210 protein-coding genes and 1 tRNA gene (1 of these 211 cut by a window edge) are annotated in these 230,686 nt (G+C 33.0%); 128 read left to right on the forward strand and 83 right to left on the reverse strand.

Features of this window, described 5'->3' with window-relative positions; genetic code table 11:
- Nucleotides 1–72: 72 nt before the first annotated feature.
- From ACQ654_RS00005 to ACQ654_RS00065, 13 genes are all read right to left on the reverse strand, one after another.
- Nucleotides 73–1,254 carry a cytochrome-c peroxidase gene (locus tag ACQ654_RS00005; protein ID WP_430408249.1) on the reverse strand — a complete coding sequence of 394 codons (1,182 nt, stop codon included), beginning with the start codon at nucleotides 1,252–1,254 and terminating at the stop codon, nucleotides 73–75.
- A 184-nt stretch (nucleotides 1,255–1,438) separates the two neighbouring features.
- Nucleotides 1,439–2,332, reverse strand: coding sequence for a head GIN domain-containing protein (locus ACQ654_RS00010; protein ID WP_430408250.1), 894 nt, complete (start codon nucleotides 2,330–2,332; stop codon nucleotides 1,439–1,441).
- Nucleotides 2,333–2,365: 33 nt separating this feature from the next.
- The gene (locus tag ACQ654_RS00015; RefSeq protein ID WP_430408251.1) at nucleotides 2,366–2,854 is read right to left on the reverse strand and encodes a hypothetical protein; all 489 of its coding nucleotides are present in this window, start codon (nucleotides 2,852–2,854) and stop codon (nucleotides 2,366–2,368) included.
- A 167-nt stretch (nucleotides 2,855–3,021) separates the two neighbouring features.
- Entirely contained in the window at nucleotides 3,022–4,077 is a 1,056-nt protein-coding gene (locus tag ACQ654_RS00020) for a polysaccharide lyase family 7 protein (RefSeq protein ID WP_430408252.1), read from the reverse strand.
- A gap of 88 nt (nucleotides 4,078–4,165) precedes the next feature.
- Entirely contained in the window at nucleotides 4,166–5,335 is a 1,170-nt protein-coding gene (locus ACQ654_RS00025) for a helix-turn-helix domain-containing protein (protein WP_430408253.1), read from the reverse strand.
- A gap of 154 nt (nucleotides 5,336–5,489) precedes the next feature.
- Entirely contained in the window at nucleotides 5,490–5,948 is a 459-nt protein-coding gene (locus ACQ654_RS00030; RefSeq protein WP_430408254.1) for a hypothetical protein, read from the reverse strand.
- Between the two features lie 21 nt (nucleotides 5,949–5,969).
- The gene (locus ACQ654_RS00035) at nucleotides 5,970–6,767 is read right to left on the reverse strand and encodes a DUF1853 family protein (protein WP_430408255.1); all 798 of its coding nucleotides are present in this window, start codon (nucleotides 6,765–6,767) and stop codon (nucleotides 5,970–5,972) included.
- Between the two features lie 302 nt (nucleotides 6,768–7,069).
- Nucleotides 7,070–9,481, reverse strand: a complete 2,412-nt coding sequence (locus ACQ654_RS00040) for an alpha-ketoacid dehydrogenase subunit alpha/beta (protein ID WP_430408256.1) — start codon at nucleotides 9,479–9,481, stop codon at nucleotides 7,070–7,072.
- A gap of 216 nt (nucleotides 9,482–9,697) precedes the next feature.
- The gene (locus ACQ654_RS00045) at nucleotides 9,698–10,219 is read right to left on the reverse strand and encodes a hypothetical protein (RefSeq protein WP_430408257.1); all 522 of its coding nucleotides are present in this window, start codon (nucleotides 10,217–10,219) and stop codon (nucleotides 9,698–9,700) included.
- 186 nt (nucleotides 10,220–10,405) lie between these two features.
- Nucleotides 10,406–13,228, reverse strand: a complete 2,823-nt coding sequence (locus ACQ654_RS00050) for a metalloprotease (RefSeq protein WP_430408258.1) — start codon at nucleotides 13,226–13,228, stop codon at nucleotides 10,406–10,408.
- Nucleotides 13,229–14,494: a T9SS type A sorting domain-containing protein gene (locus tag ACQ654_RS00055; protein ID WP_430408259.1), complete on the reverse strand. Its 1,266-nt coding sequence runs from the start codon at nucleotides 14,492–14,494 to the stop codon at nucleotides 13,229–13,231. It abuts the gene before it with no gap.
- A gap of 39 nt (nucleotides 14,495–14,533) precedes the next feature.
- Nucleotides 14,534–15,223: a TIGR00730 family Rossman fold protein gene (locus ACQ654_RS00060; RefSeq protein WP_430408260.1), complete on the reverse strand. Its 690-nt coding sequence runs from the start codon at nucleotides 15,221–15,223 to the stop codon at nucleotides 14,534–14,536.
- Between the two features lie 172 nt (nucleotides 15,224–15,395).
- Nucleotides 15,396–16,514, reverse strand: a complete 1,119-nt coding sequence (locus ACQ654_RS00065) for a LytR/AlgR family response regulator transcription factor (RefSeq protein ID WP_430408261.1) — start codon at nucleotides 16,512–16,514, stop codon at nucleotides 15,396–15,398.
- A 273-nt stretch (nucleotides 16,515–16,787) separates the two neighbouring features.
- Between ACQ654_RS00065 and ACQ654_RS00070 the strand changes: the two genes are divergently transcribed.
- Genes ACQ654_RS00070 through ACQ654_RS00080 form a run of 3 tightly spaced genes read left to right on the forward strand, consistent with a single transcriptional unit; the run spans nucleotide 16,788 to nucleotide 18,628 of the window.
- Entirely contained in the window at nucleotides 16,788–17,204 is a 417-nt protein-coding gene (locus ACQ654_RS00070; RefSeq protein WP_430408262.1) for an OB-fold protein, read from the forward strand.
- Nucleotides 17,205–17,214: 10 nt separating this feature from the next.
- On the forward strand, nucleotides 17,215–17,760 hold the full coding sequence (locus ACQ654_RS00075; protein WP_430408263.1) for a YceI family protein: 546 nt from the start codon (nucleotides 17,215–17,217) through the stop codon (nucleotides 17,758–17,760).
- Entirely contained in the window at nucleotides 17,750–18,628 is an 879-nt protein-coding gene (locus tag ACQ654_RS00080; protein WP_430408264.1) for a DUF5777 family beta-barrel protein, read from the forward strand. Before ACQ654_RS00075 ends, ACQ654_RS00080 begins: the two co-directional genes overlap by 11 nt.
- Before the next feature lie 152 nt (nucleotides 18,629–18,780).
- Here ACQ654_RS00080 and ACQ654_RS00085 read toward each other — a convergent pair whose 3' ends face one another.
- The 18 genes from ACQ654_RS00085 to ACQ654_RS00170 all read right to left on the reverse strand — a co-directional run bounded on the left by ACQ654_RS00085 (nucleotide 18,781) and on the right by ACQ654_RS00170 (nucleotide 39,817).
- Nucleotides 18,781–19,278, reverse strand: a complete 498-nt coding sequence (locus ACQ654_RS00085) for a DinB family protein (protein ID WP_430408265.1) — start codon at nucleotides 19,276–19,278, stop codon at nucleotides 18,781–18,783.
- Nucleotides 19,279–19,413: 135 nt separating this feature from the next.
- On the reverse strand, nucleotides 19,414–20,526 hold the full coding sequence (locus tag ACQ654_RS00090; protein WP_430408266.1) for an intradiol ring-cleavage dioxygenase: 1,113 nt from the start codon (nucleotides 20,524–20,526) through the stop codon (nucleotides 19,414–19,416).
- A gap of 153 nt (nucleotides 20,527–20,679) precedes the next feature.
- Nucleotides 20,680–21,519, reverse strand: a complete 840-nt coding sequence (locus ACQ654_RS00095) for a LytR/AlgR family response regulator transcription factor (RefSeq protein ID WP_430408267.1) — start codon at nucleotides 21,517–21,519, stop codon at nucleotides 20,680–20,682.
- A gap of 609 nt (nucleotides 21,520–22,128) precedes the next feature.
- Entirely contained in the window at nucleotides 22,129–23,382 is a 1,254-nt protein-coding gene (locus tag ACQ654_RS00100; protein WP_430408268.1) for a hypothetical protein, read from the reverse strand.
- Complete coding sequence (locus tag ACQ654_RS00105) at nucleotides 23,379–24,008, reverse strand: DUF6624 domain-containing protein (RefSeq protein WP_430408269.1); 630 nt, start codon at nucleotides 24,006–24,008, stop codon at nucleotides 23,379–23,381. The genes ACQ654_RS00100 and ACQ654_RS00105 overlap by 4 nt, the downstream gene beginning before the upstream one ends.
- 203 nt (nucleotides 24,009–24,211) lie before the next feature.
- Nucleotides 24,212–24,676 carry a hypothetical protein gene (locus ACQ654_RS00110; RefSeq protein WP_430408270.1) on the reverse strand — a complete coding sequence of 155 codons (465 nt, stop codon included), beginning with the start codon at nucleotides 24,674–24,676 and terminating at the stop codon, nucleotides 24,212–24,214.
- A 598-nt stretch (nucleotides 24,677–25,274) separates the two neighbouring features.
- Nucleotides 25,275–25,763, reverse strand: coding sequence for a DUF6843 domain-containing protein (locus tag ACQ654_RS00115; protein ID WP_430408271.1), 489 nt, complete (start codon nucleotides 25,761–25,763; stop codon nucleotides 25,275–25,277).
- 211 nt (nucleotides 25,764–25,974) lie between these two features.
- The gene (locus tag ACQ654_RS00120; protein ID WP_430408272.1) at nucleotides 25,975–26,490 is read right to left on the reverse strand and encodes a hypothetical protein; all 516 of its coding nucleotides are present in this window, start codon (nucleotides 26,488–26,490) and stop codon (nucleotides 25,975–25,977) included.
- Nucleotides 26,491–26,503: 13 nt separating this feature from the next.
- The gene (locus ACQ654_RS00125; protein WP_430408273.1) at nucleotides 26,504–27,334 is read right to left on the reverse strand and encodes a CPBP family intramembrane glutamic endopeptidase; all 831 of its coding nucleotides are present in this window, start codon (nucleotides 27,332–27,334) and stop codon (nucleotides 26,504–26,506) included.
- 539 nt (nucleotides 27,335–27,873) lie between these two features.
- The gene (locus tag ACQ654_RS00130) at nucleotides 27,874–28,929 is read right to left on the reverse strand and encodes a serine hydrolase domain-containing protein (RefSeq protein ID WP_430408274.1); all 1,056 of its coding nucleotides are present in this window, start codon (nucleotides 28,927–28,929) and stop codon (nucleotides 27,874–27,876) included.
- A 200-nt stretch (nucleotides 28,930–29,129) separates the two neighbouring features.
- Nucleotides 29,130–29,678: a DinB family protein gene (locus ACQ654_RS00135; RefSeq protein ID WP_430408275.1), complete on the reverse strand. Its 549-nt coding sequence runs from the start codon at nucleotides 29,676–29,678 to the stop codon at nucleotides 29,130–29,132.
- Nucleotides 29,679–29,779: 101 nt separating this feature from the next.
- Nucleotides 29,780–30,619 carry a LytTR family DNA-binding domain-containing protein gene (locus tag ACQ654_RS00140; protein ID WP_430408276.1) on the reverse strand — a complete coding sequence of 280 codons (840 nt, stop codon included), beginning with the start codon at nucleotides 30,617–30,619 and terminating at the stop codon, nucleotides 29,780–29,782.
- 724 nt (nucleotides 30,620–31,343) lie between these two features.
- The gene (locus ACQ654_RS00145; protein ID WP_430408277.1) at nucleotides 31,344–31,553 is read right to left on the reverse strand and encodes a hypothetical protein; all 210 of its coding nucleotides are present in this window, start codon (nucleotides 31,551–31,553) and stop codon (nucleotides 31,344–31,346) included.
- A gap of 455 nt (nucleotides 31,554–32,008) precedes the next feature.
- Nucleotides 32,009–34,843, reverse strand: coding sequence for an excinuclease ABC subunit UvrA (gene uvrA / locus ACQ654_RS00150; protein WP_430408278.1), 2,835 nt, complete (start codon nucleotides 34,841–34,843; stop codon nucleotides 32,009–32,011).
- A 64-nt stretch (nucleotides 34,844–34,907) separates the two neighbouring features.
- Nucleotides 34,908–35,282: a hypothetical protein gene (locus ACQ654_RS00155; protein WP_430408279.1), complete on the reverse strand. Its 375-nt coding sequence runs from the start codon at nucleotides 35,280–35,282 to the stop codon at nucleotides 34,908–34,910.
- 70 nt (nucleotides 35,283–35,352) lie between these two features.
- Nucleotides 35,353–38,106 carry a reprolysin-like metallopeptidase gene (locus ACQ654_RS00160; protein WP_430408280.1) on the reverse strand — a complete coding sequence of 918 codons (2,754 nt, stop codon included), beginning with the start codon at nucleotides 38,104–38,106 and terminating at the stop codon, nucleotides 35,353–35,355.
- A gap of 122 nt (nucleotides 38,107–38,228) precedes the next feature.
- Nucleotides 38,229–38,939 (reverse strand): hypothetical protein, encoded by a 711-nt coding sequence (locus ACQ654_RS00165; RefSeq protein WP_430408281.1) that lies wholly within the window; start codon nucleotides 38,937–38,939, stop codon nucleotides 38,229–38,231.
- A 35-nt stretch (nucleotides 38,940–38,974) separates the two neighbouring features.
- Entirely contained in the window at nucleotides 38,975–39,817 is an 843-nt protein-coding gene (locus ACQ654_RS00170; RefSeq protein WP_430408282.1) for a DUF4846 domain-containing protein, read from the reverse strand.
- 137 nt (nucleotides 39,818–39,954) lie between these two features.
- Here ACQ654_RS00170 and ACQ654_RS00175 point away from each other — a divergent pair, with 137 nt between their 5' ends.
- On the forward strand, nucleotides 39,955–40,479 hold the full coding sequence (locus ACQ654_RS00175) for a hypothetical protein (protein ID WP_430408283.1): 525 nt from the start codon (nucleotides 39,955–39,957) through the stop codon (nucleotides 40,477–40,479).
- Nucleotides 40,480–40,585: 106 nt separating this feature from the next.
- Here the strand turns inward: ACQ654_RS00175 and ACQ654_RS00180 are convergent, their stop codons facing one another.
- Complete coding sequence (locus ACQ654_RS00180; protein ID WP_430408284.1) at nucleotides 40,586–41,098, reverse strand: fasciclin domain-containing protein; 513 nt, start codon at nucleotides 41,096–41,098, stop codon at nucleotides 40,586–40,588.
- A 131-nt stretch (nucleotides 41,099–41,229) separates the two neighbouring features.
- On the opposite strand from ACQ654_RS00180, the gene ACQ654_RS00185 reads away from it, so the two are divergent.
- The 3 genes from ACQ654_RS00185 to ACQ654_RS00195 all read left to right on the forward strand — a co-directional run bounded on the left by ACQ654_RS00185 (nucleotide 41,230) and on the right by ACQ654_RS00195 (nucleotide 45,784).
- Nucleotides 41,230–41,790 carry an RNA polymerase sigma factor gene (locus ACQ654_RS00185; protein WP_430408285.1) on the forward strand — a complete coding sequence of 187 codons (561 nt, stop codon included), beginning with the start codon at nucleotides 41,230–41,232 and terminating at the stop codon, nucleotides 41,788–41,790.
- Nucleotides 41,787–42,599: an anti-sigma factor gene (locus ACQ654_RS00190; RefSeq protein ID WP_430408286.1), complete on the forward strand. Its 813-nt coding sequence runs from the start codon at nucleotides 41,787–41,789 to the stop codon at nucleotides 42,597–42,599. The genes ACQ654_RS00185 and ACQ654_RS00190 overlap by 4 nt, the downstream gene beginning before the upstream one ends.
- 122 nt (nucleotides 42,600–42,721) lie before the next feature.
- Nucleotides 42,722–45,784 (forward strand): DUF7619 domain-containing protein, encoded by a 3,063-nt coding sequence (locus tag ACQ654_RS00195; protein ID WP_430408287.1) that lies wholly within the window; start codon nucleotides 42,722–42,724, stop codon nucleotides 45,782–45,784.
- Between the two features lie 535 nt (nucleotides 45,785–46,319).
- Here the strand turns inward: ACQ654_RS00195 and ACQ654_RS00200 are convergent.
- The 3 genes from ACQ654_RS00200 to ACQ654_RS00210 all read right to left on the reverse strand — a co-directional run bounded on the left by ACQ654_RS00200 (nucleotide 46,320) and on the right by ACQ654_RS00210 (nucleotide 49,433).
- A complete protein-coding gene (locus ACQ654_RS00200; protein WP_430408288.1) occupies nucleotides 46,320–46,988 on the reverse strand; it encodes a DNA alkylation repair protein in 669 nt (222 codons plus the stop codon).
- A gap of 143 nt (nucleotides 46,989–47,131) precedes the next feature.
- Nucleotides 47,132–48,835 carry a gamma-glutamyltransferase gene (gene ggt, locus ACQ654_RS00205; protein ID WP_430408289.1) on the reverse strand — a complete coding sequence of 568 codons (1,704 nt, stop codon included), beginning with the start codon at nucleotides 48,833–48,835 and terminating at the stop codon, nucleotides 47,132–47,134.
- A gap of 13 nt (nucleotides 48,836–48,848) precedes the next feature.
- Nucleotides 48,849–49,433, reverse strand: a complete 585-nt coding sequence (locus tag ACQ654_RS00210) for an ACP phosphodiesterase (protein ID WP_430408290.1) — start codon at nucleotides 49,431–49,433, stop codon at nucleotides 48,849–48,851.
- Nucleotides 49,434–49,594: 161 nt separating this feature from the next.
- Between ACQ654_RS00210 and glmM the strand changes: the two genes are divergently transcribed.
- Nucleotides 49,595–50,983 carry a phosphoglucosamine mutase gene (gene glmM / locus ACQ654_RS00215; RefSeq protein ID WP_430408291.1) on the forward strand — a complete coding sequence of 463 codons (1,389 nt, stop codon included), beginning with the start codon at nucleotides 49,595–49,597 and terminating at the stop codon, nucleotides 50,981–50,983.
- Nucleotides 50,984–51,124: 141 nt separating this feature from the next.
- On the opposite strand, the gene ACQ654_RS00220 is transcribed toward glmM, so the two are convergent.
- The 3 genes from ACQ654_RS00220 to ACQ654_RS00230 are packed head-to-tail and all read right to left on the reverse strand — an operon-like array spanning nucleotide 51,125 to nucleotide 53,575.
- Complete coding sequence (locus ACQ654_RS00220) at nucleotides 51,125–52,396, reverse strand: hypothetical protein (RefSeq protein WP_430408292.1); 1,272 nt, start codon at nucleotides 52,394–52,396, stop codon at nucleotides 51,125–51,127.
- A complete protein-coding gene (locus ACQ654_RS00225; protein ID WP_430408293.1) occupies nucleotides 52,393–53,412 on the reverse strand; it encodes an App1 family protein in 1,020 nt (339 codons plus the stop codon). The genes ACQ654_RS00220 and ACQ654_RS00225 overlap by 4 nt, the downstream gene beginning before the upstream one ends.
- Nucleotides 53,413–53,416: 4 nt before the next feature.
- A complete protein-coding gene (locus ACQ654_RS00230; protein WP_430408294.1) occupies nucleotides 53,417–53,575 on the reverse strand; it encodes a YqaE/Pmp3 family membrane protein in 159 nt (52 codons plus the stop codon).
- A 185-nt stretch (nucleotides 53,576–53,760) separates the two neighbouring features.
- Here ACQ654_RS00230 and ACQ654_RS00235 point away from each other — a divergent pair, with 185 nt between their 5' ends.
- The gene (locus tag ACQ654_RS00235; RefSeq protein ID WP_430408295.1) at nucleotides 53,761–54,231 is read left to right on the forward strand and encodes a hypothetical protein; all 471 of its coding nucleotides are present in this window, start codon (nucleotides 53,761–53,763) and stop codon (nucleotides 54,229–54,231) included.
- 6 nt (nucleotides 54,232–54,237) lie between these two features.
- On the opposite strand, the gene ACQ654_RS00240 is transcribed toward ACQ654_RS00235, so the two are convergent.
- The gene (locus ACQ654_RS00240; RefSeq protein ID WP_430408296.1) at nucleotides 54,238–55,134 is read right to left on the reverse strand and encodes a lysophospholipid acyltransferase family protein; all 897 of its coding nucleotides are present in this window, start codon (nucleotides 55,132–55,134) and stop codon (nucleotides 54,238–54,240) included.
- 60 nt (nucleotides 55,135–55,194) lie between these two features.
- On the opposite strand from ACQ654_RS00240, the gene ACQ654_RS00245 reads away from it, so the two are divergent.
- Both ACQ654_RS00245 and ACQ654_RS00250 read left to right on the forward strand, forming a co-directional pair.
- Nucleotides 55,195–55,842, forward strand: coding sequence for a rhomboid family intramembrane serine protease (locus ACQ654_RS00245; RefSeq protein WP_430412987.1), 648 nt, complete (start codon nucleotides 55,195–55,197; stop codon nucleotides 55,840–55,842).
- A gap of 12 nt (nucleotides 55,843–55,854) precedes the next feature.
- A complete protein-coding gene (locus tag ACQ654_RS00250; protein WP_430408297.1) occupies nucleotides 55,855–57,003 on the forward strand; it encodes a hypothetical protein in 1,149 nt (382 codons plus the stop codon).
- A gap of 73 nt (nucleotides 57,004–57,076) precedes the next feature.
- Here the strand turns inward: ACQ654_RS00250 and ACQ654_RS00255 are convergent, their stop codons facing one another.
- The 6 genes from ACQ654_RS00255 to ACQ654_RS00280 form a co-directional block, all read right to left on the reverse strand.
- Entirely contained in the window at nucleotides 57,077–57,319 is a 243-nt protein-coding gene (locus tag ACQ654_RS00255) for a hypothetical protein (RefSeq protein ID WP_430408298.1), read from the reverse strand.
- 101 nt (nucleotides 57,320–57,420) lie between these two features.
- A complete protein-coding gene (locus tag ACQ654_RS00260) occupies nucleotides 57,421–57,594 on the reverse strand; it encodes a hypothetical protein (RefSeq protein ID WP_430408299.1) in 174 nt (57 codons plus the stop codon).
- A 179-nt stretch (nucleotides 57,595–57,773) separates the two neighbouring features.
- Nucleotides 57,774–58,013 (reverse strand): hypothetical protein, encoded by a 240-nt coding sequence (locus ACQ654_RS00265; RefSeq protein WP_430408300.1) that lies wholly within the window; start codon nucleotides 58,011–58,013, stop codon nucleotides 57,774–57,776.
- Nucleotides 58,014–58,195: 182 nt separating this feature from the next.
- Nucleotides 58,196–58,277: transfer RNA gene (locus ACQ654_RS00270), tRNA-Tyr, on the reverse strand.
- Nucleotides 58,278–58,513: 236 nt separating this feature from the next.
- The gene (locus tag ACQ654_RS00275) at nucleotides 58,514–59,662 is read right to left on the reverse strand and encodes a redoxin domain-containing protein (protein ID WP_430408301.1); all 1,149 of its coding nucleotides are present in this window, start codon (nucleotides 59,660–59,662) and stop codon (nucleotides 58,514–58,516) included.
- Nucleotides 59,663–59,742: 80 nt separating this feature from the next.
- A complete protein-coding gene (locus ACQ654_RS00280) occupies nucleotides 59,743–60,216 on the reverse strand; it encodes a hypothetical protein (RefSeq protein WP_430408302.1) in 474 nt (157 codons plus the stop codon).
- Between the two features lie 103 nt (nucleotides 60,217–60,319).
- Between ACQ654_RS00280 and ACQ654_RS00285 the strand changes: the two genes are divergently transcribed.
- A complete protein-coding gene (locus ACQ654_RS00285; protein WP_430408303.1) occupies nucleotides 60,320–63,238 on the forward strand; it encodes an FAD-binding and (Fe-S)-binding domain-containing protein in 2,919 nt (972 codons plus the stop codon).
- Between the two features lie 289 nt (nucleotides 63,239–63,527).
- Here ACQ654_RS00285 and ACQ654_RS00290 read toward each other — a convergent pair whose 3' ends face one another.
- Nucleotides 63,528–64,364, reverse strand: coding sequence for a UDP-2,3-diacylglucosamine diphosphatase (locus ACQ654_RS00290; RefSeq protein WP_430408304.1), 837 nt, complete (start codon nucleotides 64,362–64,364; stop codon nucleotides 63,528–63,530).
- Between the two features lie 184 nt (nucleotides 64,365–64,548).
- Between ACQ654_RS00290 and aroC the strand changes: the two genes are divergently transcribed.
- The 11 genes from aroC to ACQ654_RS00345 all read left to right on the forward strand — a co-directional run bounded on the left by aroC (nucleotide 64,549) and on the right by ACQ654_RS00345 (nucleotide 74,692).
- On the forward strand, nucleotides 64,549–65,613 hold the full coding sequence (aroC, locus tag ACQ654_RS00295) for a chorismate synthase (RefSeq protein ID WP_430408305.1): 1,065 nt from the start codon (nucleotides 64,549–64,551) through the stop codon (nucleotides 65,611–65,613).
- On the forward strand, nucleotides 65,610–66,119 hold the full coding sequence (locus ACQ654_RS00300; protein WP_430408306.1) for a hypothetical protein: 510 nt from the start codon (nucleotides 65,610–65,612) through the stop codon (nucleotides 66,117–66,119). Before aroC ends, ACQ654_RS00300 begins: the two co-directional genes overlap by 4 nt.
- Before the next feature lie 37 nt (nucleotides 66,120–66,156).
- Entirely contained in the window at nucleotides 66,157–67,464 is a 1,308-nt protein-coding gene (locus tag ACQ654_RS00305) for a dicarboxylate/amino acid:cation symporter (RefSeq protein ID WP_430408307.1), read from the forward strand.
- 61 nt (nucleotides 67,465–67,525) lie between these two features.
- Complete coding sequence (gshB, locus tag ACQ654_RS00310; RefSeq protein ID WP_430408308.1) at nucleotides 67,526–68,557, forward strand: glutathione synthase; 1,032 nt, start codon at nucleotides 67,526–67,528, stop codon at nucleotides 68,555–68,557.
- Nucleotides 68,554–69,387, forward strand: coding sequence for a sulfurtransferase (locus ACQ654_RS00315; protein ID WP_430408309.1), 834 nt, complete (start codon nucleotides 68,554–68,556; stop codon nucleotides 69,385–69,387). Before gshB ends, ACQ654_RS00315 begins: the two co-directional genes overlap by 4 nt.
- A 6-nt stretch (nucleotides 69,388–69,393) precedes the next feature.
- Entirely contained in the window at nucleotides 69,394–69,804 is a 411-nt protein-coding gene (locus tag ACQ654_RS00320; RefSeq protein WP_430408310.1) for a hypothetical protein, read from the forward strand.
- A gap of 18 nt (nucleotides 69,805–69,822) precedes the next feature.
- Nucleotides 69,823–70,323, forward strand: a complete 501-nt coding sequence (locus tag ACQ654_RS00325) for a hypothetical protein (RefSeq protein WP_430408311.1) — start codon at nucleotides 69,823–69,825, stop codon at nucleotides 70,321–70,323.
- 32 nt (nucleotides 70,324–70,355) lie between these two features.
- Complete coding sequence (locus ACQ654_RS00330) at nucleotides 70,356–71,183, forward strand: N-formylglutamate amidohydrolase (RefSeq protein WP_430408312.1); 828 nt, start codon at nucleotides 70,356–70,358, stop codon at nucleotides 71,181–71,183.
- Between the two features lie 15 nt (nucleotides 71,184–71,198).
- Entirely contained in the window at nucleotides 71,199–72,356 is a 1,158-nt protein-coding gene (locus tag ACQ654_RS00335; protein ID WP_430408313.1) for a flavohemoglobin expression-modulating QEGLA motif protein, read from the forward strand.
- A 290-nt stretch (nucleotides 72,357–72,646) separates the two neighbouring features.
- A complete protein-coding gene (locus tag ACQ654_RS00340; RefSeq protein ID WP_430408314.1) occupies nucleotides 72,647–74,323 on the forward strand; it encodes a helix-turn-helix domain-containing protein in 1,677 nt (558 codons plus the stop codon).
- An 84-nt stretch (nucleotides 74,324–74,407) separates the two neighbouring features.
- Entirely contained in the window at nucleotides 74,408–74,692 is a 285-nt protein-coding gene (locus tag ACQ654_RS00345) for a hypothetical protein (RefSeq protein WP_430408315.1), read from the forward strand.
- A gap of 119 nt (nucleotides 74,693–74,811) precedes the next feature.
- Here the strand turns inward: ACQ654_RS00345 and ACQ654_RS00350 are convergent, their stop codons facing one another.
- Nucleotides 74,812–77,733, reverse strand: coding sequence for a T9SS type B sorting domain-containing protein (locus ACQ654_RS00350; protein ID WP_430408316.1), 2,922 nt, complete (start codon nucleotides 77,731–77,733; stop codon nucleotides 74,812–74,814).
- A gap of 185 nt (nucleotides 77,734–77,918) precedes the next feature.
- Between ACQ654_RS00350 and ACQ654_RS00355 the strand changes: the two genes are divergently transcribed.
- Together ACQ654_RS00355 and ACQ654_RS00360 are read left to right on the forward strand one after the other, a co-directional pair.
- Complete coding sequence (locus tag ACQ654_RS00355; RefSeq protein WP_430408317.1) at nucleotides 77,919–78,779, forward strand: alpha/beta hydrolase; 861 nt, start codon at nucleotides 77,919–77,921, stop codon at nucleotides 78,777–78,779.
- Nucleotides 78,780–79,580: an alpha/beta hydrolase gene (locus tag ACQ654_RS00360; RefSeq protein ID WP_430408318.1), complete on the forward strand. Its 801-nt coding sequence runs from the start codon at nucleotides 78,780–78,782 to the stop codon at nucleotides 79,578–79,580.
- Between the two features lie 76 nt (nucleotides 79,581–79,656).
- Here ACQ654_RS00360 and ACQ654_RS00365 read toward each other — a convergent pair whose 3' ends face one another.
- The 3 genes from ACQ654_RS00365 to ACQ654_RS00375 form a co-directional block, all read right to left on the reverse strand.
- The gene (locus tag ACQ654_RS00365) at nucleotides 79,657–80,445 is read right to left on the reverse strand and encodes a TerC family protein (RefSeq protein ID WP_430408319.1); all 789 of its coding nucleotides are present in this window, start codon (nucleotides 80,443–80,445) and stop codon (nucleotides 79,657–79,659) included.
- Between the two features lie 2 nt (nucleotides 80,446–80,447).
- On the reverse strand, nucleotides 80,448–80,825 hold the full coding sequence (locus tag ACQ654_RS00370; protein ID WP_430408320.1) for a hypothetical protein: 378 nt from the start codon (nucleotides 80,823–80,825) through the stop codon (nucleotides 80,448–80,450).
- A 70-nt stretch (nucleotides 80,826–80,895) separates the two neighbouring features.
- Nucleotides 80,896–81,306, reverse strand: coding sequence for a helix-turn-helix domain-containing protein (locus ACQ654_RS00375; RefSeq protein ID WP_430408321.1), 411 nt, complete (start codon nucleotides 81,304–81,306; stop codon nucleotides 80,896–80,898).
- 295 nt (nucleotides 81,307–81,601) lie between these two features.
- Between ACQ654_RS00375 and ACQ654_RS00380 the strand changes: the two genes are divergently transcribed.
- The 3 genes from ACQ654_RS00380 (at nucleotide 81,602) to ACQ654_RS00390 (ending at nucleotide 86,037) form a co-directional block, all read left to right on the forward strand.
- The gene (locus ACQ654_RS00380; RefSeq protein ID WP_430408322.1) at nucleotides 81,602–82,741 is read left to right on the forward strand and encodes a M14 family metallopeptidase; all 1,140 of its coding nucleotides are present in this window, start codon (nucleotides 81,602–81,604) and stop codon (nucleotides 82,739–82,741) included.
- 87 nt (nucleotides 82,742–82,828) lie between these two features.
- Nucleotides 82,829–83,308 carry an Lrp/AsnC family transcriptional regulator gene (locus ACQ654_RS00385; RefSeq protein WP_007093644.1) on the forward strand — a complete coding sequence of 160 codons (480 nt, stop codon included), beginning with the start codon at nucleotides 82,829–82,831 and terminating at the stop codon, nucleotides 83,306–83,308.
- 140 nt (nucleotides 83,309–83,448) lie between these two features.
- Complete coding sequence (locus tag ACQ654_RS00390; protein ID WP_430408323.1) at nucleotides 83,449–86,037, forward strand: phosphoenolpyruvate carboxylase; 2,589 nt, start codon at nucleotides 83,449–83,451, stop codon at nucleotides 86,035–86,037.
- A 156-nt stretch (nucleotides 86,038–86,193) separates the two neighbouring features.
- On the opposite strand, the gene ACQ654_RS00395 is transcribed toward ACQ654_RS00390, so the two are convergent.
- From ACQ654_RS00395 to ACQ654_RS00405, 3 genes are all read right to left on the reverse strand, one after another.
- Nucleotides 86,194–86,316 carry a hypothetical protein gene (locus tag ACQ654_RS00395; protein ID WP_430408324.1) on the reverse strand — a complete coding sequence of 41 codons (123 nt, stop codon included), beginning with the start codon at nucleotides 86,314–86,316 and terminating at the stop codon, nucleotides 86,194–86,196.
- Between the two features lie 61 nt (nucleotides 86,317–86,377).
- Nucleotides 86,378–86,500 carry a hypothetical protein gene (locus ACQ654_RS00400; protein ID WP_430408325.1) on the reverse strand — a complete coding sequence of 41 codons (123 nt, stop codon included), beginning with the start codon at nucleotides 86,498–86,500 and terminating at the stop codon, nucleotides 86,378–86,380.
- Between the two features lie 369 nt (nucleotides 86,501–86,869).
- On the reverse strand, nucleotides 86,870–87,733 hold the full coding sequence (locus tag ACQ654_RS00405) for an AraC family transcriptional regulator (RefSeq protein WP_430408326.1): 864 nt from the start codon (nucleotides 87,731–87,733) through the stop codon (nucleotides 86,870–86,872).
- A gap of 94 nt (nucleotides 87,734–87,827) precedes the next feature.
- On the opposite strand from ACQ654_RS00405, the gene ACQ654_RS00410 reads away from it, so the two are divergent.
- Together ACQ654_RS00410 and ACQ654_RS00415 are read left to right on the forward strand one after the other, a co-directional pair.
- Nucleotides 87,828–88,181, forward strand: coding sequence for a DUF983 domain-containing protein (locus tag ACQ654_RS00410; RefSeq protein ID WP_430408327.1), 354 nt, complete (start codon nucleotides 87,828–87,830; stop codon nucleotides 88,179–88,181).
- 134 nt (nucleotides 88,182–88,315) lie between these two features.
- Nucleotides 88,316–88,828 (forward strand): DinB family protein, encoded by a 513-nt coding sequence (locus ACQ654_RS00415; protein ID WP_430408328.1) that lies wholly within the window; start codon nucleotides 88,316–88,318, stop codon nucleotides 88,826–88,828.
- Nucleotides 88,829–88,831: 3 nt separating this feature from the next.
- On the opposite strand, the gene ACQ654_RS00420 is transcribed toward ACQ654_RS00415, so the two are convergent.
- Nucleotides 88,832–89,107, reverse strand: a complete 276-nt coding sequence (locus ACQ654_RS00420; protein WP_430408329.1) for a hypothetical protein — start codon at nucleotides 89,105–89,107, stop codon at nucleotides 88,832–88,834.
- A gap of 134 nt (nucleotides 89,108–89,241) precedes the next feature.
- Nucleotides 89,242–90,309 (reverse strand): 3-dehydroquinate synthase, encoded by a 1,068-nt coding sequence (gene aroB / locus ACQ654_RS00425; protein WP_430408330.1) that lies wholly within the window; start codon nucleotides 90,307–90,309, stop codon nucleotides 89,242–89,244.
- A 97-nt stretch (nucleotides 90,310–90,406) separates the two neighbouring features.
- On the opposite strand from aroB, the gene ACQ654_RS00430 reads away from it, so the two are divergent.
- Together ACQ654_RS00430 and ACQ654_RS00435 are read left to right on the forward strand one after the other, a co-directional pair.
- Complete coding sequence (locus ACQ654_RS00430; protein ID WP_430408331.1) at nucleotides 90,407–91,573, forward strand: proline dehydrogenase family protein; 1,167 nt, start codon at nucleotides 90,407–90,409, stop codon at nucleotides 91,571–91,573.
- A gap of 54 nt (nucleotides 91,574–91,627) precedes the next feature.
- Nucleotides 91,628–94,471, forward strand: coding sequence for a M16 family metallopeptidase (locus ACQ654_RS00435; RefSeq protein ID WP_430408332.1), 2,844 nt, complete (start codon nucleotides 91,628–91,630; stop codon nucleotides 94,469–94,471).
- A gap of 8 nt (nucleotides 94,472–94,479) precedes the next feature.
- Here ACQ654_RS00435 and ACQ654_RS00440 read toward each other — a convergent pair whose 3' ends face one another.
- From ACQ654_RS00440 to ACQ654_RS00470, 7 genes are all read right to left on the reverse strand, one after another.
- Nucleotides 94,480–94,863: a hypothetical protein gene (locus ACQ654_RS00440; RefSeq protein ID WP_430408333.1), complete on the reverse strand. Its 384-nt coding sequence runs from the start codon at nucleotides 94,861–94,863 to the stop codon at nucleotides 94,480–94,482.
- Nucleotides 94,864–94,866: 3 nt separating this feature from the next.
- The gene (locus tag ACQ654_RS00445) at nucleotides 94,867–96,066 is read right to left on the reverse strand and encodes an alanine dehydrogenase (RefSeq protein ID WP_430408334.1); all 1,200 of its coding nucleotides are present in this window, start codon (nucleotides 96,064–96,066) and stop codon (nucleotides 94,867–94,869) included.
- A gap of 57 nt (nucleotides 96,067–96,123) precedes the next feature.
- Nucleotides 96,124–96,645: a hypothetical protein gene (locus ACQ654_RS00450; RefSeq protein WP_430408335.1), complete on the reverse strand. Its 522-nt coding sequence runs from the start codon at nucleotides 96,643–96,645 to the stop codon at nucleotides 96,124–96,126.
- 264 nt (nucleotides 96,646–96,909) lie between these two features.
- A complete protein-coding gene (locus ACQ654_RS00455; protein WP_430408336.1) occupies nucleotides 96,910–97,467 on the reverse strand; it encodes a hypothetical protein in 558 nt (185 codons plus the stop codon).
- Between the two features lie 254 nt (nucleotides 97,468–97,721).
- Entirely contained in the window at nucleotides 97,722–98,279 is a 558-nt protein-coding gene (locus ACQ654_RS00460; protein WP_430408337.1) for a hypothetical protein, read from the reverse strand.
- Between the two features lie 292 nt (nucleotides 98,280–98,571).
- The gene (gene tsaE / locus ACQ654_RS00465) at nucleotides 98,572–98,985 is read right to left on the reverse strand and encodes a tRNA (adenosine(37)-N6)-threonylcarbamoyltransferase complex ATPase subunit type 1 TsaE (RefSeq protein WP_430412988.1); all 414 of its coding nucleotides are present in this window, start codon (nucleotides 98,983–98,985) and stop codon (nucleotides 98,572–98,574) included.
- An 83-nt stretch (nucleotides 98,986–99,068) separates the two neighbouring features.
- Complete coding sequence (locus ACQ654_RS00470) at nucleotides 99,069–100,616, reverse strand: response regulator (RefSeq protein WP_430408338.1); 1,548 nt, start codon at nucleotides 100,614–100,616, stop codon at nucleotides 99,069–99,071.
- 91 nt (nucleotides 100,617–100,707) lie between these two features.
- Between ACQ654_RS00470 and ACQ654_RS00475 the strand changes: the two genes are divergently transcribed.
- The 12 genes from ACQ654_RS00475 to ACQ654_RS00530 all read left to right on the forward strand — a co-directional run bounded on the left by ACQ654_RS00475 (nucleotide 100,708) and on the right by ACQ654_RS00530 (nucleotide 115,536).
- On the forward strand, nucleotides 100,708–101,937 hold the full coding sequence (locus ACQ654_RS00475; RefSeq protein ID WP_430408339.1) for an HD domain-containing protein: 1,230 nt from the start codon (nucleotides 100,708–100,710) through the stop codon (nucleotides 101,935–101,937).
- A 24-nt stretch (nucleotides 101,938–101,961) separates the two neighbouring features.
- Nucleotides 101,962–102,990, forward strand: coding sequence for a UDP-3-O-(3-hydroxymyristoyl)glucosamine N-acyltransferase (gene lpxD, locus ACQ654_RS00480; protein WP_430408340.1), 1,029 nt, complete (start codon nucleotides 101,962–101,964; stop codon nucleotides 102,988–102,990).
- Nucleotides 102,983–104,404 carry a bifunctional UDP-3-O-[3-hydroxymyristoyl] N-acetylglucosamine deacetylase/3-hydroxyacyl-ACP dehydratase gene (locus ACQ654_RS00485; protein ID WP_430408341.1) on the forward strand — a complete coding sequence of 474 codons (1,422 nt, stop codon included), beginning with the start codon at nucleotides 102,983–102,985 and terminating at the stop codon, nucleotides 104,402–104,404. The genes lpxD and ACQ654_RS00485 overlap by 8 nt, the downstream gene beginning before the upstream one ends.
- A gap of 55 nt (nucleotides 104,405–104,459) precedes the next feature.
- Entirely contained in the window at nucleotides 104,460–105,245 is a 786-nt protein-coding gene (gene lpxA, locus ACQ654_RS00490; protein WP_430408342.1) for an acyl-ACP--UDP-N-acetylglucosamine O-acyltransferase, read from the forward strand.
- 18 nt (nucleotides 105,246–105,263) lie between these two features.
- Nucleotides 105,264–105,830, forward strand: a complete 567-nt coding sequence (efp, locus tag ACQ654_RS00495; protein ID WP_430408343.1) for an elongation factor P — start codon at nucleotides 105,264–105,266, stop codon at nucleotides 105,828–105,830.
- A gap of 80 nt (nucleotides 105,831–105,910) precedes the next feature.
- Entirely contained in the window at nucleotides 105,911–106,855 is a 945-nt protein-coding gene (locus ACQ654_RS00500; protein ID WP_430408344.1) for a UDP-3-O-(3-hydroxymyristoyl)glucosamine N-acyltransferase, read from the forward strand.
- 97 nt (nucleotides 106,856–106,952) lie between these two features.
- Complete coding sequence (gene sucD / locus ACQ654_RS00505) at nucleotides 106,953–107,825, forward strand: succinate--CoA ligase subunit alpha (protein WP_430408345.1); 873 nt, start codon at nucleotides 106,953–106,955, stop codon at nucleotides 107,823–107,825.
- A 326-nt stretch (nucleotides 107,826–108,151) separates the two neighbouring features.
- The gene (locus ACQ654_RS00510; protein WP_430408346.1) at nucleotides 108,152–111,127 is read left to right on the forward strand and encodes a M16 family metallopeptidase; all 2,976 of its coding nucleotides are present in this window, start codon (nucleotides 108,152–108,154) and stop codon (nucleotides 111,125–111,127) included.
- A gap of 224 nt (nucleotides 111,128–111,351) precedes the next feature.
- On the forward strand, nucleotides 111,352–112,098 hold the full coding sequence (fabG, locus tag ACQ654_RS00515; RefSeq protein ID WP_430408347.1) for a 3-oxoacyl-[acyl-carrier-protein] reductase: 747 nt from the start codon (nucleotides 111,352–111,354) through the stop codon (nucleotides 112,096–112,098).
- 21 nt (nucleotides 112,099–112,119) lie between these two features.
- Complete coding sequence (locus ACQ654_RS00520; RefSeq protein WP_430408348.1) at nucleotides 112,120–112,662, forward strand: hypothetical protein; 543 nt, start codon at nucleotides 112,120–112,122, stop codon at nucleotides 112,660–112,662.
- 3 nt (nucleotides 112,663–112,665) lie between these two features.
- Entirely contained in the window at nucleotides 112,666–114,702 is a 2,037-nt protein-coding gene (locus ACQ654_RS00525) for a VWA domain-containing protein (RefSeq protein ID WP_430408349.1), read from the forward strand.
- 18 nt (nucleotides 114,703–114,720) lie between these two features.
- A complete protein-coding gene (locus ACQ654_RS00530; RefSeq protein ID WP_430408350.1) occupies nucleotides 114,721–115,536 on the forward strand; it encodes a prohibitin family protein in 816 nt (271 codons plus the stop codon).
- Nucleotides 115,537–115,664: 128 nt separating this feature from the next.
- On the opposite strand, the gene ACQ654_RS00535 is transcribed toward ACQ654_RS00530, so the two are convergent.
- The gene (locus ACQ654_RS00535; RefSeq protein WP_430408351.1) at nucleotides 115,665–116,228 is read right to left on the reverse strand and encodes a hypothetical protein; all 564 of its coding nucleotides are present in this window, start codon (nucleotides 116,226–116,228) and stop codon (nucleotides 115,665–115,667) included.
- A gap of 43 nt (nucleotides 116,229–116,271) precedes the next feature.
- Nucleotides 116,272–117,117: an OmpA family protein gene (locus ACQ654_RS00540; RefSeq protein WP_430408352.1), complete on the reverse strand. Its 846-nt coding sequence runs from the start codon at nucleotides 117,115–117,117 to the stop codon at nucleotides 116,272–116,274.
- A gap of 338 nt (nucleotides 117,118–117,455) precedes the next feature.
- Between ACQ654_RS00540 and hisG the strand changes: the two genes are divergently transcribed.
- The 8 genes from hisG to hisIE all read left to right on the forward strand — a co-directional run bounded on the left by hisG (nucleotide 117,456) and on the right by hisIE (nucleotide 125,155).
- A complete protein-coding gene (gene hisG, locus ACQ654_RS00545) occupies nucleotides 117,456–118,313 on the forward strand; it encodes an ATP phosphoribosyltransferase (RefSeq protein ID WP_430408353.1) in 858 nt (285 codons plus the stop codon).
- Nucleotides 118,313–119,605 (forward strand): histidinol dehydrogenase, encoded by a 1,293-nt coding sequence (gene hisD, locus ACQ654_RS00550; protein ID WP_430408354.1) that lies wholly within the window; start codon nucleotides 118,313–118,315, stop codon nucleotides 119,603–119,605. Before hisG ends, hisD begins: the two co-directional genes overlap by 1 nt.
- Before the next feature lie 18 nt (nucleotides 119,606–119,623).
- Nucleotides 119,624–120,670 carry a histidinol-phosphate transaminase gene (gene hisC, locus ACQ654_RS00555; protein WP_430408355.1) on the forward strand — a complete coding sequence of 349 codons (1,047 nt, stop codon included), beginning with the start codon at nucleotides 119,624–119,626 and terminating at the stop codon, nucleotides 120,668–120,670.
- 77 nt (nucleotides 120,671–120,747) lie between these two features.
- Nucleotides 120,748–121,881, forward strand: a complete 1,134-nt coding sequence (gene hisB / locus ACQ654_RS00560) for a bifunctional histidinol-phosphatase/imidazoleglycerol-phosphate dehydratase HisB (RefSeq protein ID WP_430408356.1) — start codon at nucleotides 120,748–120,750, stop codon at nucleotides 121,879–121,881.
- Between the two features lie 116 nt (nucleotides 121,882–121,997).
- Nucleotides 121,998–122,579: an imidazole glycerol phosphate synthase subunit HisH gene (hisH, locus tag ACQ654_RS00565; protein WP_430408357.1), complete on the forward strand. Its 582-nt coding sequence runs from the start codon at nucleotides 121,998–122,000 to the stop codon at nucleotides 122,577–122,579.
- 284 nt (nucleotides 122,580–122,863) lie between these two features.
- On the forward strand, nucleotides 122,864–123,583 hold the full coding sequence (gene hisA / locus ACQ654_RS00570) for a 1-(5-phosphoribosyl)-5-[(5-phosphoribosylamino)methylideneamino]imidazole-4-carboxamide isomerase (protein WP_430408358.1): 720 nt from the start codon (nucleotides 122,864–122,866) through the stop codon (nucleotides 123,581–123,583).
- 69 nt (nucleotides 123,584–123,652) lie between these two features.
- Nucleotides 123,653–124,408, forward strand: coding sequence for an imidazole glycerol phosphate synthase subunit HisF (gene hisF / locus ACQ654_RS00575; protein ID WP_430408359.1), 756 nt, complete (start codon nucleotides 123,653–123,655; stop codon nucleotides 124,406–124,408).
- Nucleotides 124,409–124,555: 147 nt separating this feature from the next.
- Entirely contained in the window at nucleotides 124,556–125,155 is a 600-nt protein-coding gene (gene hisIE / locus ACQ654_RS00580) for a bifunctional phosphoribosyl-AMP cyclohydrolase/phosphoribosyl-ATP diphosphatase HisIE (RefSeq protein ID WP_430408360.1), read from the forward strand.
- Between the two features lie 12 nt (nucleotides 125,156–125,167).
- Here the strand turns inward: hisIE and ACQ654_RS00585 are convergent, their stop codons facing one another.
- On the reverse strand, nucleotides 125,168–125,596 hold the full coding sequence (locus ACQ654_RS00585; protein ID WP_430408361.1) for a hypothetical protein: 429 nt from the start codon (nucleotides 125,594–125,596) through the stop codon (nucleotides 125,168–125,170).
- 121 nt (nucleotides 125,597–125,717) lie between these two features.
- On the opposite strand from ACQ654_RS00585, the gene ACQ654_RS00590 reads away from it, so the two are divergent.
- Together ACQ654_RS00590 and ACQ654_RS00595 are read left to right on the forward strand one after the other, a co-directional pair.
- Entirely contained in the window at nucleotides 125,718–126,101 is a 384-nt protein-coding gene (locus ACQ654_RS00590; protein WP_430408362.1) for a hypothetical protein, read from the forward strand.
- A 141-nt stretch (nucleotides 126,102–126,242) separates the two neighbouring features.
- Nucleotides 126,243–127,031, forward strand: a complete 789-nt coding sequence (locus ACQ654_RS00595) for a tRNA pseudouridine(38-40) synthase TruA (RefSeq protein WP_430408363.1) — start codon at nucleotides 126,243–126,245, stop codon at nucleotides 127,029–127,031.
- A 54-nt stretch (nucleotides 127,032–127,085) separates the two neighbouring features.
- On the opposite strand, the gene ACQ654_RS00600 is transcribed toward ACQ654_RS00595, so the two are convergent.
- Nucleotides 127,086–128,387: a DEAD/DEAH box helicase gene (locus tag ACQ654_RS00600; protein ID WP_430408364.1), complete on the reverse strand. Its 1,302-nt coding sequence runs from the start codon at nucleotides 128,385–128,387 to the stop codon at nucleotides 127,086–127,088.
- Nucleotides 128,388–128,694: 307 nt separating this feature from the next.
- Here ACQ654_RS00600 and ACQ654_RS00605 point away from each other — a divergent pair, with 307 nt between their 5' ends.
- From ACQ654_RS00605 to ACQ654_RS00625, 5 genes are all read left to right on the forward strand, one after another.
- Complete coding sequence (locus tag ACQ654_RS00605) at nucleotides 128,695–131,388, forward strand: FAD-binding protein (RefSeq protein WP_430408365.1); 2,694 nt, start codon at nucleotides 128,695–128,697, stop codon at nucleotides 131,386–131,388.
- 14 nt (nucleotides 131,389–131,402) lie between these two features.
- Nucleotides 131,403–133,355, forward strand: a complete 1,953-nt coding sequence (locus tag ACQ654_RS00610; RefSeq protein WP_430408366.1) for a LodA/GoxA family CTQ-dependent oxidase — start codon at nucleotides 131,403–131,405, stop codon at nucleotides 133,353–133,355.
- Complete coding sequence (locus tag ACQ654_RS00615; RefSeq protein WP_430408367.1) at nucleotides 133,282–134,451, forward strand: NAD(P)/FAD-dependent oxidoreductase; 1,170 nt, start codon at nucleotides 133,282–133,284, stop codon at nucleotides 134,449–134,451. The genes ACQ654_RS00610 and ACQ654_RS00615 overlap by 74 nt, the downstream gene beginning before the upstream one ends.
- A 97-nt stretch (nucleotides 134,452–134,548) precedes the next feature.
- Nucleotides 134,549–134,725, forward strand: coding sequence for a hypothetical protein (locus ACQ654_RS00620; protein WP_430408368.1), 177 nt, complete (start codon nucleotides 134,549–134,551; stop codon nucleotides 134,723–134,725).
- Between the two features lie 125 nt (nucleotides 134,726–134,850).
- Nucleotides 134,851–135,090: a hypothetical protein gene (locus ACQ654_RS00625; protein WP_430408369.1), complete on the forward strand. Its 240-nt coding sequence runs from the start codon at nucleotides 134,851–134,853 to the stop codon at nucleotides 135,088–135,090.
- Nucleotides 135,091–135,099: 9 nt separating this feature from the next.
- On the opposite strand, the gene ACQ654_RS00630 is transcribed toward ACQ654_RS00625, so the two are convergent.
- Complete coding sequence (locus ACQ654_RS00630) at nucleotides 135,100–136,494, reverse strand: hypothetical protein (protein WP_430408370.1); 1,395 nt, start codon at nucleotides 136,492–136,494, stop codon at nucleotides 135,100–135,102.
- A gap of 25 nt (nucleotides 136,495–136,519) precedes the next feature.
- Between ACQ654_RS00630 and ACQ654_RS00635 the strand changes: the two genes are divergently transcribed.
- From ACQ654_RS00635 to ACQ654_RS00645, 3 genes are all read left to right on the forward strand, one after another.
- Nucleotides 136,520–136,822, forward strand: coding sequence for a hypothetical protein (locus tag ACQ654_RS00635; RefSeq protein WP_430408371.1), 303 nt, complete (start codon nucleotides 136,520–136,522; stop codon nucleotides 136,820–136,822).
- A 12-nt stretch (nucleotides 136,823–136,834) separates the two neighbouring features.
- A complete protein-coding gene (locus tag ACQ654_RS00640; RefSeq protein ID WP_430408372.1) occupies nucleotides 136,835–139,333 on the forward strand; it encodes an Hsp70 family protein in 2,499 nt (832 codons plus the stop codon).
- A 62-nt stretch (nucleotides 139,334–139,395) separates the two neighbouring features.
- A complete protein-coding gene (locus tag ACQ654_RS00645) occupies nucleotides 139,396–140,076 on the forward strand; it encodes a DUF2461 domain-containing protein (protein WP_430408373.1) in 681 nt (226 codons plus the stop codon).
- Here the strand turns inward: ACQ654_RS00645 and ACQ654_RS00650 are convergent.
- Nucleotides 140,073–140,309 (reverse strand): hypothetical protein, encoded by a 237-nt coding sequence (locus ACQ654_RS00650; RefSeq protein ID WP_430408374.1) that lies wholly within the window; start codon nucleotides 140,307–140,309, stop codon nucleotides 140,073–140,075. The two genes, ACQ654_RS00645 and ACQ654_RS00650, sit on opposite strands and share 4 nt — an antisense overlap.
- A 98-nt stretch (nucleotides 140,310–140,407) precedes the next feature.
- On the reverse strand, nucleotides 140,408–140,827 hold the full coding sequence (locus ACQ654_RS00655) for a glyoxalase (protein ID WP_430408375.1): 420 nt from the start codon (nucleotides 140,825–140,827) through the stop codon (nucleotides 140,408–140,410).
- Nucleotides 140,828–140,981: 154 nt separating this feature from the next.
- Here ACQ654_RS00655 and ACQ654_RS00660 point away from each other — a divergent pair, with 154 nt between their 5' ends.
- The 6 genes from ACQ654_RS00660 (at nucleotide 140,982) to ACQ654_RS00685 (ending at nucleotide 145,618) form a co-directional block, all read left to right on the forward strand.
- Nucleotides 140,982–141,881 (forward strand): DUF72 domain-containing protein, encoded by a 900-nt coding sequence (locus ACQ654_RS00660; RefSeq protein WP_430408376.1) that lies wholly within the window; start codon nucleotides 140,982–140,984, stop codon nucleotides 141,879–141,881.
- Nucleotides 141,882–141,969: 88 nt separating this feature from the next.
- Nucleotides 141,970–142,362 (forward strand): acyl-CoA thioesterase, encoded by a 393-nt coding sequence (locus ACQ654_RS00665; RefSeq protein ID WP_430408377.1) that lies wholly within the window; start codon nucleotides 141,970–141,972, stop codon nucleotides 142,360–142,362.
- A gap of 788 nt (nucleotides 142,363–143,150) precedes the next feature.
- A complete protein-coding gene (locus ACQ654_RS00670) occupies nucleotides 143,151–143,885 on the forward strand; it encodes a hypothetical protein (protein WP_430408378.1) in 735 nt (244 codons plus the stop codon).
- A gap of 139 nt (nucleotides 143,886–144,024) precedes the next feature.
- On the forward strand, nucleotides 144,025–144,747 hold the full coding sequence (locus ACQ654_RS00675) for a hypothetical protein (protein WP_430408379.1): 723 nt from the start codon (nucleotides 144,025–144,027) through the stop codon (nucleotides 144,745–144,747).
- 221 nt (nucleotides 144,748–144,968) lie between these two features.
- The gene (locus ACQ654_RS00680) at nucleotides 144,969–145,418 is read left to right on the forward strand and encodes a hypothetical protein (protein WP_430408380.1); all 450 of its coding nucleotides are present in this window, start codon (nucleotides 144,969–144,971) and stop codon (nucleotides 145,416–145,418) included.
- Nucleotides 145,418–145,618, forward strand: a complete 201-nt coding sequence (locus ACQ654_RS00685; protein ID WP_430408381.1) for a helix-turn-helix transcriptional regulator — start codon at nucleotides 145,418–145,420, stop codon at nucleotides 145,616–145,618. The genes ACQ654_RS00680 and ACQ654_RS00685 overlap by 1 nt, the downstream gene beginning before the upstream one ends.
- On the opposite strand, the gene ACQ654_RS00690 is transcribed toward ACQ654_RS00685, so the two are convergent.
- The gene (locus ACQ654_RS00690; protein WP_430408382.1) at nucleotides 145,615–146,694 is read right to left on the reverse strand and encodes an adenylate/guanylate cyclase domain-containing protein; all 1,080 of its coding nucleotides are present in this window, start codon (nucleotides 146,692–146,694) and stop codon (nucleotides 145,615–145,617) included. The genes ACQ654_RS00685 and ACQ654_RS00690 overlap by 4 nt on opposite strands.
- A gap of 77 nt (nucleotides 146,695–146,771) precedes the next feature.
- On the opposite strand from ACQ654_RS00690, the gene ACQ654_RS00695 reads away from it, so the two are divergent.
- Nucleotides 146,772–147,680, forward strand: coding sequence for a hypothetical protein (locus ACQ654_RS00695; protein ID WP_430408383.1), 909 nt, complete (start codon nucleotides 146,772–146,774; stop codon nucleotides 147,678–147,680).
- A gap of 67 nt (nucleotides 147,681–147,747) precedes the next feature.
- On the opposite strand, the gene ACQ654_RS00700 is transcribed toward ACQ654_RS00695, so the two are convergent.
- Nucleotides 147,748–147,909 carry a hypothetical protein gene (locus tag ACQ654_RS00700; protein ID WP_430408384.1) on the reverse strand — a complete coding sequence of 54 codons (162 nt, stop codon included), beginning with the start codon at nucleotides 147,907–147,909 and terminating at the stop codon, nucleotides 147,748–147,750.
- Between the two features lie 194 nt (nucleotides 147,910–148,103).
- Between ACQ654_RS00700 and ACQ654_RS00705 the strand changes: the two genes are divergently transcribed.
- The 9 genes from ACQ654_RS00705 (at nucleotide 148,104) to ACQ654_RS00745 (ending at nucleotide 155,431) form a co-directional block, all read left to right on the forward strand.
- On the forward strand, nucleotides 148,104–149,417 hold the full coding sequence (locus ACQ654_RS00705) for a DEAD/DEAH box helicase (protein WP_430408385.1): 1,314 nt from the start codon (nucleotides 148,104–148,106) through the stop codon (nucleotides 149,415–149,417).
- 172 nt (nucleotides 149,418–149,589) lie between these two features.
- A complete protein-coding gene (locus ACQ654_RS00710) occupies nucleotides 149,590–150,459 on the forward strand; it encodes a sugar phosphate isomerase/epimerase family protein (RefSeq protein WP_430408386.1) in 870 nt (289 codons plus the stop codon).
- Nucleotides 150,460–150,480: 21 nt separating this feature from the next.
- Entirely contained in the window at nucleotides 150,481–150,813 is a 333-nt protein-coding gene (locus tag ACQ654_RS00715; protein WP_430408387.1) for a hypothetical protein, read from the forward strand.
- 139 nt (nucleotides 150,814–150,952) lie between these two features.
- Nucleotides 150,953–151,270 (forward strand): DUF6660 family protein, encoded by a 318-nt coding sequence (locus tag ACQ654_RS00720; RefSeq protein ID WP_430408388.1) that lies wholly within the window; start codon nucleotides 150,953–150,955, stop codon nucleotides 151,268–151,270.
- Between the two features lie 94 nt (nucleotides 151,271–151,364).
- Nucleotides 151,365–153,563: a TonB-dependent receptor gene (locus ACQ654_RS00725; RefSeq protein ID WP_430408389.1), complete on the forward strand. Its 2,199-nt coding sequence runs from the start codon at nucleotides 151,365–151,367 to the stop codon at nucleotides 153,561–153,563.
- A gap of 182 nt (nucleotides 153,564–153,745) precedes the next feature.
- The gene (locus tag ACQ654_RS00730; RefSeq protein WP_430408390.1) at nucleotides 153,746–153,985 is read left to right on the forward strand and encodes a hypothetical protein; all 240 of its coding nucleotides are present in this window, start codon (nucleotides 153,746–153,748) and stop codon (nucleotides 153,983–153,985) included.
- 207 nt (nucleotides 153,986–154,192) lie between these two features.
- The gene (locus ACQ654_RS00735) at nucleotides 154,193–154,579 is read left to right on the forward strand and encodes a hypothetical protein (protein ID WP_430408391.1); all 387 of its coding nucleotides are present in this window, start codon (nucleotides 154,193–154,195) and stop codon (nucleotides 154,577–154,579) included.
- Nucleotides 154,580–154,727: 148 nt separating this feature from the next.
- Entirely contained in the window at nucleotides 154,728–155,108 is a 381-nt protein-coding gene (locus ACQ654_RS00740) for a LytR/AlgR family response regulator transcription factor (RefSeq protein WP_430408392.1), read from the forward strand.
- A gap of 134 nt (nucleotides 155,109–155,242) precedes the next feature.
- Nucleotides 155,243–155,431: a hypothetical protein gene (locus tag ACQ654_RS00745; RefSeq protein WP_430408393.1), complete on the forward strand. Its 189-nt coding sequence runs from the start codon at nucleotides 155,243–155,245 to the stop codon at nucleotides 155,429–155,431.
- A 78-nt stretch (nucleotides 155,432–155,509) separates the two neighbouring features.
- On the opposite strand, the gene ACQ654_RS00750 is transcribed toward ACQ654_RS00745, so the two are convergent.
- Complete coding sequence (locus ACQ654_RS00750; RefSeq protein WP_430408394.1) at nucleotides 155,510–156,364, reverse strand: DUF5694 domain-containing protein; 855 nt, start codon at nucleotides 156,362–156,364, stop codon at nucleotides 155,510–155,512.
- Between the two features lie 163 nt (nucleotides 156,365–156,527).
- Nucleotides 156,528–158,927, reverse strand: coding sequence for a TonB-dependent receptor domain-containing protein (locus ACQ654_RS00755; protein WP_430408395.1), 2,400 nt, complete (start codon nucleotides 158,925–158,927; stop codon nucleotides 156,528–156,530).
- Nucleotides 158,928–159,162: 235 nt separating this feature from the next.
- Here ACQ654_RS00755 and ACQ654_RS00760 point away from each other — a divergent pair, with 235 nt between their 5' ends.
- The 12 genes from ACQ654_RS00760 (at nucleotide 159,163) to ACQ654_RS00815 (ending at nucleotide 182,928) form a co-directional block, all read left to right on the forward strand.
- A complete protein-coding gene (locus ACQ654_RS00760; RefSeq protein WP_430408396.1) occupies nucleotides 159,163–160,200 on the forward strand; it encodes a sensor histidine kinase in 1,038 nt (345 codons plus the stop codon).
- Entirely contained in the window at nucleotides 160,197–160,904 is a 708-nt protein-coding gene (locus tag ACQ654_RS00765) for a LytR/AlgR family response regulator transcription factor (protein WP_430408397.1), read from the forward strand. The genes ACQ654_RS00760 and ACQ654_RS00765 overlap by 4 nt, the downstream gene beginning before the upstream one ends.
- An 836-nt stretch (nucleotides 160,905–161,740) precedes the next feature.
- Complete coding sequence (locus ACQ654_RS00770; RefSeq protein ID WP_430408398.1) at nucleotides 161,741–162,112, forward strand: BlaI/MecI/CopY family transcriptional regulator; 372 nt, start codon at nucleotides 161,741–161,743, stop codon at nucleotides 162,110–162,112.
- Nucleotides 162,109–164,814, forward strand: coding sequence for an ankyrin repeat domain-containing protein (locus ACQ654_RS00775; protein ID WP_430408399.1), 2,706 nt, complete (start codon nucleotides 162,109–162,111; stop codon nucleotides 164,812–164,814). Before ACQ654_RS00770 ends, ACQ654_RS00775 begins: the two co-directional genes overlap by 4 nt.
- Before the next feature lie 275 nt (nucleotides 164,815–165,089).
- Nucleotides 165,090–167,192 carry a flavin monoamine oxidase family protein gene (locus ACQ654_RS00780; protein WP_430408400.1) on the forward strand — a complete coding sequence of 701 codons (2,103 nt, stop codon included), beginning with the start codon at nucleotides 165,090–165,092 and terminating at the stop codon, nucleotides 167,190–167,192.
- 432 nt (nucleotides 167,193–167,624) lie between these two features.
- The gene (locus ACQ654_RS00785) at nucleotides 167,625–167,891 is read left to right on the forward strand and encodes a hypothetical protein (protein WP_430408401.1); all 267 of its coding nucleotides are present in this window, start codon (nucleotides 167,625–167,627) and stop codon (nucleotides 167,889–167,891) included.
- 5 nt (nucleotides 167,892–167,896) lie between these two features.
- A complete protein-coding gene (locus ACQ654_RS00790) occupies nucleotides 167,897–169,561 on the forward strand; it encodes a hypothetical protein (RefSeq protein ID WP_430408402.1) in 1,665 nt (554 codons plus the stop codon).
- Between the two features lie 276 nt (nucleotides 169,562–169,837).
- Nucleotides 169,838–173,032 carry a leucine-rich repeat protein gene (locus ACQ654_RS00795; protein ID WP_430408403.1) on the forward strand — a complete coding sequence of 1,065 codons (3,195 nt, stop codon included), beginning with the start codon at nucleotides 169,838–169,840 and terminating at the stop codon, nucleotides 173,030–173,032.
- Between the two features lie 11 nt (nucleotides 173,033–173,043).
- Nucleotides 173,044–173,859, forward strand: coding sequence for a T9SS type A sorting domain-containing protein (locus tag ACQ654_RS00800; RefSeq protein WP_430408404.1), 816 nt, complete (start codon nucleotides 173,044–173,046; stop codon nucleotides 173,857–173,859).
- Nucleotides 173,860–174,286: 427 nt separating this feature from the next.
- Nucleotides 174,287–175,939, forward strand: a complete 1,653-nt coding sequence (locus ACQ654_RS00805) for an alpha/beta fold hydrolase (protein WP_430408405.1) — start codon at nucleotides 174,287–174,289, stop codon at nucleotides 175,937–175,939.
- 294 nt (nucleotides 175,940–176,233) lie between these two features.
- Complete coding sequence (locus tag ACQ654_RS00810; RefSeq protein WP_430408406.1) at nucleotides 176,234–177,910, forward strand: patatin-like phospholipase family protein; 1,677 nt, start codon at nucleotides 176,234–176,236, stop codon at nucleotides 177,908–177,910.
- A 422-nt stretch (nucleotides 177,911–178,332) separates the two neighbouring features.
- On the forward strand, nucleotides 178,333–182,928 hold the full coding sequence (locus ACQ654_RS00815) for an immunoglobulin-like domain-containing protein (RefSeq protein ID WP_430408407.1): 4,596 nt from the start codon (nucleotides 178,333–178,335) through the stop codon (nucleotides 182,926–182,928).
- Between the two features lie 58 nt (nucleotides 182,929–182,986).
- On the opposite strand, the gene ACQ654_RS00820 is transcribed toward ACQ654_RS00815, so the two are convergent.
- Nucleotides 182,987–183,550, reverse strand: coding sequence for an ExbD/TolR family protein (locus tag ACQ654_RS00820; protein WP_430408408.1), 564 nt, complete (start codon nucleotides 183,548–183,550; stop codon nucleotides 182,987–182,989).
- Nucleotides 183,551–184,169: 619 nt separating this feature from the next.
- Between ACQ654_RS00820 and ACQ654_RS00825 the strand changes: the two genes are divergently transcribed.
- The 3 genes from ACQ654_RS00825 to ACQ654_RS00835 all read left to right on the forward strand — a co-directional run bounded on the left by ACQ654_RS00825 (nucleotide 184,170) and on the right by ACQ654_RS00835 (nucleotide 186,712).
- Nucleotides 184,170–186,104 (forward strand): CASTOR/POLLUX-related putative ion channel, encoded by a 1,935-nt coding sequence (locus tag ACQ654_RS00825; protein ID WP_430408409.1) that lies wholly within the window; start codon nucleotides 184,170–184,172, stop codon nucleotides 186,102–186,104.
- Between the two features lie 117 nt (nucleotides 186,105–186,221).
- The gene (locus ACQ654_RS00830) at nucleotides 186,222–186,407 is read left to right on the forward strand and encodes a hypothetical protein (RefSeq protein ID WP_430408410.1); all 186 of its coding nucleotides are present in this window, start codon (nucleotides 186,222–186,224) and stop codon (nucleotides 186,405–186,407) included.
- A 161-nt stretch (nucleotides 186,408–186,568) separates the two neighbouring features.
- Nucleotides 186,569–186,712, forward strand: a complete 144-nt coding sequence (locus ACQ654_RS00835) for a hypothetical protein (protein WP_430408411.1) — start codon at nucleotides 186,569–186,571, stop codon at nucleotides 186,710–186,712.
- Between the two features lie 114 nt (nucleotides 186,713–186,826).
- Here ACQ654_RS00835 and ACQ654_RS00840 read toward each other — a convergent pair whose 3' ends face one another.
- Both ACQ654_RS00840 and ACQ654_RS00845 read right to left on the reverse strand, forming a co-directional pair.
- Entirely contained in the window at nucleotides 186,827–187,963 is a 1,137-nt protein-coding gene (locus tag ACQ654_RS00840; protein WP_430408412.1) for a sodium:calcium antiporter, read from the reverse strand.
- 64 nt (nucleotides 187,964–188,027) lie between these two features.
- Nucleotides 188,028–189,278, reverse strand: a complete 1,251-nt coding sequence (locus ACQ654_RS00845; protein ID WP_430408413.1) for a S41 family peptidase — start codon at nucleotides 189,276–189,278, stop codon at nucleotides 188,028–188,030.
- 285 nt (nucleotides 189,279–189,563) lie between these two features.
- On the opposite strand from ACQ654_RS00845, the gene ACQ654_RS00850 reads away from it, so the two are divergent.
- The 5 genes from ACQ654_RS00850 (at nucleotide 189,564) to ACQ654_RS00870 (ending at nucleotide 193,347) form a co-directional block, all read left to right on the forward strand.
- Nucleotides 189,564–190,025 carry a hypothetical protein gene (locus ACQ654_RS00850; protein ID WP_430408414.1) on the forward strand — a complete coding sequence of 154 codons (462 nt, stop codon included), beginning with the start codon at nucleotides 189,564–189,566 and terminating at the stop codon, nucleotides 190,023–190,025.
- 32 nt (nucleotides 190,026–190,057) lie between these two features.
- A complete protein-coding gene (locus ACQ654_RS00855; RefSeq protein WP_430408415.1) occupies nucleotides 190,058–190,435 on the forward strand; it encodes a hypothetical protein in 378 nt (125 codons plus the stop codon).
- Nucleotides 190,436–190,592: 157 nt separating this feature from the next.
- Entirely contained in the window at nucleotides 190,593–191,060 is a 468-nt protein-coding gene (locus ACQ654_RS00860) for a nuclear transport factor 2 family protein (RefSeq protein WP_430408416.1), read from the forward strand.
- A 279-nt stretch (nucleotides 191,061–191,339) separates the two neighbouring features.
- Complete coding sequence (locus tag ACQ654_RS00865; RefSeq protein ID WP_430408417.1) at nucleotides 191,340–193,106, forward strand: APC family permease; 1,767 nt, start codon at nucleotides 191,340–191,342, stop codon at nucleotides 193,104–193,106.
- 103 nt (nucleotides 193,107–193,209) lie between these two features.
- Nucleotides 193,210–193,347: a hypothetical protein gene (locus ACQ654_RS00870; RefSeq protein ID WP_430408418.1), complete on the forward strand. Its 138-nt coding sequence runs from the start codon at nucleotides 193,210–193,212 to the stop codon at nucleotides 193,345–193,347.
- A gap of 93 nt (nucleotides 193,348–193,440) precedes the next feature.
- Here ACQ654_RS00870 and ACQ654_RS00875 read toward each other — a convergent pair whose 3' ends face one another.
- The gene (locus ACQ654_RS00875) at nucleotides 193,441–193,674 is read right to left on the reverse strand and encodes a hypothetical protein (RefSeq protein ID WP_430408419.1); all 234 of its coding nucleotides are present in this window, start codon (nucleotides 193,672–193,674) and stop codon (nucleotides 193,441–193,443) included.
- A 370-nt stretch (nucleotides 193,675–194,044) separates the two neighbouring features.
- Between ACQ654_RS00875 and ACQ654_RS00880 the strand changes: the two genes are divergently transcribed.
- The 21 genes from ACQ654_RS00880 (at nucleotide 194,045) to ACQ654_RS00980 (ending at nucleotide 212,483) form a co-directional block, all read left to right on the forward strand.
- A complete protein-coding gene (locus ACQ654_RS00880; protein ID WP_179020613.1) occupies nucleotides 194,045–195,094 on the forward strand; it encodes a TIR domain-containing protein in 1,050 nt (349 codons plus the stop codon).
- Nucleotides 195,095–195,349: 255 nt separating this feature from the next.
- A complete protein-coding gene (locus ACQ654_RS00885; RefSeq protein WP_430408420.1) occupies nucleotides 195,350–195,667 on the forward strand; it encodes a hypothetical protein in 318 nt (105 codons plus the stop codon).
- 3 nt (nucleotides 195,668–195,670) lie between these two features.
- Nucleotides 195,671–196,048 carry a hypothetical protein gene (locus ACQ654_RS00890; RefSeq protein ID WP_430408421.1) on the forward strand — a complete coding sequence of 126 codons (378 nt, stop codon included), beginning with the start codon at nucleotides 195,671–195,673 and terminating at the stop codon, nucleotides 196,046–196,048.
- A 298-nt stretch (nucleotides 196,049–196,346) separates the two neighbouring features.
- Complete coding sequence (locus ACQ654_RS00895) at nucleotides 196,347–196,580, forward strand: hypothetical protein (protein WP_430408422.1); 234 nt, start codon at nucleotides 196,347–196,349, stop codon at nucleotides 196,578–196,580.
- 146 nt (nucleotides 196,581–196,726) lie between these two features.
- Entirely contained in the window at nucleotides 196,727–197,245 is a 519-nt protein-coding gene (locus ACQ654_RS00900; protein ID WP_430408423.1) for a RidA family protein, read from the forward strand.
- A gap of 191 nt (nucleotides 197,246–197,436) precedes the next feature.
- Complete coding sequence (locus ACQ654_RS00905; protein WP_430408424.1) at nucleotides 197,437–197,877, forward strand: hypothetical protein; 441 nt, start codon at nucleotides 197,437–197,439, stop codon at nucleotides 197,875–197,877.
- 164 nt (nucleotides 197,878–198,041) lie between these two features.
- Nucleotides 198,042–198,407: a hypothetical protein gene (locus ACQ654_RS00910; protein ID WP_430408425.1), complete on the forward strand. Its 366-nt coding sequence runs from the start codon at nucleotides 198,042–198,044 to the stop codon at nucleotides 198,405–198,407.
- Between the two features lie 12 nt (nucleotides 198,408–198,419).
- Nucleotides 198,420–198,692, forward strand: a complete 273-nt coding sequence (locus tag ACQ654_RS00915; protein ID WP_430408426.1) for a hypothetical protein — start codon at nucleotides 198,420–198,422, stop codon at nucleotides 198,690–198,692.
- A gap of 305 nt (nucleotides 198,693–198,997) precedes the next feature.
- Nucleotides 198,998–199,951, forward strand: coding sequence for a hypothetical protein (locus ACQ654_RS00920; protein ID WP_430408427.1), 954 nt, complete (start codon nucleotides 198,998–199,000; stop codon nucleotides 199,949–199,951).
- Between the two features lie 280 nt (nucleotides 199,952–200,231).
- Nucleotides 200,232–201,716, forward strand: coding sequence for an amidohydrolase family protein (locus tag ACQ654_RS00925; protein ID WP_430408428.1), 1,485 nt, complete (start codon nucleotides 200,232–200,234; stop codon nucleotides 201,714–201,716).
- 163 nt (nucleotides 201,717–201,879) lie between these two features.
- Nucleotides 201,880–202,644, forward strand: a complete 765-nt coding sequence (locus ACQ654_RS00930) for an alpha/beta fold hydrolase (RefSeq protein ID WP_430408429.1) — start codon at nucleotides 201,880–201,882, stop codon at nucleotides 202,642–202,644.
- A gap of 113 nt (nucleotides 202,645–202,757) precedes the next feature.
- A complete protein-coding gene (locus tag ACQ654_RS00935; RefSeq protein ID WP_430408430.1) occupies nucleotides 202,758–203,213 on the forward strand; it encodes an OsmC family protein in 456 nt (151 codons plus the stop codon).
- Nucleotides 203,214–203,421: 208 nt separating this feature from the next.
- The gene (locus ACQ654_RS00940) at nucleotides 203,422–204,024 is read left to right on the forward strand and encodes a hypothetical protein (RefSeq protein WP_430408431.1); all 603 of its coding nucleotides are present in this window, start codon (nucleotides 203,422–203,424) and stop codon (nucleotides 204,022–204,024) included.
- A 455-nt stretch (nucleotides 204,025–204,479) separates the two neighbouring features.
- Entirely contained in the window at nucleotides 204,480–205,064 is a 585-nt protein-coding gene (locus tag ACQ654_RS00945; protein ID WP_430408432.1) for a Crp/Fnr family transcriptional regulator, read from the forward strand.
- A gap of 300 nt (nucleotides 205,065–205,364) precedes the next feature.
- Nucleotides 205,365–205,751, forward strand: coding sequence for a VOC family protein (locus tag ACQ654_RS00950; RefSeq protein WP_430408433.1), 387 nt, complete (start codon nucleotides 205,365–205,367; stop codon nucleotides 205,749–205,751).
- A gap of 412 nt (nucleotides 205,752–206,163) precedes the next feature.
- Nucleotides 206,164–206,625: a VOC family protein gene (locus ACQ654_RS00955; protein ID WP_430408434.1), complete on the forward strand. Its 462-nt coding sequence runs from the start codon at nucleotides 206,164–206,166 to the stop codon at nucleotides 206,623–206,625.
- Nucleotides 206,626–206,674: 49 nt separating this feature from the next.
- Complete coding sequence (locus ACQ654_RS00960; protein WP_430408435.1) at nucleotides 206,675–208,237, forward strand: protein adenylyltransferase SelO; 1,563 nt, start codon at nucleotides 206,675–206,677, stop codon at nucleotides 208,235–208,237.
- 63 nt (nucleotides 208,238–208,300) lie between these two features.
- Entirely contained in the window at nucleotides 208,301–209,518 is a 1,218-nt protein-coding gene (locus tag ACQ654_RS00965) for a bifunctional alpha/beta hydrolase/OsmC family protein (RefSeq protein WP_430408436.1), read from the forward strand.
- A 146-nt stretch (nucleotides 209,519–209,664) separates the two neighbouring features.
- Nucleotides 209,665–210,114 carry a KTSC domain-containing protein gene (locus ACQ654_RS00970; protein ID WP_430408437.1) on the forward strand — a complete coding sequence of 150 codons (450 nt, stop codon included), beginning with the start codon at nucleotides 209,665–209,667 and terminating at the stop codon, nucleotides 210,112–210,114.
- A gap of 83 nt (nucleotides 210,115–210,197) precedes the next feature.
- Nucleotides 210,198–210,389 carry a cold-shock protein gene (locus ACQ654_RS00975; protein ID WP_430408438.1) on the forward strand — a complete coding sequence of 64 codons (192 nt, stop codon included), beginning with the start codon at nucleotides 210,198–210,200 and terminating at the stop codon, nucleotides 210,387–210,389.
- 534 nt (nucleotides 210,390–210,923) lie between these two features.
- Nucleotides 210,924–212,483, forward strand: coding sequence for a glycoside hydrolase family 30 protein (locus ACQ654_RS00980; protein WP_430408439.1), 1,560 nt, complete (start codon nucleotides 210,924–210,926; stop codon nucleotides 212,481–212,483).
- Nucleotides 212,484–212,640: 157 nt separating this feature from the next.
- Here ACQ654_RS00980 and ACQ654_RS00985 read toward each other — a convergent pair whose 3' ends face one another.
- On the reverse strand, nucleotides 212,641–214,821 hold the full coding sequence (locus ACQ654_RS00985) for a T9SS type A sorting domain-containing protein (protein WP_430408440.1): 2,181 nt from the start codon (nucleotides 214,819–214,821) through the stop codon (nucleotides 212,641–212,643).
- 59 nt (nucleotides 214,822–214,880) lie between these two features.
- Entirely contained in the window at nucleotides 214,881–216,080 is a 1,200-nt protein-coding gene (locus ACQ654_RS00990) for a multidrug effflux MFS transporter (protein ID WP_430408441.1), read from the reverse strand.
- Nucleotides 216,081–216,205: 125 nt separating this feature from the next.
- Here ACQ654_RS00990 and ACQ654_RS00995 point away from each other — a divergent pair, with 125 nt between their 5' ends.
- The 4 genes from ACQ654_RS00995 to ACQ654_RS01010 all read left to right on the forward strand — a co-directional run bounded on the left by ACQ654_RS00995 (nucleotide 216,206) and on the right by ACQ654_RS01010 (nucleotide 219,792).
- Nucleotides 216,206–216,919 (forward strand): hypothetical protein, encoded by a 714-nt coding sequence (locus tag ACQ654_RS00995; protein ID WP_430408442.1) that lies wholly within the window; start codon nucleotides 216,206–216,208, stop codon nucleotides 216,917–216,919.
- 41 nt (nucleotides 216,920–216,960) lie between these two features.
- Nucleotides 216,961–217,410: a YybH family protein gene (locus ACQ654_RS01000; protein ID WP_430408443.1), complete on the forward strand. Its 450-nt coding sequence runs from the start codon at nucleotides 216,961–216,963 to the stop codon at nucleotides 217,408–217,410.
- Nucleotides 217,411–217,471: 61 nt separating this feature from the next.
- Nucleotides 217,472–219,211, forward strand: a complete 1,740-nt coding sequence (locus tag ACQ654_RS01005) for a CocE/NonD family hydrolase (protein ID WP_430408444.1) — start codon at nucleotides 217,472–217,474, stop codon at nucleotides 219,209–219,211.
- Nucleotides 219,212–219,222: 11 nt separating this feature from the next.
- Nucleotides 219,223–219,792: a hypothetical protein gene (locus tag ACQ654_RS01010; RefSeq protein ID WP_430408445.1), complete on the forward strand. Its 570-nt coding sequence runs from the start codon at nucleotides 219,223–219,225 to the stop codon at nucleotides 219,790–219,792.
- 4 nt (nucleotides 219,793–219,796) lie between these two features.
- Here ACQ654_RS01010 and ACQ654_RS01015 read toward each other — a convergent pair whose 3' ends face one another.
- The 4 genes from ACQ654_RS01015 to ACQ654_RS01030 form a co-directional block, all read right to left on the reverse strand.
- Nucleotides 219,797–220,465, reverse strand: a complete 669-nt coding sequence (locus ACQ654_RS01015) for a response regulator (protein WP_430408446.1) — start codon at nucleotides 220,463–220,465, stop codon at nucleotides 219,797–219,799.
- On the reverse strand, nucleotides 220,466–221,251 hold the full coding sequence (locus ACQ654_RS01020) for a sensor histidine kinase (protein ID WP_430408447.1): 786 nt from the start codon (nucleotides 221,249–221,251) through the stop codon (nucleotides 220,466–220,468).
- Nucleotides 221,244–221,813: a hypothetical protein gene (locus ACQ654_RS01025; RefSeq protein ID WP_430408448.1), complete on the reverse strand. Its 570-nt coding sequence runs from the start codon at nucleotides 221,811–221,813 to the stop codon at nucleotides 221,244–221,246. Before ACQ654_RS01025 ends, ACQ654_RS01020 begins: the two co-directional genes overlap by 8 nt.
- A 92-nt stretch (nucleotides 221,814–221,905) precedes the next feature.
- Nucleotides 221,906–222,400 (reverse strand): hypothetical protein, encoded by a 495-nt coding sequence (locus tag ACQ654_RS01030; protein ID WP_430408449.1) that lies wholly within the window; start codon nucleotides 222,398–222,400, stop codon nucleotides 221,906–221,908.
- A 367-nt stretch (nucleotides 222,401–222,767) separates the two neighbouring features.
- Here ACQ654_RS01030 and ACQ654_RS01035 point away from each other — a divergent pair, with 367 nt between their 5' ends.
- The 5 genes from ACQ654_RS01035 to ACQ654_RS01055 form a co-directional block, all read left to right on the forward strand.
- On the forward strand, nucleotides 222,768–224,108 hold the full coding sequence (locus ACQ654_RS01035; protein WP_430408450.1) for a hypothetical protein: 1,341 nt from the start codon (nucleotides 222,768–222,770) through the stop codon (nucleotides 224,106–224,108).
- A gap of 71 nt (nucleotides 224,109–224,179) precedes the next feature.
- Nucleotides 224,180–225,109: a hypothetical protein gene (locus ACQ654_RS01040; protein ID WP_430408451.1), complete on the forward strand. Its 930-nt coding sequence runs from the start codon at nucleotides 224,180–224,182 to the stop codon at nucleotides 225,107–225,109.
- A gap of 270 nt (nucleotides 225,110–225,379) precedes the next feature.
- Nucleotides 225,380–229,213, forward strand: coding sequence for an NACHT domain-containing protein (locus ACQ654_RS01045; protein WP_430408452.1), 3,834 nt, complete (start codon nucleotides 225,380–225,382; stop codon nucleotides 229,211–229,213).
- Between the two features lie 11 nt (nucleotides 229,214–229,224).
- Nucleotides 229,225–230,322, forward strand: coding sequence for an alkene reductase (locus ACQ654_RS01050; RefSeq protein ID WP_430408453.1), 1,098 nt, complete (start codon nucleotides 229,225–229,227; stop codon nucleotides 230,320–230,322).
- A gap of 189 nt (nucleotides 230,323–230,511) precedes the next feature.
- Nucleotides 230,512–230,686 carry the 5' portion of a cold-shock protein gene (locus ACQ654_RS01055; RefSeq protein WP_430408454.1) on the forward strand. The gene runs 17 nt beyond the window's last position, so the window shows 175 of its 192 coding nt (coding positions 1–175); it begins with the start codon at nucleotides 230,512–230,514; its stop codon lies beyond the right edge, outside the window.

The following is a 230,686-nucleotide window of genomic DNA, read 5'->3' on the forward strand; positions in this document are numbered from 1 at the left end:
TTCAAAAATTTTTAACGGGAGATACTTGCTATACTTCGGAAAAAGGTGTTTTTATGGAAAATTTAATTTTTATTATTGAATAAATGGATCAGAGAATTTTGGATCATTTATTACTGTATTGTCTGTAAGCGTTTCTAAAAATGCTACCAACGCTTGTTTTTCAGCTTCGGAAAGATTCATGCGAATTGGTTGTCCGTTTTGCATTAATCTATTGTCTAGTATAGCGCCAGGCTGAATTCCCGAATTGTAAAATTCGACAACTTGTGCCAAACTCGAAAATCGTCCATCGTGCATAAATTGTGCTGAAGTTGCTACATTTTTTAAAGATGGTGATTTAAATATGGTTGTTTCGTTCGCATCCAAGCCAATACCGCGCACATTATCATTTAGGGCAAATGTTGGTAATTGATGACAACTTGAACAGTTGATTCCACCTTGATTTGTTGTGAAAATTCGTTTTCCTAAATTTTCTGCAGCTGTAAATTGTGGAAAGTTCTGATTTGCGCCATTTCCAGGTGCATTCTGATTAAAATTTTGTTCAAACGCTTCATCAAATCTACTATCTGTAGAAACCATTGCACGAATGTATTGTGCCAACGCACGCTGAATTCTGTCTACGCTAATTGTGGTATCACCAAAAGTAGTTTCAAACAATGCAGGATAATATTCGATGGCGTTCATTTTTGTAATCAATGCGTCCAATCCGCCATTGTTCGCATCAAAGCCCATTTCTACACTATTTACAATTGGTTCTGTAGTTTGTGCTTCCAAAGTTGGCGCACGTTTGTTCCAAAAAAACGATTCTCCTTCGTAAAAACGCGCATTCAACAATCGCATCGAATGTGCTCCTGTAACGCTTACACCATCAAAACCTGTACTAAATCGATCATTATCAGTAAAAGCAATTGCTTGTTGATGACAGCTTGCACATGAAACTGCATCATTGATACTTAGTTGTTTATCAAAGAATAAAATTCGACCTAAAGTGGCACCACTATTTGTAGTTACGTTATTGTTGGGCTCATTTGTATCTCCAACGCTGTTTATATAATGAATTGGATACTCTGGAATACTATAGTTATCTAGCGCTTCAAAATTGATAGAAAAATAATTAGACATATCAATTCCGCCAACAACAGGATCTATTGTAACTACGGGAATATCTGTGCTTTCTTCTGGGATTTCTGTATACACATCTTCATCTGATGTACAAGAAAATAATAAGATCGAAAATAGAAATACGTACTTTTTCATAAAGAGATGGTTTAAAATTCATAAGTAGTATTTCTTCAATAGGCAAGTGGATTGTGGTTTTAGTATAGGATGCTATTTTGACAAAAAACTTGCGCTATAGTTTAATTTTTTTTCAAAAAAAGTAAATTTCTCTTAGGAAAACCTTCGAAGAAATTTACTTTTATTATTTTAGAATAGGCGTTTTTTAAAACAATTCTACAGTTGTATTTGCATCTTCTTTTGAAATTGTCACCAATAATTTTCGAAGTCCTAAACTATTGACTTTGTATATTTTAGTGCCAACTGTCCAGTTTTCTTTTCGAAGTGCATTTGGCATCATTGGAAAGCCATAACTAAACTTTGTACCATCTTTTTTTGGTCCAATTACAAAAAAGTTATTTCTATTAAAATTATTATTCTTTATTTTGAATTTAATCCATTCCGCGTTTGGATTTTTCACCATATCTTTTTCCGCTAAACTCAAAATTTCACCCTCATTTTTAGTTTTTTGCTTGATTTCCTTTGGAGAATTTACATAGATTAATTTGCCGCTATTGCTCACTTCTGCATGCAATGTATTTGTAACATTTACTTTTGCAGTTCCCCAACTCCAAATATTTACAAAAGCATTTTCAGCTATTAAATTTGAAGCATCAATCTTAGCCAATTCGATACCCAAACGCAATTCTTTTGTTTTTCCTTCCAAAATAATGGTTCCAATTGGAGCTGTTAATTGCAGATACTCATTGTCAACATTAACAATTTTTGTAACATCGTGCGTTCCCGTTTCTACATGTCTAATATTTGGCGCACCAATGGTAATAATAGTTTTTTGCGAAGGTTGAATCCATTCTTTTTGATCTAAATACAATGTGTTTCCAACAACTTCTTTGTCAATTAAATCCATCATATTTTCGTCCGTAGTAATGGTCATGCCTTCTTTTGCAGATTGATCAATTGTGACTTTTGCATAAAAATTAATCTTTATTTTCTGAATGTTTTCTAATGGAAATGTCTTTGTAACAATCTTTTTATTTCCTTTTGTTTGCGCAGTTGCCGTATATCCGATCAGGAATAGCAAGATAAATAGTTGTTTCATAATTCTATATTTTTAAATAAATTAATTCTTGATTTATATTTTTGTGTAGGTATATTGATTGCGAATAAATCTGCCTGGCGTATCTTTAAATTCCACTTCCTTTTTCATGGTAAGTTTTTGATTGTTAAATAAATACGTTGTATAGATTGTTGCGTCTTTGTTGGCGTCTTTTCCTTCGTACATTGTTTCAATTTCGATGCTTCCGCCTTCAAATCTGGCTACATTCGTAATTTGTTGATTGTCTAAAAACGTTCCGTCTTTTTTAATTTTTAGTACACTTTTGTTGTTGGCACTTTCTTCAGTTGTGTAGTTTGTTTGAAAAATAATTTTGTTCTTTTTTACTTCAAGATGCAACACCGTTGGTAGCGTAACTTTTTTATTGTCAGAATAATTAACATACATAAGTTCACCTTTCCAATTAGTATTGTCTAGGTTTTTAAAATCTGAAATTGTTACTTTTTGTTGTGCTTGCGCGAATGTTGAAATCGCAATTAAAAAGAAGAGTGTGATAATTGTTTTCATGATGAATTAAATTTGTATCGTTTTTGTTAGATACAAATTTGCGACATGAAACGCCAATACACGACTTAAAACGTGTGTAGAAGGCTTATGATACGATTTGAGACGTCTTATGTTGAATAGCTACGCTCTTAGATTGTTAGATTAATGGCTAGTAAAGTTTGCCTTTATTATTTCGGTGGAGTGCTTGCACCAACGGTTCCACTTTTGAACCAAACTTCTGCATAACTTCCGTTTTCATATTGTTTAGCTAAATCTCCATTGTAAGTTTCAGAACCTGTGCTCCAAACTATATTTTTAGCAGGATCTTTCCCATTGGTTTGATTGTATGCACCTTGTTTGAAAAATTGTAATTCTCCAGCATATGCGTTTGGTTGTTCTGTTCCGTCTCTACCAATTGAAGCGTATAATGTTAGTATTTGTTCAGGAATAGCAGCATAATTTTGGTACTCAGATACGAGTAAGTTTTTTGTAAATGTTTTGGTTTCATGACCTTCACTCGTAAATGTGAGATACATAATTCCTTTATAGACATTGACTTCATAGCTAAATTCTTCTCCAAGTTCAATTCCGTCAATAGGTTCTTCCGGATAGGTGTTTTCACTTTTGCCAACAACAGCCATATCATAGCCCCAAACTGCAGCAGAATAATCCCATCTTTCAGAATTATCACCTTGTGTATTTATTTCATAATTCCAAAAAACAGATCCTTTTGTATGTCCAGGAAACTTTTTATAGAATATTTTTAACGGTTCATTTTCGTGTCCTTCGTCGCTATGAATTTGTCCAACAACAACCGAATACGATGCCGCAACGCGTGCATCTCCCGAAGTTGATACGTGCATTACTTTTAATGTTCCAGTCAGTTTTCCACCAGTTTCTGGCGTCCAATGCTCAATTTGCCCTAATTCTGTGCGTGTATTGCTTGAAGTTCGTGAAGTAATTCCAGAATTTGGTGTTTTGTAAACTACCCAATCTGTATTGCCATCATTTGCAACATAAAAGAAATCTTTATGTTCAAAATTCTTTAAATCTTCAGAATGTATCCCATTCCCTAAAAGAATTTTCCAGTTGTCCAACGATGGAATCACATCACTTGGATATACTGTTTTGTTTGTAACTTGACTAGTTGAACTAGGAGCAGTAGTAAAATAGTTATACAGAAATATACTTGCGATTACTATTCCTAAGATAACGAACGATAATTGAAATGACCTTTTTTTCATTAGTGCTAAAATTAGATCAATCTTAATAGATATCAAAATTCTATGAAAATTTTCAACGAAAAAATACTGTTTTACGATTTGAGACGTTCTATTTTGCCAACGATTGTAAATATTGCGTAGGAGAGAAGTTGGTTAATTTTTTGAAGACTCGGTTAAACGTTGCCTTGCTGTTAAAGCCACATTCATAGGCAATTCCGAGTAAGGAAAGTTGTTTGTGTTTGCCTTCTTTCAACATACTTTTGAAGGTATTTATACGATATGAGTTGACAAAATCATTAAAATTCATCTGGAAACCACTATTAATGATTTCAGAAAGTTGCGCGCGCGTTACATTTGCTTGTTTTGCCAATTCGGATAAATTTAAATCTGGATTTAAGAATGGTTTTTCGCGTTCCATTAAAGTGGCAATGGCTTCAATAGCAGTTTTTGAAATTTCTTTTTTCGATTCTTTACTAGTTTCTGGAATAGAAATTTCTTTTGGCGAAAAACTAAAATCTAGTTTGTTAAGTTTGGTTGTATCTGTAAAATATCCTTTCAAGCCAATATAAATGGTACAAATTGCCAACGCTAAATTTAGCCACCAACGTTCTTTATAGCTTAAATCAATAAATAGATTGCCTACCACAGTTTGAACTGAACTGTACAAAAATAATGCAGAAAATATTATGAGAAAGTTCCGAATCCAATTTAGTTCTAACTTAAAAACATTAGAGAAATATTGCTTTATTTTTTGACGATAATTTACGAATAGTTGAATTGTAAATGCTAAGTATAGCAACATCACAGAAAAATCAACAACTACTAAAATGCGTTGTACAATATCTTCATCCACTATAATTTTTAAAACTCCGTTTTGTGTTTCATGGAATCCTGGTTGTACCGAATCATAAGTGTAAATTGCTAACCTATAAATAACTAGCGTGATGGGAATAGCAAAATGCCACCAATGTTGTGTTTGAAATTTAAAGTTAGATTTCGTAATCGATTTGACATATAAGTAAATCAAAGGAGCAATTGAAGTCGCCGCAGGAATGAGAAAATAGTTAATCTTTGTATTTCGAAACGTATCATACCAACCCATAAAACCAACGGTATAACAAGTTTGTTGGTAGCAAGTAATTAGTAAGAGAATTGCAAGAATTGCGTCAGATGTATTTTTCTTTTCAACATATCTTTTAAACAATAAACCAACCAAAATTAATCCTTGTATCACAAGAATTAGTAGTGGTGTACTGTATATATTGAAATTTGGAAACATTTGATTGGTAACTTTTGATTGTGTTCAAATCTACTAAACTTTTTCAGTTTTTAGCGAGCAAAAACGACTCATGATACGATTTGAGACCTTGTTTTTGTAAAACGTGATTGACCAATATACTCTTTTATCTTTTTTATAAGAATATGAAAATCATTTAGTGGTTAAACAATCTTTCAGTTTTTGCAGATGTTTCTTTTTCGGGATAATAATAAGTATCATACGCAAATTCTTCGATACCAAGTTGTTTATTTTCTCCCAGTATAATGATGTTTTTATCTCCATTTTTATAGCTCCAAGTTCCTTGTTTAATAACCTCAATGTTAGTATTGATGAAATACGTGTTATCATTTTCAATATTTAATAGGCAAGGTTCACAATTAGGGTATGCTTTTAAAACATACTGACCTGGATGTTTGTATGCTCTTCCTTTATATTCGATATAATCTGTACGAATTCGAGAGATTAATGGGATAGAAAATAATATGAGGAAAAGAAATCCTAGTTTGTAAAATTTCTTTCCTTTTGCTAGTATCACAAATGCACATATTGTTGGTGGTATTAGCAATAGAAAGTAAATTATTATAGGCATTAATAATGAAAATATATGTCCCATCTTTTCTGTTTAAATTAAAAATTACCACCAAACTACAAAAAATGATGCATATGAATCTTTATATTTTCGCCAACATAAAGGCGCGTGATTTTGTTGTAATTGATTATAAATTTCTTTTTGAATTTCTTCAAAACCTGTCCAAATTTCGTTTGAAGCAGGATCAATTCCCCATTCTTTTTTGGTTGGTAAATAGTATGTTTTTTCAGAATGATTTAGATTGATAAAAGTATCAAAATTTAGATAATATCCTTGAACAGCTTTTTGAAATGAAGAATCTATTTTTCCTTTGTATGCATACGGGATATACAAAGAAGCCAATAAACACAGCTGTTGCGAAACGTTATCAACTTTTACGTCTGTTAGTTTGGCGTTAGTTGCGTTATGGAAAAGTAGTGGAAATTGTTTCTTCTTTAGTTTATCTAATTTCTCTTTTAAAGAATCACGTCGGTTTGGACCAATCCAATTGTAAAATGGATTTTCTGAAATTGAAGGATCAAATAAGTAAAATTTATACGCTAATTCTAAATGAATTATTTTGTTTGAATGTATTTCTTCGAGAATAAAATCGAGTTCACCAATCGTATTTTTTTCTTCAAGTATTTGAATATTTTCATGAAGTAGCTTGTAGTTTGTTGATGCTTTTATCAATTCTGCTACTACTTTTTCCACCATATGACCCAATCTAAGTTTGGTAGGTAATTCGAAATCAAGATGCGTTGTTAACTCTAATTCAGATACATCAAACGTTTGTAACTCAGTAATTTTAGTAGTTAACGTATTTGCTTTGAGTATGGAAGCAATTCGGTGTTTGGAGTTCATTTTTTGGGTTTGTGGATGATCTTATTATTCTTACGATGTATCTTAAATATTTCATAAGAATGAATTATAAAACTAAAAATAATTAACCAAATATGGGGCTTTTCACAGGTTTTATTTATTCATTACAGAAGAATTTTAATCAGGCTTCAAAGTAAATTTTATATCGAACTTTATGTTTACACACGAAAAAATGCCAACCTCAAAGAAGTTAGCATTTGTATGTTTTTAGAATATGAGCATTTAGACTAAGCGAAGTGCATATACGTGATTAGATGCTGAATCGAGTTCAGCATGACGTGTAACTAGTACATCTTCGGGAAATCTGTCGGATTTACTTCATGCATGATACTGTATATTTTTTCAAACACATCTTCAACAGAAGGTTTGGAGAAGTAATCTCCATCAGTTCCGTACGCAGGTCTGTGTGCTTTTGCAGTGAGTGTTTGCGGTTTGCTATCTAAATGTGTGTATGCATTTTGATCGTCTATAATATTTTGTAGGATGAATGCAGACGCGCCGCCTGGAACATCTTCGTCAATAACTAACAAACGATTCGTTTTTGCGACACTTTTTACAATATCATGATTGATGTCAAACGGTAATAACGACTGACAATCAATGATTTCAATGTCAATTCCGACAGCTTGTAATTCTTTTGCCGCTTGTTCTATAATTCGTAAGGTTGAACCATAGGAAACAATTGTCATATCTGTTCCTTCTTTGATCGTTTCTACAACACCTAAAGGCGTTTTAAATTCACCTAAATTCGTTGGCAATTGTTCTTTTAAACGGTAACCATTTAAACATTCAATCACCAAAGCAGGTTCATCACTTTCCAACAATGTGTTGTAAAATCCTGCGGCTTTGGTCATGTTTCTAGGAACTAAGACGTGAATTCCTCTAATTGAATTTATAATTGCGCCCATTGGCGAACCAGAATGCCAAATTCCTTCCAAACGATGTCCACGTGTTCTAATGATTACTGGTGCTTTTTGTGTTCCTTTGGTTCTGTATTGTAAGGTTGCTAAATCATCACTCATGATTTGCAATGCGTACAATAAATAGTCTAAGTATTGAATTTCAGCAATTGGACGTAAGCCGCGCATTGCCATTCCAATTCCTTGTCCAAGTATTGTTGCTTCCCGAATTCCTGTATCCGAAACACGCAATTCGCCGTATTTCTCTTGCATTCCTTCCAATCCTTGATTTACGTCACCAATTTCTCCAGCATCTTCACCAAAAATTAAAACTTCAGGATATTTAGAAAAGATTGCATCAAAGTTATTTCTTAATATTAAACGCGCATCAACTTCTTCTACAGTGTCACTGTATGTTGGTGCGTTTGCTTCAATATTGTATACATTTTTATCAGATTCACTGTATAAGTGTGAACTATATTTTGGTTGAATTTTCTCAAAGTACGCCTTAATCCAATTGCTTAACGCTTGTTTTTCGTTTGAAGTTTCACCAATAACCAAACGCAATGCTTTACGAGCAAAACCTGCAATTTCTTTACGAATTGGCTCAGCAATTACGGCTAATTCTTCTTTTAGTTTGTTGATGAATACTTTGTTCGGACTTGATTTCGCTAACGTTTCTAACAAGCTAATAACTTCTTGTTGTTCTTGTTTCATTGGTGCAACAAATGCTTTCCAAGCCGCTTTTTTACCATCACGAACTTGCTTCTTGATATCTCTTTCCAACGCAGTTAAGTTTTCGTCAGATTCAATACCATTCTCAATCATCCATTTACGCATTTGCGTATTGCAATCAAATTCTACTTCCCATGCCAAACGATCTTTGCTTTTATAACGTTCGTGTGAGCCAGACGTTGAATGTCCTTGTGGTTGTGTTACTTGTTGTACATGAATTAACACAGGAACGTGTGCTGAACGCGCAACGTCAGAAGCTTTTTGATACGTTGCAATTAATGAAGGATAATCCCAACCATTAACCGTAAAAATTTCATATCCTTTTTCAGTTTCGGTACGTTGAAAACCTTTTAAAATTTCAGAAATGTTTTCTTTGGTAGTTTGATGTTTTGCATGAACAGAAATTCCGTATTCATCATCCCAAACACTCATTACCATAGGAACTTGTAATACACCAGCCGCATTGATGGTTTCAAAAAATAAACCTTCACTTGTACTTGCGTTTCCAATAGTTCCCCAAGCAATTTCATTTCCGTTATCAGAGAATTTTTCGGCATCAATTCCTGAAACGTGTCTGTATATTTTAGAAGCTTGTGCCAATCCTAATAAACGCGGCATTTGACCAGCAGTAGGAGAGATGTCAGCACTCGAATTTTTTTGTTGTGTTAAGTTTTTCCATTCACCATTTTTGTCCAAGCTATGTGTTGCAAAGTGTCCGCCCATTTGTCTTCCGGCAGACATTGGCTCCACATCAATATCTGTATGTGCATACAAACCAGCAAAAAATTGTTGAATGTTCAATTCGCCAATTGCCATCATGAACGTTTGATCTCTGTAGTAACCAGATCTAAAATCGCCATTTTGAAATGCTTTTGCTAATGCTAGTTGTGGAACTTCTTTTCCGTCACCGAAAATACCAAACTTGGCTTTTCCTGTCAATACTTCTCTACGACCTAAAAGACTGCATTCTCTACTAATTACTGCGGTAGTATAATCGCGAATGATTTCTTCTTTGAATTGATCGAATGAAATATCTTGTGTGTTTTCAACTTTTGCTTGCATATGTTATCGTGAATTGAAGTCTTGCAAAAATAACAAAAAACGAGCATTTTTGCAATAGCAAATAGTATTAAAAAAATGCTAAAAATGTAGTAAATATGGGTTTTGATTGCGATTTATTCAATTTTTATGAGAAAATCACTTTTCCATTGATAATTGTTTAATTTTTTAAACAAAAAATCGAATAATCTTTAGTGACTGATACTGAAAGGGTTAAAACTATAATTTATAACTTAGTCCAAAGTTCACACTAATTCCAGCAACACTTCCCAATGCGCCTTGACCATTACTACTTCCGATACTGTAATGAGGATTTGCCTGTATGAAGTAATATATGTTACCTTTAAATAAAGATTTTACACCTAAGGAAAAACCAGCGCTATAAACATCATCAGCATAAATATCTAAATCATTTTTTTCATTTATTGAAACATACTTAAATGATGGTCCTAAGAAAAAGCCTCTATTTTCTTTAGAAAAATAAAAATGTACTGCTGGTTTGAATTCTATTGCTGAACCTTTTTCTTGAAAACCAAAATTGAAATCAGTATTGATTGTGAAATGCTTCCCTAAATTCCCTTCTATACCAACTCCTGGTCCAATGAAAGCACCTGTTAGGCCTCCATATACTTGTGCTCCTCCTAAAATTCTTATTTCTTGCGAATGAATGGTGTTTGTGAAAATTAAAAAGCAGGTAGCAAATAGTAAGCTAGTTAATGTTTTAATTCCTAATTTTTTCATGAGTATGTAGTTAAAGATTAATATATTCCCCATGCTCAATAACTATACCAAAAAGTGTTGGATTATTATTGTGGAACTCATAACGAATATGAAGAATTTCCAGTTTACTCGTTGTGTATTTTGAATCGAAAAGATAAGCAATTGTATGTATAGTCCTACATATTTTGATTTCCCATATACCTAATATTAAAACCACTTTCGTGTGAATAATTTCGTCAAGGTTTTTGGACTTAAGGTTACGATGAATCGGATACGTTGATCAAAACCTGGCTGTGCAATTTCCCAACCGTTGTTTGAATATACAGGAATGTAAAGTTCGAAGTAGTCAGGAACTAAATTTAAACGAATTCCCGAATCGTATACAAATCGTGTGTTTACATCTGTGTTTTTCAACATTCCCATGTCGCCATAGGCTTCAATCCATTTCCAAATACTGTAACTTGCATTTACCGTTCCAATCCAATTGTTGGAGAAAGGATCGTCTAGTTTTGACTTGAATCCACCTTCTGCAACGACTAATTGCTGACTGAATAATCCAGTATCTTCCGAACGTCCGTAGTAATTGTAATCAAATAAGTAATCCGTTGGTCTGTCTAACGCATAGCTAAAGAAATCTGAATTGGTATCATTAAATAAGAATTTACCAAAGAAGAAACGAACGTTTAATTGTCTGTTATCTTGGAAAAGTTTTCTATAATTTAGATTGAACGAAACTTTTGAGAATCGTTTTGCCAATTGAAAATCTGTAAACCACGTAAAGTGACGAATAGGATCAGGATTTGAGTACACATAACGTGCATTGAATACACTGTAATTTGGTTCATTTTCTATAATTCTATCAGTTCTTGTCGGCTGATCACGTTGTACAATGATGTATCTGAAATCTAAAAATTCTTTTTGATTTGATCTAAAATCAGGATTTCTGAAACCAAATGTTATCTTCGGAACAAGTCGCGTATACGCTAAATCTTCTTCGTAATGGTAGTAATTTCCAGACATGGAAAAACGCGCAAAATACAAATCACTTTCACTGTCTATATCATGACGATACGATATACTTCCAGAACCTACAATTTGTTTTGAACGCATTCCGTAAGAAGGTTTTATATCATATAACAAACGTTTTGTTAAGAATGTTTTGTTGTAAAAACGCATTCCTGGCGTAAATCCGTCATATAAGTTAAACTGTGCAATTGGTACAAAAAATATCTGATTGTAATGTGGATTTTCAGCATCTTTAAAGAAGGTGAATTTTAACTTTTTGTTATTCGCGAAGAAACCATTTAACGATTTCCAGTTGTCACGTTGATTGAATTCGGGAATGATTTTGTCGTAGTTTAATACCAAACGATCAACACCGTCGCGCGGAATGGTTACCGTTTTCTTTTCGCCAATATCAGTTACCCAATACTTAGAAACTACCGAATCATTTTTGATTCCGAATAGTGAAATAGGGAAGTTGCCTTTGTATTTGTTTTTGATGGTAACTTGAAGTGAATCGTCTGTTTTTTCTACTTTTTTGATTTTGTAATCAATTCGTTTTCTTGAATCTACATAGTTTTCAAAATACCAATCAATACTTTTTGGTGCTTTCGATTCTAGCAAGTTTTGAAAATCTGCACGTGTTGCGTTTTGCAATCTGTTTTTGGTGTAAAATTCTTTTACAAATTCATCAATTACAGTATCGTCAAAATAGCTTTTTAGGTATTTTAAACCAACACCAGCTTTGTATTTGTTGGCAATGTTGTTGTTGAATTTTATTAACGAATCTTTTGAAGTACTTAATGGTTGATCAATGTTTTTACGCGCCATTAACATGAATAGAAACGGATATTGATCGTTGAATTCGAGTTTTGCAAATTCATACGAACGAACTCCCCAAACTTTTGATAATCCGCCAGTTAGCTTCATGTTTGGATAGTACGTTTCTGCATACACCATTAACATGTAGGTTTCTATTGCATCAGAAATCCACTTTTCTGTACGCGTATCCATCCACATAGATTCTTCTAAGTTTTTGGTAAGAATGGCTTTTAAGACTTTTACTTCATACTGAAAATCATCTGTAAACGGACGAATAAATGATGGCAATTGTCCCAATCCATATACAGGATTTTTTTTGTTGTCAATTTTAGAAATCAACATTTCTTTTCGAGGAAAATCGCCTAATTTTTCATAAATGAATTGTACAACTTTATCAACGGCAATTGCTTGTTTTTTTTCATCCAAACCATCCGCATCCAAGTTTGTAGTAATGTTTACTTTATCTGTTTGAAACGTTTTAAATTCAGAGTTTTGACGTAGTAATATGGTAATTTCTTTTACGTTTGAAGCGTTGAGTTTTGTAATTCCTTTTTCGCTTTCTTCCTGCAAATCAGCACTTGAAACTACGGTATATTTTTTTGGATAGATTAACGTAATTGTATGTTCCGCTTGTTCCGTATATAAATCGTCTAAGTTTTTGTTACTGTAGAGTTTCCAGCCATTTCTGTATGCTGCTGGCGTTATGTACCAAAATCGCAAATTGAAATCGCCATCACTTTTGTAACCGTAGCGTGTAAACTCGTCACTAGGTAATTTTACTGTATAATTTAGATTGAACGTAATACTTTCATTTGGTTGTAAAGGTACATCGAGCTTTACTTTAATGATATCTACTTGCTCTTTTAGACGTTCCCAAGTTGCGGCATTTCCATTGTGTGTAAAGCTTTCAATTTTTGTGTTTCCGCGTTTTTTCTTGCGTGCTAAGTGAAAATTACGATGGTATTCTTCTGCAAATCGTTTTGCCAAAGGTGTATTTTTCCCAGAGAAACCATGATTCCAATCGTTGAAATAGATTTCATTGAGTGTTGTGTTGCTGTTATTTGTATATGTGATTTCTTGGGAAATTACAATACTATTTTCTTCCGCAAGCAAGGTTGCTGTTACTAAATTTTTGTGTTGTCCAAAAGCAAAAACGCTAAAGAACAATAGTAGGAAGGGAACGAAATGTAGGCGTGTAGTGTTCAATTATTGTTTTATGAATTTTTTTGTTTTTGTATAATTTTCAATTGTCAGATAGTAAATTCCTTTTGGAAACGTTCCAACATTAACCGTCGTAATATCGTTATTTTTCACAACTCCTGACTGCAATTCTTGACCAAGAACGTTATATATCACATATTCATTGTCTTTTTTGGAAGAATTTAACAGAAATGCTAACTGATTTGTGATTACATTTCCTCGTATGAAGTTAAACGTAACTTCTTCATTAAATGTAGGTGTGCTTAGTAATTGTTCGTTTGTTTCTAATTCCATCACAACAGGTAAATGATCGCTCATGTCATGCAACGCATTGCGCAAGGATTGTGAGTAATTAATTCCCGAACCCATAATTTCTGCACAATCGGATGAATTTATTGCGCTGTTGTAACAATCTGGGTTTTGGTTGTTTCCAAACGATTTATAAGAGTTCGCAACATAGTATAGATCAGGATTTGTCAACATATTTTCTGAGGTGAGAATGAAATCAAAACGATCATCAAATCCACCTGCCGCGCCACCTAAACCACCTTGCGTACGTGTTGATTGTGTAAAAACATCTACAAACGTACTGTTGTTGTGCCAGTCGCCTAAACGATTGATCGGATCTATTAACGGAATGTCATTTCCTGAGTTTGATAGTTGACCAAAAGCAAAGTCATTACTTGTGTATAAGTTTAAATCTCCAGCAAATAGAACGTAACTATTCGCGTCAAGCGTAGAAAAGTAAGATGTTAATTGTTCTACCATTAAAAAGCGTTTTGCTTCATCTTCGGGTGAGTTTCCTGCTTTTAAATGTCCAACAAATACTTCCAACCGAATTGGATTTGTAACTTGGTTTACCGTATTTAATTTTAAGGTATATCTGTTAAAATCACGAATCGTAGTTTGTACAATGTCTTGTGCTTCTAGTATAAATTTAGAACTATCGTAATAGATCAGATTTTGCAGCGTATCGAAATCTCCAGAGTTGTCATCGGAAGTGTTTGTAAAAAACGTTGCTTGTGCATAGTTTGGATTGATTGTTTGCAATCGGGTTAAAATTTGCCCAGCACCAAACGAATCGTTGAGTTCACAAACCATGAATAAATCTGGTTGATAGTCAGCAATTATGATCTCTAAATCGTCAATACGATCTGGAGATATGTCAGGAAAATTCAAGAGATTGTAAAACATCGTCTTGATATTTTCCTGAGCTGTCAGTTGTTGTAATCCTAAGCCTAGCAAGCAAAGGATAAATAGTATTTTTTTCATTTTCTTTTTCGGGTGCAATTATTCTACAAAACTTCTTGTTTAGAAGTTAGGACTTAGATTTGTTTTATTATAGAAAGCATCTAAGATGTCCAGAACTTCGTCTTCATTATCAACAATATGGATTAAATCTAAATCGTGTGCGCTGATATTACCAAACTTGTCTAGTAAGGTTGCTTTTACCCAATCCATTAAACCCGTCCAGAATTCTGTTCCAACTAGAATGATAGGGAATTTGTCAATTTTTTTCGTTTGAATTAGCGTAATTGCTTCAAATAATTCGTCTAGCGTTCCAAATCCACCAGGCATTACTACAAATCCTTGCGAATATTTTACAAACATTACTTTACGAACGAAAAAGTAATCGAAGTTGATGCTTTTATCAGGATCAATGTACGGATTGTCATGTTGTTCAAATGGTAATACAATGTTTAAACCTACAGATGTTCCGCCACCTAAATGTGCTCCTTTGTTACCAGCTTCCATAATTCCTGGTCCACCGCCAGTAATAACACCATACCCGTGATCTACTATTTTGTGAGCAATGTCTTGTGCAAGTTTATAGTATTTGTCTTCTGGTTTTGTACGTGCAGATCCAAATATTGAGACACAAGGACCAATTTGACTCATTTTCTCGAATCCGTTTACGAATTCGCCCATGATTTTAAAAAGTGCCCAAGAATCGTTTGTTTTTATTTCATTCCAACCTTTAGTGTTGTTCTCTTTTCTCATATTCTATTAATTTTTAATCAAAACGTGCTAAGATACTGTTTTATGTAGAATTTTGGTAAAACTTTTTAAGGTTATTCATATAAAAAACATTCTGTACGTAAAGATGAAAACCAAGACTTCAAGAATTGTACTTTTTAATAACAAATTATGTTGAAGTTTTATAGGCTAGCATTTACATATCTAACCATTTTTTGAAGACAGCTACTTTGTTTTTTCCGATGATGATATCAATTTCTGAGATCGGTTGCATTTCTATTTTGAGCGCGCTATTGCCATATTTAATTATTTTGTCAATTGCATAAATTGCCACAATGGTTTGTCGGTTGGCTCTAAAAAATAATTTTGGATCGAGTGAAGCGTATAGTTGATCTAAGCTGTCGTTTGCCGTAAAACGTTTTCCATCTTTCCGAACGACATACGAAATGGAGTTTTCTACATATATATATGAAATATCTTCAATGGCAATTGGCATTAATTCATTTCTAATATATGTAAGTAGACGTTGTTTTGGTATTTCTTTCGTGTCGGTTTCTTTGTCTTTTTCTTCAACTTTTTCCTGTGTGTTGTTTTGTAAATCGGCAATACTTTGTTGATAGTTTTCTAAAGAAGTATTTAATTTTGATAAGTTTAACACGCCATCTTCCAGTTTGGCAGTTTTGCTATCAATGATTCGTTCGTAATAGAGTGATAAAGTTCTTGTGATGAGCAATACAAGTACTAAGATGATTAATCCGAGAATGAGGAAAACCGTTTTTAGTTGTTCATTGTAGGCATCTATTTGAAGTTGGACGTTTTTGATGTTTACATGCGCAACTATGATTAAGTCAGAATTTGCAATGGAGCGCATGGCAATAACTTCCGAAGTTTCTTTACTATTTGTATCTCTATTGATGAGATGTTGGTATAATTCTTCACCAGTAACGACACTTTTCATGTTGGATATGGTATTGCTTTTTTGCTCATTTTTTAGTCCAATTTTTGTAACATCTGGATCGCTTATTATTTTTCCAGACCAATCAAAAACGGATAAATAGATACTTTCATTATCACTTCCAGAAATGGCTTTTTGTATACTGTTGATAATCGTTTGCTTGTCAATATCATTCGCTAAAATATCACCAGTTACACTACTCATTTGATGTATTTCTTGTGTTGCCAAATTGATATTGTTTTGGAGCAACATTGTACTTTTGTATTTTACCATTAACGGCAATACTAAAAAGCTGATGATTACGATGTATAGTAAAACAAATCCTATTGTAGTGTAAAGATATATTCTAGAATTTCTCATGTATAAAACAATTCTTTTTTTAAAACACTAAAATAACATATCGGTAGGTTATACCCATAAATCTCAGCATTTAATATTCCGTTTTAAGGTTTTATTTTCAGTTTCGGATACTTTCTACACAGGAAGCACATTGGAAAAGTGTATTTTTATACTATATATTAGTATTACTACCGTTTGTTCAAGTAGTGAAATAATTTTGTATCAAAGTTTCAGAAGCTAGCGATTTGGCAATGCAAAATTTAATCTTTTAATACATGTACTTTTAGGATTCTTATGAAAATAAAAAGACAACACAAATTTATCGTTGTATGCTGTCTGCTTTTTGTATTTCTTGTGATCATATTCAAGATACTAAATAGCGGAATTGATGATACTTCAAAAATTGAAACTGCAGAAACTTTTACTACAAGTGAACTTTTATTTAAATTGCAAAATAAACAGCAAAAGCTAGAAGGTTTTATTGAAAAAGCAATTGAAATTGAAGGTGAAATTAAAGAAATTACCTTTCAGGATGGGAAATATAGTTTAATTTTAAAGGGCGATTCTGAGAAAACTTTTATATTGTGCGAAATGCAACTCAATCAAAAAGATGCGGTTGTACAACTTGAAGCTGGACAAAACATAAAGTTGAAAGGAATTTTAAAAGGTTTTTTAATGGACATTATTTTGTTACATTGTGTAATTATATAAGAAGAATTTTATGAATAAATTTTTACTAGCATTCATTTTCATTATTTCCTCTAGTATTACATCTGAAACTAATGAATTTATAGAACGGCAAGGTCAAGTTACTTTTTTCTCATACACTTCCGTAGAAAACATTCAGGCTACTAACAATCAGGTGTTGAGTCTTTTCAATCCTGAAACTCAAGAAATTGCTGTGAGTATTTTAATGCGTGCTTTTGTGTTTAAAAAATCATTAATGCGCGAACATTTTAACGAAAGTTATATTGAATCTGATTTGTATCCAAAAGCAACTTTTTCAGGTAAAATTATTGGGTTTGATGCTACAAGTGAAGATGAACAAACAAAAATTATTAAAGGCGATTTTACGCTGAAAAATATCACCAAACCTGTCGAAATAAAGGCAAAAATAACTAAGAATGCTGACGGATATATCATTTCTGGTACTTTAGACGTGTTGATTAATGATTATAGTATTAATGTACCGCCATTGTTATCTCCAAATATTTCAAAAAAAATAGAAGTTTCGTTTAATTTTAAGTATGCGCCCTATGAAAAGTAAACACACAATATTGATACTTTTCTTAAGTATATCTTCATTTGTCACAGCCCAAAATCTGTTAGATAAGCTAGAAGATGAACAACCAACTATTGATAATTATACGATGGCTACGTTTAAAGGTACACGTTTGTCCATTGGACATTCTGTGGAAACACGTAAAAAAAACACACTCGAAATTTCATTAATGACACGCTATTGGGACATTCCAAACTCTAATGGAAAATCTTTTATAGCAGATAAAATGAATGCGCGTTTGGGATTGGACTATGGCATTTCTGATCGATTAACGATTGGATTTGGGATAGGCGTAGGAAGTCCTAGCGGAATTGCAGATACTTATTTGAAATACAGATTGTTGCGACAAACTACAGATGGAAAGAATCCGTTTAGTATTTCATTATTACAAACAGCTTCGTACAGAACACGTGTGTTTAACAATGTAGAAATGCGCGGAAGTTTTGGAGACAAGTTAGCGTTTACATCACAAGTATTAATTGCAAGAAAGTTTTCACGAAAATTTTCATTTCAAGTTTCACCAACTTTTATTCACAGAGCTTCTTCACGATCGCCTTTGGACGATCATAATCATTTTGCGGTAGGTTTTGGAACGCGTTATAAACTAACCAATCATGTATCGTTAGTTTCTGAGTACTATTATGTTGCAAATGAATTAGAATCACGAGAAACCTTTGGTGCTTTTGTTTTGGGCGCAAATTGGGAAGTGAGTAAGTTGTTGTTACAGTTTAAAATGACCAACAATCCATTTTTTGTAGAAGATACCTTTATTACACAAACGGCTAAAAACTTCAACTTTAATGATGGTAATTTCTTTTTTGGTTTTCATGCTACGTATTATATTCAGTTGTAGAAAAGTTTTTTCGGTTGAGCAACAAATTTGTATTAACTTCAGGTATTGTTAGGCATTTTTCTTTTCAGGTAGATTTGATGTAAAATCCATGTTATATTTTTCTCGTAGCTTATAATTCAGAACGCCATCTTTTTGTAGTGAATGTAATCTCTTTAATTTTTTGAATGTATTTTGTTCCGTTGAATAAAATAGAATAACATATCTGTTGATGGTGCTTTTGTAAATTTTAATTGATGCCCGATAGTAACTAGTTGTCCTCGATGAAAAGTACTATGATTCATGCAATGTTGGATTAACTCAAATTGATGAAAGTTTCCATCTAAATTTTTCGTTTTCACTGATCTAAACGCGTTTAATGATTTTTGAGCTTTTACATAGTTTACAAAAGCTTCTGATTGTTCAATTAGCTCATTGAAAATTTCCTCAATAGAATTTCCCAATGATGATTTTAACGGTTGTTCATTCAAAATACAATAATAAAGTAGTTGACCGTCCAAAATGTGATGTACCGTAGTTATTATACTAGGAAAACTTGATGTACATTGTTTCGTCAACAATTTTTTGTCATTAGTCTTAAGCCAATTTAGTAGCCGTTTGTTAGCCCATAAATTATAAGTAACCAATTCTTCTAAGTTATTTTTTTCTTCCATCAATGTTGAGCTGTATGAGGCGTTGCTTATTTATAAATATCTAATTTAGTAAATGCAAACCAAATAGAAAAGCTTTGAGGTTTTGGAAGTAGGCGAGAAGCAACAATTTTGTGTACAAGTGTTGGTTGTAGTTTTTTAATGATGTCTTGGTTCGGGAAGATTGAAATATTCGCCTTTTGTTTTGTCCAACGTTTGCGAAATGAGTTTGTAATTTTTCGTTGTTGGTGTCAAGTTCACAAATTTATTAATGATAGCTCTGTGTCTATAAATTATAAATGTATTTTCTACTTCAGGGTTTATTTTGTTAAGATTTACTTCACTTTCCTCATCCGAAAATGACGGAACAAAAGTTAAAGCAGTATTTTTTAAATTCAGTTCATTTCCTAAAGTTTCTAACTCCTTTTGTCTTTTATTCTTGCTGTAATTTTTATCGTTTCCATAGACAAAATATACTTTTAGATATGTATTGCGATTTATACTTTCAGCTTCCAAGAATGTTAGCCATTTTTTTATAGTATCCCAATTTGGATGGTTACCAACATAGTACACTATTCCATGAAATCTTCCATATTTGCATACAGGACACGTTTTAGTTCCTTTATCGGGTCCAAATGCGTGAAATGGTGTAAAAGAAGGCTGATCTTCGCCAATTTCAAGTCCTGAATTTAATTCAATTTCACTTGTTTCGGGATAGTTCGGAATATTGAGTCCTAAAATAATATTATGTTCAGCTACTTGCATATTTTTATCAATCAATACTCTTAAAACTCCACTGCCGCCTCGATTTTCAAGTGCTTTTCTTTTAGTACCTGTCAACAATTTATCGTCATCAAAAACAAATCCGTCAATATAATATTCATCCGTAAGGTTCGGTTCTTTTATTGAAGTATGAATGTGTGCTGGTATATTACGGTTTGGATAAGGAGCTGGACGAATTGTATAAATTGAATAGCTACCATTTTCATCCGATTTTACCCAACCTCTAATATGTCCGTGCTTTTTGGCTTTTTCGTCCATTCCTTTTTTTGGAGAATAGTATCCGTTGTTGTCGGTTTGCCAATAATAAATGATCACATTGGGCGCAGGAATTTTACCGCCACGTTTATAAACGGTTCCGGTTACTAGAAGTTTCTGACCTTTTTCTGCCCATCCTGCACTTGTATCGATTGCTTTAATATTGTTGGGCATTCCAACATACATTAGTTCACAGCCGTCACAACCGCCTCCAACAATGCCGTTCGATTTCATTTTTGTTTGAGCGTTGCAAGAAGAAAAAACACATAACATTAGCACTAAAATCGTATTCAAAAAATTCATTTTAAAATTCATATGATTACCTTTTTCATCAAATATAATGTAGGCAATTGGGCAGTTTATTTTAAAATGTCTGACACGATGAGTTTATATGCTAACTTGATGTGTATGTTTAAATTTACTTTTGAAATTGGTTGCATACGTTCTGCTCAACCTTAATTCCGTACCATTATTTAAAAGAATATCATAATCGCCATTAAGACGAGATTTGAATGAAACGACTTTGTCCAGATTCACAATTGTAGATTTATGGATGCGAACAAACTTATTGTGATTCAATTGGGCAGAAATTGATTTTAAGGTTGTTTTATGAAGATGTTTTTTGTTTTCAAGTTGAATTGCGATATACGGTGTATCTGCTGTGATCTGATAAATGTTTTGTATTTCTACAACCGTATTATTTTTACCATTATTAATAAGTATCGTTTGGATATACGATTTTTCATTTGAAGAAATAGGATGCATTACTTTGTTAGAAAGGTATCTATATCCAACAATAAAAGCAGCATAAATAAGCACTAGTTTATACAAATCGTTAGCTAACGTATAGCTCAGTATCTTGTAAAGATCGTATCTGCCATGATAGAATAGAACAGAGAAGAACAAGAAAACAAAGGGAAGAATTAATAAGTGAATAAGTATCGATGCAACTATGAAAAAGGTCGTTTTACCAAATGAATTTAAGTTTTGATTTTTGAGAATTTTGCTTAATACTGCCAATAGAGGAATGAAAAGAATCCAAATGGTTTTAAATAAAATAGATTCACTAAAGTGGAATGAATATCCACTTCTATACGATTCTAAAAAATCCTGAAATATGGAAAGACCTATGATGAAAAGAAATACAACTGACAACATTCCAACACTTTTTTTAATATTTATGAAATTGAATGGAATGTGTTTTTTTTGAAAGGCTGATGGTAACATAGTTCTATTTTTTTCAGGTTTAGACGTAATGTGTTTGTATAGTTTCAGCAACTAAATTCGTAATAAATTATAGATGGCTTAAGTTAGTAAAAGAAAATGAATCAGGCGAAAATCCGTAGAATTTCTTGACTATGTTTAGACTTCGCAATTAATTATACACGTTGTGCCTGTTGCACAAGTCTAAGATATTGAATAATAGCGTATCTTAATGTATGCAAGGCAAGAAAGTATACCAAGAGCAGTTATTCAATAATTTTCGTTTAAGTGATCGCGTTCCCAAAGAGAACTTTTATCGTCGTTTATTAGCAGAATTAGACTTCACTTATTTGTATGAACTTACCAAAAGATATTATGGATATTGCTAGAGTCAATAGCAAACAAGGACGTTATATGAAGAAGAAACGGCAAAAAGTGATGCAAGCTCACTTACTTTACTAATTTCAAATATAAAGTCACAATTTGGTAACTATAGCTGGATTGTAAGCGGTGTTCATTTTAGAATTCAATAGTAAAACTCAAAAGAAAGACATTCTTAAAAGTGCTAAGAATGTCTCGTTTTTTGTGAAATTATTGGGTTGTGCAACGGTTACTAGTGTTGCCATTAGTTATTTATTCCCTATACATTTTTACGTCTTTATATTGCCAGATTAAATTCATTATTTCCCAATTATCATCTAGTTTTATTAATTGCAGATATTCAACCCAATTATCTGAGACTAATTTAACAGTTGCAATTCTATTATAGATGTCTAGGATTTTGATGTGGTTTTTCGGATTAAAAGGAAACTTAGTTCCTTTGTTATTCCAATTTTTTGCAAACTCAATCATTTGTGTTTTAGTGGTTGCTTTTCCAAATTGTTTCATTTCGTTTCTATCATATCCTATCGTTATTTTATTTAGACTATCATTTAGTACTATATCCATAAGTTCAGGATTTAATTGCTGCAATGCTTCAATATAGCCTAAAGACTGCTTTTTTATTTCCAATGAATCTTTTTTAGAAGCGATTGGACTTAATTTAATTGAAGCGTTTGAATATATATTTCGAGTATCAATAATTTTATTTTTGGTATCGTAAAGATTAAGTCTAATATTATTCCCTTGCTTGTCATATATCTTTTCACCAATAGCGTAATTCCATTGATTCATAATAAGTTCATCATTTTTATTATGGTATGTGTATTTAATATGATTTCCATTGCTATCATAAGTGTCTTGATAAGATGCAGTACCATAATAATTTTCAATAATTTCTAATTGTTCATTTAAATTGTAATGCCCTTTTGACGCACCGTTTACATCAATAATGATTCCTGTAATACCAAATTCAAAATAGGGTGAAAGATTGGCTAATTCATTTTTTAAATCATAGCGTTTCTCTACAATATATTTTTCTGTCTGCTCCCATTTATATTCGGTTATTTTCCAATTAGATTCCATGGGCTTATCATCCAAATCAAAAAAGTTCAGTTGCTTTTTTACATTATTACTATCAACTAGATAGATTTCTTTATAAACACCTCTGTCATTCGTAATTCTTTTGTTATTAGGATTAAAGAAGGTTCTAATTTCTTTACCATCTTCATATACAAACAAAACTTTGTAAACACCCAAAGAAGCTAGAGGATGAATTTTTTCTGTGTAATAGTGATTATTTATAATTTCAGATATTCTATTTGATTTATCATATTTAAAAATATAGTGAGAAGTTTTATTGGCGGTATTGCTATCTATAGGATGAATTCCTGCAATCTCTATAAATGGTGAAACATGATTGTATCTTAACTGTCTATAATATTTAGTACTTTGTGCAATGGATGAAAGGCTTATTCCTAGAAATAGTATTAGTATTAATTTTTTCATTTTTCTTGAGTTACGTTCCATTCAACTTTTCTTGACTTTGCATATTCCTTTATGGAATTTAAACCTATTTCTTTTCTTCTTTTGTCTACAAGTTCGGGTTGTTTTATTTCAAAAAATGTAGGTTCTTCATTATCATAATTGATTTGTGTACCGTATAATTGAGCTTTATTAGAGTTAATTAACATTCTATCAATAAGTCTAGCATAATGAATTGGTTGTGATTCCTGTTTTAAAGCTGAAGTTTTTAATAGTGGTGCATATTTTTCTTTAGAGGCGACACTACCATGTTGCAATACTGACCACAAAGTTGTATTAGCTAATCTGCCAATTTGAGAAATTCCCAACCAGCCATATTTATCTATAATACCTGTCACTTCATTTTCAAGAATCTTGTCTTGAGACTCTACAACCTTCCAAAAATATTCATAGGCTTCTGAATCTTTTCCAAGTTTTTCCTCTGCCTCAATGTAAATACGTCTGAAAGTTTGGTCTTTCATAAATATCGTTTCTAGCTCAGTTTTTAATGAATCTAGTTGTTGTTTTGTTGGTGTTTTATATTGTGTACTTGTTTGAGAAAACAAAGAGGTTGTTATTAAAAAACACAATATTAAGCTTAAATGTTTCATATTTAAAATGATTAAGTTTAATCAAATGTAACTAAAAAATTAGTTATAACTAAACATTTAGTTTGATTATTTTTTTTCAATCTTAAATATATCCACAAGTAGGTTCTAATTATTGCCAACGGTTTTGTGTATGGTTAGTTGCGAGAATTTTCGTAAGTAGGCTAGAACTAGCAATAAATTATATACGGTGTTGTAGTGCGTTTTTATTCTTTTCTACAATCAAAAATAAACTCATTACTTGGGCTTATTTTATAGTTAATCAAATCGCCTTTTTTAAATGTTTTATAATATTCGTTAGGTTCAAATACTTTAATTCCGTTTGATAAAATAATTTTTCTATTGAATATGTTTATTGATTTTATTGTCGATTTTCCCTCAATTTTTTTTCCACTTTTTAAGTCAGAAGCAAGCTTATTAATTCCTTTTTTAGAAGTTAAAAATCCAATTGTCAAAGGAATTAGCATAACAAGAATAACTCCTAATATTCCAAATAAAAACTTCACATTTTTATTCCCATAATTAATGTACGCTGGAATTCCACCAATTATTGTTCCGACAACAATTATTATCAAATAAAATTTAAATTGTTTAGTTCTGTGAGTCTTGTGTTTTTGAAGTTCATTTTCAAGATTTATTTTCTCTTTATTCGTTAAAAAGACTTCTTTCATTATTCAAGGTCTCTGTTTTCGTAAATGCACTACAACGGTCTGTGTATGGTTTGTTGCGTGTTTAAATGTACAGTTTTTTCAGTTAAACAATAACTTTATAAAAAACTACTTACCTTTGGTTTAGCAAGAAATAGCAATTAACTATACACTTTGTGCCTGTTGCACAAGTCTAAGATATTGATAAATTTCTTATCTTGAATAATGCAAGGCAAGAAAATATATCAAGAACAATTATTCAATAGTTTTCGTTTAAGTGATCGAGTTCCAAAGGAAAACTTTTATCGTCGTTTATTAGCAGAATTAGACTTCACTTATTTGTATGAACTTACCAAAAGATATTATGGATATTGTCAGAGTCAATAGCAAACAAGGACGTTATATGAAAAAGAAACGGCAAAAAGTGGTGCAAGCTCACTTACTTTACTAATTTCAAATATAAAGTCACGATTTGGTAACTATAGCTGGATTGTAAGCGGTGTTCATTTTAGAATTCAATAGTAAAACTCAAAAGAAAGACATCCTTAAATAGGCTAAGAATGCCTCGTTTTTTGTGAAATTATTGGGTTGTGCAACGGTTACTGGTGTTATAGCACGTTTTTTACTCATTCAATAGCTCATCTTTGTTAAATGAGAACATATTAATTTCGTGCATTTTTTTCTCAATATTATTATATTTTCCGACATAAAAACTGATGATTGGACAAGTTTGATATGTTCCAGTACTATCCGTTCTGCTACCAATTCCAGAGTGCTGTTCTGCAAAAACATATATCGAATCTTTATCAAATTCAATATTTTCTTCGTGTATATTTATGAATCGTATTTTTTCTCGTTTACTTTCATTCAAGTAATAATAATTATTAAACTGCCATCCAAATTCCGGTTTAAACTTGGTCGTCAATAATCCATTTGTATCAACTTCGTAAACTCTTTTTCCATTTTCTAATTTTTCTTCTTCTCCTTTTCCGTCACATAGACTAATTTTAACAGGACCAACGTATCCTTTTGGAATCAGAGTTATTGTATCAGTCGCAGTGTTTGAACAACTAAATAATAATATTGAAGTAAGAATAATGATGTATTTCATGGTTTTCTTAAATGTTATAAAACGTTGATTATAATAAGTTTATAGCAATTGGTAAGCGATATATTTCGAGTTTTTACTAAGCCAAATTTTATATTTGGTGACTTTGTAAATATGCACAGACCTTTTGAAAAGCCAAAACTGCCCTATGTTTTTTATACCTTTAGCTGTCGTTTTTTATCAATCGTATTCCAAGAAGTTAATTATTAATACTTTAATTTAAAGTAAATATTGGTTCAGATGAAAACGGACATTTTTCTATTTCTTCATTGTTCATAGTCCAAGTAACAGAAGTTATTTTCCAACTATTGTTTATTAAGATAAGTGACCAGTATTCGATTCCCCAATTCTGTATTTTTGAGTCAACTGATAAAGTATAATCAAAAGATATAGTTGCAAAATCTCCTCGCTTGCTAATTTGAACATTATAAAACTTTTCTTCTGTATTCTTTTTTAAATTTTTATAAAAATTTCTGTAATCAGTTGAGTGAAAAGTGAAGTCAGGCATTTTATTCAATGCCATTTCTTTTGTCTTATTAGTGAAAATTGCAGACCAAGTTATGGAATCGTGTAAAAACAGATTGCTGAATTTTTCAATTGAATCGTGCTCAATTATTGATGTCCTAAAATCTTCAATCACTTGTTTAAGTTTCATATCAGAACTTTGGTTTTGGGCACTGAGAGAGATAGTTGCAAATAGTATACTAAAAAAGAATAGTTTTAATTTCATATCTATGATTATTTTAATGGTTTATTTTATTTAGTATTTCATTTTTATTCATTTTATTCAGAATTATGTAGCCGATAATCAATAATGGCAAAAAAAACAAAATAGGTGTTGCAGAGGATAAAATTTGTTCGGTCAACGTTAGTTCCGCAGTGGGTTCTGAGTAACCATTTTTGTTGTCGGTTAGGTTTGGAAGTGAACCAAAGAGGAAGAAAAAATTTATCAGACCGTGAGTAATTGCTATTGGTATTAGCTTGTTGGTTTTGAGCAGTATTACTCCAAAAAAGAACCCAATACATACTGCATAAATAGATTGTCCAATTACTTGTGGAATATTATCATTAACGGTTAAGTTTAATAAATGCGAAGCACCAAAAAATACTGCAGGAAACATTACTCCTATCAATATGCCATCTTTACGTTCAATAAATTTTTTAATAAAAACTGATTGTAAGTAACCTCTAAACACGAATTCTTCAGCAAAACCTACAAACAAGCAGGCGATTAATAATAATGACAGATTGTAGCTATTTATAGACGATAAATCTTTGTTTATAAACGTTGAGATACCAAGTATGAACAAGTAAATAGGTATAAGATTTAAATATTTAAAAGCCCATTTATACTTTGTGCTAATGCCAGATAAAGCTTGCTCTTCCAGTTTTTTTACTAACAAAAGACCGGACAAGAAAATTAAAAACATTTTAGTCGACAGTACAATATATTCAATCTGAAAACTGGTAAAATATTGTTCTGTAATTACTTTATCCAACGGAAGAAGCATTATAATACTAATTAAAACAAGCATTGCTATTCCAGAAACGAAAGGATTTTTATTTTTAAACATTGTCATACGGTCGGTCTTAATGGGTATATCTTTACTTGACGACGATCAGTGATGAATTTTGTTACATATATGAATAAAGATTTAAACCAATCTCACCTTTGGTCAGTGAAATAGTTTATTGTTTTACTAAATTACAGCTAACGTGTTTCTTTAGTTTGTAATAAATATCTTTAAATAGAAAAAGAGGAGAACTATAACGTGTTTTAAATACTAAAGTTAGCAAATAAATCACAGGTAGAAAGTCCGCGAGTACTTTCGTAAGTAGACTATAATTAGCAATGAATTTTATACAGTGTGGCTGTTGCACAACTCAAAATATTCTTTAAACCTCATAATTTTCATTCCCCTTAAAACATAACTAACTGATTTTAAGTATAAAATATTTTCTATTTTGTTCAAAAATTAGAAGTATTTTTAAAAAAGATAGTTGTGCAACAGCCACTAGTGTTGTGTGTAGTTGCTTTTGAAAACTGAGACTCCAACTATGCTCAGCTGAGATTGTAAATACATTTAATTTTACACATTGTTACCAAACGTTTTTACCTCAATGCTTGGTCATAAATCGTATTGATCAACTCTCTTATCAAATCGGAATTTTTGTGGTTTATCATTATGACTATTCCCCAATTTGAATTCTTGTCGTAAGCAAAAATTGAGGAACAGGAAAATGTGTCACCTGCTTTATAAAAGAAGGTATCATTTCCATTTCGTTCTATTTCTTGACCGAAACCTATTTCCATTTGGGTATTTTTATAGAACGTTTTTTCTGTTATTGAAGTCACTTTTCCAATTTTGCCTTTATTTGATAAAAGTATTTTTAATAAATTTGACATATCAGATGTGTTTGATTTTAGCAAACCTGCTGGCGCAAATAATGAATTCCAAACAAAATAATCTTGCTGTACTCCATTTATATCGTGTCCAACAACTTTGTTTTTAACATTGAAGTCCGTTGTCAAGGTATTATTCATTTTTGAAAAAACGAGTATTTTTTCTTTTACTAATTTGTCAAAACTTTTTGAGTAGATATTTTCTAATATAATACCCATTAAAACGTAGCTTATATTTGAGTATCTATAATTACCATAATCTGATAATTTAGTACTGTCGTTAATAATGGAATGAATAGCATCTTTGCTTATGTCTAGAGGTTGTTTAGGGTTTAATTCTATAAGTTTACCAAAATCAAAATCCGGCAGACCAGATTGATGGGAAGCTAAATCGGAAATTTTAAGTTTGCCTTTTATTTGTTCAGACAATATGTATTCTCTCGGTAAGTAGTTATCGATAAAGTCGTCAACTTTCAATTTCCCTTCGTCTTGGGCTTGTACCATTAAGTTAGCCGTCAGCAATTTTGTAATAGAACCGATTTCATAAACTGTATTTTCGTCCACTTTGAAATCACTTTCCCGACTGATTTTTCCATAATTGAAGAAATATTCTTTTCCGTTGTCTATAAACCCTATACTAATTCCAACTTCAGGGTTCTTATTATGTATAGCCTGACAAATTGAATCAATTTTTTTTTCTCGTGATTGCCCAAAAGCAAGTTGATCTAATGTTAATAAAATTATTACGCTAATGATTACCTTCATTTTTTATGTTTTACTATAAGTCTGGCAATGGTTGTTTATGTTACTGAAATGTCGTTTTAAATGTTTGCTAACGTTGTTGTATATGGTTTGTTGCGTGTTTTAAGCTCCTAATTTAGCAAATAAAAACTGAATAAAGTCCGCCAGGACTTTCGTAAGTAGGCTAGAACTAGCAATGAATTATAAACATTGTTGGCAACTGGCTATTTATAATTCAGTATTTCACGTATAATTTTAAGGTGATGTTCAGTATGAATAGTAAGAAACTTAATGGTCTCGTCTCTATTCATAGTACCAAGAATAGGATGATTAAAGTGCTTCTTTTCTGCAAGCATAGGTAACTTTTCGACTGTAGCAAGCGCTTCATTATAATGCGCTTTTAATGTATTGATAGTTACATTTTCTGCTGGCCTTACGGACTCTGGCGCAGTAACTCTTCCTCTAGGCAGCGTATTAGAAGTAAAGACATAGTCACGTGTCTTATTGGGTTCCGCTTTATAATTACTTTCATCAGAATACTTGAGCGCTTTATGTAACTGATCTACCATTAAATAAATGTGATCCATATGCCACGCAACTGAAGCTTCTGACACTTCAAGGTTTATTGTATCCCGCAGAGCAATATAGGATGCCACCTCATTAAGTTTTACTTTGAGATTATAATTTCTTTTGTCTGATTCCATACTTGCAGCGCTACTTAATAATAGGATACCTGCCATTGAGATTAAGATGATGTGAATACGATTTTTCATAAGTCTATATTTTAAAAATTATTTAGCCCAAAAATAGTCTTGAAATCAGTACGTTATAAAAAAACGGGATGGGTGTGCCACTTTTGTGATGAATGGGAAAGCTATTTAAAGTCAGCTTTTGAAAAAGATCTAGAAACGGGAATACTAGTAGCAACGTTATCTAGTTGTATTGTGAGTGATCTGGCATTACCATCAATAGATGTTATATGTTGCGTATTGATAAGGTAAGAGCGATGACAACGTTTTATTTGAGAAAGATTTTCTAATTGTATTTCAAGCTGTTTTAAAGAAAGTCTAATTAGTTTATGCATAAGCTTACTGTCATCCAAATAATATATCGTTATATAATTCCCTTCTGATTGTGCGTATACAAACTCTGATAATTGCATTACAATAGGTGATTCTTTTACACTTTCTTCTTGTATTTGAACAGTACTGGTCTCTTCTACTGATTTGGGCGGTAACTGATTAGAAAGTAATCGTGCTCTCTCGATATTACGTTTTGAAAGTGTACGCTCTTTAAAAAAGATTAAACCTATGATAGGGAAAATCCCTATCGAAATAGTGATTATAAGAAAATTAATAAAGGTTTGATATAAATCAATATCGCGCCACCAATTGTAATTGTGCAGTGAATTAAAAGCACTTATTATCAAGATGCAACAAGATTGTAATAGAATTTCCTTTCCTATGGTCCATTTCTCTGGGCGAAAAAACTCCCGAAATAGTTTAGGAAGAATAAAATATGTGGTAGCCACACCAAGAAAAACTGCAACTCCAAAACCCGCCAAGAAAAAATATTTATAAGCTATTGACTGTGCCGCGCCGAAAGGTTGAAAAACAATCAAAAAAACAAAAACAAAAAGGCCCGATAATAAGGCAAATAACCACTTGTATTTAGCTTTTTGTAATAATGGATATGGAGAGTTGAGCCACTTCATAAGGAACTACAATATATTAGTCTGTATTTTATTTGAGATTGTTTTTTCGCTTGTTGCCAACGTTAAGTGTAAACTGCGTTTTAATGCAGATTTACACAATGTTATATATATGTTTTTTTGCGTTCTTTATTGAACTAAAATACAAATTAAATTCAAGTAAAAAACAGGAGTTCAAAAAAGAGCCCAAATGAGCATTAAAATCCGTTTGAAATAAAAAAAAAGATGCGCTTTATATTTGTATAAGGCGTGTCCTTTTTTTAGCATTTAAAACGTTAGATTTTATCGTTTTTTTATAAGGAGTTGATTTTGTCAAATAAATCCACTACCTTAATTCAAGTTTTTGAGTACATTAACAATGACTGACAAAAACTTAAATGAAAATCTATTGATTTTAAAAACTACATAAAATCGTTCCAAAATCCCTTTTTCTAACGGATGTCTCCGATTCTTTTTTGAATGCCACACAACGTACATATATACCGAATTCCGTATATCATACCAGTTTTAAGGAATAATAAGAACTCATTTCCTATTATTCCTTATAAATGTAAAACAAAGATTACACTTGTGCAATGTGGTTTTCCGAAATTTGACAGGTTATCAATTAAAATTATAAAAAAAATGTCTTTGCGAGTGTCAGCGAAGCAATCTGTAATTTGTTCAATTAAGAGATAGATGACCTTTAAGTATTTAATTTTTCGCAATGGCGGTTAATAGAGTAGTTTTACGAAATCCGCAATAAAATCATCATTTTTATATATTTTAATGAAGAATTCGCAATAAAAATACTCCCGAAACCTTCTCGCAGTAATGCGGCAAGCTTTCGGGAGTTTACAGAAGCGTCTCGCAAACCTGCGGCAAGCTTTCGAGAGTTTACAAAAGCGTTTCGCAGACCTACAGGAAGCTTTCGGGAATTTACGGCAGTATCTCGCAACTGTCCAATATCCGTTCGGGAATCTCCGAAAGGCTTCTAAATGCCCATACCAACCAAACAGTTTTTCCATGTGAAGAATTCGGAGCAATATTAGTTGCTATGGAAAAATTTTATAAGGTTACAAAGCCTTGTGTTGGTAGCACTCGTTTTGGTTTTGTAATCCCTTTATTTTCTCAACAAGAATTAAGTAAGGTTCAAGGGTTGTTTTTCCGCTTCACGGTAATTCTATTGTAAACACAGCATTTCTGAGCTTTATTTGTAGTGTTAGATTATTTAAGTTAGCAATTCAAAAACTATAAAATATTTGAAAAAGAAATGAAAATTTAGTGTTTAGTTTTACGCAGTTTATTTATTAATTCAAAGGACGAAAAGAGTGTTTCAGACGAGACACTCTTTTCTATTTTATATATACATATGAACTAATGTGATTAGTAACGTAACAAATTAGGTATGATTTACGCCAATTCCTTCTTCAAAAAGCGTGCTGTATAACTTTTTTTATGTTTGGCAACTTCTTCTGGAGTTCCTTTAGTTACAACTTGTCCGCCGCCTCTTCCGCCTTCATATCCAATGTCAATGATGTAATCGGTCATTTTAATTACGTCCATATTGTGTTCAATCACAACAATGGTGTTTCCTTTGTTTACTAGTTTGTTTAAGACTTCCATCAACACACGAATGTCTTCAAAATGCAATCCAGTTGTAGGTTCATCGAGAATGTAGAACGTGTTTCCAGTATCTCTTTTAGACAATTCTGTAGCGAGTTTGATACGTTGTGCTTCACCACCAGAAAGTGTAGTACTTTGCTGTCCAAGCGTAATATAACCCAAGCCAACATCTTTGATCGTTTTAAGTTTGCGATAGATTTTAGGAATGTGTTCAAAGAAATTTACCGCTTCGTTCATGGTCATGCTCAATACATCTGCAATCGATTTTCCTTTGTAACGAATTTCTAAAGTTTCGCGGTTAAATCGTTTTCCATTGCACGTTTCACATTCTACATACACATCTGGTAAAAAGTTCATTTCTATCACGCGCAATCCGCCACCTTGACACGTTTCGCAACGACCACCTTTTACATTAAAACTAAACCTTCCTGGCTTGTAACCACGAATCATAGCTTCTGGTGTTTTAGCATATAAACTACGTATTTCACTAAAAACACCTGTGTATGTTGCTGGATTTGAGCGTGGTGTACGACCAATTGGCGATTGGTTAATATCAATTACTTTGTCAATATGCTCCAAACCTTTGATACTTTTGTACGGCATTGGTTCTTTCACAGCATTGAAAAAGTGAGCGTTTAAAATAGGGTAGAGCGTTTCATTAACTAAGGTCGATTTTCCACTTCCAGAAACGCCTGTAACGCCAATCATTTTTCCTAATGGGAATTCTACAGAAACATTTTTTAAATTATTCCCTGTAGCGCCTTTTAGGACTAGTTTTTTGCCATTTCCTTTTCTTCGTTCTGTAGGAACTGCAATTTGTTTGTTTCCGTTTAAATAAGCGGCTGTAAGCGTATCATGGGTTAATAATTCTGCAGGCGTTCCTTCTGAGATGATTTCGCCACCATGTCTTCCTGCATGCGGTCCAATATCTATTACATGATCGGCACGTTCAATCATATCTTTATCATGTTCAACCACAATAACAGAGTTTCCTATATCACGTAACGATTCAAGCGAATTGATTAGTTTTTCATTGTCTCTTTGATGCAATCCAATACTTGGTTCATCCAAAATATATAAAACACCAACCAATTGCGAACCAATTTGCGTTGCCAATCGGATACGTTGTGCTTCTCCTCCTGATAGTGATTTTGAACTTCTGTTTAATGCGAGATAATTTAAACCAACATCTAATAAAAAGCGCAATCGTGTTGAGATTTCTTTGACAACTTCGGTTGCTATTTTTTGTTGTTTTTCAGAAAGATTATCTTGTAAATTGTCAAACCAAGCAGCTAATTCAACAACATCCATATTTGCCAATTCGGCAATATTTTTTTTATTTACTTTAAAGTATAATGATTCTTTGCGTAAGCGCGATCCGCCACATGCTGAACAATTTACTTTGTCCATGTAATTTTTTGCCCAACGTTTGATAGAAGATGAGTCACTATCTTCATATTGATGCTTGATGAAACTTACAATTCCTTCAAAATCAATCTTATAATCACGTGTAACACCTAATGTTTTACTAACAATGGAGAATTTTTCGTTTCCACCATTTAGAATTACATCCATGGCTTCTTTTGGAATATCCTTGATTGGATCGCTTAATTTGAATTCATAACGTTCCGCAATGATTTCCAATTGTTTGAAAATCCATGACTTTTTATAATCGCCCAAAGGTGCAATTCCACCACCTTTTATGGTTGCTTTTACATCCGGAATTACTTTTGCATCATTTACTTCGTGTAAGGTTCCCAATCCATTACAATTTGGGCACATTCCTTTTGGAGAGTTAAACGAAAACGTATTTGGTTCAGGGTTTGGATACGATATTCCCGAAGACGGACACATTAAGTTTCGACTGAAATAACGTGCTTCTTTTGGCGCATCTTGATCAATCACCATTAATACATCATCACCATGATACATGGCCGTTTTGATGGTTTCCGTGAGGCGTTTGTCATTATCAACTTCATCATTAATCACCAAGCGATCAATTACAATTTCGATTTCGTGTGTCTTGTAACGATCGAGTCGCATTCCTTTTTGAATGTCTAGAATTTCGCCGTCTACACGAACTTTTACAAAGCCTTGTTTGGCAATATTTTCAAATAATTCACGGTAATGCCCTTTTCGCGAGCGAATTACAGGCGCAAGTACATTGACACGTTTTCCTTTGAAATCTGATAGAATTAAGTTTTTGATTTGCTCATCACTATAACTGACCATTTGCTCACCAGAATTGTAACTATACGCATCTGAAGCTCTTGCAAATAATAATCGTAGAAAATCGTAGATTTCAGTAATAGTTCCGACTGTAGAACGCGGACTTTTACTGGTTGTTTTTTGCTCAATTGCGATTACGGGTGATAAACCATCAATTTTGTCTACATCTGGTCGTTCCAATCCACCTAAAAACTGTCGTGCATACGCTGAAAACGTTTCGATGTATCTTCGTTGTCCTTCGGCGTAAATGGTATCAAAAGCTAAGGATGATTTTCCACTTCCTGAAAGTCCAGTAATAACTACGAGTTTTTCTCTCGGAATCGTAACATCAATATCTTTTAGGTTGTGAACTCTGGCACCTTGAACTTCTATATTTTCCTCGTAATTCGTCATAGTTTTTCGCAAAAGCGCAAAGATACGAATTTTAGTAGCAGTTATTAAGCTAGAATAATCCTAATTATTTACTTTTTTTAAAGAATGCTTTTCGAACCAAAATCATATAAATTATAATTGGAATCAGGATACATATAACTACAGAAGAAGCCACGTAATTGCTTCCTAAGTTGTTGAATAGGTTTAGGAAATCAACCGATTTTTGAAATAGATGATCACAAAATTGTGTGAAATCTGGAATGAATAGGAGCGAAGCAATGATGATTACAGAGAATACAATTGTGAATTTTCGTTGCTTATATATCTTGTCAAGAAGTATACTCCACGAAAGTGGAATAAAGATAAACCATACAATACTGTTTATTTCTTTGTAGTTAAAGCCCGTGAGATTGGCAATCCAAAGTAAGATTTCATAAGTGTAGTTAAAGATAGTATCCATCGAAGTGAGTTCATAAAAAAACTCCGAAACAGATGCTTCGGAGTTTTTATTATATAGTTGAGAAATATGATTATTCGATAATCAATTTCTTCGTTACTGTTTTTTCTTGATCAGTTACTGTAATCAAATACATACCAGTACTTACATTTTTTAAAGAAATATTTTCTTTAAATGTAGACGTAGCGTTGTAGTTTTTAGTATGAACTAATCTTCCAGAGATATCATGTACAGCTACATCAATATTCTCTCCAGATTGTGAGTTGAATGATAATGAAAACTCTCCTTTGTTTGGATTTGGATATAATGTAAAGTTTTCTAACTCAAATTCTTCGTTACTTAACACAATAGTTGTTGTTGTTGTACAAAGTTCAATAGACAACTCATTTATAGTTCCAGTATCTCCGTTATAGAAATCGGCAGCGATTAGATTCCAAGTACCAGAAGGATTTAATCCGCCAAGTGTTGCTAAAAGTGAGTTTGCAGGAGGTGCAAATGTTCCCACAGTAGGTGAGGCACAGGTAATTGCTGGTTCACCATCTTTAAACGTTGCGTCAATATTTCCAAATTGAGCACTGTTACAACTTCTTACCCAAAAATCAGCGAAAGGACCAGAATTAGGAGATTGTAATCGTAAATATAAGTCTCCAATATAACCGTGTGTGATGTCTGTACTTACTCTGATATCCGTAACAGCTGTTGTTTCTGAAACAGCTAAAGGTACAGCTACCGCATTTCCTTGCTGATTTGCAGCTACACCATCAGGAATAGCAGTAGCAATTGCTCCTGTTGTATAAGTATTACATGTCATACTCTCTGTTACAGTTGCTCCAATTGAGAATGATTTTGAAATTGTAAAGTAAATATTTCCAACAGCTTCAATTTTAATTCTACAATAAGGCTCAAAAACTACAGGGAATGTAATTGATTCAGAACCATCGTTAAGCGTATTACTTGCTAGTACAGTATCAAAGTTTTGTCCTCCATCAGTAGATAATAAGATATTTACATTAGAAGTATTGATTCCATTAGCAGTTGTTCCAGCAACATCCCAAGTAACAGTTGTATTTGTTCCAGTTGGAAAACTTTCGTTTGTTGTGTCAGGAGCAGTTACTCTAAAAGGACCTGTATTTGCTAACGTAACAACCATATTGTCTCTATTTGTTTGTCCTCCATTAGGAGAACCATTGTCTCTTACTGTTAAAGCAAAATCCATAGTTCTTGCAACATTAGGGATAACTTCCCAAGCTGGTGTTAAGTTACCATCTAAGACGTCACTTAATTGTGGGAATGTACGATCTCCTGTTGTCATTGGAGAGTACGATCTAAATTGTGGATCGCTTGTACTTGTTGTAGAAGGCAAATCTGTTGTAATACCAACATCCGTTTGTTCCCAGCAATATGATAATACATCACCGGCATTTGCATCAATAGCAGTTCCAGATAATGTAAAAGCAGTTCCGTAAGGAATTGTATAATCAATACCAGCATTTACAACTGGAGCGGCATTTCCATTTAAAGTATTTGTTGAACACGTAGGTTCTCCTGGAGGAGTTATACGAATCCACATTTCGTTGATACTTATTGCATGAAAATGATCATCACTATTGTTTTGTACGTTGTCAGAACCACAAATACCAGCATATGCCATGATTGTTGTTCCGCTTCCTGGCTCAACAGCCGTTGTTGCACTTCTGTTTCCACCAGAACAAGAACCTTGTCCACCATTAAATGTGTGGTTAGCCCCATATTGGTGACCCATTTCGTGTGCTACGAAGTCAACATCAAAAGGATCTCCAACTGGATTTGTTCCTCCTGTTACACCTCTTGCTTTTGCATTACTGTAACAAATACCACCACGAGCGGCTAATCCACCACCATTAATTGTAAATACGTGACCGATGTCATAATTTGCAGTTCCAATATTAGCATCAATGATTACTTGATTTTCATTGATCATAGTTCCAGCAGGATTAAAAGTATTAGTAGCTGGCATATCTGAGTATCCATCATTTTCTGCAATGAATATAATACTCGAATTATCAACTAAGGTCATTGTTAACGAAAGATCTCTTTCAAATATTGCATTTACTCTCGTCATTGTAACGTTCATAGCAGCCAATACAGTAGCTCTTTTTACAGCATCTGAAGCAGCAGCTTGTCCAGCGGCATTGATATGAAAGTTTGCATAGTTTTGTGTACATGCCAATGCTAAACGGAATGTTCTTAATGTTCCATCGTTTGCATTTTCAGGAGAAAAAGTTCCATTAACATCTGTTCTGTCTTCCGTAGAATCATCTACAAGACATCCAATTTTTTCTTCTAAGCTGTTAGCATACAAATTTTCCTTTGCATACATTACATATGTTTGCAAATCTGTTGTCATTGGATCAATGTAGTATGTTTTTCCAATGGTGTGAACCGTTGCATGAAATCCAAAAACAGTAGTAGAAAAACGAATAATTGTTCCTGTATTTTCTCTACTTACAGCTACATATGATTGAATCTCTGGATAGTTAGCCGCAAAATCACGGTCTAATACAGAAGCATTGTATACTTCAAAGTTTTCCATTTTTCCGTTAGCAGTAGGAAATTGCACTACAATTTCTGAATCGATATTTAAATCTCTATCAGGAGCATCCGAAAGTACTTCTTTTAAGGCACTCATGTTCAAATTGAACAAGTCATACGCTACAGGAGTAGAGTTTCTGTCTAATAAATCAGCTTGTTGGATTTTAGCTTCATCCGTTTTTTGCCAAAATGATCTCCCTTGCGAGAAACCAATAATGGGAATTAATAATAATATAAAAAAGTAGTTCTTTCTCATAATTTATAGATTGATTTTAGTTTAATAAAAGTGTGGTAAAGTTAATTCTTTTTTTAAAATACTGTATAAAACCTGTAACAATTATATAAATAAATGTTAAATTTTAACAGATTAGCTATTGTTTAGTTCCAAGCTTTTACATTCTTAATGGGTAAATCTATGAACATAATAGTGTGTGAGTTTGGTAATGATATACCACTTTTTGTAGGTTGCCAATTGTCCCAAGTTGCGTACAATCCGCCAATAGGAATGATGCTAACCCACATTTTATAACCTTTTGGACGGTAATTTTCATCCAATATCCACATATAGGAATCGCCAGGCGTTGTGCCGCCACTTGCATAAGTAATCAACAATCCTTTTTTATCATTTTCTAAGGATACAATACTACGCGTAACACCTTCATCAAAAACTTTATACGGTGCTACTAACCAAAAGGAATCATTGTTGAAGTATGAAAGTGCTTTGTCAATATAGCTTGAAGCTTTTTCTGAAGTCATTTTTGTTCCGTCAACGGTAACAGTACTTGTTTTTGGATATTTTAGGTCTAAATTTACTTTTATAGTATTCCATGAAACATCAACTTTGTGTTGATCTTTATCCCACAAATAGTGATGTTCGCCAGGAAATGTCCAACTTAAATACCGTGTGTTTTTATAATTTTCATGTTGAACTGCAGTAAGCATTTTGGTTGCTAACGCATCTGCTTCTGTTCCTGTTATTCCACTTGGTAACGGTTCATTGTATTTTAAATAGGCAAAAGCAAAAAGGAGCAGTAGTATGACAAGAATACCTAAAATCCCTTTTCCTATAATTTTGAATATTTTCTTCATTGATTTGGGTTTCGTTTGTGTGGTTTATAGGAAATTTAGTCTTTAAATCGTCGTAAATCAGTACTTTCAAAAGTCCATTCAGGCGTGTAAATTGTTCCCGATTTGGCTTCATACCAAGGACTGATTTTTGTATTTTTTCTATTTACTAAGATTTGAGTTTCTTGTGCAGGCATGTAACTTTGTGCCAGCATGAATATTTTGTCACCGTGCTCATTTTTTGCCACATCAACTACAATTACGGCATGTCCGAACGGATTTCCTTGTTGAATAAAAACATCACCAACTTCAATCATTTTAATGTCGGTTACTTTTACTAATTCTTTTCGTAAGGAAGCTGTATTCGCATACGCGAAAATATAATTCATGTATTTCCTGAATTTTTTATACGAATGATCACCGTTTGCATATTTTTTGAAATATCTCGGTTTTCCGTCTGATAGGAAGTTAAAGTGAATATCATTCAACCGTTTGTGCGCAAATAAATATTCGCCACGCAAACGCATCACAGCATCTGCGCATTGTTGTAAGTCGCGCGTACCAATTTCCATGTCTACCACAGAAACATATACATTGTTATTACGTTTTTCATTACCATTATAATATTTTACAATACTGTTAAATGGCTTTAAAGGTAATTTTCGCAAATAGGTGCCAAAATGAGTTGCTTCAAGCGGAATTCTGGTATAGTTTTTTGGAGTGTTAAAGCGTGTTTCAATAGTTTTTTCTGTTGGATTGATCAAATTTTCTGCCTGAAGATCTTCTTGAAATGCGAGTTTACTTGTTTGATTTGAGGCCTGTTTTTGTTCATTCGCGCAAGCGAAACAGACCAAAGCCAGAAAAAGTGAAAGTGCTATATTTTTTATTGAATGTTTTGTCAAACTTCGCAATGTATGTTTATTTTTACGTACTAATTAAGATGAAAAATGCTCGGATGTTTACACCGAAATAGTGTATAAATTTACAAAATAATACAAGCAATTAATAACTATATACATATAAATAACTACGAAATAGCATGAATATTTTAGGAATAAGCTCAAGAATTAAACACCCTAAATACGGATTAGGTGTTGTAACCAATGTAACTTCCAAGCATTATTGGGTTACTTTTATTGAAAACGGACTCGAAACTATTGCTATTGATAGTGATTTTGAAATAATTGATGCCGTAGAAGATGAAGTTGATAGTGTAAGTTTTTATGAAGTAGAAACCATTTTGAAAAATATGCTTAAAAAATGGTCAGATGTGTCTGAAATTGTTCCGATGGCTGATAAGTGGAAAGGTGGAAAACTCGTTTTAGAACCTGGCGATACCAATTTGAAAGGAAAAGAAATTCCGATTGATGGCTTTTTTCATAAAATTGTAATGGTTCGTGATCGCATTCGTGTGATGGAACAAAAAATAAATTCAAGCAATTTGGACGATCAAGACAAAGTCGATTTACAACAATATATTACACGTATGTATGGAAGTTTGACAACGTTTAATGTATTGTTTAAGAACAAATCACAGCAATTTGTAGGTTCACGTTCTAAATAAGAGCTTTGGTTGCTGGTTGTTTTTTTAAACACTAAATACTAAACATAAAAAAGGAACGATTTATAAAAAACCGTTCCTTTTCATTTGTAAAACTAACCAACACTATTTATGGCATCACCACACTATCAATAACGTGAATTACTCCGTTGCTAGCCATAATATCTGTTTTAGAAATCATGCTATAGTTACCGTTAGCGTCTTTCAGCCAAATTCCTTTGTCGTTTTGTATAACAGTTATTTTTGCTCCGCTAAGCGTTGTTAGCGTCACTTTTCCTTTCCCCTTTTTCAAAGCAGCAACAACATCTTTTGCCGTTAATTTTCCTTTAATTACGTGATATGTTAAAACACTTGCTAATTTCGATTTGTTTTCAGGCTTCAATAAATTACCCAATGCAGTCGCATCTACTTTTGCAAAAGCAGCGTTTGTTGGTGCAAATACTGTAAATGGTCCATCTGACTTTAATGCTTTTACCAATCCGGCAGCTTTAACAGCTGTAACCAATGTTGAAAAACTTTTATTTGAAGCAGCAATGTCTACAATATCTTTACTTTGTGCAGTCGCATTTACTGTAAATAAGAAAATTGCTGCAGTGGTGATTGTTAAGATTAATTTTTTCATAATAATGTTTAAATTTTTTTAGATTATTTTTTTAGTTTGTTAAGCGCTTTCAATATTATATACACAAGTTTTTAGCGTTTGGATGAGCTAGGTCGATTTTTTTTTTAAATTTGATAAGATTTATTTTACACGTGAACAACGAAACCATATTAATTGCTCGATTTCAAGATCGAGATGAAACCGCACTAACCAAGCTATACGACAAGTATTCTGGTGCTATATATGGTGTTATCATTCGAATGTGTAGCAATGAAGAAGCGGCGCAAGAAATTTTGCAAGAAACTTTTATGAAGGCATGGAATAAATCACATTTGTATGATGCTTCAAAAGGAAAATTTTATACTTGGTTGTATAGAATTGCACGAAATACAACTTTAAATTTTCTAAGAAAAGATGAAAAACTCATCCAAATGGAAGATTTAAGTGTATATACAGATGAAGAACAAGGAGTTTCAGAAAATATAGCATTGCATACAGAATTAAAAGGAGCATTGTCTAAATTAGATGCACATCATCAAAAAGCCCTACAACTCGTATATTTTAATGGACTTACGCACAAAGAGGCACATGAAGAAATGAATGTGCCATTAGGAACGTTTAAATCGTATGTGCGACAAGCAGTAGAAAAGTTGCGTGTTGTATATGCAAAAGAATTATTAGTATTGCTATGTATTATTGAACTGTTGACATGAAAGATAGAAATACGATCATAGAAAGCGGAATGCTAGAACAATACTTTTTAGGTACTTTACCTGAAGAGCAAGTTGTTGTGCTTGAAAAAATGTTAGCTGAAGATAAAGTATTAGCAGATCATTATGCTAAAATTGAGCAAGATTTTGAAAACATAGCTATTGAAAATGCGGTGCAGCCACCAAGTTTTGTAAAAGACAATATACTAAAGGCAATTCAAAACGATTCAACACTAAAAACACTTCCGAAAGAAAAAGAAATAACTACTACAGCTACAGCTGAAAAAATAGTAAGTTCACAAACCTTTATGTGGATTGCCGCAGGATTAGCCGCAATTTTTATGGTAAGTTCGTTGTGGATGTTTAATGAATGGAATACTACTCAGAACGATTTACAAATTACACAACAAGAACTACAAACAATAAAAACACAAATTGCAAATTTAGAAGGAGACTTACAAACTTCTGAAGTACTTGCCGAAGTTGTAAAAGATCCGAATACGTTACAATATGCACTCAAAGGAAATGCTAAAATTCCGAACGGATTTGCAACAGCTTACATCAATCATGAAGAAAAATCAGCAATTGTAAATGTGCAGAAACTTCCAGCATTACCTGCCGATAAAACCTATCAAATGTGGGCTGATGTTGATGGCGAAATGATTAATATGGGAATCATAGACAAAAGCCAAGATGTTGTTGTACTACAATACATTGATGAAGCTACCTCACTAAACATTACCATCGAACCTGCTGGCGGAAGCGATCATGCTACTGTTTCACAGTTGGTAACGAATGTGTATCTATACTAATTTTAGCATATTGCACTTTTACTAATTTTCGAATATAATTTAGGAAAATTTTTCAGATTCTAATTTGAAAAATAAAATAGTAGTTTATATTTACAACAAACCAAAAGAATAACATTAAAACCATGCGAATAAAAGTACTCGGATTTTTCCTGCTATTTGTTTTTTCGTTAAGTCATGCGAACAAATCAACCAATCTTTCTCCAAAAAAAACGTCAACAAAAACGACATATATGCCAGTTCTTACCATAGGTGATGTAACGGTTACCGAAGATGAAGGTTCGGCATTTATACCTATTGAGCTAGATGTAACAGATACTGTTGATACGGTAATTAGTATTACTACAGTAGACAATACTGCAACTGATCCAGAGGATTACACAACCACAGTTGTAACTGCAACAATTCCAGCAGGACAGCTAAGTATAAGTGTATCCATTCCTATAACAGATGATGGCATTGGGGAACCTACAGAAAACTTTTTTGTAACGGGAACCGTAACTAGTGGAAACACCGCCAATACCAATGCATCAGGAACGGTCACTATAGGAGCAAATAATTATCCTTTCTTTAGTGTTCAAGATGTAATTGTTAATGAAATTAATGGAACTGTAGCAATAGCGATTACATTAACCAATCCTAGTAGTGTAGATACAGTTTTTGATATAGCAACTTCAAACGGTACTGCCGTAAGTCCAGTTGATTACACACCTGTTGACGAAACTGGAATTGTATTAGCCGCTGGACTCACTAATTTTACATATTCAATTCACATACTTGATGATGTTACTGTTGAATTTACAGAGAATTTTAATCTAAATGTAACTGTAACTAGTGGAAATACAGCTAATTATTCAGATACGGGAGATGTTACGATTACTGATAATGATCATTCTGTAATGGTTATAGGAGATGTAACGATTTCTGAAAATGCAGGTAGTGTTATTGTACCTATTACTATGGATGGACCAAGCCCTGTAGAAACAATAATTCAAATAAATACCATAGACAATTCAGCAACGAATCCAAATGATTACATTTCTACAACGGTAACTGTTACAATTCCTATCTATCAAAGTTCGGCAAGTGTTGAAGTTCCCATTACTGATGATATGATAGGCGAACCTACTACCGATTTTACGGTATATGGCGTAGTAACTACAGGAAATACATTAAATTCTTCTGATACAGGAACCATCACAATCGTAGATAATGATGAAAGTACATTAATTATTAATGATATCTCTGTTTTAGAAGATGCAGGAAACATTGTTGTTCCAATTACAATAAATGGACAAAGTTCTGTTGATACAACAATTAATATCACAACTACAGACAATACAGCCATCAATCCAAATGATTATATGTCGGTAATGACTACAGTAACAATTCCTGCGCTACAAACTACTACAAGTGTCACAATTCCGATAACGAATGATGATATGTTTGAAACTCCAGAAACATTTACTATACAAGGTGTCGTAACTTCGGGAAATACAATAAATAGTAGCGATACAGGAACCGTTACAATCAATGATGATGGAAGTTGTGGTGGTGCTACCGTTGGTGCTTCGTGTGATGATGGCGATCCTGCAACACAATCCGATTTTATAGATGAAAATTGCAACTGTGTTGGTGAAGCCGTAGAAGATGTAGATGGTGATGGAATTTCCAACGGACAAGAAACGCTCAATGGAACCAATTACAACGATCCTTGCGATCCTGTTCAAAATGTTGGTTATACCGGATGTGACGCTGATAATTCAGTATGGCAAGCCGCTAACTGTGACAATGATGATGTAAACAATGCATTGGAAGTGGTACTAGGTTCAGATCCGTATGATACCAATTACAACAAAATACAAGGAAACGTAGCGTATGACATCAACAATGATGGTTGCAATGGAACGGATGATATCGTATTTGCGTACACATCTGTAGATATTACAGAAGGAGCAACAACAACGACTGTATTTACAGATACTGCAGGTGATTATTCATACTTCACAACGACAGGAAATTACACCATAACACCAAACATAGAAAATGTAGCATTCTTCAATGTAAGTCCAGCGAATGCTACTGCCAATTTTCCAAGCACAAACAATAGTGTAGTGGATCGGGATTTTTGTGTAACCAATAGTGGTACAAATCCTGATGTCGAAATAACAATAGCTCCAATTGAGTTTGCACGTCCCGGATTTGACGCTGTATATTGGATAAACTATAAAAACAAAGGAAATCAAACGGTTTCTGGCGATATAAGCTTTGCATATGATGATACAATTTCAAACTTTGTGAGTAGTACAGAAATGCCAAGTTCACAAACACCTGGACTGATCAATTGGACGTATACAGACTTAGTTCCTTTTGAAAATAGAGACTTCTATGTAGTATTAAACATAAATCCGCCAACAGCAACACCACCTGTAAACAATGGCGATCAGTTGTCTTACACTGCAATGATAAATCCAATTGTGGGTGATATCTTTCCAGAAGATAACCTATTTGAACTTCAACAAACTGTGGTTGGTTCGTATGATCCAAATGACATTACTTGTTTAGAAGGAAGTACTGAAAATCCTGATGCCATCGGAAAATATTTGCATTACGTCATAAACTTTGAAAACACAGGAACATTCTTTGCAGAAAACATAATTGTCGAAATGGACATTGATGTTGCGGAATTTGACATAAACACACTAAGAATGCTCAGTAGTTCGCATGATGCAACTGTAAGTATCAATGGTACGATGGTTCGATTTATCTTTCAAAACATCTTTCTTCCAGTGGATGGACATGGAAATATTCTACTAAAAATAAGAACACAAAATACGTTAGTCGAAAACGACATTGTAAGTAACGATGCGCGTATCTTTTTCGATTATAACTTTCCAATTCAAACAAACATTGCGAGTACTGAATTTGTAGTATTAAGCACGCAAGAATTTGAAGAAGATAAAAGTATTACTGTATATCCAAATCCTACCAAGGACAACGTACTAATTACGGCAAATACTAGCATTAAAAGCATTGAAATGTACGATATGCAAGGAAGAATCTTGTCGCAAGAAAGCTACAATGCAAATACTATAAACCTAAGCATGTCACAAAAAGCTGCGGGAATTTATTTTGTAAAAATTAAAACTGCTAAAGGTGTAAAAACTCAAAAAGTAGTCAAAATGTAAGCTTTCTGGCTATCAAACATATAAAGAAGATCAGCCATTGTGTTGGTCTTTTTTTGTTAAATAATAAATGTAAAACGTTAAATATAAAATGTACAAGTAGTTTGTAGTATAGAATCACAACTTACAACCATCAAGAAACGAAGCTTAAGTGTGTATAAGTTTAATAGTTTAACGTGAGTTCGATATAATTTTTACAAAATCAAAATTTAAGGATTATTGAGGATTTCAGTATAATATAATTTTCAATTTTGACATTCATGAATATTAACATTTCTAGAGGTATTTTTAGTTTTTCTTGTTGTGAAAAACTAAAACCGCACGAATTTTTCTAATTTTTTTAGTTCACTAGTTTCTATTTCAAATTAATGAGTTCATGAATCTTTGATTTCCAAGGGTTCAAAAATTTTTAACGAAAAATCCCTGCTATACTGCGGAAAAGAAGAAAACCGCTATTGATTTTTATATCGAACTTAGGTTCGTTTAAGCTTTTCATTCAAAATGTAGAAAAAACGTAGCAAAACTTAAAACTCAAAATCTAAATCAATCTCCGAATCGCTTCACGTTCACTCAATTCTTTCAATTTCGTATCTTTTACAAAGTGTAACACAGCTTCTGGCTGAACTTTTCCATATTCGCGCAACGCCCAACCAATTGCTTTCTGAATAAAAAATTCCTCAGAATCCTTATGCAACGTGCATTGCTTGAATAATTCCGCTTCATCCGTTTCGTTTTTATAACTCAATTGATACAAAATTGCAGACCGATTCAACCACATATTGTCACTTTCCGAATAATAATCAACCATTTTTCGTTTCTGTTCGGGAAATTGAAGTAAATATTTTCCAAACACATGTTTTGCTAAAAAATCGACAGAATCCCACCAAGAATGTGTTGTAATCATCTGTGTAAAAAAACGTCCATCTTTCAACTCATACTTTTTATTGGAAAACTTTTGATACAATTCCATTGCAGTATAATGATATTCACGTTGAGGTAAATTATACAATTCAGTTACAACTGCCCGAATATTTTCTTGTAGAAACTGATTATAATCGGGTAGGAGCTCTTTGGTCAATTGTTTCCGAATTGGTGCTTTAATCCCATGAAAATGAAACAAATTGCGCATGTACACTTCCATTTGTTGTTGGTTGTCAGCATTGGCATTAACTTCAAAGGCTTTTTGTAATTTTGGTACGAATTCCATTAGTTTTTATATTCAAAGTATTTCTCGGTACAATTTTTTGCAAAAATCACTCGAAATAATGGTTAGATAAACAAAATACCAAAAGCAAAACAAATCTAACAAGTCTAAAAAAATTTTACATTTATAATGTAGCATTTATAACCTCAATACCCAACCGCTTTATCATCTCCACGTGGATCTGCGCCACCTTCCAGTTTTCCGTCTGATAGTATTAAAATGCCTTCAACTTTACCAATAACAGGACTATTTGTAGCGTCAATTGTATAGCCAAGTTTTGTCAATTCGGCTTGTAATTCGGCACTAAACCCTATTGGTTCCATCTTTACAGTATCGGGCAACCATTGGTGATGAAATCGTGGTTGATTAATTGCTTCTTGCATGCCCATATCGTATTCATGTACATTTAAAATAGTTTGTAAAACCGACGTAATAATCGTTGATCCGCCAGGTGTTCCAACAACCATATACAAGTTACCATTTTTCTCCACAATTGTAGGTGTCATAGAACTCAACATGCGTTTTTCTGGTGCAATACTATTCGCTTTAGCACCAATAAGACCAAACATATTCGGAACGCCAGGTTTTGCACTAAAATCGTCCATTTCGTTGTTTAAAAAGAAACCCAATTCCTCACAAAACAACTTAGAACCATACGCGCCGTTAATAGTTGTTGTTACTGAAACTGCATTTCCAAACTGATCTACGATAGAATAGTGCGTCGTTTCGTCGCTTTCCACAATTTCAATAGTTCCATGCGAAACTTCCGAAGATGGTGTCGCTTTTTCAAAAGAAAACGATTCCATACGTTTGTTGAGATAATTTTCACTGAGTAATGTTTCTAATGGAATGGTCACAAAATCTGGATCACCTAAAAAGTAACTTCTGTCTGCGTACGCGCGCCGTTCAGCTTCCGTAATCAATTGAATAGCTTTTACAGAGTTATGACCAAATTCGTCTAAATTATACGGTTCAATCGCTTTCATAATTTCTGCCAAGCAAACGCCTCCGCTTGATGGTGGCGACATGGAAATTACGCGTAAATCGTCGTACGTAAATGTAATTGGAGTTCGCCATTTGACTTCGTATTTTGCCAAATCGTCCATAGTCATAATTCCGCCAGATTTTTGCATAAAATCTACTAAAATTTGTGCAGATTCACCTTTGTAAAACTCGTCGCGTCCGTTTTCTTTTAGGCGTTCTAAAGTTTTTGCCAATTGAATTCGTTTGATAGTATCATTTGCTTTCCACGCTTTCGCGAGAAAGAAATTAGAATCGTTTACTTTTAAGAAATATTCACGATAGTTTTCCAATCGTTCTTGTTGTTTTTTGGTCACTACAACACCTTTCTTTGCCAATGCAATTACAGGTGTAATGATAGCTTCCATTGGTAATTTTCCAAATTTTTCATGCGAAGCGTAAATTCCGGCAATGTTTCCAGGAATTCCAACAGCCATTGCGCCAAGCGTACTTTTATTAGGAATAACTTCTTCCGTTTCAGGATCTAAATACATGTTTTTTGTAGCCGCTAGTGGTGCTTTTTCACGAAAATCTAACGAGCCAATACTTCCATCTTCTAACCGATAAACCATAAATCCGCCACCGCCCAAACTTCCTGCATACGGATAGGCAACAGCTAACGCTAATTCCATTCCAGCCATGGCATCAAAAGCATTTCCGCCTTTTTTAAGAATTAAATTTCCAATCTTAGAAACTTCTTCACGAGCCGAAACAACCATTGCATTTTCAGATACTACACCAATAATTTCTGGTGTCGATTTTTGAGGTTGTTCTTTTTTACAAGAAAACAGCAATACACTCACAATTCCAATAAAAAGTATGTTTTTCATGTAGGTTTATCTTTTATAATTCGTCTAGTTTATGTTTTGAAAATTCGATTAATTCACTAAAAAAAGAAGTAAATTCCGATTCAAATTCTGTATAAAATTCTTGAAGTTCTACGACGGCCAAATTCATCTTGGAACGATTTTGCGTTCTTCTATTCATTCCTTCCAAAACTTTCGTAATTCCTTCAATTGAAGCATAACTGAGCAACCAATTGTCGTGAATCATGTGTGGAAGTAAGCGTTGTATATTCAGCGGAAGCGTTTCAAAATTATCTTCTAACAAATTGTAAAAATCTTCAACATAGGTTGCAAGCGGAATATCTGAATAGGTTTTCCAGTTTTTTGCTAAAAAATGATCGTATAAAATATCTACAATCACGCCGCTGTAATGACTGTAATTTTTATGCAAGCGTTTTGTGCTTTGTCGCACCGTTGGATGCGCATCTGTAAAGGTGTCTATGTGTCTGTGTAACAGAATTCCACGTTGAATTTGTGATGGATAATTTTTATACTTTTTTCCACGAATACTATCAGCAATAAAGTTTCCGATTTTTATATCGTTGTCGTCGTGAGAAAGGTAAATATGTGCTAAAAAATTCACGTATAGTTTTTTAAATTAAGCGCAGCTAGGAATAGCAAAACGCACTTCCCAATTTACACAAATAATCGTTTACAGAATTATGAAATCATTAATAATTATGTGTGACGAACAAAATCCGCCAATATCTTTTATATTTGCGTGAATTTTTAATTAAGAGAAGAATGACTTTAATCAAATCAATTTCAGGGATTCGTGGAACTATTGGAGGAAATGTTGGTGAAAATTTAACACCAATTGATGCTGTAAAATTTGCAAGTGCTTACGGAACTTGGTTGAAAAAAGAATATAACAAATCGAAACTCACAGTTGTTATCGGTAGAGATGCCAGAATTTCTGGAGCTATGATTCAGAGTTTAGTGGTAAACACGTTAGTTGGTTTAGGTATTGATGTAATCGATTTAGATTTGTCTACAACACCAACGGTAGAAGTAGCGGTTCCTTTGGAGAATGCTGATGGAGGAATTATTTTAACCGCAAGTCACAATCCAAAACAATGGAATGCGTTAAAATTATTAAATCATAAAGGTGAATTTTTAAATGGCGCTGATGGTGCACAAATTTTAGAAATTGCAGAAAGTGACGATTTTGATTTTGCCGATGTAGACGATTTAGGAACTGTAACACCAAATGATACTTACATTACCAAGCATATTGAAGAAGTATTAAATCTTCCGTTAGTTGATGTAGATGCTATTAAAAAAGCAAATTTTAAAGTTGTGGTTGATGGTGTAAATTCTACTGGTGGAATTGCAATTCCGCAGTTATTGCGCGCATTAAATGTTGATGTTGTAGAATTGTACTGTGAACCAAACGGACATTTTCCACACAATCCTGAACCGTTAAAAGAACACTTAACAGATATCTCAGAATTGGTTGTAAAAGAAAAAGCTGATTTTGGTATTGTCGTTGATCCAGATGTAGATCGTTTGGCATTTATATGTGATGATGGAGAAATGTTTGGCGAAGAATATACCTTAGTTGCCTGTGCCGATTATGTTTTAGGAAAAGTAAAAGGAAATACAGTTTCTAACTTATCATCTTCAAGAGCGTTGCGTGATGTAACTGAAAAACATGGTGGAACTTACCAAGCAAGTGCTGTAGGAGAAGTGAATGTTGTGATTAAAATGAAGGAAACAAACGCTGTAATTGGTGGAGAAGGAAATGGAGGAATCATTTATCCAGATTCACATTACGGACGTGATTCATTGGTTGGAGTTGCGTTATTTTTAACACATTTGGCAGAAAAAGGAATGACAGTTCGCGAATTGCGTGATAGTTATCCAAGCTATTTTATGAGTAAGAATAAAATTCAATTGACACCAGAATTAGATGTTGATGGAATTTTAAAAGCAATGGAAGCAAAATACAAAAGCGAAGATGTAACTACGATTGATGGTGTAAAGATTGATTTTGCTGAAAATTGGGTTCACTTGCGTAAATCGAATACAGAACCAATTATTAGAATCTATACAGAAGCAAAATCACAACAAGAAGCTGATGATTTGGCACAACGAATTATTAAAGAAATTGAAGCAATTGCAAATTTGTAAAAGCTGTTAACGTACATGAATAAAGCTATCCGATTGGATGGCTTTTTTTATGGTGTAGATTTACTAAAATTTTAAAAGTAGTAAAAAGAATAGACAGTAAACGTATTGAAATTTAGGTAGTTACATGTTAAATTGAAAAAGTTAACATTCAAAACATTTAAGTTTGTTGGCGTCAACATCGTCGCGTTCACTACCTTTTAGTGGTTTGTTTAGTAAAGGTTTAGTGTCAAGAATACGCTTAAATTCTTTTGCAAATTCAGTAAGCTGATCTCGGCGCGCTTTTATTTTCACTGCAATTTCATTTGCATAACGATCGTACAAATCATCATTCCAATAACGCAAGGCATTTTCAATAACTTCGTCCGTTAATTGTGTTTGAATGTACTTAGCTTCGGTTACAAAAACAGCTTGTGGCGTATCTTGTAGAAAATAGACATCAAAATCGTAAATAAGTCCTTCCATGTATGCTATATCATTTTGAAATGGGCGCAATTCTTCCACCACATTTTCATTGGTAATGATTGAAGGAATTAATCCGCTAGCAGTAAAAAAAGCATTGTCTCTATCTCCTGGAATTGGAAATGCTGTGTAATTCGTTTCATTCTTAACAATTGCCCAACCCCATTGTTTGCTATGTCGGTCCCAATCGCCAATAACTAAATCAAATAAGCGTGCACGCACCAAGCTCGATTTGTCAATTTTTAAACTGTCGTTCAACTCCATTTTCAGTTCTTGCAAATCTTCAGTATCTACAAGTTTTGTTACATTTTCATAGGTTGTCCAATTGACGTTTCCTTCAGTTTCATATTCTAATAAAAATAAACGATTCCCGTATTTTTCATTGTATTTTCCTAACGTAGCTTGCTTCGGTAAAAATAGTGCTTTCGGATTTGTGTGCGGAATAGTAATATTTTCGGCAAGTCTTGCTACAACTGGCGCGGCATATGGATGTTGTGATGAAATACCATCAATGACTATATTTTCCAACCCTAAAACTTTCGCAAACTCTGGCACTAGTTTTTCAGGATTCTTGTTAATACTTCTCAACGTGTACACAATACTATCTTTTTGTCCTTGTATCCGAAGTGAATGCGTTTGTTTTCCGCCACCTTCTTTTATAATTTCGACACCACCAAAAAGTGTGTCTAAAAATACAATGGGTACTTCTACTTTTGCGGTCCAAGCATCTCTGTAATTTTCACCTTGCAATAATGTTTTAGTAATATCGGCTTCATACAAACTGCTAGCACTTACAACAACTGTTTTATGTTTTTTGAAATCGGTGGTTTCTAAATCATCAATATTATGAATGGTACACGTTTCAAATGATTTCTTTGCATTGGAAATGCGCAGATAAATTACAGCAACCACTACAATTAATACAATGAGTGAGATACGAAAAATTTTTTTCATGATTTTTGTATAAGTTGATTCTTTTCAGCGTGTGCAATTGCTTTATCTGTACTTTCAATCAGAACAATATCTACGTCAGTAGTGGCTTCTACAAGCGCTTTTACCAACGCCATCTTCCTTTTATCAGTTACAGTACGAATGTAAATAGCTTTGATTCTGTTAGGAAATTTTCGGGCAATAGCAACATAAATATCATGATCTAAATCTACAGCGTCACCAATTAGTACAAAAGGTAAATTTGGATAAGTTTCAAGAATGTGTGTTATTTTGATAAACTTGTTACGTTCTTGAAACGTTTTCTTTTTTGGATTTTCGAATCCTATATCACGAAGTAATACGATTCCTTTTGGAAAATTGTGAAATGCTAAAAAATCTGAAAGGTATTCGTGTAAATTCCACGGACTATTTGATAAGTAAAAAAACGGATTGTCACGGTTGCCATCTGCGCCTTTTCGGAGTGATGTATAAAACTCATATGCACCTTGCAATGGAATTCTGTGATTACTATGTTTAAAGAATGAATTGATAATCACTTTCCATTTCAATGTGGAAGATAAGCCTGTGTCAATAACAGTATCATCCATATCGGAAATAATACCAAAAGAAGCAGTTTCGCTCGGAATCATCACTTCATCTTTGATAGTATGCGTCAATTTATCATCAATAAATAGCTGGTATGTAATTGGAATCCAGTTTGTTCTAGAGTTTTCTAAATGTGTTGTTTGGTATTCAGTATCTATATAAATATAACCTTCATTATCTGAATGTAGTGTAATCACCTTACCGTTTATGGTTACTTTAACGAGCGCATTTTCAACTTCATCAGTTTCAAATCGTTTATACGAGTTGTATAAATTTTTGATAAAACTATCTTCTTGCGAATGTGTAATACCTTCATCTTCTAGTACACGCGCTTGCGCAAACATTTTTTCTGTATTTGCATAACCGCCAAAAGGCATTACAATCACAGGATCTTCGTCGTCAATAAGTCTTGATATAAATCGAAATATAGGCATCATTTTATGCTTCTCTGTTTACAATTAACGCATGAATTACACCTGGTAACCATCCTAAAAGGGTTAGTAAAATACTAATTACTAGTGTTCCACTAAGTCCGTGTTTTAGGGCAACTGCGACAGGTGGAAATATAATACTTAAAATTATTGTTAAAATTGACATGATCTATTGGTTTTTATTGTTTAGTTCAAAATTACATATCTTACACACGTCGTATTAACGTTGTTACACTAAATGTTAACTCAAATACGTTTATGAATAATAATAGAAGCAATTATGGTAATTTTTGTTTGCAGTGTAACGAAACTTACTAATAAACTACTTATTTCATATAACACAAAACTGCTATGGAAACCACATATACAACTTGGAAAGAAAATACAATTCGCTTAATAGATAAGAAAACAGCTTCATTTTCAGAAGTATTGCATAAGAAAACTGAAACAAATTATCTAAAACGATTGCTTGAAAAAATGGCAACACACGCGGCTTCTCCTAAAGAATTAGAGGTATTTCAACAACAAATGGATGAACTTGTGGCGGCAATTCCAACAAAAACGGGTTTTGAAGACAAAACAATTCGTCGCAATTTCACAAAAAAGAAAGCAAAAATTAAAAATACAGCAGTAACCAAGCACAAGTTGGTAAGTAAAGGCTATTACATTGGTATGTGGATGGCTTTAGGAATGGCACTTGGAATGCCATGGGGCGTTGCTTTTGGAAACATTGCCTTAGGTTTACCAATTGGTTTAGCTATAGGAGTTGCCATCGGAAGTTCGTTAGATGCAAAAGCCGCAAAAGAAGGTAGAATTGTGTAATTACTGTTACTTCTGATACTCTGGCGGCACTTTATCTCTATGTTTCCAACGTTTATGAACCCAATAATAATGTTCAGGAACTTCACGTATTTGTTTTTCTAATTCTCTAAAAAACAATTCAGTAGGTTCGTTTACAGGATAGTTTTTAATACCTTCTGGTGTTAAAGAAATAAAACTTCCCTGGTAATATCCTCGTTTTACTTTTTCAATTTTAAAATAAATAAAAGGCATATTTGCTTTGCGCGCTAGTACTTCAAAACCATTAAAACACGGTACGGTAATATTCATAAAATCAGTCCAATAGTAATTTGGTAATGGTTTTGGCGATTGATCACTAACCATATAATAAGCACCTAAAACACCATCATCTTGGTTTTTTCTAATCGTTTTAAATGTGTTTTTGGTTGTAATTAATGTAGAGTTTCGCTTCTCACGAATATCTCTTATAAGTTTGTCAAAATACTTATTAGTAAGTCGTTTGTAAACTCCGTATCCTTTATGTGAAACATATTCATCCATAATATTCATCCATTCCCAATTGGCATAATGCCCAGAAACTAAAATAATACTTTGTCCTTGTTTTTCATATTCGTTAAAAACTTCAATATTTGGAAAAACAAAGCGTTTTCGTAATTGCGCATCAGAAATTGTTAACGATTTTATCATTTCCAGAAACATATCACACAAGTGACTATAAAACTTTTTTTCAATCTTTAATCGTTCTGCATCACTTTTCTCAGGGAAGACCAACGCTAAATTTTCACGAACTACTTTCTTTCTATAACCAACAATATGATAGACAAGTACGTAACAAAAGTCAGAAAACAAGTAAAGCAAACGAAACGGAAGAATAGAAATCAACCAAAGAATTGGATATATAATAATGAACGCGATAAGCTGCATATGTATACTAAATTTTTGACAAATATAGCTATATTTGACACTTAATAAAGGCTATTTATGATGAATTTAGAACTTGTAACAATCGGAATCATTGTTGCAAACGTATTAGTATCAATAAAAGGATTCGACGATTATGAATTCCGAAACAAATACATTTACAATATTGGTGCCATCCAAAACGGACAACATTACCGAATGATCACATCAGGATTTTTACACGCCAATCCACCACATTTATTTTTCAACATGCTAACGCTCTATTTCTTTGCAGATATCGTGATTATGAATTTTGGGCAATTAAATTTCGTTCTAATATATTTGGCAAGTTTACTCTTAGGAAGTTTATTATCGTTTTTCTTTCATCAAAAAGACTACGCATACACAGCATTGGGCGCAAGTGGAGCCGTTACAGGAATTTTATACGCGGCAATTTTATTAGAACCACATATGACATTAGGACTTCTGTTTATTCCAATTCCTATAAAAGCATGGATATTTGGAATTCTATACTTAGTATTTTCTATTTATGGAATGAAAAAACAACTCGGAAACATTGGTCATGATGCACATTTTGGTGGCGCTGTCGCGGGATTTGTCATAACGTTGGCACTTCGAAATAGTATCGTATATACTGATACGTACATCGTTATTGCTATGGCTTTGCCAATTATTGCGTTATTTGTGATGATTAAAACTGGAAAAATTTAAACAAAAAGAAATATGAAGAAGTTTTTGAAAAATCTAAAAAAGTATCTCATCATCTTTGTCATTACCTTGATATTTCTTGAAATTGGTTCGTACATTGTATTGAGAGTGACTTCATCTTCAAGTACAAAAAACACGGAAACAACTTCTTCATACACACAGATTCCATTAACAATCTATAAAAAACAAAACGAAGACGGTGAAATACAACCACTTAAAAATGCGGTTGTTCCTGTAAAAGAAAATTATGAATCACGTTGGGCGTACAGAGAATTTAATGTGTCTGTAAAAACGAATAAAAAAGGCTTGCGCGATACTGAAACACTTGAAAACAATGAAGTTGATGTTGCTTTCTTTGGCGATTCATTTACGTTCGGACATGGAGTAGAAGTAGAAGAGCGTTATTCAAATGTATTTGCAGATTCTTTACAAGGTGTAAAAGTGGCAAACTATGCGTATTTAAGTGGATTTCAACCAGAACATTATGAATATTTCATTCGAAACAATAAAGATTTACAAGCAAAACATGTCGTTGTAGGAATGTATATTGGAAACGATTTAGCGTCTGATATCCAAGAAACGAATTATGATAGAGCAACGAATACGTTAGAAATTCCAATGCGAATGATTTCGGATGAAGGTTCAATTTACAACGCACCAAAACTGTATGTTTTTCCAATCAATAAACTAATTAGATACAGTTATTTTACAAAATTGGTGGTAAAAATGATCAATCGTTCGCACTACAGAAAAATATTATTTGAAAACTTATTGCCAAATGTACCAAACAGTGTTGCGTTGGAAACGGGAAAAGAAAGTTTAGAAAATAACAGAGGAATTATTGCGTTGCAAGAACTGGACAACATGGTTTCAGAACGTGGCGGAAAACTAACTGTATTATTGATTCCTCAAAATTATTTCTTCTCAAAGAAAAATCCGCATATTCATCCTGAGTTAAAAGATAAAATTAATGAAGTTATAGAAGGTGATAATGTGTACAAAGCAATTCAGAAAGAACTAACGAATCGAAAAATAGATTTCTTCAATCCAATGCCTGTATTAAACGAAGCTTCATATTTTGATGAAGATGCTCATTGGAATAAAAAAGGTCATAAGGAAGTCGGAGAAGCGCTGGCAGATCATATCAAAACCTTGCAAGAATAAATTTTAACGAAATAAATATTATGTAAAAAGCGAAACCTGAGTTTCGCTTTTTCTTTGCTTCAAGAATTGTAAACTAGTTACAAAGCTCTCCGCCCCACCAAGATGGACATGCTAATTGTGTTTCACATAATCCAGTAGCACATACATCAGCGCAAGAATTGAAAATTGTATAGTTAACACAAGTAACTTGTTCCGTGTAGTTTAAACATGGCATTCCAGTACTAGTATCTTGTGCTTTCCCGCCTTGTAATTCACCGCCTAAGTTTGAAATTGATTTCTTGTTTAATGATAAACTTTTTAAATTCTTTTTTTTCATAATAATAATTTTAACGAGTTAATAATTCAAAGACTAACTAATTGTGAATAATTAGAAAGTTGTCTATTTTAAGATTGTTTATAGTGTTTTAAAGAATGCGTTTATGCAATAGTACAGTAAGGATCCATACAAGAATATTGCATGCTTGGACAAGTTATAATTGTACAATAATAGTAGATAGATCTTAAATTTTCTTCCCCTTCTGCTTTTCCTCCTTTAAGATGAGCAATTGCATTTTTCTTTAATGTTAGATTTTTTAAATTCTTCTTTTTCATAAATAATGCCTTTTAATAGATTAATAATAGCAAGACAAACTAATGACAAAAAAAGATGCCTAAAAAGCTTTGTAACCTTTGATTATCGAATTAAAGTCTCTAATATGTATATGTAAATTGTTGATAATCTATTGTTTAAATAAAAAGCATAGGTAAAAGAGTAGATACAAAAAAATCGATCAATAAGATCGGTTTTTTTGTGAAGAGAGCAGGATTATTCCATGATCCTTTCTAACCACTTCTGTAAATAAGAAACCAACAGCTAGCGCAGTACTGTTTTTTTGTTTTACTTCAAAGCTCAAACGTTGTTTGGTTTTTCTATAAAACAAGATTATTCCATGATCCTTTCTAACCACTTCTGCAAATAAGAAACCTACAGCTAATGCTGTACTGTTTTTTTGTTTTACTTCAAAGCTCAAACGTTGTTTGGTTTTTTTTATAAAACAAGATTATTCCATGATCCTTTCTAACCACTTCTGCAAATAAGAAACCTATAGCTTACGCTGTACTGTTTTTTTGTTTTACTTCAAAGCTCAAACGTTGTTTGATTTTTCTATAAAACAAAAAAACCGATCAATTTTGATCGGTTTCTTGCTTGATGTGGGGAGAGCAGGATTCGAACCTGCGAAGACGTAGTCAGCAGATTTACAGTCTGCCCTCGTTGGCCGCTTGAGTATCTCCCCAACGAGTTTGATTTTTATTTCAAATCGGTTGCAAATATACTATTGTTTTTCATCCATGCAAATAAAAAATAAGCGTTTTTTTAGATAAAAAACTAACTTATTGAAAATCAGTTTTGAAAAGTTTACTTTTTTTTTGAAATCAATACTGAAGAATGTAAATTGAAAAAATAAATCCGCTCACATTTGTACAATTTGAGCGGATTTGATATACTTTTTATTGAGTTTACTACATGAAACTACTTTCCTAATAATTCTTTTACTTTAGCTTCTAGCTGTGCGCCACGTAAATTTTTAGCCACTATTTCACCTTTTTCATTTAAGATAAACGTAGCAGGGATTGCTCGTACATTATACGTTCTTGCAATTCCATCTTTAAATCCAGCAACATTTGAAATTTGATGCCAAGGCAAACCATCTTGCTCAATAGCTCTAATCCAGTCTTGTTTTGCATTTCCTTGTCCTTGTCTTCCGTCAAGTGAAACTCCAATAATTTCTAATCCGTCTGCATGATATTTGTTGTATAACTTTACTACATTCGGATTCTCTCTACGACATGGTCCACACCAAGCCGCCCAAAAATCGATAATCGTTACTTTTCCTTTAATATCATACAACGAAACTATTTTTCCATCAGGATTTGGAGCCTTAAAATCGGGAGCAACTGATCCGATAGCGGCTCTAGTCATTTCAAGAATTTTCAAATTCATATCTTGGGCAACTCTTGTTTTCTTCATTTTTGCAGGAAGTTTGTCATAATAAACTTTAGCTTCTTGCACAGGCATTATTTTATAACGCAACATACGATTTACCAATTGCAACGAAATAAAAGAATCTGGATGATCTTTGATATAATTTTTCTGATAATTGGTGCCTTCTTCCTCTAAACCTTTAACCTGTTTACTTAAAGAAGCAATTTTAGCAGTATCTTTTGTTTTTGTAGCGAGTAAATAGCGCTGATTTACAGATTTAATTTTAGTTGAAAGCGCTTTTGAATTTTCTATAAAATCTGAATATTCTTGATTGTGTTTTCCGCCTGTAATTTTAGCTTCTGACAAATTGTTTCTATCAGCGTCAATTTTTATGTTGCCTTTTTCTACAATAATATTTATATTTCCTTGTGCTCCATTTACATAAATGAATCCCATTTCTGGAACTTCAGAGGTTCCATAAAAAGTGAACTTTCCATTTTGAACAATAGCAGTATCTTTTGGCATTGGTTGTCCTTTTTCATTTTGCACTTTTAAAAATGCACGGATACCATCAGGCAAATCATTGATAGTTGTTTCTATTGCATATGAACTATCTCCGCTTTCTTCTTGGTTTCCTCCGCAAGAAGTGAACAAGAACGTACTAGCAATACATGCGATTAAAAATACTTTTTTCACGTTTGTATACATTATTTATAGAATAAATTTAAAAGTTAGATGGCAAATTTAACTAAATGTATATAATTACGCTAGTAAAATTAAAATTGATAGCGAATCCCTAAGGCCAAATCAAAATCAAGATCGTTATTAAATCCTTTTACAAAACCAATTTCTGGTCTAAAATCTAAGGAAAGTAACAATGGAAAGTCAAAATTATACTCTATCCCAACATCACCAGCTACAAAGGCATAAAAACCATCGTTGGTTGCGCCTCTGTTGCTATTCCAGCTACCCAATCCGCCGCCGCCGCCAGCATACCAATTAAATCCACCGTCAATATTCCAAACCCATTGGTACAAACCCGTTAGCTTGTATGCGTCATAATCATTGTTATCTTTCCAGCCTAAATCAAGTTCCAATCTATTGGTATTGCTCAATCCGAGTTGATACGAAATTTCAGTTCCAAATCCGTTGTTACCACCAAGTCGTAGTCCAATGGCATGATCTGAAATATCTTGTGCAGTTGCTGTATATCCAACTAACAATAAACCTAAAATTACTAACTTTTTCATCTCTTTATGTTTAATAATTATACTTAGTTTGATTCTAGTATTATAACTTAAAAAATAAGTTTATATTGCTGAAAAAATTGCAAATTGCGATCAAATTAGTGGCATGAATACAAAATTAGAAGTCTTAAAAAACAACTTAGCAGGAACACTTTTTTATGATGATTTACATAAAATACTATACGCGACAGATGCTTCTGTATATCGTAAAATTCCGTTAGCTGTTGCCTATCCAAAAGGTGTTGAAGATTTGAAAACGCTTATTAATTTTGCTACAACAGAAAATGTATCACTCATTCCACGTACAGCTGGAACTTCCTTGGCAGGACAATGTGTTGGAGAAGGAATTGTGGTAGATGTTTCAAAACATTTTACCAGAATATTAGACATCAACGAAACAGAACAAACGGTTACAGTTGAACCAGGTGTTGTGCGTGATGAATTGAACCAATACTTAAAACCATTCGGGTTATTTTTCGGACCAAATACTTCAACGTCCAATCGATGTATGATTGGTGGAATGGTAGGAAACAACTCATCTGGAACAACTTCCATTCAATATGGTGTTACGCGTGACAAAGTAATTTCGTTAGAAACCATACTATCTGACGAAAGTGAAGTAACGTTTGAAACGATTTCTACAGCCAAATTTCATTCAAAACGAACACAAGAAACCTTAGAAGGTACCATTTACCAAAAAATATACGAAACACTTAGTGATTCCAACAATCAAGCACGGATACGAATTGAGTTTCCAAAATCTGAAATTCACAGACGAAATACAGGATATGCCATTGATGAATTGCTACATTTTGCACCTTTCAACAAAGAAAGTGACACATTTGATATGTGTAAACTGCTTTCGGGAAGTGAAGGTACATTGGCATTTACCACTAAAATAAAGCTACAATTAGACGTTTTGCCGCCTGAACATCATTGTGTAGTTGCGGCGCATTACGAAAGCATAGAAGACTGTTTACAATCGGTTTCGTTGACAATGAAGCACAATTTGTACACCTGTGAAATGATGGATAAAATTATTTTAGATTGTACAAAGTCAAATCTGGCGCAAGCCAAAAATAGATTCTTCGTAAAAGGCGATCCACAAGCGATTTTATTGTTAGAATTACGTTCTATAGACAAAAACGACTTAGCAAAGCAAACAGAAGCGTTACTCACTTCATTACAGCAAGAAGGAAAAAGTTATCACTACCCAATTTTACAAGGTGATGAAATAGGAAAAGCAATGGAGTTGCGCAAAGCCGGTTTGGGATTGTTAGGAAATATTATTGGAGATAAAAAAGCCGTTGCATGTATTGAAGACACTGCTGTTGCGCTGGAAGATTTAGCACCGTATATAGCTGAATTCTCTGAATTGATGAAGAAATACGAGCAAAAAGCAGTGTATTATGCACATGCTGGTGCAGGAGAATTGCATTTGCGTCCAATACTAAACCTAAAGAAGCAAGAAGATGTTGCACTGTTTCGAAAAATAACGCGTGATGTTGCTAAATTGGTCAAAAAATACAAAGGCTCATTTAGTGGAGAACACGGTGACGGAATTGTGCGCGCGGAGTTTATTCCGATGATGATAGGAGAGAAGAACTATGAATTGCTACAAGAAGTAAAGCATGTATTTGATCCGAAAAATATATTTAATCCAGGGAAAATAGTTGATGCGGCTAAGATGGACACGTCTTTACGTTATGAAATTGATAGAGAAGAACCCGTAATTGAAACGATTATGGATTTCTCTGATAATGAAGGAATATTACGTGCGGCAGAAAAATGTAATGGTTCGGGCGATTGTAGAAAACCTGCCTCTTTTTCAGGTGCCATGTGTCCAAGTTACAGAGCCACAAAAGACGAAAAAGATACCACACGTGCACGCGCAAATGCATTGCGAGAATTTTTAACACAATCTGAAAAGGAAAACAAATTTGATCATGCAGCATTAAAGGAAGTTTTTGACTTGTGTTTGAGTTGTAAAGCCTGTGCAAGCGAATGTCCAAGTAATGTAGATGTGGCGGCTTTAAAAGCTGAATTTTTATATCAATATTACAAATCAAACAAACCTACACATCGTGATAAAATGTTTGCATTTTCTACGAAATCGAACAAATTGGCGAGCAACTTTCCGGGACTTTCAAACTTTGTAAAGACAAATGGTTTTACGTCAAAAATTATTAAAAAACAACTTGGTGTTGCTTCAGAACGTACATTGCCATTAAGTTCAAGTAAAACTTTAGATAAGATAATTCAAAAATCATTAAATCAATTAAATAGTAATTCAAATAAATCTAAAAAAGTATATATTTTTAGTGATGAATTTACAAATTATTTAGAATCTGAAATTGGCAAAGATGCATTAATCGTTTTGTCAAAACTTGGGTACGAAATCAAATATATTTCGCACAAAGAAAGCGGACGAACGTTTATTTCGAAAGGTTTTCTAGCGGAAGCAAAAAAAGTAGCCAATGAGAATGTGACTATTTTTAAAGATGTCATACATGAAAATGCTGTTTTGGTAGGAATTGAACCTTCGGCAATTTTAACCTTTCGTGATGAGTATATTCGTTTGGCTAATGATAAAGAAGCGGCGAAACAAATTGCGAAACATACCTACTTAATAGAAGAATTTTTAGCAAAAGAAATAGAAGCAGGAGAAATTACTTCAGAAGCATTTACGGAAGATATTAAAGACGTTAAAATACATGTACATTGTTATCAAAAATCATTGTCAAATCAGAAATGTACATATGATATTTTGAATCTTCCAAAAAACTACAAACCAACCATTATAGCTTCAGGATGTTGTGGAATGGCAGGTTCGTTTGGATACGAAAAAGAGCATTACCAAGTAAGTATGAATGTTGGCGAACAAACCTTGTTTCCAGCAGTACGAGCGGCTTCAATAGATACGCTTTTAGCTGCAAATGGTACAAGCTGTCGCCATCAAATAAAAGATGGAACACAGAAAGATGCCTTGCATCCGATTACTATTTTGCGTAACGCGTTGAAATAATAAATTGTGAATGTTAAATTTTAATGTAAAAGTGTTTTCTGATAAAAAGAGTCTAGAATATAGAGCCAAGACAAGAAGCAATTCTCATTCAATTATTGAATTCCTTTAATTTAAAAACTATTTTTTCGAATAATGAATGTTGAATTGAAAAGGATTTCTCAATACAATTTTTCTTCATTTCATTGCGAAAAACCACTCGAAAAGACGTTTGGTGTTTTAAATGAAAAATATTTTTCACAACCCACAACCCACAACCCACACACTGAGCGGAGTCGAAGTGCAAACCCAACTACTTCTTCGGAGGTTGTACAATCGTAATAGCTGCTAATAAATCCTTATAATCCATAGATTTCAATTCTTCATCGGCATAAAAAGCAGTCAAGCGATCTTCAGTATGACGGTAGAGTTTCCAACGGTTTTTATGATATTCCAAAGCGGTTAAATTTTCAACCCAATCTCCCGAATTTAGATAGATACATGAACCTTTTCTATTGGTTTTCTTCTCCATTTGCGGTTGGTGAATATGTCCACAAATTACATATCCATATTCATTGTCAATGGCTAAATCTGCGGCAACTTTTTCAAAATCATTAATATATTTAACAGCTTTTTTTACGCTATTTTTAATACGCTTAGAAAGTGAATATTTTTCACGACCAATTTTTAATAAAAACCAATTGATATAACGGTTTAGACGGATTAACATATCATAACCCCAACTTCCAAGTTTGGCAATCCATTTGGCATTTTGAATGGAAGCATCAAACACATCCCCGTGAAAAAACCAAGCTTTCTTTCCGTTGAGTTCCAATACGAGTTTATCAACCAAAGAAAAATTACCCAATTTGGTATCTGAAAATCGTCGTAACGACTCGTCATGATTTCCTGTAATATAAACGACCTCAACACCTTTGGCAGAAAAGTCGATTAGTTTTTTAATGACTTGTAAATGTGATTTTGGAAAATAACGCTTGCGAAACTGCCAAATATCAATAATATCACCATTTAAAATTATTTTTTTCGGATCGATACTATTTAAATATGAAAGCAATTCATTAGCATGACAGCCATATGTTCCTAAATGAACATCGGAGATAACCACAAGGTCTATTTTTCGCTTTTTCAAGAAATCTTTTTTCACATCGCAAATAAATAACAAAGACTATGATTGCATGAAAAAATATCGTTAAGGTTAGTTGTTTGAATGTTAACAATATATAAAGGAATCTACTGAAATGTTAAGTTAATTTTAACCATTAGTTGGGTTTTTGAATCTGTTAGATTAAATTTACATTTGATAAAAAAATACTATGGCAGGAAATACCTTTGGAACACTATTCAAATTAACCACTTTTGGAGAATCGCACGGACCCGCAATTGGTGGAATTATTGATGGCTGTCCAGCTGGAATAGCATTAGATATGGACATGATTCAGGAAGAAATGAATCGTAGAAAACCTGGGCAATCAGCTATTGTAACACAACGTAAAGAACCTGATGCAGTCGTTTTTTATTCAGGAATCTTTGAAGGAAAAACAACAGGAGTTCCTATTGGATTTGCTATTCACAACACCAATCAGAAATCACACGATTATTCACATATTAAAGAAACGTATCGTCCGTCACATGCAGATTATGTATATGATCAAAAATACGGTCATCGTGATTATCGTGGAGGCGGAAGAAGTTCGGCACGTGAAACAGCTTCCAGAGTTGTAGCTGGCGCGATTGCCAAACAAATGCTTTCAAACATAAAAATAAACGCATTTGTTTCTTCCGTTGGAGAAATTTCTTTAGATAAACCATATCAAGAATTAGATTTCAATCTAACAGAAAGTAATCCTGTACGTTGTCCCGATCCTGCAAAAGCGGCAGAAATGGAAGAACGAATCAGAGAAATTCGTAAAGAAGGTGATACTATTGGCGGAACAATTACCTGCGTTTTGCAAAATGTTCCTGTCGGATTGGGCGAACCTGTGTTTGATAAACTACACGCCGAACTCGGAAAAGCCATGTTGTCCATCAATGCGGTAAAAGGGTTTGAATATGGAAGCGGATTTGAAGGTTCAAAAATGAAAGGAAGTCAACACAATGATATTTTTAACGCAGACGGAAGTACTAAAACGAATCTTTCTGGTGGAATTCAAGGTGGAATTAGCAACGGAATGGACATTTATTTTAGCGTAGCTTTCAAACCTGTGGCAACTATTATGCAGAAGCAACAAACCATCAACAAAGACGGTGAAGTAGTTGAAATGACAGGAAAAGGTCGTCACGATCCATGTGTAGTGCCAAGAGCAGTTCCTATTGTGGAGGCAATGGCAGCGTTGGTTTTGGCAGATTATTATTTAATCAACAGAACCATCAAACTATGAGTGTAAAAAATTTTTTCGTAGCTGTTATTAAAATATTCGCGATATACATTTTCATTGAAGGAATCATTCCAATAATAGTAAGTATTATATATTTTAATGGACAAGAAAAAGATGATACATTCTTATTAAGTTCAATCGGTATTATTTTACTCTTTTTTGCAATTATTTACTTCATGCTCTCATTTGCAGACAAGATTGTTAGTTTTTTACGATTAGACAAAGGATTTGAAGTAACACGTTTCGATTTTTCTAAAGTAGAAAGCAATTATATAACCGAAATTGCAATTGCAATTATGGGTGTATACATGCTATTCATAACAATTCCTTTCATGTTATATGATGGTTATATTTTACTAAAAAGTAACGTAAACACGAACAGCTTTGAGTTTAAAGATCCTCAATTACTAAAACAAAACCTATATAGCAATCTATTATACCTCTTAGTTGGAATAATTATTATATTTTTAAGGAAACCAATAGCAAATATATTTGCTTCAAAATCATAACAAACCAACGTTTCACAAACGAAACACTTAACATTATATGAAAAAATTAGCATTACACTGGCAAATTATTTTAGGAATGGTTATCGGAATTCTTTTTGGATTATTGATGACTACTTTTGAAGGCGGAAAAGAGATTGTTCAAGATTGGATAAAACCTTTCGGGAAAATATTTATCAAATGCCTTAAAATGATCGCCATTCCTTTAATTCTTGCGGCATTGATAAAAGGAGTTTCTGATTTGAAAGATATTTCTAAACTCTCAAAAATGGGAGGAAGAACCATTGTTATTTATATCGCTACGACTGTTATTGCGGTAACTATTGGTTTAATGCTTGTAAATGTTGTCAATCCTGGAAAAGCGATTTCACAAGAAACGCGTACAGAAATGATTGAAAATTATAGTGGCGACACGACAAAGTATCAAGAAACTGCAAAATCTCAAAAAGACGCTGGACCATTGCAGGCATTGGAAGATTTAGTGCCTGACAATATTTTTATGGCGGCTACAAGCAATAGAAACATGCTTCAAATTATATTCTTTGCAATCTTTTTTGGAATTGGTTTGATATTAATTCCAGAAGAAAAAGGAAAAACGGTGAAGAGCTTTTTTGATGGTTTCAATGAAGTCATACTCAAAATGGTCGATTTAATAATGCTTGCAGCTCCTTACGGTGTATTTGCTTTGTTAGCGGCAATTATTGTAGAATCACCAAGCTTAGATTTATTCCAAGCATTAGGTATGTATGCACTTACCGTTGTTGCAGGTTTGGTATTTATGATTAGTGTTTATATAGCAATCGTATTTATAGTTACTAAAAAAACACCAAAATTCTTCCTTAACGGAATTTCTCCTGCACAATTACTTGCTTTTTCTACAAGTTCAAGTGCTGCAACATTACCCGTTACAATGGAACGTGTTACGGAACATTTAGGAGTAGAAGAAGAAGTATCAAGCTTTGTATTGCCAATTGGAGCAACCATTAATATGGACGGAACAAGTTTATACCAAGCAGTTGCGGCAGTATTTATTGCACAAGCTTTTGGTATGGAATTAGATTTTGCAACACAGTTAGGAATCATTGCAACAGCAACATTAGCTTCTATAGGAAGTGCGGCTGTTCCTGGAGCAGGAATGGTAATGTTAGTAGGTGTATTAGGCTATGCTGGAATTCCAGAAGCTGGATTGGCCTTAATATTTGCTGTAGACAGACCTTTAGACATGTGTAGAACAGTTGTAAATGTTACTGGTGATGCAACCGTTTCAATGGTTGTGGCTAAATCTGTTGGCAAATTGAACGATCCAAAACCAAAAAACTGGGATGATAATTACGAAGCCGTAAAATAATTTCAAAAAACCAACTTTTTTACATAAATTTAAACAGAAATAACCACCAAAATATACCTTCATGAATATCTGCTTTTTAATGTATCCTTGGGAAGATATAGACCCAGAAAATGATACAAGTCTTGCTTTAATAAAAGAATGTGTAAAAAGAGGACATGGAGTCGCTATGTGTACACCTTCTAACTTAACAATACGTGATAGTGTTACCAATGCTTTTTGTACGGTAATTGGAAGAATGGAAAAAACACCAAGTACATTAAAATCATTCTACATGAAAGCCACCTTACGAGAAGAAATGCTTCCATTAGCTGGTTTTGATGTCATATTCATGCGTGCAAATCCACCATTAGATCCTATAATGCTGAACTTCTTAGATTCTGTTAAAGATGATGTTTTCATTGTAAATTCATTACAAGGAATGCGTGAAGCAAACAATAAACTATATACAGCGGCTTTCGGAGATGCGCATAGTAACATCATTCCAAATACGCATGTATCTAAAAATAAAGACTACTTAGTTGAACAAATTAAAGAATCAAAATCTGATAAAATGATTCTAAAACCGTTGAATGGTTTTGGAGGTTCTGGAGTTATTCTCATTGAGAAATCAGCCATGAATAACATCAAATCACTATTAGATTTCTACATTACAAGTAGTGATGGCTCATCAAACTATGTAATTCTTCAAGATTATATAGAAGGCGCAGATCAAGGCGACGTTCGTATTTTGCTACTAAATGGAGAACCTATTGGTGCAATGCGACGTATTCCTGGAAGCGACGATCACAGATCTAATGTAAGTGCTGGCGGAAGTATCGCAAAACATACATTAACTAAAGAAGAAAAAGCATTGTGTAAACAAATAGGGCCAAAATTAGTAAATGACGGATTGTATTTTGTTGGAATTGATGTTATTGGTGGAAAATTAGTTGAGGTAAATGTAATGTCGCCAGGCGGAATTACATATATAAACAAAGTATACAAAGCTAAATTACAAGAAAAAGTAATTGATTTTGTAGAAAGTAAAGTTACGGATAAGCTACAGGCATTTGACAGACGCGTACGTTTACGTAAAACCGTTGATGATGCATGAATAGTAAAAAAATAATAATAACAAACCCAATAGTTACAGTAGATTGGTTGCAAGAAAAGCTCAATGCAACCAATCTTGTTATTTTAAACGGAACCATTCCAAGAGTGGTTGATGCAGACAAACCCAAGGAAACACAACAAATTCCCAACGCACGTTTTTTTGACATAAAAAATGTATTTAGTCAACCAAACGCTCCTTTTCCAAATACAATGATTAATCTGCCAGAATTTATACTAAAATCACAAGATTTAGGCATTAATGAAGATAGTGCAATTGTTGTATATGATGAATTAGGCATCTATTCATCTGCAAGAGTTTGGTATATGTTTACATCGATAGGATTTGACAATATTGCGGTGTTAGATGGTGGATTTCCAGCATGGAAAGCAAAAAAATATAATTGTGAAGAAAAAGTACTTTTTCAAGGGAAACAAGGTGATTTTCAAGCTCAATATCGCACAAATTTGTTTAGGAATTACACTCAAATGTTACAAGAAATTCAAAACAAGTCAAGCTTAATTTTAGATGCGCGTTCTTCAGATCGGTTCACGGGAAAAGTTCCAGAGCCAAGAAAAGGCTTGCGTAGCGGGCAAATTCCAACCTCAAAAAATCTTCCGTATGCAGCACTATTACACAACAAGCAATTAAAATCGAAGTCAGAAATCAAAGCTATTTTTGAGGCATTACAAACAGATGAAACGGAACTTGTATTTTCATGCGGATCAGGAATTACGGCGTGTATTCTGGCATTAGCCGCTGATTACGTAGGATATAAAAACTATTCGGTTTATGATGGTTCGTGGACAGAATGGGGAAGTTTGTACAACTAAATCGTCATGGAAGAATTGAATCAAACAGAAACACATCTTGATCAAAATCAGTTACAAGAACAACTTTTAGAAACGCATATTACCTTAGAAAAACTAAAAATTGTTCGCAAAGGAATCTTAAAAGATGCAGCAATCATAGGTTCTATAGGGCTTTTTATCATTTTAATTGGAATTTATATACAGTATGCAGAATGGACTGAATATCCCGTAATTCCATTTTTAATATTTGTTGGTGGTGTATTTTTAGCTGTAGCGTTACGACCTGTGCAACGTTTTAAAAAAGAGCAGAATGAAGCCGAAGAAACTCGTAAAAATTTGCAAACCTTATTAAAAAAAGATAATTTAGACTATAAAGCAGTTGTTCAAGTCACTAAAAATGATAAAGGTGATTTTGATGTTGAAAAAAAATATAAATAGTTAGAGTAGGATAGCAGTATGGAAAACGTTAGTCATTGTAATTTTTGTGAACACAAAGAATTTGATTTTGCCACGGGAAATATATGTGGACTTACCCAAAAAAAAGCCGATTTCATTAAAAAATGCCCTAAAATAAGTTTTGATGTCAATGCTAAAGAAAAAATTGCCCAAATCAATCAAGAATACAAAGCAATAAAAGATCGTAAAGTTGACGTTATTGGTCATTTAGTACTTTACTCAATAATTGGAGTTGCTTTAATTATCATTGACATTTACTTTACACAATACCTATTTGAAGCTGGCTGGATCTCTACCGCTAGCATTGTAGGAATTGCTGTAGGATTATCGTTAATAGGATACGGATTCGCTCCATTAGTAAATTATAGAGAAGCAAGTGGCGCGGCAAAATCACAAAAAGATCGTTTGGATGCTATTCTAAAAACATATGATTACGGGTACGATATCAATTTTGAAGATGAAAACTATCTAACAGCTGTCACATTGCGAAGAGTGAAATAATATGTACGTTCATACACAAAGTAACCAGTTACATGAAAAAACTTACCATAAAAGAAATTATCACCAAAATTGAAAATGGAGAACTGTTCAGAGCAGTTTCGTCAGATTATTCATTTACGATAAAAATTGACGCGTATGTTCCATATGCTTGCGGTGCTGTACACGACGGACATCAATTTAGACGCGAACTTTGGGAAAATTGCATACACACCGAATATGAACGTTGGTTTGAAGAAGATCCGGCTACGAGAGCAATGGTAAAAACACATCCAATCATAATTGCTGGAATGGATTCACGTTTTGAATACGATCTAAATCGAGCGCCAGAAAGTGCCATTTATGAAGACGCTTGGGGAAAACAACTTTGGCATAAACCGCTTTCGGAAGACATGAAACAGAAAAGTTTGGACAAACATGCAAACTTTTACAAAGTAGTACATGCGTTAATAGCGAAACTTGAAGAAAAATTTAACGCTTGTGTTATATACGACATGCATTCATACAATTGGAAACGTTGGGAACGTGAAGTGCCAACATTCAATTTAGGAACAGGAAATATAGACAATGAACGCTTTGGCGAATTTATAGAATCTTGGCGCAGAATGCTTTCCATGATTGAATTGCCAAATGATATCGTTTCTACATCAAAAATAAACGATACATTTCAAGGAAACGGCTACTTTTTAAAGTACATCACACAACATTTTAGCAACACTTTAGTTTTGGCAACCGAAGTAAAAAAGATATATTGCGACGAAATTAATCAAGTCATGTTCCCCGAAGTTGTAGCGGCTATTGAAAAACAGTTACGCCGCATGCTACCTAAACATGCAACTGCTTTTTACGCAAAACACAAATAAGAAGATTTTTTCAGGATGAATGATATTAATGTAGCGAGCAAAGTGCTTTTTGAAATAGACACTAACATTAACAATATTGTAAAAAAGATAGAGTTGTTGAGTTATGTCAACCCTATAAATATTGAAGAAGAAAAAGAAAAATTCTTCAAATCGAAATACTTAACAGATCCAAAATTCAAATATCCAGCTATGGATTTTGATCGTTTTCAATTGCATAGAGAACTCATTTCTCAACCGATAGAAAACATTGAAAATGAGTACACTAGAGAGTTGTATGAAGATACTATTTATGCCTATTCAGGATTAATTCAATGTATTCAAACAATTGGCACAAAACGAAAATTCTATTACAATAGTCTGCGTTCGTTTGGTACACCAACTGAACAAGATGTGGAAAATGCAAAATTTATTCTACATTTTGAAGAGGAAGACGAAAACGATGCACAGTTTCAGCCTAAATATTCTCCGAAAGAAGCAGCAGCACTTTTCCGAGCGTACTCAAAACAATACGATTTTTCATATCACATTAAATTTTCCAGAGATATGAGCGCCATTGCGATGGTTTTAAATAATATTAAGACATTGGTTATCAACGAAAATCATACCTTTTCAGATAATGAAATTGCAGTTTTGACCAATCATGAAATTGGCGTACATATGGTAACTACCATGAACGGATTGTTGCATCCGCTAAAAATATTCTCCAACGGATTTCCTAATTATGAAGAAACGCAAGAAGGTTTGGCAGTTTTTTCAGAATATATGAGCAATAATTTAACGGTAAAACGCTTAAAAGAATTGGCGTATCGTGTAATTGCTGTTGATAGTTTGGCAAAAGGATATTCGTTTTCGACAACTTTTCGAAAGTTTGTGAATACGTATGATTTAGACAAAGAAACAGCATTTAATATTTCGGTTCGTGCACATCGTGGTGGCGGATTTACCAAAGATTATTTATACTTATCAGGATTAAAAAAAGTGTATGATTATTACAAATCTGGAAAAGATATGAATACGCTATTGCGTGGTAAAATTACGTTAGACTATTTGGATAATATTGAATCCTTGGCAAAAAATGGTTGTGCAGTATCTCCAAAGCATATTACAGATTCATACAAGGAGAACAAAAACACAAACAAAACTGTTGATTTTATATTAGAAAACTTGAAATAACAATAGCGAAATTATTTTACCTATATTGTTTAAAGTGTAGTTACATCTTCAATAAAAAAAATCAAAGAATTAGAATAGTTTACAGGAATTATCGCTAGTTAAGTAACAATATATACCGAATTCATGCGTATAAGTGTATGAAGATTGTTTATATTGTTAATCTCTTATTTCAAAATCAAAACATGTTGAATTTAAAACAGAACCACTGTTCCCCATTTTTCAAAGTTTTTTTTCTACTATTCTATTTCTGCACAGTTTTTAGTGTATCTGCTCAAACGCAAACGGATTCCTTGACTACAAAATCGTATGATGAATTGACAAAAGCATATAAAAGCGCACTCAATTCTAATCGTGAAATGGCCTTAGAATACTCAAAAGCGGCGTATGTAGTTGCGCAAAAAGAGAAAGATACATTCAATATTGTATATGCGTTGTATAATTTGGCAGATGTAAAATCATATTTATCTAAAAATGTAGAAGCGTTAGACGATTTAGCAAAAGCAATAGAAATAGCAAAACAGCTAAACGATACTAATGTGTTATACGATTTGTACAACTTAAAAGGAATTATCGCTACTGATATGGGCGAATATTTAGAGGCATTAGACGCTTATATTATATCTAAAGAGTATGCAATACTAGCAAATAACGAGCTGAGCAAAACTGCGGCTTCAATTAATATCGGATTTATCAAAAAGTTGAATCATGATTATGAAGAGTCAATTTCAATATTTAAAGAAAATCTAGAAATAATTGATCAGATGGATCTTGATTCTGTGAAAAAAAATCATAACAAACGATTTTTATATATCAATCTGTCTGATGCGTATTTGCGCATGAAAGAACTAGGTGCAGTGGAAGATGATTACATCAAAGAAGCTACATATTACAATGATTTGGGATTACAAATTAGCTCAAAAACTAAAAATACGGGTCAATACTATGGTTTTCTAATCAACAAAGCCATCATTCATTTTGAAAAAAATGAATATGAGAAAAGTATCAAACTTGCAACTGAAATAAAAGAACATGCACTAAATACAAAAGATACAGTGTCATTAGGAACAATGTATTATTATATTGGGAAAAATTATCATTCGCAAGGAAAGCATGAAAAAGCGATTGAAAATTTGGAAAAATTCTATGAAATTATCCAAAAATCACAAAAAAAATACTCTAACGAATATCAACTACACTTTTTATTGGCATTGAGTTACTCAGAAGTAGGAATGCGTAAAAAATTCTATTTTCATCTTAATGAACATAACCGATTGCAAGATGAAAAGGAAAAAGAAAGCATAAAGGTAGTTTCGGACATTCATACCAAATATGATCTTCCTTCAATGAAGGATGAACTGGAAAAAATTGAAAAAGAATATGAAAAGCAAGAGATCCGTAAAAAATGGTTGTATGGTATTTCGGGTTTTTTAATTATCGTATTAATTGGAGTTTTCTTTTTTTACAAACTAAAAGTAAAACGAATTCAAAAAAGGGTAGAAGCAGTATTACAAAAAGTAGTTGCTCTTGAAAATGAACAAGAAGCGCAAAAACAAGAAAAGGATAAAACGATTGCAACTTCTAGCGTTTCAGAAAAAGTTACAGACGAAAAAGCAGCATTATTATTAGAAAAGTTAGCGGAATTTGAAAAACAAGAAGAATATTTATCAGTAGATTGTAGTTTGACTTTTGTAGCTGAAAAATTAGCATCTAATACTTCCTATGTTTCCAATGTAATCAATAATTATAAACATAAAACATTTAAAGTATACATTACCGAATTACGAATCAATACGGCGTTAATTCGTTTGAAGAATGATGAAAAACTACGCTCATATACCATAAAAGCAATTGCCGAAGAATTTGGATTTAAACGACAAGAAACGTTCTCAAAAGCATTTAAAGCGCAAACAGGAATTTACCCTTCACAATACCTTAAAAAGCTACGAGAAGATTTAGAAATTGATTGATAGTTTATAAACCATCAATGTTAATCCCTTGAAAATACTCATATTTTTAGTTTATTTACACTAGAAACATTAAACTGTATTGCAATGAAAAAACAAAATATACCTTCTTTACTATTGAAGAAAAATAAAATTTCAAACCTTACTAGATTATCAAACCTTGTTGGCGGATCAGAAACAGTAACGTTTCCTTCAGAAGAATTTCCTTCGCATAATCAAACAGCTCTAACACACTGCGGAACCTGTACGGAATGTATTTCACATAGGCCAAATGAATGTGGAACCAATGACACAATTAGAAGCTTAGGAAATGTTACAATGAATGCAATAAAAACTACAACGAACATGGGTTCAAGAGATGATAATTGTTAATCAAGAACTGTATAAAGAAAGAAGCAATCTGTAAATTAACAACTTAAGTTTTATAGATTGCTTTATTTCATTCGCAATGACGACTTTTTAGATAGTTTTTTTTCTTGGTAAGAAGTTACTTATCGTTTTAATGTAAAATGTCCTTTGTAAGTCTGATTATTACTTGGTCTCTCAACCATAAACCAATAATCGGATGAAGGCAATTGCTTTCCATGAAACGTTCCGTCCCAACCTGTGGATTCAGGTTTTAAAATGGTTAACAATTTTCCATAGCGATCAAAAATATGAATGCGTAAATCTAGTTCATATTCTGATGAAATAATTTGCCAATAATCATTATATCCGTCATTATTTGGTGTGAAAAAACTTGGGTAAAATAATAAGTTTACTTCTTCACTCACAACGCCACAACCATTTTTATCTCGTACGTATACTGTAATGCTTCCCGCTAGTAAATCATTGAAAATAGAGCTATCTTGATAATTTACACCATCAATTGAATATTCATAATCGCCAATTCCTTCAACAAAAACTTCTAGTTGATTGTTATTAAAAGTCCAATCTTGTATCTCAATATCAGTTATAATTGCTTCGTCTGACGCTATAACGCGAAAAGTTTGTGTATTGCTACAACTTACAGCAGGCGTGGAAGCGTAATTGGTACTAACTGTTACGGTGTATAATCCAGCTTCTGTAATGGTAATATCTTGTGTCGTTTGTCCTGTATTCCAATTATACTCATCGTATCCTGCATCTGCACTAATTACAATACTTTCATTTGTACATACATATGCTGTAATTTCGTTAGTATTCACGTTTGGAACGTCTTTAACTTCAATAAAAAACGAAGTTGTATCGTAACAATCGGTTTCGATATCATTTTCAATTCGGACAAAAATTTCTTGCGGATTTGTATCATTTGCAAAACTTGTAGCAATTTCATTCACACGAGTATCTGCATCTGCTTGTGAAGTATAATAATTAATAGAAAACCCACCAGTTTGACCGTTTGCTACGAATTCATTTTGTACAGCTAAATCGAATACTTCGGTGTTATCATTGCTAACATCATCACAAATAATCAAGTCACTAACGGCGTTTGCAATATATTGTGTTTCCAATGATAACATAAAATTTACTATTGTAAAACAAGCTGTATTTTGACGATTTTGTTTTCTGGCATATATTGTTTGAGAAGCATTTACAAGCAAATAATTTGTTGACAACCTGTTGGTGTCATTGGTTGCATCTGTTATATTTTCATAATAAAATACATCAAAAAGGCTACTACTTTGCGTTCCTAACACTTGATTAGAAAACGATGCTAAGTTTATAAATTCTTGTGCATCATTTAGTTCATCACAAATATGAATATCCGAAATCACTTCTGCAGTCGGACTTTCGTACACAATTAAATCAAAACTTGTAATTGCAAAACAATTTGGATTATCAGTATATGCAATTTTTACAAAAATTTCTTCTGGATTACTCGTATTCATATAGTTTGTAGACAATACATTTTCTGTAGTTTCAGCATCTTCAAAACTTGTGTAATACGAAATGGTAAATGCATCACCAACAGCTTGTCCGGCACTGACTTCCGCATCTTTGGTTGTTAAATCGAAAAGCGCAACACCATCATTTAAAATATCATCACACACTACATAATCAGAAACTGTATTGGTAATAAGTGGATTGCTAATAACAACAGTTGTTGTATTGGTTTGTGAGTACGTTCCAGAGTTTACGGTAACCGTAACTTCATAAGTTCCTGTTGTCATGTAGGTATGTGTTGGATTTTCGAGCGTAGATGTTACTCCATCTCCGAAATCCCATAAAATTGAAGTTATATTTTCAATATTTACACTAGGTAAAAACGATGTAGCTTCACCAAAACATGTATTTTCAACAGTAATACTCACTAAGAATAATGATTGTATAAATGGCGGCAAACCTTGTCTGGAAATTCCGGAACCTAAATTTACACCTTCATTTACATAATCAGCCGCCGTTCCGTCAGCCTCTGGATTGTTTATGACACCAAGATAATTTTGGCTAGGTCTGGCATAATAAATTTTCCCATCGATGGCCAATTGTAATCCAGCTCTACGTTCTACAGCCGAATGTAGTTGTACTTTTGTAGCATTTATATCTGTTGCCGTCAAATCAAATTGATGTAAATATGTGGTTGTAACTGTGTATTGCCCAGAAGACACGTACATTTTTTCTGAACTAGGAGAAAACTCAGCACAATACGGTGCATTTTCGGTGATTAGTTGTGTAATTTCAGGACTTACCATTCCTGTAACACTGTCAAAATTATGCAAACATACATGTAATTGATTTTGATTGCATAGCGCAATTTTTGTTCCGTCAGGAGAAATTTTCAAATAACCTCTACCGTCTGCAGTAGCACAACCATCATAAGTAGATCGTACGGCATTTATGTTAATTCCGGCAGTTGTAATGTGGTATGCATGAAACGTGTCATAATCAAACTCGATATTACCTGGAAACGAAGCATAACTCACTACCCAATATCCATCATTTTCATCACTTACAGCGGCTATTTTTTCAGCGCTTGCCGCTAATAATAGTATGTTTTTCTGACTTGGAATAATATCTCCATTTCCAGCATTTAGCGTTAAATCTAAGACACTATAAAACAAACCACCTCCATCAGTGTTTTGATCTACGGAAAAAATATAATACTTGTCAGTATCATCAGGAAACGGCACAATAATTCCAGATTGTGAACTTGATGGATTTCCTTGTAATCCAAACCCATTGGGCATAATGTCATGATTTTTATCCCAAACTGTAATTCCATCAGTATAAAATAATAATTGTCCGTCAGCATTGGAAATTGTTGCACAACCTTCAAATGTTTCAAGTTGTCCGTCAGTGATAGCAACAGGAGTTCCGCTATTAAAATCCAAGCCAGCATTATCTCCAAAATACCAAATGTTAGTTTGTCCTTGTGAAAAAGAATAAAGAAAACTAACTATAGTAAAAACGAAAAGTAAAATTTTTCTTTTCATGCGGTATTTATTACTCGAAAAATAAATTAAAATGTGCAGTAATCAAAATCTTAGGACGAATAGTAAAGTTACCACATTTTTATGAAATTTCCTTTTCATTGTAATTTGTTGTTTGTGAAAAATTTAATAACATCAGATACTCGGAAAGTTTTCCTATCTTAAAGCTTTAAAATAGCACTACATATATGTCGTATTGGGCAATTGGAATCGTAATTTTTATTTTCATTTATATCTTAGCAAATGTAATTTTATACTTTTTGCAAGAACGTTTTATTTTCAAAGCTGAAAAACTGCCAAGTGATTTTAAATTTGATTACGAAAATCAACTTTTTGATGAATACAATATTGAAGTTGATCCTGGTGTAAATATTAATGGAATCCATTTTAAAGTTCGAAATCCAAAAGGTGTTGTGTTGTACTTAAAAGGAAACTCAAGAAGCATCAAAGGTTGGGGAAAATTTGCGGTAGATTTTACACGACATGGTTTTGATGTATTAATGGTAGATTATCGCGGCTATGGAAAAAGTACTGGAAAACGCACAGAAGCTGGCATTAAGAAAGATTTGCAATATGTGTACGATCGGCTAAAGGAACAAGTAGACGAGAAGTATATTACGTTGTATGGAAGATCATTAGGTTCAGGTTTTGCAACGAAATTGGCATCTAGCAATAATCCGCGGTTGCTCATATTAGATGCGCCTTATTACAGCGTAAAACACATTACAAAACGGTTTTTACCCATTATGCCAATGTCGTTAATATTGCGATTTCCTGTAAAAACGTATCGTTGGATTGAATATGTAAAATGTCCGATCAAAATAATTCATGGTACAAGTGATAAATTAATTCCGTTCAAAACGAGCGTGAAATTATCTAAAATCAACCCAACTTGGACACGTTTATATCCTGTAATTGATGGCGGACACAACAATTTGCATACATTTCCACAATACCATCGTTTTTTAGAAGAAATATTACATTCAGAATTACCAAAAGAAATAGATCCGCTAACCTCAAGTTTGAGTTTTAGACGAAAAAAACAATAAATGAAGCGTTTAAAAACAGTAGGTATTAGTATCATTGCACTTTATTTAGTGATCTTATTTATGTTACTCAATTTTCAAGAAAAACTTATATTTAGAAGTCAAACGTTGCCACAAAACCATGTGTTTACGTCAGTTGTTCCGTTTGGTGAATTATTTCTGAAAGCTTCTGATGGCGCCGTTTTAAACGGATTGCATTACAAACAAGAACAACCAAAAGGTGTGCTTATCTATTTTCATGGAAATGCACAAACGTTGGAATATTGGGGAAAATGGGCAGAAGAATTATCCAAACGATACCAATACGATGTTGTACTAATGGATTATCGTGGATTCGGAAAAAGTACAGGAAAACGTAGTTTTGACGCTATGTTAGCAGACGGAATGCTGTTTTATGACTATTGCAAAACGAAATTTCCGGAAGAACAAATTACAATTTTTGGACGTTCGCTTGGTGGTGCATTTGCGACACATGTTGCCACAAAAACGAATTCGAAACGGTTGGTATTGGAATCTACATTTACGAGTGTTTATGAAATTGCAAGCAAACGATTTTGGTTTTTACCATTAAACTGGTTGTTGAAATATCCTTTTCAAAACGATCAAAATATTCAACAAATTTCAATTCCAACTTACTTTATTCATGGAACGGAAGATGCTGTTGTTCCTTATGAACACGGGAAAACACTCTATGAAAAGTCGGGTAGTGGTACTAAAAAACTCTATACCATTCAAAATGGAATGCATAATGATTTGGTAAATTATCCAGCGTATTTTGAAGCACTTGATGAAATTTTAAAATAATAGCATAAATAGTTTTAGCTACGCTATGCTTTTTATCAATTTGATTAATATGCTTCCCTAAAACCTAAAGAACCGATTAACCTTTCTTCCTCGCTGCACGTAAATTCAAAAATTCTACCATTAATGAGAAGGCAATCGCAAAATATAAATATCCTTTCGGAATAGCGCCAACAGACTGATTAAACACTTTTAAATGTGAAATGTGCGCCGCTTCTGCTATCAACATAAATCCAATAAGTATTAAAAATGACAATCCTAATATTTGAATTGAAGGATTTTTATTGACAAAACTCCCAACAGGATTCGCAAACAACATCATAATAATCACAGAAATTACTACAGCAATAATCATAACAATCAACGCATCAGTTGGATTTGAAGAAATTCCGTTTGTCATACCAATTGCGGTCAAAATAGAATCAAAGGAAAAGACAATATTAATCATGGTAATCTGAACAATAGCTTTAGTTAAGGTGGTAGAACGGTGGTTTTTTACTTCCCGTTCATCATGCTCACGGTCAACTACTTTTTCATGAATTTCCTTGGTGCTTTTATACAAAAGAAAAATTCCTCCAAAAAATAAAATCAAGGCTTGCCAGCTAATTCCGCCAGAAACCCAACTCTTATTAATATGCCAAAAAGGAGCTTTCATTGCCACTAAAAAGGAAATACCAAATAGGAGCACAATACGCATAATCATTGCCAATGCCAAGCCTATATTGGTTGCTTGCTTGCGTAACTTATCGGGCAACTTTCCAGCGGCAATTGAAATAAAAATAATATTATCAATTCCGAGAACAATTTCTAATAGTGTCAGCGTTACAATAGCCGCCCAAACATCTGGATTCGAAAAAAGCTCAAACATATCTATTTAATTTTTGTAACCGTACCGCGTTTTTTAGTTTTCTGATCTTCTAACAGTGAATATTCTAACAAATACGTGTTTTCAGTAGTTGAAATAATTTTCATCTGAATAGGTTTGCTATCCACAAAATCAATCGGACGTAATTTTCTGCCAATAAATTCACACTCATTTACCCAACGAATGGTAAATGTATCAATCTTATTATCATAATAGTCAATACTCAATGTATCTGTACGGACAGACCTTCCCGTTTTTGTTTCGCCATTAATCTCATACGTAAACTCAAAAGTTCCCGTTTGAAAATCTTTACAATTTCGTTCTACAGAATAGCAAGAAGTCAAAAGTAGGGCAAGGCAAGTGATAAAAAAGAAATTTTTCACCGATTGTAGTTTTAAAATGAATAGTGCTACAAAGAAACTAAAAATTTAAGTTGGTTAAAAAGGAATCCTGTTATTTTTGATATGCGTCAAAAGTTCCGTCTGTATAAAAAATAACAATCTTATCTATTGTTTTGCCATTCGACTGAATTGTGGAAACAACTTTTTCTTCCAACGGCAATGATTGTTGTGTGACTTGTTTTTCAATTTTTGATGTCGAAATTGGAGGAGAAGTTGACTCAATTTTTTCTTGAATAATTTTAGGAAAACTTCCTTTTCCATTCAATAACCAATACAATTCAACTTCGGGAAAAGCTGTCAAAATTTTCATTACAAACTCTAAACTTGGCTTGTTTCTGCCAGAAATAATATGCGAAATACTCGAACGCTGTACACTCAGTTTATCTGCAAAAGCAGAAGCCGAAAGTCCATAATAATCAATGATTTTTTTGAGTCTTTTAGAAAAATCAGTTGTGTTTATCATTGTAAACAAGTATTACCGAATTAATATGTTTACAAAAGTAAATAGTTTATACTGTTTAAACAAATAAACAATGTTAATTCAATGTGAGTGATTATAAATTACTTTAAGTAAACGTATTTAAGTATCTGAAAATATATAAGTTAACATATATTAAGTGTCTATCAATTAAATCGTAGCCATTTTGCGTGGAACATATGCGCATACTGTTTACATTACTAAACAACAACGTTGATAAAAGCTGTTTACATTTGTAAATAAAATAGTGTTTACATTTGTAACTCGTAACAACGCATATATGTATACACATCATTTAGCGAATTGGTATCGCAATCATTTTGAAACATCTTTACAAGGACGTTATATTACACTAAATCATATTTCTCCATTATTGGAAAAATTGCCAAAGAAATTTTCTGTAACACAAATTGGTGTTTCTGTTTTGCAACGTCCTATCCATTCCCTAACGATTGGGAATGGTTCCAAAAAAATATTGATGTGGTCACAAATGCATGGAAACGAATCGACGACAACAAAGGCTGTTTTTGACTTGTTAAACTTCTTAAATGAACCTTCCGATATAGTAAATACTATTTTGAATGAATGCACAATTTGTATCATTCCAATGTTAAATCCGGATGGATCTGAAGCATATACGCGTGTAAATGCTAATGAAATTGACTTAAATCGTGATGCACAAACACAAACACAGCCCGAAAGTTTAGTGTTAAGAAGTGTATATGACACGTTTCAGCCTGATTATTGCTTCAATTTACACGGACAGCGAACCATTTTTAGTGCGGGAAATCATGATAAATCGTCTATCATATCATTTCTAACGCCGTCTGAAGATGAAAAACGATCTATTACACCAACTCGTGAAAAAAGCATGGAAATCATTGTAAAAATGAACGAAATGCTACAAAAGCTCATTCCAAGCCATATTGGGCGGTATGATGATGGTTTCAATATAAATTGTGTTGGCGATACGTTTCAAGCACTTGGAACGCCAACCATATTATTTGAAGCTGGACACTTTCCGCACGATTATCAACGCGAAAACACACGCGAATTGATCTTTTATGCCCTAATAGAAGCAATTCAATACATAACTTCAACTGAAATTACAGGAAAATTTACAGCAGCATATTTCGAAATTCCCGAAAATGAAAAACAACATTATGACATCATTCTAAAAAACTTACAAACGGACCAAAACGAAACTTTTGATGTAGGTGTGATGTATAAAGAAATCCTAAATCAAGGTAAAATTGACTTTGAACCGTATATTGAAGACAAAAAAATGCTAAAAAAATCGTTCGGACATAAAATCATTGATTTTCAGAACACAAACGCTCAGAGTTCTATATTTCAATCGTTTTCGTTAGAAATTGAGGTTAACGAATTTTTAAGAATATTCAATAAAATTGACAATTAGTTAACATATCTTCTGGTATTTTATGCATTATTATTCGATTTTTTTTGTTTTTTTTGCATTATCTTTAAAAAATAATATAAGATAATCATGGCAAAATTTAGGTTAGATGAAGTAGATCATCAGATATTAGACATGCTGATTGAGAACACTAGAATTCCATTTACAGACATCGCAAAGAAACTTTTAATCTCAGCAGGAACTGTTCATGTTCGTGTAAAAAAATTAGAAGAAGCAGGAATTATTAAAGGTTCTTCGTTAACATTAGACTACCAAAAACTAGGGTATTCGTTTATCGCATATGTTGGTATTTTCTTAGAGAAAACATCACAAACAAAATTTGTATTAAATAGAATTCACGAAATTCCATATATCACGGTTGCGCACATTACAACAGGTAAATTCAATATTTTCTGTAAAGTGCGAGCAAAAAACACGAAACATGCAAAAGATATCATCTTTATGATTGATGATATTGAAGGCGTTTCGCGTACGGAAACAATGATTTCATTGGAAGAAAGTATCAACGACAAAAACCGCTTGATGCATTCAATCTTTAATGATTTATAACGAAAAATGAACGTATAGCATAAAACCCTTGCATGTTTCGTGTGAGGGTTTTTTTATTACTTGAACTCATCTTGATGAAAATCAAACGCTTAAGCGAATAGCTTTTATATAAAAAATCACCAGTAAAATACCGAAAAACAATGTCTCGCAAGCCAAAATTAGAACGTTTCAAAGAAAATGTATCTTCAAAATATCAAATCTACAATAGTATTTTCATGACATTACCTTTTGATGGAATCTCAAATACAGGCGTTTTATTGCCGTTATTTAGTGAGATTTGTGAAAAAGAATATGCTTTAGATAAAAATCCGTCAGAAATTGTACAAAAGTTTTTTGATCGTTATGTGGAAAAAGATAAAACAGAAGCCGAAAAAATAGATTTGCTATTTCGTTTTATTCAATACATAGAACGCCAAGTAGTATTATTTGATGCTGTTGAAGATGCTTCATTTGCAATTGTAAACAACATGGATGGACGTGGAACACTACGAAACATCAAAGAAGAAGCAGAGGAGAAGCAAAAGCTAGAAGCACTCAAAAACTATTTAAAACACTTTAAAATTCGTCCCGTATTAACAGCGCATCCAACACAATTTTATCCTGGACAAGTTTTGGGGATCATTACAGATTTAGCACAAGCTATTGAAAAAAATGATTTGTTAGCAATAAAAAAATTACTGGCGCAACTTGGAAAAACACCATTCTTCAAAAAAGAAAAACCAACACCTTATGATGAAGCAGTTAGCCTAATTTGGTACTTAGAAAACGTTTTCTATCATTCGGCAAGCAAAATATACAACTACATACAGCAAAACATATTCAAAGACGAAGAAATTGGCAATCAAGTAATCGATTTAGGTTTTTGGCCTGGTGGCGATAGAGATGGAAATCCGTTTGTAACTACTGAAATTACTTTAAAAGTAGCAGAACGCTTGCGTAGCACAATTTTACTAAACTATTATAGAGACATTCGTAAACTAAAGCGTAGACTCACGTTTGACGGCGTAGAAAAGCGTTTAGCGCACTTAGAACGTATGTTGTATGATAATGTGTATTTGCGAAAAGAAGAAGGAATGCTGTCGCTTATTACGTTTGAAGAAGAATTAAAAGCGATAAAAACGATGATTGTTGAAAAACATCAATCGTTATTTGCTACGGAAATGGATGATTTAATCAATAAAGTAAAATTATTTGGTTATCACTTTGCAATGTTAGACATTCGTCAAGATTCAAGAGTGCATCAAGGTGTGTTTGAAAACATTGTTGATGTCATGAAATCGAAAGGAAATGCTTTATTTTCAGAAGATTATGCCAAAGCAACTGCTGAAGAAAAAGTGAAAATGCTCACGGAAATTTCAGAAGTCATTCAACCTGAATACTTTGAGGAGGAAATTACAAACTCAACAGTTTCGTCAATTTATGCTATGAAAACCATTCAAAAACGTAATGGTGAACGCGGCGCAAATCGGTATATAATCAGTAACAATCAATCAGCGGTTCATGTAATGGAAGCGTTTACAATGTTGCGTTTATGCGATTGGAAACAACCAGTTGTTGATGTTTCTCCTTTGTTTGAAACTGTTCCAGATTTGCAAGCGGCACAAGCTGTAATGCGAACATTGTACACAAATGAAGCATATGCGGCGCATTTAAAACGTCGTGGAAACAAGCAATACATCATGTTAGGTTTTTCTGACGGAACAAAAGATGGTGGATATTTAATGGCGAATTGGAGTATTTTTAAAGCAAAAGAAGAACTTACTACAATTTCTCGCGAATTCGGAATCAAAGTTATCTTCTTTGATGGTAGAGGCGGACCACCAGCGCGTGGAGGCGGAAAAACGCATCAATTCTATGCATCATTAGGAAGTACGGTGGAAGATGAAGAAATTCAATTAACAGTGCAAGGACAAACAATAAGTTCCAACTTTGGAACCTTGGAATCGTGTCAATACAACTTAGAGCAATTGTTGAGTTCGGGAATCTCAAATGAAATATTTTCAGATGCTACCGCAGAATTTTCGAAAGAAAGTAAAGAAACAATGGAAAAGCTAGCATCGGTAAGTTACGACACGTATGTTGCATTTAAAAAACATCCGATGTTTTTACCATATTTGGAGCGAATGAGTACGTTAAAATATTATGCGAAAACAAATATTGGAAGTCGCCCATCCAAACGTTCGAAGTCTAAAGAGTTCAATTTCTCAGACTTACGTGCCATTCCTTTTGTGGGAAGTTGGAGTCAGTTGAAGCAAAACGTTCCAGGATTTTATGGTGTTGGAACGGCATTGGAGCACATGGAGAAAAATGGTGAATTTGATCAAGTAATAAATCTATATGAAAATTCAGCTTTCTTCCGAACATTGCTTGAAAATAGTATGATGAGCTTAACGAAGTCTTTCTTTAAGTTAACCGCTTACATGAAAGAAAATGAGGAATTTGGTGAATTTTGGACGATTATTTTTGAAGAATACGAACGCACAAAACGTATGTTGTTAAAATTAACAGGATATGAAGAATTAATGGAAAATCAACAAGCTGGAAAAGCGTCAATTCACGCACGTGAAAAAATTGTATTGCCATTATTGACAATTCAGCAATACGCGTTACGTAAGATTCAAGAATTGCAAAAAGATCCTGAAACAAACGAGGCGGAATTAAAAACCTTTGAAAAAATGGTAACACGTTCGTTATTCGGAAACATTAACGCGAGTCGTAATTCGGCGTAACTTCGACAAGCGCAGCTGCTGTTTAAATCGCTTCGCTGTTTGGATTGTTAGATTAAATACTATAAATTTTTAGAATATAAAAACACTCAAACCAATTGTATTTCAATTCGTTTGAGTGTTTTTGTTTACTATAGTTTATTTAATGAAGCAATTTGATTATCCGTCACCGTCATTTGAAATAGTGCCTAAAGTGGAAATAGGAACATCTTCACTAGTGTTTCCTCCAACAATTTTTATTGTTGTCACATTTTGTAATTCAAATTTTCTGAACTTTTCCATAAATTTTCTGATTTTTAAATTAATTAATAGTAGTTAAACTTATTACGTTGAATAAGGTTGATTATCCATCACCTTCATTTGTAATAGTACCTAAAGTGGTAATAGGGACATCTTCACTTGTGTTTCCTCCAACAATTTTTGTTGTTGTAATAGTTGTCAATTCAAATTTTTTAAATTTTTCCATGAATCATCTGATTTTAAAGTTACTAATGATCAAATATTAATAAAAAAGTTAGTTTATAATAATAAAGCTTACCGCGATTCCGTGAATTATAGTTGATAAAACCTTTTTTATTATCGCTGACAATCAATTGGTTATGGTTTTTTAGATATAAGTTAAATTCAGTTAATAAGAACTTGTGAATCTACTAAAATAGCTTGTTGTTTTACTTGTATTTCCCAGCGCTAGAGTTAGTTTTTAACTCGCTAATAAAAAAACTATAAGTATTCGTGAATTCGTGGCGAAACTTCTCGATACAATTTTCTATCGAAAATCACTTGAAATGACCTTTGTGACTTTAAAAAAGTGTAGTTTCTAACAATCTTAATAAGTCTAAAAAACTGAACTGCGGAAACTTGAAGCAGTTTGATTCGTTTTTTGCTTAAACAATCGTGAAAAATAGGAGTAATCTTCAAATCCGAGACGATTGGCAATTTCGTTTACAGACAATTCAGGCGTTAATAATAACCGTTTTGCTTCTAAAATGATTCTATCTGTAATTACTGTTGTAGCAGTTTTTTGTAATGTTTCTTTACAAATCCGATTCAAATGTTTTAGTGTAATATTCAATTTTTCGGCATAAAATGAAGGTTTCTTTTCATGTTTGTAAAACTGTTCAAGGAATACTTCAAAGTTTCGTAAAATACTGTGAGAACGCTTGATTTGCAACTGTGTAGATGTGACGTAATGACGTGATAATTCAATGTATATTAAATCGAGTAAACTCAAAACTGCATGTTCCCGAAACAACTCTTTTGAGTGAAATTCTTTCAAGATCAATTTAAAAAAAGAACTTAAAATTTCAATTTCTTTAGTGTTTACATGTAATTCAGGTGTATTATAGCTAGAAAAGTAAAACGGATAATCATTCACTTGCTTATGTCTGAAATGTACATTGTAAAATTCTTTCGAATGAAATAAAATATATCCATCAATATCTTTTGATAAATTCCAATGATGCATTTGTCCAGGTTGCAATACATATACGCTTCCAGGTTCAATTTTAAATGTATTAAAATCGACAACATGTGTTCCTGTTCCTTTTGTGAATAGTACAACTAGGTGAAAATCATGTCGATGTGGTTTCTCAATAAAAGGATGTGCTCGCAAATGATCTTTAAAACGATTGCAGTACAAGTGTTTGCTAGAATCTTCTTCTTTAAACTGCGAAATATTATAAACAGGAAGTAATTGCATATTATATATAAATGTCCTTTTTGTGCTAATTAATGCGAAAATACAAACTTTATTTTAAAGAACTGATTTCTAATTTTGTATAAAAATAGAAAACATGGGAAATGCCATACGAAATATCTATAACGGAACATGTCCGAGTTGTAATAAAGGCAAGATTTTTGAAAAAAATGGATTGCTTTGTAAGATGAGAATGCCCAAGATATATGACAATTGTACAGTTTGTGGGCATAAGTTTGAAAAGGAGCCAGGCTATTTTTATGGAGCTATGTATGTCAGTTACATGCTAACGGTTGCACAAGCAATTGCGGTCTATTTTATATTGGCGTATGTATTTCAATTTGACAATAATTTTCAAATATTTCTAATGATTGCCGCAACAATGATTGGTTTGTCTTTTTTTAACATGCGGATTTCCAGAACTATATGGATTCATTTGTTTAAAAGTTAGTGTTTGGTATTCAGGTATAAGCAGTGAGTTTCTGATAATTGAATTATAAGAATCTTTCAATTTTCAATCAAATAATAGTATCTTCGACACTCGAAAAATTAAAAAAATCGATAACCAAAAATCGCAAATACGTTATGATCTCATATCCAGAAGCTACTGAGTACAACCCATATTATGGGCAATATATTCAACATTTAAAAGGCGAAAATGTACTAGAATCTTTAGTGAAAGGTGTGGACGAAGTAAACGACTTAATGGCGTCTTTAACAGAAGAGCAACTGCAAAGTACGTATGCTGAAGGAAAATGGACAATAAAAGAAGTGTTACAACACATCATGGATACAGAGCGAATTTTTTGCAATAGAGCGTTGCGTTTTGCGCGAAATGACAAAACGGAGTTGCCAGGTTACGAACAAGATGAGTATGTTCCTTTTTCTGGAGCAAACGAGCGAAATAGTATGCTAATGTTGCGTGAATACAACGCAATTCGTCAAGCAACAATAACCATGTTTCAATGTTTTACAGATGAAATGTTTGCCAGAGTAGGAGTTGCCAGTGGAAGTAACATGTCTGTTCGTGCTATTGCGCACGTTATTACAGGTCATGAGCGTCACCACATGAACGTACTAAGAGAGCGTTATTTGTAAAAATTACTCTTCTGAAAAATCTTCACTCATATCAGGAATAATTTCTTCCAAATCATCAGATTCGTCAGAAATATTCGTCATGGTATAATGTAGCTTACTGCTAACTTTTACTAAGTAAATTGTGTCTGGTGTTTTAACTTCAACGGCTTCAATAGTATTGTTTCGATGATCGTCAAAAATAACGATATCACGGTCTCTATAGCCGCCAGGATAGCGTTCTTGTAAAAGCTGAAGAATTTCAGGTGTCACCTTTTTATAATCTATGATTGCTTTTCTCATAGGAATAATTGTTTAAAATTAATACTACGGTCATAGGTAAATAGTGGGAATCTCTTATTAATTAGATTATACTAAAAGTACAACTATTTTTTTTGAAAAGAAAAATAAAATGTCACCTTAACGTCTTTTTAAGGTTAAGAATTGTAAAAATGAAAAGCGTCTTTAATTGTAGAATTTGGCACAATTTTATCCAAAACAGGCAATCCGATGTCGTTTAATAATACAAAATTGATGTTTCCGTGTGAATTCTTTTTATCATATTTCATAAGGTCGATAATCGTCTCATAATCAGAATCATCAAACTGAACTTTACCATACATATCTAGAATAACCTTTTTAATTTCGGTTAACTTTTCTGTTGGAAATTGCTCTTGTTTGTTTGAAATATAGCAAGCTAAAATCATTCCGACAGCAATGGCTTCACCGTGCAAAAGCGCTTCTTTTGTTTCGTGTGTTAACAAATACGATTCAATAGCGTGTCCAAGTGTATGACCAAAATTCAAAATTTTTCGAAGCCCTTTTTCTGTTGGATCTTCAGTCACAACTTTATTTTTAATTTGAACCGATTCATGAATCAAAATGTCCAAATCTTCAATTGTAAAACTTGAAAGATCAATCATTTTCTTCCAATAGGTTTCATCGTAAATTAAGCCATGTTTCAACATTTCGGCTAAACCACTTCGCATTTGATTTGCGGGCAATGTGTTCAAAAATGCAGTGTCAATCAAAACCATTTCTGGGATATTAATCACGCCAATTTGATTTTTTAGTGTTCCTAAATCAACACCTGTTTTTCCGCCAACGGAAGCATCAACCATTGATAATAAAGAAGTTGGGACATTTATATAGGAAATTCCACGTTTAAAAGTAGAAGCAACAAATCCACCAAGATCTGTAACAACGCCGCCACCAACATTAATCATCAAGCTTTTTCTATCTGCATCCAATTCAGAAAGCACATTCCAAACGCCTGTACATGTTTCAATATTTTTATGAATTTCTCCTGGAGCAATTTCAATTACTTCTATAGGCGTTTCTGTAGCCAATACCGCTAAGAAATTTGGCAAGCAATGTTCGTGCGTATGTGTATCAACTAAGATAAAAATCTTAGAATAATTACTATCTTGTAAGTGTTCGTGGAGTTTCGTGTAACAATTTGAATTGAAATGAACGAAATAATTCGCTGCTTGAATAGAATTCATAAACTAAAAAAAACTTTATATCGTCACAAAATAAAGCCTTTTTTAAACAAAAAAATAATAATTCAATAACTATATTTGTGATAGCAATTATTTATAAATGGACCAAATTTTTAATAATACCGAGAATGCTTTTGCACTAAAAACAGATTCTCAACTCGAAAGAGCTTATTTTTTATTTAAACTTATCGCAAATCAGCCACTTGTTCGTATTGGAACAGCGGTAACAAATTTTGCTATCAAAGCACATTTGCCAGTAGAAAGCTTGATTAGAGCGACCGTTTTTGATCATTTTTGTGGCGGAACTTCAGAAGAAGAATGTATTCCTGTAGTAGACAAAATGTTTGAAAAAGGCGTATGTAGCGTTTTAGATTATTCTGTTGAAGGAAAAGAAGAAGAAGAACAGTTTGATGCAACGTTAGAAAAAATCTTAAAAATTTTAAGGTTTGTGAAAGAAAAACAAGCAATTCCGTTTGCGGTTTTTAAACCAACTGGATTTGGACGAATTTCATTATATCAAAAAGTTGGAGAAGGAAAAGAGTTAACTTCAGACGAACAAGATGAATGGAACTGCGTTATAAATCGTTTTGATGTGGTTTGTAAAAAAGCACACGAAATGGATGTTGCTTTGTTAATTGACGGAGAAGAAAGCTGGATGCAAGATGCGGCTGACGACATTGTTGCAACTATGATGCGAAAATATAACAAAGAGAAACCAATTGTTTACAACACATTGCAGATGTATCGTTGGGATCGATTAGAATATTTAAAACAATTACACATGGATGCAAAAGCACAAGGATTTCATATTGGAATGAAATTAGTGCGTGGTGCATACATGGAAAAAGAAAATAAAAGAGCAGAAGAACTCGGATACAAATCCCCCATTTGTATTTCAAAACAGGCAACAGATGAAAACTTTGATGCTGGTGTAATGTACATGTTAGATCATTTGGATTGTATGGCAATTTTTGCGGGAACGCATAATGAAGCAAGTTCATACAAAGTGGCAGAAATTATGAAAACGAAGCACATTGAAAATCACGATTCACGTGTTTGGTTTGGTCAATTATACGGAATGAGCGATCACATTAGTTTTAATTTAGCGGCTGAAGGATATAATGTTGCTAAATACTTACCATTCGGTCCTGTAAGAGATGTAATGCCGTATTTAATTAGAAGAGCAGAAGAAAACACCTCTGTAGCAGGTCAGACATCAAGAGAGTTAAGCTTGTTAAAACAAGAAAAGAAACGAAGGAAATTGTAGTATACATTTTCCTTTTTTTATACCACCAAACTATAACCAACAAATTACCAACCTATGAAAACCAACCATTCAAAATTAACGTTTGCCATGCTATTGATAGTATTTATGTACGCATGCAAAGACGAAAAACCCATAGAAACCGAAGAAGAAATAAATTTTACGTTATCATACGAAAAGTTTACGTTAGCTAATGGATTGGAAGTTGTGCTTCATGAAGATCATTCAGATCCTATGGTGGCTGTAGCTACGTTAATGCACGTTGGTTCTAATAGAGAAAAACCTGGAAAAACAGGATTTGCACACTTTTTTGAGCACATGGCATTTAATGATTCTGAAAATGTACCAAGAGGTTCCAATAGAAAAGTAATTCCAGAATGGGGAGGAACTCGAAATGGTGGAACTTGGTCAGACGGAACTATTTACTATGAAGTTGTACCGAAAGATGCTTTTGAAAAAATTCTTTGGATAGATTCTGATCGGTTGGGATACATGATTAATACGGTTACTAAAGAAGCATTAGAGCGTGAAAAACAGGTTGTAAAGAATGAAAAACGTCAAAATTATGACAACGTTCCGTATGGTTTTACTACTGAAATAGTTCGTGCAAATTTATATCCTAAAAACCATCCATATAATTGGACAGTAATTGGCTCTTTGCCAGATTTACAAGCTGCAACACTAGAAGATGTAAAAGAATTTTATAATGACTATTATGGTCCAAACAACGCAACGTTGGTAATTGCAGGTGATATTGATATAGAAGAAACAAAAAAATCAGTTAAAAAGTGGTTTGGCGAAATCAAAAAAGGAAAAGAGGTTAAGAAACTAACACCAATGCCTGTAACTTTAACGGAAACAAAATCGTTATATTTTGAAGATAACTTTGCCAAATTACCAGAAATTCGTTTGGTATTTCCAACGGTTGAAATGTATCATAAAGATCAATATGCATTAGATATTTTAGGGGAAATGCTAAGCGGAAGCAAAAAATCTCCTTTATATAAAGAAATTGTTACTTCCAAAAAATTAGCGCCAAGAGTATTATCAGGAAACTCAAGTAGTGAATTGGCTGGAGAATTTATCTTTATAGTACGAGGAAATGCAGGTGTAGATTTAAATGAGGTAAAAAACGCAATTGATAAAGCATTGGTAGATTTTGAAGCTAATTTTGATGAATCGCAATTAGAGAGAATTAAAGCACAGCAAGAAGTTAATTTATACAAAGGAAATGAATCTGTAAAGGACAAAGCTTTTTCATTAGCAAACGGAAATGTATATGCTAACGATCCTGCGCACATATTGAAAGATGCAACATACACGAAAGAAGTTACAAAAGAAGATGTAATTAGGGTTTACAATACTTATATCAAAGGAAAAAATTATGTAATGACTTCTTTTGTACCTAAAGGTCAAACTAATTTGGTAATGAAAGATGCTGTAAAAGCAAAAGTTTATCAAGAAGAAATTGTGCAAGGAAAAGCGCATGAAGAAGTTGGGCAAGGAGAAGAGGCGAGTTATGAAAAAACAGTAACAAAACACGATCGTTCTGAGCCACCATTTGGCGATTTGCCATTGTTTAAATCGCCAGAAATTTGGACAAGTGAACTTGCAAACGGAATCAAAGTATATGGAATTGAAAACAATGAAGTTCCGTTGGTTTCTTTCAATATTACTATTGATGGCGGACATTATTTAGATCCAAAAGAAAAAGCTGGATTGGCAAATTTGCTTAGTAATTTGTTAATTGAAGGAACCGAATTTAAAACTCCTTCAGAATTAGAAGCGGCAATTGAGCTGTTAGGCGCAAATATTAGAATTAGAAGTGGAGATGAAGGAATTTCTATTGTTGGTGATTGTTTAGCGAAAAACTTCAGTAAAACTGTAAAATTAATAGAAGAAATTGTGTTGCATCCAAGATGGGATGAAGCTGAATTTTCTAGGTTGAAAACTGCTTTATTAACAAATCTTAAAGGAAGAGAAGCAAATCCTAGAACCATTGCCTATCAGTCGTTTAGAAAGCTTATCTACGGCGATGATCATATTCTTGGAATTCCAAGTATTGGAACGATAGAAACCGTGAAAAATATCACTTTGAATGATTTAAAAGAATATTATACTAAAAATATGGCGGCCAATTTAGTTGATATTCATGTTGCAGGAGCGATCAATAAAACGAAAGTAGATGGTTCTTTTGCAAACCTTGGAGAAAAGTGGAAAGTGAAAGATGTTTCGTTTCCATCGTATGAATTGCCAAAACAAGAACATGCAGGGAAATTATTTTTTATAGACTTTCCAGGTGCAAAACAATCTGTTATTTACACAGGAAAACTAGCAATTTCAGAAGCTGATCCAAACTATAATAACTTAGGATATACAAATCAAATTCTTGGTGGCGGATCAAGCGGACGCTTATTTCAAACCTTACGAATTGAAAAAGGATATACTTATGGAGCCTATTCGTTTTTACAGCGATTAAAAGAAAAAGCTCCTTTTGTTGCACAAACAAGTGTACGTGCAAATGCTACATTGCCTTCATTAAAAATCATTAAGGATTTAATAGGTAATTATGCTGCTAATTTTGCTGAAAATGAAGTTGAAATCACAAAAAATAAAGTCTTAAAAAGTAGTGCGAAAGATTTTGAGGAATTAAATGATAAAATTGGAATTCTTAGGCAAATTAGTAAATATGATAGATCATTTAGCTATTTAGAAGAAGATCAAAAAGAGTTGGTAGATATGAAATTATCTGATTTTCAAAATGTTATAAGTGAATATATGGATGAGTCAGAGATGTTTTACTTAGTTGTTGGAGACAAAGAAACACAACTTGAACAAATTAATAAGTTTGGAAAAGGAGACGCTATTGAGCTTGATATCTATGGAAACTTAAAGCAATAAGAAATTGGTTATTCAACCATTTTAATAGTCTTAATTTGAGCAGTGCTGTCGCAATTTAAAATTGTAAGTTCAACTTCTTTATTGCGAAGCATTCCTTCAATAATATATAATTTACAGCTATCAACTTTAATTTTACTTCTGGAGAAATCAACATCTCCATACGTGAGAATATTTGAAATTTCGGAAGTGTCAATCTCTTTATTATCAATCAATTGTCTGATTTCAGGAGAAAATTGACGCGCTTTCATTCGAATATTTTTTAGTGTACGTGCGTTTGGAAGATAATTAAATTCACATTTTACACCACGTCCGCGAATTAGAAAAGCAAAAATAACCAAACCAATAGCAACGCCACCTAAATAAAAACCTGTACGTCTTAAAAGACTGCTCATGCACTAAAAAATTAGAAAATTAATATCTGTATATGGAAGACTAAACCAATCTGCCACAGATTTATTAGTTAAAACTCCGTGGTAAAAGTACAAACCATTTTTCAATCCTTTGTCAAAACGAAGCGAATTTTCTAATCCGCCATCATCAGCAATTTTTAATAAATACGGTGTAAATATGTTACTTATTGATACAGAGGCAGTTCTGGAGTATCTTGCTGGAATATTTGGAACACAATAATGAATAACACCATACTTTTCAAAGGTAGGATGGTCGTGTGTTGTGATTTCACTTGTTTCAATGCAACCGCCCATATCAATACTCACATCTATAATAACGGCGCCTTTTTTCATGTGTTCAACCATCGTTTCAGTCACAAGAATTGGCGATCTGTTTTTTCCGCGAACGGCACCAATTAACACATCACAACGTTTTAGTGCTTTCAATAAATTTTTAGGTTGAATGGTAGAAGTGTAAACTGGTCTTCCTAAATTGGTTTGAATACAACGTAATTTTGTGATAGAATTATCAAAAACTTTAATATTTGCACCAAGCCCTAAAGCGGAACGTGCGGCAAATTCACCAACAGTTCCGGCGCCAACAATTACAACTTCAGCTGGCGGAACTCCGCTAATATTTCCTAACATCAATCCGTTGCCATTATTGACATTAGCCATTAATTCGGAAGCGATTAATACTGAGGCAGTTCCTGCAATTTCACTTAGTGAACGTACGGCAGGATACGTACCATCTTCATCTCTGATGTACTCAAAAGCAAGTGCTGTAACGCGTTTGCTTGCTAAAATTTCAAAATATTTCTTTGAGCGTATTTTAATTTGTAAAGCAGAAATTAAAATCGTTTGTGGGTTTAATAATTGTAATTCGTCTAAGGTTGGTGGTTCAACTTTGAGAATAATAGGGCAGGAGAACACTTTTTGTGTATCGTTTGTGATTTCTGCACCAGCTTTTGTATAATCTTTATCGGAAAAATTAGCCTCTTTTCCAGCGCAACTTTCAATTAAGACACGATGTCCGTGTGCAACAATTGCGGCAACTGCGTCAGGAGTTAAGCAAACACGTTTCTCTTGATACGAGGTTTCCTTTGGAATTCCGATAAATAATTCTTGCTTGTGTTTTAGAATTTCAAGCGTTTCTTCTTGTGGAAGTAATTGTTGTTTGGTGAATGGTGATAAAGATTCTGCCATGAAGCATTACAATTGGTTAAAACATGAAGTTACAAATAAATATGAAGTAAAAAAATACTATTTATTTTCTTCTAACATTTCTTGTTCTTTTCGTTCGTATTCTGCGAGTTCTGCGTCAATTTTTTTGAGATCAATTCCATACACATATTTATCAAATAGTTTAATTCGAATTAAATAAACAGAAGGAATTATAATCATCATAATTGGGATTAGCCAATAGATTTCGGTTTCATCAATATCTCGTTCTTCATTTATTAAAGCTAATATTTGGAATGAATACATTGCAATTGGAATCAAAATAACATGATACCACCAATCTCTACATGTGAAAAACCACAATATGAGAAAAATAAGAGGTACTAATTTTCCAAAAAATACCCATGCAGTATCATATAGGCTGTATTTACTTTTAAATGTAAACAAAAAAGTTTCCCAAACTTGCTCGTTTGGAAAACTCTCGTATAAATAAAATATATAGGGTGATATTGCTATGATAATAGCAATTATACTACCCGTGACGAGGGACCCTGATTTTCGTTCTGTCGACTGTTTGTTCTGTTTCGTATGGATTGTCTTCATCAGCAATACTGTCTGGGTTACAAGATACAAATAATATTGTTGATATGGCTGCTAAAATGTAAAGGTAGAATTTAGTTTTCATGTGATAATTAGTTTATTTAGTTTAACGATGGGTCAAACTTATTGAATAACCAACTAATTATCAGAAAATTAGCAATATATATTTTCTACGTACTTTTGTTCAATTTTAGTCAAGTGAACAAAAGCCGTAGAATTTATAATTTTTTATATGTTTTACGTAAGTATTTTCGCGAATATACGTAATTATTTAGTTTCTATTTTATTTTGAGCTTCTTTTTCTTTCCGATCATATTCGTCAAGTTCAGCTTCTATTTTCTTTAAATCAATTCCTAGTACGAGTTTGTCGAATAATTTTATTCTTATTAAATACACAAAAGGTATAATTATCATCATTATTGGAATTATCCACGCAATTTCCATTTCATCAATGTAATCTGATTCGTTATTAAGAACAGTAAATAATTGAAATGCATACATTGCCACAGGTATTAGAATAACATGATACCACCAATGTTTACAAGTGAAAAACCATAATACTAATAGTAGAAATGGTATAAATCTTGCTAATAAAAGCCAAAAATAAATATTAACATCTTCATAATATTCAACCTTGTAGGTAAAAAATGGATTTTGCCAAATTTTTGTTCTTGGAAGTCCTTTGTATAGGTAAAATATATAGGGTGAAACTGCTATTATAATGGCAACTATTGTACCTAAAACTAAACTTTTATTAATCTTGGTGATGGGCTTTAATTTTTGATCTTTCGACTCCTTGTTCTGTTTCGTATGGGTTGTCTTCATCAGCAATGCTATCTGGATTACAAGATACAAATAAAATTGTTGATACGGCTGCTAATAGGTAAAGGTAGAATTTAGTTTTCATCTGTTTATTTTAGATTATTTAGTTTAACGATGGGTCAAACTTATTGAATAACCAAATGTTCCCTTTAAAAAAAGCATAATATATTTTCTACGTATTTTTGCTAGTTTTATCACTGCTGAACGAAAATACGTAGAAAATAGTATATCTTAAATTTATTTCAATGAACTTATTTTTATGTTGATGAATTTTGCTGTTCTTGTTCTTTGCGCCTATACTCTTCTAATTCAGCTTCAATTTTCTTTAGATCTATTCCATTAACTAGTTTGTCAAATAGTTTAGCCCTAATCAAATAAACTATAGGAATGATTATCATCATAATAGGAATCACATAATAGATTTCAATTTCATCAATATATGTATCTCTGTAGAAAGATGAATATAATTGAAAGGAAAACATAGCTATTGGTATTAATATTATATGATACCACCAATTTTTACATGTTAAAAACCAAATAATAACTAATATTAAAGGTATAATTTTACCCATGTATACCCACATGGCAGTTCTAACATCTTCATAATAATTACTTGTAATTTCAAAATAGTCATTTCTCCAAATCTGTTCACTGGGTAAGCTTTCGTATAATTGAAATATATATGGTGTAATAGCAATTATTATAACAACAATAGTGTCTCTTATTATTGCTTTATTAATTAGATTGCGGCGGAGCCTTGATTTTATCTTTTCTGATTCCTTCTTCTGTTTGGTATGGGTTGTCTTCGTCTGCAATGCTATCTGGGTTACAAGACACAAATGTTACTGATGCAAATACTACTGCTGCGAATACATAATTTCTTAATTTCATTTTGTTTTAGGTTTTAGTTTTACGATGATGCAAACTTATCCATTTAAACAATTGGTTTTTAGGAAATTACCATATTTTATTTTCTACGTATTTTTACCAGTTTTTCTCTTTTTAAGTATCTATAAGAATTTTCATTCAATATACTACAAAAGTCATTTGTTTGTCAGTCTTTATGGTTTATTTTTAGGTTATAGTTCTTAGTTTTCGCTAAAGTGTTCAATTTTTTAGACGAATAGATCGTAATTGTTCGTTGATTTTTTCAATAGTAACCTCCGTAATATCGTTAGGTAATAGATTTTTAATGCGTTCAGGCCATTCTATAAAGCACCAAGCATCACTATATAAGTAATCTTCAATGCCAATATCATAGGCTTCAACCTCGTCTTCTATTCGATAACAATCAAAGTGATATACGATATCGTTTGGTGTGCGATACTCGTTTACAATTGAAAATGTTGGACTATTAGTCAGTTCATGTACACCTAATTGCTTTGCCAAAACTTTAATGAGTGTCGTTTTTCCAACACCCATTTCACCGTGAAAAGCAATAATTTTGTGCTTTGATTGCGCTAAAATAGCTGTCGCTATTTCATCAATTTGAGTGAGATTAAATTCCTTTTGCACAAGTATTTCATTTTTTAGGCGTCCCCCAAATTTAAATAAAATTTCTCTAATTCCTTGTAAAATCTATTATCGAGCTTACTTTTATGACGTTATCTTGGCGATAAAACAGCAAATGGGATAATCATTTCTTCCAACGAAACACCACCATGTTGGTAGGTATTTCTGTAATAACTTACGTAATGATTATAGTTATTTGGATACGCAAAAAATAAATCTGTCTTTGCAAAAATGAATGAACTGCTCATGTTAATTACTGGCAAATGTATATTTTTCGGATCTTTAGCCGCCAATACATCTTTTTGTTCATAGGTTAAACTTCGTCCCGTTTTGTAACGTAAATTCAAACTGGTGTTTTTGTCTCCAACAACTTTGGAAGGATGCTTTACGTTTATTGTTCCATGATCAGTTGTGATAATTAGTTTAAAACCTAAACGTTGCGATTGTTGTATAATATCTAACAACGGAGAATTTTTGAACCAACTTTGCGTTAACGAACGATACGCTTTATCATCTGAAGCCAACTCTTTTACAACATCCATTTCGGTTTTAGCATGTGAGAGCATGTCTACGAAATTATAAACAACAACGGTTAAGTCATTATCTTTTTGCGATTTAAAGTTATCTGCAAGCTTCCTACCGCCTTTTAAACTTGTAATTTTATGATATTCATGTTTGATGTTTAATCCTAAACGCTTTAATTGTGCTTTTAAGAAATCATTTTCATGTAAATTTTTCCCGCCTTCATCAGTATCATTCTTCCAATATTCTGGATGTAATTTTTCCATGTCAGATGGCATTAAACCTGAAAATATAGCATTTCTAGCGTATTGTGTCGCCGTTGGTAAAATACTCACAAACGGAACTTCTTTTTCTTTTTTGTAATGTGTATTTACAATAGGTTCAAACGCTTTCCATTGATCGTATCGTAAATTATCTACCACAACTAATAAAGTTGGTTGTGCTTTACTGATTTCTGGAGCTACCAATTCTCTAAACAAAGTATGCGACATTATTGGCGCTTCTTCGTTTCCAAACCAATCTGGATAATTACGATCAATAAATTTTCCAAACTGAACATTGGCTTCATGTTTCTGAGATTCCAGAATTTCAAACATTCCAGTATCTTCAATATCTTCCAATTGCAATTCCCAATAAATCAATTTTTGATACAACTCAATCCATTCTTCAATGGTATTTACCATGGCCATATCCATAGCAATCTTTCTGAATTCTTGCTGATAATTAGAAGTTGTCTTCTCAGAAATCAAACGCGAATGGTCTAAATTTTTCTTCAAACTCAATAAAATCTGATTCGGATTTACAGGTTTTATCAAATAATCTGCAATCTTAGAGCCAATGGCTTCTTCCATAATATATTCTTCTTCACTCTTTGTAATCATTACAACAGGAAGATTATTTTGCTTTGCTTTTAACTCCGAAAGTGTTTCAATTCCTGTTAAGCCAGGCATGTTTTCATCTAAAAAAACAATATCAAAATTGTGTTCGTCAATCAATTCAATTGCCTCTGTACCGCTTGTACATTTGGTAACTTCATAATTTTTCTTCTCTAAAAAGAGAATGTGAGGTTTTAATAAATCAATTTCATCATCAACCCAAAGAATCTTGAATGCACTCATGTATGTCTTTATTTAGTAAATTATTAGTAAGGTGTGTTATTAATGTACTTATATTTGTGCTTAGTCTAAAAAACGTATAAAAAAGTACAAGTTGAATACTAGAAATAAGCTTAAAATTTTAAACGACCCAATTTACGGATTTATTACAATTCCCAATCCGCTTATTTTCGATCTTATCGAACATAAATATTTTCAGCGCTTGCGCAGAATTTCACAAATGGGCATGTCATACTTAGTATATCCTGGCGCGCACCATACACGATTTCATCATGCGTTGGGTTGTATGCATTTAATGCAAAAAGCAATCCAAGTCCTTTGTTTTAAAGGTGTTGAAATTTCTGAAGAAGAAAAACAAGCCTTACTAATTGCTATATTATTACACGATATTGGTCACGGGCCTTTCTCGCATGCCATGGAACATAGTATTGTAAATAGTGTGCACCATGAAGAGATTTCATTGCTACTAATGGAACAATTAAATACAGAATTTAACGGAAGTTTAACGCTTGCCATCGAAATATTTAAAGGAAATTATCCACGAAAATTCATGTATCAGCTAATTTCTGGTCAAATTGATATGGATAGAGCCGATTATTTAAAGCGTGACAGTTTTTATACAGGAGTCGCCGAAGGAAACATCAATTCGGAACGAATCATTACAATGTTAAGCGTTGTAGATGATGAATTAGTGATTGAAGAAAAAGGAATCTATTCGGTTGAAAAATTTCTAGTTGCTCGCCGATTAATGTATTGGCAAGTATACTTACACAAAACAAGTTTAGTTGCAGAACAATTGCTAATTCGCGTATTAAAAAGAGCAAAAGAGTTAACACTGCAAGGAACAAAATTACAGGCAAGTGCTGCGTTGTCTTTTTTTATTCAGAATGAAATTTCTATAGAAGATTTCAATTACGACGTACTAGACACATTTGCAAAGCTAGACGATTATGATATTGTAGCTGCAATGAAAGAATGGATGAATGAAGACGATTTTGTGCTCTCCAATCTTTGTAAAATGATTATCAACAGAGATTTATTACGAATCAAAATCAAAAACAAACCAATTGCCGCCAAAAAAATTAGAAATGAAACCCAAAGCTTGATAGAAAAACACAATATTTCCGAAGCTGAAGCCGCGTACTTTGTGTTTTCTGGAGAAATATCCAATCAAGCATACAAAACTACAAGTCAGAATATAAACATTCTCATGAAGACTGGAAAAATTCAGGATGTTGTCAAAGCTTCCGACCAATTAAACCTAAAAGCACTCTCAAAACTAGTCACGAAATATTATATATGTTATCCAAAAGATAAACTTTAGTAGTTTTTTTATACTTTTGCCAGAATGAAGTTTACAGCCACACAAATAGCGGGTATATTAGAAGGAGACATCGTAGGTGATCCAAATACTGAAGTATCCAAACTTTCAAAAATAGAAGAAGGCACAGAAGGTTCACTAACTTTCTTAGCAAATCCTAAATACACACAGTACATATATAGCACGCGTGCTTCTATTACAATTGTAAATAAAGATTTTGATCCTGAAGAAGAAGTAGTCACAACGTTGATAAAGGTTGAAGATGCTTACAAGTCGTTTTCAAAGCTGTTAGAATATTACAATAAAGTGAAGCTTAACAAAATAGGAATAGAGCAACCTGCTTTTATTTCAGAATCAGCTACGTACGGAAAAGAACTCTACTTTGGAGCGTTTTCATACATGGGCGATAATGTTACAATTGGTGATTATGTAAAAGTATATCCAAATGCTTATATTGGCGATAATGTAACTATTGGAAACAATGTAGTTATATTTGCTGGAGCTAAAATATACTCAGAATCTGTAATTGGCGACAATTGCGTAATTCATAGTGGAGCAATAGTTGGTGCAGACGGATTTGGCTTTGCGCCGAATGAAAAAGGAGAATATCAAAAAGTACCGCAAACTGGAAACGTAATTCTGGAAGCAAATGTTGATATTGGCGCCGGAACTACAATTGATAGAGCAACACTAGGTTCCACACTAATCAGAAAAGGAGTGAAGCTTGACAATCAAATTCAAATTGCGCACAATGTAGAAATTGGTAAAAATACCGTTATTGCCGCGCAAACTGGAGTTGCAGGATCTGCCAAAATTGGCGAAAATTGCATGATTGGCGGACAAGTAGGTATAGCCGGACATATCACAATTGGCGACAATGTAAAAATTCAAGCACAATCAGGAGTTGGAAGAAATGTAAAAGATGGAGAAACATTACAAGGTTCACCAGCTTTAAATTATGGAGATTACAACAAATCGTATGTATACTTCAAAAACTTCCCAAAAATAGTAAAGACAATCAATCAACTAGAAAAAAAAATAAACAACAATGAGTGAAATTATTGTTAAACAAAAAACCATAGCCAAAGAAATATCTCTAAAAGGTGTTGGGTTGCACACAGGTAAAGAAGTATTTTTAACGTTCAAACCTGCGCCAGTAAATCATGGATACGCTTTTATGCGTGTCGATTTAGAAGGAACTCCAATCATTGAAGCAGATGCAAACTACGTTGTAAACACACAGCGCGGAACAGTTTTGGAAAAAAGAGGTGTAAAAATTCAAACTTGTGAGCATGTACTTGCGGCATTAGTTGGTTTGGAAATTGACAACGTTCTCATAGAATTAAACGAATCTGAACCGCCAATTATGGACGGTTCGGCAAAATTTTTCTTAGAAGCTTTAGAAGAAGCAGGAATTGTTGCGCAAGACAAGCCAAGAGAAGAATACATCATAAAAGATGTCATCTCATACATCGATGAAGAAACAGGAAGCGAAATCACAATCATTCCTTCTGATGAATACCAAGTGACAACAATGGTCGATTTTGGCACGAAAGTATTAGGAACGCAAAATGCGACACTAAAACACATTTCGGACTTCAAAAATGACATTGCAAGTTCACGAACATTCAGTTTCTTACATGAACTAGAAATGTTGCTTGAACACGGTTTAATAAAAGGTGGCGACTTAAACAATGCCATTGTATATGTAGATAAAGAACTATCTCCAGAAACAATGGACAAACTAAGAATTGCCTTTGGAAAAGATGATATTGCGGTAAAACCGAATGGAATTCTTGACAACCTAACATTACACCATCCGAACGAAGCGGCGCGTCACAAATTACTAGACGTAATAGGTGATTTAGCCTTAGTTGGTACACGTATTCGTGGAAAAGTAATTGCCAACAAGCCAGGACACTTTGTAAATACTCAATTTGCTAAAAAACTAGCAAAAATTATCAAAATAGAAAAGCGTAACAACGTTCCAACGTATGATTTGCACAAAACTCCGTTAATGGACATCAATCAAATCATGACAATGTTACCGCACAGACCACCATTTTTACTCATTGACAAAATATTAGAATTATCTGATCGTCATGTGGTTGGTGTGAAAAATGTGACAATGAACGAGCCATTTTTTGTAGGACACTTTCCTGGAGCACCAGTAATGCCAGGTGTTTTACAAGTAGAAGCAATGGCGCAAACAGGAGGAATACTTGTATTAAGTACAGTTCCAGATCCAGAAAATTACCTGACATTCTTCATGAAGATTGACAAAGTAAAATTCAAGCAAAAAGTTGTCCCTGGTGATACGTTAATTTTCAAAACGGAATTAATAACTCCAATACGAAGAGGAATCTGCCACATGCGTGGATTTGCATATGCTAACGGAAAAGTTGTTGCGGAAGCAGAACTAATGGCGCAAATTGCACGAAAAAAAGAAGAAGACATAGTAAAAAAGTAACACAGTAAATTACTGTGTACAGAATCTAACGAGAAGAATAACTAAAACAGAGTAGATGAATCAACCTTTAGCATACGTTCATCCAGGAGCAAAAATCGCCAAAAATGTAGTTGTAGAGCCTTTTACAACCATCCATAACAATGTGATCATTGGTGAAGGAACTTGGATCGGTTCAAATGTAACCATCATGGAAGGCGCACGAATTGGGAAAAATTGTAACATCTTTCCAGGTTCAGTAATATCAGCACCACCACAAGACTTAAAATACCAAGGAGAAGATACTATTGCAGAAATTGGCGATAATACAACCATACGTGAATGTGTAACTATCAATAAAGGTACTACAGATCGCATGAAAACTAAAATTGGTAAAAATTGCCTCATCATGGCATATTGCCACGTTGCGCACGATTGTATTGTGGGCGATAACTGTATATTTTCAAACAATAGTACATTAGCAGGACATATCACTGTTGGCGATCATGTAATCTTAGCAGGAATGACCGCTGTGCATCAATTTTGTTCCATAGGAAATCACGCATTTGTAACAGGTGGATCGTTGGTTCGAAAAGATGTTCCTCCATATGTAAAAGCGGCGCGTGAACCATTATCGTATGTCGGAATCAACTCAGTTGGTTTGCGTAGAAGAGGATTTACAACAGAAAAAATTCGCGAAATTCAAAACATCTTTAGAATACTATACCAAAAAAATTACAATAATACACAAGCTGCTGAAATTATTGAAGCAGAAATGGAAGCTACTACTGAGCGTGATGAAATATTACAATTCATCAAAAACTCGCACAGAGGTATCATGAAAGGATATATTGCTTCAAACTAAAAAATAAAACTATTACCAATGGCATCAACATCAGACATTAGAAAAGGATTGTGCATTCGTTACAATCACGACATATTTAAAATCATAGAATTTTTACATGTAAAACCAGGAAAAGGTCCTGCGTTTGTGCGTACAAAATTAAAAAGTGTAACTACAGGAAAAGTAATTGACAATACATTTTCTTCTGGACACAAAATTGAAGATGTTCGTGTAGAAACACATACTTTCCAGTATCTTTATAGTGATGGTGATACGTTTCACTTTATGAACACATCTGATTACAACCAAATCACACTTCAAAAATCGACCTTAGATGCTCCAGAATTATTAAAGGAAGGAGAAAATGTTAAAATCCTAATCAATTCGGAAGACAGTTTGCCATTATCAGTAGATATGCCAGCAAGTGTTATTTTAGAAGTAACACATACGGAGCCAGGTGTAAAGGGTAATACAGCAACAAATGCTACAAAACCTGCAACAGTGGAAACTGGTGCAAGAGTAAATGTTCCTTTATTCATCAATGAAGGAGACAAAATAAAAATAGAGACTGAAAAAGGTTCCTACATGGAACGTATAAAAGAATAAATAATTTAAAAAGCTCAATATATAGTATTGAGCTTTTTTTAATTTCAACACATCTGATTTAATATCTAAAAAAACCGCAGATGAAATTCCCTAGAATACATACACTCAAAGAAATTGCTACAATTATTGCTACTTCATATATTGGTGACGATTCGTTTCCTGTACACGGAATGAACGAAATTCATGTGGTAGAAGCTGGCGATATCGTATTTGTAGATCATCCAAAATACTACGACAAAGCATTAGAATCAAAAGCTACAATTGTATTAATAAACAAAGAAGTAGCATGTCCTGAAGGGAAAGCACTATTAATTTCAGACGATCCTTTCAGAGATTTCAACACACTAACAGATCATTTCAGACCATTTATAAGTGCATCGGCTTCTGTAGCGCCTTCTGCAATAATTGGAGAACGCACGGTAATTCAGCCAAATTGCTTCATTGGAAACAATGTAACCATTGGAAACGATTGTATCATTCATGCAAATGTAGCTATTTATGACAATGCTGTTATAGGAAATAATGTAACCATTCACTCAGGAACGGTTTTGGGAGCAGATGCTTTCTATTACAAAAAACGCCCAGAAGGATTTGATAAACTACGTTCTGGTGGACGTGTTGTATTAGAAGATAATGTAGATTTAGGCTCATTGTGTACAATAGATAAAGGCGTTACAGGTGATACAACCATCAAAGAAGGAACAAAAATTGACAATCAAGTACATGTTGGTCATGACACAGTTATTGGAAAAAAATGTTTAATTGCTTCACAAACAGGAATTGCTGGTTGTGTGATTATAGAAGACGAAGTTACTATTTGGGGACAAGTAGGAATTACGAGCGGAATTACCATAGGAGCAAAGACGGTAATATCAGCACAATCTGGTGTAAGTAAAGGTTTAGAAGGTGGAAAAAGCTACTTTGGAACACCCGCAGATGACTTCAGAAAAAAATACAAAGAAATTGCGTCAATTCGCCAAATACCTGAATTAATTGAACGAATAGAAAACTTAGAAAAAAAATAGTTGAGCCAATAAAAAAGTATTTCACATAAAACTGAAAAAATACTTTATAAATAGTAGATAAAAAACTATTTTTGTTCAGCCAAAAAACAAATATCAAATGAGCGTTTTAGTAAACAAAGATTCAAAAATAATTGTTCAAGGATTTACAGGAAGTGAAGGAACATTTCATGCAGGTCAAATGATTGAGTACGGAACTAACGTAGTTGGTGGTGTAACTCCAGGAAAAGGAGGACAAACACACTTAGACAAACCAGTTTTCAATACAGTTGCAGAAGCTGTTGAAAAAGTTGATGCTGATACAACAATCATTTTTGTACCGCCAGCATTTGCTGCAGATGCAATAATGGAAGCTGCAAATGCAGGAATTAAAGTAATTATTACAATTACAGAAGGAATTCCAGTAAACGATATGACAAAAGTTGCGGCATACATTGCTACCAAAGACTGTCGTTTAATAGGACCTAACTGCCCAGGAGTAATTACGCCAGGAGAAGCAAAAGTTGGAATTATGCCAGGATTTGTTTTCAAAGAAGGAAAAGTTGGAATCGTTTCTAAATCAGGAACATTAACATATGAAGCGGCTGATCAAGTAGTAAAACAAGGATTAGGAATTACAACTGCTATTGGTATTGGTGGAGATCCAATTATTGGAACAACTACAAAAGAAGCTGTTGAATTACTAATCAACGATCCAGCTACAGAATGTGTAGTAATGATTGGAGAAATTGGTGGTCAATTAGAAGCGGATGCGGCTAAATGGTACAAAGAAAGCGGAAGCAAAAAACCAGTTGTTGGTTTCATTGCAGGAGAAACAGCACCAGCTGGTCGTACAATGGGACATGCAGGAGCAATTGTTGGTGGCGCTGATGATACAGCAGAAGCTAAAAAAGCAATCATGCGCGAATGTGGAATTCACGTCGTTGATTCTCCAGCAGAAATCGGAAAGAAAGTTGCAGAAGTAGTTGGATAACAACAAACGCAATCAAAATATATAAAGCGCAGTATCAAAACGATACTGCGCTTTTTTGTTTGTTGCGTATTAATTCCCCTTGCTTACTGAAGCATTTTGGATTATAACTCATTTATATAGAAAGCTTTTTCTTTAATGAAATTAAGTGAAAGATTGTTAAAAAAATAAGTTTTAAAAATTAACTTATAATATGTAACATAACTACCAAAAAATAGACACATAGCGCGTGAATACATTAAATGTTAAAAATCATAATTTTTATCAAATCATTTATATAATAATTATACTTTTAGCGTTAATGTTACTATAAACTAATCAAAATTAAAATGAAAAGAATCAATCTATTACTGCTGATCGTGTGTACACTAGCGATTTTCAGTTGTAAAGAAAAAGACGGTAGTTCTGATGCCAACGTCATCAAAGTAGAACAACACAAAGATGCAAACGGAATTTCATACGAAACCGTTACAAACGATCCGACAGGATTGCGCTTGTACACTTTAGAAAATGGTCTAAAAGTATACTTAAGCAAAAACAGTGAAGAACCAAAAATTCAAACATACATTGCTGTAAGAGCAGGTTCTAACTACGATCCGAAAGAATCAACAGGATTGGCACATTACTTAGAACACATGGTTTTTAAAGGAACTGACGAAATTGGAACAGTTGATTGGGAAAAAGAAAAAGGATACTTGGAACAAATATCTGATTTATACGAGCAACACAAAGCTGAAACTGATCCAGCTAAGAAAACAGAAATCTATAAAAAGATCGATGAAGTATCTTTAGAAGCTTCTAACTATAGCGTTGCCAACGAATACGATAAAATGTCAAGCTCTTTAGGAGCTACAGGAACAAATGCATACACTTGGTTTGAACAAACTGTTTACACAAACAAAATTCCTGCAAACGAATTAGATAAATGGTTAATGCTTGAAAATGAGCGTTTTGGTCAATTAGTACTGCGTTTATTTCACACGGAATTAGAAGCGGTTTTTGAAGAATTTAACAGAGGTCAAGATAATGATGGAAGAAAAAGCTATGCGGCAATGTTAGATGGTTTATTTCCAAATCACCCATACGGACAACAAACAACTATTGGTACTGGTGAACATCTGAAAAATCCATCAATGGTAGCTATTCACAACTATTTCAACAAATATTATGTGCCAAACAACATGGCAATGATATTAGTTGGAGATTTTGAATTTGATGAAACAATTGAAAAAGTAAACAACACATTTGGTAAAATGAAGCAAAAAGAAGTTGTGCATCCAACGCTACCAAAAGAAGAAGCAATAACATCTCCAGTAGTAAAAGAAGTATTTGGTCCAACAGCTGAAAACATCTCAATAGCTTTCCGTTCAGGTGGTGTAAATACTGAAGATGAAAAATTTGTAACACTTGCAGATATGATTCTTGCCAATGGAAATGCAGGTTTAATCGATTTAAACTTAAACCAAAAACAAGTTGTACAATATGCAGGATGTTCTCCAACATTCTTAAATGATTACGGTTACCACTCATTTACAGGATATCCTAAAGCAGGACAGTCGTTAGATGAAGTAAAAAACTTGTTATTAGCGCAAATTGAAAAACTTAAAAAAGGAGAGTTTGACGATTGGATGATTGAAGCGGTAATTAATGACTTAAAGTTAAGTCAAACACAACAATACGAAAACAGTTCTGCGTTAGCAAATGCGTATGTTGAAGCATATATAAATCGTGAAGACTGGGCGAAAAAAGTAAAATTCTTAGATGAACTTAAAAAAATATCAAAACAAGAATTAGTTGATTTTGCAAACAAATTTTACAAAGACAATTATGTAATAACGTACAAGCGTAAAGGCGCTGATAACGCTATTGTAAAAGTGCAAAACCCTGGAATTACGCCAGTAAAACTAAACAGAGACAAAAGTTCTGAATTCATTAAAAAATTCAACGAAATAGAGCCTACTCCATTACAACCAAAATATGTTGATTTCAAATCTGAAATAAAAGAAACGAAATTAGGAAACGGAATCAAGGTTTCATACATCCAAAATGAGCAAAATGACTTATTCGATCTGAATATCATTTTTGACATGGGTAGAGACAACGACAAAAAACTTGGTTTAGGAGTTGGATACTTAGAATACTTAGGAACTGAAAAATACACAGCAGAAGAGTTAAAGAAAGAATTCTACAAACTAGGAATTTCGTACTATGTAAGTGCTGGATCTGAAAAATCATACATTGGTTTAAATGGTTTAAAAGAAAACTTACCAAAAGGATTAGAATTGCTATCTCACTTATTGGACAACGCTGTACCAAACCAAGAAGCATATGATAAATATGTTGCACAAATCATCAAAGGAAGACAAGATAACAAAACTAGAAAAGGAAGTATTCTTCAAAGTGGTTTAATGAGTTATGCAAAATATGGTGAAGATTCACGTTTGCGTAACATCTATAGCAGATCAGAATTAGAAGCAATAAATCCTCAAGAATTAGTTGATATTGTAAAAGATCTTAAAAACTTTGATCAACGTATATTCTATTACGGAAAAGACATTGATGCCGCTGTTGCTGCATTAAACGAAAATCACAAGGTAGCAAACGAATTAAAAAACTATCCAGAAGCAACGAAATATACAGAGCTTGAAACTGGTGGAAATGTATACTTTGTTGATTATGATATGGTACAAGCAGAAATGATGTTTTTAGCAAAAGGAAATCCTTTTAGTACAGACAACATGGCGGCTTCTACATTATTCAATACATACTTCGGTGCTGGATTATCATCAATTGTATTCCAAGAAATTAGAGAATCTAAATCATTAGCATATTCTGCATATTCTTATTATAGTCAAGCATCTGATAAAAATGATTCTAACTATATCATGGCATATATTGGTACACAAGCTAACAAAATGCCACAAGCTGTAGATGCAATGATGACGTTAATGAATGATATGCCAGAAGCTGAAGATCAATTCAATGCGGCAAAAGAAGCTACATTAAAGAAATTGGCGGCTCAACGAATCACAAAATCAAATATTTTCTGGACATATGAAAGACTTCAGAAACTAGGAATTGATAACGATCATAGAGAAGCAATGTACAAAGCAATTGAAAAAATGACACTTGCTGATTTAAAAGCATTCTTTGACACAAACATAAAAGGTGAACAATACAATGTAATGGTAATTGGAAACAAAAAAGATGTTGATATGGATGCCTTATCAAAACTTGGTAAAATTCAAGAAATGGACATTGATTATCTTTTCAATTATGAAAAAGCGAAAGATATAAAACAATAAAAATGAAAAGCGCTTCGCAAGAAGCGCTTTTTTTATGTCAATATCCTATAATCTATGCGTTAAAAAAATTATATTTGAACTATAAACTATATACTACTGTTTAAAAGATGATACAAACAGTACATAAAATAGTGTATACGGAAACAATCATACTAAAAACCAATCATATTTATGATCATATGAATGTTCCAAAGTGACCGACTAAAGACAATAAACAAAAACACATGAAATTACTAGAAGGTAAAACAGCCATCATTACGGGCGCAAGTAGAGGAATAGGAAAAGGAATAGCGCAAGTATTTGCTGCTCATGGAGCAAATGTAGCTTTTACATACAGTTCGTCTGTAGAAGCGGCAAACGAATTAGAAAAAGAATTAAACAATTTAGGAGTAAAAGCCAAAGGATACCAAAGTAATGCCGCAGACTTTCAACAATCACAAGATTTAGCGGCAGAAGTAGTAAAAGAGTTTGGCACGATTGATGTTTTAATCAACAACGCAGGAATTACAAAAGATAACCTATTAATGCGTATCTCAGAAGAAGATTTTGATAAAGTAATTGAAGTCAATCTAAAATCTGTATTCAACATGACAAAAGCGGTACAACGTACAATGTTGAAACAACGCAAAGGATCAATCATAAACATGAGCTCAGTAGTTGGAGTAAAAGGAAATGCCGGACAAACCAACTATGCGGCTTCAAAAGCAGGAATCATAGGATTCTCAAAATCAGTAGCGTTAGAATTAGGATCAAGAAACATTCGTAGCAATGTAATTGCACCAGGTTTTATTGAAACTGAAATGACAGGAAAACTCGCTGAAGATGTAGTGAAAAGTTGGAGAGAAGCTATTCCACTAAAAAGAGGTGGATCGCCAGAAGATGTAGCAAATGTATGTGTTTTTCTTGCAAGTGATATGTCTGCATATATCACAGGACAAGTACTCAACGTCGACGGTGGAATGTTGACATAAACTCAATAACAATAATAATATATGAAAAAAGCGTTTTTAGTAATGACAGTATTATTTCTGTCATTCAGTGCTGTAAATGCACAAGATTGGACAAAATATAAAGCTGAAGATTTAGCCTTTACAGCTATTTTTCCGCAAGAGCCAAAGCGAACTGTACAAAAAGTAAATACAGCAGTAGGAGAGTTAGACATGCACATGATTATGCATGCACCAACTTCAGGAGATGACAATGCAGTATATTCTGTAATTCGTTCTGACTATCCAGAAGAGCAATTCGCAGACGCAGATGACGATTACAATGCCAATGTATTAGATGGTGCCGTTGAAGGAGCTGTTAAAAATGTAAAAGGAAAATTAGTATTTGATAACAAAGTCAAATTCAATGGATATCCTGGAAGAAGCATTAAAATTAAAATGGAAGGTGGATATATCTACATCAATGCGTATTTAGTTGAAAACTCTATGTTTATTACACAAGTAATTTGCTTGGAAGCTAAAGATAAGAATACAAGTATTCAACGTTTTTTAAATTCGTTTGAGCTCATAAAAACAAAACAAGACTAACGATTGCAGACAGTAACGATAGTATACATCAGTATAGCAGTAGTATTTGCAGCGCTTACAGCGTTATTTCATTACTACTACAAAACGAAAAAACGCACTAAAAAATTAGTGCTTTTTTCGTTTTTGAGATTTTTAAGTGTATTTGCCTTACTACTCTTAATCATCAACCCAAAATTTAAACAAAAAAGCTACTACAGCGAAAAACCAAGTCTAACTATTGCCGTTGACAATTCTTCTTCAATCACTGAATTAGGATACGATGCAAAAGTGCTAGAAGTATTAAATTCATTACAAAATTCAAAAGAACTACAAGATAAATTTGAAATTGACACTTATGCCTTTTCAAACAAACTAGTAGAAACGGATTCCATTAATTTCAATGGACAACAAACAAATATTGGCAAGGCATTAAAAGACGTAAACAATCTGTACAAAGATGCAATTGCGCCAACCATCCTAATCACCGATGGAAATCAAACCTATGGAAATGACTATCAATTTCTATCTTCAAAAATAAAACAACCAATATTTCCTGTCATTGTAGGAGATACAACAACATATATTGATCTAAAAATAAATCAGCTTAACGCGAATAAATATGCGTACCTAAAAAACAAATTTCCCGTAGAAATAATTGCCACGTATACAGGAACTGAAACGGTTCAGACCAACTTACTACTTTCATCAGATGGGAAACGCTTAGCAAGTAAAGAACTTACTTTTTCACCAACGGATAACTCCAAAGTTGTCAATCTGAATATAGCGGCAACAAAAATAGGCGTACAAACATTACGTGCTACGTTAACTCCTTTAAATACTGAAAAAAATAAGCAAAACAACACACGATACTTTGCTGTAGAAGTCATTGATCAGAAAGTAAAAATAGCTTTGGTATCAGACATTATTCATCCAGATTTAGGCGCGTTAAAAAAGAGTCTGGAAAGTAATGAATTGCGCAGTGTTGATATCTTAAAACCGAGTGAAGCTTCAAGTAAATTAAATGATTATCAGTTAGTTATTCTATATCAGCCAACTCAAAAATTTCAAGAAGTATACAAAACAACTGAACAATTACAAAAAAACACGTTCACAATAACGGGAACGCAAACAGATTGGAATTTCTTAAACAACATACAAACGAATTTCCAAAAAGAGGATACATCTGAAACGGAAGAAGTACAAGGACAATTAAACACAAATTACAACAACTTTTTAATTGAAAACATTGATTTTTCTGACTATCCGCCGTTAGAAAATGTTTTTGGAGAAGTAGCATTCAATGTAGCGCATGAAGTCATTCTTTCACAACTAATCTCTGGCGTTTCCACAGATGGTGCTTTACTCACAACCTACACCTTGAACAACAGACGTGCGGCAATTTTAACAGGAGAAAACATTTGGAAATGGCGTGCGCATAGTTTCTTAGCACAAGAAAACTTCATTAAATTTGATACATTTCTAGGAAAACTCATTCAGTATTTAGCTTCCAACAAAAAACGAGAACGCTTAACGCTTGGCTATGAATCTTTCTATTACGGAAATCGAGAAATAAAACTCACAGCACAATACTTCAATCCTTCGTATGAATTTGATGCAAATGCAAATCTAACAGCAATCATCAAAAACAAAGAAACAGAAACAACTACAACCTATCCAATGTTACTAAATGCTGGTTTTTATTCTGTTGATTTAAACAATTTGCCTTCAGGATCATACGATTTTACGGTGCGAGTAGAAGGGAAGAACATTCGAAAATCGGGAAGCTTCAAAATACTAGAATTTGACATAGAAAAACAATTCTTAAATGCAGATTCCAAGCGATTACAAGCAATTGCAACCAAAACTAACGGAAAAAAGTTTCATGTAAACGGCAATTCCGAACAACTAATATCAACATTAATTAACGATCAACGTTTCAGAACCATAGAGAAAAGTAACGAAAAGGTCGTATCTTTGATAGATTGGAAATACCTACTTGCATTCATTGCAATATGTCTTGCGTTGGAATGGTTTTCAAGAAAATATTACGGACTCATATAATAAAAAACAAAGAACAAGATGGATAAAATACCTAAAATTGGAATACCATTGCTAATCATAGCAATAGCCACAATAATACTAATCGCAAAATCAGCGGTAACAATAAACTCTGGAGAAGCAGGTGTTTTATACAAAACATTTGACGGCGGAGTTGTAACAAGTGAGCCACCATTAGGAGAAGGATTTCATATCATTGCGCCTTGGAATAAAGTGCATATATACGAAGTAAGACAACAAGAGCTTTTCGAAAAAATGAAAGTATTATCATCAAACGGATTGGAAATTCAAATTGATGCATCTGCTTGGTATCAACCAGTATATTCTGAACTTGGAAACTTACACCAAACCTTAGGAGAAAACTACTTACAACGTGTTATTCAACCAGCAATTCGAAGTGCGGCACGTAGTGTTGTAGGTCGGTATACACCTGAGCAATTATACTCTAGCAAGCGTGATGCTATTCAGGATGAAATCTTTACAGAAACAAAGAAAATCTTAGAAAAGCAATTTGTTCAGTTAAATGAAGTATTAGTTCGTGACGTAACGTTACCAAATACAATAAAAGATGCTATTGAACGTAAACTAAAGCAAGAACAAGAATCGTTAGAATACGAATTTAGATTAGTAACGGCGGCTAAAGAAGCTGAAAAAGTAATTATTGAAGCACAAGGTAAAGCGGATGCAAACAAAATTTTAAGTGCATCGTTAACGGATAAAATTCTACAAGACAAAGGAATTGAAGCAACCATAAAACTATCAGAATCACCTAACAGTAAGGTAATTGTAATTGGTTCTGGTGATAGCGGATTGCCAATTATTCTTGGAAATCAATAAAATTACACATACAAAATTAAAAAAGGGAAACAGATTTGTTTCCCTTTTTTTATATCTTAAATTCAACAATCTAACTAGATAGAGAGTATAGAGTGAATGCAAAATTTAGGCGACTGAGCTTGTTGAAGTCAACTTTTAGAACTCACTCTCTTACTAAAATCAGTATCACCACCTTTTTTCAAAATGCTTGCCTGACCTTTCCAATCGTCACGTTCAATACGTCCTGGGAAAAAAGAAATCAATTCGGTTACCGTTTGCATATCTTCTGGTGTAAACTTACTAATTTGATCAAACGTATAAATTCCAATCGTATTCAATTTATCTTCAATAAACGGACCAACACCTTTAATGCGTTTCAAGTCGTCTTTCTCAGAAGCATTGGCAATACCAAAGCTATCAAAATTCAATGGAGAATTCTCTATATCAAAAGCAGTATCATCACTTGAACCAACAGCAATTCCAGAGCGTTCACGTGTCTTTACGGCGCGTACACCTTCAGATGGTGCATAACTTGTATTAATAATTTCATTCTTCTTTGATTCGCATTCTTCAAGTAGTTTTTCGTACTTGCGTTTTGTTTTTCGTTTGGAAAAAATCCAGCCAATCAAAAAACATCCAAATCCAATTACGAATACAACAAAATATTCCCAACTAGAAACTGGGGCAAGGTTTTGTAAAAATAAAAGTGGCATATGGTCAATCAGTTGTGTTAGTTAATATTTAGTTAGGTTAGGGTTATTTATAATTAATTGTCGTTATATTAATTTCAATTCGTCTATTCAATCGTTGTCCTTCTATGGTAGTATTTGAGGCTATTGGAGCTGTTTCTCCTTTAGAAGAAATGGTTAATTTTGAAGCATCAATATCTTGCGAAACAAAATATTCCATAACACTTTTTGCACGTTCTTTTCCAAACCACATATTCGCTTCGGCTTCTCCGTTACTATCGGTATGACCAATAATTTCAACACGTTTTGTAGGATGTTTGGCTAAATAATTCTTCAATTCAAGTGCGTATGCATTCAATGTATTATCAGGTTTAAAAGTCTTTGAACCAAAACCAGCATACAAAATTTTAGAAGCAATTCCTTTATCAATAGATTTTATACGTTCGTCTGACATGGTTTGAAACTCATAGGCAAATCCTTTAGTATACGTATCACTATCAAACTTAAAATCACTTTGTTTTGTTTGCAATACAATACGATCTGTATTAATTCCAAAACTTGCTAATGAATTCTTAACAGATTCACATCGCGAAAGCGCAATACTGCCATTTTCATCCTTACTAAAAAAAGAAGTAATCACTAATTCTTCTTTCTGATGCGTATTTAAATGATCAAAATAACTCTGTAAAGGATTTAAAGTGCTGTCTATAATCGATATTTTAGCACTATTTTTCTGAATATAAAACGGTAAAAAAGTAAGTGGTTTTTCAACAGGTTTTGGCGTTACTACTTTTGGCTTTTCTACACCAACTACAGTTGCTACACATAAATTCTTTACTTTACATTCATAGTACTGAAAACCAAAGTAAAGCCATGTGCAAAATAAGACAAAAGCAATAAAAAAATGTTTCATAGAGTGGGCTGGCTAATAACCTTCTAAAAATAGCAATTCATTTTTGATATCACAATCTAAAAAAATAAAAAAAAGTGTATTATCACATATTTTCGATAAACGGCAAAAAAAATAAATTCAAAAAAGACTTGCAGACAATAAAAAATATTGATTACATTTGCATCATCATACAAACAAAATAATGACAATTACACAATTACATCATCATCATTTTCATACTGGCTATCAAGCGAGCTGAGAATGTATTGAAGTAATTTAAAATATATTTAAAACCCGTTTGAGTTCATCAAGCGGGTTTTTTAGTACCCAATTTTTGAATTCAAGCAAAACAAAACAAAATGAAAAAGTTAAAAATTGCTATTCAAAAGTCGGGAAGACTCAACGAAGATTCCCTCAAAATTTTAAAAGACTGTGGTATTTCCATAGATAACGGAATTGATCAACTCAAAGCTGCAGCACGAAACTTTCCACTTGAAGTTTTCTATCTTAGAAACGGCGACATTCCACAATATTTACGTGATGGAGTTGTAGATATTGCCATCATTGGAGAAAATGTATTAATTGAAAAAGGCGCAAACATCACAATTGCTGAAAAACTAGGATTCTCTAAATGTAAAGTCTCGCTAGCCATTCCAAAAAGTGAAACGTACACTTCTGTGCAAGACTTTGAGGGCAAGCGAATTGCAACTTCATATCCTGAAACGGTAAAAGCGTATCTAAAAGAAAAAGGTGTCAATGCAGAACTTCACATCATCAATGGTTCTGTAGAAATTGCGCCAAATATCGGATTGGCAGATGCTATTTGTGACATTGTTTCTAGCGGAAGTACACTCTTCAAAAACAATCTTAAAGAAGTGGAAGTCATGCTACAAAGTGAAGCTGTTTTAGCGGTTTCGCCCAAAATAGGAGCAGAAGAACAACAATTACTTCAAAAATTACAATTCCGAATTCAATCGGTTTTAACGGCTCGAACTTCAAAATACATTCTTCTAAACGCGCCAAACGACAAAATTGAAGCAATTAGCAAAATATTACCTGTATTAAAAAGTCCAACAATACTTCCATTAGCAGAAAAAGGTTGGAGTTCATTACACTCAGTCATCAAAAAAGAAGACTTCTGGGACGTCATTGATGAACTCAAACAAAATGGCGCAGAAGGAATTTTAGTATGTCCAATCGAAAAAATGGTACTCTAATGCAAAAAATATTCAATCCAACACAAACAACGTGGGCAACTATCTTAGAACGTCCAACGCAAACGGTAGATGATATTGAAGCGACAGTTTCGCAAATATTCTCAGAAGTTCAAAAAAATGGTGATCAAGCTATCAAAAAATATACATCTTTTTTTGACAATGTAAAATTAGATGATTTGGTTGTCAGTCAAGCTGAAATTGACTCGGCAAGTCTTGAAGTTTCTGCAGAACTCAAAAATGCCATTGCGATCGCGAAAGCAAACATCACCAAATTTCACAAAGCACAAGAAACAGCAAAAATTGAAATAGAAACGACAAAAGGTGTGCGTTGTTGGCAAGAAAAAAGAGCCATTCAAAAAGTTGGATTGTACATTCCTGGCGGAACCGCGCCATTATTCTCAACAATTCTAATGTTGGCAGTTCCTGCAAAAATTGCGGGTTGTAACGAAATTATCTTATGTACGCCGCCAAACAAAGAAGGAAATGTAAACCCTGCAATATTGTACACAGCACAATTATGTGGAATCACTAAAATATACAAAGTAGGAGGAATTCAAGCCATAGCAGGAATGACATTTGGAACGGAAACCATTTCTAAAGTGTACAAAATATTTGGTCCAGGCAACCAATTTGTAACAGTTGCCAAACAATTGTCCACAAAATACGGAGTTGCCATTGACATGCCAGCCGGACCAAGTGAATTATTGGTTGTTGCGGACGAATCGGCAAATGCAGATTTTGTAGCTTCAGACTTATTAAGTCAGGCAGAACACGGAACAGACAGTCAAGTACTCTTGGTGACTACGTCTGAGAACTTTCTCACGGAAGTGGAAAAAGCAGTAGCAATACAACTTGAAGAATTGCCACGAAAGGAAATTGCCACAAAAGCAATTGAAAACTCAAAATTGATTTATGTTTCAACTGATCAAATTGCCTTAGACTTAATCAACGAATACGGTCCGGAACACTTTATTATTTGTGTAAAAGATGAGGATTTCTATACAAACGGAATTCAAAACGCAGGTTCTGTATTTGTTGGAAACTACACACCTGAAAGTGCTGGCGATTATGCTTCTGGAACCAATCATACTTTACCAACAAACGGATATGCAAAAGCTTATTCTGGTGTAAATCTAGCAAGTTTTCAAAAAAGCATGACGTTTCAAAAAATTACACCTAAAGGAATTCAAAACATTGGAAACGCTATCGAATTAATGGCAGAAGCCGAAGGTTTGCAAGCACACAAAAACGCGGTAACCTTACGCTTACAAGAGCTAAAAGCCAACAGCTAAAAGCAAAAAGCTACGAAAATGAAAAACATAGAGAATCTCATCAGAGAAAACATAAAAACGCTCAAGCCATATTCTTCTGCAAGAGACGAGTACAAAGCTTCGGGAAGCAAAATGGTATTTTTAGACGCGAATGAAAACCCATATGAAAATGGTGTCAATCGCTATCCAGATCCAAAACAAAAAGATGTAAAAGTCGCTTTAGCAAAAGTAAAAAATTGCAATCCTGAAAACATTGTATTGGGAAATGGAAGTGACGAAATTCTCGATTTGATTTTCAGAGCGTTTTGTGAACCTAAAGAAGATAACATCATCATTTTGCCGCCAACATACGGAATGTATAATGTATTGGCAGGAATAAATGACATAGAAACCAAAGAAGTATTACTGTCAAAATCGTTGCAACCAAAAGCTGATGAAATCTTAAACATTGCGGACAAAAACAGTAAAATATTGTTTCTATGTTCGCCAAACAATCCTACGGGAAACAGTTTTGACAACGAAACTGTAGAAAAACTACTCAAAAATTTTAATGGAATTATAGTGATAGACGAAGCATATATAGACTTCTCTGGTCAAGAAAGTTGGTTGAATCGACTAGAGGAATTTCCTAACCTTATCATTACACAAACGCTCTCAAAAGCGTATGGAATGGCAGGTATCAGACTAGGAATCTGTTATGCTTCGCTCACTATTGTTGACATTTTAAATAGAATAAAACCGCCATATAACGTAAATTTGCTTACACAAGCACATGCGTTGGAGCGTATTCAAGACACAGCTGGAGTTCAGTTAGAAATTGATCAAATTAAAAAAAACAAAATACAACTGATAAAAACGTTAGAAACGGTGAATTACATCACTGAAATCTATCCATCAGATGCAAATTTTGTGCTAGTAAAAGTGGATGATGCAAACGTTCGTTACAAGCAACTCATTGAAAAAGGAATTGTAATTCGAAACAGAACCACGCAACCTTTATGTGAAAACTGTTTGCGATTAACGGTTGGTACGAAGGATGAGAATGAGAAATTAACAAAAGAACTTTTGTTAATTTCGAAATCCTGAACTTGATTCAGTGTCACACAAGAAAATAAACTAATAGATTCCTGCGAAGGCAGGAATGACAAAAGAGCGTATAAGCTATGCAAAAAGTACTATTCATAGATCGTGACGGAACGATCATCAAAGAACCTGCAGACGAGCAGATAGACAGTTTTGAAAAACTAGAATTCTATCCGAAAGCATTGTCTGCGTTGCGAAAAATTGCAAACGAACTTGATTTTGAGTTGGTTATGATTACAAATCAAGATGGTTTGGGAACTGCAGTATATCCTGAAAATACATTTTGGCCAGTTCATAATTTCATTTTACATACACTTAAAGGTGAAGAAATTGTTTTTGATAAAATTGTCATTGATAGAACTTTCGCCAAAGACAATGCGCCAACACGTAAACCAAATACAGGTTTGCTAACGGAATATTTTTCTGAAGCGTATGATTTGAAAAATTCGTTTGTCATTGGAGATCGTTTAACAGACATTGAATTGGCAAAAAACCTAGGTTCGAAAGGAATTTATATCAATGATGAAACATTCCTGGGAACAGATGAGATTACAGTAAAACGTTCTGAATTAGATGAATACATTGGTTTAGAATCAAATGATTGGGATGAAATTTACGCGTTTTTAAAAGCAAAAGAACGCAAAGCTTCACTAACTCGTAACACGAACGAAACGAAAATTCAAATCGATTTAAATTTGGATGGAACGGGAAAATCAAACATTGAAACTGGAATTGCCTTTTTTGATCATATGTTAGATCAAATTGCACGTCACGGACAATTGGATTTAGACATTACTGTAAAAGGTGATTTAGAAGTTGATGAACATCACACCATTGAAGATACGGCAATTGCCTTAGGAGAAGTATTTGCAGAAGCTTTAGGAAACAAACTAGGAATAGAACGTTACGGTTTTTGTTTGCCAATGGACGATTGTTTAGCACAAGTTGCGATTGACTTTGGAGGAAGAAATTGGCTTGTTTGGGAAGCAGATTTCAAACGTGAAATGATTGGTAAAATGCCAACAGAAATGTTCTATCACTTTTTCAAATCGTTTACAGATGGCGCAAAAGCGAATTTAAATATTAAAGCAGAAGGAACAAACGAACACCACAAAATTGAAGCAATTTTTAAATCGTTTGCAAAAGCCATCAAAGCGGCTGTAAAACGTGATGTTGAAAAAATGATATTACCATCAACGAAAGGAATGTTGTAAAATAGTAGTGAGATATTAGTAGTGGGAATCTAGATGTAAACTTCGACTTCGCTCAGTTTCTTGGTTTTCAAGCTAACAATCTCAATACTAAAACCTCAATACTCAATATTAAAAAAATGAAAGTAGTCATCATAAATTACGGAGCAGGAAACATACAAAGTATCAAGTTTGCGTTACAACGATTGGGCGTAGAAGCTGTGCTAAGTAATTCTGTGGAAGAAATACGAAACGCAGACAAAGTTATATTTCCAGGTGTAGGCGAGGCGAGTAGTGCCATGAAAAAATTACGCGAAAGTAAGCTAGATATTGTCATTCCAACGCTAACACAACCTGTTTTAGGAATCTGTTTAGGAATGCAATTAATGTGTAATATTTCAGAGGAAGGAAATACAAAAGGTTTGGGAATATTTGATACAGATGTAGTTCGTTTTTCATCAACAGTAAGAGTGCCACAAATTGGTTGGAATACAGTTAAAAACTTGAAAAGTCCATTATTTAAGGGAATTCAAGAAAATGAATATATGTATTTGGTTCACAGTTATTATGCTAAAAAATCATCAGAAATCATTGCAGAAAGCGAATATGACATCAAATATGCTTCTGCTTTGCAAAAAAATAACTTTTATGGTGTTCAATTTCATCCAGAAAAAAGTAGCAAAGCTGGAAGTCAATTATTGCAAAATTTTCTAAATCTGTAAAAAAGTCATAAAATGTTAGTATTGCGAATTGAGAAGCGTCACTTCGAGTAAATTTGTACCGCAAATTTGTATCGAGAAATACTTTGAAATTATAAATGTAAAATACTGAATGTAAAATACTGAATGTAAAATGTAAAAAGATACTTTCTAAGACTAAGACTGAAAAAATAAACGTAAGAAGCGCATAAGTTTACGAGTTTTTCCTTTGAAATAAAACAGAAAGTAACAACTTAACACAACACACAACAAGTGAGTAAAACAAGCCATAACCTCAATACTAAACAATGAGAATCATACCAGCAATAGATATCATCGACGGAAAATGTGTACGTTTATCCAAAGGTGATTACGATACAAAAAAAATATACAACGAAAGTCCGTTAGAAGTGGCGAAGCAATTTGAAGATGCAGGAATTCAATACTTGCACATGGTAGATTTGGACGGCGCAAAAGCCAAACATATTGTCAATTACAAAGTATTAGAACAAGTTGCCACACAAACAAATCTGAAAATTGATTTTGGTGGCGGATTAAAATCGAATTCAGATTTACACGTTGCGTTTGAAAGTGGCGCAAAGCAAATCACAGGTGGAAGTATAGCGGTAAAAGACCGTGAACTATTTACACAATGGATTCAAAAATATGGACGCGAACGAATTATTCTAGGTGCTGACGCAATGGACGAAAAAATTGCAATTAGTGGTTGGCAAGAAGAAAGCAATGAAGAATTGATTCCTTTTATTCAAGAATATCTAAAAAAGAACATTCAATATGTAATCTGTACAGACATTGCAAAAGACGGCATGTTAGAAGGTCCATCATTTGAATTATACAAAAAAATAATAGCAGAAAGTGACGACAGACTTAAATTAATTGCTTCTGGCGGAATATCAACTTTTGACGAATTACCGAAACTAAAAGAACTTGGTTGTGAAGGTGTTATCATCGGAAAAGCGATTTATGAAAACAGAATCTCGCTCAAACAACTCGAACAATTATTATAATTATCATTCCTGCGTGTCATATTGATCGCAGTCAAAATGCAATTAAAACTTAATCATTTAACTAAAAAAATGCTCACAAAACGAATCATTCCTTGTTTAGATATCAAAAACGGACGCACGGTAAAAGGTGTCAATTTTGTAAACCTTCGTGATGCTGGTGATCCTGTAGAATTGGCAAAAATTTATGCTAATGAAGGTGCAGACGAACTCGTATTTTTAGACATTTCGGCAACGGAAGAACGTCGTAAAACATTGCAAAAACTTGTATTAGATGTAGCATCACAAGTAGATATTCCATTTACAGTTGGTGGCGGAATATCGTCTACGGAAGACGTTGACCGCCTATTACAAGCTGGCGCAGACAAAGTTTCTATCAATTCTGCGGCAGTAAAACGACCAGAATTAATCAATGAATTGGCATCAAAATTTGGAAACCAATGTATTGTGGTGGCAATTGATGCAAAACAGATTGATGGCGAATGGATTGTACATTTAGTTGGTGGAAAAGTTCCAACAGAATTAAATCTATTCGATTGGGCAAAGGAAGTAGAAAAACGTGGCGCAGGTGAAATATTATTCACATCGATGGACAATGACGGAACAAAAGATGGATTTGCCAATGAAGCGTTGGCGAAATTATCAGAAATCGTAAATATTCCAATCATTGCTTCTGGTGGCGCAGGAAATATGCAACATTTTAAAGATACTTTTATAAAAGGAAAAGCAGCTGCAGCGTTGGCCGCAAGTGTATTTCATTTCAAAGAAATTGGAATTCCAGAATTAAAAGAGAATTTAAAAAATAATGGAATTAACGTTAGAATATAGGTTTGAAATTATAAATGTAAAATGCTAAATTTTAAATTAAAAAGTATTTTCGAATAAACGAATAAATTTTGAATGTCACATCGAGCGCAGTCGAGATGTAACAAAACAATTCAACAACAAATAAACGAGCAATCTCAATACTAAAAAATGAACATCAATTTCAATAAAAATAACGACGGATTAGTTCCTGTAATCATTCAAGATACTGCAACCAAAAATGTATTAATGCTGGGCTACATGAATGAAGAAGCGTACGCGAAAACGGTAGAAACTGAGAAAGTAACTTTCTTTAGTAGAACCAAACAACGATTGTGGACAAAAGGTGAAGAAAGTGGCAACTTCCTGAACGTAGTAAGCATTCAAAATGATTGTGATGAAGATACATTATTAATCAAGGTACACCCTGCTGGACCAACATGTCATAAAGGTTCAGATACGTGTTGGAATGAGGAAAATATAATGTCATACGGTTTTCTAAGTCAACTCGAAAATACAATTCAAGATCGCAAAGAAAACAAAGAAGATGAAAAAAGTTATGTGGCTTCATTGTTTCGGAAAGGCATGAACAAAATTGCACAAAAAGTAGGAGAGGAAGCTGTAGAAGTGGTCATTGAAGCAAAAGACGATAATGACGATTTATTCTTGAGCGAAAGTGCAGATTTGTTATTTCACTATCTAATCTTACTACAAGCAAAAGGTTTCAAACTCAATGATATTGTGAATGTGTTGAAAAATAGAGAGAAATAGTTAATTCATAAATTAAACAATTGTTCCTACCCAAACACCGCCAATCATCGTAAGCATACTAAATGCCCATTTTTTAGTTTCATCATCATACTTTTTAGATAAAATTACAAACAAACAGACGATTAAGAAAAGTAATGAAACTCCAATTTTGATCATGTTATTAGTATTTCGAGATTCTAGTTCTTGCAACTGTATCTGATTCTTAACTTTTTGAATTTCAATTTCTTGCTTTTTTTCTAGCAACATGATTTGTTCTTCTATACTTAAAGTTGACTCATCTTTTGAAGAATCCGATTTGGTATCACTAAAAGGTGGATTATGATCAATATCGCCATTGCTTGGACTAAAGGATTGGAATAATAAATTATCTACATCAACGCTGACAAAAAGAATCATACCAACAATAAAAATGGAAAGAATAATGCTTGATTTCTGTATCATAACTATGGCTAATTTTCTTAAAAGTAGTAAAAAATAAAATCATTAATAGTGCAACAATCACAGGAAAATTCCCCTTTTTATTAATTTTAAACTATTATTGCACTGTCTTTAGTACAAAACTATGTTCGAACAATTATTTTACAAAGCAATTCTGAGCTACAAAGCACAAGTAAAAAAGCGAAAACACACCAAAATAATTTCGTTGGCAACGTTTTACATTACGTTCCTTCAACTAAGCATTTTATCTGTACTTTGTATTGTTTTGGTAAGAGCAACAAATAGTAGTTTTTTGCAATTTTATGAGATCTATACACCTGTATTTTATATAGTTTTAGCAGGAATTGTATTGTACATATTTAATGCGTTGTATTTCAATGGGAAACGTATGTTACAAATTAAAAATAAAGCAATTAAAGATAAAATAACCGCAACTGATATTTGGAAACTTTGGATAATTCCAATCGTGATATTTGGTTTAGGTTTAATCTTACTTAAAGCAACCTAGAAAAGTTGAAATGTTATACTAATATTGAGATTTAAGTAGTACTAACTGCGAAGTTTCAACGCAAACAGGTACAGATTATATCTAGAAACATATCGACAAAAGACAAATCAACAAATAACGAACAAACAAATCAACAACACTTTGAGACGCAAACGTTATTACTATCTCATAACCTTACAATACTTAGGGTTTCGTTACCACGGATGGCAAAAACAACCTGATGTAAATACGGTACAACGCATGACAGAACGAACCTTGGCATATGTATTTGGACATAAAAACTTCAAACTATTAGCTTCCGGAAGAACAGATGCAAAAGTATCCGCAAACGAAATTGCTATTGAATTATTTCTTGATAATGAAACGCTAGATATTCCTGAATTTCTACCACTTTTCAATCAAAACTTACCACAAGATATTCGCGCAATAGCTATTACGGAAACGGATGAAAAATTCAACATTATCCAACATCCGAAAGTAAAAGAATACATCTATCTATTTGCATTTGGTGAAAAATACCATCCGTTCGCAGCACCTTATATGACAAATGTTTTAGGCGATTTAGATGTTGAACTCATGAAAAAAGGAGCAAAACTCTTTGAAGGAAATCATTACCTAAAAACCTATTGTTACAAACCAACGGAACACACGGTTTTAGAAGGTGAAATTGAATTGTGTGAAATTGTTGAAAATGATATCTACACGGCAAACTTTTTTCCAGAAAAAAGCTATGTATTGCGTGTACAAGGTGCAGGATTCAAACGTCATCAAATCCGCATGATGATGGGAACATTGATTCTATTAGGAAAACACGAACTCGATCTAGACTTCATCCAACGTTCGTTATTACCAGATTCTATACTTGAAGTCAACTACATTGCACCAGCTTCAGGGTTGATGTTGAATAAAATGACGTTCAAAGAATTGTAAAATAATTATGTGCTAAATTTTAAACAATAACATTATTTCACTTACAAACTCACACTAATATCTTCTCCTTCTAGAATTTGATTTTTTCTTCTTAGCAGAGTTATCCGTAGTACTATTCGAACTTTTTTTCTTTTGGCTTCCGCCAGAATTGCCTCTTGACGATTGTTTCGCGTTCGATCTTGAGCGTTGTCCACGTTCTTGCTTTGGCGGCGGCGTATAATTTGGATCTGCTTCAAAACCTTCAATTTCTTCGGAAGGAAGCTTTTCACCCAGCAACTTTTCAATTGCTCTTACATATTCATATTCTTCAGCAGAAACCAATGAAATGGCTTCACCACTTGCGCCAGCTCTACCAGTACGTCCAATTCTATGAACATAATCTTCTGGAACGTTTGGCAACTCATAATTAATTACATGTGGCAACAACGGAATATCCAAACCACGTGCGGCAATATCGGTTGCAACCAAAATTCTGATTGTTCCTTTCTTAAAGCCGTCCAATGCTTTGGTACGTGCATTTTGTGTCTTATTTCCATGAATTGCGGCCGCACTAATATTTTTAGAAATCAACTTCTTAGTCAATCGGTTAGCGCCATGTTTAGTTCTCGTAAATACCAAAACTTGACTCCAATTACCATCAGAAATCAACTTAATTAACAACTCTGTTTTTCGTGGTTTATCAACCTTATATACTTTCTGATTTACCTTTTCGGCAGTAGTATTTTCTGGTGTAGCTTCAACCGAAACAGGATTGTGTAAAATACTTTGTGCTAACTTCTTAATATCTTTTGAAAACGTTGCAGAAAACAACAAATTCTGTCGCTTCTTTGGCACAAGATCAATTACACGTTTAATATCACGCAAAAATCCCATATCCAACATTCTATCAGCTTCATCTAATACCAATATTTCTACTTTAGCTAATGACAATGCTTTCTGACTGTGTAAATCGAGCAATCTTCCAGGTGTAGCCACTAAAATATCAACACCATTTCGTAGCGTAGCAATCTGTGGTTTTGCATTTACACCACCAAAAATCACGGTTGAGCGAATATCTAAAAAAGTACTATATTCTTGTACGTTCGCGTAAATTTGAGCAGCTAATTCGCGCGTAGGCGTTAAAATCAATGCTCTAATTGGTCTTCTACGTAAAGGTGATTCTTGTGATAACAATTGCAACATTGGCAAGGTAAAACCTGCTGTTTTTCCAGTTCCTGTTTGTGCAGATGCCAAAACATCTTTGCGTTCTAAAACTAATGGAATTGCTTTTGCTTGAATGGGAGAAGGCGTTGTATATCCTTTTTTGCTGATGGCGCGTAATAAGGCATCAGATAGTCCTAATGATTTGAATGACATGAAAATTGTTTATGAAATGACAATCTCTATGTAAAACCTCATTTCTGGTTGAGCTGGCAAGGTACAACCATTTTTTCAATAACGATTGATGATTTGTAAATACAACTTGTTAATTTATCAAACCTGTTATATCTGGCTGTTACTATTCAATCTTTATGCTATAATCTAATCAGCGTAACGATTTTTATTTTTTGTCGAACAAAAGTGGCTATAAACCTAAAATCACGTACAATTACGTATTGTTTATCTTACAAATTACTTTTAATTTTCCATCTTTAAAATACCAACCAAAAACCAAATCTTCTTTATGAATCACTCTTTTAAATTTTCAGGGTTAACTAACTTGACCGACAGTGAGTTAAGTAAAAATAACTTTCAATCTTCCAATTTTACGCTACAATGTTGGATACAAACTTCAAAAGCTGGCGAAATTGTTTCCAAGCATACAAACGAAACTTCTTTTTCTTTAAAGGTAAACGCACATGGAAACATTGCCTTCTCAGTACAAACGGAACAAGAAACACGCACCATAACGGCCACAAATATTTCTGTTATCGATAACGAATGGTATCACATAACAGCCGTAAAAACGGATACATTTCTATATCTATACATTAATGATTTAGACGTTAAAATAGAAAATAGCACAGAAACAATTAATATAGAAAATCAAGCAGATGTATTCTCTATTGGCGGAACTTCGGATGCGAATTACTTTAATGGAAACATCAGTCAAATTGCTGTCTGGAACAAAGCATTACTTGGAAATGAAGTCACACTAATAACTGAAAAAGAAGACATTACGCGCGCTTCTGGACTCATTAAAATAGTAAATTTCATTGATGAACGCACTGATACTGCATTGCCAGATAATTTAGGGTTGTCTGTAACCATAAAAATACGAAACACTTCATTTGAAACGCTAACCCTAAAAAACTCTGAAAACTATTTAGACACTATTCCAACAACAATTGAAGTTGGTAAAGAAGAAACAATTTTCTTAACAAGTGGCTTATTTTCGGTGATCAATCGTGAATTAAAATATGAAAACAGAGGCGGAAGCACCACAATCACTGTTCATAAAAACCTAAACAGATTCAATACGGTAATTACTGCGGTATCTGAAAAAGATTTAGTGGACGATTTAACAATTAAAGAAAACCTGCCTTTATTGGCGAAAGCCGAATTAGTCATTGGTGAAAATATGGTTGTTGTCAACATGCGAAATGTCTACAACTTTCTCAACGGATTGCGCGGTTACCTCAATTGTGATCAAATACAAACGCCAGAAGGCAATCTAATTGATCAAATAGAATACAACAAATCGAGTCAAGTATTCAATCGTAGATTTCAAAAAAAACCGTTTGCAATCATTTATTGTGAATCTACTGAAAATGTGCAACGTGTATACAAAGACGCTATTGCAAACAATTTACCAATTAGAGTACGATCTGGTGGACACGATCATGAAGCGGAATGTAGTGGAACAGATGTAATTTTACTAGATTTGACACGCATCAATCATGTTGTGGTAAGTCATAACAAAAAATATGCACGTATTGGACCTGGAATTCGTTTCAAAGATTTAACACCACAACTTGCTTTTAACGATGTCATGATTCCACACGGAACATGCGCGACAGTTGGTGTTGCAGGATTTACATTTGGTGGCGGTTGGGGACCGTGGACACGAAAACACGGAATGAATTGCGAAGGATTAGTTGGCGCAACAGTTGTACTTGGAAATGGAGAAATTGTAAAGCTTCAAATGGAAGATAGTGACAAAAAAGATTTGCTTTGGGCACTAAAAGGTGGTGGCGGAATGAGTTACGGAATTGTAACCGAATTACAGCTAAAAGTATTCCGATTGCCTAAAAAACTCATCAAATTTGAATTGGAATGGAATCCATATGATAAAAATGATCAGTCTGTTTTGACAGGTGATAAGCAAACAAAAAAAATATTGCAAGCGTGGGAAGATGTAATCATGAATAAAATTAAATCTTCTCCAGATGATGGTTTTACAAATGATCAATTAATTGGAACGAATTTAAAAGTTTCTGGAAAACATTTGCAAGGCGATCCAAACGATTTTAAACCTGAAAATGAAATTCACAACTGTATTATGTATGGTTATTGGAGTGGCTCAGAAGAAAGTTTAATTGCTTTTGTAAAAACATCGTATGCACATATTTTACCAGAAGAATTACGCGTAATTGGAAAAGGCGGACAGCGTTTAGACTATGCAGACGACGGTTTAATGAGTGAATGGGATAGAATTTCATACAGTGCCATCAGTAGAAATATTCAACTTGAAGAACGTGATACAATGGCAAAAAAGGATGCAAATAATTCAGTAAAAACACATGAAGAAACCTATGACAGAATCTACAAAATAGCGGAATCTGTTGCAAATAATAGCGAAATGGACACCGTTTCAAATATATTTCAACTGTCATCAACCAAAAAACCCTTACCGCCAGATTTAGATGCGCCAGCACCACACAAAATAACCTCTCGTTTTGCTGATAAAGATGGATTAGGAGACAAAGGAGCAAACCAATTAATCAGTTCGTTAACATCAAAATTAATCTTAGATGAGAACCGTCTATATGGCTTATTTACGTATATTACGTTAGGTGCAATCTCTGGTGAATTTTATGATAATATGTCGGAAGAAGCAAAAAAACGAAGCGCATTTCCATTCAAAAACAAATCATACACCATTCAATACCAAACATGGTGGAACACAGAATTGCTTCAAAAAGAGCAGGAGCAAGACAACAAAGTATACAACAGAACAAACCGAGCGTTAGATTGGATGCAAGTATGTCGCGATTATGAAATAGAAAACTCAGGCGGCGCTTTTATCAGTTTTAAAGATGCATCCATTCCAACAAAAACATATTTTGGAGATAATTATGATGATTTAATAAAAGTAAAAAAGAACTACTCCAAAGATCCATTAAATCATTTCCGAACTAGAAAAACAATTATATAACCAACTTTAAACCTATGAACATTAAAGACATTAGTAGCGTAGCAATCTATCCTCCAATTGGAATTGCACGTATTGGAAACTCAAAAAAATATTTTTTTGCACCAGACATTCCTGGTGTAGAAATTCCGCCAAAAGGTGGTTATAAAGACAAAAAAGGACGTGTAAAAAAACAAGTTGCACGTTTCAGAATCTATGCTTTTGATAAAAATGGCAAAGCGTTAGGCGAAATCACAGAAACAAAAGAGAATAGCATTCATTGGCGTTTACAAGTTGCAAATGTAAAATCTGCTTGGTATATGTTTAACAATGCCTTAGATTTACCTGGTGCTGGAATTCCGTCTGCATACAGAAATGCGGATGTGTCCGATAGAGATCAATTGGCAATTTTACCAACTCCAGTGAGTATTACAGGAAAAAATACTAAAGGAAAGAAGTATGATTTTGATGATGGAGAATTCTTTGGGAAAAAAGTAAAACTTGGCTATGTTGAAACGGATGAAGACGGACGTTTGCTATTTTTCGGTGGTGATGGCGATTCTGCTTCAAAAAAGAACAAACCTGCAATCACCTTTGCAAACAACGAAGGTTGGCATGATGATACTTGTGATGGAGTTGTACGTGCGACGGTAACTATTGATGGAAAAGAATTTCAAGCAACACCTGCAAATGTTGCCGTAACACCGCCAAACTTTGGGCCAGGATTGTACGGAGTCGTTACGATGAATGATGTTGTACAAGATTTATTCATTCGTGAAATGAACTATCCAGATGCAGCAGCAAATGGTGTTGTGTTTTACGAACACATTTACCCAATGTTAGCACGAATGACAGATACACAATGGGTAAACTCAGGTTTCTTTATGTTATTTGGAAAAAATTCACCGTCCGACTTTTCAAATCCAGAACTAGTAGAAAAACTTTCGGATCCTTCCGATAAAAACAAAACACTACGTGAACGTGTATTTGAATGGTTTAGAGACCCAGATTCAAACGAATATACACCCGAAAAAGTACCGCCATTTTATGGTGATGGTTTTGGTGAATATGAAAAAATTGCCATTGTTGATTTACCAATTACACGAACACAATACGCTCGTTTAAAATGTTGGGCAAAAGGAGATTTCAAAACGGGAAAACCTCAAAAATATGTTCCGTTTGAAGAATTATCGCCTGAAGCACAAATAAACGCATTAAATCAAGCACCAATGGAAGAATGTTTGGGTGGTCCTTTTCATCCAGGAATTGAATTAACATGGCCAATGCGTGTAAAAGAAATGTGGAAAAAACCCTATCGTCTAAATGTTGTTGACGAAGGAGAACCAACCGATTTAGATTTTGGACCATTACTATCGCCAGCGATTGCTTTAGGAAAAGACGGACCATTGTCCAAAAGTGGTCCAGGATCATTAACACGTTGGTTAGGAGTTCCTTGGCAAACTGATGAAGCAAGTTGTTTGTCAGGTTATGATGTAACAACATACTTGCCTTTACCATCATTTTGGGCGGCACGTGTACCAAATCAGGTATTGAGTGAAGATAGTTACAAACGTAGTATTGAAGCTGGAAACTTAAACATAGCACAACGATTGAAGCATTTTGATTACCGCCAAGATTGGTTGCGTGATTTAGGAACGGTATATCAAAAGAAAATAAATCATATGATTGCTGAATGGCATGAATTAGGAATTATTGTTAAAACAGAAGATAAAGCGGCAAACAACAAAGAAGGATTTTTGCCAGATACAGTTTGGAAAGAAACTGGACGTAAATTTGGAGAACAAGATCCTACATTTGCACAAGTAATAAGAGCAGAAACCATCACGGATGGCTTGGATAAGAAAGCTAGAAAAGCCGCTACTGACATAGTTGGTTTAGGAACCGAAAATGTATTAGATGCAGCAAAATCTGCTTCACATTCATCTGATAGCAACCGTAAAAGAAGAAGATTGTCGCGTGGCGAACGATAAACACACATATCAAGTATTAATAGTTGGTGGCGGTCCTGCAGGAATCGCCACCGCTATTACATTGCACGCAAAAGGAATTCGTTGTTGTGTTGTGGAAGCACATACAACTCCAATTCGGAAATCGGGAGAAGCCATTCCGCCAAATGCAAAACCTTTGCTCAAACAATTAGGAATTTTATCATTAGTTGAAGATGAAAAACACAATGTATATTATGGAAATAAAAGTTGTTGGGGAAGTGATCAATTGGAACAAAAAGAATTTATTTCAGATCGGTTAGGACATGGTTATTTACTAGATCGATTGTACTTTGAAACACAATTACAAGAGGTGTATCAACATACAAACTGTCCGTTTTACAAAGGTTTCAAGCTTAAAAAAGTAATTTCTGACAAAAAAGAAGTCATTGCTACTATTGAAAACGATTCAGAAACCTTAACACTAAAAAGTCAATTTATCATTGATGCAACTGGTAGAAAAGCATCCGTTTGTAGACATTTAGGCATACAAAAAGAAAACTTAGATGCACAATTTGCCATTACATTCAACGTAAAACTTTCAAACGAAATTCCACATGAAATCATCGTTGAAGCCACTGAAAATGGTTGGTGGTATGTAGCACCTTTTACCAAAAAAGAAGTTACAATGATGTTTTTTACGCTCAAAGAGTTACTTCCCGCTAAGGAAAACACCGCAATATTTCTTCAACACGAATTGCAACAAACCATTCATCTTTCAAAAATTATTAAAAACATACCAATTGAACATTGTAAAATAATGCCCGCAGGCACAAGTTGTTTACAAATTCCTTTTGGAAAAAACTGGCTTGCTGTTGGTGATGCTGCATATTCTTTTGACCCAATATCTTCCTACGGAATCACGTCTGCATTGGCTTCTGGCTTTTATGGCGGACATGCTGTAGCAGATTTTTTACATGGAAAACAAGAAGCATTAGATGTATACAGATATGTTGTAGAAAATGCATTTCAAGCGTATATACAAAAACTAATTGCACATTATGAGTTGGAAAAACGATGGGAGCAAAGCTACTATTGGACAAACCGTTTGGCAGTATTCAATTCAGAAATACCTTCATAAACAGCAAATTGATCGTCTTTTATACATCACGACTATCAAATCTTTCAAAATATCATCTAACGGATTAGTTTTAAGTACACAATTAAAACTGAGGAAGATGAAAAAAAAGAAAATCAAAAATTTATCATTGCGCAAAAAGAAAATTTCAAATCTTGAAGATACAAATCTAAAAGGAGGAACTATTATACCATCGTTGATGTTTCCTTGCATTTCTATAGATTGGTGTCCATCATTACATTGTTCAGAAGGTCGATTATGTACAGCAGTTCCGTAATTGTCATATACATGACGCGTTAATTTATAAATAGCTGCATGTGTTGGTGGCTTTCTATAAAATTATAAAACAATAGAGTTAAAAACGAGCTATAATGCTTGTTTTTTTTATATTTGGATGTTGCAATGAGACAGATTTTGGGAAATTTAATATTTACAGGAATCGGTTTTATATACTTATGTATTCGCCATAGAAACCGAGAAAAAGTAGCTGAAGCCAAAAAGGAAGAATACGAAGATCGATATGCCGTAGCTGGTATGAAATTCGTATTGTCTGTCATCGGTATCATATTCATGACTTTCCTTGTAATTGCTTTGCTAGGAACAATTTACATCATCATCACAAGACCACCTGCGGCAACGTAACTATACAAGTTACAATTTGCTTTCCTTTGTAGGGATTCCATTTACATATAAGCTTTTATCAGAAGTGATATAAATTTTGCCATCTTTTTGTGTAAATACTATATTTCCGCGGCTTTCAAACTGCAAACTAATAATATGGCGCGCATCTTTATACAGTTCTAAAAATCGAGGCGCTACGTCATATGCATTGTATCGTTTCGGAATATATTGTTCATTACTATTGAAAAGTGCTAGTTTCTTTCCTATATAAAAATGATTTAACGAAATGCAATTCTTCGCTATAGTATCTCCAGATTTTACTAAAAAACGATACGGAGTTTTATCATAAATTTCCTTTGCAAAAACATCATTTGATAATACAATAATATCATATTCTGTTTGATTGATGAATTGCTTTTTTCGTGCTAAAAAACTATCATTTTCGCCACCTTTTATATATTCTAAAGGAAACGGATTGTCGCCGCTTTCAAACAACGAATCTACATATTTAATATTTCGCGCTTGCGCAGGATCGAACTCAGTTAAAAATCCACGCATAGACTTTGTAAACTCTACCTTTTTTGCTTGTTCTTTGTTTCTATCTTTTTCAGCCGAACTAGAAATATTATAGATAATTGCACTTATGATAAGTACTGCAAAACCAATTAAAAAGTAACTGATAAACCTAAAATCTTCCAACGCAAGTTTGCGCTCAATTTTCTCTTCAATATTCTTAGGCTTTGTAGATAACCAATGCAATCCATTTCCTAAAATTTTAAAAAACACAACAATTCCCGGACCGCGTGTCGTCGCAATATTTAGCGAGTATTTAATACTTAAACTACGAAAATATTTTACTTTTTCATTCACGCCTTCATCATTCAATTTTTCGGTAAGTGCAAAAAATGAATCTTTATAAATAGGCGAATCATTAATGATTTTATCTAACTTGTTGGTTAAAAAATCTATCTTTCCATCTGTTTTTCTACGAATCAAATTAATAACCTCATCAGGAATTACATCTTTGTATAACAACATTTTAGTAACAGGTTGGTATATTTCCTTGTTAAAATAATAGTTGATACTATCTGTAAAATCTTCTGTTAAATACTTCGAAATAAACGAAACAATTTCTTGCGCATCAAAACCTTCCAATTGTACCGTTACATTTTTCTGCATTTTAGCAAAGCTACGTGTTAACAAATGTTTCAAGTTGGGATTGGCAAACAAAAAACGAACACCTTCTGGATGTTCTTTTAATGAATTTAAAAACACATTAATTGTCGTCGCTTTAAAATCAGGATTTACTTTTTGTTCAACTTTTAAAAGCTTTTCAATACGAATAAGGTCTTTTTCGGTAAAATTTTGAAGTTCAATATCTGGAAGTAATTCCGTAGCAATTTTTAGAGATTTTATATAGCTCATTAAAGAATGTTATGTATTTTGGGTGATGAAAACAAAGACTATGATTGCGCTTATCAACCAAATATATGAAATAAAACGAAAATCTATTGAGAATGAATACGATTCTCTAGAACGTAATTTAGACCGTATTTTTTACGAACTTACTGAAATGGGGTATCGCATCGAAATTCCGCTAAAACAGAAGTATCACGAAACAAATACGGCTGTAGAAGCAAATTTACTTACCGATAACGCATCAACTATTGTAAAGGTTTTAAAACCAATTATTTATAAGAAAGAAGACGATACATTCAGTTTGTTACAAAAAGGAATTGTCATTGTCGGATAAAATAAAATACGCTTGAAAAATATAAATATAGGAATCGATTTAGGAACAACAAATTCGGCAATTGCCGAATACACAAACGGAAAAGTTACCGTACATAAAAACCCTGTCGGATTTAGAGAATTACTACCTTCAGTAGTTTCGTTTCGAAAAAATAGAACGCTTATAGGCGACAAAGCTAAAGAACGTTTTTTGGTAGACGCAACCAATACGTTTGCTTCTTTTAAACGCGCAATGGGCTCAGATAAAAAATACCATGCGGCTTTGCTTGATACCGAAGTTTCTCCAATAGATTTATCAGCAATGATTTTGGGCGAGTTGAAAAACTTTGTCATGGAATCGGAAGTGAAATCGGCAGTTGTCACCATTCCTGCATCGTTTAACACGATTCAATCCAATGCTACCAAAGAAGCCGGACTTGCCGCAGGATTTGAAGAAGTTGCGTTGTTACAAGAGCCAATTGCGGCGTGTATAGCATATTCAAACGTACAAGAATTGGAGCTTGAAGAAGCGGAAACATGGTTAGTATACGATTTTGGCGGCGGAACATTTGATGCAAGTTTGGCAAAAGTTTCAGACAGATCACTTGAAATCATAGATCATAAAGGAGATAACTTTTTAGGAGGTGTCGATTTGGATTTGCTCATCATACAGAAAATCATATGCAAAGCTGTTGAAAATGAATTTCCTGAACATGCAGATTTATGGAAAACGATGATTTCTTCAGAAGATATCAATTATAAAAAGTTGTATTACGAATTTTTGTTCAAAGCAGAAGAAGCAAAAAAAGAACTTTCGATTCGTGAAAAAACCTTTATCGAAATTGAAAATGACGAGTTAGGCCTTTTTACTACGATTGAATTTTCAAGAGAAGATTTTAACACACTCGTAAAACCAAAATTTGAAGTTTCATACACATTAATTGAAGAATTACTAGAAGAGAATTCGTTGAATTTTACTGATATATCACGAATCATTATGGTTGGTGGAACAACGTACATTCCGTATGTGCGACAAGAATTAGCCAAGCGAACCAACATTGTTTTAGACACCAATATGGATCCCACACAAGCCGTGGTTATTGGCGCGGCGTACTTTGCAGGAAACAAAGAATCTGGTTTGGAAGTTGAAGAAAAACCAAAAGAAGGTGTTGTTCGATCTAAAGTTGATGTTCAATGGATTTATGAAAATCAATCAAATGATGCAGAAGAATTATTGGTTGCTTTATTTGATGGGAAAATGGAAGGTTATTACCGAATTACTAGAAATGACGGTGGTTTTGATACAGGAACAGTTCGTTTTCAAAATAAAATTACAGAATTTCTTCCGTTGATTTCAAGCGCAAAAAATATCTTTTCAATTCAACTATATAACAATTACAAAGAATTAATTGACGAAAACAATGATATTGCTATTTCCCAAGGCGTGTACAATGTTTTGGGACAACCGTTGCCAAACGATATTTGTATTGAATTAGACAGTCAAGATGGAACATATTTAGAAGAAATCTTTAAAAAGAACGACATTCTTCCATTATCAAAAACGATTTATAAATTGGCGTCAAAAACCATTCTAAAAGATTCTGATGATACGTTGATTATCAATATTTTAGAAGGTTCTGTGCGAAATTCGGTGGCGAGTAATTTACCAATTGGTTATATTGAAATTTCTGGACAAGACATTACATTAGATATCATTAAAGGATTGGATATTGAAATTAATTTTAAAATATCAGAATCACGTGATTTATCTGTAAATATTTTTATTGATGCGATTAATTTACGACTCAAACAAGTCTTCAATCCGAATCAATATATTGTTAATTTTGAGAAAACTATTCTTGAAATTAAACAGTATACAGAAACGATTCAAAATGAAATACAAGATAAAAAAACAACTAATTTTAGACTCAAACATGAGTTGAAAACATTGGAAAATGATTTGATAAATCTCTACGGAAAAGCAATTGAATATCAACATGATACATTGACTGAACAGAAATATCAAATTAACGAAACCAAAAGATTACTCATTCAGAAATATGATAAGTTAGTAACAAACAGGTTATTACTAAAAGAAATTGAAAAATACACCTTGCAAAAAGAAGTTGTAGAAAGTGAATTTGATACAATGTCAGAAGCTCAAAAGCAAGAGTACCGAAAAATTATTGCGAATGAAAAAGAATACTTATACGCTGGAAATAAACAACTAATTGCTAAAAAAACAGAAGATTTAGAAGCATTGCGTGACAAAGTTTTTGTGAATTCTGATGAATATTATTATGAATTCTTTTATTTCTTCAAACATAGTAGCAAATTGCGAAGTCATATAAAAAAAGAGCAGAAATTTGAAAGCGATCTTGTCAAAGGAGAACTGGCTGTTGCATCTAAAAATGTGCATGAATTAAAATATATCCTTAATGAATTATATGCAAATTCAGAATCTTATTTCCTAATGAAAAATAATGGAGAAAAAAGCTCTATTGACAATGCTGGACGATTGGGAATCAAATAAAGACTCCTATTTTTATTTTCAGTGCTGTAAACAATTTTGTAGTTTAGTAAAAAACCAATACAATGAACGAAACAATCCCAAGAGAAACGTTTTCTTTTTTAAAAAAACTGAATAAAAACAACAACCGCGAGTGGTTTACAGAACATAAAAAAGAGTTTAAGGAGATTGAAAGAGAAGTAAAGCAATTTTACAATCAATTAGGAGAAGAGTTGAATAAACATGACCAAATTGATAAAGTAAAGGTATTTAGAATTTATCGTGATGTTCGTTTTTCAAAAGACAAAACACCATACAAAACGCACTTTGGTGGCAGTTTTCACCGAATAAAACCGCAACTTCGAGGTGGTTATTATTTACATATTGCACCCAATAATGAATCGTTTATTGCTACAGGATTTTGGGAACCGCATAAGGATGATTTATTAAGAATTCGTAAAGAATTTGAAATAGATGATACAGAAATTAGAAAAATTATCTCTAAAAAATCATTCAAAGATGTTTGGGGAGAATTTGAAGGTGATGAAGTAAAAACGGCTCCAAAAGGATTTAGTAAAGAACATAAATCCATTGATTTAATTCGGAAGAAACAATTTATATTTACTAAGAAATTTACAGACAAAGAAGTGACTTCGGCTGGTTTTATGGAAGAAATTAATGTGTATTTTAAAGCAATTCGCCCATTTTTTAATTATATGAGCGAAGTGCTAACTACCGATTTAAACGGTGTTTCTTTACTTGATTAAAAGTCATTACAGATATCATCGCAAAATGAAAAACAACTATCGTTTACTGTTGCGATATCACATTTTTGACCATTACGATCTTCAGATGTTTGAATAATATCATCACACTGGAAATACGAGTACACTGTACAAACTATAGTGCTAATTGTAATAGTTCCACCAGTAATTGTTTGTTCTAAATTTGAAATAGTTTGTTTTCTCAATTTCAAATTGTTTAGGTTTCTTTTTTTCATGGTTATAAAAGTTTAAATTACTCTTAAATATATGAAAAAAAACTTACAAAATTAGCTTAATTATCTAAAAAACAACTAATTAACGTTTATTCGTCTTATTATATAACTGCGCTAAACATCACATTTTTTTCAAAAAGAAGTATATGATCTTTCAAACGTTCTGTTACAATATTCATCATGCGTTTGTTTAGTGAGGACGAATTTTCGATGTATAAATGATATTCTTCTAACGTAAACTGACCAATGATCATTCCTTTTAGAGAATTTCGAAACTTCATATCTTTTTGAATTGCATTTTCAATATACAACAAGCGTTTTTCTGTGGATAATCCGTGAAATACATTTTTATGTTTTTGAATATAATTTCGAAAAGAAGCAATCAATAAAGGACTTTGAAGCTTAATTACAGGACGCAATGTTACATTTTGAAAGCGTTCGTCGTTGGACATATTAGCTGAAATTGACTTTGGGGAAATGTGTGGTCTCGCTTTAACCAAATCGTTTTCTCGATCGTTCATGACAATAAGTTTTATTAAAATTAAAAATAATACGCTTGCTAATGAACAGGTTATCAACAACTTGTTAACGTACTTATTAACAAGATTAAAAAGTGCCTTGATTTATTATTTCATGTAGGAAATCCGTATTTTTATGGTTTAATTTACCATACGTATGAAATTTGGAAAAGTGCCCAATCCAGAAATTATAGATTTTACCTTACCTGAAAATCATCCGGAAACGGAAGTGGTTTTAAATTCGTATAAAAATGATGCAAAACCCTCTATTTATGTTGGTTGTGCGAAATGGAATAAGCAAGATTTAAAAGGTTTTTATCCGAGAGGAACAAAAGACGAACTACAGTATTATGCTTCACAATTCAATTCTATTGAAATGAATGCCACGTTTTACCGAATGTTTCCAGCAGAACAGTTTGAAAAATGGCGTGATAAAACACCTGAAGGATTTAAGTTTTTTCCTAAAATAACACAAGAAATCAGTCATTGGAAACGCTTACAAGCTACGGAAGCATTGGTCGATTTGTACATTTATAACGCAACACATTTACAAGACAAACTCGGAACTATCTTTTTACAAATGCATTCCAACTTCTCTCCAAAAGACTTTGATAGAGTAGTACATTTTGCCGAATTTTGGCCAAAAGAAATTCCGTTAGCTATGGAATTTAGACATACCGATTGGTACAATGATGAAAAAATTTCGAATGAACTGTATCATGTATTGCAAGAAAATAATATAGCAAATGTATTGGTAGATACAGCTGGAAGACGCGATATTATGCACATGCGAATGACCAATAATGAAGCATTTATTCGGTATGTTGGCGCCAATCATGAAAGCGATTATTCACGTTTGGACGATTGGGTTGATCGTTTGGAACAATGGACAAATTTTGGATTGCAAAACATACATTTCTTCATTCATCAAAATTCAGAAGTAGAATCTCCGTTGCTTTCAGCGTACTTTATTAAAAAACTAAACAAACGTTTTCAACAAAATTTAACCGTTCCGAAAACAATTGTAAAACCACAAAAGCCGCAAACATTGTTTTAATAAAAATAATTGAATCTAATATTAATAAACTCTATTAAAAACATTAAAATAGGAGTGAAGCATATTGTACTTTTACAAAAAATAATATATGAGATTTCACACACGAAAATGGGTTAAACCCGAAGATTTAAATCCTAATGGAACTTTATTTGGAGGACGATTATTAGCTTGGATTGATGAAGAAGCGGCTTTATATGCTATTATTCAGCTTGAAAACCCGAAAGTTGTGACAAAGTATATGTCTGAAATTGACTTTAAAAGTTCTGCTAAAAAAGGTGATATTGTTGAGATTGGTATAGAAGTCGTAAAATTTGGTCGTTCTTCTATTTCATTAAAATGTGAAGTTCGTAACAAAATGACACGTGAAACCATCTTAACCGTTGACAACATTGTGATGGTAAATCTTGATAAAAACGGAAATGTATTGCCACACGGAAAAACTCAAATCGAATTTGTAAAAGATCGTTTGGATTCTGAGTAGTCTTTTCAGAATTTAAAACAAACAGAAAATGAATGATTAAAAGACTTGCGTACATGTGAATCATTTGAGAACAAAACTTTGCATGCACGTTTTGGAGTAATTCAAACTAGGTGAAAATTAGATTTTATAATCTTTAAAGCTGTATATGATGTTATATTTTTTTACAAAACTACTCTGAATACTCATAAATACAACCAACTCAACTTCAAATATTAACGTAAAAAATCATATTTACATAAAATATAATTTCCTACAAAAAATAAAAAGTAGTAGGTTTGCATTTCAGCAATACTATCAAAAACTTTCTAAAGTTTTTAGGAGCTCAATACATCAATTGGGCTCTTTTTTTGTATATTTAATATGAAGAAAATTAACATAGATTTGCTGTTTAGTTAATATTTTTTCAAATACTGGTCAATTCGGCTTAAATATATTGACTAGCTAACGTCCTTAATTTACTAACATTGAGGACGTTTTTTATGAGATATTTCAAAAACTCTTTCCATAGTTCATTATATCGAATTTAATATGCTTTTCATCGATAAAAAACTTTTAATCAACGTTTTGAAATTACTATAAGTAAGAAAAAGGATACTTTTGAACTGTTGTTATGGTAATTCATATACATATTCCCCCAAAAACCCGAAAGAGAGCTATGTGCTCTCTTTCCCTTTTGTATACCTTTTTCAATACGACCAAAAAGAAATTAACAAATTGATTGTTAAAAAAAATAATTTTCAGTCTGCTAAAGATTACTTAAATATGCACTGCAAAACGCATTCCCCAATATGAAAGTAGTCCAAACGATTCCTGTTTATAATAGAAAAAGTAAACGAGTAACAAGTCTTAAAATAGATGATTTTCAGTCTATTAAAAATGAAAATGAAGAATTTTTTGATGTGCAAGGTGATTTTGTAATCATAAAAGATCGCTTTTTTAGAATGCCACATTTGGTAAAACCTTGGACATTTTGGATTGAAAACGGGAAACCACAACTGGAACCCACAGAAAATATTTCGTACACAAAAGTATTATTTACGGTAGAAGCGCCAGATAAGAACGAATTTAATTATAAAGATGAATTCAGAGCTACGAATCCGTTAGTGGGGTATTTTCAGAGTTTTAAAACTGGTTTTCTTGAAGTAATGGAACAAGTTTCAGAAACGACACTTTCAAATTTTGAAGTTACTTTTTACACATTAGTTCCGTATCAAACATCACTACATTATTTATTAGGAAAACGAGGAAGCAATCAAACACGATTAAATTTTTGGTTTTATGGTTGGATCAATCTAAAATACAGAAATGATTTCATGAATTATTTAAAACAGCACACGTTCGATTATTACATTAACGGAAGTACAAGTGCTTTTAAAGGAATAATTTCACAAGAATTATCGCGTGTAATCGATGTAGAATACCAAGTTCATCATCCAAATAGTGGTTTTTGGAAACGAAAAAACATAAAACTTGGTTTGAAGAAAATTGTACACTTAGAACTTACGGAAATTCCGTGGACGTAATTTACTGAAAAACAGTTTTTTGATTCAAATTTTATAAATTCTTTAACTTGGAATGATAATTGTGTGTTAACACATAAGTTTGTGATAAAAAAAAACGTATTATTGTATCACACATTTGCAATTGATAAGAAAAATACCTGTGTCAGCCACTACATTATTCAGAAATATTCGGTTAGTAATAGTATGCATCCTTTTTGGGATGTTTTCTGCATATGCACAAAAAGACACGACCAAAACAAAAGCAAATGATGTTGATATTACGAAAGGTCGTATCAAATTACCGTTTCCCAAACCTAAAGATCCTACACCAATTCCAAAAAAGGAAGCGGATCGTTTTATGGAATTCAAAACACCAAGCTTACTAACAAAAAAGCGTACTAGTTTAATTAGTTTGCCAAAGTCGAAACCAGCTTCTTTAAAAAAAGAAAAAGAAGTTTACTTCACAGGTCAAGAACAATATGTTACTCGAAACAAAGAGTTTGAAAAAAAACTCAATAAAAACGACAGAGATATTCGCCCAGAATACAAAGTAGAACAATACTTAGGCGACTTTAGAAGTAATGGTGCTTTTGTTGAAATTGTATGTAGAGATCATGAATATGTTGATGGCGATCGTGTACGTGTGTATGTAAATGATGTCGTAATTGCTGAAAACATTCGTTTAGAAGCCGCATACAAAAAAATTGATGTGACACTTGAAAAAGGGTTTAATAAAATACAATTTCAAGCACTAAACCAAGGTACTTCTGGACCAAATACTGCCGAATTTCGGGTATATGATGACAAAGGAGAACTTATATCTGCAAACGAGTGGAACCTTACTACAGGCATCAAAGCTACCATGATTATTGTAAAAGAATAATTTCTATATTTCTGTAAAATTTCTTCATAAAATACCGTTATTCTGAACTTGATTCAGAATCTCACTTGACTTACAATCATCTTCTTTTTATAATAAGAAGCACAGTTTCTCAATTATGTAACAATCAATAAATTCGCAAAATAATTTTGCGCTTTACAAAATGTAAAGTATATTTGACATAATGAAAAACATACTTGTCAAATAAAAACAAATTTATACTTATGGAAAAAGAAACATTTTGCGAATCAGAAAATAGGAGGTTTGAAAAATTTAAAAAGTTCGGGTTACCAAATTCATTTAAAAAAATTGGAATAGCGTTAATTGTGTTTGCATTTCTTTTTTTGATTATTCGAAAAATTTTAGATATAGATATTGCACTTGGGTTTAAATTTATTTTTAAACGTGCAACATTAGTAGGTTTGTTGATGATTGCAATTTCTAAAGAAAAAGTAGAAGATGAAATGATCCGAACCATTCGTGGACAAGCGTTTTCAATGGCGTTTATTGCAGGCGTTGTATATACGTTAATTCAGCCGTTGATCAATTATATTGTATCATTTTTTATTGAAAAAGACAAAGATCCATTGACAGATGTTGGTGATTTCCAGATACTTTGGTTTATGTTGACCATGTATTTAGTATTCTTTTATATGATTAAAAAAAGGCAATAATGAAGAATAGAATCAAGATAGAACGCGCTATTTTAGACATTACACAAGACGATTTGGCAAAGAAAATAGGCGTTTCCAGACAAACGATTAATTCAATAGAAAAAGCACGTTATGTACCTTCTACAGTATTGGCATTAAAACTAAGTATGGTTTTTAACAAATCAATTAATGAAATCTTCTTTTTAGAAGAAACCGATTAATTTTCCTTTAAAATACTATAAATACTAATGGTTTTGGCTTTTCCTTTTAAAAGTAAATTGTCAATCCGTTGCGTTGTATACAGTTCGGTAAGATTCATATCAGAAAGTAATTCCTCAGAAATAAGCACACTTGCCTTGTACGTATTACATTCTGATTGAATTCTTGCCGTTGTATTGATTACATCACCATGATACGCCAATTCTTTTTTAACTGATCCAACTTCAGTAACCATCAACGTTCCGCCGTGAATTCCAGCTTTAAATTCTGGAAGCAAACCATACTTTTCTGTGTAATGATTGCTTCTTGACTTTAGCTTATCTTGAAAAGCAAAAAACAATTTAACAGCTCTATTCTTCTTAATTCCTTTTGCATATTTCCAACTCAACACAGCTTCATCACCTACATATTGGTAAATTTCTGCATCATATTTTTGTACAATTGTATTTAAATCATAAAAACAATCTTGAATCAACTGACTATAAGTATAATGCCCAATTTCTTCTGCAATTGTTGTAGAAGCTTTCAAATCTAAAAACATAAAAATTCGTTTTTCTTCTTGTGGTTTACGATACTTTCCCATCAACATCTTAATAAAAACACCACGCCCAAATTTTTCATTGGCAATTTTAATAAAAGAAAACACCAAAGAAGCCACTACAAAGTAAATAACAACGGACCAAAACGTTTTATTAGTGCGCCACCAATGATTTCCTTCAATCAAATCAACATCTAATACATGACCTGTATGCTCAACAACAATATTTACCAAAAATATGAGCGTAAGTAAGTAAATAAAGGTTTTGATAAAAATAACAACACCTAAAGCAAGGTTTTTAGCCAAATATCGATCAAACAAAAACTCAACCGCGGCATAAAAAATTCCAAACGGAATAGACGATAAGCTTACATACGTAATCAAATTTGATAAAGGCAATTCATACTTTGGAAGAATGCTCACACCTTTTTCTTCAAAAATTCCAAAATAGCGTATGACAATCATAAAACTAAATGCCAGAATCCAAAAAATGATTGATTGTAGTGTAAATAATAAATATTGCAGTAGCGTTCTTCTCATGAATGCAAAATACTAAAACTAAATCATAAATATTGCCCATGAATCCGTATTTTAGTAACAAATTAAAAAACCGATATATGAAAACCTTTTTTAAAATACTCGTACTTATCAGCCTATTTTATGCTTGTAAAACGGAAAAGAAAACACCTGAAACAACGCCTGAAAAAGAAGTTGTTGATGTAAAATTGACACCAAAACTAACACATGAGCTAAATAATTTCACACATTGTGAATCAGTTGTGTACGATAAAAAACGAAATGTATACTATGCTTCATTAATTGGAAACAGAGAAAAAGGTGATGGAAGTATCGCCAAAGTTGACGCAGACGGAAAAATAATTGACACACTATTTATTTCAGGTTTAAATGATCCGAAAGGAATTGCTATAACAGGCGATAAATTATACGTTAGTGATGTGACTGTTTTAGTAGAAGCAGATTTAACTACAGGAAAAGTACTTCGTGAACATACCAATGAAAATGCACAATTTTTAAATGATGTCGAAATTTCCAAAGATGGAACAGTTTACGTTTCAGACACTCAAAAATCGTCCATATTTGCATTAACAACAGACGGAAATTTCTCAGAATGGTTCAATTCGGAAGCATTAGAACATCCAAATGGGTTACTAAACATTGGAAATGACATGTATGTTGCAGCTTGGGGAAATGTAGTAGGTGAAGGTGATAACAAAAAACAAAGTGGTCATTTTCTAAAATTAAACATGGACACGAAAGAAATTACTAAAATTTCAAAAGACACACTTGGAAACTTAGATGGTGTGCAAATATATGATGAAAACAGCTTCTTAATTTCTGCTTGGAACACGGGTAAAATAATGAAAATCAATACCAAAGGAGAAGTGGAAGATATAGTAACTGTTGGTAGAAGTGTTGGTGATATCTTATACGAACCTTCAACTAAAGTACTTGGCTTGCCTATGAATATTCAAAGTCAATTATTGTTATATACTCTTGAAGAGTAAAAAAATAATATAAAAAAACTGTCTCAAAATAAAGATGTTACAATATTTGAGACAGTTTTAAATACTATTAGCAAGGCGCGTACACAGTTTCTGGACAACCTAACTTGCATTCAAGTCTGTTAACACTAGATGTACAAGCACCCGAAATTCCTCCTTTAACTTTTTGTGAATTTAAATTTGAAACTACTGATTTTGATAAACATAATGATTTAAATTGCTTTCTTTTCATTTTATTTCCTTTTAGTTAATAATGAATTAATTTAAAAAAATAATTAATCAAAAAGGTATGGGAATCCCATAAATAAAGTGAGTTCCTTAACAAGTTTCAATCTTAAATCACTCAAAAACCTCAAAAATTTTCAACTTTCTAATCTTTCGAGGATTAAATCTTTCAGTTAACACAAATATCTGTACTTTTGCGGCATGTCAAAATTCATTAAAAATCAACGCGAAATCCTTGCAAAATTAGGCATTGAAAGGCTCAATGAAATGCAGGAAGAAGCGAAACTAGCGATTAGTTCGCATCCAAATACAATTCTGTTATCACCAACAGGAACAGGAAAAACTTTGGCGTTTTTGTTGCCAATCATTGAAGAATTAGATCCAAAAAATGATGAAGTTCAAGTCATTATTTTAGCGCCTTCGCGCGAATTGGCAATTCAGATAGCGCAAGTAACACGCGACATGGGAACTGGTTTCAAAACCAATGAAGTGTATGGTGGACGAAACTTTTCAAAAGATAAAGTAGAATTAAAACACCGTCCGGCAATCTTAGTAGGAACGCCTGGAAGAGTTGCAGATCATTTGCGTAGAGAAACATTTACGACCAAAGAAATAAAAACATTGGTATTAGATGAATTTGACAAATCGTTAGAAGTTGGTTTTGAAGATGAAATGAAAGACATTGTTTCGTTATTGCCAAACATTGAAAAACGCGTCTTAACATCGGCTACGAAAGACATGGACATTCCAAAATTTGTAGGAATGCGAAATCCTTTAGAGATAAACTATTTAGGTGAAAAAATTGCCAAATTGGAAGTGAAACGAATACTTTCTCCTTCAAAAGACAAATTGGATACCTTATTAAATACGATTTCGCTTGTCGCGAATCAACCCGGAATCATCTTTTGTAATTTCAAAAACACCATTCAGTATGTCAGTGACTTTCTAATATCAAAAGGAATTCCACACGGTTGTTTCTATGGCGGAATGGAACAAAAAGAAAGAGAACGCGCGTTAATCAAATTCAGAAATGGAACACATCAAATTATCATTGCTACAGATTTAGCGGCGAGAGGAATTGATGTTCCTGAAATTAAATATATCATTCACTATCAATTGCCAATGCGTAGTGAAGAATTCACACATCGTAATGGACGTACGGCACGTATGCATGCTGAAGGAACAGCATTTGTATTGCAATGGCAACATGAAACGGTTCCTGATTTCATCTCAGAAGTAGAAGTTGTAGAAGAATTAACATCTGGTGCGCGACCAAAAGCTTCTGGCTGGAAAACAGTATTTGTTTCTGGTGGAAGAAAAGATAAAATATCGAAAGGTGACATTGCTGGTTTGTTCATGAAACAAGGAAAACTTGGCAAAGATGAGTTGGGCATGATTGAACTCAAAAGTGATTGTGCATTTGTTGCTGTTGCCGCTTCCAAAGCAAAAGAAGTTATCAAACTCACATCCGATACACGTTTAAAGAAAAAGAAAGTTAGAGTTACACTAATTTAGAAATCTGAATTTAAATAAGAACATTGAATATTAGTACTTCAAACTTTGCTAGTACATCATTTTTGTCGTAAGTTTCATTAGTTTATGTAATCCAATAAACTATATATGTACGTATCACAAATGTTTTACAAGACGGTTGTATGTCTTTGAAAAGGATAAAATAAAGCAATACATGAAGAATCTTATAAAATTTAATGTAATAATCCTCTTTTTAGCACTCAACGTTTCTTGTCAAAAAAATGATCAACAGCTAATTGAAATAAAAGAAGTATCTCCTTGGTGTATATTAGGTTTTGACGCTGCAGATAGAACTCCCGAACAGCGAATAGCTTTGTTAAAAGAACTTGGATTAACAAAATATGGATTTAACAAAGGCAAAGGAGATTTCAGTAACATGAAAAAGGAATTTAAGCTTGCTAAAGAAAATGATATTGAAATAACATCGGTATTTTTATGGCTACATGCAAAAAGAGACAGTATTGGTAAATTGAGTCCTGCTAACCAAGAACTATTACAAAACCTACGTGAAGTAGCACAAAAACCAGTGATTTGGGTAAGTTTTAGTGATAACTTTTTTGAAAACCTAACCCAAGAAGAAGCTATAAAACGATCTATTGACATGATACAATTTGTCAAATTGGAAGCTAATAAAATTGGCTGTAAATTGGCTTTATACAATCATCATGGATGGTTTGGAAATCCATACAATCAAATTAAAATTTTAGAAGAATTAAATGATGAATCTCTATCAATGGTTTATAACTTTCATCATGCACACGAATACGTGGATCAATTTCAAGACATTGTACAAAAGATAAAACCTTACTTATCATTTGTAAATCTAAATGGTGTAAAAAAGGAAGGTCCACAAATTCTAACAATAGGTGAAGGAGATTATGAATTTGAAATGATCAATATGTTGATAGAAGAAGGATATAATGGTCCATGGGGAATTTTAGGGCATATAAAAACGGAAGATGTTAAGATAGTTTTGGAAAGAAATATAGAAGGCTTAAAACTATTGAACGCTAAAGTTAAGTAATAAAAAAAATAATTAGTTGTTATGAAATACATCTCTCAAATTGCATTACTTTTCATTGTAAGTTTAGTATGTACTGCTGCATCATCACTACCTTTAGCACAAGAAAATTGTAAGTTTGAAGGAAAAAAACTGTATGGTAAAATTCGTTTTGTAGAAAGTGCAAGTAATGCTGATGTCAAAATCAAAATTGTAAATAGTTTTCCCGATTTAAAAGTAAAACTCGTTGAAAACTTTGCAGATGATTGTGGCGAATGGCAAGTGGTAGAATATGGTGAGGATTTGAAAGTATATGTTGCAGAAAACTTCGCAGACATCAAAGTGAAATTTGTAACTAGCTTTCCAGGAATGGACTGAAACGACGTGCAATTTTTGAGTGGTCAGCAATACTTAATTAAAATCATACATCTAAATCATTAAACTTTTACACCAATAGTAAAAACTTGTGTGAATTTTATCTCGTTAAAATCTCTTTTCCCCTATATTTGTACAACAAATGAAAAGCATCAGTTTTATACTCGGATTTCTAATTTTAGCGTTGGCGCTAAAACCATGTTCTGATGGATTTAATTCAGAACACGAAAATGATTCGGAAATCAGTATGGAACACAACCATCAAAACGATCATGATGATTCTTGCGCAATGCTTTGTTCGTGTAATTGTTGCGGAACGCTTATCATAAGTCAAACACTACCAACATTTACATTACAATTAAAAACTACAATTTCTACACAACTCAATTCTCATTACGAATCACACTACCGATTCGATATGCTATTCTCCATCTGGCAACCGCCACAAGTTTTAAGTTAATTTTTCGAATACACATCATGTGAAAAGTCTACAATCTAAAAGCAAAACGATCTAGATTCTTTTACACATAAATTAACAAAAAACATACAAAATTATGCAAACACGCCTATGGAGCGTTTTGTTCCTATTCATACTATGCGGAGTTGTCAACGCACAAAATAATGACATCAATATAAAAGTGTTTTCAGAACACGAAAAAGAGCCTTTATTGGGCGCAACTGTTCTATTTGAAGATTTAGAAAAAGGTGCAATTACCAACTATGAGGGAATTGCAACGTTTTCAGGAATTCCAAACGGAGCACACAAACTCATGATTTCTTTTGTCGGATTTAAAACAATTGAAACCAGCATCACGTTGCCTTCGTCCAAAGAATTAATTTTTTATATGGAAGAAAGTCATGGCGAATTGAACGCTGTCGTCATCAAATCAACACGTAGTTCGCGAGACATTCGTAGAATTCCAACACGAATAGAAGTAATTGGCGGCGAAGAATTAGGCGAAAAAAACATGATGAATCCTACGAATATTTCAATGGTTTTACGCGAAAGTACAGGAATTCAAATGCAACAAACATCACTAAGTAGTGGAAACCAAAATATTCGAATTCAAGGGTTAGACGGACGTTATACACAACTATTACGTGACGGTTTTCCAATATATGGAGGATTTTCGAGCGGATTAAGTATTATGCAAATTCCACCGTTAGATTTGTATCAATTTGAAATCATCAAAGGAAGTGCTTCCACATTATATGGTGGCGGCGCCATTGCAGGTTTGGTAAATTTAATCTCCAAAACACCCGATTTTGAACCAGAAATGGACATTATGTTTACGCAAACACACGCGTTAGGCTCAACACTTAACGTATTTTATAGTAAACGAAACGACAAATACGGGATTAGTTTGTACGGTTCAGGAAATTATCAAAAAGTGTACGATCCGGAAGATGATGGATTTAGCAATTTGCCAGAAACAAAATCATTTGCGTTCAATCCGAAATTCTATTATTATCCGTCGGAAGAAACGACATTTTGGATCGGTTTAAATGGTAGTTATGACGATCGAATTGGTGGTGATGTTTCAACAATAGAAAATGGTCAAAATGGAATTCATCAATACACAGAAGAAAATATCTCGAAACGATTAAGCAGTCAAGCTGTATATACGACGAAGCTAGATTCTGTACGTGAATTTACCATAAAAAACAGTTTTTCCTTTTTTGATCGTGAGTTAGATGTTCCGAATATGCAATTTAAAGGAAAGCAATTAAATTCTTTTAGTGAAGTTACTTTACAACACAATTATACTAAAAACGACTGGACATTAGGAGCCAATTTATACACCACAAGTTTTGATGAAGATGACAGCGCGCCGATACAACGCGATCAAAATGATTTAACATTTGGAGCTTTTGTAAACTCAAACTTTGACTTATCTGACAATTGGATTTTAGAAACAGGTTTACGAACAGATTTTGCTAAAGGTTGGGGAATATTTGTCTTGCCAAGAGTTTCATTATTATATAAAAACGACTCAGGATTTTCAAGTAGATTAGGTGGTGGATTAGGATATAAAACGCCAGATATCTTTACAGAAGAAGCGGAATTTATCAACTTTGAAGATGTATTAAGAATAGATCAAAATTCGTTAAAAGCGGAACGTTCATACGGTTTAAACTTAGATTTTAACTACAAAACAAAGCTATTTAATGAAACAATAGGATTCTCAATGAATCAATTATTTTACTTAACATCTATTGATAACGGATTATTATTGAATTTGAATTCAGATGGTTTCTTTCAGTTTCAAAATGCTCCTGGTAGCATACTTAGTAAAGGAGCAGAGACGAATGTTAAATTCTCGTATGGTCATTTCAAATGGTTTGTTAACTATGCTTTGATTGATGCAAAACTTAACTATTTGCCAGGAAATCCACAAAAACCATTAACAGCAAAACACAATGGTGGAAGTGTGATTATGTATGAAACAAGCAAATGGCGTTTGGGTTACGAAACGTATTATACAGGTTCGCAAGTATTATCAAGCGGAGTTGAAACAACCGATTTTGTAACCATGGGATTCTTAGCAATGCGAAACTTCGATTGGGGAGGAATTTACACAAACTTTGAAAACTTTACAGACAGAAGACAAAGTCGTTTTTCACCTTTGGTAACACCACCACACAGCAATCCGACATTTCCAGAAATATATGCACCAACCGATGGTTTTATCTTTAGTGTAGGAATTATCATAAAACCATTTGGAAATCATAGTGAACATCATGATGATTAAGAAATAGTATTGAGATCTTGAATCATTCAATTCGTCAATCTTTTAATTTTAAAAAAACCGTTATTGTAAATTACAGTAGCGGTTTTTCGTGTTCATAGATGAAATAGGGAAGTCCATAGATGTTTTTTCAATGTTATAAGTATAATGAAGATGTTTGTAGCTCAAATCAAAAAACGAACATAATGAATCAGTACAACTATGTGATTGCTCTTTTTTTTATCGTCTGTTTTTGTAATGGACAAACAAAAAATACATATCAATTATCTGAAGAGATCGAAAAAGAATTTAAACAAGATATAAATACCAGAAACTATCAGCATTATGCAATAGATTATATGGAAATTGGAGCATACAAAAACATGTTGCGCATTGATGAACAGGGAGTTTTGCAATATAAAGGATTAAAAAAAGGTACATTTTAGGTAGCTACTTCATTTGCTACATATAAAGCTGTTCCTGCAATAGATACACTTGAAAAATTAGCAGAAAAACATCAAATAATTATCATTAATGAAGCGCATTACAGTGCACAAAATCGTGTATTTTCTAGTTTATTATTAGATAAATTATATACAAAAGGCTTTCAAACTGTATTTATAGAAGGATTGCATCTAGAGCGAAATGATTTATTGAACACTAGAATGTATCCGTTATTAACTTCCGGACCATTAGTAAAGGAACCACAATATGCGAATATGATTAGGAATGCTATGAAAATTGGTTATCAAGTAGTACCATACGAACACGATGAAGATAAGGATGAAACTGATGCAATGAAACGTTGGTATAGTAGGGAAGAAGGACAAGCAAACAATATTTTAAAATTTCTAAAACGCTATCCGAATGCAAAAATTGTCATTCATTGTGGCTATGGACATTTGGGAGAGGAAATTCATGAAGGTGATATTATTGGAAGCATGGCTGCGATCTTAAAAAAGAAATCTGGAATAAATCCATTAACAATCAATCAATCAATCAAACAGACTGGTTGGAAACCCATTCTGAGCCAACAATGAATCCGTATAGAAAGTATATTGCTCAATATTCACCGAACTATATAAGTGTTTTTAAGAATAAATCTGGAGAATATTTCTCTACACAACCAAAAAAATATGATCTCAATATCTATTTTCCACCAACAAATTATATTGATGGACGACCAGATTGGTTATTCCTGCTAAGAGGAAGAAAAAGTATATCAGTTCCTTATTACGTACGACAAAACTAGCTACAGAAGATTCTGAATATATATTAATTTACGCAGACAAAATCACGCATAAAATAAAACGGAACAATATTCTTTACATAAAATCTGAGCTTGATTATGTTGCCATTGTAACGTTGGAAGAAAAAATACTCACACTTGGAAGTCTATCTAGTTGGTTGCAAAAGCTTGATACTTCAACGTTTGTACAAATTCACAGATCGTATATCATCAATACAAATCGTTTAAAAAAGATAAAACCGAATGCCGTTTTAATTGAAACAACTGAAATTCCAATTGGAAGTACATATAAAGCGACAATTCAGAAATTATATACATAATTCTACACCAACGATTTGGCAAAAAACTTCATACATTTTACTCGTTAGTATTTATAAATCATCACGATATCTCCTTTGTAAGTCTCTATTTTCATGATACTATTGTGTCATTATTAACTATTAAAATTTAGATCATGAAAAAAAGAAATCTTACCTCATTAGTATTAAACAAAAAATCTATTTCAAATTTAGGTACCAAGCAAATTAGTATTAATGGAGGAATTAATCAAACAAATCCGTTGATATGTACAAGTCAATGTTCCCTAAACCCAGCTTATTGCAATACTGTTATAAGTTGCCCAGTTGTTGGAATTTGTAAATAATGCTTTATAATTGAACGTATATATTTAATGCTAAACTTGCCCGAACTTTGAACTAAGTAGAAAGATCGGGCAAGTTTTTTATATCTTCAACCAATCATTGGCCTCAACAACTTCAAAATAAGGATTGCTATCAAACAAATGCTTGATAATTGGCACGTGATCTGCACCAATCACTAAAAAAATAGCGTCTTCATCAAAATTCAATTGGTTGATCATTTTTGTATAAATCATGATATTTCTACGATACCAATCGACAGTAATTTCGGCACCAATTAACGTGTCATCATCATCATAATTATAATAATCGTTACTACCAATATGTGGATCATTGGCAATATAACTTCCATGCGAAGTTTGCATCACAACATCACTATTAATCCATTTAATATAGTCTAATAAAGAACTGTTTTTTTGAATTGAATCTTCGTCAACTCTATCATCTTCACGAATAACCGTACCTTTTTCTTGTCCATCAAAATACCCAACTTGATTATGTTGTTTTGCATACTTCATTGCTTTTCCATAATTATAGCCAAACATTCCTGGATGATCGCATTGATACACTTTTGGATGTTTCAAAGCTTTCGCAACTCTAAAACCAATCTGATACATTTCATTTCTACCTCGTAACACATCCGTTTTTAAATAATCTGTAAACAAACTATCGTATTTATTCTGAAATTCGTATTCAGGTTGACGTTCAATAAAAACTTTATTTGGCTTTTTGCTTACAATAATATCACACAATTTTTTGATGCTTTTTTGATGTTTATCATCCAACACATTGTACGTGCTATCTGTTTGCGCAAAATGAAACGTTCCTAACAGGTATACTTTTATTTTTTTAGATTGCTTACTATCAGAAACTTCGTTGTCTTTTTTACAACTTACAATACAACTTAACAGTAATAAACAGGTGATTATATTTCTCATGAGATAAAAATTTAAATGATTTAAAAGGTTGGTGATATATATAATTTTAGGTAGTTATAGTATTTTTAATTTTGATAAAATGTTTCTTTTGATGAATTATAAAAATTAAGTACTTCTTGGTACATTTATTCTTCGTCGAAATACTCGAAGTGTGCATCGTTTTCTACAATCGTCGTTGCTCATCATACAAATCAATTGCTTTTACATTTTTCTTCTTTCCAGATCCAAAATTGTACGTCAATGAAAGCGTAAACTTGCGTACTTCCCAACGATTGGTCCAATTGGTTCGTACATTATCTTGCTTGGTAATACTTCGCCATCTACTAGTTTTAAAGATATTATCAGCTCTGAAAAGCAATCGTACCTTTTCATTAAAAAAGAACTTTTTCACACGAAACGACATGTCATACGAAGGTTTTGAAACCGAATTTCCATTGCGTCCAAGACCAGCATAAAAACTATTCCAGTAAATTGTCCAATCATTTTTTAGGCTAAATGTTTGATTGATGGTTGTGTACCAATTCGTTCCAGTTTCATCATAACTAAACTCAGGAATTTCAGAACGTACATGATTGTATGAGAAATCGCCATAAAAATCAATATCCCAAAAAGTAAAAGGTGAAACAGCTGTATTTAAGGAAATTCCAACATCTTCGGCAGTGGCAATATTTGCTTGAAACATCGTAGTAATCTGCGTTGTTTCATCATAATTAAATATTCCATCCATCAAATCACGCGTAAATTTTGCATAAATAGAAGCAGACGTTTTTTGTTTTCGAACCCACGTAAAATCGAGCGCATGCGTAAATTGTGGTTGCAAATTTGGGTTTCCAACTTGCACATTATACGTATCTACATATTCAAAAAACGGATTCAATGACAAATAGCGCGGACGTTGAATGCGTCTGCTATACGAGAATTTAAATTGATTGTGATCTAAATTATGATTGATGCTAAACGATGGAAATAACGACAAATAATCGTCCTTATTAGCTGTATTACTTGTGATAGACGTTGCGTTGTAATCTATATATTCGGCTCGCAAACCTGCTTGAAAACTCCAATTTTTACGGTTGTAATTTACAATTCCGTACAATGCACCAATTGATTCTTTATACTCCAACTCGTTACTCCGATTCACGTCAAGTTGAAAATTGGTGGTTGGTTCACGTTCAAACAACATATTCGTATAACTGTTATTTACATAACTGTACTTTGCGCCAGTTTCAAGCGTAAATTCATCATTCAAATTTTTCTCAAAATCCACACGTGAACTTAGAATATTATACGTTGTCGGATTGTCGTTTCGGATAATTTCTGACGTTCTATATTGCTGATTATCTGATACATTAAAGTATTCGTTTGTCGTTGTCTGATCTTGTGTATTGGTATACGTTGCATAATTTACTTGCGCATCAAACTTGGTATCCAAACTGTCGGAAGCATAACTGTAATAGAGGTTTCCTGTCAAACGTTTATTATTTTCGTCAAGCGAATTGCTCAAAACCGTAAAACGTTCATAATTTCCATTGTAAAACTCGTTTGTGCGTCCTTCCGTTTCTTCGTTGCTATTATAAATATTGAAATTCCACGTAGTTCCCATCGTTGCATTTTTAGAAATGGTATACGAAAGCCCCAACTTTGAAGTCAAACTTGTTGAAATTGGAAACCAATCATTAAACTGATCCAATGTAGTTTGCAAACCAGGCTCCTCAATTGTTTGGATCACATTTCGATGATTTACCGATTCAAAATAACCATAATATACACCAGCATTTATATTCCACTTTTCTGTCTGATTGTATAAATTTAAACCATAACTATTTTTAATAAATTCGGCATAGCCAACCGAACCGTATACATTTCCTGTAAATCCTTGGTAAACAGGTTTTTTTAAACGAATGTTCAAAATTCCGCCAGTTCCTGAAGCATCATATTTTGCTGACGGATTTGCTATAATTTCAACTGCTTTAATATTATCGCCAGCCATCGTTTTCAAAAACTGTTTCAATGCGTCGCCAGATAGGAGTGAAGGCTTTCCATCTATCAAAATTCGTAAATTTCCATCACCTCTGAAAATGATATTTTCGTCTTTATCCAAACGCATGCCAGGCAATTTGCTCAAGGTTTCTAAGGCGTCATTTCCTGCGCCAATTCCCGATTTGTCAACATCCACAATCATTTTATCGCCCGTCATTTTAATCAAACGTTTCTTTTGTAGAATCGTTACAGCATCCAATTCTGACACGTCAACTTCTAGTGAAATGTTGAACACTTTTGTCGTTTCTGTTTCTGTAATAATTTCACTTTTGTACGTGATATAACCCAACGTTTCTACTTTTACATAAAATGGTTTGTTCTGAAAAGTAAGTGTGTATTTTCCGCTTTCATCACTATATGCATAACTGATCAATTTGTTTGAAGTTGCATCAAACACCGTAACGGCTGCAAGTGAAAGTGTTTCGTTTGTTTTCGTTGCCGAAATGGTGCCTGTCAGCGTTAATTCTTGCGAAAGCATGACTAAAGAAAAAAGAAGTGCAAGCGTTAAAGTGAGTTGTTTCATGTGATAAAATTGTATTGACTGTTCGTTTTTTGATGTACTATGAATTATTTGCTCCAAAACTAGAATTGAAATACATTGTAAAAACTCAAAACACACTACTTATAGAAACCATACAACGAAACCAAGAAACGATTCCACTAGATTTTTCGTCCGCTATTTTTTCGGTTTGATATAAAAAAAGTGTGTGTTTATCCTAAAACGGCATTAGATTGTAAGAAATAGATACTTTTGTGTTATGGAAATTAAAAAACATTGGAAATATCACGTTATTCTGGCGGTAACACTTGTGTTGTTGGAATGGTTGGAAGATTATACGTTGAACGGTATGAAAGGTTTTATGACCAATTTTAGTTCCAAATATATAGGATTGATTCTCACGTTTTATATAACATCTGCAACAATTTACTTTTTGAATTTCTTTGTGATTGCACCAAAATTACTATCCAAAAAACGCTTAATTCCTTTTGTTATAGCGGCTTTTGGAATGATTTTACTTTTTGCTGGTTTGCGTTATCTTTTACAAGAAGTTGTGCTGTTTGAATTTACAGGACGACATAATTATCATAACAATTCGCGCAAGCTGATTTATTATGTTTTTGATAATTCGTATTACGCAATCAAACCTATTTTGTACAGTACCATTGTATTTTTAGTATTGCGACACAACGAAAACAAGGACAAGCTTTTTCAACTAAAGTTAGAACACAGCAAAGGTGAACTCAGCTTTTTAAAATCGCAGATAAGTCCGCATTTCTTGTTCAATACTTTGAATACTTTTTATAGTGAATTGATTGATAAACAGCCAAATACCGCCAAAGATATTCACCGATTGTCAGAATTATTGCGCTACGTAACCTATGAATCCAATCAGGATTACATGCCGTTGCAAAAAGAATTGAAATTTATAGAAGATTATATGTATTTTTATAAAATTCGATTTGAAGATCAATTGTTTGTGAATTTCAATATTACAGGTGAAGTAGGAGACAAGCAAGTGCCGTCGTTGGTGTTGATTCACTTTATAGAAAATTTATTTAAGCACGGAATTGTAAACGATGTTGCAAATCCGGCAACGATAAACATTACGATTGATGAAACTTTTTTAACCTTAGAAACTAAAAATAAAGTCTTACTTTCCGACAAATATATGGATTCAGGAATTGGTGCCGCAAATGTTGAAAAACGTTTAAAAGCCATGTTTGAAGATACTTACGAAGTAAAATACACAACCGAAAACGGACAATTTGAATCGTATGTAAAACTACCTTTATGAGCAAAGTTTTAAAATGTATTATTGTGGATGACGAACCGCCAGCAATTCGTTTGTTGGAAAAATACGTTGCCAAAGTTTCGTTTTTGGAACTTGTAACAGCTACCACAAAACCGTTGGAAGCGTTGCAACTCATAGAAAACTCAGCAATTGATGTTGTTTTCTTAGACATTCAAATGCCTGAACTTTCAGGAATTCAATTGTCGAAAATTATTAACAATAAAACGAACATCATTTTTACGACGGCATATCCACAATTTGCCATTGAAAGTTACGATGTTGCCGCCGTTGATTATTTACTAAAACCGTTTGAGTTTGAACGTTTTTACAAAGCTATTCTCAAATTAAACGAACCAAAAACCATTGAAAACAATACAACTACAGACGATTTCCTATTCGTAAAAACGGATGGTAAAAACAACTTCGAAAAAGTGTACACTAAAGATATTTTATATGTTGAAGGTTTAAAAAACTATGTTGCCATTCATCTTTCCAACAAGCAAATCATCACGTACAACACACTCAAAAACATTGAGGAATGCTTGCCAACTTCCATGTTTATCAAAACACACAAATCGTATATCATTTCCTTACCACACATTACAAAAACTGATTCCAATTCGGTTTATATCAATTCTACTGCCATTCCAATAGGAGATACGTATAAGAAGGCGTTCTTTGATCGGATTCAGGCGTTGAAGTTGTAGATGCTTCTCGATACAATTTTTCCGCTTTGCTACAAAATCATTCGAAGTGACGTTAAGAAATCAAAGATGTCACTTCGAGCGCAGTTGAGATAGAAATAAAATTGTATCGAGAATAGCTTAAAAGTTAGAGTTTTCGTTTCAAAGTACTTCTCGATACAATTCGCTTAGGTGAATCGAAGAAACATTAGAGTATGAAACGTCACTACGCGGAATAAAGCGACGCGGTAGTCTGTTTATACAAGAACGTAGTTACTATTTGAAGTAACAGATTGCTTCGTCATACTTCCTTGCAAAGATGATTCAAAGAAAATAATCTAGTATTTTAATAATCTAAGTTGACCAAAACTAATTATTCCGTATTTATTACGGAATCCAATTACACAGTAATGATAAGAAGTTCATAAAGATTTTCAACCAATTAAATAACGTTTAAAAGTATCAAATCGACACTAAAAAAACATTAAATTACAGCGTATAGTCGATAAGTTAATATTTAAAACATTAAACTGATCCTTAAAAAGATTATTTCATGGGGTATTTTATAGTTTTTAAGCGAGATGCAACACTAATTTAGTTATAAAAACAGATAGTTATCTTATAATGTGAGAAGGTGTATCAAGTGCAGCATGACGGACTTTAAAATGTCTAGAAATCTAACATTCTAACAACTAAAGTAGACTCAGACGCTCGAATTCTACTAAAAAATTAGTAGTTTTAATATATTGAAAAACAGTCGATTAATTATTGTTTGATAAATTTTCAATCAAATTAACTACTAAATAATTAGTAGGTCTACTAAAAAGTTAGTAGGTTTGCAATGTAATCTTTTAGAAACTATGCAAAAACTAACGAAAAGAGAAGACCAAATCATGCAAGTTGTATGGCGATTGAAAACAGCATTCATTCGTGATATAATTGACAAACTTCCAGAACCAAAACCACATTACAATACAGTAGCTACTATTGTGAAAATTTTGGTAAAGAAAGGAGTTTTGCAATCGGAAATGATCGGAAATACGCATCAATACAGTTCTGCAGTAGATTTTGAAGCGTATCGTGATCAGAATTTAGGAAGCATCAAAAAGAAATTCTTTGGCGATTCGTTTCCTAAAATGATGGCATATTTTGCAAAAGAGGAAAATCTCTCTGAAATAGAAATTGAAGAATTGGTGGAAATGATAAAATCTAACAAAAACAAAACATCATGATCGCACTTCTTCTAAAAGCATCGGTTGCATTGATCATTTTTCTAGTATTCTATAAGTTATTTCTAGAAAGAGAAAGTTTCTACACGGTAAATCGTTGGTATTTAGTTATTTGTTTACTCTTAGCTTTTGTATTGCCTTTTATTACGGTACCACAATTAGTGGCAAATCAAGGCTATGTTTCAGACATTATTACAGCAATTGAACCAAATGAAGTTGCTACACAACAAGCAATAATTATTCCACCAACGTTAGAAACAGAAGAATTTAAATCGAATGAAATTATAGACAATCAAACTGTTGATAATACAACAACTTCCACAACGGTAACAACTTCAAAAGAAGCGTTCTCAATGTTAGATTGGATGTTTATCATCTATTGTTTTGGTGTCATAGTTTTTGCACTGCATTTAGGATTTCAAATACTCAGTATCTGTTTAAAAATCATACGTGCAACTGATAAAATTCATGATGAAAACGCCGTCATCATCAATCATTCAAGTATCAAAGAACCGTGTTCTTTTTTCAATTATATCTTTATCAATCCAGAAAATTACGATTATGAAACCTATGAACAAATTCTAGCGCACGAACGTGTACATGTAGATAAAAAGCATAGTGTAGATTTATTGTTAGCCGAATTGGTAAAAGTATTCCTTTGGTTCAATCCGTTTGTATGGATCTACCGAAAATCTGTTGAAAAAAACATCGAATTTCAAACCGATGCAGCATTACTAAATACAGAAACGATTGAAAACGATCAATATCAATTGAGTTTACTAAAGATTGCCACGTACACAAAGCCGTTAACCATTACGACAAATTACAATCAATCATTAATCAAAAAACGAATTGTACAAATGAATTCCAAAAAATCAAATCCACATAGTTACTGGAAATATACATTTCTAGCGCCAACAGTATTCATATTAATTTTATTGTTGAATAAACCCTTAACAGCAGCAACTTCCGAAAACACATTGTTTGATACTTCAATAGTAGATACGAACGCTACGACTGAAGATAAAACAGTTGTCACTGAAAAACCAATACGAACATCTACACAAAACAAACCTGCCTTAGAAGATACTTCTGAATGTGCTAAATTATTAGAAGCGATTGCAAACAATGATGTAGCTAAGGTAACACAACTATTAAAAACTGTTGATGCGAATTGTGTTGACAAAAACGCAGGTTATATTGAAACAAAAACAAGCAAATATACGTATCGCGAGCGCAAACCACAAACACCTTTGGTTGGTGCGGCACGTACAGGAAATGTAACTATCGGAAAACTAATAATAGATGCAGGTGCAAAGGTTAATTTCTATGCACAAGACAATGAAGCACCAGTATTGGCGGCAGCTAAGCAAGGCTCTGTTGATTTTTTAAAACTATTAGTTGCCAACAATGTAAAAATAGATGAAGCTATTACAAACTACGGAACTCCGTTAATTACAGCATCAAGAAACGGTCATTTGGATGCTGTAAAATACATTCATGGGCAAGGAGCTGATGTAAACAAATCTGTTACAAACGTGGGAACACCATTAATTGCAGCTTCTCGTGGTGAAAATACAGATATTATTAAGTTTTTACTAAACAAAGGCGCAGCTGTCGACAAACATGTAATGAATGTTGGTACGCCATTAATATATGCCGCTAGAAATAACAATCCTGAAGCTGTAAAATTACTACTAGCGAAAGGAGCAGACATTGATAAAACAGTTAAAAATGTTGGAAATCCGTTATTATATGCGGCACGAAACGGTCATCCAGAAGTTATAAAACTATTAATAGCGAAAGGAGCGAATGTTGATAAGGTTATTCAAAATGTAGGAACACCATTAGTATATGCGGCGCGAAATGGACATACGGAAGCAATTAAAATACTGTTGAAAAATGGTGCAATGATAGACAAAGAAGTTCAAAACGTTGGAACACCTTTGCTATATGCGGCTCGTAATGGAAATGTAGAAGTTACCAAGCTATTGCTCGACAAAGGTGCCAACATTGATAAGGAAGTTCAAAACGTTGGAACACCTTTGCTATATGCGGCTCGCAACGGACATGCGGAAGTAATTAAACTCTTGCTTGAAAAAGGTGCCAACATTGATAAAGAAGTTCAAAATGTAGGAACACCATTGTTATATGCGGCTCGCAATGGAAATGTAGAAGTTATCAAGCTATTGCTCGACAAAGGTGCAAACATTGATAAAGAAGTTCAAAATGTAGGAACTCCATTATTATATGCGGCTCGTAATGGACATGCAGAAATCATTGATCTATTACTAAAAAAAGGCGCAAATATTGACAAAGCTGTTCAAAATGTAGGTACGCCATTGTTATATGCCGCTCGTAACGGACACATTCATATCATTGAACTATTGCTAAACAATGGCGCAAATATTGATAAAGCAGTCCCGAATGTTGGCACACCGTTAATATATGCAGTTCGTAATGGCCATACAGAAATTGTTAGACTGTTGCTTAAAAAAGGTGCTAAAGTTGATCAAGACGCGGCTAATGTTGGTACAGCATTGACAAAAGCGGTAAAAGAAGGAAATACTGAAATTGCAAAACTATTACTAGATGCTGGCGCTGATCCGTATTTTGTAACAAGTAACAACAACTATCCAATGTATTATGCCAAAAAAAATAATGACGAAAGCATGCAAAAACTATTAGGACGCTACAAGAAATAACTAAAATTCATCAATCAAATAAAAAGCACGTTTTTCATACTAACAAATGAGAAACGTGTTTTTTTATGTATAAAACCTATAGTTTGATTGCTACTTTTAATTTTTAGTATTCAGTGAGCTTGTCTAAATACAGTCGAAATAAATCAAAATATGATTACTGAGCGCAGTTGAAGTAAAAATTACGTAAAAACGCCTGTTGTAGTTTTGTGGTAAGATGTGTAAATTTGAGCATACAGTGATATATCAATTACAAACTAACCTCAAACCATATATACATGAGTTATTTTTCATTTCATCCTGGAAACAAATCTTCTGGAAGTAGAAACACAAAAAAGAAAGATTCGGTTCGTAAAGCTTTTTCGGATTGGATTATAAAAAACTACGGAGACGATTATAAAGAAACGCTTCGAAAACAACGTTCGGAAACTAAAAACATCAAATTAATCAAACAGCAAATCATTGAAGTTGATGGTGCTGAAAAGAAACCGCTTGTTGGAATTATTGGAGGTGGTTTTGCAGGAATGTACGCAGGACTCATTTTACAATCTCTAGGAATTGAATTTGAAATATTTGAAGCTTCCAACCGTGTTGGAGGACGAATTGACACTTGGTATTCCACAGAGTACGATCCTAAAAGTAAAGAAAACAAAGGCTTATATGGTGAAGTAGGAGGCATGCGTATTCCACAATTCTCGGATGATATGTTGCCTGTACAACATTTGGCATTATCACTAAACTATGTATTAGAACGTAATGGTTTGACAGATAAAATGTTGCGTTGGCGAAAATTCTATTACAACTCAGACTATCAGCGTTTGCGTTACAACAACATGAAAGATCCAATCTTGGCAAAAGAAGCAAATGTAAACTCATTAAATTTTGGTAAAAATAAAGGCGGAGATTTGCCAGAAGTGTGGATAACTGAAAAAACTGCCGAAGACGGAACAAAATACTTACCAATCAATGTCATCTTAGACAAAGTAAATGGTCCTTTTTTAGATGCGATAAATAAATCGTTTGAAACTGGTTTTGCCAAATTAATGCGATATGACAACTATTCTATGTGGGCATATCTAACAAATGTATTTACGTTGGCAGACTTAGAAGAATATTACGATCCTGCAATGGGCGCACCATGTGAAAATCTATCCTACAATATAGCCAGTTACCTAGAAACAGTAAATGTAGGAACAGGAATGTATTCGGTTTCTTTTGTAGAAATGGTCATTGCGGTATACGATTGGGATGGAAGTAAAAATTCGTACGATCCTGAAGATACAAACATTTACATGATTACGATGAATGACGGAATGCAACATTTTCCAGATGCTTGCAAAACGGTTTTAAATCTTGAAAATGGCGTCACGGCTAATGACGGACATTTGGCGCAAGTATTAATTGGTATGATAAAAGGACAAAACAACGAATACGGATATTCGCCACCGAACCTTACCAAAGATGCAGAACCACCAACTACAGTTCCACCAGCTGACCCGAAAGGAACAGCCAATACAAACCCAGAAACACCAAAGGAAAAACAACGTGTTTTTATGAATCATAAAGTAACGGAAGCCAGACATGATGCTGAATTGTATGATAAAAATGGCGGAATGCGCTTGACAATTGAACATACAAAAAACGGTAAAACAGAAACACTAGATCGTGAATACGCATATGTAATTAGTACGTTGCCAAATGGTGCGTATTTAAACGGTCAAAAACATAAAAACTTCTTTGAAGGATTGTCCTTTGAAAAAACACGTGCATTGCGTGAATGTAATTATATGCCAGCATTTAAAGCATTTATAACCTTCAACGAACAATTTTGGAAAAAAATAGGTGAAAATCGTCAATATGAAGTAGGATTAGGTGTTTCGGCAAGCGATCGATCTAACAGGCAAGTAGTCTATCCATCTTACGGATACGATGCGGAAAAAGGTGTGTTACAAATCTATTCTTGGGCACAAGATGCGGAACGAATGGGCGCATTAACAGATGAAGAACGTGTAAACGAATGCTTAAAAGGAATACAATTTATGTATCCAGAAGTTGATATCTATAAATACTTTGCAGGATACAATGATGGTGTCACAACAAAAACATGGTTTTGGGATCAACATGCAGGTGGAGGCGCTTTTGCGTTATTCAATCCTGGACAATTTAAAAACTTATATCCTACACTGTTAACACCAGAATTTAAAGGCGCGTTAAACATTGCTGGCGAATGTTGCTCTGTGCATCACGGTTGGATTGTTGGTGCATTGGATTCCGCGTATAACTCCGTAAACAATATCTTAGAAAAAATGAAAGCGACAAAAGAACTCGCAAAAATGAAAGCAACTTGGAGACAATTAACAACTCCTGATGTTGATGTATAACATACAAGATTCCATTATATACTGCTAACAACTATATAGTGAATTTAAAAAAGGAAAGTCTTTATTTTGGCTTTCCTTTTGTTTTTTATACCCAAAACTTCATCCTTCCTTGTACTATTCTTCTTTTCTAGTACACAATAAATAATTTACTTAATATTTTGATTTACAAATAGTTATAATTGCTATTTGCAATGTTTATTTATTAAAATAGTAGCTGCTATTATTCTAAATTTAATATAAAAAAACCGACATAATGTCGGAAACGTACTAGTATTATACGGTATTGTTACAGTTGTAATGATAATTTGAACCTAGCTTTGTCTCAAACAAATTTAGTTTTAGTGTAGTTTCAAGCTAAAATTAATTTTAAAAATATATTCATCACATAATTAGTGAGTTACATTTTAAAAATGACAACCAAAACAAAGTGACATGGAAAAAGGAAATTACTTAAAGACAAAACTAATTATTCTGATTGCGCAACTATTTGTAATTGTTGGCTTTGCGCAGAATTTTTCGGATAACGGCCTTAACCTTCATGTCATATCTACAAAACCATGTACAGCTATAGATGGAAAATTGGTGTTACAATTTACACCACAAGAAAATTACGTTGTAGTTATAAAACACCAATATCATTTAGGAAACTTTCTAAACTTTAGTACATATCATAAACAAGAACAGTTGCTACAAAACTAAAGCTCATGAGAAAATTACTAATAATTGCACTATTCTTGGTAAGTTCTATATCTATTAGCGCTCAAGTAAAAGATAGCATAGCTGATGCGCTCAAAATACAAATTAAAACGGAAGATACGGATTCTGGAAAAATTCCATTATTGTTAAAATTAGCAGATCATATCTATAAATCTGACGTTACCAACGCACGAAAAATTGCGGAAAATGCTCAAGAAATCATAAACGATCATGATGATAAAAGCTTGTACTATACAAAGCAAAAGGCAAAGTTGTATCAAACGCTTGCTCTTTGTGATGATTTGCAAGATAAAATTGTCACTTCTTTAGAAAACATACAAAAGGCTATTAACATTGCAAGTAGCATCAACGATTCTGTAAGTTTGGGGAAATCGTATCTTATTAGAGGTACTTTATCTATAAAAAACGGCGATACTATCGTTGGGAAAAATTACCATAAAAAGGCGATAAGTATTTTTAAAAAAATAAAGGATTCGGCTGGAATTGCAAAATCATATATTTATTTAGGCGTATCATTTTACTACAATCCCAAGCATAAAGATTCCATGCCATATTATATGAATTTGGCAAAAATGTATGACAATTCGTTGGAAACCCAGATCAATGCGGATGCAAATTTAGCGGCATTTTTTATGTTTGATCAAAATTTTGAAAAGGCAAAAAATACTTATGAAAATTTAATCATTCCACACAAAAAACTAAAAGACTATGTAGGATTGAGCAGTTGCTATTTAAATTTAGGAAGTGTGTATGCTTTTTTAGGTGAGAAAGAAAAATCGCTACGTGTAATTGACAGTTCGATTGTCTATTCAAAAAAAATAGGAAATAAAGACTTTCTAGTGTCTCAATATAAATCGCGACGCAATATCAATCTACATTTCAAGGATTACAAAGCGGCAATAAAAGATTTTCAAAATTATAAGATTTATTTTGATTCTGTCAATGATTTAGGCGAAGCCAAGCGTTTTAAAGAACTTGAACTAAACTATAAGTTTGATAAAGAAAAGGAAATTGCTACGATTGAACTCAAAAGTGAAACATCTAAAAAGACGTTGTATTTTATTTTACTTCTGCTACTCACTATTGGAGCGATTATTACCTTCATTCTGATTCGAAAAAATAATAAGCAACGTTTGCAATTAGCAGAAAATGAGCTAGAGTTGAAAGAAGTTGAAAAGTTAAAAGCAGATTTAGCTTTAGCTACTAGAGAAAAAGAGTTGAAAAAAATTGTCATTGAAAATTCTATTACGGAAGAAGTGCTTAATCAAACATTGGATGACATTAAACAAATTATCACGTTTGAAAATGAACAAGAACGACAAGTTGCATTAAAATCGTTATCGGCTTCATTACTTTCAGAAAAAACTAGTAAAATTTCTACAGCAAGTTTGCAAAACTACTTGGATGAGGTAAATATTGATTTCAAAGTACTATTAGACACAAATTTTTTAGAACTAAAATCACGAGAAAAAGAATTATTATGCATGATGAAGTTAGGATTGAGTTCTACGGAAATTAGCAAATTACTCAACACTACATTGCCTTCTATAAAATCGTCAAGATACCGCATTCGTAAAAAATTAGGACTGGAATCTACAGATGATATTATTGCTTTTATTGAAAGTAAAAACACAGTACGTTTGACCTCATAAAAAATATTGTTTCTACACTTCTAAAACAATAATTCAATATTAGTTATTACTTCTTGATAATACAAAAAATTAAACTGTAAATAATTGTAAGTCAATAAAATAAAATATTGATACCCTTTTGATACCATCTAAATTTTGTTACAAATCCGACATAAGACGTTATTTGTCTCATGATAAAAAGCAATGATAAAACCACATGATTTTAATCCTGTTTTTACAAGTTTTTTTGATTAAAAAATACCAGAACAATTATCGTTAACCTAAATATTCAATACCATGAGAAAAATTATTTTAACAATCCTGTATACCATCATTTTTTGTGTAGGAATCACAAAAATTAGTGCCCAGGATGAAAATCCAGAAGGCGGTGGCGGATTCACTGTTGATGGACTACAATATGAAATCGTTGATTTTAATCCTAATATCGTAGAATTAATAAGTGGAACATTCACCAATCCATTCATAATACCCAGCATTGTTACCTTTGATGATGTTGATTACACAGTTGTTGAAATAGGGTTTAATTCTTTTAATGACAATCCTACCTTAACTAGTGTTACGTTACCAGCAACGATTATTCAGATAAACAATGAAGCTTTTGCAAACTCAGGCTTAACTGAAGTCATTACTTTGGGGACTGAACCAGCAACAGTTCAAGGAAACTCTTTTGGTGTACGAAGTAGCATCAACCTTACAGTACCTATTGGTGCGGAAGAATCGTATTTAGACAACGGTTGGACAGGTTTTGCCACGATCAATGGAACAACAGTTATTTTTGAAGTAAACAATATTACCTACGGAATCAATTCAATAGCTGGAAATACAGTATCGGTTCAAGATACTTCGCTAACGGGAAGCGTTGCAATTCCCGCGACAGTGACATTTAATGGAACCGTATATACAATTACAAAAATAGCTGACAACGCGCTTGAAAATAAGCAATTAACAAGTATTACCATGCCAAATACAATAACTAGTATTGGCGATTATGCGTTTAGAGATAACCAACTAGGTAGTGCAACACTATCCAATACGTTGGAAACTATTGGTGCAGATGCTTTCCGAAACAATGAATTAACAAGTGTAACACTATCCAATACGTTGGAAACTATTGGTCAAAATGCTTTCCGAAACAATCAATTAACAAGTGTAATGCTAGCAAATACGTTAACAAGTCTTGGTGCACGAGCTTTTCAAAATAATCAAATAGTCAGTGTCGATATTCCAGAATCTGTGGTGGTTATGGAGGATAGCGTTTTTAGAGAAAATAACTTAGCAACAATCAATCTTGCAGAAGGAATCACAACAATTAAACCGTTTGCTTTTGATGATAATAACCTAACAAGTGTTACGATTCCAGCGAGTGTTACACGTATTCAGTCTTTCGGATTTAGCAATAACCCGTTAACGGATCTAACTTCGCTTGCCACAACACCACCAGTGATTGACGATCCAAATTTCACTTTTGGTAATTTTAATTCTTTAGGAAGTATTGATTTAACCATTCCAGACGGAACAGAAGCGGCGTATGACGCTGCAGGTTGGACAGGTTTTCGATCGGTGAATGGAGAAGTTATACTTGTAGTAGGCTTTACGTTTACCGAAAACAATTTTGATTACACAATTACGTCAATGTCACCAAATGAAGTTGAAATTACGGGAGGAACTTCCATTCCACAAAATCTAATCATTGATGCTACAATAACTACGCAAGAAACAGATTTTTCGGTGGTAAGAGTTGGCACAAGTGCTTTTGAAAACGTAGGATTAACAAGTGTGCAACTACCCAACACGATGAGAGTTATAGAAAATTTTGCGTTTCAAAGCAATCAAATCACAAATTTGACAATTCCTGATGGTGTAACTACTATAAGTTTCAGAGCATTTCGCCTCAATCAAATCGGCGGAAGTGTCATCATTCCTAATAGTGTAACATCTATGGGAAATGCAGCTTTTGAAGCGAATAACTTATCAAGTGTAGCTATTTCGGAAAATTTATCTGCCATTGGAAATCATACCTTTAGAAGCAATCAATTAACTACGGTTACCATTCCTGCTAACATAAATAGTCTTGGTGATAGTTGTTTTAGAAGTAATCCGTTAACAGAAGTGATTGTTTTAAATACAACACCGCCAAGTATTCTAACAGGTAACGATGATGCTTTTAACGGGACAAGAGGAAACATTGCACTTACCGTACCAACAAACACAGAATTAAATTACTTAACCAATGGTTGGACAGGTTTTGCAACAATCAACGGAGAAGATCCAGCATTTTTTAATGAATTTGAAGTAGCTAATATAACCTACAGAATTAAAACGCTGAACCCTAACGAATTGGAAATTGCTGATTCCACACTAAGTGGAGAAGTCGTCATTCCAAATATGATAACAGATAACGGACAAGACTATACAGTATCATCTATTGGTGTAGCTGCTTTTCGCGATAATCAACTTACTACGGTAACTATACCAGCTTCTGTGACTACTATTGGAGCAATGGCTTTTCGCAATAATACAGTTACAACAGTAATCGTAGAAGGTGCTGTGCCACCAACTATTGATAGTCGAACAAATTCCAACAATACGTTTACGAATCGTGCTAACATTGAAGTATTTGTGCCAACAGGAACTGAACAAGCATATAGTAACGGTGGTTGGACAAATTTTAAATCGGTTGTTGGAGCTTCAAAAGCATTGCAACTAAAAGTATACTTACAAGGTGCAAGTTTAAATCCCAATATAGGAGAAGAAACGCTTATGCGAGACGATTTACGTATTGCAGATTTAATTCCATTCATCAGTCCGTACGGAGACGGTTTAGTAATTTCTGATACCATTTACGTTGAACAAACAGAAGGGCCAGATGCTATTGTTGATTGGGTTTTTATTGAAATACGAGATTCTTTTAATAATACAATTATCATAGAAAGTAGCGCAGCACTATTACAGCGTGATGGTGATATTGTTGGTATGGATGCAATATCGCCTATACAATTTGCAACAATACCAGATACTTATTTTATCACCATAAAACATCGCAATCATTTAGGAATCATGCTGGCGGATGCAAAGCGATTGTCACCTGTCATAACGACTATTGACTTTGCAGACGCCACTGATCCGATTGCGTTTGGAAACAATGCACAAACTACCGCAGGAATGCCAGCCAATACGCTTGGAATGTGGACAGGAAATGTAAATGGAGACAACATTGTACAATATTCAGGAACAGATCCTGATGTGCCAGCAATTCTATCACTAGTCTTAAATGATTCAGGTAATTTTTTAAACTTTTCAACTTTTATCGTAAGCGGATACAATACAAATGATCTCAACTTAGACGGAAATGTACAGTATGAAGGTGTTTCGCCAGATGCACCATTCATCCTACAAAACGTATTAGCACATCCAGGAAACTTTTTAAACTTTAGCACATTTCAAATCATAGAACAATTACCAGACAACTAAATATAAATATTATGAACAAAACTACTCTCACAAACCTATGCATGGCAATCTATTGTTTATGTACACTACATGTAAACGCTCAAGATGGCTACACATATACATTAATTGACAACGGAGGTTACAGTTTTTCCATTGGCGCAGTACCAAACGCAAGTGCATCAAACTTTGCAACATCTGTACAGAGTTACGGATTTACTATTATTGTACCTGATGGCGTTACAGCAACAATTACATCTTCTTTTGGTGGAGCCGCAGGTGCTGCTTTCTTTGATGGAAACAATGTAGCACAACCTACCATTGACGGTTATTTAATTACAGAAACCTTAGGAAGCCCACTGTCATTGCCAGCTCCAGCGACAGGCACCACAACACCAATGGTTACAATTCAAATAAATGGTGCGCCCACGAGTGGAGTTATAGAAATATTAGCGAACGATGCTGCATTAGCAAACTCCGTAACATCATTAAAAAGTTTTATGCAAGCTGATATGGTTGATGATGGATCGGCTACATTTGTCAATGTTGTAGACCCAAATGCTTCCGCTTTGTCAGGAGTTAGCTCTTTTGACTTTGCAACACTTTCTGTGGAAGAAAAACAACTAGGAAACATTGTAGTATATCCAAATCCTGCAACAACAATTGTAAATATTACGGGCAATGAAATACAGCTTCAAAAAGTAGAAATTTATACAACAAACGGGCAAATGGTACTAACTGTAACCAATAATTTGAAAAAAATCAATATCAGTTCGCTTCAAAGTGGAATATATTTCATGAAATTATTCGCGGAAAGCGGAAGTAAAACAGTAAAACTAATTAGACCATAGCATCAATAGTATAAATCACTCAAATAACCCGTTGTGCATTTTGAGTTAACAATTAATTACATATTAATCTAAAGGAGTGATTTTGAGGTACGAAAAATTGTATCGAGAACTTGTGTAGGATAAAAATTCTATTCTCGATACAAATTTTACTCATTTTCAATCGTAAAATTTACTCAAATTGACGAATTTTATCAAAAAGCACGACGAGTTCAAATAGAATATTTATGAAAAAATGATTCAAATGTTACTAATAATAAGTATGTTACACAAATGTTTATCTATGTGAAGTATAGTTGATTATTATTTTATGTAAACTTCAAATCTATTAACTTTTAAAAATAGAAGTTTATTTAATTCGATACAATCATCAATATAACTAGAAAAAACGATGTTATGGTTTTATCAATACTAAAGAATAATAGAGCGTATGACTCCTAAAATTCAATATACAAAAAGTGGAAACATAAATATTGCTTATCAGGTTTTTGGTTCAGGTCCAATAGATTTGGTGTACATTCCAGGATGGGTTTCTAATATCGATTGGATGTGGGCTTGCCCTGAATTGGTCGATTTTTTTCAAGAACTAAGGAAAGTAGTACGAATCATTCTGTTTGATAAAAGAGGTACAGGACTTTCCGATCGTATTGTAGAACTTTCAACGTTAGAAGAACGTATGGAAGATATAAAAGCGGTCATGGACGCTACAAACGCTACAAAAGCCATTCTTTTTGGACATTCGGAAGGCGGAAGTGTATCTGCATTATTTAGTGCTACCTATCCAAATCGTGTACTAGCGTTGATTACTTTCGGGATTTTCGCTAAGCGAAGATACTCAGAAAACTATCCGTGGGCACCAACTGACGAAGAACGTCAAAAGGTGTATGATATGATTGAAAACGATTGGGGAAGCGGCGAAATGAACCTAGAAACATTAGTTCCTTCCAAAGCAAATGATCCTAAATTTATGGGTTGGTTGGCAAGTTACTTTCGTTCTGGCGCCAGTCCAAGAGCGGCAATGAAACTTACCAAAATGAACACACAAGTTAACATTATTGACATCTTGCGCTATATAAAAGTGCCCACGTTGTTAATGCAACGTACCAATGATATTGATGTGAAAATTGAAGAAGGTAAATTTATAGCAGAACGCATCAAAGATTCAAAATTTATTGAGTTTGATGGAAATGATCATCTGTTTTGGGCAGGAAATACGCATGAAGTACTGTTTGAAATGAAAAAATTTATTCATCAGCTTCCACCTTGTGATGGTTGTCATAAAAAACGATTGTCCACAGTAATATTTGGTCAAATTATGACATCTTCAAGTAATTTACAATCAGCAACTATAGCTGCACTCGTTGAGAAAAAAGGAGGTAAAATCATCACTCAAAACAAAAACTTTTTTATGGCAATATTTGAAATTCCAAGCAAGGCAATCTGTTTGGGAATCAACTTGCTACAGAAGCTAAACGCAGATCAAATACAATTTTCTGCGGGTATTTATATGAAAGAAAGCACAGAAAATCATACAGAGCCTTTGCAGCAGCGTGATGATTATATGGTTGCCGCCATTCTTTCGTTAATCAAACCCAATAAAATCTTGGTAACACAAGGGATAAAACACCTATTATCTGGAGCAGCATTTAATTTTACAAAAGAAAGTTCCATACTTACACATACGTCTCATGAACTTTGTAAACTATACAATGTTGAAAGAAAAAATGAGCAAAATGAACAAATCACACATCCATATCACTTTTCCAAATATGACACATTCTTAGAAAACGTACTAAAAGTGATTGATACACATATAGATGACAACAATTTTGGAGTTGAAATGCTCACCAAAGCAACTGGCGTAAGCGAACGTCAATTGCAACGGAAGCTTAAAGAAACCTCTGGGAAATCGCCAAGTCAGCTAATAATGTTCATCCGTTTAAACAAAGCGAAAAACTTGTTAGTATCAAAAAACTATACGGTAGCAGAAGTTGCTTTCAAATTTGGCTTTTCAAGTCCATCGTACTTTTCAAAATGTTTCAAAAAAGAATTTGGAATTCGTCCAACAGAAGTATTCAACTAATGAAACCTTTGAATCTCTAGAAGCAAAACCTAAATTATATTTACAAACCACGATAGACGTTAAAAATATGCAAACGTAGTCAATCAACTTAGATTATGTGTACAACTTTAGTAGCGCAGCGAACACATTCTGACATAAACGACTCATTTCAAGTTCCTATTATTTTGGATATTAGATATATTTACTCCTACAATTTCAGCGTAAATAACTATCTTTGAGAAGCTTCCCCAATTTCAATGCAAAAATGGTATTAATAGTGTTTTAAAAGTAGAGTATCAACCAAAATAACATAGTATGCAAGAAGATTTTATTCCATTTAGAAGTATTGGACTTTGTTTTAGTGGCGGCGGTTATCGTGCTACATTCTTTTCACTAGGCGTAGTGTCTTACCTTGAAAAAATACAATATCAAAACAAATCTTTACTCAAAAATGTAGAAGCAATCAGCACCGTAAGTGGTGGAACATTATTTGGAGTTGCGTATTCAAAAGCGGCTCAAAAAGATGATTTTGATTTTAAAAAATTCTTTCAACAATTCTACAATTCATTCGAACCAACCAAAGATAAATTACTCGAAACTGCCATTGGCAAACTAAATGATGACAACGTTTGGAAAGTTAATCCACATAAAAAACGATCGTTAATCAACGCTTTTGCATTAACCTATGCAGATATGGAGATTTATAAAGGTGATTTTTCACACTTCGAAAAACCATCATCAAATTATCTAAAACATGTATGTTTCAACACCACTGATTTTTCATTTGGACTAGCATTTCGTTTTCAAAATACAGGAATGTTCGGCAACAAACCATTAAATAATGCACATGTAAATAACTTAAAAAACGACTTTCAATTAGCAGATATTGTCGCTTCATCTTCTTGTTTTCCATTAGGTTTTGAACCGTTAACGTTTCCAGATGATTATATAAAAGAGCAACAAAGTACAGACTACAAATCGTTAAAAAGTTTGGATCGTTTTAGCAATGGAGTCGGAATTATGGATGGTGGAATTGCTGACAATCAAGGAATTGGAAGCATGATGAAAATTAGCAATCAACGAAAAAGTCGTGATCACGATTTAGATTTAATGATCATCAATGATGTTGGAAGCTTCAAAATGCATCCTTGGCAACCTGAAGCCAAATCGGTCAATGAAGGAACAACCATCACAGGCGGTTTATCTAAAATTATGAATTACTTCACTATAAAACCTTTGTATTGGATAACGCTTTTAGTTGGTATCTTACTCATGGTTTTCAACTCCTTAGAACTCATCAAAGGACAATCTTGGGCAGCATTATACATCATAGGAGGAATTATCACAGGATTTGGAATTTTACTCACTGTTTTTGGAATTCTAGCTGGAACTTTAAAAGGTGTTGCTACAAATTTTGTGGCTTCATTATTCAAGAAAAACGTGCCAGGTCCATTAGTAGATGATGTATTAAGCTTTCAAAAACTAAGCTTAGGATTGGTACAACGCATGCTTACAGAACGAATCAGCTCCACAGTACTCATGGTTAATGATGTATTTCTAAAGCAAGTCCGTCGTCTAAACTACCGATTATTATACACAAACAGAGAATTACGAAACAAACTGATAACGGCTACTGTTTACGAACTAAATGGAGAAGGAACTGCATACAACGACGTTTTTAAATACAATAAAAATATAAATCCAGCACCGAGCAAACTACTAACAAATGTAGGATTAACAGCTTCTGAAACACCCACAACACTTTGGTGGGACAAGAAAGATATTGCAAAAGGAAGAATGGATACCTTAATAGCTTGCGGACAATTTACAACTTGTTACAAGCTCATTGATTATATCTTAAAACTAAAAAAGAGTAGTGAAACCAAAGATTTAGACTTTACAGAGATTGATATATTGCTAACTGCATTGCTTAAAGATTGGAAAGAATTCAACGAAAATCCAATGGTTCAAGTCGATTTTCTAAAGAATTGACGAGTAGCTATTTACTTCTCAAGGCATTTTAACAAAAAGATGCCTTTTTTATTGAAAAAAATCTAAAAAAACAATCATAAAAAGTATAAAAAAATAATTTTGTACGTCAAAACCTTATAATAAGTAGGGTAAATTAAATCTAATTAAACTCTTAATTCTTTATTTTTATACTAATTAACATTTATTGAAAGTAAAAAACACGTCTTTAATCGACAAATTAATACGTTTAATCGATGTTTTAAGTGCAGTCGACTAAATACTCTAGAGATCACTTTAAATGAAACTAGCTTTATAATAGTATTGAAAATAGCCCCAGAAATATACATTTTGCCCTAAATGTTTATTTCAAAAATACGAACTGTTTTTAACAGATTATTTGTCCCAAAATAATCTATTGAACTTAACCTAATTATTAAAAAATTATGAGAAAATTTTTACACTTAATTGTGCTATGCTTACTTACGTCTTATTTACAAGCACAAACTCCAGGCGTATCTATCTTTTACCAACAAACTACAGGCGATACACGAAACTACATTGAGTATATTCCTGGAAATTTACCAATAATTATTTCTGCACCACATGGTGGTGTTCAACAATCTGGACAAACAATAGGTGGCATTTTCTATCCAGATAACGACAGTTCCTTACCTGATCGTAATTGCGGAACCAATGAACGTGATGATAATACAGACATATTAATACGTGAAATTCAAAAAGAAATATTTCAACTTACAGGTTGTTATGCACACGTAATCATCAACAATTTACACAGATCAAAACTCGATCCAAATCGTGAAATCAATGAAGCTTCGTGTGGCAACTCAAATGCGGTCGATCATTGGAATGCTTTTCATAATTTTATTGATCAGGCAAGTACTTCCGTAGAATCAAATTGGGGAAAAGGATTGTACATCGATCTTCATGGGCAAAGTCATGCTATTCCTAGAATTGAAGTTGGTTACAACATTACAAGAAACGAATTGAATACCTCAAACCTAAATGCGGCAAGCATTATTAATAAATCTACCATTAGAAACTTAGTAAATACAAACTTAAACAATCTTTCTCATGAAGAATTAATTAGAGGAAATACGAGTTTGGGTGAACTATTTCAAAACACAGGTGGCGCTTTCTATGCAAGTCAAGGACATGCTGGTTGTGAAAACACAACAGGTTACAGAGCTGTTCCAAGTGCTACAAACAATGGCGGCGGAAGCTGTGACGACACACGACCAAACGGAAATGCATACTTTGACGGTGATTTCTATAACAATCGCAGACATGGATCGGGTAGTGGAACAACTGACGGAACTGGTGGTGACGGAAATATAGACGGAATCATGACAGAAGTAAACAGACGTGTTCGTGATTTAGGAACTTACAACGGACAAGTATACGATTCCAGACCACAAACATTGGTTCCTTTTGCAAAAGACTATGCGGCAGTTGTGCTAAATTATATTGATGCACATTACAATGACTTTGCAATGTTTGCATATCTATCATCAACATATGCCAGAACAAATTCAAATCCAACACCGATAATTACTGGAGTTAGTGGCGGAACATTTTCAAGTCCTTCAGGAATAATTGTAAATCCAGCTACTGGAGAAATTGATGTAGCCAACTCGTCGTTAGGAGATCATTCTGTACTATACACTGTAGGAACTTGCGGATATTATACCTATACTCAAAATATCACGATTGTAGAAGATATCAGCGACGATATACAACCGCCAACAGATCCTTCTGACTTAGTTGCAGTAAATACAACACAAACAACAACAGACTTGTCGTGGACAGCTTCTACAGATGATGTGGATGTAACTGCGTACGATGTTTATCAAAATGATGTTATCATAGCTTCTATTTCACAATTCAATTACATAGTTACAGGATTAACGCCAAATACAACCTATGAATTCAAAGTCATTGCGAGAGATTTAGCAGGAAACGAATCGCAACCAAGTAATCTAGTGAATGTCACTACAGATGAAAACATTGTCATTGACTATTGTGACTCACAAAGTAACAATGTAAATGACGAATACATAAGTAGAGTACAACTTGAAACCATAGACAATACTTCAGATGCACGTTTCTATTCAGACTTTACAAACTTATCCACAGAGTTAATCAGAAATGGACAATACACCATAACAGTAACACCAACTTGGACAGGAAATGTATACAATGAAGCGTATTCTGTTTGGATTGATTACAATCAAAATGGCGATTTCTCTGATCCTGGAGAGCAAGTTTGGACACAAGGAAATACGACGGCAACCTCTGTTAGTGGTACGTTTACCATTCCAACAGCGGCAACAAACGGAGCAACAAGACTCCGTGTTTCAATGAAATACAACGGAATTCCAACTCCGTGCGAAACGTTCACATATGGAGAAGTTGAAGACTATATGGTAAACATAATGTCTTCAGTGCCAGATTCGATAGCTCCAATCATTACACTAATTGGAGACAATCCTGTAAATTTATTTGTTGGAGATACGTATACTGATGAAGGCGCAACCGCAATTGACAACATTGATGGTGATATTTCAAACAATATTATTGTAACAGGAACTGTAAATACGGCTGTAGCCGGAACATACACGCTATTCTACAATGTCCGTGATGTGGTAGGAAATGAAGCAGTTGAAGTAACACGAACTGTAAATGTTAGTACACCTGTTGATACGACTGCGCCAATAATTACGCTAAATGGAGAAGGAACAATCAATTTAAATGTGGGCGATTTCTACACAGAATTTGGCGCAACTGCAACAGACAATGTAGATGGAAACCTAACAAATGCAATCATAACTAGCGGAATTGTAAATACAGCTGTCGCTGGAATCTACACAATTCGTTACAATGTTTCTGATGCGGCTGGAAACGCGGCAACAGAAGCAACACGTACCGTAAATGTCATTGCAGATACAACGGCACCGGTAATTGCGTTAAATGGAAATCAAACAATCAATTTGAATATTGGTGATGCGTATACGGAACTTGGTGCAACGGCAACAGACAATATTGACGGAAACCTAACACCAAACATAAGTATTGGCGGAACGGTTGATACATCAACTGCAGGAACATATCAAATAACATACACGGTAAGTGATGCCGCAGGTAATACAACGGAAATTATACGTACTATACATGTAATTGCAGATACAACTCCACCAGTAATTACGCTAAACGGAAATGCCACGATCAACTTAAATGTTGGTGATGCATATACTGAATTAGGCGCAACGGCAACGGACAATTTAGATGGAAATCTAACAACTACTATTACAATTACAGGAACTGTAAATACAGCTGTCGCTGGAACGTACACAGTAAGCTATACCGTAAGTGATTCATCAGGAAACACAACGCAAGTTTCACGTACCGTAAATGTCATTGCAGATACAACTGCGCCAGTAATTACGCTAAACGGAAATGCTACAATCAACTTAAATGTTGGTGATGCATATGCTGAATTAGGCGCAACGGCAACGGACAATATAGATGGAAATCTAACAACTGCAATCATAATTAGCGGAACTGTAAATACAGCTGTCGCTGGAACGTACACAATTCGTTACAATGTAAGTGATACAGCAGGAAATGCCGCAACACAAGTCACACGTACCGTAAATGTATACGAAGTAAGTATTGGTTGTACAAACGGAATCAACACATTTCCATATACACAAGGATTTGAAAATACGTTGGGTGGTTGGACACAATCTTCAGCAGATGATATTGATTGGACAGTACTTAGCAACGGAACACCATCACAAAATACAGGTCCATCAAGCGCTATTGAAGGAAACTTCTATGCTTATGTAGAAGCATCTGGAAACGGAACAGGATATCCAGACAAGCAAGCTATTTTAACATCTCCTTGTTTCGATTTAACTTCGTTAAACCAAGCTACATTTAGTTTCAACTATCATATGTTTGGAACAGATATGGGAACATTAGATGTAGAAATAAGTGAAGACAACGGAGCAACTTGGGCAACAATCTGGAATCAAACAGGGAATCAAGGAAATGCTTGGCAAACGACAAACATTGATCTTACAGCGTATGTTGGTAGCAATGTACAACTTCGATTTAACAGAGTAACAGGAAGTACGTGGAGAGCTGATATCGCAATTGATAATATTCGTTTACTGGATGAAGAAATTACTGTAGAAAGCTGTTCTGGCGGAATCAACACATTCCCATACACAGAAAGCTATGAAAATACGTTAGGCAGTTGGACACAATCTTCTGAAGATGATATCAACTGGACAGTAGATGCAAACGGAACGCCATCAAATAATACAGGTCCGTCAAATGCGGCAAATGGCAATTTCTACATTTTCGTAGAAGCATCTGGAAACGGAACAGGATTTCCTAACAAACAAGCAATTATCAATTCTCCTTGTTATGATTTAACTGATGAATTAAATGCTTCGTTCAGCTTTAGCTATCACATGTTTGGGTCAACTGATATGGGAACTATAGCGTTGGAAGCGAGTAAAGACAACGGATTATCTTGGACAGCTATTTGGGCAGCATCTGGAAATAAAGGAAACCAATGGCTAACAGCTAACGTTGATCTTTCAGATTATATTGGTGGAAGCGTTCAGTTGCGTTTCAACAGAGTTACTGGCGGAACTTGGCAAGCGGATGTTGCAATTGACAATATCAACTTAAACACAACAACATTGCCACGTCAAGAAGCTACGAATACGAAAGATGATACAACAACTGTTTCAGAAGATGGAAACGAAGTTCTCGAAACAAAAAACACATTGACCGTATTTCCAAATCCTGTTAAAGGAAGCATTTTAAACATCAAATTGGACTTTGGAGCTGTAATTTCATATAGAATTATAAATGTATACGGACAAGAAGTTTCAAAAGGAGAAGAAGCAACTCAACTAAATGTTAGCAAACTTCGATCTGGCGTTTATTTTATAGAAATCTTTGACGGAAATAAAACATTGACAAAGAAGTTTATGAAGCAGTAATTAAATAAAAATATTCATTAAAAAAGCCCGAAACAGTAGTTGTTTCGGGCTTTTTGTATTACTGATTCAAATCTGCTTCTGTAATACGAAACGGATACGATTCTTGTAACTGAAGAACTTCTTCCTCGGTTAACTGATCTACTTTTTTATTGAATTTCATTTGAGACAATTCTTGACGCAATTCGTAATATGCGCCAACCAATTCATCTTGAATTTCAATATAATTATCATACGTAGATTCACGATCGGTATGAATGGCAATTACTGCTTTCTTAGGATTGTCAGACAATGTTAAGTTTTTCTCACCATGACAATATTCACAGCTTTCATCTCCATTATTGTCAACAAATGCCTTAATACTCGCACGCAATTCGTTAATAGAAATCAACTCATTATTTGCCATCAATTCGTTGTTTCGATTGAGTTTAATGGTAAAAATATTCTTTTCATGCAATTCGGCAGTACAATCGACGCCTTCGGGACAAGATTTGGGCATAACGCCTTCAATTCCTTGATCTTCAGGAAACGTAGTGGTGACCAAAAAGAAAATTAATAGTAAAAACGCAATGTCGGCCATAGAGCCTGCGTTAAGTCCGGAAATGGTTTTTCTAGATGCTTTCATAATAATTCGGTTTTAATGTTAAAGAAAAGTTAACATCAAATTTAGTGCCGAAAACGTGTGCAAAATTGATAGTTATGAGGTCGAATTTTAAAATTTTAAGAAATAAAGAGATAACAACGGAATTGCAAAGCGTAGCTTCAAACATGTAGTGTATGAACGAATGTTGCGTAGTAATTTCCTATAAATTATCTTGATTTTTTTGCCTGGCTTATCATGAGCATCGTAGAAGGATTTGTATCAAGACAAAAACGAACGTTATCATAAAGTTTTTCATATAATTATAAGATTAAAAACCCATTGTACATTTTGATAAAATTCGTCAATTCGAGTAAATTTTATGATTGAAAATGAGTAAAATTTGTATCGAGAATAGAATATTTTACACTAAACTGGTTCTCGATATGATTTTTCGTACCTCAAAATCACTATAACTGACGCTTCGTTATACTTTTGAATTCAAAATGCACAACGGATGGATTAAATTATAAATACTATTGAACAGATTTCAAAAAAGTAATATTTAATTAAAGTCATTTAAATTATTATATTTACTCAGCCAAGAGAAATTCCCACCATTCTCATTTCATAAAAACTGTACCATAACCAACCAATTCCAATAATGAAAAACTCCCTAAAAGAAAAGTTCTATTATCGTTTAGAACGCTTTATGAGCAAAGGCGGATCGTCTATCTTTTTAAGTTTACTAGTCTTATTTATCTTCTCGTTTTTAATTTTGATGGGCTTACGATTGTTACTAATTACGCTATTTCCAGGATTAGATTACAATGGAAATCCATTCCGCGATATTTGGATTACGTTCCTTGAAATGACAGCTACAGGAAACATGAATCAAGATAATTTAGCGCCAGCTTGGCTAAAAATTATGACCGTGATTTCAGGTCTGACAGGCGTTATTTTACTATCCATGTTGATTGGTTTTATTACAACTTCATTAAATAAGATGTTGTATGAATTTAGAAAGGGTAGAGGAAAGATTATAGAATCAGATCATACGTTAATTTTAGGTTGGAATGAACGCGTGGTAGATATTATTCGTGAATTGATTCTTGCCAATGAAAGCGAACGCAAAGCATGTGTGGTAATTCTTGCGGAAGCAGACAAAGAATATATGGACGATTTGATATCGAAACGTTTGCCAAATACCATGACAACTGAAATTATTACAACACAAGGTGATTATGCAAATATAAACGAATTGGAACGTGTTAATGTAAAACACTCAAAATCCATTATCATTTTGGCAAACTGTACAGAAAGTGCTTCTAAAGATAAAAAAGTGGCTTCTGATGTACAATCTATTAAATCAATTTTAGCAATTACTTCGTGTCAAGGTGGTAAAAATGAATTGCCAATTGTAGCCGAAGTTTTTACAGAAGAAAAACGTGAAATTATTAGTTTCTTTGAAGATGAAAACATCATAGCCATAGATAGTTGGACTATTATGGGTAAACTATTGGTTCAAACATCGTTGACCAGTGGTTTGGAAATGGTTTACAACGAAATATTATCATTTGATGGTTGCGAAGTATATTTTCATGAAGACCAATGGAACAATATAAGTTTTTATGATTTAGCCTATTATTTAGAAGATGGAATTCCACTGGGAACCTATTCAGAAGAAGCAGGACTAATTTTACGACCAGATCGTGAAACGGTACTTAAAAACGGCGATCAAGTAGTAATTTTGGCAGAAGATGATTCTACGATTAAATTGGGAACACATAAAAAATTCTCACCAAAATCAATTCCATTAAAAGATGAAAAGCTATCACAAGTTCAGAAGAAAATTTTAATATTAGGTTGGCATAAAGTAGCGGAAATCTTTATAGAAGAAGCCACTGATTATCTTATTGAGAACTCTGAATTTGATATTTTGTTCCACCAACCAACAGCCGAATTGGAAGAAGTGATTGTTCATTTAAAAGCAACATATCCTGAGTTTAAAATCAATTTGATCGATTCCAATCCACTAGCCATTGAATGTTTAGAAGAAATTAATCCTTCCAATTATGACAATGTTATAGTATTATCGCAAAGCATGAAGGAGGAAAGTGCGGATAAAATTGATTCGGATACATTGATCATTCTACTCATGTTACGAAAAATTATCACCGATTTTGAAAACACACATTTACTAACACAAGTATTAAATTCTGAAAATCAGGAAATTATCAATCAAACAGATGTAGATGATTTTATCATTAGCAACAAGCTGATTACCATGATTTTAGCGCAATTAAGCGAAGAGCCATTAATCAAAACCTTCTATGACGATATCTTTTCAGAAGATGGAAGTGAAATTTATGTAAAACCAACAACATTGTACTTTGAAGAGTTTCCACAGAAAATCACTTTTGCAGAAGCAATGGAAATTGCCAACAAGCGTGACGAAATCTGTTTGGGAATTAGAAAAGGCGATTTGAGCAAAGATGTCGCGTCTAATTTTGGGGTGACACTGAACTTGGAAAAAGATCAAGAAATAGAATTGAATGCGAATGATTTCTTGGTGGTTTTATCGGAAGATGAATTGTAAAAGCTTATAATTTATAAATGACGAGTACAAAAAGACTTTTTAAGTAATAATTCTTTTTTTTTATCGCATATATACGAGTAGTTTTATTGGATAATTTAATTAATAAAATTTTTAATCATGAAAAGTAAACATTTAAAGAAAATTACATTAAACAAAAGATCAATCTCTACATTAACATTAGGAAATGTAAAAGGAGGAGCAACAACTTTTGAACCAATAAAAATAGACACAGCAACATTTCAATCTTCGTATTGTGCTGACACAAGAGAAGATTATACTTGTGGTTATTGTACAGTTGCTTAACAAACAAAACAGTATAGAAAGCGAGCTTTGGCTCGCTTTTTTTATACCATATTCTTAAAAAAATGACAACCTTTGATTCATAAACTGTAGGTTACAACTGTTGTTTCTCGTTTTTGGACTTCTTAATTTCATACCATTATTAATTATTAAAACATTTTATTATGAAAAAAAGAAGATCAAGATTAGCGTTAGTAAAAAAAGTAATTTCAGACTTAAATGTAGGATTTATTAAAGGTGGTAGAAAACCAAAATCAGGATATGCTTCGTGTGACAGTTTATTGGAACAAACATATACTAATTGTTAATACACTAATTAATAGTTTTGTTTGCAAAGAATAGAATTTAGTGTAAACATAGGTTTAGTCATGGTCAGAAGAAATTTTGATCGTGGCTATTTTTTTTAATTTAAATAGAATCGATTATAAAAGTGTACTAAAAAATCGTGAAATTGAAGATAACCCATCAGAAATTCCTGTAACAATACGTAAATCACTGTTCATTCCTTTTAAAATAATATATACCACAAACAACGCGTACAGGCTAATTAGTAAGTATCCATGCGACTTTTTTATGGTTTTTGGAACCAAATAAATAAAGAATGCTACAATCGTTACAATCAACAACAATACACGCAATTGTCCCACATTTTCAAGTGTTCCGGGACTCATGGTAATGGGACCATATAGCAATGTAAATAAAAATAACGGGAAACCTAAGGCGAAGCAAATATCAAAAATATTACTTCCGAGTGCATTTGCTACGGCGTCATCATAATTTCCTTTCATAGCATCTTTCCAAGAAATAATTGTATCAGGAACACTCGTTGCGGCAGAAGCCAACACAACAGAAACAAAGTAGATTGGCATACCAATAGCTTCACCAAACTGTTCACAAGCTTCCACTAACCAATAACAGGCGATTCCTATAAAAAATACAGAAATTAACATTAGCATCCATGCTTTTCCAATAGTAATTGTGCCATTTCCTAAAACGGTTGTTGCAAAATCACCTTTGCAAAACGCAACCATTCTATTGCCGCCAGCTGCTTCCGCTTCATATTCATTGTCAACATCTCCAGAACCTTGACTCGTAAGCATATACGTAATATACACTACATACATAAGCATTAATACCAATCCATGATACCAATACAATTCTGTTCCGGTAATTAATAAAATTAGTACTATTTCACATAAAATAAGTGAAATTCCGTCACGTTTTATCACCTTCTTAGAAACATCAATTCGGTCAACAATTCCTTTTCCAATAACCGCCATAATTACTACGGCAGGAATAATCATTGCGTTAAAAACGGCACTTCCAGCTGTAGTTCCAATTCCGCCCGAAAAACCATCTTTATCTTTTAATACAAATAAGAAAAATAGGGTAGTGAATAACTCAGGCAAACTACTTCCAATAGCATTTATAGTAGCACCTTTTATTCCATCTTTCATGTTCCGACCTAAGTAGTCCGAAGCCATTTCAAAGCCGTCACACGCTCTCCAAATAACAATACATGTAATAAAAATTAATCCTAAAGAGGAAACTACTGCCATGAGTATTTTGTTTAATACGCAAAGCTAAAGATTTAAACAGACATTAAATAATTTAGTTTTTTAATTATTTATGTTTAATGTATTCAAGAAGTTTGTTGCGTCTTTCGGTTTTACTCGAAGCTTTTAGTATTAGATCAGGAATTGTTTTTGTTTCATCATTAGGGCTTCCGTCAGGATTTAATCCCATTTCTCCCGTAAATCGTATAACAATACCACTGTTAGGAAGTGTTAGGAGTAAAGGATCTGTTCCGACACCATCTCCACTTGTTTTTTCTCCAACAACCGTTGCAAATTTTGTTGCTTTACAGAAATAAGCCAATGCTTCTGAGCTAGAAAATACTACATCATCTACCAAGAGATAAATTTTACCCAAATACTTTTTATGAGTAGCACTTGGTGCAATTTTCATGCTATCTCTTCTGAACAGATAACTACCATCTTTTAACTCTTTAGGCATATTAGGCAATCCAATTTCTTCGTAAGTAACAATATTTTCAAAATAAAAAGGCTTAAATTTTTTTAATCGATCAGAATTCTTAAATGCATAAACCACAGGAGCATTAATAGTGTTTTTGATCAAATGAGGAATCATATTATTCATCCAATATTCGGTACTTCCACCTGAATTGCCTTGTATGTCTATGATTAGATTTTTATAATTATGAGCTTTTTTAAAAAAGTGCATTAGTGTAGTAGCATCATTTTCGACATAATCATAGCTAAACGACTTTACTTGAATGATTGCAGTTGATAGTGAGTCTATAAAATTGATTTCAACATTTTCGAAAACTTTTGTTTTAACTTCGTTGACATTGGTTTCATGATCGTTGTTTTTCTTTTCAGGAAAGAAAAGTTCTAAATTAATATCGTTCCAATATTTAGAACGAATAGTGTCCGTTTTTTCTAACTCTCTCACGTAAATAGCATATATAGTATCTTGAGTCGCGGCTTGTTTGTAAGCATCATAAAAATAAGTATAAATGCTGGTAGGATAAGCGTCTGTATGACCATTATTTAAATCATTCATAATTCCACTAAAAACTTTAAAAAACGCTACATCATTTTTTGTATTCTTTATTGCTTTGATATATTTTTTTTTATTCGAAAGCCAATCGGTAGTAAACACTCTTTTATTTATTCCAAAATATGGATACGATTGTTTAAGTTCTTGATATAAGTAGTTAAAATCGGCTAATTTCTCTTTTGTGGATAGTTCTTTTTGTGCGAAACACGGATTGATAAAAAAGATTGCTACTACTGACGTAAACAGTGTTTTTACTATCGTAGAATAAAAAGGGGATGTTTTGAAATTCATTACTTTATACTATTAAAATATACTAATTTTCCTAACGAAACTAAACTTACACAACATACCAACGAAAAAGAACGGTAAACTTCTGTAATACCCATATTAATTTCTGAATGAACTTATTTAGGAAAATCGATGGAGAGAGAACAGTTAAAGTCCTAATTTATGATTTTGATTTTTATTAGTAAAAACGTAGTTTCGACTTCAAAGAAAAACGAAACTAATATAGGTTTAGTTATAGTAGAAATATTCGGAATTCTGTATATTTATGCATTGTATGCAATTTGAGAAATGGAAATAATAATCACTAAAGGAAAAAACAGGAATACACTGACTTGTAAAAGAAAGGATGGAACCGTAACAAGTTTCAATCTTGGACCTAATATCCCAAATCATGATATTGCTCACTATGTTGTTGAAAAAGAATTCAACTTAGAAAATGGATTTTATGGAAAGGTTAAATCTGGAATGACTATAGAAGAATTGTCTGATAAAGAAATAATCAAAAACTTAGGTTCGGAAACTTGGCTATCTGAAATAATGGCAAGAAATCTTCAGTCTATTGGTTCTGGAGCTGCAAAAATTGAACAATTCATTGAATTAATAAATTGGGAAGCGCAAAACATTGACGGAATTAAAGTTCCAAATATGAATTTGACTGATATTGAAAAAATGAAATTAAATTTTGACCAGTTATGTGAGAAATGGAACTTGATACCTGAAAACGGAGAGTTAAAACTAATTTTTGAATGAAAAAACTGCATACAACAACCTCAATTTGAGAAATGACCACACCAAAAGAAATTTACGATACTAAAAGAACAAATTTTGTCGAAAAAACAAAGTTGCATTTTGAATTTCTGACATCTGAATTTGATTTTGACGCGCCTAATTATACGTTTACGGAACAACCAAATGGAACTGTAACAACGGACAAATTTGAATTTAATAATTCGGGCAAAAATCTGAGAATAAGTATTTCAAACGCTTATCATCCTGTGGACTACGGATTTGAAATAAATTTTACGGATTTAAATACTGGAGCGGAAGAAATGATTCATCACGTGCTGAAAGAAAATCAAGACATTGAACAAAGCTATCTCGAAAAAGCATCGGAATATTTAAAAACTGAATACGGACAAAGATTACGCAGAAAGCACTGATGAATAAGCCGAATAAAAAACTGTGTACAGCATAGCCTACTCGGAAAATTCTACGGATTTTCCTCTGGTTCGTTTTCTTTTGCTAATTTAGTCCTTAACCAACGCATCACACCATATACAAACACGTAGGTACAATTGAAAAAAAACAAAGTGACATATGATAACACATTTTAAAATATTTATTTCTACAATTTTACTTCTTTTTGCAACGAATCAAATTACAGCGCAAGATGCTACAAAAGCTCATAAAGATTCATTAAAAATCGTAGTCAAAAAATATTATGACTTAAACCTTAAAACATTTCAAGTTAACTCAACGATAAAAGATATCGATAGAATTTTTGAACTTTTTACAGATGACTTTACATATGTTCATCCAAAATATGGAGGAACTTACACTCGAGAGGATTTGTACAATGGTTATGTACGAAATCAAAAAAATGGAGGATATGATGGAAAAGTCACGGATATTAAAATACTAAATAAAATTGTCGGACTGAATGCCGTAGTTGTTCAAAGAATATATGTGGAAAAAAAGGGTGACGGAATTAAGGAAGGAGAACCACAAATGACATTTTTTGAGTTTAAAAAAGGAAAAATATCTAGAATCTTTGAATATTGGTAGTTCAATAAAAAACTGTGCATGGGGACACATTGGAACTGAAAGGAATATCCGAATTTAAATTTGATGATAAAAAATAAAAGTATAACTGACAAAAGTTAAATACAGACTATGTTTCACACAGCAACCGTTACCACACAATTTATCTTTAAATACTTCCAAAGTAAATAAATAGTCTCTGAGCAAATCAACGAGGTATGTTTCGAAAATAAATTTTGAGCCAAGTTTCAGAAAATTAAATCCTCAATAAAGGATTAAAATAAAAAAAGTAGATTTCATTACATGGAAAAAAAAGTCAAAAAGTTAGGTCAATTAGCAGCTACAGCAATTAGCGGAAACGACATAAGTTCATCAGTACTATATGTATCTGCGTTAGCAATTGCTTTTGCAGGACAATACGCTTGGATTACACTACTTATTGTATCCTTAGTTTTATTCTTATATCGAAAAATATACGGGGAAGTTGTAGGTGCATTACCGCTTAATGGAGGTGCTTACAACGCTTTATTAAATACTACTAGTAAATCTACGGCATCTTTTGCGGCCACGTTAACCTTATTGTCCTATATGGCAACTGCTGTAATTTCGGGGAATGAAGCTATTCATTATCTGCATCACATTATTCCTGCTATGCCCATTATACCTATAACTATTGTATTACTTGGCATATTTGCTGTATTGGCTATTGGTGGCATTTCAGAATCTGCTAAAGTAGCTATTGGAATTTTTATTTTTCATTTAAGTTCTTTAGTGCTATTAAGTGGATTTATCATCTATTATCTCACACAAACAGGAACGAGTACATTTTTTGAAAATTGGAACCTACCATTATCAGGAAACGGATCTATTACGAATGCTATTTTCCTTGGCTTTGCAGCATCGATGCTTGGTGTTTCTGGGTTTGAAAGTTCTGCAAATTTTGTAGAAGAGCAAAAGAAAGGAGTTTTTCCAAAAACATTAAAAAATATGTGGATCGTAGTAAGTATCATCAATCCGTTAATGGCAATTTTTGCATTGGCGCTATTTACCATACCTGTATTACAAAGTGGTCCCTATCAAAATACACTTTTAATAGAAATGGGGAAACACGTTGGAGGAGAAGCAATTGCCTACATAATAGCAATTGATGCTTTTTTAGTTTTAAGTGGCGCAGTATTAACAAGTTTTGTTGGAGTTACAGGTTTGCTAGAACGTATGACTTTAGACAGAATTATGCCACCATTTTTTCTTAAAAAAAATAAACGAGGTAGCTCCTACAGAATCATTCTAATGTTTTTTATACTTTGTGTATCTGTGCTTCTAATTACCAAAGGAAATGTAAAACTATTAGCTGGTGTTTATACAATTTCGTTCCTATCTGTTATGGCGTTATTTGGGATCGGAAATATTTTATTAAAAGTTAAAAGAAATCAATTGCCTAGACCAGAAAAGGCGTCTTGGCTTTCTGTCCTTATTGCGATTGCGGCTGTTCTTGTTGCACTTGTGGGTAATATTATAATGCCTTCAAAAGATGGATTGCCTAGTAACGTAACTGTTTTTCTATACTACTTTATCCCTTCAATGCTTTTTATAATTGTAATGTTGAATAGAACACTATTTTTAAAATTAGTATTGAAAACTATCGACGCAATCTTTGATCCGATACGCAAGAGAATGATACGATTAGATAAAAATATTCAAAAGACAATAGATGTTATTAACTCACAAGAATTTGTCTTTTTTACAAGGTGCAATAGTATTGAAGAACTCAACAAGGTAATGTTATACATATCTAATAATGAGCACACTAAAAAAATAAAAATCGTTACCATTACAAATAAAGACAATAAACCTCCCGAAAATTTAGCTGAAGAAATTGACTTTTTAGACAGAGAATATCCAAAAATTGATATTGAACTTGTCATCAAAAAAGGAACCTTTTCACCTGATTTAGTGAATAGTCTTTCGAAAAAATGGAATATTCCAATAAATTTCATGTTCATGGGCTCACCAAGTAATCAATTTCCCTATAAAATAGAAGAGTTCGGCGGTGTAAGACTAATAATATAAAAGCTCAGAAACAAATAGAGCAATAGATACATTAAAATTGCTATAACCTGTACAAAGTAATTTCTCAAGAAAATCATCAAAATACATCTACACTATTGCCAATGTGGCACTTTTGATACAATCGCCTGTGTATTATGGACACAATGTCCCTGTTGCAACACGTGATTATGCCAAAACAAACAAATGGATTGGTACAATGTTATACGCTGACGAACGTCCGTTTTTATTTAAAAAACTATAAATAATTCGTTTGAAAGTACAAACGATTTCAGGCATCCAATTTACAAATCATATCGAGCGTCGTTGAGATACAATCGAACTGTTTTAGTGGAATTTATAGTTTGTATGGACGTTGCTGACGGTTTAGAAGGCGTGTTGCACCTCTGCGAGAACGTTTCAAACACGTTGGAAAGCGTGTTGCACCTCTGCGGGAACGTTTCCAATACGTTTGAAAGCGTGTTGCAGGTCTGCGAGAACATTTCAAACGCGTTGGAAAGCATGTTGCAGGTCTGCGAGAACGTTTCCAACGCGTTGGAAAGCGTGTTGCATTGTTGCGGGAAGCTTCCAAACGGCTTTTTATTGCGAATTATTCAATGAAACAATAAAAAAACATAATTTTATTGAAAAATTCGTAAAATGGTTATTTTAACCGTCATTGCGAGAAGTGTAACCGACGAAGCAATCTGTTTACTCTAAAACACAATTGTCATTCCTGTATGGGCAGGTAACTATTTTCATATTATTGTATATCACGAATTCACGTATTATTTTATTTGAATTACGGAAAACCTCATTGTGTATATATAATCTTTGTATTACTTTTATGGGAAATAACAGGAAGTTGATATAAAATTAGTTCCTGTTATTTATTAAATTTGGTATGATATACGGAATTTGGTATATACGTACGTTGGCGGTAATTTGAGGAACAAATCTAAATGAAAGAAAATTTTGTAATTTTTTATTCTTGGCAATCCGATTTAGCTGGAAAATCAAATAGAAATTTAATAAATTCCAGTATCGAAAAAGCAATAAAAGATTTAAAGAAAAATAGCCAAAAGGAATTTAAACTTGAAATCAACCTTGATAGAGATACAAAAAACAAAAGTGGAAGTCCTTCAATATCAAAGACGATTTTTGACAAAATAGATATTTCAGATATTTTCATTGCCGATGTAACTATTATCAATAATTCGTTAATTAATAGAACTTTAAAAAACCGATTAAATCCAAATCCGAATGTTTTAATTGAATTAGGTTATGCAATAAATAAGCTTGGTTGGGAAAGAATTATTTGTATTAACAATCAAAATTATGGAAAAAATGAAATTCTTCCATTTGATATTCGTGGTCACCGAATAACATCGTATGATAGCAAACATAAGAATAGTAAAGAACTACTAAAGTCAACTTTAAAGTCAGCTATTTCATCAATAATAAATGATTACACCAATATTGAGGACAGACACAAATTAACCGAACACAGTCGTCACGATAAATTGATTTGGGAAAGATTTACTGCAATTTGCTCTGAAACAATGCTTTTTGACAGTATTTCTTTGGCTGTAAATAGTTTGTTTTCTAATAAGTATTATTACGATAAATGGGACAGTTTTGCTAATTTTTATCGAACTTCAGACAATCATTTCATCGACCGAAACTTGCATCTTAAAACAAAGAAATTTTTACACGAACTTGACAGATTTAATTCTATATGTATGACTCATTTTTTCTCGAAGAAAGATGATGCAATGGACGAAATTAGAGCAATGAAGTCGGCTGGAATTGAAATTACGGAAGACATTAAACTTGAATACTATCAAAGAGTAATTTATATAATTAAAAAAGACCCTTACAGAGACGAGGAATGGCGAGACGCAGACAAAAGAAATATGAGAGTACAAGATGAATTATTTGAAAAAGGAGAAGAACTCAAAAAAGCGTATCAAGACTTAGTGCTAGAAATTAAAAGAAAAGGGTTGAATTAAAAACTACCGCCAACAATGTATATAAAACATAGCTATTATATGCTTTCCGAAAGGTTTTTGTATATTCAAGAAGACCGCCAAATTTTTAAATTTGGCTTTTAGTAAAATAAAGATAAAGATAAAGATAAAAATTTAAAAATTCGGCTCGTGTATAAACCGAAAAGTTAGCGTTTATTTATACGCTACGTTCCATATACGGAGACGTTGGCAACAAGCTGAAGGAAAATCCTGCTAAACATTAAAATTGAGATAATTATGATGAATAATCCGAATAATATTAAATTACCTGATGGACTTACAAAAAATGGGTTTTCTGAATCAGATAAGGAAAATGACCAAATCGATAAAAATAAATTAGAGCATATTATTAATTTTATTGAACTTCGATTTGATAAAACAAAATCTATAAATAAAAAGCGTTCAAGTTATGGATTAAAACATCTTGTTGAAAGAAATATTGACACGTACGTTTCAAATGGAGAATTAATTGCATCAATGATAATTTGTGACTACAAATACAAAGTTGACGGAATCAAATGCTATTTTAATGTTACTACTAATTCTGTAAAATAAATTATGGAAAGAGAAATTAGAGAAAAATTAATAGAACTCGCACGAAAAAAAACACCTTGGACTTATTCTCAACTAAATGAACAACTATTATTAGGACTGAATTTTAAAAATGGTTATGATAGAGAACTAATTGGCGAATTCCTTGGCGATATTTCTATTTATGAATATGAGAAAGGAAGACCTTTATTAAGTTCTTTAATAATTCATAAATCCAATGACCGAGAACAAGGAAATGGATTTTACAAACTCTGTAGCAAAATTTATGGAAAAGAATGGGAAGAGTTAAAAGCTGACAAAGATTTTGAATTAGAAAGAATGAAAGAGTGCTATTCCTTTTGGAAAGACAACGAAAATTACAAAAAATTCAAAAACGATTATTAAAGCCTGTTGCCAACACCGTGTATAATTCATTGCTAGTTATAGCCTACTTACGAAAGTCCTCGCGGACTTTCTATCTGTGATTTATTTGCTAACTTTATTGCTTAAAACACGCAACTAATCTTATACAACAACGTTAGCTACAATTTGAACAAATGAAATCCCCAGAAAAATATCGAACTAAACGTATATTGGTATATCGTTGAGATTATTGAAAAATGCGAAACTAAAACTGAATAAAAAATGTAGCCTTGATATTCCAAATTGAAAGAAATTAAGTAAATTCACAAAAAATGAAAATATGTTATTAGATGCTATTTTAAAAGCAATTAAAGAGATTGAATCAATCGATGAACGTTCAAAAGATATGAATCGAGTTTTGGAAAATTTGAAAGATACGGTTAACGTCCGAATGAAAGAAAATTTGATGGACTTTATGAGTGTCGGAGAGAAGATGGGTTATGATGAAATTAAAAAACAGTTGACTGACTTGATTGGGTTTATTGATTCGGTAGAAGAAAAAAATAAAAAGTAGCTAACAAAACATATATATAACATTGTGTAAATCTGCATTAAAACGCAGTTTACACTTGACGTTGTGCGTCATACTGAAAAACAAAAATCAATATAAAACGGGACAGCCGAAAACCCGACCAAAGTAGGCTCTAAACAATCAGAATTATGAAAAAAACAACCGACCGACTGACTTTTATCACTGCACTTTTTGTATTGGCTTTTACTTTCCAAAGTTGTGAACAAAAACAAAAGGAAGAAACAAAAGAAGTTGAAAAAGAAGTAATAGTTAAATCCGAGAAACCTGAATATTTCCTATTGCGACCTGATGTAGAAAAGGCTTACGGATATTCTCACGCTGTAAAAATTGGAAATGACATTAAAGTCTCTGGAGCTGTAAGTATGGATGATGAAGGAAATCCAACTGCTGTTGGCGATATTGAACAGCAGATGAAAAACTGTTATGCTGATTTGGAAAAAATATTAAAACACTTTGGTTGCACATTTGATGATGTTGTAAAAGAAGATATTTTCACAACTGATATGGCACAAATGCTGGAAAAATCAGCATATCGAGCTGAAATTTATAAAAACGGATTTCCAACTGGCTCTTGGCTTGAAGTAAAGGGATTGGCACTTCCTGAATTTATGGTTGAAATCGAGCTTGAAGTACATAAATCGGAATAAAAAGTACGAACGCGCAACAATGTATTACCGCAATTATGGCAGATTTGACTACGTCCTAATCCACTCGGAATTGCTAAAGTCTGTGCTAAACAGAAAATTAACACACATTAACCCGTAACTGACGGTTGTACGAGATCGTTGTTTGTCATTTAGAAACTGACATCATTTTTAACCTTTACAATATTATTTGAATGAAAAAATTATGTTACTTTTTACTAATCGGAATTTTATTTATCTCCTGTTCATCTGATGACAATCAGAACAACAATCCTGCACAAAGTTTAGATGAAATAATTCTTGAGAATTCTTGGTTTTTTCAACGACATGGAGAGATTTGTTCAAACGGATTTGATTTAGATGCTGGTGATCCATATGAATTTAGGTTTTTATCAAATAACACAGTTGAATTTACTGATCCTGGTTATTTAACAAGTTCGTCGTATGAATTGAATGGAAATCAATTAACTCTTGAGACTATCTATACACTTCCATCTGGCAGTATGCGAAAATTTATTGGGAATTACACATATTCAGAAATAAATGAGAATTTTACAGGAGATTCCACATTTACCGCTTATAATGACACTGAAACACTTTGGACTTGCGATGGAACTTCAAGTGTTTTTAGATAATTTAAAAATAAATAAAAACGCCACACAACAAAGGGAATAATTAATGGCTTTGACAAGTGTTTATTTGGGAAATTCCTTCGGAATTTTCTCGGGTTCGTTTTTGTTTACTAATTTAGTTGCTTAACCGCGCAAACCATACAAGAATACGTTACCAGCAAGCTAAAATGACGAACACACATAAAAATATCGAAACGCCATTCAATGACGAATTCTGTACTCAATTGGAATACCGACTTTGTCACGAATTGGAAAAATCGACTGACCCAAATTTAAAAGGATTTTGGTGTGACGGAATTTCTTGGTTTCCGACCGAAAATCAATTGACGAATAAATACTTGAATGATAATCGGAAAATAGAAACAAAAGCTTGGATTGGTAAAGACGGAAAAGAAGAGTATCAAACGACAGTTGTATTTGGACAAGAAACCTTGAGCAAATACGCAAGAGGGTTTAATTTGACTGAAACAATTGCTCAATTGGAATTGAACTCGGAATGGATTGAAATTGACATTGAAAAACATGACTATTGATATTTTTCTGTTATGAAAGCTCTAATTTCGGACTTAAGGAAAGCAGAAAGGATTTTATCTGAATATTCGGGAGGTTATTCGGGCGAACATTCATCTGCAGAAGAGTTTCATAAAGATTTGGTTGACAGAATTACGAAATTGGAAAATGGAGATGAACAAGTAATTGATGATTTATGGATTTGGTTTGCACCAACTTGCCAATGGGATGACTTTGTTGGAAATATTGATTTAGGAGAAAGAATATTTCAAAGATTGAACAGAATTAAAAATAAAGCCAGCAGGTAACAATCTATATAATACAAAATCAACTCTTTGAAAAAAACTCATAAAATCTAGAGTTGTAGATGTTAAAAACTGCACACGCCTTACCTATATAAAGTACATCCTTTTTTCATTTCAAACGGATTTTAATGCTCATTTGGGCTCTTTTTTGAACTCCTGTTTTTTACTTGAATTTAATTTGTATTTTAGTCCAATTAAGAATGCAAAAAACATATATATAACATTGTGTACATCTGCATTAAAACGCAGTTTACACTGAACGTTGGCATTCATTGCGAAACTCATAAAAAACAGAAAATCTATATCCAATGAGAATTAAGAATTTGAAAAATATAAAAGATTTACTCATTATAATTTACTTACTTAGCCTTAGTACTTCTTGTCAAGAAAGTAAAAGGTCAAATTTCACCTTACTTAGTGAGCAAATCCCGACTGATACCACATTGACTTTTGGAAAAGGTATTATTTCAACCGAACACTCTCATGAATCTTCGATTACTTTCAATTCGGATATGACCAAGTTGTTTTTCACTCGTAGAAAACCTAAAGAAAAAAATAAAATTTACACCATGAAACTAATTGATGGTAAATGGTCAAAACCAAAATTAGCATCATTTTCATTGAACAAAGAGTATTCTGATTATCGTCCTCGCTTAAATCCCAATGGAGATTTACTTTACTTTAGTAGTACAAGACCATTAAAAGTTGCTATTGAACCATCAGGATCACATCAATGGTACATTAAAAAAAATGAAAGTGGATGGGGGAAACCCATTCCTTTAGAAGAGCCATTTGTAGATAAATCTATAATTGATTTGACATCTTCTGAGAATGGTAATCTATATTTTACTTCAAATAAGAAAGATGCCAAGCCTCAAGATGAAGGAATTTATTATTCCATTAATCAAGAGGGTCAATATACAACTATTGAAAGAATGGGTAAGGAAATAAATTCTCCTGACAATTGGACTTGTTGCCCCTATATAGCACCAGACGAAAGCTATATTATTTTCGATAGTCCAAGAACTTCTGGATTTGGGGATGCTGATTTATATATCAGTTTTAATAAAAATGGCAACTGGACTAAATCTTATAATTTGGGCGCTAAAGTAAATACTAAATATGGTGAAGGTTTAGCAACTGTTTCACCCGATGGAAAGTTTTTGTTTTTTTATAGAAGTGAAGTGAATAATGGAGATATTTATTGGATAGATTTTATTCAATTAAAAAAAGAAATTCTAGAGAATATTAACTCCAACTAACATCTGCATTTACTTAAAAACTAATACAGGTTTTTTAGATAACATAAAAACAACGAAATGGCAACAACCCGTATAATTCACTGCTAATAAAGGCTTATTTACGAAAACCCTCATGGATTTTAATGCTCATTTGGGCTCTTTTTTGAACTCCTGTTTTTTACTTGAATTTAATTTGTATTTTAGTCCAATTAAGAACGCAAAAAAACATAATATATAACATTGTGTACATCTGTATTAAAACGCAGTTTACACTGAACGTTGCTACTAATTAAATACAACGATGAACAAAATAACATCATTAATACTTCTTTGCTTAATAACAATTTCTTGTAAAACCAGTAAAATTGAAATTTTATTAAAGAATGGATTACTTCTTGAAAATGCCACAATTATTTCGCCCGAAAATCAAACTTTAACAAAAGATAGTTATGTGGTTACAGATGGAGATGAGATTAAATATGTCGGAACTGACAAACCTACTTTAATTGGTAATTTTAAAACAATTGATGTAAAAGGAAAATATATAATTCCAGGACTAATAGACAGCCACGTACACGTGACAAGTACGGATGCACTAACAGATAAAGAAGAAATCGAAAATCCTGAAATTGTAAATGATTTTAGAAATCAACTTCCTAAAAGTTATTTATACTTTGGTTACACAACCTTAATTGATTTAGGTACTGCAAAACCTAAAAGGTTATCATTATTTAATGAAGCTAAAATTAAACCTGATTTATATTACGTAGGTGGAGGAGCTGTTATAGGAAATGGATATGGATTAACTAATTGGAATGATGAAATACCAAACTTTATTTATCAAGAAAATGAAGCATATCCTATACCAAAAAAGTACAATAAACAAAATCATTCACCAAATGCTGTAGTTAAGCGAATTGCTGAATCAGGCGCTATTGCAGTCAAAACATATTACGAACCTGGTTTTGACCCAACTAAACCAGCATTTCCTGTTCCATCTGTACAACTGATGTCGGAATTAAAAGAAGAAACTCATAAGAATAATTTAGTTTTAGTTGCCCACGGAAATTCTATAGAGGCTCATCGATTTTTAGGAAATGTAGATGTTGATATTATTGCTCACGGCCTTTGGAATTGGGAAAAATACAGATTAGATAATACAAATGAAATACCTAAAGAAATAACTGAAATATTAGATGTTGAAATAAAAAACAATATCGGTTATATGCCAACCTTACAAGTAATTAATGGGTTAAGAACGCTCGCAAGTTCTGACTTCTTAAACAATCCTGAATTAAAAAATGTTCTTCCCAAAAATTTAATCGACTACTACAACGAGAATGCAAATAATATGTATACTTCTGTATTTGGAGACGCACCTAAAAATATTATTATAAACAATTTCAATCGAATTTCAAATCAAGGAAAAGCTGATTTAAAGTATATAAATGACCATAACGGTCTGATTTTATTTGGTACGGATACACCTTCTTCACCTACATATGGAAATCCACCTGGCTATAATGGCTATTTAGAAATGTTAGAAATGAAAAATGCAGGAATTCCACTGAGTAAAATATTCACTTCTGCAACTATTGAAAATGCAAAAGCATTTAAAATTGATAACATTTATGGAACAATTGAAAAAGGTAAAAAAGCAAATATTCTTTTGTTAGACAAGAATCCATTAAAAGATATTTCCGCTTACAATAGTATCATAGAAGTAATTATTGGTGGAAAGGTTATAAATAGAAATCATCTTTCTGCGTATAAAACTGAAGAATAAACTAGTAGTAAGTAACACCGTATATAATTTATTGCTTGCCTACTTGCGAAAGTCAGCGAAGACTTTCTTGGTCGGTAATTATTTACTAAATTAGTTGCTTAAAACACGCAACAAACCATATACAAAAACGTTAGTAGCAATACAATAATCCTCTAAATTTAATATGACAAAAAAAATAATTCCTAAAAAATCTAATTATATACAGATAAATGACACTCAACTTTACTATGAAATTTATGGAGAAGGTCAACCTCTTTTGTTATTGCATGGTTTTACGCAATCTTCTATTGCTTGGTTAGAATACGTAAAAGAATACTCAGATAAATTTCAAGTATATTTAATTGATTTAAGAGGACATGGAAAATCTAGTATATTTAAAGAGAAATTCTCTGTTCAAGAAGCATCTGAAGATGTACTTAAGCTAATGAAACATTTAAATGTTAAAAAAATTAAAGGAATCGGGTTAAGTTTTGGAGGAGATGTGCTACTACAATTAAGCAGTATGAATCCAGAACTAATAGAATCAATGATAATCATAGGAGCGAATGGAGACTGGAATGCCCAAGATTTTCCAGCTATGCTTAATACCTTCAACTATGATAATATTGATAATTTTAAATGGATAGAAGAGTATCATTCAGGAGGATATAAACAAATAAAAAGCCTCTTAGACCAATTACCAAACTATAAAATCAAGTTAACAGAAGAGGAATTAAAAAGAATAAAAGCAAAGACTTTACTTGTTTTGGGAGATAAAGCTGAACAAATTTCTATAAGTTCAGTAGTTACTCTACATGAAACTCTTAAATATTCTAAATTATGGATAGTTCCCAATACTGGACATTATGCTCACGATGGAGATAATAGACATGAGTTTTTAAGATTATCAAATAAGTTTCTCTCATCAGAACAAGCAAAAAGCTACTAACAACACCTAAACTGCATTAAAACGCAGTTTACATTAAACGTTGGTAATACTAAAACATACAGAATAAGCCGAAAACTGAATAGAGTAGGCATAATTAATAAACAATACTAAAAATGGAGAATTCTCATTTAGAAACATTTAAAGCACAAGCACAAGGGAATGGATGGCCGACTAAAGTTAATATTGTAGATACCGAATGGAATCTACAACTAGATGAACCAAAAGATGACGGTGGATCAAATTCAGGTCCAAATCCTATGCAATATTTTATTGCTTCATTAGCAGGGTGTCAAAATGAACAAGCTCAAGTTGTTGCTGAAGAACTTGGTTTGAGCATCGATCAAATTAACATAGATGTTGAGATTGATCTTGATCTTTCTGGCTTTATGGGAACATCAGATCATTCAAATGGCAGCTATAAGAATGTTCGACTTAAGACAACTGTGGATGGAAAAGTAACTGATGAACAAGTAAAAACCATGGGAAAAAAAGTAGATAATCGCTGTCCAATCTTATCTTTATTACGAACAAGTAACTGTAAAATTGAAAGTAATTGGAGTAAGAAGTAACTACTACCAACAATGTATATAAAGCATAGCTAGAATTGGTTTTTCGGAAGGTTCGTGTGTATTTGCAAAGTCACCAAATTTTTAATTTGGTTATATTTATAAAAACAAAAAGTAAACATAAAAATTAAAAAAATCGGCTCGTGTATAACCTAAAAGTTTAGCATCTATTTATACGCTAGGTTTTATACAGCAACCGTTAACAAACATATTGAAAAATATCTCCTACATATTATTTATAATTCTCATTTCTTGTTCCTCATCGAGAAATAGACAAGTTTCGCTTGAAGGTAGATACAAAGCAAAAGTAGATAAAGGTTTGATTGAGATTGTTTTGGAAAAGAATAACCGATTTAGTTTCAGAAACGTGATAGGCTTAATTGATACTAAAAGTAAAGGTGATTGGATTTTAAAAGAAAATAAAATAATACTCAATAGTGACTCGACTTATTTAAAAAACAAAATATTCGTGGATGAAGTTAAGGCTGAAAATGAACCATATTTTAAAATTCATTACCCATATAAATTGGCAGCTTACGGTGCATACGTTATATTTAATAATAATAAAGAAGAATTTGGTTATTCAATCGATGATAACGGAACAATAAATCTTCCAAAAGAACTCAAAGCAACAAACTTCAAAATCTATAATTTAGGAATAGAATTTAATTATGAAGTATTGTCGGGTAATAGTTTTGAAGTGACAATATATTCCGATGACTTAAGCAAGACATATTTTGAAAACGAAGAGTTTATTGTTAAAAGAAATAAGCTAATTTCAGAAGAGAGAACTATATTCGTGAAAAGAAAATGAAGAGAAAAACATTTGCTAACAATAGATATAAAAACAGCGCGAGCATTTGAAAACACAAAGGTTAGGTGCTTTTTCGAAGTCGCCAAATTTTTAAATTTGACAAATTCCAAAAAATAAAATAAACAGTAAAAATTAAAAATTCGGCTTGTGTTAATCCGAAAAATTATCGCTTATTTTTTATCGCTACTTTTTATATACGAGACGTAGCACATTTGAGGAACTATGAAATCTCAATTAAAATATATCGAATTGAAAAGTGGATTTGGTGTTTACTTGCAAAATTAACTACTAAACCACGCTACTAACCATACACAACACGTTGTATGTCATTTAAAAAAATGTCCCCACAAATATCTCTGTCAATTTTCGAATTATAAAAAACAAAAACAATGTCATAAGACAACTCAGGTTAAATTAATTAGTAATAACTTTGATTCCATTTAATAAAATTTGAAGTGTATTTAGAACTGGAAAATTACATAAAAAATCGTGTAGCTGTCAAGCAGAAAGAATTAGAACAAATAACCTCATGTTTCAAGCCTGTTAAAACAGTTAGAAATGAAATATTATGCAATTTTGGTCAAGTGTGTAATTACTTTTATTTTATAAAAGAAGGATGTTTGAGGCTCTACGAGATAGATGATAAAGGAAATAATATAACCGGATATTTTGCTTTGGAGGATAGTATCATCTCAGCAAACACTAGTTTCATTCTTCAAAAACCTTCTAGAGATTGTTTGGTTTCATTAGAACCTTCAGAATTGTTGGTAATTTCACGCAATGATTTTTACAAATTAGTTGATACTAATCCTTCTTTTGCGAGCATCTATCATCAATTTATAGAGTTTGCATTTATTCATTCGCAAATGCGTATTTATAGTTTTTTAGGAATGGAAGGGATTGACAAACTCAAATGGGTAATGGAACACGAACCCAAATTACTTTCTCGAATATCCAGTAAAGCAGTTGCTTCTTATTTAGGAATGACAAATTCTACTTTAAGCAAACTTCGTTCAAAACTAAATCAAACGTTGTCTTAAGACAGCATCTATATATTCAATACTCACCAACTTTGTATAGTTGTTTGGCAATTCAGCTAGGCAATCAAAAACATAAAAATTATGAGTGTTGCTCTTAAAATGATAAATATATTAACCATTAACTAAGCATCATATATAATTGATTAATAGTAACTTTAGACTCTTAGTTGATCCGGAATCTGCGCAAGAGTGATAATCTTTATAATTTTAAATATTTTGCAGCCATCCTGAATAATTCACTAAAAAATAGAATTAAAATAAACCATTAATCATATATTTAAGCATCCTAAATTTCAATACATGCATACCTTTTCATTCGATCACATGGCACTTTCCGTAAAAGATGTCAATGAATCTATCCAATTTTATCAAAAAGTACTTCAACTCAAAGAAATTGAGAATACTGCTTCAGACTCAAAAACCAGATGGCTATCTTTTGCCGATGGCAGACAACTTCACCTAATTCCACGCCCAAATTCTGAAATAAAAACAAATAAAGCTGTTCATTTTGCATTAAACACAGCTGATCTAAATTCGTTTGTCAACAACCTAAAAGCATTACAAATTGACTACTCTGATTGGCTTGGCACACCAAACAAAGACTACATCCGAAAAGACGGAATACAACAAGTATACTTTCAAGATCCTAATGGTTATTGGATAGAAATAAATAACAATCATTCATAAAATTAATTGATACTAGAAAACGTATGAAAAGAATAATAATCTTTTTCGAAATAGAAAACCCCGAATATGTAAACAAAAGAAGAAAGGAAATTGGTTTGGCAGGAATTAAAGGTTTTGCAAAACAAAGAGGAATCGAATAAAATATTACTCAAAAGGAAAATAACACTTTTTCACAGCATTTGTACACATTCCGTACGGTGATCAGTTAACTGAATTGTCACTAATTGACATTGTATTTTTAGAATAAATACTAACAATAATAAAACGCACCATATCAGCTATTTGCCGTGTCTGTACTTGAAAAATTATACTTCAATAAACTCAATAACCGTTTAGATTTTCTATTCGGTTTTTATTTGTTAAATTAGGTGTTTAAGTTGCCAATAAATCATACACAAAACTAAAATCAACCATGATAAAAGGACTTTACGAAACGCATCTATTTGTTGAAAATCTTGAACGTTCCATCGAATTCTATTCAAAAATACTCGGATTGAAACAATGTCGCTATGGTGCAGAACGTAGAATAGCCTTTTTTTGGATAGGAGAAGACAAACAAGCGATGCTCGGTTTATGGGAAAAACCTAAAGAAGAAATTGACATTCGTCATTTTGCTTTTCAATGTGAACCTGAATGGATTTTAAATGAATCGGTTAGTTTTCTACAATCTCGAAATATAACTTGCTGGAATTTTCTAAACGAAGAAATCGAAAGACCAATGGTATTTTGTTGGATGCCAGCAATATCTATATATTTCAGCGATCCAGACGGACACGAACTTGAATTCATTGGAGTTTTACCTGGCAAAACAAAATCTGATGCAGAAAAACGAGTAGTTACCTATGAAGAATGGCTGACTATAAAAGATGAATAAAGACAAAATCTAAGTCGTATCTTTACCATTCGTAAAAGAATTGCCAAAGATGAAACTCAACATAAAAGATACATTCAACAAAGAATTACCTGCTGATCCTAACAAAAACAACACACGTCGCAAAGTATTTGAAGCGTATTATTCGTACGTAACTCCCAGAATTCCGTCAAATCCGAAACTAATTCATGTAGCAGATGAAGTTGCCGAACTGTTAGATTTAGAACGTGACACGCATTCAGAGGAATTTCTAAACACATTCTCAGGAAAATCAGTCTATCCAAAAACGTCACCATATGCAATGTGTTATGGCGGACATCAATTTGGGCATTGGGCAGGACAGTTAGGAGACGGAAGAGCCATCAACTTAACAGAAATTCGCGCAAACGGACAACATTGGACACTGCAACTCAAAGGAGCAGGAGCAACGCCATATTCAAGAACGGCAGACGGTTTAGCCGTTTTACGATCATCAATTCGTGAACACTTATGTAGTGAAGCCATGCACTATTTAGGCGTTCCTACAACACGTTCATTATCAATTGCTTTAACAGGTGATGAAGTCTTGCGAGACATGTTATATGACGGAAATCAGGAATATGAAAAAGGCGCCATCGTTTGCAGAGTTGCACCGAGTTTTGTACGTTTTGGAAACTTTCAACTCTTTACTGCTCGAAAAGACATCAAAAACCTCAAAAACCTTGCGGATTATACGATTAGAAACTTCCACAAAGACATCAAAACGGAAGGAAAAGAAAAATACCTAGCGTTCTTTCAAAAAGTAGTAAATGCTTCTTTAGATATGGTGATTCATTGGCAACGTGTTGGTTTTGTGCATGGTGTCATGAATACGGATAACATGTCCATTCTTGGTTTAACCATTGATTACGGACCGTACGGTTGGTTAGAAGGATACGATCCAAATTGGACGCCAAATACTACAGACAGTCAAAACCATCGATACGCATACGGAAATCAACCCGGAATTGTACTTTGGAACTTGGTACAATTGGCAAATGCCTTATATCCGTTGATAGAAGATGCAAAACCATTGGAAGACATTCTTGAAAACTATCAAATGAATTTTGATAAAAAATATGTGGAAATGATGTCTAAAAAGATCGGTCTGGCCGAAATAAACAAAGACGTAGAGCAACTCATTGAAGAATTAGAGCAAAATCTACAATTGACAGAAACCGACATGACGATTTTCTTTAGAGAATTGCCACGTGTTCAAAAGAAAAATACACCACAAGAAGCGTTTCAGAAAATACACAAAGCATTTTACAAACCTCTAGGACTTGCCGGATCGGTTACGGACGCTTGGACAACTTGGTTTACAAAATACATCGATCGGTTACAACTAGAAACTGACAGAGACGAAACGAGAAAATTTAAAATGTATGAAGTCAATCCGAAATTTGTACTACGAAATTACATGGCACAACTTGCCATTGATGCTGCAAACAAAGGAAACTATGAAGTTTTAAATGAACTCTACGAAGTCTTAAAGCGTCCATACAATGAACAACCAGAATATGAAAAATGGTATGCAAAACGTCCAGAATGGGCACGAAACAAAGTTGGTTGTTCTATGTTGTCATGCAGTTCGTAATGTTTCTTATATTTAGTAGACCAAGTACCTAACAATAGCAATCTAAATTTGAAAAACTAACGAATGAAAAGCACAAAACTCCAAATAACAAACGCAAACGGACGTAAACTAAACGCATCTTTAGAATTACCCGCAAATCAAAAACCAAACTACTATGCCATATTTGCACACTGTTTTACGTGTAGTAGCACGTTAAGCGCAGTTCGCAACATAAGTAATACACTCACAACACATGGTTTTGGCGTTGTACGTTTCGATTTTACAGGGTTGGGTAGGAGTGAAGGCGAATTTGCAGAAAGTCACTTTTCAGGGAATGTTGCCGATTTAGTAGCGGTACAACAATACATGAAAGAAAACTACGAAGCACCATGTTTATTGGTCGGACATTCGCTTGGTGGCGCGGCTGTTTTAGTAGCGGCTTCCCAATTAGACGATATCAAAGCAGTTGCAACTATTGGAGCACCAGCTACGGTAAGTCATGTAAAACACTTATTCTCGCACAATGTAAATCAAATTTCAGAAGAAACTGATGTTCAAGTAAATATTGGTGGAAGACCTTTTACAATCAACAAGGAATTTGTTTCGGATTTCGATAAAACAGATTTACCCGCGATTGTAAAAAACTTACGCAAACCCTTATTAATTCTACATTCGCCAATTGATAGAATTGTCGGAATTGAAAATGCAAAACAATTATATCACGATGCTCATCATCCAAAAAGTTTTGTTTCCTTAGACAATTCAGATCATTTATTAACGAATAGTAACGACAGTCGGTATGCAGGAAACATGATAGGTACTTGGGTAGAACGTTATTTTCCAAAGCAAGAAAATAAAATGCTTGATATAGGAGGCGAACAGTTGGTTGGGCATTTGAATTTAGTGGAAGATAACTTCACAACTAAAATTCAAACGAAAAACCATAATATGATTGCTGATGAACCAATTTCAGTAGGAGGAAACGACTTTGGCCCATCACCGTATCAATATTTATATGCAGGTTTGGCGGCATGTACAACCATGACATTAAAAATGTATGCCGATCGTAAAGGTTGGGATTTACAAGAAGTATTTGTGTACATATCGCACAGTAAAAAGAAAAATACGGAATTAGGCATTGAAATGGAAAAACCCACACGAATTGATTTCATTACCAAAAAATTAAAATTCATTGGAAATCTTTCAGACGAGCAAAAACAACGCTTAAAAGAAATTGCATCAAAATGCCCTGTACATAAAACATTGGCAGGAAATGTAATTTTTGAAAGTGAGGTTGTTTAGACTTACTTTGATTGTTTGACTTCTAGGATTTTTATCATTCCTGCGAAGGCAGAAATCTATAATGAAAAATTATATTCTTTTATTCAATACTATAGTAATTCATATAGTATTTAGCTGTACTTTCGCGCCTTCAAATAAAATTTGATATGAAACGCATAAACGAATACAAGAAACTCTTTGGAGTCGAAAATGAAATCGAATTAAAAACGTTGAAAAAGAGTTATCGTAATTTGGTGAAAGAATGGCATCCAGATAAATTTCAAAATGGGGACGCATTACAGGAAGAAGCAGAACTAAATAGCCGAAAAATTATTGACGGATATCACTTCTTAGTAAGCATTGCACCTGAAACAAAAGAAAAAAACTTGCCAGAATACACTGAAACGATTAAGAGTGCAGCTATTGCAGACTATCAACACAAAGGGTTATTGTTAGAGTTAACCTTTACGGATGGTGCTACGTATGAATACTTTGGCGTAACAAAGCAGGTTTTTCAAAAAATGATGAGTGCTGGAAATTTAAATCGTTTTGCAAAACGGATGATATACCCTAAATATATGTACAGAAGAACACAACGTACGCTAGAAACAGCATAATAAACACACATAACAATACTGCTGTCATTCTTGGCACAGTAATTGACTATAAATAAGTATTATTAAAAATTAAATATATTACAATGAGTAAAGGAACAGTAAAATTTTTCAACGACACTAAAGGATTTGGTTTCGTAACGGAAGAAGGTTCAAACGAAGAACATTTTGTTCACATTTCAGGTTTAATCGATGAAATTCGCGAAGGTGATGAAGTTGAATTCGATCTACAAGAAGGAAGAAAAGGTTTAAACGCAGTAAACGTCAAAGTTATTTAAATATATACTTCAAGTTTTACAAAAAGCCCATCAATAATTGATGGGCTTTTTTTGTGGATATGTGTTTGTAAAGAATTGATTGAACGTTATTTTTTATCATCGGCAGTATAAAGTTTCTCTGTGATCACAGGTATTTTTCCAAAATTAAAACTTAGCATGCCGTCACTGTTACCTTTCCAATTCATACGGCAACTTATGATATTTTATAAATAAGATATGGATATAAGAACAAGCCTAGTTTTTTTGAGACACCTAAATTTTTAGCTTAACATGGAATTAATTTTTGTGTAAAATGACAATAGGTATCAATCTAGTTTAAAAATGAGTTGTAAGCTCTCTAGCTTCTTTGGCTAATGACTTCGCTCGTTGATTATTAACATGTATGTATTTCAACACACTTAAAACTTATTTTGTTACATAAATAGATGTAAGGTTAGGAAATCATAATTATTTGCACAATAATGTTATATTTAGAAAACCGAAATCAATAAAATAAAGACAGCCACAATGTTTATAGTATCAAAATCAAATAGTATGCTCTTATGCATTCTAGCTATTTTAATGTATTCCTGCTCTACTAAGCATCAAGATTACGTAGTTGATGTATTTCAAACTTCACAAGCTGGAGATAATCTTAAACTAATTACAAACAATTTAACAACACAAACAGTAGGAAAAAGCAAAAAAGTTAGCTTAACTATTAAACCTGATCAAAAATTTCAAGAATATATTGGTTTTGGGGCTTCTTTTACGGAATCGTCTGCATGGAACTTGGCAACCATTCCAAAAACACTCCGCAAATCAGTATTAACACGTCTTTTTAGCCCAATAGAAGGTGCTGGATTTTCCCTTACACGAACTCACATTAATAGTAGCGATTATTCAAATAATCATTATACCTATGTTGAATCAGGTGATACGAACCTTTCTACCTTTAGTATTCATGAAGATATGAAAGGTTTTACTGGAGAAGAAAATGACCAAGTAAAAGGTATTGAGTTAATACAACCTAATTATGACATCATTCCAATGATACAAGAAGCACAAAATATTAATGGTGCTGACTTTAAAATCATTGCTTCAGCTTGGAGTCCGCCTTCATGGATGAAAACAGGAGAAACTTCAGAAATGACTAATGGTACGTTACTTCCAGAATATTATGGACTTTGGGCACGATATCTTTCAAAATTCGTAAGTGCCTATAGTGAGCAAGGAATAGCTATTTGGGGAATGACTCCGCAAAATGAACCACTTCACGCACATGATGCGCGTTGGGATAGTAATGGATTCACTCCTGAACAAGGTAGGGACTTTTTACGAGATCATTTAGGACCACAACTTGCTAAAGATGGTCATTTGAATGTAGATGATTTAGATGCTGGCGTACGTGTACTACTATATGATCATAATAAATCTATGATGAACAAATATGTTTCAGCTACGTATAACGATCCAGAAGCCGCTAAATACGCTTGGGGAACAGGCATTCATTGGTATGCTAATTCTGAGCTTGAAGAAAATAATTGGTATGCGGAAGCACTTGATACGTTGAGAACAACTTGGCCAAATAAAGGAATCATTCATACTGAATCGAGTATTGATATTGATGCAAAAGATCCAATAGGTCAATATTGGAGAGAAAGTACTGATTATGCTGGTACTTTTGTACCTTTTGATACGTATGCATACGATATCATCACAGATATGAATCATGGAGTTCAAGGATATATTGAATGGTGTATGATTTTGAGTCATAAAGGGCAACCAAATCCTTATGACAATTTTAATAGTGCACCTGTATTGATTAATCCCGTAACTGACGAAGTATTGTATACGCCTCTGTATTACTTATTAAGCCATTTTAGTAAGTTTATACGACCTGACGCGCGCAGAATTGAGTTAGAAGGAGATAAAATAAATGGAATTGTATCCACAGCCGCAATAAATACTGATGGATCTATTGCAGTAGTTGTTTTTAATAGAACCACTGCACCTGTTGAATTGGTACTAACATTGAAATCAGAAACTCATACAATACAAATGGCACCAAGAGCGATTCAAACAATTACTTTTCGAAAAAATTTAGATCATTAGAATTTTCAGTATCGTTTTACTCCTTTGAATCTAGTCAGTCTTGTTAGGTTTATAGTCTAAAATGATGTTAAAAAGGAGCAATTTTACTATTGATCTATACATTAATTTATCTTCAAATTAAAACATTAAGACATCGTTACATTGATAAATTATTAAACTACTTTTTAATAACCTTCTCTTGAAGTATCGTATTTCCGGAAGAATTATACGCTTTTACAAAATAAATTCCTGTTTGTAAATTTGGAATATTAATAGTTTTTTGATTCGAATTGATTGCTTCCGTAAACAACAATCGACCATCAATACCATATAAATCTAACTTAGAAATTTGATCATTTTCAGTTGTAATCGTCAATTGATTCGTAAATGGAACAGGATAAATTTTGGTTGCATTTACTTCAAACTCTTCTGTAGAAAGGACTCCACTAAAGTATTGATTAGCCAAGTTAAAAGCACTTACACCAATTTCAGCACCAATCAATCGACCTCTAATATCATCAATCGGCGGATGAATTCCGCCCCAAATTCTTGATAAACTTGTTTGGTCAGATGCATCACGATACGTAGCCCATTGCAATGTAAACGGTTCACTTGGACCTTTTTCGAAGACTAAGAAATTATCTTGTGGAATTTCAAACGTTCCCATTCCGCCAGGGAAAAATTCATCACCTGTAACTAACGTTAATACTTCTGCCGCCGCTCTGGAAAATGTAGAATGTCCAGAAAGATATCCTGCAAACGGAGGCGTCACAAACGTTGCGCGTTGGTATGGCCACCATCTTTCTGCCAAAATCCAATCAACTCCTGAAATATCCGTTGTCGGATCACTTATATAATCAGGTCCTTTCCAAGCATATACTTTTATTTTTCCAACATTTTCATCATTTGTGCCTGCTAATGCGTCACCAGCTTCTATTAGCTCAATATATCCAGTAATGAGTGGTAAACCATGCGGATCGTAACTGGGAAGTGTATCATCAGAGCTTTGCCCTTTTCCAGCCATATATCGAATTGCCGAAATTGGACGTACATAATCATAATATCCTTTAATTCCCCAAGTGTTAACCGCCGCATCATGCATAGCACCGCCGAGTGCTAAATACGATTTAACGTCCCATTGCAAATCGTCTAAAATTGGTCCGAGACCATTCCAACGTTTTTCTGTCATTGGATGATCGTTTACATAATTTAGAATAGTAAACCAATGTCCTGGAGGCGTTTCAGAATCGGGTCCATCTGCCCAAAATTCTGCTAAAACTCTAGCATAATCAGCTCTTTTTACAAATTGTGATTCGTATGGTAAATTTGTTGCCGGATTTACTGCATGCCCTGTACTTGGATCGCCACCTTGAATAATATCGTAAAACGCTTTGTATTCTTCAAATGTTTCAGGAAAAGCAGTTGTATCTAAATTTCCAAGTGCTTTCGGCGAAATATCAATAAGTGTAGTATCAGTAGGATCTAAATGTGAAGACCATAACGAAACCAAGGCAAAATGCCACTTATACGGATCGTCAATTCCGTCATTATCAGATTCTTGAATATATTCTGGTGCGCCAGGATCATTGTATACATAACAATCAAATCCTTGATTAATTATTTGCAAATCTTCCGCTTTGAGCGCAAAAGGAGCAACTTCTCCCCATTCTGGGCTTAAAAAATCAGGTGTATTTAAAGGAAAAGGGTTTCCGCTTTGATCAACAAATACGTCAAAAGCTAACGGTTGCCATTTATCAGGATTGATATCATTTGTTTCTTCATAAATTTCTAAAATTAACGGACTATTTGATGGTTGATAATGTAAATTAGCATAATCATTTTGTTCGTTGGAACCATCTTGCAAACCAAAATTGATGATTTCATTTGCTAAATAATTCCCAAGTGCCGCATACGAACCTGTACTGTAATCCATTGATGTAAAGTTGACATCATACCCATAGGATTCAAATAATGTTTGAAAACCCGCAAGTGAAGTGGTAGTTCCTGGAGAGTTTGCAAAACGGTGTGTTAGTAACCTAAACATTGCATAACTCATCATTTCATGACGTGCAGTTGCTATAGTTGCAGGCATTGCAATTCCGTTAAAATTACAGGTGTAATTCCCGAACGTTTTCCCTAAAAATATCGTTTCTGCTTGATTGTCAAAAACTGCCCATGAATCATACATGGCAATTGCACTATGAAATAAATTTCGAGCATGCACAGTTGGACGTGCAAAATCTCCACGAATGGCTGTTAATAATTGCTCATTCCAATCGCGAGCGACAGAATGTTGAGCTTGTATAGTTGGAATGCTGAAAAGGAAGCTTATAAAAGCTATAGCAACTATTTTTTTCATTTATAGGATGGATCGAGGTTATTGCCGTAAATTTAGATAAAAGATTGTTTTTAAACAAACTACATGCTAGTTCTTATCATTCTTTTCAAAAGAAACATAATTAATAAAGAAATAGCACCACAGGCAAAGAAACCAAGAAATAGAGGAGATGCTGTCGTTTTTACAAAACCTCCAATGTAGGTAGCAATCGGAACAGCCATTACTGTTGATACAAAACCGTTTATTGCTGCGCCAACGCCTGCAATGTGTCCTACAGGTTCCATTGCCAACGAACGTAAATTCCCGAAAAGGAAACCAATAAAGAAAAATAGCAATGAAAAGAATGTCATTACGATATAAACATTTGGATTATGATTATAGAAAGCAATTACATATACTAATGAGATGCCCGTAAATGCTATTAAAAATACTTTCACAAGTGCTAACATTCCATATTTTAATACAAATTTTCCGTTTAAGAATGTAGCGAATCCAACAGAAACTGCAATGGCGGCAAATAGATAAGGAATTTCTTCTGCCATTCCGTATTGTTCTTGAAAAATTTGTTGAGAAGCACTTAAATAGACCATAAATGCACCTGTAATGAAACCTGAAATTAAGGTAAACGCAATTGCTGTTTTGAATTTCATAAATTCCTTTAATCCATCAATAAATAATGATAGTGAGAGTTTGGTTTTGTTCTCAGGACTTAAGGTTTCGGGTTGTCGTTTCCAAAGCCAAATCATTATGATTGCACCAAATAGTAATTGACTGTTAAATATGGAACGCCAACCAAATGCATCTAACATAAGTTTTCCTAAAGCTGGTGCTATGACAGGTACAAGAATGAAGAATGCAACGATAAATGACATAATTTTCGCCATATAATCTCCGCTAAAACGATCGCGTACCATGGCTATACTTATGGTGCGTGGTGCAGATAAACCAATTCCTTGTAAAATTCGCCCAAGTACCATTATTTCAAGGTTTGGAGCTAATACACATAATATGCTTGCAAGTACAAATAGTAAAAATCCAGCATATATTATTGGCTTTCTTCCTATACTATCTGAAAGTGGTCCAAAAATTAATTGCCCAAATCCTAATCCTAGAAAAATCATTGTAATTAACAGTTGATTATCTGCGGATTGCGTTACATTAATATCAATTCCGATAGTTTCTAATGCAGGTAGTATGGCTCCGATTGATAATGCAACAATGGACATTAACGATGCCATTAAAATGATAAATTCTGTTTGAGATTGATGTTTTGATTGCATTGCGCAAAAATACACTTTAAAAAGTATTTGAAGATTAAAATGATGAGGCTTCTCACATAAATTATAAAAACGATCTAAAATTCATTGTAAGATAGATTTACTATCTTAGTTTTTTAATCTGATATATGAAATTTTTCAATAAACAACGTTCAAAGTTAATGGCAGGAAAGAAAATAAATAAGTACCTAAAATATGCATTTGGAGAAATTATCTTAGTTGTATTGGGAATTTTAATTGCTGTCGGAATTAACAATTGGAATCAGCGTAAACAATTGAATGCTAAAAGTAAAGACCTTAAAAACCAGGTAATTGCCGAATTGAAAAGTGATATTACAACCATTGCAAATTATCAAAAAAAGATAGATACCATACAACAGCGTTTTTTAAAGATTCTAGGAAAAGAATACGATGAAACAATGACAAAAAGGAGTGATTTTATTGCATCCTTGTTGTTTGAGCCGAATGTTATGAATTTAGACGATACCGTGATAAATTTGATTGACAACGCCAATTTAAATGATTCTAAAGCGTCTAAAACACTATTAAATTTAAGTTCTTCTTATAAATCGCATACACAAATTGTAGAAGATTTAGAACAGTTAATTTTTAGTAAAATGAACGAAAATTTGAAAGAAATTGAACAAACGCAAAGTTGGTACACTGATTTTATTACCGATTTTAATTGTGCCAATGAATGTATTGAATTTTTACTACACGATGAAAGACACAAAGCAAGAATGGCTTCATTACGATTTTTAGAAGTCAACGTGTACGGACAAACGCTGAAAACAATGCGGGTAAGTTTGCAACAGTATTTGGATGAATTGGAGATTGAATAATTATAAAATTGAACAGTAAATAGAAATATAAAACCATTGGTATGAAAAAATTACTTCTACTTGTATTTGTTGCGTGCACATTTACTCAATGTATTGATAATGAAATAAATGACACTGAAAAAGATATTGCGCAAATACGTCAAAATATAAAAGATTTTTCTAGTTATGTAAATACTTCAAACTACGAAATGATAGGAGCTTCTTATACGGAAGATGCCAAAATATTTCCACAACGTGGCAAAATGATTGCAGGCAGAACAAATATTGTGAAATATTGGACATTGCCAGAAGGTATAAAAACGATCAATCATAAAATTACGCCAAGTGAAATTACAATTGTAGATGATACAGCTTATGATTATGGACACTATGAAGGCACAACTGTAAAATCAGATGGTGAAGAAAGTTCGTGGAAAGGAAAATATGTAATTGTTTGGAAACGAGTAAATGGCAACTGGAAAATGTATCTGGATATTTGGAATTCGATCTAAAATTTGCAAAACCTGTCACATTGAAATAAAACCTACGTCTTTCTACAAAAAGACACTCATCATGAAAATTTTCTTCTCATGCTTACTATTGGTTTTAGTAAGTTGTAATTCATCCAACCAAGAAAAAACAGCAGTCGTATCAACAAAAATAGAAGGAAATTATGTCATTGAAGATATATTAATTGAAACTGAAAAAGATATTTTCATTTCGGGAATTGTTGTAAAAAAGAAAGACGATGTAAGCCCAAAACCTGTCATTTTACAACATACAATTTATGTTCGTAATCGTGATATTTATACACTCAAACATGCTGTAGATAATGGATATGTAGGCATTATAACGTATACAAGAGGGAAATATAAAAGCCCAAATACAATTGTTCCATACGAACATGAAGTTACAGATACATATGCAGTGATTGACTGGATTAGCAAGCAAAAATGGTGCAACGGAAACGTTGGAATGTACGGCGGAAGTTACAACGGTTTTACACAATGGGCAGCAACAAAGAAGATGCATCCTGCACTAAAAACAATTGTTCCTGCGGCGGCTAATAGACCTGGAAATGGCTTGCCGATGGAAAATAATGTGTTCATCAACCCAAATTACGAATGGGCTTTTCTTGTGGGAAATAATAAAACGTTAGATACAATTGTTGGAAATGATCGCCAACGCTTTAGAAGCCTAAAATTTGAATGGTGGAATAGTGGAAGCGCTTACAAAAAAATGGACAGTATTGACGGAACTCCAAATGCTTTTTTTCAACGTTGGATTTCACATCCTAGCTATGATGAATATTGGCAAAACATGATTCCGTACAAAGAAGAATTTGCAAAAATTTACATTCCTATCTTAATGTTTGATGGTTATTACAACGATTCTCAAAACTCTAATTTATATTTTCACAGACAACACTATAAGTACAATAAAAATGCCGAAAACTATCTAATTATTGGCGCATATGACCATATTGGATCGCAAAAAGGTGGTAGTCAACAATTACGCGGTTACCAATTAGATGAAAACGGTTTGATTGATCCTTTAAAAATCACCTATGAATGGTTTGATTATATCTTAAAAAATGGTTCAAAACCAACTATTTTAAAAGATAAAATAAATTACCAAGTGATGGGAACAAATACTTGGAAAACTGCCAATTCTATTGATGCAATGAGCACACAAGAATTAAAATTGTTTTTGACAGATTACAAAGAAGAAAACTATCTTCAATTACTTGAAAGCCAACAAAAAGAATTAAAATCCTTATCGCAAACAATTGATTTTAAAGATCGTAATACAAGTAACAACAACAATTCGTATCCGTTTCCAATTATTGAAAATGAGCTAAATCCGACAAATGGATTCAAATTTATTACCAAACCTTTTGAAGAAGATACTTTTATAAGTGGTTCATTTTCAGGTGAATTAATATTTACAATTAATAAAAAAGATGTAGATATTGGTGTTACACTATTTGAAGTATTACCAAGCGGGAAATTCTTTCATCTATCTGGTTTTATTGGTCGCGCAAGTTATGCAAAAGATGAAACGACTCGAAATCTTTTAACGCCAAACGAAATATGTACGCTTCCGTTTTCAAACACACGATTAATTAGCAAAAAACTTCAAAAAGGAAGCCGATTGCTAGTAATTTTAGATGTAAATAGCAATCCTTTTTCTCAACTAAACTACGGAACTGGAACAGACGTAAGTGACGAAACCATAAAAGATGCAAGCGAACCGTTGAAAATTGAATGGTTTACGGATAGTTATATCAAAATACCTATCTTTAAACCTTAATTATACATGCTATGAATCTTACATTAAAACTTGTATTACTTGCTTGTTTCATCTCGTTTACTGCGCTTTCGCAAGATAGTACACCTGCTAAAAAATTCTGGAATACTTTACAATCACATTGTGGAAAAGCGTATGAAGGAAATTTAGAACTTCCGAAAGAAGATAAAGATTTTGGCGGAAAAACATTAACAATGCATGTGCGTAAATGCACTGAAAACGAAATTAAGATTCCTTTTTTTGTTGGAGAAGACAAATCACGTACGTGGATTTTAACCTATAAAAATGATCGCATTACGCTAAAACACGATCACAGACATAAAGATGGTTCTGAAGATAAAGTGAATTTTTATGGTGGAACTACCACAAATACAGGAAAAGATGACATTCAGGTATTTCCTGCGGATGCAAAAACCCAAGAAATGATTCCTGGCGCGGCAACAAATATTTGGTGGATTACTATTGACGCATCAACATTTACCTATAATTTAAGACGTTTAGGAACCGATAGAGTATTCAAAGTAGTGATGAATTTAGAAAAACCTATACAAACGCCTAGCGCACCTTGGGGCTGGAAAGAGTAAGCTTTTACAGTTTAATCCAGCCTTCTTTGATGGCGAGCATGACCAAACCAACTCTGTTTTTGACATGTAGTTTTTCAAAAATTGAATTCCGATATCCATCAATTGTTTTGGGACTGACAAACATTTTTCCGGCAATTTCATAATAAGTCATTTCGCTACAAGCAAACTTTATAAACTCACGTTCACGTTCTTTTAATTCGTGAAAACGAAGCGCGCCTTCAAATTCATTTACACCATTTTGAAAAGAATGTACGAGCTTTCCCGTAATAAAATCGGTATAATAAAAGCCTTTATCTATAATTGAAATGATGGCTTCTTGCAATTCTTCGGGCTCAACATCTTTGCTTAAATAGCCTTTAACGCCAAGTTTTAGCATTCGGACAATCGTTTCTTCTTTTCCAATCATACTAATTACCAAAATTTTTACGCTGGGATATTCTTTATGCAACCATAAAACAGTTTCAAAACCATCCATTTTGGGCATATTTACATCTAACAGAATAATATCTGGAATTGTATCTTTAGTAATAAGCGATTGCATTTCGTGTCCGTTTGACGCTTCAAACAAAATAGTACATTCAATCGTCAGCATATTAATAAGACTTATTAACCCTTTCCTAAATAAGTTGTGGTCATCAACAAGTCCTATTTTGACAATTTTGTTAGAATGCATCTATTCTTTTTGTATTTGTATAGTAGTTGTAGTTCCTTTATTTATAATACTTTCAATGTGAAATTTGGCATGTATTACATTGGCTCTATTTTTTAAGTTAGAAAGTCCATTTCCATGACCAATCTTTTCAGTAACCGTAAAACCGATGCCATTATCTTGAATGACTAAGGTAAGTAAATTTTCTAGAAATGTTAGTGTAAGTATCACTTCGGAAGCTTTACTGTGTTTAATGGTGTTATTGATAATTTCTTGAATCATTCGGTACAGAATGGTAATTGTTGTTTTTGGTAAGATAAATTCATCACCAATAATAGCTAATTTTGTATGAAAAGAATTAATTTTATTTAACCGATCCACATCTACAGAAAGTGCATTGCAAAGTCCAATTTGAATCACTCTATCACTATTTAAATCTAAAGAAAGCTGTTTTATATCTCTAATTAATTGTTTTAATAAAACCTTTGATTCTACAATTTTATCTTTACTATCAGTTTCATCTTTTAAATTAATTGTATTTAGATAAATCTTAATAATACTTGCGGTATGTCCAATATTATCGTGCAATTCGCGCCCAATAGTTTGAAGCGTTTGTTCTTTAATTTCCAATTGAGATTGAAGTAATGTGGCGGCAAATTCGGTAGCCAACTTTTCTTGTTCGTGTTTGTGCTGTCGTCTTTTTTTTCGATACAATGCTAAAAACGCAATAAAAAATGTAACCAATAGGAACAATAAAAGTGAACCTATAATCACAAACAATACAATATTTGACTCAATTTCGCTATGCATCTACTTTCTTTGAATTTCTATATTCTACCACAAGTCCAATTGCAATAAACACGTACATGGCACTGTTAAAAAGATCGTGAATAATCCAAGGACTAATATAATACGCATCTTTAGTTGCCATAAGATATTCCCACAAAGGAAAAATAAGTCCTGTGCAACTTGTATACAAGAAAAGTCCAATTAAATAATACAACAAGGATTTCTCGTGTTTAAAATCGTGTAAATCTCTTTCGTAATAATCATATACAAGCAAAAGAATCCACATGGTATAAGCTAAATTATTGGTAGTTAGCCATGCTGTAAAAAATTTGGTTTTAAAATCGAATTGTATAAAAGAAAACAATCCAACAATGAGCGCTATAAAAGCTGAAATTATAAATAGTTTATTTAGATACTTATTATGAAAACGATCTTTAAAAAAGAAGACTAAAAACAAAAACTCCAGTGTCACATTTATATTGTAAAAAATGTTCATATCTGGAGTTCTTCCTAAGTATAATCGTATAGTTTGGGTAATACTAGCAATAAAAACGACAAGTACAATCCATTTGGTTTTCTGCAAGATACTTTTAAAAAAAAGCAGGCCTAGAAGTGTTGGAATCCAAGGGCTTAAAATTGATATGTAGTTTAAAATGTGTTGGATATTGAAAATTATTATTTGATGATATTAAATGAATTGCTTTTTAAGTCTAATTGCAAACGCGACACACACATGTTTGGAGCATATTGATTTACTGGGTTGTGAATATCTATAACTTTATAGCTGTTTTTTTCTTTAACACATCCTGTTGTAAGTACTGTAAAAGCTCCTTGTTTGGAACCAATCTCACGATCGTAACTGTGTGGTGAAGCATCTTGAAAATAGGCACCTAACACAACCACTAAATAATCAGCATCGTTTTTTCCTTTTTGTTCATCAAAAAAGCGTTTGATTAATTCTTTACTAAATACGAATGCATTGTATTCATTGGTAGAAGTTATAAATTGTTTAACTTCTGTAGCATTGATTCCATTTGGTAATTCTATTTCAGGAGATACTTTAACGCATTTTTTCAATAAATTAAATTGATTAATAAATTCATTTGCTTCACTTAAAGATATTTCTCTTCCGTCTAGAAGTAACGTTTCTTGCTCTGTTTTCGTTAACATATTATTGTTTTTTTAGTTAATACTGAATACTCAAATATAGAGCGATACCAGCTAGAAAAACAAGTGCAAAACTTAAATATAGGGTATTTCTTCTAAAAAATAGGATAATCATCTTTTAAAAAATGCCTTGTTTTCCTTTTGACTTATGTAGTAGTTTTTTTAGAGTTTTACAAAGCGATTTATTGCAAGAAATAAACACAGCTAGCAAAAACTTTATTTCATCAATATTCATGACAAAAGGATATACAAAGAATAAATGTAAGAGTCCTTTTTAATTACTTAATGAATAAAAAGGTGGAGCAGAACTCACTAAAAAAAACGAGCCTTTCTATAAGGTAAACTATGGAGGCGTTACCCGAAAAGCCATATGAGTAGGGAAATAACAATTAAAAAAATGGACAATCAAAACTTATTTAGTCAATCGTACAGCGAAATAGTTAGAAACGTTATTGGCGACGGAAATCAATATTTCCAAATGTTAGGAGAAGCAGTATCTTTTAACTGGCCAGTGGCTCCAATAGGACAATTATCGCGAGAAGCGTATCAATTTATGAGCGCGGCACCAGCGTACAGTCCAATTGGTATATTTGGAGGAGTAGGCGCTTCTACGTTTTTTAAAAACTACAGACAAATTTTTGCACATGTAGGTTTTAATGAATCTCCAGAAGCTCAAAAACAACTTCGAGATCTATCAAACCAAGCGACAGAATTGCAAAATGAAATTACTATTACATGGACAAATGCTAATACTGCTTACAATACAGCCAAGCAAAATGGTGGTGCAGTCTTTACAGCAAAATATCCAGATATTACTGCATGGTTAGCTGGACCTGGTGACGTGTATGCAAAGGAAGCAGATGGACTTCAAAAAGCGGCAAATAGTGTCTTTGATCAGATGGAAGCACTTAATGAAGCACAAATGCCAACAACATTAAAAGAAGCATTAGACATTACTAAGATGCCTACAAGTAAACCAGCTGACGGAAATTCACCTCGCGGATGGACAGTTGTGCAAAATGGCGCTGGTAATTTGGAATGGCAACCTGTATTTAATATTGCTACAACAAGTAGACAATGGAGACAACAATTAACTGATGGTACAATTGGTGAAAAAACAATTGTATTAAAGGCAGATAAATCTGATAGTTCAATTGAAAAAACGTGGGCTGGAGGAAATGTTGGATACGGAAACCCATTTTGGGGAGTATACGCTAACGGAGGTTGGCAACGTACAGATATTTCAAAATCTGACAAAAGTGTAACAGCTACAATTAACTTAAAATCTGCAACGGTTGTAAACATTACACCAGGAGAATGGTATGATGGCGGATTTTTAAAACAAATAGCTATCAATGGAAACAAAGGACAAGGATATAGCATATTATCTCCGTATACTACGACAGGCGGAAGTCACCCGTTATTTGGTAAAGACGGACTTTGTTCTACAATGGTTACTGGGCTAGTAGTAGCTTACAAACCATCATTTAGCATACGAATGAAATCTTCAACCTATAAAATGTATGAGGAAAAAATTGAAGCAGGTGGCGGATTCCGTATTGGGCCATTTAGCTTTGGAGGACATGGAGGATCATACAAACAGGAAATTGAAACCACAGGAAACGATACAATAGTTACGGGAGGATCAACTTCTGACGATCCTGTAATTATTGGAGTTACGGTAGGTTTTCCAGGTGTAGAAAAACCATAATTTATTAGTATCTACTAAAAAACTCACCTGGGCTATTTAGTTTGGGTGAGTTTCTTCAAAAATAATATATGATGACTTCAATAATTTCAAGATATTTAGACGGAATAGCTACAAAAGTAGCACAGCAAAGATGTTTAACTGTAATTGGTGTCGCAAAATCACCTTACATACCTACAAACATCAATCAGCTTTGTTTGCCAGCCATTTCTTGGTATTGGAAACCCAATCCAATAGGTCAAATTTCATATGAACAATTTCAATTTAGTGATACAGCGCCACTTTCAGTAGCTTCAGATGTATTATTCACAAGTTCAGGAAATAGTGTATCTGAAAACTATCGTACATTTTTATATGTATTAAAAAAGAATGAAAATTTTCCATACAAAACATTATTAAATGAATTATTGAAAAAAAATGAAGCTCCAGAAAGTTATGCAGACGGATGGATACAAGTACTCATTAATGGAAGTTTGGAGTGGAAGCCTGATTGGATTTTTTCAGATTCAGTATATTCTTGGAAACAAAAAGTACAAGAAGGAACTATTGATAATTCAGGAACGATAAAAGTAGCGTTGCGAAAAGGAGACAATTTATCAAACATATTTATGCTAGATAATGATACACATAAATCTTTTGAGTTTATCTCACAATTTGAAACTGTAGAAGTATATGCAGATGCTTGGGGAATTATTTCTATTAGACCTGGAAGCTGGTTTAACAATAGTATATTAAAATTAGGAAAAGATTATATTCCAAAAAATTTAGACATACTAACCTCAAGAGTTGCCGCTTTTTATGTGGCTGCTAACCCGAAATTTACATTTAAATCGAATATAAAAATTGATCTTTCGATTCTCAAAAAGGCTACATCTTTTCAATGTTTTGGTATAGATGCACAACTAGACGAACCATACAAAACCGTTGCAAATAGTCATGAAATCACCTTATACTCAAAAACGGTCAATCCTGCAATTGTTGGAGTTGTTTTAGAACGTTTGTAGTGTAAAATTAATGAAAACGCTACGCGCATCTTATGGTTTGAAACAGTAGGCTAATTAACTTGGTTTTGACGTATAGTTTTTCACAAAATCCATTTCTTGTTGTTATGAATAGTCTGTGAGTTTGTTAACATCACAAAAAAATAATATAAATTCCTATACAAAACATTCTAAAAACTGCTTTTATACAAAAGTAGTAAGATTCAACAGTAATTATAGAGTAGGTGTCTACTACTAATTTTGTATATTTAGAACTATTATTTTAAGTTTTTTATGGTAAATCCTCGCGCGTATCTGGTTTCAGATATTAAAAAATTATTTTCACTTACTGGAAATCAGTGTTCTGCTCCTAATTGTAAACGTTCAGTAGTTGGAGAAGATGGTAATACTTTGGTTGGAAAAATTTGTCATATTGAAGCCGCAAGTCCTAACGGTCCGCGTTATCGTCTTGAAATGACAAATGATGAACGCAGAGCATATGATAATCTTATTCTTCTATGTGATGAACATCATATGATTATTGATAATCACCGAAATGAAGGTAAATATTCTGTCGAATTACTTAAGAAATGGCGAGAAAAACATATTGAATTTAATGAGCTAAAAAGAAGTATTTCAAAAGAAGATTTGGAACATCTTTTAGTTGATTTTTACACGTTTAAAGTTGATGATTATGTAAAGAAAAATATATACAATCAAGATTTCAAAACTATTGACCGCGTGTATGTTGAACTATTAGGAGAAGAAGGCTATGAAGATATTGAAGTAGTTGGCTTGGAGAAAATGAATGAGTACGATTTACTCAGAGATATGTTAAAACCCGATAGTTTACTAGATATAGACATAGAAAGTGATGATGATGAAGTTGATGATGAAGAGTCAAAAGAACGTAGAATAGATAGTATCTTAACAATAATTAATGATACTTCACATGTACATATTATTGGAAATCCAGGTTCAGGGAAATCTACGACACTACAAAAATTAGTCTATAAAAATTCACAAAAAATAATAGAAGGAAATGCTACTATAAAAATTCCTTTTCTACTTGAAGCTAAAGATTATAGCAAAGAAAATAAATTCATGCAAATGCTTGAAAACCAATCTTCTTCAGAATGGTTGAAAGACGCGTTACAGTTAGGAAAGTTACATATTTTAATTGATGGTTTAAATGAAGTAGACGCACATTTTGATGTTGAAGCGTATGAAGAATTACTTCATCTATTACATACGTATCCAGAAAATTCATTTGTAATTTCTGAACGAAAAAAAAATCATACAAATAGGTTTTCAATTCCTGTATTTGAACTAAAAGAATTGAATGAAAAGCAAATCAAAAAATTCATTCAAAATCATATAAATAACAATCATGCTAAAATTTGGAATGAGCTAGAAAAAAACGCTTCAATGATGAATTTGGCCTACAATCCATTAACGTTGCGTATGATTATTTCTGTAATCAAACAGAATAAAACGATTCCTGCAAATAAGGGTTCACTTTTTAATGCATTTATTCGTTGCTTATATAAATTAGAAGTTCGCAAAAAAGAAAAATCGAGAATTATAAGAGAAGAGACAAAATTTGATTTCCTAGCTGAAATTGCTTTTATCATGCGTTCTAGAGGAATTGTTAGTATTTCATTATTAGAATTTAAAAATTTAATAGTAAAAATAATTCCAAAATACAATTCTACCTATGCTGTAAATCATATCTATAATGAATTGATAGACAACTTAATAGTTAAAGTGAATGCGAATCAAAATATATCATTTTTTCACGAAACTTATCAAGAATTTTTTGCAGCCATATATCTTAAAAGTTTATATATAATCCATAACAAACTAGAAATTAATGTAACAGATGTTAAATGGTTTGAAGCAATTTTAATGTGTAGCGATTTACTTGATACTAAAGATAAGTACATGTCTTTTTTTAAATATCTATTTGCCGGACAAGGAAGTGAAAAATCAACGTTTGTAATTAAAGAGAACAAAATTACGCCATCAGAATTTACCGAAAATCATTTTAATGAACACATAATATTGCCTTGTAAAATTGCCTACTATTCTAAAACATACCGATCAGAAATATATGATTTAGCAGAAACGTATATGTACAATACGTTGCTTTTATGGAAATATTTTTACATAAAAGATAAAAAAATGATATTGCCTTTAGAGGTTGTTTTTGGAGCAATTTCATCACTAGATTCTGATAAACTAATTAATTATGTATTTAAAAATTTATGGTGGATTTACAATTGGTTTTATGCTGAGTATGAAGAAAAAAACAATCACTTTTCAAGTAATATAATTCCTGTAAAAATATTAGATAAGGAAAAAAGTGAAACGGATATGCTAATATTCAAAGCAATTGGAGAACATACACCAAATTTCACCAAATTTTACAGTGCTATTGATAAAGCAATTGCTACCTATGACTTTTCAAGGTCAATTTATTGGCGATTTAAAAGATTAAAATCTACAATAACCAGAGAACGCTCGGAAAATGAACTCATAAAACACTTAAATAAAGAATGGAATTTTATAGTATTTTCATATCTAATAAGATTAAATTTAGATGAAATATACAGGTATAATTTTGAAGAAAACTTGCGTAAATACAACCAGTCTATCTTAAAAATAATTTTAACCAATCATGCTAATAAAACGCTAGCACAAGAAGTTTTATTAAGAGAATTTAAACGAAATTCTTATGGAGCAAAATTTACAAAAAAAGTACTCAATAAATTTCTGTATGCTGGAATGTATCCTGTGTTGTTTGAATTGATTTGGATTATAAAAGATGAACACAACGATTTATTTAAAAAATACATTAGAATTGTAAAAACATTCCCTTTTGAAATGTTGTCTGAACAGCTGAAAGCCTATTTTACCAAAGGAAATATCATTCATTCCGTGCCATATAAATTGACTTCGGATTCAACTAACATACAGGTTGAAAAAAAATACCTTCAATATATAATGGATGGTAATGAAAAGATCACTATTAATGACGAATTTGAAGCTTCCATAATTAAAATTGAAGACAGCATTACTAATAAAGGTAGTCAATACACTATTACCTTAACCAACAAAAAGTTTCCACAAAATAAATCATCTAATACCGAGGAAGTATACAAAACTAAAAGAATAGATGTTAACAACACACTACAAATAAAAACTGTAAAAAATGAATTGCTGTATTACTTAAAAGTAAAAAATAAAAAAAATGAGATAGCACTAAAATGGTTCAATTTGTTAAAGAGTAAAAGCGCTACTTTTCAAATAAAAACTCAAAGAGGAGAAAAGGTTTATATATTTAAAAAGCCACAAGAGAAATATGTACAGAGTATAAAGAAAACAGTATATTCCAAAGGAAAAACATTTGATGTCACGATAGAAAAAAAACTTAAAACTGAACTCACAGATACAAGTGAAGAAAACGATTCTGACAATAAAAAACAGTATATAAATATTGAAATAAACGATTCAAACAGTAACTCTATTGCCCAAAAAGGCACGTTACTATTTTATACCAACTATTTGTTTGCTATGAAAAAAGAAACGGTATATCATCCTGATGCCGTTTTAGCTAATAAAAGTTTAGTAAACTATATTGACAGAAACTTTAATTATATTATCTCGTTTATTAATTCGCTTGGGATTGCATATCGATATCATCAACATATCAAAAAAATACACTATGGTATTATCATACAATCAACGGAAAAACTTGTACAATACTATTCCATGAATACGAAAAAATTCTATTCAAAATTAATTTATGATTTTGATTTGAATATATACCGAGAAGAAGACATTATTATCATAGAAGAAACTGGATTAATTACAGTAATAAATGATCTCGATGAAGCAAAACTAGATAAAATTGGATACATTGAAAGTAAAGTTGTAGCACTTGGCTATCAAGAAGGTTTTATCAAAAACACTGAAATAAGCAAAGACTATTATTTCAACTTTAAATCCTGTGACTTTATACCAGAAAAAGATGATATAGTACGTTTTATACCTGCTAAAAACTCCTATGTAAGTAACGAAAATCAGCCTATGGCTTTAAAAATATCATTAATAAAACGAAATTAATAAAAATAAGTATGACAAAAAAACCATTGTTACAACCCTATATTTCAAAAAATTTATCATTAAAAAATCGTGTAATTATGGCACCAATGACACGAAGTAGAGCCAATACTGAAGGAAATGTGCCAACAGATGACTTACACGGAATCTACTATGAACAAAGAGCTTCTGCGGGTTTAATCATTACCGAAGGCGCGCAAGTTTCTAAAGAAGCTGTTGGTTATATTCATACACCCGGAATTTACTCAAAAGCACAAACAGAAGGCTGGAAAAAAATCGTAAAACGTGTGCATGCTAAAGGTGGAAAAATTTTCATTCAATTATGGCATGTTGGACGAATTTCGCATCCCGATTTTCACAATGGAAACTTACCAGTAGCGCCATCTGCCATAAATCCGAACCGAAAATCGTACACGCCAGAAGGTTTTAAAGACACGGTTACGCCACGAAAAATGACGCAGGAAGATATTGACCGAACAATTCAAGACTTTGTAAATGCTGGTAAAAATGCTATGGAAGCTGGTTTTGATGGCGTAGAAGTACACTCGTCTAATGGGTATTTATTTCATCAATTCTTCACAAAATGTTCAAACACACGAACAGACAACTATGGTGGAAATATTGAAAATAGCGCACGATTTTTCTTTGAAACGCTTGACGCAATGAAAAAAGAAATGCCAGAACAGAAAATTGGTGTACGATTCAATCCTTCGTTAGATTCAGCTATGGCCGGAATTACCATGGATGAAGAAACCATTCCTACGTTTGAATACATCATCAAAAAATTAAACGATTACGATTTGGCATATGTACACTTATCGGAACCTTTTTCTGATGTTTCTGAAATTCCGTTTGCAGTTACCGAAATTGCGAAACATTTTAGACCATTATACAAAGGAACTTTAATCATTAATACCGATTTTACATTTGAAAAAGGAAATGATGTATTAAATGCCAATGAAGCAAATTTGGTAGCATTTGGAAAGCCATATATTTCGAATCCTGACTTGGTAGAACGTTTTCAAAAAGGAATATCATTAGCCGATTGGGACACAGAAACCTTTTACACAACTGGAAAAAAAGGGTATACTGATTACCCAAAAGCTACTTAATAAAACTAAAATTTTATTCTTTTCAGTCACATAAAAGTGCTTATTAACTAAAATAATACAGTATAATCCTACTTTTTTAGGGTAAATTAGCAAAATAATGTAAAAAAGTTCAATTAATTCCTTGTAAATCAAATTAATGGTATCATCTTTGAACTATTAAATACTATAAATAAAATAAATTACATTACAATGAGTAAAGGAACAGTAAAATTCTTCAACGACACTAAAGGTTTTGGATTCATCACTGAAGAAGGATCAGGTAAAGAACATTTTGTACATATTTCAGGATTAATTGATGAAGTACGTGAAGGTGACGAGGTTGAATTTGACCTACAAGAAGGAAAGAAAGGATTAAACGCAGTAA

Origin of the sequence: Kordia sp. (assembly GCF_965283645.1) — a bacterium.
In the GTDB taxonomy this organism is placed as follows: domain Bacteria; phylum Bacteroidota; class Bacteroidia; order Flavobacteriales; family Flavobacteriaceae; genus Kordia.

What these genes read in the sequence shown, in the direction of transcription:
- ACQ654_RS00180 (WP_430408284.1), bottom strand. Translation starts at nt 41,098, where the DNA reads ATGAAAAAATTAATCTTAACAATCACCACTGCAGCAATTTTCTTATTT.
- ACQ654_RS00510 (WP_430408346.1), top strand. Translation starts at nt 108,152, where the DNA reads ATGAAAAGAATCAATCTATTACTGCTGATCGTGTGTACACTAGCGATT.
- ACQ654_RS00830 (WP_430408410.1), top strand. Translation starts at nt 186,222, where the DNA reads ATGAAAAGTAAACATTTAAAGAAAATTACATTAAACAAAAGATCAATC.
- ACQ654_RS00650 (WP_430408374.1), bottom strand. Translation starts at nt 140,309, where the DNA reads ATGAAAAAAAGAAACCTAAACAATTTGAAATTGAGAAAACAAACTATT.
- ACQ654_RS00220 (WP_430408292.1), bottom strand. Translation starts at nt 52,396, where the DNA reads ATGAAAAAAATTTTTCGTATCTCACTCATTGTATTAATTGTAGTGGTT.
- ACQ654_RS01030 (WP_430408449.1), bottom strand. Translation starts at nt 222,400, where the DNA reads ATGTTAACGAAAACAGAGCAAGAAACGTTACTTCTAGACGGAAGAGAA.
- fabG (WP_430408347.1), top strand. Translation starts at nt 111,352, where the DNA reads ATGAAATTACTAGAAGGTAAAACAGCCATCATTACGGGCGCAAGTAGA.
- ACQ654_RS01035 (WP_430408450.1), top strand. Translation starts at nt 222,768, where the DNA reads ATGAGTAGGGAAATAACAATTAAAAAAATGGACAATCAAAACTTATTT.
- ACQ654_RS00095 (WP_430408267.1), bottom strand. Translation starts at nt 21,519, where the DNA reads ATGTTACCATCAGCCTTTCAAAAAAAACACATTCCATTCAATTTCATA.
- ACQ654_RS00435 (WP_430408332.1), top strand. Translation starts at nt 91,628, where the DNA reads ATGAAAACCAACCATTCAAAATTAACGTTTGCCATGCTATTGATAGTA.
- ACQ654_RS00485 (WP_430408341.1), top strand. Translation starts at nt 102,983, where the DNA reads ATGAGTGAAATTATTGTTAAACAAAAAACCATAGCCAAAGAAATATCT.
- ACQ654_RS00285 (WP_430408303.1), top strand. Translation starts at nt 60,320, where the DNA reads ATGAATACAAAATTAGAAGTCTTAAAAAACAACTTAGCAGGAACACTT.
- ACQ654_RS00825 (WP_430408409.1), top strand. Translation starts at nt 184,170, where the DNA reads ATGAAAAACTCCCTAAAAGAAAAGTTCTATTATCGTTTAGAACGCTTT.
- ACQ654_RS00860 (WP_430408416.1), top strand. Translation starts at nt 190,593, where the DNA reads ATGATAACACATTTTAAAATATTTATTTCTACAATTTTACTTCTTTTT.
- ACQ654_RS01050 (WP_430408453.1), top strand. Translation starts at nt 229,225, where the DNA reads ATGACAAAAAAACCATTGTTACAACCCTATATTTCAAAAAATTTATCA.
- ACQ654_RS00760 (WP_430408396.1), top strand. Translation starts at nt 159,163, where the DNA reads ATGGAAATTAAAAAACATTGGAAATATCACGTTATTCTGGCGGTAACA.
- ACQ654_RS00335 (WP_430408313.1), top strand. Translation starts at nt 71,199, where the DNA reads ATGAATGATATTAATGTAGCGAGCAAAGTGCTTTTTGAAATAGACACT.
- ACQ654_RS00635 (WP_430408371.1), top strand. Translation starts at nt 136,520, where the DNA reads ATGAAAACAAAGACTATGATTGCGCTTATCAACCAAATATATGAAATA.
- ACQ654_RS00090 (WP_430408266.1), bottom strand. Translation starts at nt 20,526, where the DNA reads ATGAAATCGAACGGCATTGTTGGAGGCGGTTGTGACGGCTGTGAACTA.
- ACQ654_RS00605 (WP_430408365.1), top strand. Translation starts at nt 128,695, where the DNA reads ATGAATCACTCTTTTAAATTTTCAGGGTTAACTAACTTGACCGACAGT.
- ACQ654_RS00625 (WP_430408369.1), top strand. Translation starts at nt 134,851, where the DNA reads ATGAGACAGATTTTGGGAAATTTAATATTTACAGGAATCGGTTTTATA.
- ACQ654_RS01010 (WP_430408445.1), top strand. Translation starts at nt 219,223, where the DNA reads ATGAATCTTACATTAAAACTTGTATTACTTGCTTGTTTCATCTCGTTT.
- ACQ654_RS00025 (WP_430408253.1), bottom strand. Translation starts at nt 5,335, where the DNA reads ATGTTTCCAAATTTCAATATATACAGTACACCACTACTAATTCTTGTG.
- ACQ654_RS00855 (WP_430408415.1), top strand. Translation starts at nt 190,058, where the DNA reads ATGACCACACCAAAAGAAATTTACGATACTAAAAGAACAAATTTTGTC.
- ACQ654_RS00445 (WP_430408334.1), bottom strand. Translation starts at nt 96,066, where the DNA reads ATGGCAGAATCTTTATCACCATTCACCAAACAACAATTACTTCCACAA.
- ACQ654_RS00410 (WP_430408327.1), top strand. Translation starts at nt 87,828, where the DNA reads ATGGGAAATGCCATACGAAATATCTATAACGGAACATGTCCGAGTTGT.
- ACQ654_RS00745 (WP_430408393.1), top strand. Translation starts at nt 155,243, where the DNA reads ATGAAAAAAAGAAATCTTACCTCATTAGTATTAAACAAAAAATCTATT.
- ACQ654_RS00935 (WP_430408430.1), top strand. Translation starts at nt 202,758, where the DNA reads ATGGAGAATTCTCATTTAGAAACATTTAAAGCACAAGCACAAGGGAAT.
- ACQ654_RS00135 (WP_430408275.1), bottom strand. Translation starts at nt 29,678, where the DNA reads ATGAAAAATCGTATTCACATCATCTTAATCTCAATGGCAGGTATCCTA.
- ACQ654_RS00715 (WP_430408387.1), top strand. Translation starts at nt 150,481, where the DNA reads ATGAAATACATCTCTCAAATTGCATTACTTTTCATTGTAAGTTTAGTA.
- hisD (WP_430408354.1), top strand. Translation starts at nt 118,313, where the DNA reads ATGCAAAAAATATTCAATCCAACACAAACAACGTGGGCAACTATCTTA.
- ggt (WP_430408289.1), bottom strand. Translation starts at nt 48,835, where the DNA reads ATGAAAAACATACTTTTTATTGGAATTGTGAGTGTATTGCTGTTTTCT.
- ACQ654_RS00240 (WP_430408296.1), bottom strand. Translation starts at nt 55,134, where the DNA reads ATGCAGCTTATCGCGTTCATTATTATATATCCAATTCTTTGGTTGATT.
- ACQ654_RS00300 (WP_430408306.1), top strand. Translation starts at nt 65,610, where the DNA reads ATGAGTGTAAAAAATTTTTTCGTAGCTGTTATTAAAATATTCGCGATA.
- ACQ654_RS01015 (WP_430408446.1), bottom strand. Translation starts at nt 220,465, where the DNA reads ATGCATTCTAACAAAATTGTCAAAATAGGACTTGTTGATGACCACAAC.
- ACQ654_RS00225 (WP_430408293.1), bottom strand. Translation starts at nt 53,412, where the DNA reads ATGCCTATATTTCGATTTATATCAAGACTTATTGACGACGAAGATCCT.
- ACQ654_RS00980 (WP_430408439.1), top strand. Translation starts at nt 210,924, where the DNA reads ATGCTCTTATGCATTCTAGCTATTTTAATGTATTCCTGCTCTACTAAG.
- ACQ654_RS00630 (WP_430408370.1), bottom strand. Translation starts at nt 136,494, where the DNA reads ATGAGCTATATAAAATCTCTAAAAATTGCTACGGAATTACTTCCAGAT.
- ACQ654_RS01005 (WP_430408444.1), top strand. Translation starts at nt 217,472, where the DNA reads ATGAAAATTTTCTTCTCATGCTTACTATTGGTTTTAGTAAGTTGTAAT.
- ACQ654_RS00060 (WP_430408260.1), bottom strand. Translation starts at nt 15,223, where the DNA reads ATGAGAAAAGAGAACAACACTAAAGGTTGGAATGAAATAAAAACAAAC.
- ACQ654_RS00690 (WP_430408382.1), bottom strand. Translation starts at nt 146,694, where the DNA reads ATGAGAAGAACGCTACTGCAATATTTATTATTTACACTACAATCAATC.
- uvrA (WP_430408278.1), bottom strand. Translation starts at nt 34,843, where the DNA reads ATGACGAATTACGAGGAAAATATAGAAGTTCAAGGTGCCAGAGTTCAC.
- ACQ654_RS00710 (WP_430408386.1), top strand. Translation starts at nt 149,590, where the DNA reads ATGAAGAATCTTATAAAATTTAATGTAATAATCCTCTTTTTAGCACTC.
- ACQ654_RS00190 (WP_430408286.1), top strand. Translation starts at nt 41,787, where the DNA reads ATGAAAGATAGAAATACGATCATAGAAAGCGGAATGCTAGAACAATAC.
- hisC (WP_430408355.1), top strand. Translation starts at nt 119,624, where the DNA reads ATGAAAAACATAGAGAATCTCATCAGAGAAAACATAAAAACGCTCAAG.
- ACQ654_RS00125 (WP_430408273.1), bottom strand. Translation starts at nt 27,334, where the DNA reads ATGTTTAAAAATAAAAATCCTTTCGTTTCTGGAATAGCAATGCTTGTT.
- hisF (WP_430408359.1), top strand. Translation starts at nt 123,653, where the DNA reads ATGCTCACAAAACGAATCATTCCTTGTTTAGATATCAAAAACGGACGC.
- ACQ654_RS00400 (WP_430408325.1), bottom strand. Translation starts at nt 86,500, where the DNA reads ATGGAAAAATTTAAAAAATTTGAATTGACAACTATTACAACAACAAAA.
- ACQ654_RS00450 (WP_430408335.1), bottom strand. Translation starts at nt 96,645, where the DNA reads ATGAAGACAATCCATACGAAACAGAACAAACAGTCGACAGAACGAAAA.
- lpxA (WP_430408342.1), top strand. Translation starts at nt 104,460, where the DNA reads ATGAATCAACCTTTAGCATACGTTCATCCAGGAGCAAAAATCGCCAAA.
- ACQ654_RS00970 (WP_430408437.1), top strand. Translation starts at nt 209,665, where the DNA reads ATGAAACGCATAAACGAATACAAGAAACTCTTTGGAGTCGAAAATGAA.
- ACQ654_RS00890 (WP_430408421.1), top strand. Translation starts at nt 195,671, where the DNA reads ATGGAAAGAGAAATTAGAGAAAAATTAATAGAACTCGCACGAAAAAAA.
- ACQ654_RS01000 (WP_430408443.1), top strand. Translation starts at nt 216,961, where the DNA reads ATGAAAAAATTACTTCTACTTGTATTTGTTGCGTGCACATTTACTCAA.
- ACQ654_RS00775 (WP_430408399.1), top strand. Translation starts at nt 162,109, where the DNA reads ATGATCGCACTTCTTCTAAAAGCATCGGTTGCATTGATCATTTTTCTA.
- gshB (WP_430408308.1), top strand. Translation starts at nt 67,526, where the DNA reads ATGAATATCTGCTTTTTAATGTATCCTTGGGAAGATATAGACCCAGAA.
- ACQ654_RS00590 (WP_430408362.1), top strand. Translation starts at nt 125,718, where the DNA reads ATGTTCGAACAATTATTTTACAAAGCAATTCTGAGCTACAAAGCACAA.
- ACQ654_RS00305 (WP_430408307.1), top strand. Translation starts at nt 66,157, where the DNA reads ATGAAAAAATTAGCATTACACTGGCAAATTATTTTAGGAATGGTTATC.
- ACQ654_RS00430 (WP_430408331.1), top strand. Translation starts at nt 90,407, where the DNA reads ATGGACCAAATTTTTAATAATACCGAGAATGCTTTTGCACTAAAAACA.
- efp (WP_430408343.1), top strand. Translation starts at nt 105,264, where the DNA reads ATGGCATCAACATCAGACATTAGAAAAGGATTGTGCATTCGTTACAAT.
- ACQ654_RS00840 (WP_430408412.1), bottom strand. Translation starts at nt 187,963, where the DNA reads ATGGCAGTAGTTTCCTCTTTAGGATTAATTTTTATTACATGTATTGTT.
- ACQ654_RS00115 (WP_430408271.1), bottom strand. Translation starts at nt 25,763, where the DNA reads ATGAAATACATCATTATTCTTACTTCAATATTATTATTTAGTTGTTCA.
- ACQ654_RS00530 (WP_430408350.1), top strand. Translation starts at nt 114,721, where the DNA reads ATGGATAAAATACCTAAAATTGGAATACCATTGCTAATCATAGCAATA.
- ACQ654_RS00235 (WP_430408295.1), top strand. Translation starts at nt 53,761, where the DNA reads ATGGAAACCACATATACAACTTGGAAAGAAAATACAATTCGCTTAATA.
- ACQ654_RS00990 (WP_430408441.1), bottom strand. Translation starts at nt 216,080, where the DNA reads ATGCAATCAAAACATCAATCTCAAACAGAATTTATCATTTTAATGGCA.
- ACQ654_RS00470 (WP_430408338.1), bottom strand. Translation starts at nt 100,616, where the DNA reads ATGAGTGCATTCAAGATTCTTTGGGTTGATGATGAAATTGATTTATTA.
- ACQ654_RS00615 (WP_430408367.1), top strand. Translation starts at nt 133,282, where the DNA reads ATGCAGCAAAATCTGCTTCACATTCATCTGATAGCAACCGTAAAAGAA.
- ACQ654_RS00280 (WP_430408302.1), bottom strand. Translation starts at nt 60,216, where the DNA reads ATGAAAAAGTTAGTAATTTTAGGTTTATTGTTAGTTGGATATACAGCA.
- ACQ654_RS00895 (WP_430408422.1), top strand. Translation starts at nt 196,347, where the DNA reads ATGTTATTAGATGCTATTTTAAAAGCAATTAAAGAGATTGAATCAATC.
- ACQ654_RS01040 (WP_430408451.1), top strand. Translation starts at nt 224,180, where the DNA reads ATGACTTCAATAATTTCAAGATATTTAGACGGAATAGCTACAAAAGTA.
- ACQ654_RS00120 (WP_430408272.1), bottom strand. Translation starts at nt 26,490, where the DNA reads ATGAAATTAAAACTATTCTTTTTTAGTATACTATTTGCAACTATCTCT.
- ACQ654_RS00355 (WP_430408317.1), top strand. Translation starts at nt 77,919, where the DNA reads ATGTCGTATTGGGCAATTGGAATCGTAATTTTTATTTTCATTTATATC.
- ACQ654_RS00345 (WP_430408315.1), top strand. Translation starts at nt 74,408, where the DNA reads ATGAAAAAACAAAATATACCTTCTTTACTATTGAAGAAAAATAAAATT.
- ACQ654_RS00130 (WP_430408274.1), bottom strand. Translation starts at nt 28,929, where the DNA reads ATGAAGGTAATCATTAGCGTAATAATTTTATTAACATTAGATCAACTT.
- ACQ654_RS00075 (WP_430408263.1), top strand. Translation starts at nt 17,215, where the DNA reads ATGAATAAATTTTTACTAGCATTCATTTTCATTATTTCCTCTAGTATT.
- ACQ654_RS00320 (WP_430408310.1), top strand. Translation starts at nt 69,394, where the DNA reads ATGGAAGAATTGAATCAAACAGAAACACATCTTGATCAAAATCAGTTA.
- ACQ654_RS00900 (WP_430408423.1), top strand. Translation starts at nt 196,727, where the DNA reads ATGAAAAAAACAACCGACCGACTGACTTTTATCACTGCACTTTTTGTA.
- ACQ654_RS00750 (WP_430408394.1), bottom strand. Translation starts at nt 156,364, where the DNA reads ATGAGAAATATAATCACCTGTTTATTACTGTTAAGTTGTATTGTAAGT.
- ACQ654_RS00160 (WP_430408280.1), bottom strand. Translation starts at nt 38,106, where the DNA reads ATGAGAAAGAACTACTTTTTTATATTATTATTAATTCCCATTATTGGT.
- ACQ654_RS00585 (WP_430408361.1), bottom strand. Translation starts at nt 125,596, where the DNA reads ATGATACAGAAATCAAGCATTATTCTTTCCATTTTTATTGTTGGTATG.
- aroC (WP_430408305.1), top strand. Translation starts at nt 64,549, where the DNA reads ATGGCAGGAAATACCTTTGGAACACTATTCAAATTAACCACTTTTGGA.
- ACQ654_RS00845 (WP_430408413.1), bottom strand. Translation starts at nt 189,278, where the DNA reads ATGAATTTCAAAACATCCCCTTTTTATTCTACGATAGTAAAAACACTG.
- ACQ654_RS00720 (WP_430408388.1), top strand. Translation starts at nt 150,953, where the DNA reads ATGAAAAGCATCAGTTTTATACTCGGATTTCTAATTTTAGCGTTGGCG.
- ACQ654_RS00380 (WP_430408322.1), top strand. Translation starts at nt 81,602, where the DNA reads ATGTATACACATCATTTAGCGAATTGGTATCGCAATCATTTTGAAACA.
- ACQ654_RS00070 (WP_430408262.1), top strand. Translation starts at nt 16,788, where the DNA reads ATGAAAATAAAAAGACAACACAAATTTATCGTTGTATGCTGTCTGCTT.
- ACQ654_RS00195 (WP_430408287.1), top strand. Translation starts at nt 42,722, where the DNA reads ATGCGAATAAAAGTACTCGGATTTTTCCTGCTATTTGTTTTTTCGTTA.
- ACQ654_RS00405 (WP_430408326.1), bottom strand. Translation starts at nt 87,733, where the DNA reads ATGCAATTACTTCCTGTTTATAATATTTCGCAGTTTAAAGAAGAAGAT.
- aroB (WP_430408330.1), bottom strand. Translation starts at nt 90,309, where the DNA reads ATGAATTCTATTCAAGCAGCGAATTATTTCGTTCATTTCAATTCAAAT.
- ACQ654_RS00055 (WP_430408259.1), bottom strand. Translation starts at nt 14,494, where the DNA reads ATGAAAAAAATACTATTTATCCTTTGCTTGCTAGGCTTAGGATTACAA.
- ACQ654_RS00915 (WP_430408426.1), top strand. Translation starts at nt 198,420, where the DNA reads ATGAAAGCTCTAATTTCGGACTTAAGGAAAGCAGAAAGGATTTTATCT.
- ACQ654_RS00330 (WP_430408312.1), top strand. Translation starts at nt 70,356, where the DNA reads ATGAAAAAACTTACCATAAAAGAAATTATCACCAAAATTGAAAATGGA.
- ACQ654_RS00655 (WP_430408375.1), bottom strand. Translation starts at nt 140,827, where the DNA reads ATGAACGATCGAGAAAACGATTTGGTTAAAGCGAGACCACACATTTCC.
- ACQ654_RS00960 (WP_430408435.1), top strand. Translation starts at nt 206,675, where the DNA reads ATGAAACTCAACATAAAAGATACATTCAACAAAGAATTACCTGCTGAT.
- ACQ654_RS00810 (WP_430408406.1), top strand. Translation starts at nt 176,234, where the DNA reads ATGCAAGAAGATTTTATTCCATTTAGAAGTATTGGACTTTGTTTTAGT.
- ACQ654_RS00375 (WP_430408321.1), bottom strand. Translation starts at nt 81,306, where the DNA reads ATGATAAACACAACTGATTTTTCTAAAAGACTCAAAAAAATCATTGAT.
- ACQ654_RS00030 (WP_430408254.1), bottom strand. Translation starts at nt 5,948, where the DNA reads ATGGGACATATATTTTCATTATTAATGCCTATAATAATTTACTTTCTA.
- hisA (WP_430408358.1), top strand. Translation starts at nt 122,864, where the DNA reads ATGAGAATCATACCAGCAATAGATATCATCGACGGAAAATGTGTACGT.
- ACQ654_RS00260 (WP_430408299.1), bottom strand. Translation starts at nt 57,594, where the DNA reads ATGAAAAAGAAGAATTTAAAAAATCTAACATTAAAGAAAAATGCAATT.
- ACQ654_RS00230 (WP_430408294.1), bottom strand. Translation starts at nt 53,575, where the DNA reads ATGTCAATTTTAACAATAATTTTAAGTATTATATTTCCACCTGTCGCA.
- ACQ654_RS00905 (WP_430408424.1), top strand. Translation starts at nt 197,437, where the DNA reads ATGAAAAAATTATGTTACTTTTTACTAATCGGAATTTTATTTATCTCC.
- ACQ654_RS00440 (WP_430408333.1), bottom strand. Translation starts at nt 94,863, where the DNA reads ATGAGCAGTCTTTTAAGACGTACAGGTTTTTATTTAGGTGGCGTTGCT.
- ACQ654_RS00010 (WP_430408250.1), bottom strand. Translation starts at nt 2,332, where the DNA reads ATGAAACAACTATTTATCTTGCTATTCCTGATCGGATATACGGCAACT.
- ACQ654_RS00600 (WP_430408364.1), bottom strand. Translation starts at nt 128,387, where the DNA reads ATGTCATTCAAATCATTAGGACTATCTGATGCCTTATTACGCGCCATC.
- ACQ654_RS00695 (WP_430408383.1), top strand. Translation starts at nt 146,772, where the DNA reads ATGAAAACCTTTTTTAAAATACTCGTACTTATCAGCCTATTTTATGCT.
- ACQ654_RS00385 (WP_007093644.1), top strand. Translation starts at nt 82,829, where the DNA reads ATGGCAAAATTTAGGTTAGATGAAGTAGATCATCAGATATTAGACATG.
- ACQ654_RS00965 (WP_430408436.1), top strand. Translation starts at nt 208,301, where the DNA reads ATGAAAAGCACAAAACTCCAAATAACAAACGCAAACGGACGTAAACTA.
- ACQ654_RS00085 (WP_430408265.1), bottom strand. Translation starts at nt 19,278, where the DNA reads ATGGAAGAAAAAAATAACTTAGAAGAATTGGTTACTTATAATTTATGG.
- ACQ654_RS00645 (WP_430408373.1), top strand. Translation starts at nt 139,396, where the DNA reads ATGAACGAAACAATCCCAAGAGAAACGTTTTCTTTTTTAAAAAAACTG.
- ACQ654_RS00795 (WP_430408403.1), top strand. Translation starts at nt 169,838, where the DNA reads ATGAGAAAAATTATTTTAACAATCCTGTATACCATCATTTTTTGTGTA.
- ACQ654_RS00540 (WP_430408352.1), bottom strand. Translation starts at nt 117,117, where the DNA reads ATGAAACATTTTTTTATTGCTTTTGTCTTATTTTGCACATGGCTTTAC.
- ACQ654_RS00175 (WP_430408283.1), top strand. Translation starts at nt 39,955, where the DNA reads ATGAATATTTTAGGAATAAGCTCAAGAATTAAACACCCTAAATACGGA.
- ACQ654_RS00620 (WP_430408368.1), top strand. Translation starts at nt 134,549, where the DNA reads ATGAAAAAAAAGAAAATCAAAAATTTATCATTGCGCAAAAAGAAAATT.
- hisH (WP_430408357.1), top strand. Translation starts at nt 121,998, where the DNA reads ATGAAAGTAGTCATCATAAATTACGGAGCAGGAAACATACAAAGTATC.
- ACQ654_RS00955 (WP_430408434.1), top strand. Translation starts at nt 206,164, where the DNA reads ATGATAAAAGGACTTTACGAAACGCATCTATTTGTTGAAAATCTTGAA.
- hisG (WP_430408353.1), top strand. Translation starts at nt 117,456, where the DNA reads ATGAAAAAGTTAAAAATTGCTATTCAAAAGTCGGGAAGACTCAACGAA.
- ACQ654_RS00200 (WP_430408288.1), bottom strand. Translation starts at nt 46,988, where the DNA reads ATGGAATTCGTACCAAAATTACAAAAAGCCTTTGAAGTTAATGCCAAT.
- ACQ654_RS00350 (WP_430408316.1), bottom strand. Translation starts at nt 77,733, where the DNA reads ATGAAAAGAAAAATTTTACTTTTCGTTTTTACTATAGTTAGTTTTCTT.
- ACQ654_RS00785 (WP_430408401.1), top strand. Translation starts at nt 167,625, where the DNA reads ATGGAAAAAGGAAATTACTTAAAGACAAAACTAATTATTCTGATTGCG.
- ACQ654_RS00315 (WP_430408309.1), top strand. Translation starts at nt 68,554, where the DNA reads ATGAATAGTAAAAAAATAATAATAACAAACCCAATAGTTACAGTAGAT.
- ACQ654_RS00035 (WP_430408255.1), bottom strand. Translation starts at nt 6,767, where the DNA reads ATGAACTCCAAACACCGAATTGCTTCCATACTCAAAGCAAATACGTTA.
- ACQ654_RS00395 (WP_430408324.1), bottom strand. Translation starts at nt 86,316, where the DNA reads ATGGAAAAGTTCAGAAAATTTGAATTACAAAATGTGACAACAATAAAA.
- ACQ654_RS00835 (WP_430408411.1), top strand. Translation starts at nt 186,569, where the DNA reads ATGAAAAAAAGAAGATCAAGATTAGCGTTAGTAAAAAAAGTAATTTCA.
- ACQ654_RS00255 (WP_430408298.1), bottom strand. Translation starts at nt 57,319, where the DNA reads ATGAAAAAAAAGAATTTAAAAAGTTTATCATTAAACAAGAAATCAATT.
- ACQ654_RS00880 (WP_179020613.1), top strand. Translation starts at nt 194,045, where the DNA reads ATGAAAGAAAATTTTGTAATTTTTTATTCTTGGCAATCCGATTTAGCT.
- ACQ654_RS00165 (WP_430408281.1), bottom strand. Translation starts at nt 38,939, where the DNA reads ATGAAGAAAATATTCAAAATTATAGGAAAAGGGATTTTAGGTATTCTT.
- ACQ654_RS00920 (WP_430408427.1), top strand. Translation starts at nt 198,998, where the DNA reads ATGAGAATTAAGAATTTGAAAAATATAAAAGATTTACTCATTATAATT.
- ACQ654_RS00045 (WP_430408257.1), bottom strand. Translation starts at nt 10,219, where the DNA reads ATGAAAAAATTAGGAATTAAAACATTAACTAGCTTACTATTTGCTACC.
- ACQ654_RS00910 (WP_430408425.1), top strand. Translation starts at nt 198,042, where the DNA reads ATGACGAACACACATAAAAATATCGAAACGCCATTCAATGACGAATTC.
- ACQ654_RS00670 (WP_430408378.1), top strand. Translation starts at nt 143,151, where the DNA reads ATGAAAGTAGTCCAAACGATTCCTGTTTATAATAGAAAAAGTAAACGA.
- ACQ654_RS00610 (WP_430408366.1), top strand. Translation starts at nt 131,403, where the DNA reads ATGAACATTAAAGACATTAGTAGCGTAGCAATCTATCCTCCAATTGGA.
- ACQ654_RS00040 (WP_430408256.1), bottom strand. Translation starts at nt 9,481, where the DNA reads ATGCAAGCAAAAGTTGAAAACACACAAGATATTTCATTCGATCAATTC.
- lpxD (WP_430408340.1), top strand. Translation starts at nt 101,962, where the DNA reads ATGAAGTTTACAGCCACACAAATAGCGGGTATATTAGAAGGAGACATC.
- ACQ654_RS00420 (WP_430408329.1), bottom strand. Translation starts at nt 89,107, where the DNA reads ATGAGAAAAGCAATCATAGATTATAAAAAGGTGACACCTGAAATTCTT.
- ACQ654_RS00105 (WP_430408269.1), bottom strand. Translation starts at nt 24,008, where the DNA reads ATGAAACATTTAAGCTTAATATTGTGTTTTTTAATAACAACCTCTTTG.
- ACQ654_RS00850 (WP_430408414.1), top strand. Translation starts at nt 189,564, where the DNA reads ATGGAAATAATAATCACTAAAGGAAAAAACAGGAATACACTGACTTGT.
- ACQ654_RS00520 (WP_430408348.1), top strand. Translation starts at nt 112,120, where the DNA reads ATGAAAAAAGCGTTTTTAGTAATGACAGTATTATTTCTGTCATTCAGT.
- ACQ654_RS00080 (WP_430408264.1), top strand. Translation starts at nt 17,750, where the DNA reads ATGAAAAGTAAACACACAATATTGATACTTTTCTTAAGTATATCTTCA.
- ACQ654_RS00680 (WP_430408380.1), top strand. Translation starts at nt 144,969, where the DNA reads ATGGAAAAAGAAACATTTTGCGAATCAGAAAATAGGAGGTTTGAAAAA.
- hisIE (WP_430408360.1), top strand. Translation starts at nt 124,556, where the DNA reads ATGAACATCAATTTCAATAAAAATAACGACGGATTAGTTCCTGTAATC.
- ACQ654_RS00820 (WP_430408408.1), bottom strand. Translation starts at nt 183,550, where the DNA reads ATGAAAGCATCTAGAAAAACCATTTCCGGACTTAACGCAGGCTCTATG.
- ACQ654_RS00985 (WP_430408440.1), bottom strand. Translation starts at nt 214,821, where the DNA reads ATGAAAAAAATAGTTGCTATAGCTTTTATAAGCTTCCTTTTCAGCATT.
- ACQ654_RS00730 (WP_430408390.1), top strand. Translation starts at nt 153,746, where the DNA reads ATGAATCAGTACAACTATGTGATTGCTCTTTTTTTTATCGTCTGTTTT.
- ACQ654_RS00155 (WP_430408279.1), bottom strand. Translation starts at nt 35,282, where the DNA reads ATGGATACTATCTTTAACTACACTTATGAAATCTTACTTTGGATTGCC.
- hisB (WP_430408356.1), top strand. Translation starts at nt 120,748, where the DNA reads ATGCAAAAAGTACTATTCATAGATCGTGACGGAACGATCATCAAAGAA.
- ACQ654_RS00865 (WP_430408417.1), top strand. Translation starts at nt 191,340, where the DNA reads ATGGAAAAAAAAGTCAAAAAGTTAGGTCAATTAGCAGCTACAGCAATT.
- ACQ654_RS00815 (WP_430408407.1), top strand. Translation starts at nt 178,333, where the DNA reads ATGAGAAAATTTTTACACTTAATTGTGCTATGCTTACTTACGTCTTAT.
- ACQ654_RS00665 (WP_430408377.1), top strand. Translation starts at nt 141,970, where the DNA reads ATGAGATTTCACACACGAAAATGGGTTAAACCCGAAGATTTAAATCCT.
- sucD (WP_430408345.1), top strand. Translation starts at nt 106,953, where the DNA reads ATGAGCGTTTTAGTAAACAAAGATTCAAAAATAATTGTTCAAGGATTT.
- ACQ654_RS00770 (WP_430408398.1), top strand. Translation starts at nt 161,741, where the DNA reads ATGCAAAAACTAACGAAAAGAGAAGACCAAATCATGCAAGTTGTATGG.
- ACQ654_RS00360 (WP_430408318.1), top strand. Translation starts at nt 78,780, where the DNA reads ATGAAGCGTTTAAAAACAGTAGGTATTAGTATCATTGCACTTTATTTA.
- ACQ654_RS00325 (WP_430408311.1), top strand. Translation starts at nt 69,823, where the DNA reads ATGGAAAACGTTAGTCATTGTAATTTTTGTGAACACAAAGAATTTGAT.
- ACQ654_RS00535 (WP_430408351.1), bottom strand. Translation starts at nt 116,228, where the DNA reads ATGCCACTTTTATTTTTACAAAACCTTGCCCCAGTTTCTAGTTGGGAA.
- glmM (WP_430408291.1), top strand. Translation starts at nt 49,595, where the DNA reads ATGACTTTAATCAAATCAATTTCAGGGATTCGTGGAACTATTGGAGGA.
- ACQ654_RS00390 (WP_430408323.1), top strand. Translation starts at nt 83,449, where the DNA reads ATGTCTCGCAAGCCAAAATTAGAACGTTTCAAAGAAAATGTATCTTCA.
- ACQ654_RS00365 (WP_430408319.1), bottom strand. Translation starts at nt 80,445, where the DNA reads ATGTTTGAGCTTTTTTCGAATCCAGATGTTTGGGCGGCTATTGTAACG.
- ACQ654_RS00950 (WP_430408433.1), top strand. Translation starts at nt 205,365, where the DNA reads ATGCATACCTTTTCATTCGATCACATGGCACTTTCCGTAAAAGATGTC.
- ACQ654_RS00705 (WP_430408385.1), top strand. Translation starts at nt 148,104, where the DNA reads ATGTCAAAATTCATTAAAAATCAACGCGAAATCCTTGCAAAATTAGGC.
- ACQ654_RS00500 (WP_430408344.1), top strand. Translation starts at nt 105,911, where the DNA reads ATGAAATTCCCTAGAATACATACACTCAAAGAAATTGCTACAATTATT.
- ACQ654_RS00140 (WP_430408276.1), bottom strand. Translation starts at nt 30,619, where the DNA reads ATGAAGTGGCTCAACTCTCCATATCCATTATTACAAAAAGCTAAATAC.
- ACQ654_RS00685 (WP_430408381.1), top strand. Translation starts at nt 145,418, where the DNA reads ATGAAGAATAGAATCAAGATAGAACGCGCTATTTTAGACATTACACAA.
- ACQ654_RS00660 (WP_430408376.1), top strand. Translation starts at nt 140,982, where the DNA reads ATGAAATTTGGAAAAGTGCCCAATCCAGAAATTATAGATTTTACCTTA.
- ACQ654_RS00885 (WP_430408420.1), top strand. Translation starts at nt 195,350, where the DNA reads ATGATGAATAATCCGAATAATATTAAATTACCTGATGGACTTACAAAA.
- ACQ654_RS00755 (WP_430408395.1), bottom strand. Translation starts at nt 158,927, where the DNA reads ATGAAACAACTCACTTTAACGCTTGCACTTCTTTTTTCTTTAGTCATG.
- ACQ654_RS01020 (WP_430408447.1), bottom strand. Translation starts at nt 221,251, where the DNA reads ATGCATAGCGAAATTGAGTCAAATATTGTATTGTTTGTGATTATAGGT.
- ACQ654_RS00725 (WP_430408389.1), top strand. Translation starts at nt 151,365, where the DNA reads ATGCAAACACGCCTATGGAGCGTTTTGTTCCTATTCATACTATGCGGA.
- ACQ654_RS00020 (WP_430408252.1), bottom strand. Translation starts at nt 4,077, where the DNA reads ATGAAAAAAAGGTCATTTCAATTATCGTTCGTTATCTTAGGAATAGTA.
- ACQ654_RS00930 (WP_430408429.1), top strand. Translation starts at nt 201,880, where the DNA reads ATGACAAAAAAAATAATTCCTAAAAAATCTAATTATATACAGATAAAT.
- ACQ654_RS00110 (WP_430408270.1), bottom strand. Translation starts at nt 24,676, where the DNA reads ATGAAAGAAGTCTTTTTAACGAATAAAGAGAAAATAAATCTTGAAAAT.
- ACQ654_RS00765 (WP_430408397.1), top strand. Translation starts at nt 160,197, where the DNA reads ATGAGCAAAGTTTTAAAATGTATTATTGTGGATGACGAACCGCCAGCA.
- ACQ654_RS00015 (WP_430408251.1), bottom strand. Translation starts at nt 2,854, where the DNA reads ATGAAAACAATTATCACACTCTTCTTTTTAATTGCGATTTCAACATTC.
- ACQ654_RS00005 (WP_430408249.1), bottom strand. Translation starts at nt 1,254, where the DNA reads ATGAAAAAGTACGTATTTCTATTTTCGATCTTATTATTTTCTTGTACA.
- ACQ654_RS00065 (WP_430408261.1), bottom strand. Translation starts at nt 16,514, where the DNA reads ATGAGAAATTCTAGAATATATCTTTACACTACAATAGGATTTGTTTTA.
- ACQ654_RS00245 (WP_430412987.1), top strand. Translation starts at nt 55,195, where the DNA reads ATGAATTTAGAACTTGTAACAATCGGAATCATTGTTGCAAACGTATTA.
- ACQ654_RS00455 (WP_430408336.1), bottom strand. Translation starts at nt 97,467, where the DNA reads ATGAAGACAACCCATACGAAACAGAACAAGGAGTCGAAAGATCAAAAA.
- ACQ654_RS00700 (WP_430408384.1), bottom strand. Translation starts at nt 147,909, where the DNA reads ATGAAAAGAAAGCAATTTAAATCATTATGTTTATCAAAATCAGTAGTT.
- ACQ654_RS00995 (WP_430408442.1), top strand. Translation starts at nt 216,206, where the DNA reads ATGAAATTTTTCAATAAACAACGTTCAAAGTTAATGGCAGGAAAGAAA.
- ACQ654_RS00800 (WP_430408404.1), top strand. Translation starts at nt 173,044, where the DNA reads ATGAACAAAACTACTCTCACAAACCTATGCATGGCAATCTATTGTTTA.
- ACQ654_RS00805 (WP_430408405.1), top strand. Translation starts at nt 174,287, where the DNA reads ATGACTCCTAAAATTCAATATACAAAAAGTGGAAACATAAATATTGCT.
- ACQ654_RS00100 (WP_430408268.1), bottom strand. Translation starts at nt 23,382, where the DNA reads ATGAAAAAATTAATACTAATACTATTTCTAGGAATAAGCCTTTCATCC.
- ACQ654_RS01045 (WP_430408452.1), top strand. Translation starts at nt 225,380, where the DNA reads ATGGTAAATCCTCGCGCGTATCTGGTTTCAGATATTAAAAAATTATTT.
- ACQ654_RS00415 (WP_430408328.1), top strand. Translation starts at nt 88,316, where the DNA reads ATGATCTCATATCCAGAAGCTACTGAGTACAACCCATATTATGGGCAA.
- ACQ654_RS00925 (WP_430408428.1), top strand. Translation starts at nt 200,232, where the DNA reads ATGAACAAAATAACATCATTAATACTTCTTTGCTTAATAACAATTTCT.
- ACQ654_RS00250 (WP_430408297.1), top strand. Translation starts at nt 55,855, where the DNA reads ATGAAGAAGTTTTTGAAAAATCTAAAAAAGTATCTCATCATCTTTGTC.
- ACQ654_RS00780 (WP_430408400.1), top strand. Translation starts at nt 165,090, where the DNA reads ATGAGTTATTTTTCATTTCATCCTGGAAACAAATCTTCTGGAAGTAGA.
- ACQ654_RS00790 (WP_430408402.1), top strand. Translation starts at nt 167,897, where the DNA reads ATGAGAAAATTACTAATAATTGCACTATTCTTGGTAAGTTCTATATCT.
- ACQ654_RS00975 (WP_430408438.1), top strand. Translation starts at nt 210,198, where the DNA reads ATGAGTAAAGGAACAGTAAAATTTTTCAACGACACTAAAGGATTTGGT.